General features: G+C 51.1%; 175 protein-coding genes and 1 pseudogene (2 of these 176 cut by a window edge). 153 read left to right on the forward strand and 23 right to left on the reverse strand.

All coding sequences use genetic code 11. The features are described from left to right. On the reverse strand, window positions 1–910 hold the 5' portion of the coding sequence (locus DVH26_RS11850; protein WP_239633889.1) for an AraC family transcriptional regulator. 68 nt of this gene lie to the left of the window's left edge; the window shows 910 of its 978 coding nt (coding positions 1–910); the start codon lies at window positions 908–910; its stop codon lies beyond the left edge, outside the window. Between the two features lie 255 nt (window positions 911–1,165). Between DVH26_RS11850 and DVH26_RS11855 the strand changes: the two genes are divergently transcribed. The 11 genes from DVH26_RS11855 to DVH26_RS11905 all read left to right on the forward strand — a co-directional run bounded on the left by DVH26_RS11855 (window position 1,166) and on the right by DVH26_RS11905 (window position 17,268). Beyond that, window positions 1,166–3,229: a glycoside hydrolase family 65 gene (locus tag DVH26_RS11855; RefSeq protein ID WP_481857590.1), complete on the forward strand. Its 2,064-nt coding sequence runs from the start codon at window positions 1,166–1,168 to the stop codon at window positions 3,227–3,229. Window positions 3,230–3,300: 71 nt separating this feature from the next. Further along, window positions 3,301–4,626: an ABC transporter substrate-binding protein gene (locus DVH26_RS11860; RefSeq protein ID WP_239633891.1), complete on the forward strand. Its 1,326-nt coding sequence runs from the start codon at window positions 3,301–3,303 to the stop codon at window positions 4,624–4,626. A gap of 17 nt (window positions 4,627–4,643) precedes the next feature. After that, a complete protein-coding gene (locus DVH26_RS11865; RefSeq protein WP_239633892.1) occupies window positions 4,644–4,847 on the forward strand; it encodes a hypothetical protein in 204 nt (67 codons plus the stop codon). A gap of 18 nt (window positions 4,848–4,865) precedes the next feature. Continuing rightward, window positions 4,866–5,957, forward strand: coding sequence for a Gfo/Idh/MocA family protein (locus DVH26_RS11870; RefSeq protein WP_239633893.1), 1,092 nt, complete (start codon window positions 4,866–4,868; stop codon window positions 5,955–5,957). Beyond that, a complete protein-coding gene (locus DVH26_RS11875; protein ID WP_239633894.1) occupies window positions 5,954–6,847 on the forward strand; it encodes a sugar phosphate isomerase/epimerase family protein in 894 nt (297 codons plus the stop codon). Before DVH26_RS11870 ends, DVH26_RS11875 begins: the two co-directional genes overlap by 4 nt. A gap of 1 nt (window position 6,848) precedes the next feature. Further along, the gene (locus DVH26_RS11880) at window positions 6,849–7,973 is read left to right on the forward strand and encodes a DUF6807 domain-containing protein (protein WP_239633895.1); all 1,125 of its coding nucleotides are present in this window, start codon (window positions 6,849–6,851) and stop codon (window positions 7,971–7,973) included. A gap of 35 nt (window positions 7,974–8,008) precedes the next feature. Further along, window positions 8,009–10,504, forward strand: coding sequence for a glycosylhydrolase-like jelly roll fold domain-containing protein (locus tag DVH26_RS11885; RefSeq protein ID WP_239633896.1), 2,496 nt, complete (start codon window positions 8,009–8,011; stop codon window positions 10,502–10,504). A gap of 262 nt (window positions 10,505–10,766) precedes the next feature. Further along, window positions 10,767–12,092 carry an ABC transporter substrate-binding protein gene (locus DVH26_RS11890; RefSeq protein ID WP_239633897.1) on the forward strand — a complete coding sequence of 442 codons (1,326 nt, stop codon included), beginning with the start codon at window positions 10,767–10,769 and terminating at the stop codon, window positions 12,090–12,092. A 263-nt stretch (window positions 12,093–12,355) separates the two neighbouring features. Beyond that, window positions 12,356–13,678 carry a replication-associated recombination protein A gene (locus DVH26_RS11895; protein ID WP_239633898.1) on the forward strand — a complete coding sequence of 441 codons (1,323 nt, stop codon included), beginning with the start codon at window positions 12,356–12,358 and terminating at the stop codon, window positions 13,676–13,678. A gap of 588 nt (window positions 13,679–14,266) precedes the next feature. Continuing rightward, the gene (locus DVH26_RS11900) at window positions 14,267–15,607 is read left to right on the forward strand and encodes a hemolysin family protein (RefSeq protein WP_239635345.1); all 1,341 of its coding nucleotides are present in this window, start codon (window positions 14,267–14,269) and stop codon (window positions 15,605–15,607) included. Between the two features lie 194 nt (window positions 15,608–15,801). Then, the gene (locus tag DVH26_RS11905; RefSeq protein WP_239633899.1) at window positions 15,802–17,268 is read left to right on the forward strand and encodes an HD-GYP domain-containing protein; all 1,467 of its coding nucleotides are present in this window, start codon (window positions 15,802–15,804) and stop codon (window positions 17,266–17,268) included. A 94-nt stretch (window positions 17,269–17,362) separates the two neighbouring features. Here DVH26_RS11905 and mnmA read toward each other — a convergent pair whose 3' ends face one another. Next, window positions 17,363–18,448 carry a tRNA 2-thiouridine(34) synthase MnmA gene (gene mnmA, locus DVH26_RS11910; protein ID WP_239633900.1) on the reverse strand — a complete coding sequence of 362 codons (1,086 nt, stop codon included), beginning with the start codon at window positions 18,446–18,448 and terminating at the stop codon, window positions 17,363–17,365. A 176-nt stretch (window positions 18,449–18,624) separates the two neighbouring features. Here mnmA and cymR point away from each other — a divergent pair, with 176 nt between their 5' ends. From cymR to DVH26_RS11995, 17 genes are all read left to right on the forward strand, one after another. Beyond that, window positions 18,625–19,044 carry a cysteine metabolism transcriptional regulator CymR gene (gene cymR, locus DVH26_RS11915; protein ID WP_239633901.1) on the forward strand — a complete coding sequence of 140 codons (420 nt, stop codon included), beginning with the start codon at window positions 18,625–18,627 and terminating at the stop codon, window positions 19,042–19,044. A 15-nt stretch (window positions 19,045–19,059) separates the two neighbouring features. Further along, complete coding sequence (locus tag DVH26_RS11920; protein ID WP_239633902.1) at window positions 19,060–20,208, forward strand: cysteine desulfurase family protein; 1,149 nt, start codon at window positions 19,060–19,062, stop codon at window positions 20,206–20,208. A gap of 120 nt (window positions 20,209–20,328) precedes the next feature. Then, entirely contained in the window at window positions 20,329–20,853 is a 525-nt protein-coding gene (locus DVH26_RS11925; RefSeq protein WP_239633903.1) for a PRC-barrel domain-containing protein, read from the forward strand. Between the two features lie 10 nt (window positions 20,854–20,863). Continuing rightward, window positions 20,864–21,061 carry a hypothetical protein gene (locus DVH26_RS11930; protein WP_239633904.1) on the forward strand — a complete coding sequence of 66 codons (198 nt, stop codon included), beginning with the start codon at window positions 20,864–20,866 and terminating at the stop codon, window positions 21,059–21,061. 309 nt (window positions 21,062–21,370) lie between these two features. After that, window positions 21,371–22,441 carry an AI-2E family transporter gene (locus tag DVH26_RS11935; RefSeq protein ID WP_239633905.1) on the forward strand — a complete coding sequence of 357 codons (1,071 nt, stop codon included), beginning with the start codon at window positions 21,371–21,373 and terminating at the stop codon, window positions 22,439–22,441. Window positions 22,442–22,644: 203 nt separating this feature from the next. Beyond that, complete coding sequence (locus DVH26_RS11940) at window positions 22,645–23,925, forward strand: ArsB/NhaD family transporter (protein ID WP_239635346.1); 1,281 nt, start codon at window positions 22,645–22,647, stop codon at window positions 23,923–23,925. A gap of 41 nt (window positions 23,926–23,966) precedes the next feature. Further along, a complete protein-coding gene (locus DVH26_RS11945) occupies window positions 23,967–24,263 on the forward strand; it encodes a hypothetical protein (protein ID WP_239633906.1) in 297 nt (98 codons plus the stop codon). 417 nt (window positions 24,264–24,680) lie between these two features. Continuing rightward, window positions 24,681–27,308: an alanine--tRNA ligase gene (gene alaS / locus DVH26_RS11950; protein ID WP_239633907.1), complete on the forward strand. Its 2,628-nt coding sequence runs from the start codon at window positions 24,681–24,683 to the stop codon at window positions 27,306–27,308. Between the two features lie 127 nt (window positions 27,309–27,435). After that, the gene (locus DVH26_RS11955; RefSeq protein WP_028549809.1) at window positions 27,436–27,699 is read left to right on the forward strand and encodes an IreB family regulatory phosphoprotein; all 264 of its coding nucleotides are present in this window, start codon (window positions 27,436–27,438) and stop codon (window positions 27,697–27,699) included. A gap of 61 nt (window positions 27,700–27,760) precedes the next feature. Continuing rightward, entirely contained in the window at window positions 27,761–28,180 is a 420-nt protein-coding gene (gene ruvX, locus DVH26_RS11960; RefSeq protein ID WP_239633908.1) for a Holliday junction resolvase RuvX, read from the forward strand. 5 nt (window positions 28,181–28,185) lie between these two features. After that, complete coding sequence (locus tag DVH26_RS11965; RefSeq protein ID WP_239633909.1) at window positions 28,186–28,494, forward strand: DUF1292 domain-containing protein; 309 nt, start codon at window positions 28,186–28,188, stop codon at window positions 28,492–28,494. 24 nt (window positions 28,495–28,518) lie between these two features. Then, window positions 28,519–28,818, forward strand: a complete 300-nt coding sequence (locus tag DVH26_RS11970; protein ID WP_239633910.1) for a DUF1292 domain-containing protein — start codon at window positions 28,519–28,521, stop codon at window positions 28,816–28,818. A gap of 169 nt (window positions 28,819–28,987) precedes the next feature. Continuing rightward, entirely contained in the window at window positions 28,988–30,058 is a 1,071-nt protein-coding gene (gene mltG / locus DVH26_RS11975; RefSeq protein ID WP_239633911.1) for an endolytic transglycosylase MltG, read from the forward strand. Between the two features lie 12 nt (window positions 30,059–30,070). Further along, window positions 30,071–31,006 carry a peptidase U32 family protein gene (locus DVH26_RS11980; RefSeq protein WP_239633912.1) on the forward strand — a complete coding sequence of 312 codons (936 nt, stop codon included), beginning with the start codon at window positions 30,071–30,073 and terminating at the stop codon, window positions 31,004–31,006. A gap of 28 nt (window positions 31,007–31,034) precedes the next feature. Next, window positions 31,035–32,315: a peptidase U32 family protein gene (locus DVH26_RS11985; RefSeq protein WP_239633913.1), complete on the forward strand. Its 1,281-nt coding sequence runs from the start codon at window positions 31,035–31,037 to the stop codon at window positions 32,313–32,315. Window positions 32,316–32,814: 499 nt separating this feature from the next. After that, entirely contained in the window at window positions 32,815–34,866 is a 2,052-nt protein-coding gene (locus DVH26_RS11990; RefSeq protein ID WP_379460946.1) for a methyl-accepting chemotaxis protein, read from the forward strand. A gap of 165 nt (window positions 34,867–35,031) precedes the next feature. Then, entirely contained in the window at window positions 35,032–36,852 is a 1,821-nt protein-coding gene (locus tag DVH26_RS11995) for a peptidoglycan D,D-transpeptidase FtsI family protein (protein ID WP_239633915.1), read from the forward strand. Here DVH26_RS11995 and DVH26_RS12000 read toward each other — a convergent pair. Both DVH26_RS12000 and DVH26_RS12005 read right to left on the reverse strand, forming a co-directional pair. Continuing rightward, window positions 36,846–38,135, reverse strand: coding sequence for an ATP-binding protein (locus DVH26_RS12000; protein ID WP_239633916.1), 1,290 nt, complete (start codon window positions 38,133–38,135; stop codon window positions 36,846–36,848). The two genes, DVH26_RS11995 and DVH26_RS12000, sit on opposite strands and share 7 nt — an antisense overlap. 118 nt (window positions 38,136–38,253) lie before the next feature. After that, window positions 38,254–39,312: a metallophosphoesterase family protein gene (locus tag DVH26_RS12005; RefSeq protein ID WP_239633917.1), complete on the reverse strand. Its 1,059-nt coding sequence runs from the start codon at window positions 39,310–39,312 to the stop codon at window positions 38,254–38,256. A gap of 260 nt (window positions 39,313–39,572) precedes the next feature. On the opposite strand from DVH26_RS12005, the gene DVH26_RS12010 reads away from it, so the two are divergent. The 6 genes from DVH26_RS12010 (at window position 39,573) to DVH26_RS12035 (ending at window position 43,624) form a co-directional block, all read left to right on the forward strand. After that, window positions 39,573–39,959, forward strand: coding sequence for a DoxX family protein (locus DVH26_RS12010; RefSeq protein ID WP_239633918.1), 387 nt, complete (start codon window positions 39,573–39,575; stop codon window positions 39,957–39,959). A gap of 194 nt (window positions 39,960–40,153) precedes the next feature. Beyond that, entirely contained in the window at window positions 40,154–41,380 is a 1,227-nt protein-coding gene (locus tag DVH26_RS12015) for a DUF2157 domain-containing protein (protein WP_239633919.1), read from the forward strand. Continuing rightward, window positions 41,370–41,903 (forward strand): GDYXXLXY domain-containing protein, encoded by a 534-nt coding sequence (locus tag DVH26_RS12020; RefSeq protein WP_239633920.1) that lies wholly within the window; start codon window positions 41,370–41,372, stop codon window positions 41,901–41,903. Before DVH26_RS12015 ends, DVH26_RS12020 begins: the two co-directional genes overlap by 11 nt. A gap of 88 nt (window positions 41,904–41,991) precedes the next feature. Then, on the forward strand, window positions 41,992–42,159 hold the full coding sequence (locus DVH26_RS12025) for a hypothetical protein (RefSeq protein WP_239633921.1): 168 nt from the start codon (window positions 41,992–41,994) through the stop codon (window positions 42,157–42,159). A 160-nt stretch (window positions 42,160–42,319) separates the two neighbouring features. Further along, window positions 42,320–42,754 carry a MarR family winged helix-turn-helix transcriptional regulator gene (locus DVH26_RS12030; RefSeq protein ID WP_239633922.1) on the forward strand — a complete coding sequence of 145 codons (435 nt, stop codon included), beginning with the start codon at window positions 42,320–42,322 and terminating at the stop codon, window positions 42,752–42,754. A gap of 45 nt (window positions 42,755–42,799) precedes the next feature. After that, a complete protein-coding gene (locus tag DVH26_RS12035) occupies window positions 42,800–43,624 on the forward strand; it encodes a lipoate--protein ligase family protein (RefSeq protein ID WP_239633923.1) in 825 nt (274 codons plus the stop codon). Between the two features lie 231 nt (window positions 43,625–43,855). Here DVH26_RS12035 and DVH26_RS12040 read toward each other — a convergent pair whose 3' ends face one another. Then, window positions 43,856–44,593 (reverse strand): alpha/beta hydrolase, encoded by a 738-nt coding sequence (locus tag DVH26_RS12040; protein WP_239633924.1) that lies wholly within the window; start codon window positions 44,591–44,593, stop codon window positions 43,856–43,858. 208 nt (window positions 44,594–44,801) lie between these two features. On the opposite strand from DVH26_RS12040, the gene pdhA reads away from it, so the two are divergent. The 4 genes from pdhA to lpdA all read left to right on the forward strand — a co-directional run bounded on the left by pdhA (window position 44,802) and on the right by lpdA (window position 50,163). Continuing rightward, window positions 44,802–45,875 carry a pyruvate dehydrogenase (acetyl-transferring) E1 component subunit alpha gene (gene pdhA / locus DVH26_RS12045; protein WP_239633925.1) on the forward strand — a complete coding sequence of 358 codons (1,074 nt, stop codon included), beginning with the start codon at window positions 44,802–44,804 and terminating at the stop codon, window positions 45,873–45,875. Between the two features lie 18 nt (window positions 45,876–45,893). Continuing rightward, window positions 45,894–46,874: an alpha-ketoacid dehydrogenase subunit beta gene (locus DVH26_RS12050; protein WP_239633926.1), complete on the forward strand. Its 981-nt coding sequence runs from the start codon at window positions 45,894–45,896 to the stop codon at window positions 46,872–46,874. Between the two features lie 533 nt (window positions 46,875–47,407). After that, window positions 47,408–48,745 carry a dihydrolipoamide acetyltransferase family protein gene (locus DVH26_RS12055; RefSeq protein WP_239633927.1) on the forward strand — a complete coding sequence of 446 codons (1,338 nt, stop codon included), beginning with the start codon at window positions 47,408–47,410 and terminating at the stop codon, window positions 48,743–48,745. Between the two features lie 5 nt (window positions 48,746–48,750). Continuing rightward, the gene (lpdA, locus tag DVH26_RS12060; RefSeq protein ID WP_239633928.1) at window positions 48,751–50,163 is read left to right on the forward strand and encodes a dihydrolipoyl dehydrogenase; all 1,413 of its coding nucleotides are present in this window, start codon (window positions 48,751–48,753) and stop codon (window positions 50,161–50,163) included. 561 nt (window positions 50,164–50,724) lie between these two features. Here the strand turns inward: lpdA and DVH26_RS12065 are convergent. Beyond that, window positions 50,725–51,639 (reverse strand): hypothetical protein, encoded by a 915-nt coding sequence (locus DVH26_RS12065; RefSeq protein ID WP_239633929.1) that lies wholly within the window; start codon window positions 51,637–51,639, stop codon window positions 50,725–50,727. Between the two features lie 311 nt (window positions 51,640–51,950). Between DVH26_RS12065 and DVH26_RS12070 the strand changes: the two genes are divergently transcribed. From DVH26_RS12070 to DVH26_RS12085, 4 genes are read left to right on the forward strand one after another with little or no spacing between them, the layout of a single operon-like run. Beyond that, a complete protein-coding gene (locus tag DVH26_RS12070) occupies window positions 51,951–52,553 on the forward strand; it encodes a TetR/AcrR family transcriptional regulator (protein ID WP_239633930.1) in 603 nt (200 codons plus the stop codon). Between the two features lie 51 nt (window positions 52,554–52,604). After that, on the forward strand, window positions 52,605–53,813 hold the full coding sequence (locus tag DVH26_RS12075; protein WP_239633931.1) for an HlyD family secretion protein: 1,209 nt from the start codon (window positions 52,605–52,607) through the stop codon (window positions 53,811–53,813). Next, window positions 53,794–54,948, forward strand: a complete 1,155-nt coding sequence (locus tag DVH26_RS12080) for an ABC transporter permease (RefSeq protein ID WP_239633932.1) — start codon at window positions 53,794–53,796, stop codon at window positions 54,946–54,948. The genes DVH26_RS12075 and DVH26_RS12080 overlap by 20 nt, the downstream gene beginning before the upstream one ends. Further along, window positions 54,945–56,738: a hypothetical protein gene (locus tag DVH26_RS12085; protein ID WP_239633933.1), complete on the forward strand. Its 1,794-nt coding sequence runs from the start codon at window positions 54,945–54,947 to the stop codon at window positions 56,736–56,738. The genes DVH26_RS12080 and DVH26_RS12085 overlap by 4 nt, the downstream gene beginning before the upstream one ends. A gap of 76 nt (window positions 56,739–56,814) precedes the next feature. On the opposite strand, the gene DVH26_RS12090 is transcribed toward DVH26_RS12085, so the two are convergent. Then, on the reverse strand, window positions 56,815–57,582 hold the full coding sequence (locus tag DVH26_RS12090; protein WP_239633934.1) for an IclR family transcriptional regulator: 768 nt from the start codon (window positions 57,580–57,582) through the stop codon (window positions 56,815–56,817). A gap of 429 nt (window positions 57,583–58,011) precedes the next feature. On the opposite strand from DVH26_RS12090, the gene DVH26_RS12095 reads away from it, so the two are divergent. From DVH26_RS12095 to DVH26_RS12115, 5 genes are read left to right on the forward strand one after another with little or no spacing between them, the layout of a single operon-like run. Further along, on the forward strand, window positions 58,012–59,121 hold the full coding sequence (locus DVH26_RS12095; protein WP_239633935.1) for an ABC transporter substrate-binding protein: 1,110 nt from the start codon (window positions 58,012–58,014) through the stop codon (window positions 59,119–59,121). Between the two features lie 9 nt (window positions 59,122–59,130). Next, window positions 59,131–60,246: an ABC transporter ATP-binding protein gene (locus tag DVH26_RS12100; protein WP_239633936.1), complete on the forward strand. Its 1,116-nt coding sequence runs from the start codon at window positions 59,131–59,133 to the stop codon at window positions 60,244–60,246. 3 nt (window positions 60,247–60,249) lie between these two features. Next, a complete protein-coding gene (locus tag DVH26_RS12105; protein WP_239633937.1) occupies window positions 60,250–61,116 on the forward strand; it encodes an ABC transporter permease in 867 nt (288 codons plus the stop codon). Continuing rightward, complete coding sequence (locus tag DVH26_RS12110) at window positions 61,113–61,916, forward strand: ABC transporter permease (RefSeq protein WP_379460809.1); 804 nt, start codon at window positions 61,113–61,115, stop codon at window positions 61,914–61,916. Before DVH26_RS12105 ends, DVH26_RS12110 begins: the two co-directional genes overlap by 4 nt. A 55-nt stretch (window positions 61,917–61,971) precedes the next feature. Next, window positions 61,972–63,108 (forward strand): M20 family metallopeptidase, encoded by a 1,137-nt coding sequence (locus DVH26_RS12115; RefSeq protein ID WP_239633938.1) that lies wholly within the window; start codon window positions 61,972–61,974, stop codon window positions 63,106–63,108. A gap of 100 nt (window positions 63,109–63,208) precedes the next feature. Here the strand turns inward: DVH26_RS12115 and DVH26_RS12120 are convergent, their stop codons facing one another. Together DVH26_RS12120 and DVH26_RS12125 are read right to left on the reverse strand one after the other, a co-directional pair. Beyond that, window positions 63,209–63,667, reverse strand: a complete 459-nt coding sequence (locus DVH26_RS12120) for a DUF2269 family protein (RefSeq protein ID WP_239633939.1) — start codon at window positions 63,665–63,667, stop codon at window positions 63,209–63,211. A gap of 151 nt (window positions 63,668–63,818) precedes the next feature. Further along, window positions 63,819–64,487 carry a hypothetical protein gene (locus DVH26_RS12125; RefSeq protein WP_239633940.1) on the reverse strand — a complete coding sequence of 223 codons (669 nt, stop codon included), beginning with the start codon at window positions 64,485–64,487 and terminating at the stop codon, window positions 63,819–63,821. A gap of 186 nt (window positions 64,488–64,673) precedes the next feature. Here DVH26_RS12125 and DVH26_RS12130 point away from each other — a divergent pair, with 186 nt between their 5' ends. The 11 genes from DVH26_RS12130 (at window position 64,674) to DVH26_RS12180 (ending at window position 73,734) form a co-directional block, all read left to right on the forward strand. After that, entirely contained in the window at window positions 64,674–65,324 is a 651-nt protein-coding gene (locus DVH26_RS12130) for an HD domain-containing protein (protein ID WP_239633941.1), read from the forward strand. Further along, entirely contained in the window at window positions 65,324–65,977 is a 654-nt protein-coding gene (locus DVH26_RS12135; RefSeq protein ID WP_239633942.1) for an SAP domain-containing protein, read from the forward strand. The genes DVH26_RS12130 and DVH26_RS12135 overlap by 1 nt, the downstream gene beginning before the upstream one ends. A gap of 163 nt (window positions 65,978–66,140) precedes the next feature. Further along, the gene (sigK, locus tag DVH26_RS12140; RefSeq protein ID WP_239633943.1) at window positions 66,141–66,842 is read left to right on the forward strand and encodes an RNA polymerase sporulation sigma factor SigK; all 702 of its coding nucleotides are present in this window, start codon (window positions 66,141–66,143) and stop codon (window positions 66,840–66,842) included. A gap of 69 nt (window positions 66,843–66,911) precedes the next feature. After that, a complete protein-coding gene (locus DVH26_RS12145) occupies window positions 66,912–67,586 on the forward strand; it encodes an ABC transporter ATP-binding protein (RefSeq protein WP_239633944.1) in 675 nt (224 codons plus the stop codon). A 574-nt stretch (window positions 67,587–68,160) separates the two neighbouring features. Beyond that, the gene (locus DVH26_RS12150; protein WP_239633945.1) at window positions 68,161–68,550 is read left to right on the forward strand and encodes a DUF1259 domain-containing protein; all 390 of its coding nucleotides are present in this window, start codon (window positions 68,161–68,163) and stop codon (window positions 68,548–68,550) included. A 286-nt stretch (window positions 68,551–68,836) separates the two neighbouring features. Further along, window positions 68,837–69,259 (forward strand): DoxX family protein, encoded by a 423-nt coding sequence (locus DVH26_RS12155; RefSeq protein WP_239633946.1) that lies wholly within the window; start codon window positions 68,837–68,839, stop codon window positions 69,257–69,259. 64 nt (window positions 69,260–69,323) lie between these two features. Next, window positions 69,324–69,788 (forward strand): phage tail protein, encoded by a 465-nt coding sequence (locus DVH26_RS12160; protein ID WP_239633947.1) that lies wholly within the window; start codon window positions 69,324–69,326, stop codon window positions 69,786–69,788. A 90-nt stretch (window positions 69,789–69,878) separates the two neighbouring features. Next, entirely contained in the window at window positions 69,879–70,406 is a 528-nt protein-coding gene (locus DVH26_RS12165) for an AraC family ligand binding domain-containing protein (RefSeq protein WP_239633948.1), read from the forward strand. After that, the gene (locus tag DVH26_RS12170) at window positions 70,354–70,794 is read left to right on the forward strand and encodes a helix-turn-helix domain-containing protein (protein ID WP_239633949.1); all 441 of its coding nucleotides are present in this window, start codon (window positions 70,354–70,356) and stop codon (window positions 70,792–70,794) included. The genes DVH26_RS12165 and DVH26_RS12170 overlap by 53 nt, the downstream gene beginning before the upstream one ends. A gap of 312 nt (window positions 70,795–71,106) precedes the next feature. Next, window positions 71,107–72,546 (forward strand): sulfatase family protein, encoded by a 1,440-nt coding sequence (locus DVH26_RS12175; protein WP_239633950.1) that lies wholly within the window; start codon window positions 71,107–71,109, stop codon window positions 72,544–72,546. Between the two features lie 171 nt (window positions 72,547–72,717). Continuing rightward, on the forward strand, window positions 72,718–73,734 hold the full coding sequence (locus DVH26_RS12180; protein WP_239633951.1) for a glycoside hydrolase family 43 protein: 1,017 nt from the start codon (window positions 72,718–72,720) through the stop codon (window positions 73,732–73,734). 44 nt (window positions 73,735–73,778) lie between these two features. Here DVH26_RS12180 and DVH26_RS12185 read toward each other — a convergent pair whose 3' ends face one another. Further along, window positions 73,779–74,870 carry a GntR family transcriptional regulator gene (locus DVH26_RS12185; protein ID WP_239633952.1) on the reverse strand — a complete coding sequence of 364 codons (1,092 nt, stop codon included), beginning with the start codon at window positions 74,868–74,870 and terminating at the stop codon, window positions 73,779–73,781. Window positions 74,871–75,340: 470 nt separating this feature from the next. Here DVH26_RS12185 and DVH26_RS12190 point away from each other — a divergent pair, with 470 nt between their 5' ends. From DVH26_RS12190 to DVH26_RS12200, 3 genes are all read left to right on the forward strand, one after another. After that, window positions 75,341–76,642: an ABC transporter substrate-binding protein gene (locus DVH26_RS12190; RefSeq protein WP_239633953.1), complete on the forward strand. Its 1,302-nt coding sequence runs from the start codon at window positions 75,341–75,343 to the stop codon at window positions 76,640–76,642. A gap of 58 nt (window positions 76,643–76,700) precedes the next feature. Continuing rightward, complete coding sequence (locus DVH26_RS12195; protein ID WP_239633954.1) at window positions 76,701–79,808, forward strand: alpha-mannosidase; 3,108 nt, start codon at window positions 76,701–76,703, stop codon at window positions 79,806–79,808. Between the two features lie 83 nt (window positions 79,809–79,891). After that, window positions 79,892–83,611 carry an OmpL47-type beta-barrel domain-containing protein gene (locus tag DVH26_RS12200; protein WP_239633955.1) on the forward strand — a complete coding sequence of 1,240 codons (3,720 nt, stop codon included), beginning with the start codon at window positions 79,892–79,894 and terminating at the stop codon, window positions 83,609–83,611. Between the two features lie 92 nt (window positions 83,612–83,703). On the opposite strand, the gene DVH26_RS12205 is transcribed toward DVH26_RS12200, so the two are convergent. Further along, a complete protein-coding gene (locus DVH26_RS12205) occupies window positions 83,704–84,897 on the reverse strand; it encodes an MFS transporter (RefSeq protein ID WP_239633956.1) in 1,194 nt (397 codons plus the stop codon). Between the two features lie 279 nt (window positions 84,898–85,176). On the opposite strand from DVH26_RS12205, the gene DVH26_RS12210 reads away from it, so the two are divergent. The 4 genes from DVH26_RS12210 to DVH26_RS12225 all read left to right on the forward strand — a co-directional run bounded on the left by DVH26_RS12210 (window position 85,177) and on the right by DVH26_RS12225 (window position 90,745). Beyond that, window positions 85,177–86,205, forward strand: coding sequence for a LacI family DNA-binding transcriptional regulator (locus tag DVH26_RS12210; RefSeq protein WP_239633957.1), 1,029 nt, complete (start codon window positions 85,177–85,179; stop codon window positions 86,203–86,205). A gap of 308 nt (window positions 86,206–86,513) precedes the next feature. Then, window positions 86,514–87,842 carry an ABC transporter substrate-binding protein gene (locus DVH26_RS12215; RefSeq protein WP_239633958.1) on the forward strand — a complete coding sequence of 443 codons (1,329 nt, stop codon included), beginning with the start codon at window positions 86,514–86,516 and terminating at the stop codon, window positions 87,840–87,842. A gap of 48 nt (window positions 87,843–87,890) precedes the next feature. After that, window positions 87,891–88,706, forward strand: coding sequence for a formylglycine-generating enzyme family protein (locus DVH26_RS12220; RefSeq protein WP_239633959.1), 816 nt, complete (start codon window positions 87,891–87,893; stop codon window positions 88,704–88,706). Window positions 88,707–88,723: 17 nt separating this feature from the next. Next, a complete protein-coding gene (locus DVH26_RS12225) occupies window positions 88,724–90,745 on the forward strand; it encodes a right-handed parallel beta-helix repeat-containing protein (protein ID WP_239633960.1) in 2,022 nt (673 codons plus the stop codon). A gap of 157 nt (window positions 90,746–90,902) precedes the next feature. Here the strand turns inward: DVH26_RS12225 and DVH26_RS12230 are convergent, their stop codons facing one another. After that, window positions 90,903–91,508, reverse strand: coding sequence for a TetR/AcrR family transcriptional regulator (locus DVH26_RS12230; RefSeq protein WP_239633961.1), 606 nt, complete (start codon window positions 91,506–91,508; stop codon window positions 90,903–90,905). Window positions 91,509–92,069: 561 nt separating this feature from the next. Between DVH26_RS12230 and DVH26_RS12235 the strand changes: the two genes are divergently transcribed. From DVH26_RS12235 to DVH26_RS12405, 35 genes are all read left to right on the forward strand, one after another. Continuing rightward, the gene (locus DVH26_RS12235; RefSeq protein WP_239633962.1) at window positions 92,070–93,236 is read left to right on the forward strand and encodes a sulfite reductase subunit alpha; all 1,167 of its coding nucleotides are present in this window, start codon (window positions 92,070–92,072) and stop codon (window positions 93,234–93,236) included. Between the two features lie 370 nt (window positions 93,237–93,606). Continuing rightward, on the forward strand, window positions 93,607–94,521 hold the full coding sequence (locus DVH26_RS12240) for an ABC transporter permease (RefSeq protein WP_239635348.1): 915 nt from the start codon (window positions 93,607–93,609) through the stop codon (window positions 94,519–94,521). Between the two features lie 23 nt (window positions 94,522–94,544). Beyond that, window positions 94,545–95,429 carry a carbohydrate ABC transporter permease gene (locus tag DVH26_RS12245; RefSeq protein ID WP_239633963.1) on the forward strand — a complete coding sequence of 295 codons (885 nt, stop codon included), beginning with the start codon at window positions 94,545–94,547 and terminating at the stop codon, window positions 95,427–95,429. A gap of 55 nt (window positions 95,430–95,484) precedes the next feature. Continuing rightward, window positions 95,485–97,005 carry an extracellular solute-binding protein gene (locus DVH26_RS12250; RefSeq protein WP_239633964.1) on the forward strand — a complete coding sequence of 507 codons (1,521 nt, stop codon included), beginning with the start codon at window positions 95,485–95,487 and terminating at the stop codon, window positions 97,003–97,005. A 131-nt stretch (window positions 97,006–97,136) separates the two neighbouring features. Further along, window positions 97,137–97,865, forward strand: a complete 729-nt coding sequence (locus DVH26_RS12255) for a hypothetical protein (protein WP_239633965.1) — start codon at window positions 97,137–97,139, stop codon at window positions 97,863–97,865. Continuing rightward, window positions 97,810–98,301 (forward strand): helix-turn-helix transcriptional regulator, encoded by a 492-nt coding sequence (locus DVH26_RS12260; protein ID WP_239633966.1) that lies wholly within the window; start codon window positions 97,810–97,812, stop codon window positions 98,299–98,301. Before DVH26_RS12255 ends, DVH26_RS12260 begins: the two co-directional genes overlap by 56 nt. 116 nt (window positions 98,302–98,417) lie before the next feature. Then, window positions 98,418–100,352 (forward strand): S-layer homology domain-containing protein, encoded by a 1,935-nt coding sequence (locus DVH26_RS12265; RefSeq protein ID WP_239633967.1) that lies wholly within the window; start codon window positions 98,418–98,420, stop codon window positions 100,350–100,352. Window positions 100,353–100,354: 2 nt separating this feature from the next. Next, window positions 100,355–104,998, forward strand: coding sequence for an immunoglobulin-like domain-containing protein (locus DVH26_RS12270; RefSeq protein WP_239633968.1), 4,644 nt, complete (start codon window positions 100,355–100,357; stop codon window positions 104,996–104,998). A 200-nt stretch (window positions 104,999–105,198) separates the two neighbouring features. After that, window positions 105,199–106,959: an alpha-L-fucosidase gene (locus DVH26_RS12275; RefSeq protein ID WP_239633969.1), complete on the forward strand. Its 1,761-nt coding sequence runs from the start codon at window positions 105,199–105,201 to the stop codon at window positions 106,957–106,959. A 218-nt stretch (window positions 106,960–107,177) separates the two neighbouring features. After that, a complete protein-coding gene (locus DVH26_RS12280; RefSeq protein ID WP_239633970.1) occupies window positions 107,178–108,416 on the forward strand; it encodes a Ger(x)C family spore germination protein in 1,239 nt (412 codons plus the stop codon). 543 nt (window positions 108,417–108,959) lie between these two features. Then, a complete protein-coding gene (locus tag DVH26_RS12285) occupies window positions 108,960–110,726 on the forward strand; it encodes a cache domain-containing sensor histidine kinase (RefSeq protein ID WP_239633971.1) in 1,767 nt (588 codons plus the stop codon). A gap of 34 nt (window positions 110,727–110,760) precedes the next feature. Continuing rightward, window positions 110,761–112,365, forward strand: a complete 1,605-nt coding sequence (locus DVH26_RS12290; RefSeq protein ID WP_239633972.1) for a response regulator transcription factor — start codon at window positions 110,761–110,763, stop codon at window positions 112,363–112,365. A 118-nt stretch (window positions 112,366–112,483) separates the two neighbouring features. Further along, a complete protein-coding gene (locus DVH26_RS12295; protein ID WP_239633973.1) occupies window positions 112,484–114,067 on the forward strand; it encodes an extracellular solute-binding protein in 1,584 nt (527 codons plus the stop codon). Window positions 114,068–114,095: 28 nt separating this feature from the next. After that, window positions 114,096–115,052, forward strand: a complete 957-nt coding sequence (locus tag DVH26_RS12300; RefSeq protein WP_239633974.1) for an ABC transporter permease — start codon at window positions 114,096–114,098, stop codon at window positions 115,050–115,052. Window positions 115,053–115,065: 13 nt separating this feature from the next. Beyond that, window positions 115,066–115,959: a carbohydrate ABC transporter permease gene (locus DVH26_RS12305; RefSeq protein WP_239633975.1), complete on the forward strand. Its 894-nt coding sequence runs from the start codon at window positions 115,066–115,068 to the stop codon at window positions 115,957–115,959. Window positions 115,960–115,984: 25 nt separating this feature from the next. Next, on the forward strand, window positions 115,985–118,003 hold the full coding sequence (locus DVH26_RS12310) for an alpha-L-arabinofuranosidase C-terminal domain-containing protein (RefSeq protein ID WP_345774048.1): 2,019 nt from the start codon (window positions 115,985–115,987) through the stop codon (window positions 118,001–118,003). 108 nt (window positions 118,004–118,111) lie between these two features. Beyond that, window positions 118,112–121,975, forward strand: coding sequence for a carbohydrate-binding protein (locus DVH26_RS12315; RefSeq protein ID WP_239633976.1), 3,864 nt, complete (start codon window positions 118,112–118,114; stop codon window positions 121,973–121,975). 144 nt (window positions 121,976–122,119) lie between these two features. Then, window positions 122,120–122,701, forward strand: a complete 582-nt coding sequence (locus DVH26_RS12320; RefSeq protein ID WP_239633977.1) for a hypothetical protein — start codon at window positions 122,120–122,122, stop codon at window positions 122,699–122,701. Window positions 122,702–122,910: 209 nt separating this feature from the next. Then, the gene (locus DVH26_RS12325) at window positions 122,911–124,650 is read left to right on the forward strand and encodes a sensor histidine kinase (protein WP_239633978.1); all 1,740 of its coding nucleotides are present in this window, start codon (window positions 122,911–122,913) and stop codon (window positions 124,648–124,650) included. Window position 124,651: 1 nt separating this feature from the next. Further along, window positions 124,652–126,244, forward strand: coding sequence for a response regulator transcription factor (locus tag DVH26_RS12330; RefSeq protein WP_239633979.1), 1,593 nt, complete (start codon window positions 124,652–124,654; stop codon window positions 126,242–126,244). A 97-nt stretch (window positions 126,245–126,341) separates the two neighbouring features. Then, window positions 126,342–127,619 (forward strand): ABC transporter substrate-binding protein, encoded by a 1,278-nt coding sequence (locus DVH26_RS12335; protein ID WP_239633980.1) that lies wholly within the window; start codon window positions 126,342–126,344, stop codon window positions 127,617–127,619. Window positions 127,620–127,714: 95 nt separating this feature from the next. Continuing rightward, a complete protein-coding gene (locus DVH26_RS12340; protein ID WP_239633981.1) occupies window positions 127,715–128,593 on the forward strand; it encodes a carbohydrate ABC transporter permease in 879 nt (292 codons plus the stop codon). Beyond that, window positions 128,594–129,424, forward strand: a complete 831-nt coding sequence (locus tag DVH26_RS12345) for a carbohydrate ABC transporter permease (protein WP_239633982.1) — start codon at window positions 128,594–128,596, stop codon at window positions 129,422–129,424. 60 nt (window positions 129,425–129,484) lie between these two features. Beyond that, window positions 129,485–130,510: a Gfo/Idh/MocA family protein gene (locus DVH26_RS12350; RefSeq protein ID WP_239633983.1), complete on the forward strand. Its 1,026-nt coding sequence runs from the start codon at window positions 129,485–129,487 to the stop codon at window positions 130,508–130,510. Window positions 130,511–130,698: 188 nt separating this feature from the next. Next, window positions 130,699–131,688, forward strand: a complete 990-nt coding sequence (gene pdxA / locus DVH26_RS12355; RefSeq protein WP_239633984.1) for a 4-hydroxythreonine-4-phosphate dehydrogenase PdxA — start codon at window positions 130,699–130,701, stop codon at window positions 131,686–131,688. A gap of 23 nt (window positions 131,689–131,711) precedes the next feature. Next, window positions 131,712–132,962, forward strand: coding sequence for a nickel pincer cofactor-dependent isomerase, group 22 (locus DVH26_RS12360; protein ID WP_239633985.1), 1,251 nt, complete (start codon window positions 131,712–131,714; stop codon window positions 132,960–132,962). Between the two features lie 60 nt (window positions 132,963–133,022). After that, on the forward strand, window positions 133,023–134,042 hold the full coding sequence (locus DVH26_RS12365) for a Gfo/Idh/MocA family protein (protein WP_239633986.1): 1,020 nt from the start codon (window positions 133,023–133,025) through the stop codon (window positions 134,040–134,042). A gap of 7 nt (window positions 134,043–134,049) precedes the next feature. Next, the gene (locus DVH26_RS12370; protein WP_239633987.1) at window positions 134,050–135,216 is read left to right on the forward strand and encodes a Gfo/Idh/MocA family protein; all 1,167 of its coding nucleotides are present in this window, start codon (window positions 134,050–134,052) and stop codon (window positions 135,214–135,216) included. 30 nt (window positions 135,217–135,246) lie between these two features. Continuing rightward, window positions 135,247–136,212, forward strand: a complete 966-nt coding sequence (locus DVH26_RS12375; RefSeq protein ID WP_239633988.1) for a sugar phosphate isomerase/epimerase family protein — start codon at window positions 135,247–135,249, stop codon at window positions 136,210–136,212. 51 nt (window positions 136,213–136,263) lie between these two features. Beyond that, complete coding sequence (locus DVH26_RS12380) at window positions 136,264–136,584, forward strand: UxaA family hydrolase (protein WP_239633989.1); 321 nt, start codon at window positions 136,264–136,266, stop codon at window positions 136,582–136,584. Next, on the forward strand, window positions 136,547–137,746 hold the full coding sequence (locus DVH26_RS12385) for a UxaA family hydrolase (RefSeq protein WP_481857605.1): 1,200 nt from the start codon (window positions 136,547–136,549) through the stop codon (window positions 137,744–137,746). The genes DVH26_RS12380 and DVH26_RS12385 overlap by 38 nt, the downstream gene beginning before the upstream one ends. 27 nt (window positions 137,747–137,773) lie before the next feature. Further along, window positions 137,774–138,682, forward strand: coding sequence for an acetaldehyde dehydrogenase (acetylating) (locus DVH26_RS12390; RefSeq protein ID WP_239633991.1), 909 nt, complete (start codon window positions 137,774–137,776; stop codon window positions 138,680–138,682). Then, window positions 138,669–139,685, forward strand: coding sequence for a 4-hydroxy-2-oxovalerate aldolase (dmpG, locus tag DVH26_RS12395; RefSeq protein ID WP_239633992.1), 1,017 nt, complete (start codon window positions 138,669–138,671; stop codon window positions 139,683–139,685). Before DVH26_RS12390 ends, dmpG begins: the two co-directional genes overlap by 14 nt. A 321-nt stretch (window positions 139,686–140,006) precedes the next feature. Further along, window positions 140,007–141,923 (forward strand): hypothetical protein, encoded by a 1,917-nt coding sequence (locus DVH26_RS12400; protein WP_239633993.1) that lies wholly within the window; start codon window positions 140,007–140,009, stop codon window positions 141,921–141,923. Window positions 141,924–142,161: 238 nt separating this feature from the next. Then, window positions 142,162–145,704 carry a fibronectin type III domain-containing protein gene (locus DVH26_RS12405; RefSeq protein WP_481857606.1) on the forward strand — a complete coding sequence of 1,181 codons (3,543 nt, stop codon included), beginning with the start codon at window positions 142,162–142,164 and terminating at the stop codon, window positions 145,702–145,704. Between the two features lie 60 nt (window positions 145,705–145,764). Here DVH26_RS12405 and DVH26_RS12410 read toward each other — a convergent pair whose 3' ends face one another. Then, window positions 145,765–147,075: an ABC transporter substrate-binding protein gene (locus tag DVH26_RS12410; protein ID WP_239633995.1), complete on the reverse strand. Its 1,311-nt coding sequence runs from the start codon at window positions 147,073–147,075 to the stop codon at window positions 145,765–145,767. 229 nt (window positions 147,076–147,304) lie between these two features. Here DVH26_RS12410 and DVH26_RS12415 point away from each other — a divergent pair, with 229 nt between their 5' ends. Next, window positions 147,305–148,366, forward strand: coding sequence for a substrate-binding domain-containing protein (locus DVH26_RS12415; RefSeq protein ID WP_239633996.1), 1,062 nt, complete (start codon window positions 147,305–147,307; stop codon window positions 148,364–148,366). Between the two features lie 149 nt (window positions 148,367–148,515). Here DVH26_RS12415 and DVH26_RS12420 read toward each other — a convergent pair whose 3' ends face one another. Continuing rightward, the gene (locus DVH26_RS12420; protein WP_239633997.1) at window positions 148,516–149,415 is read right to left on the reverse strand and encodes a helix-turn-helix transcriptional regulator; all 900 of its coding nucleotides are present in this window, start codon (window positions 149,413–149,415) and stop codon (window positions 148,516–148,518) included. A gap of 135 nt (window positions 149,416–149,550) precedes the next feature. On the opposite strand from DVH26_RS12420, the gene DVH26_RS12425 reads away from it, so the two are divergent. Beyond that, window positions 149,551–151,428, forward strand: a complete 1,878-nt coding sequence (locus tag DVH26_RS12425) for an ADP-ribosylglycohydrolase family protein (RefSeq protein ID WP_239633998.1) — start codon at window positions 149,551–149,553, stop codon at window positions 151,426–151,428. Window positions 151,429–152,006: 578 nt separating this feature from the next. Here the strand turns inward: DVH26_RS12425 and DVH26_RS12430 are convergent. Both DVH26_RS12430 and DVH26_RS12435 read right to left on the reverse strand, forming a co-directional pair. Beyond that, the gene (locus DVH26_RS12430; protein ID WP_239633999.1) at window positions 152,007–152,534 is read right to left on the reverse strand and encodes a TlpA family protein disulfide reductase; all 528 of its coding nucleotides are present in this window, start codon (window positions 152,532–152,534) and stop codon (window positions 152,007–152,009) included. Between the two features lie 23 nt (window positions 152,535–152,557). Further along, a complete protein-coding gene (locus tag DVH26_RS12435; RefSeq protein ID WP_239634000.1) occupies window positions 152,558–153,628 on the reverse strand; it encodes a YVTN family beta-propeller repeat protein in 1,071 nt (356 codons plus the stop codon). Between the two features lie 139 nt (window positions 153,629–153,767). Between DVH26_RS12435 and DVH26_RS12440 the strand changes: the two genes are divergently transcribed. From DVH26_RS12440 to cntE, 10 genes are all read left to right on the forward strand, one after another. Then, window positions 153,768–154,721 (forward strand): sulfurtransferase, encoded by a 954-nt coding sequence (locus tag DVH26_RS12440; protein ID WP_239634001.1) that lies wholly within the window; start codon window positions 153,768–153,770, stop codon window positions 154,719–154,721. A gap of 11 nt (window positions 154,722–154,732) precedes the next feature. Next, window positions 154,733–155,128 (forward strand): rhodanese-like domain-containing protein, encoded by a 396-nt coding sequence (locus tag DVH26_RS12445; RefSeq protein ID WP_239634002.1) that lies wholly within the window; start codon window positions 154,733–154,735, stop codon window positions 155,126–155,128. Then, complete coding sequence (locus tag DVH26_RS12450; RefSeq protein ID WP_239634003.1) at window positions 155,125–155,385, forward strand: sulfurtransferase TusA family protein; 261 nt, start codon at window positions 155,125–155,127, stop codon at window positions 155,383–155,385. Before DVH26_RS12445 ends, DVH26_RS12450 begins: the two co-directional genes overlap by 4 nt. A gap of 25 nt (window positions 155,386–155,410) precedes the next feature. After that, the gene (locus DVH26_RS12455; protein WP_239634004.1) at window positions 155,411–156,523 is read left to right on the forward strand and encodes a YeeE/YedE family protein; all 1,113 of its coding nucleotides are present in this window, start codon (window positions 155,411–155,413) and stop codon (window positions 156,521–156,523) included. A 534-nt stretch (window positions 156,524–157,057) separates the two neighbouring features. Beyond that, window positions 157,058–158,659 (forward strand): staphylopine-dependent metal ABC transporter substrate-binding lipoprotein, encoded by a 1,602-nt coding sequence (gene cntA, locus DVH26_RS12460; RefSeq protein WP_239634005.1) that lies wholly within the window; start codon window positions 157,058–157,060, stop codon window positions 158,657–158,659. Between the two features lie 23 nt (window positions 158,660–158,682). Further along, on the forward strand, window positions 158,683–159,615 hold the full coding sequence (gene opp1B / locus DVH26_RS12465) for a nickel/cobalt ABC transporter permease (RefSeq protein ID WP_239634006.1): 933 nt from the start codon (window positions 158,683–158,685) through the stop codon (window positions 159,613–159,615). Next, window positions 159,616–160,509, forward strand: a complete 894-nt coding sequence (gene cntC, locus DVH26_RS12470) for a staphylopine uptake ABC transporter permease subunit CntC (RefSeq protein ID WP_239634007.1) — start codon at window positions 159,616–159,618, stop codon at window positions 160,507–160,509. Window positions 160,510–160,512: 3 nt separating this feature from the next. After that, window positions 160,513–161,337, forward strand: coding sequence for a staphylopine uptake ABC transporter ATP-binding protein CntD (gene cntD, locus DVH26_RS12475; protein ID WP_239634008.1), 825 nt, complete (start codon window positions 160,513–160,515; stop codon window positions 161,335–161,337). Continuing rightward, entirely contained in the window at window positions 161,324–162,067 is a 744-nt protein-coding gene (locus tag DVH26_RS12480) for an ABC transporter ATP-binding protein (protein WP_239635350.1), read from the forward strand. The genes cntD and DVH26_RS12480 overlap by 14 nt, the downstream gene beginning before the upstream one ends. Window positions 162,068–162,110: 43 nt before the next feature. Further along, the gene (cntE, locus tag DVH26_RS12485; protein WP_239634009.1) at window positions 162,111–163,313 is read left to right on the forward strand and encodes a staphylopine family metallophore export MFS transporter CntE; all 1,203 of its coding nucleotides are present in this window, start codon (window positions 162,111–162,113) and stop codon (window positions 163,311–163,313) included. Window positions 163,314–163,457: 144 nt separating this feature from the next. Here the strand turns inward: cntE and DVH26_RS12490 are convergent, their stop codons facing one another. Further along, window positions 163,458–164,222 (reverse strand): AraC family transcriptional regulator, encoded by a 765-nt coding sequence (locus DVH26_RS12490; protein WP_239634010.1) that lies wholly within the window; start codon window positions 164,220–164,222, stop codon window positions 163,458–163,460. Window positions 164,223–164,432: 210 nt separating this feature from the next. On the opposite strand from DVH26_RS12490, the gene DVH26_RS12495 reads away from it, so the two are divergent. The 7 genes from DVH26_RS12495 (at window position 164,433) to DVH26_RS12525 (ending at window position 173,569) form a co-directional block, all read left to right on the forward strand. Then, on the forward strand, window positions 164,433–165,740 hold the full coding sequence (locus DVH26_RS12495; protein WP_239634011.1) for a Gfo/Idh/MocA family protein: 1,308 nt from the start codon (window positions 164,433–164,435) through the stop codon (window positions 165,738–165,740). A 55-nt stretch (window positions 165,741–165,795) separates the two neighbouring features. Then, window positions 165,796–167,256: a sulfatase family protein gene (locus DVH26_RS12500; RefSeq protein WP_239634012.1), complete on the forward strand. Its 1,461-nt coding sequence runs from the start codon at window positions 165,796–165,798 to the stop codon at window positions 167,254–167,256. Between the two features lie 370 nt (window positions 167,257–167,626). Beyond that, window positions 167,627–168,577, forward strand: coding sequence for an ABC transporter permease (locus DVH26_RS12505; RefSeq protein ID WP_239634013.1), 951 nt, complete (start codon window positions 167,627–167,629; stop codon window positions 168,575–168,577). A gap of 33 nt (window positions 168,578–168,610) precedes the next feature. Beyond that, window positions 168,611–169,486, forward strand: coding sequence for a carbohydrate ABC transporter permease (locus DVH26_RS12510; protein ID WP_239634014.1), 876 nt, complete (start codon window positions 168,611–168,613; stop codon window positions 169,484–169,486). Between the two features lie 34 nt (window positions 169,487–169,520). After that, window positions 169,521–171,092: a type 2 periplasmic-binding domain-containing protein gene (locus tag DVH26_RS12515; protein WP_239634015.1), complete on the forward strand. Its 1,572-nt coding sequence runs from the start codon at window positions 169,521–169,523 to the stop codon at window positions 171,090–171,092. A 33-nt stretch (window positions 171,093–171,125) separates the two neighbouring features. Further along, entirely contained in the window at window positions 171,126–172,157 is a 1,032-nt protein-coding gene (locus tag DVH26_RS12520; protein WP_239634016.1) for a LacI family DNA-binding transcriptional regulator, read from the forward strand. A gap of 566 nt (window positions 172,158–172,723) precedes the next feature. Next, window positions 172,724–173,569, forward strand: coding sequence for a LamG domain-containing protein (locus tag DVH26_RS12525; protein ID WP_239634017.1), 846 nt, complete (start codon window positions 172,724–172,726; stop codon window positions 173,567–173,569). A gap of 61 nt (window positions 173,570–173,630) precedes the next feature. Here DVH26_RS12525 and DVH26_RS12530 read toward each other — a convergent pair whose 3' ends face one another. Next, the gene (locus DVH26_RS12530; protein ID WP_239634018.1) at window positions 173,631–175,892 is read right to left on the reverse strand and encodes an AraC family transcriptional regulator; all 2,262 of its coding nucleotides are present in this window, start codon (window positions 175,890–175,892) and stop codon (window positions 173,631–173,633) included. Between the two features lie 248 nt (window positions 175,893–176,140). Between DVH26_RS12530 and DVH26_RS12535 the strand changes: the two genes are divergently transcribed. The 26 genes and pseudogenes from DVH26_RS12535 to DVH26_RS12660 all read left to right on the forward strand — a co-directional run bounded on the left by DVH26_RS12535 (window position 176,141) and on the right by DVH26_RS12660 (window position 212,413). Then, window positions 176,141–177,103 (forward strand): ABC transporter permease, encoded by a 963-nt coding sequence (locus tag DVH26_RS12535; protein ID WP_239634019.1) that lies wholly within the window; start codon window positions 176,141–176,143, stop codon window positions 177,101–177,103. A 19-nt stretch (window positions 177,104–177,122) separates the two neighbouring features. Beyond that, window positions 177,123–177,989, forward strand: coding sequence for a carbohydrate ABC transporter permease (locus DVH26_RS12540; protein ID WP_239634020.1), 867 nt, complete (start codon window positions 177,123–177,125; stop codon window positions 177,987–177,989). A gap of 72 nt (window positions 177,990–178,061) precedes the next feature. After that, window positions 178,062–179,591, forward strand: coding sequence for an extracellular solute-binding protein (locus tag DVH26_RS12545; RefSeq protein ID WP_239634021.1), 1,530 nt, complete (start codon window positions 178,062–178,064; stop codon window positions 179,589–179,591). A gap of 23 nt (window positions 179,592–179,614) precedes the next feature. Further along, window positions 179,615–180,586 carry a GNAT family N-acetyltransferase gene (locus DVH26_RS12550; protein ID WP_239634022.1) on the forward strand — a complete coding sequence of 324 codons (972 nt, stop codon included), beginning with the start codon at window positions 179,615–179,617 and terminating at the stop codon, window positions 180,584–180,586. Between the two features lie 200 nt (window positions 180,587–180,786). Further along, on the forward strand, window positions 180,787–181,794 hold the full coding sequence (locus DVH26_RS12555; protein WP_239634023.1) for a LacI family DNA-binding transcriptional regulator: 1,008 nt from the start codon (window positions 180,787–180,789) through the stop codon (window positions 181,792–181,794). 37 nt (window positions 181,795–181,831) lie between these two features. After that, on the forward strand, window positions 181,832–182,668 hold the full coding sequence (locus DVH26_RS12560; protein WP_239634024.1) for a sugar phosphate isomerase/epimerase family protein: 837 nt from the start codon (window positions 181,832–181,834) through the stop codon (window positions 182,666–182,668). A gap of 30 nt (window positions 182,669–182,698) precedes the next feature. Beyond that, window positions 182,699–183,700, forward strand: a complete 1,002-nt coding sequence (locus tag DVH26_RS12565; protein WP_239634025.1) for a C-terminal binding protein — start codon at window positions 182,699–182,701, stop codon at window positions 183,698–183,700. Window positions 183,701–183,921: 221 nt separating this feature from the next. Beyond that, on the forward strand, window positions 183,922–184,806 hold the full coding sequence (locus tag DVH26_RS12570; protein ID WP_239634026.1) for a fumarylacetoacetate hydrolase family protein: 885 nt from the start codon (window positions 183,922–183,924) through the stop codon (window positions 184,804–184,806). Window positions 184,807–184,914: 108 nt separating this feature from the next. Beyond that, window positions 184,915–186,882 carry a YjhG/YagF family D-xylonate dehydratase gene (locus DVH26_RS12575; protein ID WP_239635351.1) on the forward strand — a complete coding sequence of 656 codons (1,968 nt, stop codon included), beginning with the start codon at window positions 184,915–184,917 and terminating at the stop codon, window positions 186,880–186,882. A 685-nt stretch (window positions 186,883–187,567) separates the two neighbouring features. Continuing rightward, complete coding sequence (locus DVH26_RS12580; RefSeq protein ID WP_239634027.1) at window positions 187,568–191,278, forward strand: DUF4073 domain-containing protein; 3,711 nt, start codon at window positions 187,568–187,570, stop codon at window positions 191,276–191,278. Window positions 191,279–191,370: 92 nt separating this feature from the next. After that, window positions 191,371–191,697: pseudogene (locus DVH26_RS12585) on the forward strand (amino acid--tRNA ligase-related protein); the annotation flags it as partial. 559 nt (window positions 191,698–192,256) lie between these two features. Next, window positions 192,257–194,215, forward strand: a complete 1,959-nt coding sequence (locus DVH26_RS12590) for an ABC transporter substrate-binding protein (protein WP_239634028.1) — start codon at window positions 192,257–192,259, stop codon at window positions 194,213–194,215. A gap of 88 nt (window positions 194,216–194,303) precedes the next feature. Further along, entirely contained in the window at window positions 194,304–195,302 is a 999-nt protein-coding gene (locus DVH26_RS12595) for an ABC transporter permease (RefSeq protein ID WP_239634029.1), read from the forward strand. 2 nt (window positions 195,303–195,304) lie between these two features. Next, window positions 195,305–196,450: an ABC transporter permease gene (locus DVH26_RS12600; protein ID WP_239634030.1), complete on the forward strand. Its 1,146-nt coding sequence runs from the start codon at window positions 195,305–195,307 to the stop codon at window positions 196,448–196,450. 87 nt (window positions 196,451–196,537) lie between these two features. Further along, on the forward strand, window positions 196,538–197,581 hold the full coding sequence (locus DVH26_RS12605; RefSeq protein WP_239634031.1) for an ABC transporter ATP-binding protein: 1,044 nt from the start codon (window positions 196,538–196,540) through the stop codon (window positions 197,579–197,581). Continuing rightward, window positions 197,574–198,596, forward strand: coding sequence for an ABC transporter ATP-binding protein (locus DVH26_RS12610; protein WP_239634032.1), 1,023 nt, complete (start codon window positions 197,574–197,576; stop codon window positions 198,594–198,596). Before DVH26_RS12605 ends, DVH26_RS12610 begins: the two co-directional genes overlap by 8 nt. Beyond that, window positions 198,583–199,140, forward strand: coding sequence for an HAD family hydrolase (locus DVH26_RS12615; protein WP_239634033.1), 558 nt, complete (start codon window positions 198,583–198,585; stop codon window positions 199,138–199,140). The genes DVH26_RS12610 and DVH26_RS12615 overlap by 14 nt, the downstream gene beginning before the upstream one ends. Before the next feature lie 27 nt (window positions 199,141–199,167). Continuing rightward, window positions 199,168–200,193: a LacI family DNA-binding transcriptional regulator gene (locus DVH26_RS12620; protein WP_239634034.1), complete on the forward strand. Its 1,026-nt coding sequence runs from the start codon at window positions 199,168–199,170 to the stop codon at window positions 200,191–200,193. Window positions 200,194–200,489: 296 nt separating this feature from the next. After that, window positions 200,490–201,929 (forward strand): hypothetical protein, encoded by a 1,440-nt coding sequence (locus tag DVH26_RS12625; RefSeq protein WP_239634035.1) that lies wholly within the window; start codon window positions 200,490–200,492, stop codon window positions 201,927–201,929. Between the two features lie 928 nt (window positions 201,930–202,857). Then, window positions 202,858–204,405 carry a hypothetical protein gene (locus DVH26_RS12630; protein ID WP_239634036.1) on the forward strand — a complete coding sequence of 516 codons (1,548 nt, stop codon included), beginning with the start codon at window positions 202,858–202,860 and terminating at the stop codon, window positions 204,403–204,405. A gap of 824 nt (window positions 204,406–205,229) precedes the next feature. Next, the gene (locus DVH26_RS12635) at window positions 205,230–206,186 is read left to right on the forward strand and encodes a carbohydrate ABC transporter permease (RefSeq protein WP_239634037.1); all 957 of its coding nucleotides are present in this window, start codon (window positions 205,230–205,232) and stop codon (window positions 206,184–206,186) included. A gap of 13 nt (window positions 206,187–206,199) precedes the next feature. Next, entirely contained in the window at window positions 206,200–207,042 is an 843-nt protein-coding gene (locus DVH26_RS12640) for a carbohydrate ABC transporter permease (RefSeq protein ID WP_239634038.1), read from the forward strand. Between the two features lie 34 nt (window positions 207,043–207,076). Continuing rightward, a complete protein-coding gene (locus DVH26_RS12645; RefSeq protein ID WP_239634039.1) occupies window positions 207,077–208,582 on the forward strand; it encodes an ABC transporter substrate-binding protein in 1,506 nt (501 codons plus the stop codon). A 26-nt stretch (window positions 208,583–208,608) separates the two neighbouring features. Further along, window positions 208,609–209,964: a sulfatase family protein gene (locus DVH26_RS12650; RefSeq protein ID WP_239634040.1), complete on the forward strand. Its 1,356-nt coding sequence runs from the start codon at window positions 208,609–208,611 to the stop codon at window positions 209,962–209,964. Between the two features lie 57 nt (window positions 209,965–210,021). Further along, on the forward strand, window positions 210,022–211,008 hold the full coding sequence (locus tag DVH26_RS12655; protein ID WP_239634041.1) for a LacI family DNA-binding transcriptional regulator: 987 nt from the start codon (window positions 210,022–210,024) through the stop codon (window positions 211,006–211,008). Window positions 211,009–211,060: 52 nt separating this feature from the next. Then, a complete protein-coding gene (locus tag DVH26_RS12660; RefSeq protein ID WP_239634042.1) occupies window positions 211,061–212,413 on the forward strand; it encodes a sulfatase family protein in 1,353 nt (450 codons plus the stop codon). A 612-nt stretch (window positions 212,414–213,025) separates the two neighbouring features. Here DVH26_RS12660 and DVH26_RS12665 read toward each other — a convergent pair. The 4 genes from DVH26_RS12665 to pdxR all read right to left on the reverse strand — a co-directional run bounded on the left by DVH26_RS12665 (window position 213,026) and on the right by pdxR (window position 218,357). Then, complete coding sequence (locus DVH26_RS12665) at window positions 213,026–213,877, reverse strand: NAD-dependent epimerase/dehydratase family protein (RefSeq protein ID WP_239634043.1); 852 nt, start codon at window positions 213,875–213,877, stop codon at window positions 213,026–213,028. A 40-nt stretch (window positions 213,878–213,917) separates the two neighbouring features. Then, entirely contained in the window at window positions 213,918–215,120 is a 1,203-nt protein-coding gene (locus tag DVH26_RS12670; RefSeq protein WP_239634044.1) for an enolase C-terminal domain-like protein, read from the reverse strand. Between the two features lie 322 nt (window positions 215,121–215,442). Beyond that, window positions 215,443–216,753: a glycosyltransferase family 2 protein gene (locus DVH26_RS12675; protein WP_239634045.1), complete on the reverse strand. Its 1,311-nt coding sequence runs from the start codon at window positions 216,751–216,753 to the stop codon at window positions 215,443–215,445. Window positions 216,754–216,911: 158 nt separating this feature from the next. Next, window positions 216,912–218,357 carry a MocR-like pyridoxine biosynthesis transcription factor PdxR gene (gene pdxR, locus DVH26_RS12680; RefSeq protein ID WP_239634046.1) on the reverse strand — a complete coding sequence of 482 codons (1,446 nt, stop codon included), beginning with the start codon at window positions 218,355–218,357 and terminating at the stop codon, window positions 216,912–216,914. Between the two features lie 312 nt (window positions 218,358–218,669). Here pdxR and DVH26_RS12685 point away from each other — a divergent pair, with 312 nt between their 5' ends. Beyond that, on the forward strand, window positions 218,670–220,085 hold the full coding sequence (locus DVH26_RS12685; RefSeq protein WP_239634047.1) for a HEAT repeat domain-containing protein: 1,416 nt from the start codon (window positions 218,670–218,672) through the stop codon (window positions 220,083–220,085). A 115-nt stretch (window positions 220,086–220,200) separates the two neighbouring features. On the opposite strand, the gene DVH26_RS12690 is transcribed toward DVH26_RS12685, so the two are convergent. Continuing rightward, window positions 220,201–221,106, reverse strand: a complete 906-nt coding sequence (locus DVH26_RS12690) for an ArsR/SmtB family transcription factor (protein ID WP_239634048.1) — start codon at window positions 221,104–221,106, stop codon at window positions 220,201–220,203. Between the two features lie 147 nt (window positions 221,107–221,253). On the opposite strand from DVH26_RS12690, the gene DVH26_RS12695 reads away from it, so the two are divergent. The 7 genes from DVH26_RS12695 to DVH26_RS12725 all read left to right on the forward strand — a co-directional run. Further along, window positions 221,254–223,029, forward strand: a complete 1,776-nt coding sequence (locus tag DVH26_RS12695) for a glycoside hydrolase family 2 protein (protein WP_239634049.1) — start codon at window positions 221,254–221,256, stop codon at window positions 223,027–223,029. Window positions 223,030–223,779: 750 nt separating this feature from the next. Next, complete coding sequence (locus tag DVH26_RS12700; protein ID WP_239634050.1) at window positions 223,780–225,285, forward strand: response regulator transcription factor; 1,506 nt, start codon at window positions 223,780–223,782, stop codon at window positions 225,283–225,285. Beyond that, complete coding sequence (locus DVH26_RS12705) at window positions 225,282–227,000, forward strand: sensor histidine kinase (RefSeq protein ID WP_239634051.1); 1,719 nt, start codon at window positions 225,282–225,284, stop codon at window positions 226,998–227,000. The genes DVH26_RS12700 and DVH26_RS12705 overlap by 4 nt, the downstream gene beginning before the upstream one ends. Before the next feature lie 130 nt (window positions 227,001–227,130). Further along, on the forward strand, window positions 227,131–228,090 hold the full coding sequence (locus tag DVH26_RS12710; RefSeq protein ID WP_239634052.1) for an ABC transporter permease: 960 nt from the start codon (window positions 227,131–227,133) through the stop codon (window positions 228,088–228,090). Further along, window positions 228,084–228,971, forward strand: coding sequence for a carbohydrate ABC transporter permease (locus DVH26_RS12715; protein WP_239634053.1), 888 nt, complete (start codon window positions 228,084–228,086; stop codon window positions 228,969–228,971). The genes DVH26_RS12710 and DVH26_RS12715 overlap by 7 nt, the downstream gene beginning before the upstream one ends. A gap of 19 nt (window positions 228,972–228,990) precedes the next feature. Further along, complete coding sequence (locus DVH26_RS12720; protein ID WP_239634054.1) at window positions 228,991–230,577, forward strand: type 2 periplasmic-binding domain-containing protein; 1,587 nt, start codon at window positions 228,991–228,993, stop codon at window positions 230,575–230,577. Between the two features lie 46 nt (window positions 230,578–230,623). Beyond that, window positions 230,624–230,686 carry the beginning of an alpha-amylase family protein gene (locus DVH26_RS12725; protein ID WP_239634055.1) on the forward strand. The gene runs 987 nt beyond the window's last position, so the window shows 63 of its 1,050 coding nt (coding positions 1–63); the start codon lies at window positions 230,624–230,626; the stop codon falls past the right edge of the window.

A 230,686-nucleotide genomic window follows, 5' to 3' on the forward strand; every position in this document is an offset into this window, starting at 1 on the left:
TATCGTCATCGTCCTCTTCCGATTTGTCTTCCACCAATAGGATGGTATTATCGTTTTTCCTGTACTCCTGGGGCGTCATTCCGGTCTTTTGCCTGAACAGCGTATGAAAAAACTTCATGTCATGGTAGCCGATCGCACCGGCGATTTGCTGTACGGTCATCGAGGTCGATTTCAACAGCTCGCAGCAGCGCTGGATTCGCAAATTTTGCACATAGCACGTAAACGAGGTTCCCGTCGCTTGTTTGAACAGCCGTTGGAGATGACTGACGCTAAGGAATGCGTGTTCGGCTACCTGCTTCAAATTGATATCCTCGTGAAAACGGTGCTTGATGAAGTGCAGCGCATCCTGGATTTTCAGGTTCATTTTTTCCGGAGCGACGCAAGACAATGTATCCCGATGAAGAAGAGCCATGATTTGAGTCAGCATGGATTGGACGACAACCTCATAGCCAGGAAGCTTAAGCCGGTATTCGGACAGCAGCGTATGGAACAAGTCGGTGTATTTGCTGTCTTTATCGTAGTAGTGGAACCACGGGCGCTTCAGCTTCGAAGGGCTGTATAAAGCATGATGCAGCTCGGAACCGCGGGGAGGCATATTCCCTTCAGAAGGAAGCGCTTCCAAACGAAACACGCAATTGATAATCGCCAAAGTACGAACTTTATCAGGAGATGTAGGGCGGTATACATGAGAGGTGCCGATAGGCAGCAGAAAAATATCGCCTCGTTTGACAGGAACGACGGTATCATCGATATATTGATATCCTGTTCCTTCGGTGACATAGCTGATTTCGATCGCATCGTGCGTATGCTGCGGAATGCTGAACGCTTCAAAAGCGCGGTTGACGAAAACATTCATGCCGGGGCGAAATCGTTGTTCCGATTTGAACACTTCCATTGCCACTGGATTCATCTACACTCACCTCAGAAAAGTACTATAAACGGATATAGGGGAATCTCGTCGTTGGGAGTAATGCAAAATATACCTATTTTGTACCATTATAAGCACATATCGCTCAGATTATCAACCCATCTTGCACTAACTTTTGTAGGGTTATTTTCGCGAAATGAGGTCTAAGCCCCATAAACATCGTGTGAACCCCCCATATGACAAACGGTCAGATTGGTATAATTTAATTGATCATGTTAAATGAGGGGGCGCACTCGCTTGAAGATCAATCGTAAAGCTTTGGTAACCCGGCATCATCCTGTTATGACAACCATCGACCCATTATCTCCTCTTTCCGTGGGAAACGGGGAGTTTGCTTTTACCGCCGATTTTACGGGCTTACAGACATTCCCCGACAAGTACACCATCCCTTTGGGAACGCAATCCCAATGGGCATGGCACAGCTCGGGAGGACACGATGTCTGGACACTGGACGATGTCCGGCTCCAGTATCGGGATGAGACGACGAAGCTCGGCGGCTACCCGATTCATGCGGAGGATAAAGAGGAGCCTTACCATTGGCTAAGACAAAATCCGCACCGGACGCAGCTTGGGCAGTTCGGGTTTCATATCGTTTCGTCGTCCGGTGCTCAGGTACAGCCTGAGTCCATTACGAATATAGAGCAGACACTGGATCTGTGGAACGGAATTTTACACAGCCGATTTGTTGTAGAAGAGCAAGAAGTACGGGTGCAAACGTGCGTGCATCCCGATCGGGATCAGCTGGTTGTGACCGTAGAAAGCCCGCTGTTATCGGAGGGGCGTCTCGGCATCAGCATACGCTTCCCTGCACCGGGAATGACAGCAAGGGGTTGGGACAAGACCATTGCATTGAATTGGGGAGAAGCCGATTCTCACGTGACTCGCTGCATTCCGGATGGAGCTTCGGGAGCCACCATTGAGAGAACGATGGATGACGATAGCTATGCAGTAAAGCTGCAATGGACGCAAGGAGAGCTGTCTCAGGTAGGGCAGCACGACTTCTTGCTGCAGAGCTCACCTTCATCCGACAGGCTGGAATTCGCCGCAGGCTTCTCATCATCGGCTGAACTGATAACGCTTGCAGGCGTGCAGGATACATTGGAAGCGAGCCGCCGTCATTGGGAGACGTTCTGGATGGAAGGCGGGGCGGTAGAGCTTGCCGAAAGCGCCGATCCGCGAGCTCTGGAGCTGGAACGGAGGATCGTCCTCTCCCAGTACAATACGGCGATCCATAGTGCAGGCTCCGTGCCGCCGCAGGAAACCGGCTTGCTGTACAACAGCTGGTTCGGGAAGCTGCATTTGGAGATGCACTGGTGGCATGCGTTTCATTTTCCGCTCTGGGGCAGGACGCAGCTGCTTGAGCGCAGTATGGGCTGGTACGCGGACATTCTCCCTCTCGCACGGGAGCTGGCGCAGGCTCAAGGCTACACCGGAGCCCGCTGGCCCAAAATGGTGGCGGCCGACGGCAAACAAAGTCCATCCGTAATCGCTCCTTTGCTCATATGGCAGCAGCCGCATCCTATCGTGATGGCGGAGCTTTGCTACTTGGCCGATCCGAGCCAAGAGACGCTGCAGCGCTACGGAGATATCGTGCTGGAATCCGCCGAATTTATGGCCTCTTTTGCAGCGTGGGATGAGCAGGGTCAAAGATATGTGCTCGGTCCGCCTGTAATTCCGGCTCAAGAGAATCACAAAGGGGAGCATACATGGAATCCGACGTATGAGCTCGAATATTGGCGTCATGGTCTGGAAATCGCAGCCGAATGGGCGCGAAGAATGGGCAAGCCGGTTCCGCCTCAATGGGATGAGGTAAGCGAGAAGCTATCCGAGCTTCCGGAAGCGGACGGCGTCTATTTGGCGCATGAAAACTGCCCTGACACTTATACGAAAGCGAATATCGACCACCCTTCCATGCTGGGAGCCCTGGGAATGCTTCCGGGGAAAAAAGCGGATTTGCAAGTGATGAGAAACACATTGCTCAAAGTGATGGATAGCTGGACCTGGGAGCATACGTGGGGATGGGATTACCCGATGGCGGCCATGACTGCAGCCCGGCTGGGCGAAGGGGCTTGGGCAGTCGATCTGCTGCTCAAGGACGTGACCAAAAACACGTATTTAGCTAACGGGCACAACTACCAGCGTCCGGGCTTGTATGCTTACCTGCCGGGGAACGGAGGACTGTTAACCGCAGTGGCAATGATGGCCGGCGGCTGGCAGGGAGGCCCTGAGGGGCACGCTCCCGGATTTCCTTCCGACGGCAGCTGGACAGTGCGCGCAGAAGGCTTGAAACGCTGGATGTAAATGAGATGAGGCTTCATTGAATGAACAAGGAACATCGATGTTTTTCCTAACAAAAAGAGGGGGTTCTTTCAATGCGTAAATATACGATTCCGGCTTTTCTGGCTTTTGCTATGACGGCTTCCATGCTTGCAGGCTGCGCTAAAGATACCGGCAGCTCCACTGCTACAACCGATGATACTAAGAAAACGGCGGCAAACCCGGAGCCGGTTGAATTGACGATTTATTCTGCAGGCGGCACGAACAACGATGAATTCGAGAAAAACTATGCCAGCTATATCAAAAAGAAATTTCCGCATGTGACGATCAAATATATCAATCCCAGGGAAGGTGCAGGGACCAAGCTGGAGGACTTGATCACGGCGGGAGTCAACATCGATTTATACTACGAATCGATTGGAACCTTCTTCTCCACGCTGCCGAGAAACAAAGCGACGTTCGATTTGACAGAGATGGTGAAGAAGAAAAACCTTGATCTGAACCGCTTTGATCCTACGCTGATCGACGCATTGAAGCAAAACGGCAACGGTCAGCTGTGGGGTCTTCCGGTGACGACCAATACGATGTCGCTGTATTACAACAAGGATATTTTTAACAAATTCGGCATCCCTTACTTGAAGGACGGCATGAGCTGGGAAGAGCTGTACGAAGTTGCAGGCAAGCTGAACCGGACCGACGGCGGCAAAAAGTACGTAGGCATGGCAATTTCCCCCAGCCACAGCATGAGGATGAACAATTATTCGCTGCCGTTTGTGGACGCGAAGACCGGCAAGGCGACGTTTGATAATGAAAAATGGAAGCAGCTGCTTCAGCCTATCTTGCAGCCGGCGGCAGATTCCCTCTATCAATCCAAAATGGCGGATTTGAACAGCAAGCTCCCTTACTCGAGCGAGTGGCTTAAAACACAGGACTTGGCTATCTTGGGCGTCTTCTCGGATTGGCAGGTCGTGAATCCGGAGCCGGTGCCGTTCGATTGGGATTTGGCGGCATACCCGCAGTACAAGGACAATCCGGGCGTAGGAAGCCAGCAATATCCGGTATATTGGGCTATTCCATCATTTTCCAAGCACAAAGAGCAAGCCTTCGACGTGTTAGCTTACTTGGTTTCCGACGAGTACCAGACCGAGCTGTCCAAACGGGGCGGGATGACCGTACTCACCAATCCTGAGGTGCGGAAGGCATTTGGCGAGAACAGCCCTCATAAAAATAAAAATCTGGCAGCCGCTTATTATAACAAGTCCGCTCCGATATCGGTAAAAACCGAGTATGACAAGACAGCGGAAAATGCGATTACCGCCAAGCTGGCTGATCTTGCTCTGAACAAAATCGATATTAATACGGCACTTCGCCAAGCTCAGGAGGAAGCGGACAAAGCAATCGAGGCTGCGAAAAAGAACTAAGTGCGGGAGGGGCACACATGGTCAAAAAAATATTGATATTGTGCGGTTTGTTTCTTGTTCTGCTGATGGTTTGGATTGCGGCAGGCTTATGGTTCTCGTCGGTGTACGGCAATGCCGGATTCGGCGGCTCTCTGATTATTGGCTTTGTCACCGTGCCCCTTGTCTTGCGTTTGGCTGTTATTCGTTTGTTCCGTTCCGGAGAAAAAAAGCTGGATATTTAAAGGAGGCTACACTGAATCATGACGACAAAAGAGATCGGATATGCCGTGTTTGGACTGGGTGTCGGAAAAAGCCACCTCGCTAGCGCCGTCAAAGCGGCAGGCTGCAAGTTCGTCGCCATTTGCGATATGAACGAAGAAGTGCTGAATAAGCTCGGCGACGAACACGGGATTGCTCCTGAGAACCGTTATACGAGCTATGACGAGCTCTTGAAACGGGAAGATATCGATGCTATAAGCGTCTGCACGCCGAGCGGCTGGCACCGTGACCATACGGTGAAGGCTTTGCGGGCGGGCAAGCATGTATTGACGGAGAAGCCGCTGGAAATCCGCCTCGACCGGATTGACGAAATGAATCGCGTCGCAGAGGAAGAAGGACGTTATCTCGGTTGCGTATTCCAAAACCGTCTGGCTCCGGGCAATCAGAAAATCAAGGAAACCATCGACAGCGGCCGCTTGGGCAAGCTGATTACGTGCAACTTCCATCTGAAGTGGTACCGAGACGACAAGTACTATGCCAAAAACGGCGGCTGGCGGGGCACCTGGGCGATGGACGGCGGCGGAGCGATGATGAATCAAACGATTCACACAATCGACTTGATGCAATGGCTGATGGGCCCGGTCCGAAGCATTTTCGCCAAAGCGGGCACGTATACGCATCCGATTGAGACAGAGGATACCGCGGTTGCCGTTGTGACATTTACCAATGGAGCGATTGGAACCTTGATCGGCACGACATGCGCGTATCCGGGGCTGGAGGTATCGGTGCAAATTCATGGATCGACCGGTTCGATTTACTCCAAAAACAACCGGATTGAGCTTTTCAAAATGGCCGACGACGATGAGCAATTCTCGGAGGAAGCACGAGTGCTTGAGGCGTTCGGCAGCAGCCAAAACACCAAGGATTCGGGTACAGCCGCTGCAGGATTGCCGAAAACAGGCCACGCAGGCCAGGTTCAGGATATGATCGATGCGGTAGTCGAGAATCGTCCGCCGATGATTGAAGGCCGCGAGGGCAGAGCTTCCGTCGAGATCGTGCAGGCACTGTACGAGTCGGCAAGAACGGGAAAAGAAATCTTCTTTCCTTTTGTACCGGAGCTGAGCGAAGTATGAGCGGGCTGACGAATGGAAGACAACCGTTTCCCGTCGGCTGCTGCATTACGTCCGGATCTTTTATGCCGCAAAGCGGCAAGGCATCGAATCAAAATGAAGATAAAGTAACAAGGCTGGTTGACGAAATGAACCGGCTGCTGTCGTCGGGGTACGATTTTGCCGAGCTGACGGTCGGCGCCCTCGTGCAGTTGAATGCTGCGGAGTTCGAACAATTGAAGGAACAGATGAAGGCCGACCGGCTTACGATTCCGGTGTTTAACAGCTTCATACCTCCAACCTTAAAATTGACGGGACCGGATGTCCGCACACAGGAAATCGATGCCTATGTGGCGCTTGCCATGAGCCGCATCCAAGCGGTTGGCGGGGAAATCATCATCTTCGGAAGCGGTGCCGCCAGAAGGGCGCCGGAAGCTTTCTCCAAAGAGCAGGGAATGGAGCAGATCAAGGATTTTCTCCGCCTATGCGATCGGCATGCACAGCAATATGGCATTGTTGTGGCGATCGAGCCGTTGAACAACAAGGAGTGCAATATGATCAACAGGGTGGGGGAAGCTCTGGACCTGGCTCGCGAGCTGAGCTTACAGAACGTCCGGGTGCTGGCGGATGCTTATCACATGCATTTGGAGAAGGAACCGCTTGAGGTCATTCCACAGGCGGTAGCCGACCGGATGCTGGCCCATGTCCATTACGCCGAGTTCGACCGCAGCTTTCCTGATGGAAGCAACGAAGAAGGCGTTGATCTCGCGGGGTTGCTGTCCGTGCTTCAAACGAGCGGATACAGGGGACGTATTTCCGCGGAATGCATGGTTGCGGACGCAGCGGCGGCGAGCGGCAAATCTTTGGGATATGTGCAAAGTCTGATCACACAAATGAAGGAAAGAGGGGATTAACATGGCATCCATTGCATTTCTCGTCCATTCGGGAAATCATAACCGGGATTATTGTCCCGTATCGTACCGCGTTTCGGCAGACTCGCTGCTATCGCAGGGAGAAACAGCGGACGGATTGCAATTGCTCGGACCGCAAGGTGAGCCTATGGCTCTGCAGGTGGAGGAGGAGAATGGAGAGCTCGTCCTGCACTGGATTGTAAACGGACTCAAAGCAGGAGAGACCCAGCAATATACCGTCGCGAGCGGTAAGGGTACACAACAACACGCGGATAACGGCGTGCGACTAGAAGAGCAAGAGCATCAGATCGATATTGTAATCGGTGGACAGCGGTTCACCTCGTATGTGTTCGATCCGTCCATTGCCAAGCCGTATTTGGGGCCGGTAATCGGGCCTTACGGCGAAAGCTATACCCGCCTGGATTTTGAAACGAAAGAGCATCCCCACCACCGGTCGATATGGCTTGCAATCGGGGACGTGAACGATATTGATATGTGGAACGAGCCGAAGGAGCGGCACGGGAAGCAGATCGTAACCGGCATCGATAACAAGACGCAAGGTCCGGTATTCGCGAGCATTACGTCTACCCAGAATTGGTGCTCTTACGGCGGCAAGCCCCAGTTGACGGAAACCCGCACGATGACCTTTTACAATACGCCGGCAGAGGGACGGTTTATCGATTTGGATTTTACTCTGCAGGCTAACGGCCGCGTGGAGCTTGGCGCTACGAAGGAAGCGGGACCGCTTGGCATTCGCGTTGCGGAATTGATGAAAGCGGACAACGGAGGCGTCATCCGCAATGCCTTCGGCTCCGTCGGCGAGAAGGAATGCTGGGGACAGCGCGCCCAATGGTGCGATTACTACGGCAACGTAGGCGGGCACACGCTCGGTATCGCGGCCTTCGACCATCCCGACAATACGGATTTTCCTACTTATTGGCATGTGCGGGACTACGGGCTGCTCGCTCCGAACAACTTTTACTTCCTTGGAGGTAAACTATTGCAAAAAGGGCAATCCATCCGCTATAAGCACCGGATTTATTTCCACACCGGGGATACCGCAGCAAGCGGCGTAGCCGGCAAATATCAAGACTACATTCATCCTCCGAAAGTGACCTTGGCTGAATAACAATAATACCGGAGCTAGAAAGGAGAGGCTTGGCAGTGAGCTTATCGACGCACAGTACAAGCGCCAAACAGGATTTGCGGGAGCAATTTTTACATCCTTCAAATGAGTTTACCCCCGTTCCGTTCTGGTTTTGGAATGATGACCTGAGCCCAGACGAAATATTGCGGCAAATTGCGGATTTTGCCGACAAAGGGGTCATGGGGTTTGTCATTCACCCGAGAATCGGGCTTCCCGAAACGATCCCCTACATGTCCGATACGTACCTGGATTTGGTGGAGACAGCGGTCAAGGATGCTCATCGCAGAGGAATGACCGTCATTCTGTATGACGAGGCGATGTACCCTTCCGGAGCGGCCAACGGCCTGGTCGTGAAGGGCGATCCCGCCTTTGCCAGCAGAGGCTTGAAGATGGTGGAGCTCGGCTGCGAGAAGCCGGTTCGGCTGTCGGATGTGCTCGAAGACGGAGATGTGCTCGTCTCGGCCCAAGCGGTCCGTAGAACGGGTGATAAGCCCGACTGGCAGACGCTGACGCTTCTGGAACCTGCCGAAGGCCAGGTTTCGCTGCAGCGCGAAGACTCCGGCGACTGGACGATGCTGCTGTTCATCGAGACGTTCTCCAGAGGAACGATCCGAGGCATCCATTTCGGCGAAGACGACGGGGAACCGAACGCACCGGCAGCCGCCGATCTGATGAATCCGCTGGCGACGGCCAAATTTATCCGCTTGACTCACGACAAGTATTACGAGAGGCTGAAGGATTACTTTGGCACTACGATCCAAGCGATGTTCACGGATGAGCCGGATTTGCTCGGACGACGTCACAGGAAAGGGCTGCGCGCCTGGACGGAAGGCTTTCTCGGATATTTTCTGCAGGAAGGCTGCGCAGAAACCGATCTGCCGCTTCTGTGGATGGACGGGGAATCGTCCGACGAAGTACGCCGAAGATACCGCAAGGCGGTCAATAAGCGGATGGTAGCCGCGTATTACAAGCCGCTTAGCGACTGGTGCGAGCAGCACGGCATCGCTTTGACCGGACATCCTGCACAAAGCGACGAAATCGGTCTGCTCGAGCATTTTCATATTCCCGGACAGGACGTCGTCTGGCGCTGGGTTGCCCCCGAGGACGGCAAAGCCATTGAAGGAAGGCATACGACGATGGCCAAATGCTCGTCCGATGCCGCCAGACACCGGGGCCGGCGAAGAAATTTGAACGAAATGCTCGGCGTATGCAGTCCCGGCGGAGGCTGGGCGCTTCATGCCGGGGACATGAAATGGTACATGGACTGGCTGCTCGTCAGAGGCGTCAACTATCTGTGCCCGCACGCCTTTTATTATTCAATCGACGGTCCCCGCAGAATTAACGAGCGTCCGCCGGATGTAGGGCCAAACAACATATGGTGGCCTCACTACACGCAATTTGCCGATTACATGAAACGGATGAGCTGGATTATGACCGACAGCGCGAACGTGACCCCGATCGCCGTTCTGGGGCGCGAGGATTGGCTGCCGTGGAAGGCGGTAAAGCCTCTTTACGAGCATCAGCGAGAATTCAACTATCTGGAGGAAAGTTTGCTGGCAGGAGCTTGTACCGTTTCCGACGGGCAAATTCGCATCGCGAATCAGACGTATACCGTCGTCATTGTTGAGAACGACGGGCTGTGGGAAGAGGAAACGGGCCGGATTCTCAGCCAATTTATCGAACAGGGAGGCTCCGTCATTCAGCTGCAAACGGGCGAAGCCCGGAGAACGATGCCTGCGACCGCTCAAGCTGCAGCACCGGAGCAAATCGTCGCAGAGCTGGACCGTCTGCTTGCGAAAGATGCAGCCTTGGAGCCGGCATGTCCAGATATCCGGGTCAGCCATGTCGTTAAGGAGGATAACCATTTTTACGTTGTCGTTAATGAAGGCGAACAAGCTTACGACGGAAGCCTGTCGGTCGGAGTGTTCGGCAGGACGGAGCTGTGGAAGCCCTGGGAGGCTGAGATATCCGAGGCGGACGCGTATCCGCGAGAAGGACGCACGGTTATTGACTTCACTGTAGAGCGACGGCAATGTCTCGTCTTCCGCGTCGATCCGTCCGCTGCTCCAGGGAAGGAAGGCCTGCGCCGGGAGAAGAGGCCTGTCGTATCCTACTCTCGCCGTCTGTCGGCCGATACGTGGAACGTAGAAGCTCCGCAGCTTACGGAGCATGCACTGACTTTGGGCAGCTGGACGGAACGGGAAGGATGGGAGCATTTCTCCGGGACGGTGACTTACTCCAATAAATTCCCGATCGATGAGACGAAATCGCCGGACCGCCGGGTTGTGCTGGATTTGGGGGAAGCGCATGAAATGGCCGAGGTCTGGATTAACGGCCAATGGGCCGGTGTCCGCATGTGGCATCCGTATTCATTTGACATCGGGCCCTTGCTGCAGCCGGGAACCAATGAGCTTCGGGTTGCCGTCACGAACAGCTTGGCGAATCGGGTGGACCGGGTGAAGCTGCCGTCCGGCTTGATCGGACCGGTGACAATTGCCGAATTCGACCGGTAATTGATTTCGCAATTTTTGCTCGAATAGCGGATGTTCCAATTACTTGCTGTTAACACGGAAACGAAAGGGATGGTGCCCAGCAGCTTATGGCTGCGGGCATCGTTCCGAATTTCATAATTGCTGCAAGAATACCCGCAGGACTAGAATCGGATCGCTTTAATAGAGAGCGAAGATATGAAGTTAAAGCGGTTTCACTTTCCATTCTCATTGAATTTTGTGATGGAAGGGTACTTTGAAAGTTACGAAAAGGGGAGAAAGATCAATGATGCTCAAAAAAACAGTAGCTTCCGTGGTAGTATCCACCATGATGCTTTCGATGTTGGCGGCTTGCGGAGGCGGCAGCGGGGGAGAAGACAAAGGCGGGACAGGAACGACGGCTCAGCCTTCCGATACGAATGAAAAGGCGGACCTTGTTGTCTTCTCGAACAGCGGCGATTCGGTAGAGAGCTGGAACGAGCGATTCGGGAACGCGATCAAACAGAAATTCCCTAACTACAATATCAAGTATATTCAGAAGCAGAAGGATTACGGGATCAAAGAGCTTCTGACCTCCGGCGAGACGATCGACATTTATTGGGACTCCATCGGCGGCTTCGCCTCGGCGGTCCTTGATAACGGTCTGGAATTCGACATGACGGAGCTGGTGAAGAAGCATCAGATTGATTTTAGCAAAATGGAGCCATCCGTCGTTGATTCCATCAAGCTGATCGGCAAAGATAAAATATACGGCATTCCGGTGTTCAACAACAATATGGTGCTGTATTACAATAAAGATTTGTTCGATAAATTCGGCGTGCCTTATCCGAAGGACGGCATGACCTGGACCGAAGCCAACAAGCTGGCCCAGCAGCTGACCCGTATGGACGGCAAGCAGTATGTCGGCCTGTCCAGCTCGCAAACGCACATGCTGCCGATGAACCAATTGTCGATCCCGTTCGTCGATCCTACAACGGAGCAGCCGACCATTTTCTCCAATGAGAAGTGGAGAGAATATTTTGACACCGTATTCGTCGGGCCAAGCAAATCGCAAGGGTATGTAGAATACATGAAGCAGCTGAAGGATGCGATTCCGTACCGCAACGAGTTTCTTGTCGAGAAAAATTTGGCGATGTTCGCATGGCTGTCCTCCATCGTGTTCGTATTTCCGGAGGAATTCAAGAGCATGAACTGGGATATGGTGTCTCTCCCTACGTTCGAGAGCTTGCCGAAGGTCGGCTCGCAGGCGTATCCGACGTATTTCACTGTCACGTCAATGTCCAAGCAAAAAGATCAGGCGATGAAGGTCATTCAATATTTGACTACGGATGAAATACAGACCAAATTGTCCAAAATCGGACTCATGCCGGTATCGAATTCGGATGCGATCAAGAAAGTGTACGGAGAAGAGAGCATCTTCAAAGGGAAAAACTTCGGAGCCTCCTTCTACAACAAATTTGCGCCGATTCCGGCCAAAACCCGTTACGACAGCCTTCTGCTGACGCCGTACGCCAAGGCGGTTCCGAAGGTCGTCATGACAGGCGATTACAATACCGTATTCCGTGCGACAGAAGAAGAAACAGCCAAGAAAATTGCGGATGCGAAAAAATAGCTTGTATGAAAAAGCAACGGATTGCCGGCTTTCGAGCCGCTTCCTTGCTTTTTTGTTTGCTGAATCGTCGCTAGACCCCTGCGAAAACGGAGCTCATGCAGCGAACAACCGTGAAAAAGGAATATCTGCTCCATCTGCCTTGCCTAGACTCGTAATTCTGCGAGCTTCCCGCCGGTTGGCTTTGTAAATCCGGCCGCATCCGATATAATAGACCATACACGATAGAAACTAGCAGCTCTATTTCCGTAAAAGGTAGTGATAGAATGGATTTGTTCTCATTTGCGGCTGAAGAGAGCCGGCAGGGCAAGCTGCTGGCGGATCGGATGCGTCCGCTGACATTGAGTGAATATATAGGCCAGGAGCACATCGTAGGCCCCGGCAAGCTGCTGCGCCGGGCTATCGAAGCCGATCAGGTCACGTCGATATTGCTGTACGGACCTCCGGGCACAGGGAAAACGACGCTGGCGAACATTATTTCCCGCGCTACGCAGGGAGATTTCGTCAAGCTTAACGCGGTCGACGCCTCGGTCAAGGACGTTCGGGACGTAATCGAGCAGGCCACGAACAACAAGGCGCTTTACGGCCGCAAGACGATCTTGTTTCTCGACGAGGTGCACCGCTTCAACACGTCGCGTCAGGATGCGCTGCTCCCTGCCGTGGAGCAGGGCATCATCATTTTCATCGGCGCGACGACCGAGAACCCGTTCCACCACGTGAACGGGGCGCTTCTGTCGCGCTCCACGCTTTTTGAGCTGCACGCGCTGACGCAGGAGCACTCGCTCGCGGCGCTGCGCCGCGCTCTCGCCGACAGCGACCGCGGCCTCGGGCAGCTGCCCGTCGAGGCCGACGAGGAGGCGCTCGCGCATATCGCGCGCATGGCCGGCGGAGATATCCGCCGTGCGCTCAATGCGCTCGAGCTTGCCGCGCTAACCACGCCGCCGGATGCCGGCGGCATGGTGCGCGTGACGCTTGCCGTCGCCGAAGAGTCGATTCGGCGACGCACCGTGAAGGCCGACGAGTCGACGCAGTACGACGTCTTGTCGGCCTTCCACAAGAGCGTGCGCGGCTCCAGCGACGCCGCGCTGTTCTGGTTCCTCTATGCCGTCGAGAAGCTCGGCATGGATCCCATGACCTTCCTGCGGCGGTTGATCGTCGCCTCGAGCGAAGACATCGGGATGGCCAATCCGCAAGCGATGGTCCAGGCGGTATCCGCCATGGACGCCTATCACAAGATCGGCTGGCCGGAATCGAAGTACGTCATCGCCCAGGCGATCCTGTTCGCTGTAGAAAGCCCCAAATCGAACGCTATCCCCGTCGCAATCGGCAAAATCATGGATGCGTTCGATGCGATCGGAGCAGCGGAGGTGCCGCTGCATCTGCGTGACGCGCATTACAAGGGGGCGGAGAAGCTCGGACATGTCGGGTATCAATACCCGCACAATTATCCGGGCCATTACGTCGATCAGCAGTATTTGCCTAAGCCGCTCGACGGGCATCATTTTTACGAAGCGACGCAGCAAGGCATGGAAGATAAAATCAGGCAAAACCAGGAACGGCGAAGAAAAGGGCGGCGCGCAGATCGATGATCGGCGCGTTGTTTTTTTTCATGCGTCAAACAACGTTCCTGGTTCCGTGCTGCGGCACTTAATGCCGACAGAGAGCTATGATCAACGCTCTGCCTTTCATGCCGTGTTGTGCACCGATCCTGGATCGTACTGCAGCACTTGAGGCCGGTTAAGCGCTATGATTTGCGTGCTTCTTGATTTTGCTGCGTTGAATATCGATCCTAGTTCCATATCGTGGCACGTAAAAGCCGGGTAAAGATCATTGATCGGACATTGGTTCCGTTATTTCGGTAAAAACGCGACAATATGGATAGCGATCGGACCGTCGTTCCGTTATTACGCCAAAATTCGGTCCAAATGCCCAAAAAACAAGCAATAACGGATTCGCTGTCCGATCAGTGTGTTTTTGGATGGTCAAAGCAGGAAATAACGGATCTCTTGTCCGATCTATCCCATACGCCGATTTTTCCATTTTAGTGCAAGCTTTCTGGTGTTTTTGGGCATAGCGCACCATGCGGATGTATAGTGTATTAATATATCATTTACATTATTAAACCTAAGGGAGGTGTACCTGTTCGCCTCACGCGAGGGGAATAGGGAAGCATATTGATCGATAGTGACCCTTTACCGACGATATGGAACTTCAGCCTCGTCTTGCTGCTGGTGCTGCTTAACGGTTTTTTCGTAGCCGCCGAGTTTGCCATGGTTAAGGTCCGCAACAGCCGGATTGACTCGCTGGCTCAGGAAGGGCACCGGAACGCACGGTTTGCCAAGACGATCATGGGCAATATGAACGGGTATTTATCGGCATGCCAGCTGGGCATTACATTCGCCTCTCTGGGCCTTGGCTGGCTCGGTGAACCGGCCATCGCCAACGTTCTGGAGCAGGTACTGCGTCCGCTGCAGCTTTCCCCTGCGGTCATTCACACCATCTCCTTCATCATCGCTTTTACCATCATAACGACATTCCACATCACGCTCGGCGAGCAGTTTCCGAAAACCTACGCGATTCGCATGTCGGAGCGGGTAACGCTGTTGTCGGCCGGCCCCTTGATTGTATTTTACAAATTGACATTCCCATTAATCTGGTTTTTGAACGGAACCTCGAACTGGATGCTTCGCAAGGCGGGGATAGAGCCGTCCGAGGAACATTCTACAGCACACACCGAGGATGAAATCCGTCTGCTTATGAAAGAAAGCAACAAAAGCGGGCTAATTAACAATACGGAGCTCGCTCTGGTCGACAACATCTTTGACTTCGCCGAGACGAACGCACGCGAAATCATGATTCCAAGAACCGAGATGGTGTGCCTATACTCCCACTTATCCTACGAACAAAACCGGCTGATCGCGGTCACGGAAATGCACACGCGCTATCCAGTCTGCGATCCGGATAAAGATAATATCATCGGCTTCGTCCATATCAAAGATTTGCTGAAGTCCGACTCTGGAGTGGATCATATAAAAAGCATCGTTCGCCCCATTACGAAAGTGCCCGAATCGATGCAAATCAGCGCACTGCTAAAGCTGATGCAAAAAAAGAAGCACCAGATGGCCCTCCTCATAGACGAATACGGAGGCACCTCCGGGCTGGTTACATTCGAGGACATAATTGAAGAGATTGTCGGAGAGATTCAAGACGAGTTCGACGAGGAACGTCCCAGGATCGAGAGAAGGGATGACGAAACCCACTCCATCGACGGAAGGCTGCTTATTGAAGAGGTGAACAGCTATTTCGGGCTCGAGATCGAATCAGATGATTATGATACGATTGGAGGCTGGGTCTATTCTCAGGTGGAAATTCCGCCGAAGAAAAACCAGCGAATTCTATATAACGAACAAATTGAGTTTGTTATCGAGGAGACGGACCAGCTGCGGATTTCCAGAATCGTCGTGAAAAAACGAGGCAACGAGAGGCCTCAAGCGGAGCAGACAAATTTTAGTCTGTGAGCACCCAACTAATTCTCAACAAGCTCAGCGGGTGAAATCCCGCTTTTTTGCTGTGGTGCGCTAAAATCGACACAATCATTAATAAAATCTTAGACGATGGATATTGCTGGTTTCCATTTTATGATAAACTGATGAAGTAAGAGACTAAATACCTAATTATACCGTATTTTGTTGTCGAAGGAGACCTTGTTTTTATGAAAATTCGCGATCTTCTAGGCCCGGTGTCCGCTGTTTTGGTCCCTTTTCTGCTGTTTGAATACTTGAAGGCGAATCCTGCACTGGACGTTAGGTTCTTTGTACCCAGAGGCCACTTTTATATCGTCAGCTCCGTCGCTTTATTGGCTACTTTGGTTGCGATCGCGGTAGGCATCTCGGGCAGCCGTGTCCGTAACATCAAAGTAAGCTTCCTGTCGCTATCGTTCATCTCATTAGCCGAAACGTTTACGGTGCATGGACTCTCCACACCGAATTTTCTTATTCATTCCTCGCATTTGCCCGGAGTCGCCGCCCAGTCCAGCACCCTGCTGGCGTCGTTCTGGCTCTGGCTGTCTTCATTGTCCTCCGACTCGGCTTTCATTACGAAATTGTCGGGAATGAGAGGGGGCTTGATTCCGGTATGGACGATCTTTATAGGCGGGATCGGCATTGCCGGGCTTCTTCATCCTCATCTTCTTGACCTGATCCCTCTGGATCAATATCCGATAAACGGAGCCATCACATTATTCGTCATTTTCCTGAATCTGCTTACCATATACCGCTATTATCAATCGTACCGCTTTTCCCGGTTTCCCCTGCAAAAAGCAATCATCTACAGCTGCTGCTGGCTTATGGTAGCACAATATATTATGGTAGCAGGCGAGAGCTGGAGAACCAGCTGGTGGCTGTACCACTTCCTGCTGCTCGGTTCTATGATTGTCATGCTGTCCGGCTTGGTGAAGCAGTACGCAGCGAATCCTTCGCTTGCCATGGCCATGAAATCCTTGTTCACCAACGATCCGGTTGAACGGATTACAAGCTGTCTCTCCCCGAGCGTGAAGACGCTGATTCTTGCTACCGAAGCCAAGGATACCTACACGGCAGGGCATAACTTCAGAGTCACGATGTATGCGATGAGGCTCGCGGAAGAGATGAAGCTGCCTCCGGAGCAGCTGCGAGTGCTGTCCCAAGGCTCGATTGTCCATGATGTCGGCAAAATCAACATTCCCGATTCCATTCTGAACAAGCCGGGACGACTAACGGAGGAGGAGAGGGCTATCATTGAAGCCCATCCGGTCAAAGGTTATGAAATGTGCCGCATGCTTGGCATTATGAGAGAGGAACTCGCCATCATTCGATCGCATCATGAAAAATGGGACGGTACAGGCTATCCCGACCGGCTGAAGGGAGAGCAGATCCCGTTACTGGCCAGGATCGTAGCCGTAGCAGACGTATACGACGCTCTGACGTCCAACCGTGCTTATCGTCAGGCTTGGTCGCACGACCAAGCGATTCAGCTGCTCATTGACAACTCGGGGTCTCATTTCGACCCTGAGTGTGTTGAGGCATGGGTCCGTGTATGCGAGCGCGATCCGCAAGTGTACCAGTATCCTTCATTCGTTGTAGGAGGAGTGTATCCGGGCCTCGCACTGCAATCCGGCACTTCGGAGCGCATCCCGTCCTAAATGCAACAAATCCGTCCCGGTTAAGGACGGATTTGTTTTTTCAGCAATCAATATGCTTCCGATTGTCACTCGGATCTCTATTTAGCCAATATCCTCACCGCAGCAGCTCGTCTATCGTCGCGCCGCCAAGACAGCTGTCGCCGTCATAGAATACGACCGATTGGCCGGGTGTTATCGCTTTTTGCGGCTGGTCGAACGTTACTTCGACGGTACCGTTCGGACCGAATGCCAGCGTCACGCCTTGATCCGGCTGGCGATACCGGAATTTGGCTGTACAGCGGATCGGCGCTTCGGGCAGCTTGCCGCTGATCCAGTTCAGATCGGTAGCCCGCAATCCTTTCGAATACAGACTCGGGTGCTTTTCCCCTTGAACCACATACAGAACGTTGCTCTCGAGATCCTTGCCTGCAACAAACCAAGGCTCGCCGGTGCCGGAGCCGCCGATGCCCAGCCCTTGCCGTTGTCCGAGGGTATAGTACATCAGTCCGTCATGACGGCCCTTCACTTCACCATCGAGCGTGACCATATCCCCGGGTTTAGCAGGCAAATAGCCGCTCAGAAACTCTTTGAAGTTGCGTTCGCCGATGAAGCAAACGCCGGTGCTGTCTTTTTTCTTAGCCGTGTACAGACCGGCCTTTTCGGCAATGGCTCTCACTTCAGGCTTAGGCAGGTGTCCGATTGGGAACATCGCCTTCGACAGCTGGTATTGATTCAGCGCATTCAGGAAATACGTTTGATCCTTGTTGTTGTCGACGCCGCGCAGCAGGCGGTATACGCCGTCCTGTTGCTCCACTCGCGCATAATGGCCTGTTGCGATATAATCCGCGCCAAGCTCAAGCGCTTTTTGCAAAAATTCGCCGAACTTGATCTCGCGGTTGCACATGACATCGGGATTGGGCGTGCGGCCTTTCCGGTACTCGTCCAAAAAGTATTGAAACACCTTATCCATGTATTGTTTCTCAAAATTTACCGTATAATAGGGAATACCGATTTGGTCGCACACCCGGCGTACGTCTTCCGCATCCTCTTCTGCGGTGCAATGTCCGAATTCGTCGGTATCATCCCAGTTTTTCATGAAAACGCCGATAACCTCGTAGCCCTGCTCCTTTAATAGAAGCGCGGAGACGGAAGAATCCACTCCGCCGGACATTCCGAGGACGACACGTGTTTTATTGTTCATCTGTGTACCCTCACTTTACAGCTTGTTTCGACCGTTGTCTAAATAGTATTATACATAGTTTTAAGCAATTATAAAATATTTCATGAATATGTCACGGTTTTTCTCCCATAAAAGAAGGTTTTATGTTACGATAAAAAAGATACCAAAATGTATGAAATGTAAATGAGGTGCTCTATTTGAAGATTTCTACTAAAGGGCGATATGGACTAACCATCATGATGGAGCTGGCAACCAGATACGGCGAAGGCCCCACCTCTCTAAAAAGTATTGCAGAAAAGCATCAGCTTTCCGAGCATTACTTGGAACAATTGGTCGCTCCGCTTCGAAACGCAGGTCTGGTCAAAAGTATTCGAGGAGCTTACGGGGGATACATACTATCGAAGACGGCGGAGGATATTTCTGCCGGCGATGTGATTCGGGTACTGGAAGGGCCGATCAGCCCGGTTGATTTTACAGAAGAAGACGATCCTGCTAAGCGCGATCTGTGGGTTCGCATTCGCGACGGCATCGCTCAAGTTCTTGATTCGACGACGCTGAACGACCTGATCACCTTTAAGGATGAAGGACAAAACGACAACTATATGTTCTACATATAAGATTGCAGGTTCACTATGACGTACATTTATTTCGACCATGCGGCTACAACTCCGGTTCATCCGGAAGTCGTAGAAGCCATGCTGCCCCATTTCACACAAAATTTCGGGAACGCCTCCAGCACACACAGCGCAGGAAGAGAAGCTCGCGCGGTACTCAATCAATCCAGAGATACGCTGGCTTCTTTTATCGGCTGCGCGCCTTCCCAATTACTCTTTACGAGCGGCGGAACGGAAAGCGACAATCTGGCGCTATTCGGTGCGGCTGCCGCTCGACAATCCTTAGGCAAACACATCATTACTTCGCAGGCGGAGCACCATGCGGTGCTTCATGCCTGCGAGCATTTGGAATCACAAGGCTTCGAGGTTACTTACGTGCCTGTGGACAGCACAGGCCGTGTTCGCGTATCCGATATCGAAGCTGCGATTCGTCCGGACACCATATTAATCAGTATTATGTATGGCAACAATGAGGTTGGAACGATACAACCGATTCAAGAAATCGGCACGATAGCCCGATCCCGCGGAATTGCTTTTCACGTTGACGCCGTTCAAGCGCTCGGGATGATTCCTATGGACTTGAGCCGAATGCCGGTGGATTTCATGAGCTTTTCCGCGCACAAAATCAATGGTCCCAAAGGGATCGGTGCGCTTTATATAGCGAAGCAAGCCAAGATGGAGCCCATGCTGTACGGGGGAAATCAGGAACGCAAACGGAGACCGGGAACGGAGAATGTTGCTTCCGCCGCCGGGTTTGCGAAGGCTGTGCAAATTTTGAGTCGCGACAGGTATGAAAAGCAACAAAACTTGGAAAAACTACGTAATGCGATGGTGGCGAAGCTTCATCAGCTGCTCGGTCCGGAACAGGCAGTGGTGAACGGTCATCCCGATGAACGGCTGCCGCATATTTTGAACATCAGCTTCCCGGGCGTTTCTACCGAGACGATGCTCATGAACTTGGACTTGGAAGGCATCGCAGCGGCAAGCGGATCGGCATGCACATCCGGCTCGCTCGAGGTGTCCCATGTTCTCAAGGCCATGCAGCTTCCCGATGCGCTGACGACATCGGCCATACGCTTCAGCTTCGGCATCGGCAATACGTTGGAACATATTGAAGAGGCTGCAGCAATCATTGCAACCATTGTGGGCCGTGTACGTAATATCTAGTATAGGCGATCCTCTTCGTTATGACCCCTGCGATTACGCGGCAGCCGCCGTGACAGGGTTCACGACATCCGATGGTAATCAAATGTTTAATTAACATGCTGCTGCAGGAGGAAGTCTCCATTGAAAAGAGCGCGTGATGTAATCGGACTGCCGATATTTTGCGTACAATCCGGCAAGCAGCTGGGCACCGCCAAGGATATTTTGCTGGGTGAGGGCTGGCAGGTGGAAGCAGTACTTCTGGAAACGAAGCATTGGTTCGCCACGCCGAGCTGCATTAAGTGGAAGGATGTCATCGCCCTGGGCGATGACGCGATTACGATTGAAGACGAAGAAGTGCTCTGCCCGCTCGAGGACAATCCGGGTTATACATCGCTTTGTAATGGAGACCGGAAGCTAAAAGGAATGCCCGTACTAACGGTTAACGGACAGCAGCTGGGTATCGTCGACGACGTTTATTTAGACCAGAATAAGGGTAAAAAGGTAATAGGCTACGAACTGACGGAAGGCTTTATTTCGGACCTTAAAGAAGGGCGCAAATGGCTTCCTTTACCTGAAAAGGTGACTGTAGGCAAAGATGCGATTATCGTACCTGTTCATTGCAATGATACATTGGAGGAAAGCTTTATACCAATTGAAGAAGAATAGGGTGATTCAAATGCTGCGTTGTCCAAATTGCAATTCCAAAGATATCGGCAAAATCGGCTCCCATCAATTCTATTGCTGGGGATGCTTTATTGAACTTACGGTAAACGGCGAGAAAATGTCCGTCTTCCAAGTAGAAGAGGACGGAACGCTCAGCTCTCTTGACGATTTGTTCTTCGAAGAGGAAATTACGCAAGTTCATGCCAACTGATATAGCATAACAAAGCAGATCGATGAAATGAAGCATCGGCATCTACCGCCAGCCACGGCGAATGATCCGGTGCTTTTTTTAGTTGTACCTGAAACAGCCGTCAACTGCAAGCAATCTATTATTATCGGCATATCTATATACCGTTTCACAATAGGAGGTCCATTGGATCGTCCGCACACTTTCCAGTTTATTCTGCTGCATCCAAACTATGCTTGATTGATGCAAAAGTGGGTACACAGGATTAAGATAGAAGGGTTGTACATATACTGTAAGGGTGACAGCGATTTTGCAGTATAGGTGGTGATACCGTTGGACCGATTTTACAAAAGCCGATTTTTTTCCGTCCTTATTTATACGTTGCTGAGCTTGCTCATTCTGTTTTTTCTGCTGCAAATCAAGCCGATAATCACCGCGCTGTTTCTGTTTCTCAAGGAAATATTGGCTCCGTTTATTATCGCCATGATCATCTCTTATGTGCTGAATCCGGTCGTGTCCTTATTGAATGCCCGCAAGGTGCCGCGAACCGTGGCCGTACTGTTGATATACGCCGTCTTCATCCTCTCGACAACCGTAGTACTTATGAATGTCATTCCGATGTTCATGTCGCAGCTGTCCCAGCTCAACAATCATCTCCCGCAGCTCGCCATGAAGGCGCAGGGGATCGTGGACGGCATGAACAGCGTCCAGTTTTTGCCGGACAGCGTCCGTACCGGGATTAATCAATCGCTTGCGAAGCTGGAAAATGGAGTTTCACTAGCCATCTCCAAATATATCGACGGTATTGGAAGCACAATCAATATGCTGTTTATCGCTTTCATCATTCCGTTCTTGGCATTCTATATCCTGAAGGATTATCAGCTGATCGAGAAAACGGTCCTTGCCATCGTCCCTAAAGCGAAACGCAAGCAGATCATTACGCTGCTCGTGGATATGGATACGGCGCTTGGCAATTACATACGCGGTCAATTCATCGTCTGTATGATCATCGGGCTGCTCGCTTACCTTGGGTATTGGATGATCGGCATGCCCTATGCGCTGTTGCTCGCCTGCTTAGTCGCCATCTTCAACATCATTCCGTATTTGGGGCCTTTTTTCGGCGCAGCGCCGGCCATCATCATGGCTTCGACCATCTCGCTCAAAATGGTGCTGATGGTGGCTATCGTCAATACGGCCTGCCAAATTCTCGAAGGCAACGTCATCTCCCCTCAAGTGGTAGGCAGATCGCTCAAGATGCACCCGCTGCTGATAATATTCGCGCTGCTGGTAGGCGGAGAGCTGGCCGGCGTGGTCGGGTTGATTCTTGCGGTGCCGTTCTTCGCCGTAATGAAGGTGATTCTGCAGCACATCTTGATGTACTATGTCCACCGCAGAACGACTTGAGGAGCGGATCGCGAGAACATCTCTCCTTCAATAAACTATTGAAACCCCCTAAGGTTTTGCCGTATAATACGAACAGCGCCTGAAAATCGAGCGGAACAAATGAATAATTGCGTTAAATTCGGAGGAGCCTGTCAACAAGGGCTCTTTTTTGCGTTTTTCAGGCATCATGCGCACTCATGAGCGATACATAGGAGGAGATCACACTGGATCAGCAAGCTTGGATTGCCATTGCCATTTTTCTTGTTATTTACGGACTTATTATCGCCGAGAAAATTCACCGGACCATCGTAGCGATGATCGGCGGATTGCTGATGGTTGGGCTCGGTATCGTCAGCCAGGAGACGGCGGTGCATCATATCGATTTCAATACGCTCGGTTTGTTGATCGGAATGATGATCATCGTCGGCATCACGGCGGAGACCGGGTTATTCAAGTATATTGCGGTATGGGCTGCCAAAAAGGTCGGAGGCCATCCGACCAAAATTCTTATCGTACTCGGCGTCGTCACCGCCTTTGGATCGGCATTTCTGGACAATGTCACGACCGTTCTGCTCATGGTACCCGTAACGTTAAGCATCACGCGGCAATTGCGCGTAACGCCGATTCCTTTCTTCATATCGCAGATTATGGCTTCGAATATCGGCGGCACAGCGACGCTGATCGGCGATCCTCCGAACATTATGATCGGCAGTGCGGTGAAGGAGCTGACGTTCATGGCGTTCATCAATAACTTGAGCTTCATTTCGTTTCTCATCCTGTTCCTGACCCTTCCGTTCTTCGTGCTCATATACCGCAAGCAAATACAGACAACGGAAGAGCTGCGCCAAGGTATTATGGATATGGATGAGAAAGAGGAGATCAAAGACCCGGTTCTGTTGAAAAAATGCATCACCGTCATGGGTCTGACGATATTCGGCTTCTTCATTCATCAAGTCGTCCATCTGGAATCGGCTACCGTTGCATTGGCCGGAGCATTTTTACTGCTTCTGTTGACAGGGGAGCATTTCCTGGAGGAAGCGTTCCACAGGGTGGAATGGACGACCATCTTTTTCTTTGTAGGGCTGTTCGTGCTCGTATCCGGTCTTGTAGAGACCGAAGTCATTGCCGCCTTAGCGGACTATGCCGTTGGGATCACCGGGGGAGACGTGGCCAAATCGGCCGTTTTGATCCTATGGCTCAGTGCCATTGCATCGGCTTTTCTCGATAACATTCCGTTCGTCGCCACGATGATTCCGCTCATTCAGGAAATGGGCACGATGGGCGTAAACAACCTGGAGCCTCTATGGTGGAGCCTGGCTCTTGGTGCGTGCCTAGGCGGCAACGGGTCATTGATCGGAGCGAGCGCCAACCTGATTGTGGCGGGAATTTCGGGAAGGGAAGGCCATCCGATTTCATTCATGAGCTATTTTAAAGTCGGATTTCCGCTCATGATATTGTCAATCGTAATCGCCAACATTTATATTTATGTGCGCTATTTGATGTAAAGCTCGCGAAGCAAGACGGATGAACAGGGGAGGCTGTTACCATGCTGAAATATATATATGACAAGGAACGTTATACGATAACGGAGAACCGGCACGACAAAGATATAGAAATACGATTTAAGTTAAACGAACCCGACGATTCCGTCGTCCAGCGATTTCGGCTGATCCGGGACTATTTCGACCGCAACGAGGTGCATACCGACGTGTTGTATTACCCGCACCGCAATCAGGACTATCAATGGATCATCCGAAACGATTATTACACGGATTTCATCCTGGCGCTGTTCAAGTACCGCCTGCTCGAATCGGTATCGTGGGAAGCGGAGAACAAGCGGTAAAATCAGGCTTATCCAAGGCATCCGCTCAGTTGACAGTGCTATTGTGAAACGTATATAATTTCCTTAATATAGTCATAATGTAATAAACCAAAGCGTTGATGAAATTCAGTAAGCCATAGACCATAATCCAGAGAAAAGGTTCTGGCCCTTCATGCTGCAGAAGCATAAGGCCAGCTGAGAGAGCCTTATTGTGAAGGATGGCTGAAAGCTCATTTCGGAGTGCGGAACAAATCCGCCGGATGGACCCGTTATACGTCTGACAAGGAGATTGTGCAGCTTAATCATGCGCTCGGAAGATCTTGTATGCGAGCGTCTGTACAGTAACCAGGGTGGTACCGCGATCAATTCGTCCCTGTTAGCAGGGGCGATTTTTTATTTTTGCACATACAAGATAGATTCTGTAGGAGGTCAACACTCATGAAAGCCAGCGAAATACGTTCCAAATGGTTAACATTTTTTGAAAGCAAAGGTCACAAGATCGAGCCAAGCGCACCGCTTGTGCCTCACAACGACCCGTCGCTCTTGTGGATCAACGCAGGGATGGCCCCGCTGAAGCCGTATTTTGACGGCCGCGTCGTCCCTGACAATCCGCGGATTGCCAACTCCCAGAAGTGTATCCGTACCAACGATATCGAGAACGTCGGCAAGACTCGCCGCCACCATACGTTCTTCGAGATGCTGGGCAACTTCTCCATCGGAGATTACTTCAAGGAGGAAGTTATCACCTGGGCTTGGGAATTCCTGACAGGCAAAGAATGGCTCGCCCTGGATCCGAACCTGCTGTCCGTTACCGTCTATCCGGAGGACACGGAAGCCTACGAGTTCTGGAACAAAAAAATCGGCATTCCGGAAGAGCGCATTTACAAGCTGCAGGACAACTTCTGGGATATCGGCGAAGGCCCATGCGGACCTTGTACGGAAATTTTTTACGACCGCGGCGATGCCTATGGCGATCTGAACGATCCGGAATGCTGGCCTGGCGGCGAAAACGAGCGCTTCCTCGAAGTTTGGAACCTCGTATTCTCGCAGTTCAACCATAACAAAGACGGCAGCTATACGCCGCTTCCTAACAAAAACATCGATACGGGCGCAGGCCTCGAGCGCTTCGCCAGCGTATTGCAGAACGTGGATTCCAACTTCGATACGGACTTGTTCCAGCCGATCATCCAGCAGACGTGCCAGCTTGCCGGAGTCAAATATCATGATAACGAAGAGCATGACGTGGCTCTCAAGGTCATTGCCGACCATATCCGTACGGTCGTATTCTCCGTAGGCGACGGCGTGCTTCCTTCCAACGAAGGCCGCGGCTACATTATTCGCCGCCTGCTCCGCCGTGCCGTACGTTACGGCAAAGTATTGGGTATGGACAAGCCGTTCCTGTATACGCTGACGCCTATCGTCGGCGAAATCATGGGAGTTTACTACCCTGAAGTCGTTGCTAAGCGCGAGTTTATCGAGAAAGTAATCCGTACGGAAGAAGAACGCTTCCACGAGACGCTGTCGGACGGATTGAATATTTTGGCCGATATGACGGAGAAGGCGCGCAAAGAGGGCTCCACTCAAATCAGCGGCCCTGACGCTTTCAAGCTGTACGATACGTATGGATTCCCGTTCGATTTGACCGAGGACTTCGCCGCTGAGAAAGGGATGACCGTCGATAGAGAAGGCTTCGACCGCGCAATGCAGGAGCAGCGTGACCGGGCGAGAGCGGCGCGTCAGGATGCCGACAGCATGAAGGTGCAAGGCGGACCTTTAGCTGATTTCACGGTTAAAACCGAATTTGTTGGATATAATGAATTGGTAACAACTGCTAAAGTTATCGCCATCGTCCATGAGAACCAGTTCGTCGATCTGGTCGGCGTAGGCGAAACGTGCCAGGTCATTCTCGACCGGACGCCTTTCTATGCAGAAAGCGGCGGTCAGGTTAGCGACCATGGCGTCATCACTTCCGGCGATTTGGTGCTGAAAGTGGAGGACGTGAGTAAAGCGCCTCACGGGCAGCATGTGCATACGGTTGTTGTCGAATCCGGAGTTCTGCGCAAGGGCGAAGCTGTTCAAGCCCAAGTTAACGATGAGCTGCGTGACGACATCATCAAGAACCATACGGCCACTCACCTGCTGCACAAAGCACTGAAGGAAGTGCTGGGCGAGCACGTAAATCAGGCCGGATCGCTGGTTGCCCCGGAACGGCTGCGCTTCGACTTCTCGCATTTCGGCAGCATCAGTGCAGAAGAGCTTCAAGACATCGAGCAGCGTGTCAACCGTCAAATTTGGAAGAGCACCGCTCTTACCATTTCCTTGAAGCCGATCGCTGAAGCCAAAGCGATGGGAGCTATGGCTCTCTTCGGCGAAAAATACGGCGATATCGTCCGTGTCGTCCAGGTAGGAGATTACAGCCTCGAGCTGTGCGGCGGCTGCCACGTAGGCAACACCAGCCAGATCGGCTTGTTCAAGATCGTCAGCGAATCCGGTATCGGCTCCGGCGTACGCCGGATTGAAGCGGTATCTGGACGCCATGCTTACGAATATTTGGATCAGCAGCTCCAATTGCTGCGCGATGCTGCAGGCTTGCTCAAGTCGAACATTCAGGACGTTCCGAAACGGATTGACGGATTGTTCGCCCAGCTGAAGGAGCTGTCGAGAGAGAATGAATCGCTCAAAGCGAAGCTTGGCAAAATCGAAGCCGGTTCCTTGACCGACCAAGTGAAGCTGGTGCAAGGAGTTCCGGTATTGGCGGCAGTAGTAAGCGCAGGCGATATGGAATCGCTTCGCGGCATCGTAGACCAGATGAAGTCGCAGCTGGCTTCGGCGGTCATCGTTCTGGGAGCTGCAGCTGAAGGCAAGGTGAATCTTGTTGCTGCGGTTACGCCTGACTTGGTTGCCAAAGGCTACCATGCCGGTAAGCTGATCAAAGAAACGGCGGCGGTTGTCGGCGGCAGCGGCGGAGGACGTCCGGACATGGCTCAAGCCGGGGGCAAGGATGCTTCCAAGCTTCAGGACGCGTTGAAGCAAGTCGAACAGCTTGTTGCGAGTGTTACCGTTTAGCATGAAATGACATGGTTTGAACAACCTCTAAATAAATTTGCTGTGTCAACAGGAATTATTCGACAAACAGCGAATATAAGAAGATATTAGTTGTTGTTAGCCTATGATTTACGAAGGGGGTGTTGGGATGAGTTCGATGGATAAGACGATGAAGTTCAACGTTAAAGCGGAAGAGATCGAAACATCTCCCAAAGAAGTCATGTTGGCGGTGTATGACGCATTGCAGGAAAAAGGCTACAATCCGATTAACCAGATTGTCGGCTACCTTTTATCCGGTGATCCGGCCTATATTCCCCGCCATAACAACGCAAGAAGCATTATTCGCAAACGGGAGCGCGATGAGCTTATCGAAGAGCTGGTTCGCTCGTACTTGCAGCAGCATAAATCATAGCAGGTTAACAGGTTGAGGGCGGCGCGTCAAGCGCCCCCGACAGACCCCAGGAGTTTATGGCATGGATCGATTAATGGGATTGGACTACGGGGATAAGACAATCGGCATCGCCGTCAGCGACGAGCTGGGGTGGACTGCTCAAGGACTTGAAGTGATCCGTCGCACGACGGAAGAGCGGGATTTGGCGCGGATTCGCGAGATTATTGGCTTATACGATGTCAAAGAGCTGGTTGTCGGACTTCCTAAGAACATGAATAACACGATTGGACCGCGTGGAGAAATTTGTATCGCATTTGCCCAATCTTTACAAGAAGCATTACAAATGCCCGTTCATTTATGGGATGAGCGGCTGACTACCGCTTCGGCTCAGCGTACTTTGATCGAAGCCGATGTCAGCCGTAAAAAGCGCAAGCAAGTCATTGATAAAATGGCGGCTGCGCTTATATTGCAAGGCTATATGGATTCCAAATCGAAGAGGTGATTGGCATGTCTAAAGACGAACAACTGCAAGAAGACGAGCTGGATATCATTGTGATTCCGGATGATGATGGCAATGAAGAGGAATTTGAAGTGGTTGCCAGGTTTGAAGTAGACGGCTCCGAGAAAAAATATATTATGGTTGTTCCTGTCGATGCCGACGAGGAGTCCGACGAAGTGTACGCATTCCGTTACGAGGAAGATGGCGACGATCTTCAGCTGTATACGATCGACGACGAGGAAGAGTGGAACATCGTGGAAGAAACCTTCAACACGCTGATGGACGAAGCCGCCGACGATGAAGAGGAATCCCGCTAATCGAAAGCAACAGGAGGCAGTTCCTTGTACGAGTTAAAAGATATGAAAGAGACGAATCAGTTGCGCAGCGCATACGGAGATGATATTATTTTGTATGACGACCGCGAACAATCCGTTGCTTATAAGCTTCTGGCCGAGTTTCTGCTGGGTGACCAAGGCTATGCGGTCCTGGAGCGGACACAAGGCAAGCAGGAGGAGCCCGAGCTGTTTCGGGTGACTTCGACTGACGGAGAGCTTGAGCTGGAAACGATAGAAGATGACGACGAGTGGGAGAACGTATTCGAATTGTATGATGAGATGACGTTCCCGCAAGACGAAATGTAGTATACTACAATTTGTGTTCATTACGGAGCTGAGCGGAGACATCCGCTCTTTTTCGTTGTTTATCCGAAAAGTGCCTGATTCTGGCACCCCTGGCCGCATCGTAAGCATGAAGGTGCGGATGGGATCGTTGTTCTTGGCGGAATATACCGTAAAGGAGTTCGGGAGGCACGTGAATTCAGGAAGACGGCTATCGGCAGTGAAAGCCATCGTGGTAACGGTGATCATTGTCGTTCTAGCAGGTGGAGTATCTCTCGGATTGTACGCAAGGCAAATGCTTCAGCCTATGCCCGGGTCCGATCAGCCGGTAAAAGTTACTATCGCACCGGGTACGGGATCGCAGCAAATCGCCCGCAATCTTCAGCAGGCGGGAATCATACGCAGCGCCGAGATGTTCTCCTATTATTTGAAATATAAGAACCAGGGCAACAAATTTCAGGCCGGAGAATATGAGATGCGTCCCGGCATCACGCTTGACGCTATTATCGATACTCTTAATCAAGGATTGACCGTGAAGGAGCAGGGGATCAAGCTGACCATTCCGGAAGGCTTCACCGTGAAACAAATCGCGGAGAAGGTGCAGCAGCAGTTCGGTACGGACGCTGTGCAATTTTTAACTGCGGTGCAGCAAAATACCGGATTTACCGCTAAGGTGTACGCGCAAGTTCCTGCGGCGGAATCGAAGCTGGTCAACCGGCTGGAAGGCTACTTGTTTCCGGAAACCTATGAATGGAGCAAGGACATTACGGTAGACGAAATGATAGACCGGATGATGCTGGAATTGGACAAGAAGCTTGCTCTGCTTCCTGCCGATTGGCAGCAGCAAATGGCGGAGCGGGGCCAAACCTTCCATCAGATGATGACTATCGCTTCGTTAATAGAACGTGAAGTCGTGCTGGAGGAGGAACGCCCTCTGGTGGCAGGCGTAATCTATAATCGATTGCAAAAAGGGATGCCGCTGCAAATCGACGCTACGGTACAGTATTTGTTCGACAAGCCGAAGGAACGGTTGTTTGAGAAGGACTTGCAGCTGGAAAGTCCATATAATACGTACTTGCACGCAGGACTCCCTCCAGGGCCGATAGCGAGCCCGAGCTTGTCCTCGATCAAAGCGGCGATTTATCCTGTGAATACGAAATATTTGTTTTATGTAACGAAAAAGGACGGAAGCAAGGGCCATTTGTTTGCCGAAACGTTCGAACAGCATCAGCAAAACATAGCGGCCAGCAAAAAGAATCAGTAAGGAGAGAATCATATGAAGAAACCGGAGCTGTATGTAACAGCCGGCTCGGCGGAAGAAGCCCGCAGCTATATTGAGGCAGGTGCGGACGCGGTAGCCGTCGGAGAGCACCGATTTGGCATGCGTCTGCCGGGAGAAGTCCCGCTGGACGAACTGGGCGCATTAATTCCCTGGGCTCATGAGCGCGGGGCCAAAGTATACGTCATTGTAAATAAAATTATGGATAATAATCTGCTGCCTGAGTTGCCGGCTTATTTGCGGCAAATTCATGAGTGGAAAGCAGATGCGGCGGTATTCGGCGATCCGGGAGTTCTAATAGCTCTGAGACAAGCAGGTGCACAAGGATTGCCGCTGCACTGGAATGCGGAGATGACCTCGACCAACTACGAGACGGCAAAATATTGGGGCTCCAAGGGCTCTACGCGCATCGTTCTTGCCCGTGAGCTGAATCTCGAAGAAACGCTCGAAATCAAGCGGAACCTGCCCGAAATGGAGGTTGAGATCCAGGTTCACGGGATGACGAATATTTACCATTCCAAGCGGACTTTGCTGACGAATTATAAAGATCATCAGGGACGCAACAGCCAAGAAGAAGGTACAAGTCTGGATAAAGGGCTGTTCCTGATCGAGCAGGAGCGGCAGGACGAGCGTTATCCCGTATATGAGGATGTTAACGGGACGCATATTATGAGCTCCGACGATATTTGCATGCTGGAAGACCTGCACGAGCTGATGGCGGGTGGCATTGACAGCTTCCGTATCGAGAGCCTGTTGAAATCGCATGAATACAATATTACGGTGATCCGGAGCTACCGGAAGGCTATCGAGGCATATTTCGCCGATCCGGAGCAATATGAATTCCAGGATGAGTGGATCGACGCGATTCGCGAGCTGCAGGATCCGCGGCGCGAGCTGTCGTTCGGATTTTTCTATAAAGAACAAGTCTATTAATCATAACTACGAAGGGGTGGAAACTGATATGACCATGATACAGCATGAGCTACTTGGCAAACGAGTCCGTCTGGAAAAACCGGAGCTGCTGGCGCCTGCAGGCAGTCTGGAAAAGCTGAAATTTGCGGTCCATTACGGGGCCGATGCAGTATATATCGGAGGGCAGCAGTACGGTCTGCGTTCCAATGCCGACAACTTTTCGTTCGAAGAAATGCGCGAGGGTGTAGAGTTCGCGGCTCGCTACGGCGCCAAAGTGTTTGTTGCGACCAACATTTATGCTCATAACGAAGATATCGAAGGGATCGAAAATTATCTGCGCGGCATTCAGGATGCCGGAGTTGCTGCCATTATCGTTGCCGATCCGGTTATTATCGAGACGTGCAAACGCGTAGCTCCGAAGCTGGAAATTCATCTCAGCACGCAGCAATCGACGATGAACTGGCAGGCCGTGCAGTTTTGGAAGGAAGAAGGGGCCGAACGTGTCGTGCTGGCACGCGAAGCGAATATGCAAGAGATCTTGGATATCAAGAAGAACGTGAATGTCGAGATCGAGGTATTCGTGCACGGGGCCATGTGCAGCTCCTACTCCGGCCGCTGCGTATTGTCCAACCACTTTACGGACCGCGACTCCAATCGCGGAGGCTGCTGCCAGTCCTGTCGCTGGAAATATGACCTGTTCACTACCGAGGAGGGCGGGCAGGACGGCATCAAAGAGCTGCCGTTGTTTGACGAGGAGGATCATGCCTTCTCCATGAGCTCCAAAGATTTGTGCATGATCGAGCACGTGCCGGAGCTGGTGCGTTCCGGTGTGGACAGCTTCAAAATCGAAGGTCGAATGAAGAGCGTCCATTATGTCGCAACCGTCGTAAACGCGTATCGCCAGGCAATCGACGCTTACTTCGAGGATCCCGAGCATTACGAGCTGAAGCCGGAATGGCTGTATGAAATTCAAAAAGCGGCGAACCGTCCGCTGAACACCGGCTTCTTCTTCGACGAGCCAGGGCATGAGGATCATATCTTCGAACCGGAAGATAAAGCGGCGCCTTACGACTTCGTCGGTGTGGTTATGGCGTATGACGAATCCACGGGAGTGGCCACAATTCAGCAGCGCAATCACTTCAAGCCGGGACAAGAAGTGGAGTTTTTCGGTCCGAAGGGCTCGTTCTTCAAGCAAACCGTTCCTGCCATTTACGATGAGGCAGGCCAGGAGCTTGACGCGGCGCGCCATCCGATGCAAATCGTCCGGCTGAAGGTTGAACATCCGCTCAAGCCGTTTGACATGATGCGCAAAAAAATGGGGAAAGCCTGATTACGCTGCGAGTTCAGCGCTAATCCAAGCTTTCACAACTAAACCTGTAGTACGAACCCGTATCCCGGCGATACGGGTTTTTTGCTGTATTTCGGGGCGGGGGTTTTAATTGTCAAAGATTGTGCCATTGGGAAGGATAAGGGAGGGATGGGACATAAGGCCCATGGACAAATTTGGGAAAAAGGAATATCATCCTACGTGTTGCGCAAAAAAATGGATTCACAGGACAAGCTGACGTCCTTTAAGGCGGTGGAACTATTTTTTTGCAATGTAAGCGATTTATTTAGAGGATTTTGGTAAACCGTGTCGAAATATTGAAAGGGACACGGGGTACGTCCTTACATAAGCACAATAGCCTAATATTCAGAACTGGGTGGTGGGTCCTTTGAAACAATTACTGTCAGTACTTAAGCAGTGGGCAGAGAAAGTCGGCAATGGGTTGGCATCTAGAAAACAGGAAAGTCGGGGATCAAGCAGCGGAAGTACGGTTGCACATACGATGCCCGGTTCGGCAGCAGGTCTTCGTCTGGAAAATCCGTTGAAGTCCGTGGGCATGAAACTGTTTCTTATCTTTTTGGTCAGCATTTTATTCTTTGTACTAGTGGCAGGATTTACTTCTTATAACATTTCAAGCGGCGTGCTTCAGAATAAAGTGGTGGACGCATCGGAGCAAACCATTGTCCAAGCCGGACAGAAAATGGACTTGCTGTATGGAGTATATGAGGACTTATCCATGCAGATTTTGCTCGATGAAGAGATGAAGAAGCTCCTGACGGAGATTGATGCCGTCAACAAAGGAAGCTATGATTATTTGCAGGTAAGGCAAAAAATCGGCGACAAGCTGAATGTGTACTCCTATTCTAACAAGACCATCAAAGCGATTCATTTGCTTCGTGCAAGCGGCGAGCCGATCAGTTCGTCGGGAAGCTCCATGAACAAGGAGTCCGTAGCGCAGGAAGACTGGTTCAAGAAGACATTGACCAACAACGGCAAGGCTACATGGCTCGAATCCAAAGCAAAAGGCTACGCTGACGGAACAAGCACGCCTACGTTCGCTCTGGGACGCGTATTGAAAAATACGTCGACCAATACGCAGCAAGCGGTTCTCCTGCTCGAAATCAGCCTCGAAGCAATTGATAAGGAGCTCGGCGACATCAAGATGGGCGACGAGGGCCAAACGCTGATTTTGTCTCCGGAGTTTACCGTTATTTTCGCGAAAGACCGGAATACATTAGGACAAAAATCTACGCTCGACGTACAACCGGAATCGTTAACCGAGGAAAGCCACAATACGATGACGGCCAAAAAAGATACGCAGGTTGTGTACTATCAGTCCCCTAAGACAAGCTGGTACTTAATTGGAGCCATGCCGGTCGAGGAGCTTGTGAAAGATGCGAAGAGAATCTTTAATTACACCTGGATTATTGCCGGTGTAGCGGCAATCATTGCCGTATTTATCGGAATCTTCGTCGCCCGCATGATCGGACATCCGGTCGTTACGCTGCGAAACCTTATGAAACAAGGAGAGCAGGGGAATCTGACCGTACGGATGAAGGTGAATTCCCAGGACGAAATCGGTCAATTGGGACAAAGCTTCAACCAGATGATGGAGAAAATTACGCTGCTCGTGCAGCAAACGACCCAATCCGCTCAAGAAGTGCTGGCTACCGCTACCGAGGTGTCGGATGCTTCGAAGAAAACAGCGCTGTCAGCCAAGGAAATCGCGGTGGCTACCGAGGAAATCGCAGGCGGAGCATCCAGCCTGGCTGTCGAATCCGAACGGGGCAATGAGCTTACTCATAACATTAGCACCCAGATGAAGATGGTTATCGACGCCAACTCCGTGATGGGTGAAGCGGCGGCGAGCGTCCAGCAGTCCAGTGAGCAAGGGATTCAATATATGTCCGAGCTGATCAACAAGACCAATGCAACGGAAGCAATGACGCGCGATATGGTCGAGAAGGTCGACAATTTGAAGGAAAGCACTCGCTCGATCCGTAAAATTTTGGATGTGCTCAACAATTTGACGAAGCAAACGAACATCCTGTCATTGAACGCTACCATTGAAGCGGCGCGCGCCGGAGCAGCCGGTAAAGGCTTCATGGTCGTCGCCGATGAAATCCGCAAACTGGCCGATCAATCGCGTCAATCGATTGCTATCGTCGGTCAAGTAACGGAAACGATTCAAAAGGAGATCGACGAAACGGTTCATGTCTTGTCCAATGCATACCCGATTTTCCAGGAGCAAATCGTCTCTGTTAAAGAAGCGGATATGATCTTCAAGGAAGTTCAGTCGCACATGGACGGATTCATCGTTCAATTGTCCGAGGTAACCGGTTCGATCGATAATCTGAATGCGTCGCAGGTCGTGCTGTCCGATGCGATGTCGAACGTAAGCGCCGTAGCGGAAGAATCGTCCGCCACATCCCAAGAAGTGGCTTCGCTGAGCGCGGAGCAGCTGAATATCAGCTCGGGATTGGTGCGGTTGTCCGACAATCTGGAGCAATTGTCCAATTCATTGAAGGAATCTTTATCCAAGTTCGAAGTATAATCGTTCGATCTATCGGTCTTATACTATATGATTCGTAATCAAAAGCTTTTTTCATGGCGTAGGCTCGCCTTGAAAAAAGCTTTTTTTGTCGGCTGTTTGAGGAGCGAAGCGGAAGATCATACTGCTAATAATCAGGTATGCTGTGCGGGAGGGTGTAGTACACGAATGAAGGGCAGAATGGCACTGAAGAAGCACCGCCTTTTTTATATATTAATGATTATCATCCTCGCTCTTGCCGGCTTGAACGCCCGTTTGTTCTGGATTCAGGTAGCGGCTAGCGGCGATTGGACGGAGCATGGCGTAGACCTGGTGCAAAATTCGGTCATTCAGAGAGCTCAAGGCATAGTGCTCGATAGCGGCAGGGGCGACTTTTACGATCGCGATGGGATTCCTTTGACCGGGAAGGAGCAGACGGTACTGGTTGTATTTCCGGTGCATGCTTCATCCCCCGAGCAAACAAGGATGGACGACACGAACATCGCCCGCACGCTGCAAGTGCCGGTAGAACAATGGAGAGCGTTCTCAACCGGATTGAAGGAGCCGCAAATTTGGACAATGGGAGATAAGCCCGTAAACATAAACGAAGCTCAGGCGAAGCAAATCGAAGCGCTGCGGCTGCCCCAGCTTGCCGTCACTAAGCTAAAGCAGCATTACGGCGATACCGTCTTGGCCAGCCAGGTTATAGGATACATCGGGCAAAACCCTGAACGGATTACGCGTCAGTTCACGGATCAGTTCCATCGCGGGGAGCTTCAGCTGACCAGCAAGATCGGCGGGGCTGGGCTGGAGAAGACGTTGGAGCCTTGGCTTCAAGGGATAGGACCGGAGTCCTTATCCTTGTTCACCGACGGCCGCAAACGGCCGCTCCCCGGACTGGCTGCAAGGTGGATGTCGCCGCACAACGGCTACTATCCCCTTAAAGTCATAACGACTCTGGATGCTTCGATTCAAAGCAAGGTGGAGCAGGCGATGCGCAAGCTTCAAGTGAAAGTAGGAGCCGTCGTGGTCACGGATGCTTCCAACGGCGATGTCATTGCAATGGCAAGCCGGCCCGACTTCCACCCGGAGCATGTCGATTTGCTGCATGGAACGTGGAGCAACCGTGCACTCAAGGCGGCTGCTCCGGGGTCGATCTTCAAGACGGTAACGGCCGCGGCAGCCTTGGAGGAGCATGTGACTGAGCCGGGTGAAATGTTCCGCTGTGACGGAGAGCTGGGGAAATACGGTTTGACCTGCTGGAATAAGCAAGGTCACGGCTTGATCAGCCTGGAGGAAGCTTATGCGGAATCTTGCAATATTGTATTCGCACGGCTGGCTGAAAGGCTGGACGGTGCTAAGCTGCAGGAATACGCGCATAAGCTGGGCTTGGGTACACAGATCGGATGGACAGGCCCCTTCCTGCAGGAAGAGCAATGGTCTACCTGGGATGCGGAGGAAAAGGGACAGGTGTTTGCCGCATCGACCCCACAGCAGGATGGCGGGGTCAAGGCTCAAACCTCCATAGGCCAGCGGGATGTGCTTGTGACGCCGCTGCAAGCCGCCAATATGGTCGTAACCTTGCTGCATGGAGGGAAGGTCGCTTCGCCGCGAATCGTCAGCGAGATGAGGTTCCGCAACGACAGGCTGATGGAAAAGCTGGAGGCCAAATCGTTAGACGGATTGCCTTCAGGCATCTCGAAGGCTACGTCCGGCCTACTGCTGGAATGGATGACGGATGTCGTCCAATACGGCACGGGAGCAGCGCTGCAGTCGGCGGATTGGACGGTAGCCGGCAAATCCGGTACGGCACAGGTAGGAGCAAAGAGCGGCGAGGAACGGGTTAACCAATGGTTCATCGGATACGGTCCGGTTGATGAACCGCGCTATGCCGTCGCCGTCTTAGTCCAGAACGTGCCGGACGGCACAAAAAATACATCCATTCCTCTCTTTCGAGAAGTGATGGATGTATTGGCTCAGGCGGAGCAATCGGGCAGGAAAGCTCAATGATATGATGTCGCGTGGAGCGTCGGAATGAGGAGCGAGAAGCAGGTGCCTTTGCCCACCTCGCTGGTGACGTCGATTTTGCCGTGAATCGTCTGAATGACCCGGTAGGTCACCATCATGCCGAGACCGGTTCCCTTGTCTCTGGTGGAGTAAAACGGCGTTCCGAGCCTGCGGATCTCATCCGGCGTCATCCCTACTCCATGATCGATGATATCGATGCATACGCTGCGATTTTGGACCGTTCCGATGATCTGCAGCTTGCCGCCGCTTGGCATGGCTTCGATCCCGTTCTTGCACAAGTGGATCATGCACTGGACGAATTTGTCCCTGTTCGCGCTTATGATCAGTTTGTCATCAAGCTGCGTTTCCACATCAACGCGGCAAAGCTTGGCATAAGGCTCTATGGAGCTCAGCGCCTGCTGAATCAGCTGCTTCGCGTCAACCAGCTCGATCACCTCCAAATGCGGCTTGGCAAACGATAAATAATCAGTGACGATGGATTGGGCTTTGTCGATCTCCTCCAGCACCATGTTGGTGTACAGCGCCTTTTTGTCGTCCTGGATGCCCGGCTGCTTCATGATTTGCACAAACCCGCGGGCTACAGTTAACGGATTCCGGATTTCATGGGCGAATGAAGCCGCCAGATCGCTGAGCACGTTCATTTTGTCGGCTTGCTGTGATTGATTGCGCTGCCGCGAGTTCAGCTTAATTTGCTCCACTACATAGACTACCATCCCTAATGTAAAAGCAGTAATAAGACTGTACAGGCCGAAGTAGCCGACAATACGCATGGTTATGGGCTCACCTATCCACCAGAAGGTAATACAGGAGCTCACTGCCGGCAACAAGCCGATCAGTAAGCCGGTTATTGCCGCCGCAGTCACATTCCTGCTGCGGGAGCCGGTAACGATATAGGGTTTGCTGCGCCATATTAGGACCATTAATATACCGGTCAAAACCAAGCTCAGGCTTAAGGCCGTGAAGCTTCCTCCGAGAAACAGCCGATAGCATATCATGACGGCTGCAACCCACAAGGAAGGCACGATGCCCGCATATAAGATACAAGCGGCGAGAGGCACCATTCTGAGATCATACAGAAAGCCATCGGAAAACCGGAATGGATACACCATACATAAAACAGCAATTAGAGAACCTAGGATGACAATGATCCGTCTGTTTATCTTCGCGCCGATCTGATGACACCTGTCACCCCAGAACAATTGATACAGTAAGACAGGGGTAATAATGATTAGCATGTTCAGCAGTAGTTGATTAATTACGTCCAATGACATCACCTTATGCAATTATGTTATGTGCACTATTAGTACTACCTAATTTCTTTATTCGACATCTTCTCCTGTTTTCCTACAAAAACGATAGAGAAAAGTCCTAATCTGTCTAATCTCAAGCCGTAGTGAGCGGGATGGTCCATTGGGACGATTCGATCCAGCTGCGGTTGCTGAATTCCCTTGCGCGCAGTACGACTTGGTGGCCGTAAACTTCGACAAACAGACCCTGAACATCCACCGAGTTTTGGCCAGGCTGAGCGGCGCGGGTGCGTCCTACGGATGCATTGTTAAACCAATGGAACGTGTTTTGCTTGTTGTAATGGTCCTCGCTCAGGAAATTACGGTGGGTATGCCCGGACAATACGAAGACATTGGGGTAGGGCGCCAATATTTCCCGGAATGCAATGGCTCGGATAAGGCGGTGAGTTCCCCCGTCGGTACCCGGCTCGGGAAGCGGCTGGTGAATAAATACGATAGCCGGCTTTCCATCCTCGTGGGCTTTCATCGTTTCGCGCAGCCAGTTCAGCTGCTCATCGGAATACCAGGCTCCTTCGCCAACGTCCGCCTTCTCCTGAACGTAGCACTCCTGGGATACAAGGATCAGGTGAACGCCGTTGACCCATACGTCCGTATAAGGCTTATCGGCATAGCCGATGAACGATTGGAACCTTTCCCTCGCCATCGAATCCGTCTTGCCGTTAGGCATCGTCTCCGTTGAAAACTGGCCCTCGCGGTCAAGCCATATATCATAATAATCATGGTTGCCCATGTTCGCGTAGAGCTTGGGCAATTGATATTGATTTAAAATGCTTTTCAATAGCTTGTAATCGCTTTCCCGCCCGAAATCCGTCAAATCGCCTCCGAGTACGATGGCGTCAAGCGGGCCGTTCCAAGCGCTGATATCTTTTAGCGCCATATGAAGCCTATCCGTCATGGAGGACTCGCTTACAGAAATATGGAGATCGCTAAGTAAAAAGAACGACGCGAGCAGTTCCGTAGGCAGGACCTTCTCCACATGAACCGGTTCCGGCAGCACTTCCGCTGCAGGGGTTTCCTTCTCCGAGTCCGCTTGGGCGATCCATCGTTTTAGGTAAGGAGCACCAATTCCGGCGCCGCCGGCTAAAAAAGCAAGAGAGACTAACATTTTTTTGACAAAATTTCTGCGAGACATCATGGCGCATCACCCTATTCAATATATAATTGCCGTTTTTTTCTACGGTTTTCTTTTATTATAACGGGACGCTACGGCTATCACAATAAAGGAAGGGCCGATCATTCCCCGGGAAATCAACATTTTTTGCAGCTGGAATGTTTGGAGAACAACTGGCATAAAATATTATAAAGTTACTTTAAGTTAGCCCCTTGACAAAAGTAATTAAAATAAAGTAATATACTTACATAATGTTAGTTATTAATTATCAGGGAGTGATAATCATGGTAGATGCAGGACTTCTTATTATTCGTTTGGTCATCGGTCTTATTTTCGTAGGTCACGGGGCGCAGAAGCTGTTCGGCTGGTTTGGGGGCTACGGGTTGAAAGGAACCGGCGGTTGGCTGGACTCGATGGGAATGAAGCCGGGTGTTCTGATGGCTCTTATCGCCGGATTAAGCGAGTTTGTCGGAGGGCTGCTGTTTGCCAGCGGCGTCTTGACTTGGGTAGGTGCGATTCTGATCGCATTGACTATGCTTGTGGCGATTGTGAAAGTGCATGGAAAGAACGGATTGTGGGTTACAGCCAACGGCTACGAGTATAATTTGATTCTTATCGCCGTCGCTGTCGGTGTGGCTTTGATCGGACCGGGAGCCTACGTTTTGTTCTGATTGAACGGAATAACCTTATGACGTTTTATAGCGAAGCTTGCCCCCAGTATATGCTGGGGGTTTTTGTTGTGTAATGCGCGTTTAAGGATAGGGATAGGGAGATACCGAGGTACTAGGGAAAGATAGTACTTCTTTTCCATTTAGAGAAAGATATAATGAAATTAAAGGCAATACATGAGAGAGGTGCAGCGACTATGAGCCGCAAATGGTTGGAAAAGGAAGGTCTTCGCTGGGTTGAACGCGATATCGTGACCCGTGAGCAATATGAGCGTATTTTACTATTGTATGAAGATAAAAAGCATGCGATCGGCATTCTTCCGATCCTCGGCAGCATCCTGGTAGGCCTCGGGATTTTGAGCTTTGTAGCCGCCAACTGGCAGGACATCCCCCAGCTCGCAAGGCTGGCCATGGTCATCCTCCTGATGGTCTCGTTCTACGGGGGAGGCGAAGTGTTCCGGCGCAGGGAGCATGAGAAGCTCGGCACAGCATTGACTGCTCTCGGCTATATTTCATTCGGAGCGGGAATCGTGCTCGTAGGGCAAATGTTCCATCTGGTCGCCTACGACATCACATCGTTTGTCATCTGGGGTACCGCGGGGATCTTGCTGACGTACATTGTCCGCAGCCGATTTATTTACTTACTGAGCTTGCTCGTGTTTACCATTGCGCAATATTACAGCACAACGGAATTTCATCAGTTCAGCTATGCAGGATTCGCGCTGATGATTGCCGGTCTCGGGTACTATGCTTGGAAGAATCAAAGCACCTTGCTAACCTGGTGCTTCAGTCTGAGCTACGTGCTTCATTGTCTCATGCTTGTTCTGGATAATGAATGGAAATTTCTATGGTTCTTTGTTCCGCTTATGGCTTTGTATACGGTCGGCGACTGGTACAAGGATCGCAGTACGGGATACGCTTTGCAGTCCGTCCCGTTGGCCGCGGCGTTCATATTCGGCATTGTTATGGTTCTTTCCTGGGATAATGGTCCTTCGGACAGGAACGAGCTGCTGGCGGAGCCGCTCTATTACATCACCGCACTGGTCGTTCTGTTCGCCGCTTCCGTTGCAGGCAAGCTGATGAACAAGAGAAACTCCAGCACGTTCGAATGGATTCTCGCTGTGCCTTTCGTCTACTTGCCCGCAGGGATTAGCGTCTTGTATTTACTCGCGCTGTTCTTCTTCTCCTTCTATGTGCTCTGGAGGGGATATATCGAAGAATGGCGGTTCAAAATCAATTTCGGTACGGTGCTCTTCATTTGCAGCACCATGGTTGCTTATGGCAAGCTCACGTGGGATTTCATGGACAAATCTATGTTCTTTATCTTCGGGGGACTGCTGCTCCTCGTATTGAGCTGGTTCCTGAACCGCCGCAACAAGAAATTTCTCGAGGAAGCCAAGGGAGGGAACCATCATGATCAGTAAAGGCGCTGGAGTCAAAAGCCGTACATGGTTGACCGGTATCCTGGTCCTGCTTCAGATTTTGTTCCTGTGCGGCATCGCCTTTTCGTATTACGCGGTAAGCTGGTTCGGTCATGAAATCAAGCTGAAGACGGTGCCGGTCGATCCGAGGGACTTTTTGTACGGTGATTACGTAACCCTTAGCTACGAAATCAGCCGGTTGAAGCCGGGAATCTGGCAAGAACAAGGCAAGCTTCCGGAAGAAGGAGAGCCGGTCTATGTGCTTCTCAAGCCTGTGAACGGTCTATATGAGGCGCAAGCCGCCTACCGATCGAGTCCAGACGTCAAGCCGGGCGAGGCGGTACTCAAAGGCGTTGTGCAGTACAGCTGGGATGAAGCCATAACGGTGAAATACGGTTTGGAAAAGTACTATGTCCCGGAAGGAACGGGTAAGGCGCTCGAAGAGCAAGCGGGCAATATGATCGTGCGCGTCAAGGTTGCTTCGTGGGGCCAGGCCAAGATTGAGAGTCTGGAGCCGCAGAGCTAGCGTTCAGCGAACATTCAGTTAACGTTCAGGTTCGTTTCATTTTCCTGTGAGATAATACGGTTATCTTGTTCAACTGGAGGAAACGAATATGACAAACCGTAAATCACTCCGATTGGTGTTGGCGACGTTTCTAATGTTCGGCACTACGGTAGCTCTGTATGAATGGAATCAAAGCGTTTCCGACCAACAGGCACAATCCACCGGTTCGGCTAACCATTCATCCACTGTTCAATCAACGGGAAAACCATCCGACTAATATGACAGGAACCGTTTATAAAGGCGCATGGAGCATGTATCCATACGCCTTTTTGCTATGCTCGGGCAGGATAAATATCAATGAAAAGCAAAAAAACATTGTTCTATGCCGGTTTAATGGTATTATAATCTCAAACTTGGTTAGGAAAAGGGGCCGTTCGATGGATGATCACCGGAACCTCTTCGAGCTGGAAGAGGTAGCAAGACAGCTGTACCGCAGAATGGCGGCAGCGTGGAACAAATTCGACGAGAAAGGAATGACGGCTCCTCAAGGCTACATTCTTGAGAAGCTGGAGCAGGAGGGGCCGCTTAAGGTTTCCCAAATGGCTGAAGCATTAAGCTATTCCGCCGGCGCCATTACGACGTTATCGGATAAGCTGATCGCATCGGGCTATGTGGAGCGGAACCGGGATGAGGCGGATCGCAGAGTCGTTTATCTCAGCATTACCGAAGAAGGAAGACAAGTGCTCGGAGCCATCAGGGAGCAACGAAAAGTGAACATCAATACTTTCTTCGGCGCACTTACGGACGAGGATATCCATCATCTGATCCGCATCTATAAGGACATTTTGGCCAAAACCGATAAGAAGGCGTAACAATACATAAATAGAGATATTTTGTACAAGAATGAGGGGATTATCATGGAACAGGAGCCGTGGAGCTTGCCGGCAGGCACACTGATTTGGGATCGTTCACAGCAGCTGGATCAGGCGGAGATATTGTACCCGTTCGCATTGGAGGAATTGCTGTGCAAGCTGGTGGGAGAGGGAGGCCCGCCGATCCTCCATTTATGGAGACATCGGAGAGCTTTCGTCATGGGCCTGAGAGACAGCCGGCTTCCGTTCGCACGAGAGGGAAAGCGCTGGTTAGAGCAGCAAGGGTATTCGACAGCAGTCCGCAATTCCGGCGGAGCTGCCGTACCGCTCGATCTCGGCGTAGTGAACGTCTCGCTCATCCTGCCCAAGCGAACGGGGCAAATCGATTTCCGTCACGATTTCGAAACCATGTACCATCTAGTGCGCGATGCGCTTCATGCGGTGACGCCGGATGTTGCCAAAGGGGAAATCGCAGGCTCGTATTGTCCCGGCGATTACGATTTGAGCATACGGGGTAAAAAGTTTTGCGGTATCGCCCAACGGCGTCAGGCCCATGCGTTCGTCGTACAGGCCTTTGTCGTTGTAACGGGAGTCGGGGAAGAGAAGGCGCGTCTCGCGCGGCAGTTTTATCAAATTGCTGCGGAAGGGGCGGACGGACAGCAATTCCCCGACGTTCAGAGCGACAGCATGGCAAGCCTCCAGGAGCTTGCAGGCTTGAACGACGTGCAGCCGTTTATCGATGCCGTGAAGGAGACGGTGAGAGGACGTTCAAGGATGGAGGAACAAAGCTGGAAGCAGATCCATTTGCCGGATGACGCGCAGGTTGCCGAAATGGTCGAATCGCTCCAAAACCGTTACGGCATTGATTGAAAAACAGACAATGTATCGGAAGCAAAGTATCGATGACTATACTGCCTTAGGACGTCTGCATTCTGTGGGCTGCAGCGTCCTTAACCGGCTCCCCGCTGTACCAACCGCCGCCGGATGAGTCGTTGAGCCATCACTTTATCGGCTTCCTAGGCTTACGTAACAGACACTACCACTTCCAAGCCATGAATCGAACCTATCCGAAGGACAAGCTGTTCATTCCTTACAGCCGACTCAATGCAATCCTTTTAAGAAAAGCTTCATAGCCTCAGGCAATTCATTTTGCCAAAAGCCCCAAAGATGCTTGCCCGGCTTCTCCTCATAGGTCAAGCGGCAGTTTCTCTCCTCCAGCAGCAAACGGGTATTCCTGTTGGCCTCTACGAAATCAAAGGTGCCGCGCTCCGTCTTGACCTCCCGTTCATCGAGTCCTATTAACATATATAGATTCAGCCACGATAAATCGGCTTCCTCGGCGATCCGCTGCTGCGTTTCGCGGAAAAATGCGCCGGACAAGGATATAACGCTGCAAAATAGGCTAGGATAATCTAAGGCAAGATGCAGCGAGACGGTACCCCCCAAGGAATCTCCCGCTATAATTCGTTCGGAGGGCGAGGTGCGCACCGGGTATTTGGATTCAATATAAGGAAGCAGCTCCTGGGTAAAAAATTGCGTATAGGCCGCGAAGCGCTCTCCTTCCGGGGCATATTCGCTCGTTCTTACCGACGTGTCGACATCGACACCGACGATAATGGCCGGATCGATGCCTTCGTCGAAAATAAGCCGGTTCATATGAGTGACGATGCGTCCGAAATTAAAAAACTGCTCGCCATCCTGACAATAAATGACAGGATATGTCATGACCTCCTGATAACCGGGAGGCAGGAAGACGCGGACAGGTCTTTCCTTGCCTAACGCAGCGGACGGGACAAGCTCCTTAACTACCGTTCGTTTGTAATAAATGGAATCGTCCATCGGAATTCCTCCAAGTGTATTATAATAGTTTGCACCTTTTTTCTCTTCTGTATTATATATTTTGTTGCACTGTTATAGTCATGGAAAAGGAAAGATCGCATATTTTGCAAGTAAGTAGTTGTGTTATTAGAGAAAACAGGTTTATAATACTACTATAACAGAAACTCCGGTTTCAAGGCATCAAAATCTATCGCTGAGGTGAATGTACATGAGTAAGCCATATGAAGTGGCAGTGTCTAAGGTGACGCCTTTGTCTGTATTGGCGCCAGACGGTACTGTAGTAAATGAGCAAGAAATGCCGAAATTGACTGACGATCAATTGAAAGAATTGATGAGACGCATGGTATTTACCCGTACATGGGACCAACGCGCGGTTAACTTGACCCGTCAAGGCCGTCTTGGCTTCTATGCTCCGGTTTCCGGTCAGGAAGCGTCGATGGTCGGCAGCGAATTCGCTTTAAATAAAGACGACTTTATTTGCCCGGGCTATCGTGATATGCCGCAAATCGTGTGGCACGGACTTCCGATGTACCAAGCATTCTTGTATTCCCGCGGCCATCAGCATGGCGGACAAATCCCGGCCGATGTGCACGTTTTGATGCCGCAAATCATTATCGGCGCGCAAATTTTGCATGCGATGGGCGTTGCCATGGCATTCAAAAAACGCGGCGAAAAGCGCGTTACTATTACTTATACAGGCGACGGCGGTTCCTCCGAGGGCGATTTCTACGAAGGCTTGAACTTCGCTGGCGCTTTCAAGCTTCCTTCCATTTTCGTAGTTCAAAACAACGGCTATGCCATTACGACACCATTCGCCAAACAAACGGCTGCAGAATCGGTTGCTCATAAAGCGGTAGCTGCCGGTATTAAAGGCGTGCAGGTGGACGGCATGGACGTGCTTGCCGTAGTTAAAGCGGTACAAGACGCTGCCGAGCGCGGACGTAACGGCGAAGGCGCAACATTGATCGAAATGATCACTTATCGTTTCCTTCCACACTCGATGTCCGGTGACGATCCTTCCAAATACCGTACGAAAGAAGAAACGGCGGATTGGGAAGCGACAAGAGATCCTCTGAACCGCTTCCGTACGTATTTGACAGCCAAAGGCTTGTGGTCGGAAGAAGAAGAAAACAAAGTTGTCGAAGAAGCGAAGGCTACTGTAGCTGAGCAAATCAAGAAGGCGGAAGAGACCGAGAAAATGACGGTTCCAGGCCTGATCGACAGCATGTTCGAAACGACACCGTCCCACTTGGCAGAGCAAAAAGCGGATTATATCGGGTAAAGGAGAGGAAAGCATACCATGGCACAAATGACAATGATTCAAGCGATTAAGGATGCTATGCGCGTAGAGCTGCAGCGCGATCCTAACGTTGTTATATTCGGGGAAGACGTAGGTAAAGTAGGCGGTGTGTTCCGTGCGACGGAAGGCCTGCAAGCAGAATTCGGCGAAGAACGCGTATTCGATACTCCGCTCGCAGAATCCGCTATCGGCGGTTTGGCAGTAGGTATGGGGATTCAAGGCTTTCGTCCGGTAGCCGAAATTCAATTCGTCGGTTTCATCTATGAAGCGATGGACCAAATCTGTGTCCAAGCTGCACGTATGCGTTACCGTTCCGGCGGACGCTATAATGCTCCTATCACGTTCCGTACTCCTTTTGGCGGCGGCGTTAAAGCAGCCGAGCTGCACACAGACCCGCTGGAAGGCTTGCTTGTACAAACGCCTGGTATCAAAGTGGTTGTACCTTCCAACCCTTACGATGCCAAAGGCTTGCTGATCTCCGCGATCCGCGACAACGATCCTGTATTCTTCATGGAGCACCTGAACCTGTACCGTTCGTTCCGTGCTGAAGTTCCTGAGGGCGAGTACACGGTTCCAATCGGAAAAGCGAACGTCGTTCGCGAAGGCTCCGATGTAACGATCATCACTTACGGCGCAATGGTTCACACTTCGCTGAAGGCTGCGGAAGAAATCGAAAAAACCCGCGGCGTGAAAGTAGAGGTTATCGACCTGCGCACCTTGATTCCGCTCGATATCGAGACGATCGTCGAGTCCATTAAGAAAACGAACCGTGCTATCGTTGTTCAAGAAGCTCAAAAAACATCCGGCGTTGCAGCGGAAGTTATCGCTCAAATCAACGAAAAGGCAATTCTTCACCTCGAAGCTCCGGTTCTCCGCGTAACGCCTCCGGATACGGTATATCCGTTTGCGCAAGTGGAAGATCAATGGCTGCCTAACCCTGCTCGTATCGTAGCAGGTTTGAATAAAGTACTGGATTTCTAGGATGACGCTCCGTTAAGGAGCGGCGGTTTGTCCAATGCGTTGTCGCGTAATGGTTGCAGGGAAGAGGGAATGCCTACGGCCGCTGTTGAAATGGTGTATGGTTGATGAGATCTAGCGGTAAATACACCATTTCAAAGGCGGACGCAAGCTCCTTCGGCACATCCCTCTATCCCTTCCACATTCCGCGTTCGTATTGGGACAAAAAACGCTCCTGTACAGGAGCGTTGAAGGGATAAGCTATCGTTTGCCGGTATCCGCAAACGGGTAATTTATATTATAAAGCGCAGCGGGAGCGCTTTTTGGAATTTATATAATGCGAACACTAGGAATCGGAAGGGCGTGTAACTGTCGGAGAGTTTACGAGCCGACTTTGAAAACGGATTTCAACCGCAAAAGGTGTAATCTAGAAATCCGTTTTCAACAGCGGACGGAGACAGTTGGCACGGCATGGAGATGGTTTCTAGTGTTCAGCACGATTTTTATAAATTCCAACCTGCAAACACCGCTGCGCCACCTTTAGGAGGATCAGAATCGTGGCGATATTTGAATACAAATTCCCGGAGCTCGGGGAAGGGATTCACGAAGGCGAGATCGTCAAATGGCTTGTGAAGCCTGGCGATACGGTCAATGATGAAACGATCATCATGGAAGTGCAAAACGATAAATCCACGGTAGAAGTTCCTTCTCCGGTAGAAGGCAAAATCGTCGAAATCAAAGTCGGCGAAGGTACGGTATGTACGATCGGCGACCTGATCGCGACGATCGAGGTATCCGGCGAGGTGCCTCAGCAACCGAGCCATGGCGGTCACGGCGAGAGCGCAGCTCCTGCAGCGGCTCCAGCAGCACCTGCTGCGGCAACGGCACCAGCCGCAAGCGCAGCTCCTGCAGCGGCGGCTCCAGCTGCAGCAGCACCGGCCGCGGGCGCATCCGCCGCAGGCCAAGTATTGGCTACGCCGAGCGTGCGCAAGCTCGCTCGCGAGAAAGGCGTGAACATCGCGCAAGTCACACCTACAGGCCGTAACGGCCGCGTGACGAAGGAAGATGTTCTCGGCTTCACCGGCGGCGCAGCGCCAGCCGCAGCAGCACCGGAAGCTGCAAGCGCAGCTCCTGCAGCGGTAACGGCATCTGCAGCAGCGCCATCGGCGGCGGCAGCGGCATTGTCCGGCGAACGCGTCGAAGAGCGCGTTCCGCTCAAAGGCATCCGCAAAGCGATTGCGAATGCGATGGTCAAATCCGCGTATACGGCTCCGCACGTAACGCTGATGGACGAAGTCGACGTCACCCAGCTCGTCGCCTTGCGCGGCAGAGCCAAAGCAGCTGCCGAGAAAAAAGGCGTCAAGCTGACGTACTTGCCTTTCATCGTGAAAGCTCTCGTAGCGGCAGCTCGTCAATTCCCTGCTTTGAACGCAACGCTCGACGAAGAAAAGAACGAGATCGTCTACAAAAAGTACTACAATATCGGAATCGCAACGGATACCGACAACGGCTTGATCGTACCGGTGATCCAGGATGCAGACCGCAAAAATATTTGGACTATCGCCGAAGCTATCAAAGATTTGGCAACTCGCGGACGCGACGGCAAATTGAGCGGGGCAGAAATGAAAGGCAGCACGATTTCCATTACGAACATCGGCTCTGCCGGCGGTATGTTCTTTACACCGATCATCAACTTCCCTGAAGTCGCCATTCTGGGAACAGGCCGTATTACCGAAAAGCCTGTCGTGAAAAACGGCGAAATCGTAGTAGCACCTGTCATGGCATTGTCCTTGAGCTTCGACCACCGGATTATCGACGGTGCAACGGCTCAAAACTTTATGAACTACATTAAACAGCTTCTGGCGGATCCAGAGCTGCTCATTATGGAGGTGTAACAGCTATGGTAGTAGGAGACGCTTCCGTTGAGATTGACGTTCTGGTCATCGGTGCCGGACCCGGCGGTTACGTGGCGGCCATTCGCGCCGCCCAGCTGGGCAAAAGCGTACTGATCGTGGATAAATCCGAATTGGGCGGCGTATGCTTGAACCGCGGATGTATTCCTTCCAAAGCGCTGATTTCGGCTGCGCATCATTATGAGGCGGCAAGCCACAGCTCCTCCATCGGCATTACGGCGGACAACGTAAAGGTTGACTTCGCTAAAGTGCAAGAATGGAAGGGCGGCATCATCAAGAAGCAAACCGGCGGCGTAACACAGCTGCTTAAAGGCAACAAAGTACAAATTTTCAACGGCGAGGCTTTGTTCATCAACGAGCATGAAGCCCGCGTGTTCAACGATAACGAAACAGCTCGTTACCGTTTCAACCACTGCATTATCGCTACAGGCTCCCGTCCGATCGAGCTGAAAGCATTCCCTTACGGCGGACGCATCCTGTCGTCCACCGAAGCGCTGGAGCTTCCGGAAATTCCGGAAAGCCTGATCGTCATCGGCGGCGGCTACATCGGTATCGAGTTGGGACAAACGTACGCGAAATTCGGTACGAAAGTAACCGTGCTCGAAGGCTCCGACGCCGTACTGCCTGGATTTGAGAAAGAAATGTCCCAGCTTGTCGCACGCAACCTGAAAAAGCTCGAAGTGGAAGTATTCACCGAAGCTATGGCTCAAGGCTGCGAGCAAACAGACAAGGATGTTACTGTGACCTTCACGGTAAAAGGCGAAGAGAAGAAAGTAACGGCACAGTATGTGCTTGTGACTGTCGGCCGTCGTCCGAACACCGACGGAGATCTGTCCTTGGAGCTGGCCGGCGTAGAAGTAGGCGAGCGCGGACTTATCAAAGTAAACGAGCAATGCCAAACGAATGTGCCGCACATCTATGCTATCGGCGATATCGTACCAGGCTTGGCTCTGGCGCATAAAGCTTCTTACGAAGGTAAAGTAGCGGCGGAAGCTATCGCAGGACTTCCAAGCGCTGTCGATTACAAATGCATTCCGGCGGTTGTATTCTCCGATCCGGAAATTGCCAGCGTAGGCTTGAATGAAACCGAGGCAAAAGCCCAAGGCATCAACGTCGCTGTAGGCAAGTTCCCTTACGGAGCTAACGGCCGTGCGCAATCGATGAACTTGAAGGAAGGCTTCGTGAAGCTTGTCAGCGATAAAGTTTCCGGCTTGCTGCTCGGCGCGCAAATCGTGGGAGCGGAAGCATCCAATCTGATTGCCGAGATGGGTCTCGCAATCGAGATGGGAGCTACAGTGGAAGATATCGCATTGACCATTCATGCGCATCCTACATTGGGTGAAATCACCATGGAAGCCGCTGAGGTTGCTATGGGACATCCGATTCATATTCTTAAATAATCGTATTTTCGATTTTCGAGGCTCGGGCTGCAGACATGCAGCACCGGGCCTTTTTTAATTGGGACAAACCAATACATTTGTACCGATAAATGGGTTATAGCCGATAGGGTTCGTCTGCACGGATAATCCCCGGAATTCATACAATACATCGATTGTCGAATTCTAAGGAGGATGATCATCGATGGGTAAACATCATTTTTGCAGCTGTCATCCAAAGAAGAAAAGAAAGCCGAGATGGACAAAGCATAAACATGTGCATTCATGCAAATGCAAGCATGTGAAGCATGTGAAACACGTAAAACACGTAAAACATGGAGACAACAAGCATGCTCGTCTTTGGGTCGGACCTGTATTCTTGAAGCATGTGCATAAAGCGACAAAAATGAAATGCGAGGATCATCACGGTAAGCACCACCATTCCAAAAAACATCATGGCAAAAGTCATTGCATGTGTTCCAAACGGCATCATCATCATCATTAATTGAGGTTAAAAAAAAGAACGGCCTCTTCCCATCGGATAGGATGGTTGGAGGTCGTTTGTTATGATTGCTCATTGCCTGGTCAGGGCTTTAATTCAATCCAGCGGTCCCATTCATGAACACTGTAGCCTTGGAGAGACGGATGGACCCGCAATGTTTCGATAACGCTGTTCAATTCGGTTTTCATAACTGCACTGCCTTTATCATAAAAGCTGGTGCCGTGCTCGTTATTATTCACGGTTTCTACGGCAACCAGCACGGGTATGCCTGCACGGTCCGCTTCCGCCATTTCCTGTTGGACGGATTCCGTAATCCCTTTAGCATTATCCACGTAAGCCATAAGCGTCACTTGATCGACCTTGCTGATGAACCAATTGGATAATGTCGTTCTGCCGCCGTAGCCGTCCCTAACATCCGTATAATTGAGCCATACCGGCATATCCATACCGACGGTTAGGTCCGTATCCGCTTTAACTTCCTCTACAAAGCCGCTTACGGTGTCCATCCACAATCCGATCACCGCGTCGGAATTCTCGCTCCATTGAGGCAGTACATAGGGTTCTACGTCCAGATGAATCCCGGAGAACTGCTCCTCGGGAGAAGCAGAGCTGTTATACTGCTTAACCCAGTAAATGAACTGGTACATTTTCTTGTTATGCTCGGGAAGTACCCAGTTCGGCGCCCCGGACAAGGCAAATACGTCGATTCCCCTCGTCTTGGCTTCCTTAATGAAGCTTTTGTAGTACGTCGCCGGAAAATCGGGATCTATGAACAAATAGACCCGGTTCACTTCGTGTTCTTTCAGTTGGGTAAGAGTCGCATCTTTGTTCTGGATGAGATAAGGATTCCACATCCACGTGCTGACGACATTCGGCTCCGCTGCAGCTGCCGTATTCCCGGCAATGCCTGCAAAGGAAAAAGCCTGGAGTGCGATGAGGCTGGCGGCTATCGACTTGCTGACTCGTCCAAATCGTTTCCATGAAAATTTCTTGTTCACTTCACTACTCCTTCTCCTTAATGTGTCTTCTCTCTATATCCATTATAAGATTCGAGGGAAATTCAGGAAATCAAGGGGTAGTTTTTGGACAAATCCTCTTGACAAGTCTTCAAAGACCGATGTATTATCCAATTATAGCTAATTTGAACATTTGTTCAAAACAATCGTTCAAAACAATTGTTCAATATATGCACTTTTCCCAATGGGTTTTTATGATACTAAAGAGCCCATGGTTGAACCCGACTAACTAAGGAATTTTATGCATAGGAAGCTATCTCAATGAATTCGGCGTGCGCCGACAGGAGGTTCGAATGAAACAGGATGCGAAAGATGTAAAGCTGAAAATTCTCGATGCGGCGAAAATATTATTTGCGCGCAAAGGCTTTGAAGGAACTACAGTAAGGCAAATCTGCGATGAGGCAGGAGTGGCTCTTGCCCTCGTTTCCTACCATTTTGGAGGCAAGGAGAACGTATATTACGCGTTGTTCGACACGTTCGCGCCGGACTTTTTACATACCGCTTATGAATTGAAGGATCCGGAAGAAGATCTGCGGTCGTTCATCCGCGAGTTCGTTCGATTCCGGATGGCGGAACCGGAGCTCATTAATATGCTGCAGCAGGAAGTCATGATGCAAAGTCCGAGGCTGGAGAAGGTGCAGCAATTATTGTTTTCGCTATGGCTTGGATTGCGACATATTTTGCAGGCAGGCCGCGACAAGGGCTGTTTCGAATACGACTCGCTGAAGCATACGATGCATTTTGTCGTAGGTACTTTGATCTTTTCCCGTATCAGCCCTTTCCTAGATCCTGTATTCGGGTCCGGCGAACCGCAAGCCGGGAAGGAAGACAGTCTGGAGTCCGTCGTATCCTACACGACCCAGTTTATTTTTAACGGATTGAAATGCAGGAGTTAGCCTCCTGATTCCAATAGATATAACAGCATCATGGGAGGAGTAGAGAGAGAAATGAAACGGAATGCAGCGGTATTGGCTGTATTGGCCATTGCTTTGGGGGGCGGAGGTTTCATGCTGTCCGCAGAAGGCAAGGATGCGGTAACGTTGGCCGCCAATCAGAAGGCGAGCATTGTGACGGCGGAGCAAGTGAACATATCTTTTCAAGGCGTTGGAGGCAAGGTTGTCGGTGTGCCGATCCAGGAGGAACAGCCTGTGAAGAAAGGGGATGTGCTGCTGACCCTCGACCCGACGGACATCGATTTGCAGCTGCAAAAGGCGCAGGCCGACATTGAGGTTACGACGTTGAAGCTGAAGCAGAGCCAGGACGGGCTCCAGGTCGCCCAGGAAAAGCTGAACAATGCATTGAAGCAGGCGCAAATCGGAGTGGCCCAAGCCAAGACATCGCAGCAGCAGGTGGAGGAAGGGGCACGATCCGAAGATATCGAGAGACAGAGGCTGGCTGTTACAGCAGCGTCCGATTCCTACAACCACGCCTTGAAGCTGTATAACCAGCTGTTGAATATGGAGGAAACCTACGATAAGAACCCTTACTCCTACAAGGACCACAGAGATGCGATGGAGAACGCCAAAAACCAGCTGACTACGCTCGAGAATGCGCGAAATCAGCAGCAGGCCGTGCTGGATAAAATGACGAACGGCGCGACCAAGGAGGAGCGTCAGCAGGCTGCTCTTATGGCGGACAAAGCTCAAGCCGTACTGGAGCAAAACCAGCTGGGTCAAGAAGATATCGACAATCAGCGAATCGGATTGGACGCTCTGGCGAAGCAGCTGGAGCAGCAGAACATCCTGCTGCAATCGCTGCAGATCCAGAAGGATCGGATGACCTTGAAGGCGCCGTCGGACGGCAAGGTCGTGAAGATCGTTCCCAAGACGGGCGAGAACGTAGGATCCGGCGCTCCTGTCGTCATCATCGAGACGGAGAAGCTGTACTTCGATCTGTACGTCAGTGAGCAGCAGGTCGGCAAGCTGAAGCCGGATATGACCATACCGGTGCATTTTGCTGCGCTGCCGGATCAAGTACTGGATGGCCGGGTCCATTTCGTAACGGCTGCACCGCAATTCGCAAGCTTAAGAATGAGCCGTGAGAAAGGTACGGCCGACTTGAACACATTCCAAGCGAGAATTTACATTGACCGGACCGACAAGCTGCTGCCGGGAATGACTGCGGAGGTACATGTCGATGAGATCCCAGCTCGATGAATGGCGATTTGCGCTTACGAGCAAGTTCATTCCGGCGATTCTGATCGCTCCGCTGCTTGTAGCCGCCCTGTTCGGATATATGTTCCAGAACAGCCAGATTAACGAAGCGCCGATTGCAGTCGTCGATGAAGACAACAGCATATACAGCCGGCAGTTTACCGAAAAGGTGAACGCATCGCAATATATGAATGTGACCGATGTGTTCTACCAAGCGGTACAGCCCGATACATTGCTGGCAAACGAGAAATACATAGCCGTCATCTACTTGCCGAGAGGCATGGAGCAGCTGAGGTACCAAGGCAAGCAGGTGAACGTGGGGGTATTGATCGACAACACGATGCCCTCTGCTGTAGGCAATATTCGTAACGGCATTCAAGAGCTGATCACCATCGAGAATTTGTCTCTGTCGGTCGGCAAACTGAAAGTAATGGGACTTAGCGATGAAAGCGCAGCGGGAATTGCCGCTCCGATATCGATGCAGCAGCGTCTGCTGTACAATCCGACCTCCGATTTTATCGGCTTCATGGTTATAGGCTTTGTCAACGTAGTTGCGCTGGGAATTACCGCTATCGCCACCGCTTCAATCGTCCCGAGACTGCGGGTAGAAGGTACGTTGGCGCAAGCGCTGAAGCGGCCGCTAGGTTTATGGCTGAGGGTCGTGCCGTACGCGGTAATCACGTGCATCAGTCTGCTGCTGGCGTTCGGGATGCTGAAGCAGCTGGGCGGCTTGAGGTTCGCAGGCAGCGCGACCGCTTTTGTCATTCCCCTGCTGTTATATACGCTGACGATCTCCTATATGGGGATGCTGGTAGGATGGTCGGCGTCGGAGCCGTCTAAGGTGGCTCTGAGGACATACGCCATTGTATATCCGTCCTTTATGCTGTCCGGCGTGCAGGTAGCGACGATTATATTCCCTTATCCGATCCAAGTGATAAGCCACATGCTTCCTTTGACCTGGTTGTTCAAGTTCATTCGCGGCATCGGCTATCGCGGAGGCAGCTTGTCATATTTTACAGCGGAAATCGGGGTCTTTGTATTGATGATCGGCATATTGTCCTTAGGAATCGGATTGATGATAATGTGGGAGCACCGCAAAATGAACGTGAAGACGGGTATGGAGGAGATAGCAGCATGAGTACGAACAGAAAATCTTTGGCAATCGTTTTTGGTTTGTCTTTATTGACCATGGGACAATTAAGTGGAGCCGTCGAGGCATCCGCTTCGGCACTTCCGGCGGGGATCAGCTTCATCGCTCCCGAACAGGCGGTGACCGTATATCAACTAACGGATTCCTTAAGTGTAGAAGTCAAAAGCCTATTGAACGAAGCCACTTCCGACGGACTGCGAATCGCCGCAACCATCCGGATGAAGAGCAACAGCTCGAAGGTTATTAAAATACCGGAAACGGATCTGCGGGTTACAACTGCCGACGGTTACGAATACACACTGCAGGCGAGCGTTTTTAACGCTCATGCGATCCGCCCTAACACAACCGAGGAATTGAGCTATATGGCAACAGTGGACCGCAAAGATCAAGTTAGCTTGACCGGGCTGTCCTGGTTCTCCGTCGACTGGTACACGTATCCCAAAACCGAAACAACGCTGTTGAACATTCCAGTATCTAGCAACATATGGAGTGGTCCCTTGTCTGAAATCACCGAACCTGAATACAAGAAAACATGGGGAGAAACGTTCCGTATACCGAATATCGACTCTCCGCTAGTCTACACTCCGGTTGCGGTACAGAAAGATACGACGCAGCAGGGGACGGTAACGACGGTGAAGCTGCTGGTTGAGAACCCTTCCGGCAAAAAAGAAACGCTGCCGGAGTTCAGCCTGGATGGGCGGACGGCGAACCAAACCGGCTCGGATCCGAACGTATTCCCCGGCAAAAGGGTGGAGCAAGGGCCAATTTCTCTCGATCCTCAAGAGCAGCGCTACATCCACTATACCGTCGCTATTGAGAAAGATACGTCCTTGGCCAGCTTGAACCTGCTGACGACGGAAACGTTCAAGCAGCTGGATGCCAAAGGAACGCCGACACAGACCTCGTATTCCGTCGGCCGCCTGAACATCGCGCTGCCATCGGGAGGACAGTCGGATATTTCAATCGAAGGCAATGCTTACGAATACAATACGCCGTTCCGATTCGACGCGCTGTCGGACGCTATCGATCCGAATATGGACGTATCGTTGGTTGAGATGCACATGCATGAGAATGAAGGCGAAGGCTACCAGACCGTCATCGGGAAATTCAAGCTGAACAATAAGGGCGAGCAGCCGCTTCCGCTGCCTCAGTTCCAGACGAAGCTTGTGACCGAATCCGGCCTGTCCTACGCCGGCAGCAGACAAACAACGACGACCCAGGATATTATGCCGAATACATCGTATGTGATCAGCTATTCCTACATTATGCCTGCGGAGATGAAGGATCGGAACTTTGTGCTGAAACTAGTCGATACCAAAACGGCCGCACCGGCTTCGACAACGATTGGAGCCTACCGGATCTCGCTGCAAACAAATACGGTGAATGAGGATGAGCTGTCCTTCTATCCGTTCAAGGTTAAAATGAACCTGTGGCAGCTGTCGGCCAGAACGAATATGGCTCCGGTTACGTCGCCTGCTCCGACGACATTCTCATACAAGCTCAAGCTCGATCTGGATATCGAACGGCAGGAGCAAGTCATCGTGGATCAAAGCTTTTCCAAAATGACGCTGGAGCTGGTGGACCCAACAGGCAAGCTGCTATCGGTCAAAACGTTAAGCTTCACAGGCGTCAATCGTCTCGTCAGCGGCACGCAGATCATCCCATTCGATAATCTGAAAACCGATGAACAGGAATATCCGCTCACCGTAAATATTTACGAATCGATCACGACACCGACGGGTGAAGCCAAGCGGTTAGTCGGCTCGATCAAGGAATAATTAAGGCGCTTATAACAATAAAGCAGCTGCCATCTATGGATGGGCAGCTGCTTTTGGCTGTATTACGGCAGCATCTTTAACCGTACATTTTCTTATAGCCTAAGCCTGCGGATAGGTTGCGGGTCGTCTCGAGAACCGCAGAGATCCACTGCTCCTGGGATTCCGTCATCCGGTCGGAAGGACCTATCGTGCTAATGGAGGCGATGACTTGTCCGGATGCATCGTAGATAGGTGCAGCGATACCCGTCACACCGACGTTACGGAGGTTGGAGCTTACTTCGTAGCCACGCTCCCTTATCGCATCAAGCCGCTGCTCGATTTCTCCCGGCGATTTCAACGAATATGGAGTAAACGTGCGCAGATCCTCGCCCAACACGGCGTCGATGATTTCCTTCGGCTGAAACGCCAGGATGGACCTGGAAGCCGAGGTGGCATACAGCGGAAACCGCCGATACACCTCGATATCGAACCGAATCGGATATTGCGAATCGATTTTATCAACGTAGATCGCGTCTTTGCCGTCGATGACGCACAAACAGACAAGCTCCTTGGTCGTTGACGCCAGCGAAAGTAGATGCGGTCTTGCGAACTCTACCATGTTGTGATCCTTAAGCACTTTATTTCCTAGCTCCAGCAGCGTATAGCCGAGGGAATAGAGCTTATTCGCCGGATTTTGCCTAATAAGCCCTTCACTCTCCAACGTAATGAGAAGCTTATGAACGGCGCCTTTGGATAGACCGAGACGCTTGCTTAGATCCGTAACGCCGAGCTCCTTGCTGGATGTATCGAGAAACAGCTTTAGCAGATGACAGCTGTTTTTTACGGAAGATAAATACGTTTCCATATGCTTCCTCTCCCTTAGACAATTACGCAAATATTGGTATTTTATCATAACCGAAACATTTTTTCACCACAATAATATTTATAAGTGTCCTCAGGCATCGGATGTAAAATCTATACGGCGATAAAAACTGCCTGGGCTTACGAAGCAAGTTTTGCTAAAGCAAAATTGTAAGGTCGCTCATCAGTTAATGAACCTCGTAAGAAGTCTTTCTCTAAGACGAAAGCGTAAACATTTGTAATTGAAAAAAACGGATAACCATGCTAGAATCGGTTTATGATTCACATATAGTATACATCGTTCACGTATAGTGAACAAGTTAATTTTCTGAATTGTAAAGGTCATTTGCTGTAATAGCTTGGTTTCAGGTGATTACCGGCGAATTCCTTGGCAAGGATACATCGCAATTATAAAAAGGGAGGATCATTTTACATGAAGAAAAAGACTATTTCCGTATTATCGGCAGTCATGCTGTTCGGAAGCATACTGGCAGGCTGTGGGACATCGGCGGACAAGCCCGCTGCTCCGGCAGGGGAAGGAAAGGCTGCAGAAGGCGGGCTCAAACCGGAAAAGCAGCTGGTTGTGGCCGGTAACGGCGCAACGGTCGAGCAGCTGATGAAGGATGAAATTTTCAAGAAGTTCAACGAGAAGTATCCCGATGTGAAGCTGACATATGTATCCGGCGTTTCCACTGAAATCGTTGCCAAAGCGAAAGCTCAGAAGGCTTCACCTCAAATGGACGTGACGATTGTAGAAGGCGGGGAGCAGGAGGCGGGTCGCGTAGAGGGTTTGTGGGACACGCTTAACGATAAAGATATCCCAAGCATGAAGAAGGTTCCGGACGAACTGAAGGTGAAGGACAACACCGGCGTCGCCGTCAACTTTACCCCAATGGGCATTTCGTATAACGAGGCGATGTTGAAGGAGAAAAACTTGCCGGTTCCGACATCGTGGAACGATCTGGCCCGTCCGGAAATGAAAGGAAATTTGACGCTGTCCGAAATCTCCAGCAACTTCGGGCGCTCCACGCTCATCATGCTCGCTTATGCCAATGGCGGTAACGAGAAGAATATGGATGCAGGCTTCGCCAAAATGAAAACGATCGCAGGCTATATGCCGACGTTCGCCAAAAGTGCGGCTCAGCTGCAGCAAAACCTGCAAAACAAGAGCGCAGCCTACGCCACATGGACAATGGCCCGCAGCCTGGTGCAAAAGGACGCCGGACTGGATTTGAAATTCGTCGTCCCTAAGGAAGGCGCGAATCTGGTGCCGAATGTAGCTACCATCATCAAAGGCGCCAAAAATCCTAATGCGGCAAAGCTGTTCATCGAGTTCCTGCTATCGGACGATGTGCAGAAGATGTACGCGAGCAAGCTGTACTATAATCCGGTGACGAACGTAAAGCTGCCGGATGATACGGCAAAGCTGCTTGAATTCGACCGCAGCAAGGTTGTGAAGTTCGACTTGGAAGCCGTTGGCACCAAAACGCCGGAGTGGATTGACCGTTTCAACAAAGAGATTGCACCCCATGTAGGAAAATAGGTGAGCAAAGTGAGTAAAATGTATGATGTAGAGCTGCACGGCATAAGAAAAACGTTCGGTCCGAACGTGGTTGTGGACAATTTTAATTTGCAAATCGAGCAGGGAGAATGCATCTCCTTCCTCGGCCCTTCGGGGTGCGGGAAAACGACGACACTCAATATGATCGCAGGCTTCCTTGATCCCGATCAAGGCGATTTGATCATAAAGGGCCAACGGATGAACGGCGTACCCGCCAACAAGAGAGACCTGGGCATGGTGTTTCAGACGTATTCGCTGTTCCCTCATATGACGGTCGCAGACAATGTGGCGTACGGCTTGAAGCTGCGCAAAGTGCCGAAGGCGGACATCACCGAGCGGGTACAACGCGTGCTGGAGCTGGTGAAGCTGCCCCATGTAGCCGACCGTTATCCGAAGCAGCTGTCCGGCGGGCAAAGACAACGTATCGCCATCGCCCGCGCTCTGGTAACGGAGCCATCGCTGCTGCTGCTCGACGAACCGCTCAGCAACCTGGACGCCAAGCTGAGAGAAGAGCTAAGGGACGAGCTGAAAAGATTGCATAAGGAAACCGGCGTGACGACCATTTTTGTTACGCACGATCAGGAGGAAGCGCTGTACTTGTCCGACCGGATCGTCGTGCTCGACCATGGGAAAGTCGAACAAATCGGAACCCCGTGGGATATTTACAATGCTCCGGCCAGCGAATTCGTGCATACGTTCATCGGCAAATCCAACCGGATTATCGGAAAGGTAAAGGGCATGGAGAACTCCCGTCTGCTTCTCGGAGCAGGAGGATCGAAACTTCCGTTCGAGCTGAGGGCGAATCCGAAGTCCGGAAGCTTCGCTGCAGGGGATGACGTGTCGATCTATATTCGCCCGGAAAAAATCGTATTGTCGCTGGATGAAGCTCAGGCATCCGGTTCTCCCGAATGGACAGCTGTGCAAGGGCAAGTGAAGCAGCTTTCCTTCCTAGGGGCGTTCGTGGAGTGCGAGGTTGCGGTCGGGGGCGAGACGCTGATGGTCCGTGTGCAATCGGCGGAGCTGCAGGGTCGGCTTCAGGAAGGCCAAGCCGTGTCGCTGCACTGGAACATCGACGATGTATTTGTTTTCCCGGGAAAGGAGCGGTAAGCGATGGCTGCCTCAACGATTGCCTCAAAAGGTTCGCTGCGCACGGCGCTCCTGCTGCTGACCCCCGGTCTTATCGTGCTGCTGGGAGCTTTTCTTATTCCGATGCTTTATATCTTCTTGCAAAGCGTTCAAAACGAGCACCAGCAGTTCTCGGTTCAAAACTACTTGTTATTCGTACAGGACCCGTACTACATCGGCATTTTGTGGAGAACGATCCGGGTTAGCCTGTATACCGTCATCGTAACGTTAGTGCTGGCTTATCCGGTAGCCATGTTTATGGCGAGGACGACAGGTAAAATGCGGGGGATCGTCACCTTTCTTATCATTTCTCCGCATCTGATCAGCGTGGTTATCCGTAACTTCGGCTGGGTCGTCATTCTAGGTGAGAAGGGGTGGATCAACACGACGCTTCTGAAGCTCGGCCTCATCGATAAACCGCTTCGCTTGTTATATAACGAGCTGGGCGTCGTTATCGGCTTGACCGACTCATTCATCGTCTATATGGTGCTGTCGATTGCAACCAGCCTGTATTCGATCGATTCTTCTCTCTATAAGGCTGCGGGCATCTTAGGCGCTTCGCGTCTCCGGTCGTTCCTGACCATTACGCTTCCGTTAAGTCTGCCGGGAATGATAGCAGGGATTACGCTTGTATTCAGCTTGTCGATGAGCGCTTTTGTCACACCGGCATTAATGGGAGGAACCTCGGTTAAGGTTCTGCCCGTCATTGCCTACGAGAAAATTATGGCGACCTTGAACTGGCCGCTTGGCGCAGCGTTATCCTTCTTGCTGCTGGCCTCCACCTATGCTCTGGTAACATTGTTCACGCGAATTATCGAAACGAAACGGTATAAAGAGGTGTTCTCATCATGATGCGGCGATTTCCACTGCTTGGCCTCATTACGTTCTGCGTCGTTCTGTTCGTCATTTCGCCGCTTCTAGTTGTTATCCCGGTATCGCTTACTTCCAAAAACGTGCTGTCGTTTCCGCCGGAAGGCTTCTCATTCAAATGGTATGAGAAAATCGCCGACCGGCCTGAATTTATCGACGCTTTCGTATTCAGTCTCGAGCTTGCGGCCGTAACTGCGGTGCTTGCCACGCTGGTTGGAACGCTCTGCGCCTTGGCGCTGCATAAATACAGCTTCCCCGGCAAAAAGCTCATCCATGCACTGATGCTCTCGCCGCTTACGATTCCCTCTCTCATTATCGGGATCGCAGCGCTGCTCTTTTTTACGCGGATCGCCATTGCCGGAACGTTCTGGGGACTGCTGGCCACCCATATTCTCATTTCGGTGCCATTTGTCGTCCGGCTGACGTTAACCGGTTTGAGCTCCTACGATTATACGTTGGAGAGAGCGGCTTACATTTTGGGAGCGAAGCCGGGTCAAGTGTTCCGGGACATTACGCTTCCGCTGCTGAAGCCGGCCATTATTTCGGGCTTTATCTTTTCGTTCCTGACCTCGTTTGACAATGTGACGGTATCACTGTTCCTCGTCTCTCCGTCTATGACGACGCTGCCTTTGGCTATTTTCAGCTATATGCAGGAGACGTTGGACCCTCTGGTCGCCTCGATCTCGTCGGTCGTAATATTGCTCAGCCTTGTATTTATATTGCTTCTTGAGTTCGTTTACGGTCTGGACCGGTTGTTCGGCTCGAACTCCCAGGCTCATTGATAATAAAGATTTTTCCAGTCAAAAATGGTTTCATCTAGAAAGGTTATGTAGATCGATGTTATTACTTGGATATATTCAAAATCAAATGCCGGAGCTGCTGATGCGGCTCGAAGCCTGCGTCAACATGGACTCTCCGTCGAAAAGCAAAGCGCATAACGACCGGATGGCCGACTGGTTCGCCACGTTGGCGCATCAGCTGCTCGATGCAAACGTACAGAGGCTCACTCACCCGGAGGCGGGCGACCGCCTGCTGGTGGAAGCCGGTACGGGATCGCGCCGCATCCTGCTCGTAGGCCATTACGATACCGTATGGCCGGAAGGCGAAGCCGCCCGGCGGCCGTTCGCCATCCGAGACGGCAAGGCGTACGGCCCCGGCGTGTACGATATGAAGGCCGGCGTGCTGCAGGCGTTCTATGCCTTGAAGGCGCTGCAGGACAGCGGCATGTGGCCTGCGGATACGCAGGTCGCGATGTTTCTCAACAGCGACGAAGAAATCGGCAGCCCGTCATCGCGCGGGCTGATTGAAGAGCTCGCGCGCGATGCATGCGCCGCCCTCGTGCTGGAGCCGCCTATGGCTCCCACGGGCGCGCTCAAAACCGCACGCAAGGGCAGCGGGCGGTACAGGCTCGAGGTGCGCGGCGTATCCGCGCACGCGGGGGTTGCGCCGGATCGCGGCGTATCCGCGATCCAGGAAATGGCACTGCAGATCCAGCGGCTGCACGCGATGTCTGACCCGGCGGTCGGCACCAACGTGAACGTCGGGATAGTCCGGGGCGGCATCGGCACCAACGTGGTGGCCGATTATGCCGAAGCGGAGATCGACGTTCGCGTGCCGACTCTGGCCGAGGCCGAACGCGTGCATGCGGCGCTGCTTGCGCTCGCGCCGTATCACCCGCTGGCGCGGGTGTCGGTGAGCGGCCGAATGATGCGGCCGCCGATGGAGCGCACGCCGGAGAGCGCGCGGCTGTTCGAGCTCGCGCAGTGTATAGCGCGCGAAGAGCTCGGTCTCGACCTTGCGGAGACGGCGACAGGCGGCGTTAGCGACGGAAACTTCACCGCCGCCTGTGGTGTGCCTACGCTCGACGGTCTAGGGGCAAGCGGCGACTTCGCCCATGCTCCGGGCGAATATGTGGAGCTTGCAGATATTCCGGTTCGATCGGCATTGCTTGCCCATCTGATCGCCAGCCTGTAGCTCCGACTTCCATCAATCTGCCTGTACCTGCACACGGCGAATGCATTTCTCGTAGATATCCAACCTCCATCCGCTTAGCCGGATCGGAGGTTGTTCTCATTTATAGCACCGGCTTCAAAATCATGAGAATAAACAGAACGATGCCCATAGCGGAGACGAGGTACAGCCAGTTATTAATCGAAGCGATACTCGCTTGAATATCTCCCGGCAGCATGTCCTTGTCCTGCAGCTCTTCGCGCTGCTCCAAAATGGCTCTCAGCTGCTTTTGCCTCGGTGTGACGACCCCAATGATGACAATTTGTATCAAAGCGTACAATAGGAGAGAGCCGATAATCCACAAATCGAGAAATCGTACCGGTGACCACGCTACCAGCATAATCCCGCTAATAACCGAGAGGCTGCCTCCTACTTTCGGAAATAAATCGAGCAAGCTTCCCAGACGCAGCGCATGCTTGAACTCTCCCGCAGATTGTCTTGTTCTGTACAAAACATGCAAAAAATAAGTTGGCCCCACACCGATTATGGCTGTAAACACATGGAGCAAGACAAGCCATTTCAACCTTCATACCTCCCGCAGTAGTTGGACTGTATTTACTATACAATGCCGAGAGGGTTTATAGATAAGGGGTTAGCAATAAATGGATATTAAATTTTCTTTATCCAAAAATGGTTAAGTTATGTTATACATATCTTCATGACCATGGCGAGTATCATTGCTTCGAGATACGCCGTGTTCCCGTAGTGTTTCTGGAAAAACGGGTAACTGCAGTTGTTGAAGAGGCAATTAGGAGCGTTTTCGTCGTTTGATTGTAGGTCAGCCTCCAAGTTTTCCCTGAAGCAAGGCCTAACGATGTCCGAATAGCCGAGGTGAGACGGAAGGTCTCATCCAGCTCGTTCACCGGAATGATCAGTCTTGCCCGTTTGCTCATATTGCCGCTCTTTACGGCAATCGCATTGCCGGAGACGGATTCGGGAATACCGAGCTTGCTTAACAGCGCATAGCCAATGACGATGACATCGTCGCGGTGCTTTCTCGTTTCCTGCAGCAGATAGCCGTAAGCGGTGCTGGTTACGATCCTCTTCATCATAACGGTCTTCGTATCCTCCAAATAGGTGAGGGAGAACCGCTGGCCATCCTTTATGGCGAGCGTTTTGGCCAGTTCAGGGCTGATCTCAATATAGCTGAAAAAGCATTCATCGCCTTGTTCCTCGACAAATGTTACTTCCCTTTCGGCTTTACCGTGTTTCAGCTGCAGCCCGGCGCGGTTTTGAATCATATGTAGATCGCCCGGCCGATCGTATCCGCAGTTCAAGATTAATTTGACTATACCTGCATTCAAGCCTTCCGTGATACTAACTTCCACGAATCCTAATAGCACATTGTCCACTCCTTACTCTGTTTACATAACTGAGTTGCTCACATGTTTAGTAGCATATGCGGCACTAGCCAATGATGATTGTATAGTTGTACCGTTGCCTTTTGGGGGAATTTGCCGCTCAAGCAAAGTAAGGTATACTGAATTCAATCCATTAAGCTTACCAAGAGAAGGGATAATCAAAAGCACATGAACAAAGAGACGATATTACTCGAAGCAGCAGCCTTTGCCAAAAAAGAGCTGGAAGCGGACTCTAGCGGACATGACTGGTGGCATATCGCCAGGGTTGCCCGGACCGCACGCTTGCTGGCCATGGAAGAGCAGGCGGATTTGTTCGTCTGTGAATTGGCCGCTCTTCTTCATGACGTGGCCGACGAGAAGCTGAATCCTTCGGCCGAAGCCGGTATGAACAAGGTACGGAATTGGCTTCAGGCGCACGACACGGAAGAAAAAGTCGCAAATCACGTGCTGGAGATTATAGCTACGATCTCCTACAAGGGCGGGCATAACCGTCCGGTGACGACCAAGGAAGCCCAAGTTGTACAGGATGCGGACCGTCTCGATGCGCTTGGCGCCATTGGGATTGCCCGGACCTTTGCCTATGCCGGCTGGAAAGGGCATCTGATCTACGACCCGGAGCAGCCGGTACGGACGGAGATTACCTACGAGGAATACCGCAAAGGAGAGGCGTCGGCGGTCCATCACTTTTACGAGAAGCTGTTCAAGCTGGCGGACTTGATGAACACGGACAGCGGCAAACGATTGGCGAAGTCCCGGCACCGGTTTATGGAGCAATATTTGCAGCAATTTTATAATGAATGGAATGGAGAGAATGTGTAATGGAGCGCCCTCCTTTCTCGGAGCAGCTCACGGTAGCGGAGTTCCGGCGGCATTACTGGTATAAGGCGGAGTTAGCCGGCATTTGCAAATCCATCGGTTTGTCCCCTCAAGGTACCAAAGCGGAAATGCAGCAGCGGGTCGAAGGCTTTTTGTCCGGCGAAACCATCGCAGATGCGAGAGAAAGCCATACGCGAATACGCAAAAAGGCTTCACCACGGGAAATCACGCCTCAGACGCGGCTTATCCCGGAAGGCTTCAAGTTTAACCGGCAGGCGAGGGAGTTTTTTGCGCGATACTATGGAAAGGAGCGGTTTTCATTTACTAAAGAAATGGCTGCCGCTCTAAGAGAAGCCGAACGAACCGGAAACCTCGAGATGACGGTTGCCGATCTGATCCGTGTATACGAAGGAAAGACGGATGCGCCTGCTGCCGCCTCTTCCGAAGAGGCTACATACCAATGGAACCGGTTTGTCCGGGATTTTAACGCCGATCCGGCGACGAGAGGAATCAAGGACCGGATGAAAACGGCTGCCCTGCTGTGGAAGCGGGTGAGAGATGACCCAGGATGGAGCAAAACGTATTCCACTACCTATTTAGCCGACTTGCTGCCGGCAAGCGAGCTTGACAAGAAGGATGAACCGGATCCGTCATAGCCTTAACATAGATTGAACGTAGTAAAGAGCGGCAAGCAGCACTATTTTTTAGTCCGTACAGGCACTTCCAGGCTATAGCCTACATAAAATGGTAGTAATCACTATAGCGGACGCCTCCCGTATCAGCTTTCGGCTCCGCAACTACGCTCAGGGGGTGGCTGAAGTGCCTGGATTTTTTTCCGCAATTGCTCTGTTTATTAAAGAATTAATGCTTCTGGTCTCTTACGTGAAAAACAACGCTTTTCCGCAGCCTCTAGCAGAGGATGAAGAAGAAAAGCACCTTCGCTTAATGGCCCAAGGCAATCAACACTCGCGTAATTTATTGATTGAACATAATTTGCGGCTTGTTGCTCATATCGTCAAAAAATTCGATAACACGGGGGAAGATCTGGAGGACTTAATCTCGATAGGAACCATCGGGCTGATCAAAGCGATCGAATCGTTCTCGCCGGATAAAGGCACCAAATTGGCGACGTTCGCAGCGAGATGTATCGAGAACGAGATTTTGATGCATCTTCGTTCGCTTAAGAAAACGCGCAAGGACGTTTCGCTGCACGACCCTATCGGTACGGACAAGGAGGGAAATGAGATTACATTGATCGATATTCTCGGTACGGAAGCCGATGATGTCGTGGACAAAGTGCAGCTAAAAATCGAGAAGAGCAAAATTTACAAAAATTTGGATATTCTTGATGACCGCGAGAAAGAGGTCGTGGTGGGCCGTTTCGGTCTGGAGCATGGCGGAGAAGAGCGGACACAGCGGGAAATTGCGAAGGAGCTCGGCATCAGCCGCTCGTACGTGTCGCGGATTGAGAAGCGGGCGCTGATGAAGCTGTACCATGAGTTTTATAAGGCGAAAAAGTAAGGTCGGTCTGACGTAGCGGATGAGTCGCATACTTCATTTATTTGGTTTCAGATAATGGAGGCGAAGCGTATGACCTTAATCCAGTTGGAGCATGTGAGCAAGAACTATGTGATTGGCGGGGAAACGATTCGAGCGTTGGATGATGTTTCGTTAGAGATTGTTCACAGCGAGTTCGTGGCGATTATGGGGCCGTCGGGGTCGGGGAAGTCGACGCTGATGAACATTTTAGGCTGCTTGGACGTGGCGGATCATGGGGCATATGTTCTCGATGGGAAGGAGATTAATCGTCTCAAAGATGCGCAGCTGGCTGAGATTAGGAATCGGAAGATCGGCTTTGTCTTCCAGAGCTTTAACCTGCTGCCTCAGCTTAATGCTTATGAGAATGTGGAGCTTCCGCTCATTTATCGGGGCATGAGTAAGAAGGAACGGGAGCCGCTTGTCATGCAGGCGCTGGAAGCGGTGGATATGGTGGACCGCAGGCGGCATCTGCCGTCGGAGCTTTCGGGCGGTCAGCAGCAGCGGGCTGCGATAGCGCGGACGTTGGCTGGGGATCCTGCAATTATACTGGCGGATGAGCCGACAGGGGCGCTGGATTCCAAGACGGGCATGGAGATTTTAAATATATTCAAAAGTTTAAATCAGCACGGCAGGACGATTGTGTTGATTACGCACGACCTTGCGATTGCGCAGCAAGCGAAGCGGGTTGTGTATTTTCGGGATGGGAAGTTGAGTGAAGTTGGGTAGGTTGAGGACCGGGGCTCCGATGGGGTTCCGGTTTTGCGATTTTGTTGTGGTGGAGAAAGGTTTTTGCTGGACAGCCTCTCCTTGTAATAGTGAAACTAACGATTTGCCATCCAAGCTGCTCTTCTTATACTCGACACCGGCGAAGTCCAGAATGGTTGGATGCAGATCCATCCATTCTGCTAGTCGCTGCTTGTCTCCACTTTTGTCGCCTCGGATCCGCAATGATAAGCGGAATTCGCCATGCACCCTCGTACATCGTGCTTTTCTGGAATAAACCGTGATAATACTTCCACTCAGAAAAGCGTTTACGGTAATCTTCAACGAAATCGGATAAACGCCACTGACCCCGTAAATAGCTTTGCTATGGGCCGGCGATATGATCGTCCTGATCAGGGTTAATGTCAAATATCATTAAATCATTTCCGTGAAAAGCTGCGTTCATCTTCCCTTCGGTTTCATGCGGAATGCCATAGGTATTTCTCCGGGGATGAAAACAAAATAAGTTAGACAATAATCCGGTTCAATCCTGTCCATGTACTCATACCATAATTGAAAAACAGGGGAGGAATGAAGGATGTCCCGTACCGTTACGCTTTGCGAGCGGTTCTCAAGGATTATCGGGGGTGAACAAGGGTTTGCCGGTGGAAAATGCGTCTCGACGATCAATCGAAATGAAATAAGAGCAACAATTCTGAGGAAAAGATTTCAAGTAACGTCTTCTTTTTCGTTCGAATCTTTAAATGAAAGAACCGGCAGAGCGCTTTGTTTAGGAAGAGCGGCATTCTTAGAGAAAGAAGTCAATAAATTCATTAGGGCTATTCGCAATCAAGGAATAATAGTTACTTCTGTCCGTAACGAATGGCTATTCGAGCAGCCCCGCTTGATTTATATTAATATTGAAGCGGTTGAGAGACCTCTTGTTTTTGCAAGAAAAGTCAGGCGAGCGTTGGATGCTATTCATTAATAAAACAAATGAGGTTGGTGTCCATCGTTAAGTAAACCTCATCTTTGCCAAAATGCCGATCCCATAATTGGGACGGTGTTTTTTTGTCTGATGACGGGAATAGGATAGCTCAGTCGGATGAGGATCCTTGTTTTACCGACTGACGGTAAAAAGTCTTGTTGACACGACACTAAATGGTGTCCTATAATAAATGAGACACCGAACGGTGTCTAATTAACAAATAGCTGCTTTTGAAAGTCTGCAACCGGAGTGAGTTCCAATGGAATCAATTATGAGGAGGGAACAAATGAGTACGATTATCGGTACGGAAACAACCGCGAAAGTAGAAAATCAGACCCGAGGAAAAATTATCGCTTATTGGGTTACAACTTCGCTGCTAGCGTTCTTTTTAGGGAGCGGAGGCATTGGGGAGCTAACCCATCAATGGGGGACGCTAGGGACGGTGGAGATTGTAGGGTATCCGGTGTACTTTCTGACCATACTCGGGATTTGGAAAGTGCTCGGGACGATAGCCCTCCTCGTGCCGGGTTTTTCGAGGCTTAAAGAATGGGCATACGCGGGCATTTTCTTTGGAATGACAGGCGCAGCTGCATCACATGCATTCGTGGGAGACTACGGGGCTTATGCGTACCACATAATCATCCCCCTTGGTTTTGTAATTCTCGTTCTCGTCTCGTGGGCGCTTCGTCCGAAGAGCCGCAGGCTTTAAGGTGAAGATGAACTAACTTGTAGTCGCTTTTGTACGCAAATCAAGAATAAGAGGAGAAAAGCAAATGTCCTATATCGTAAATTTTAATCATGTGTCCACGGTTGGTTTAGAGCCTTCCCCTATAGCAGAAGCGCTTGCGGGTTTACGTGCTAATGAAGCCCGTTACTATATGAACAAATATAAACATGAATTTACGGTAGTTCCAGCTAGCGAAAGTCAGGAGACTCTAGTTTATGTGAACCGAATTTTAAATGAAGAACGTGATATTGAGTTTACGGCCAATCCTTTAGAAACATCGCGGTTTCAAGTGGACAATATCAAAATGGCCTATGTCTTTTATGAGGATGGCCTTGTGGTCAACGTCATGTACACGGTTGATGATCCTAAGAAGCGGGCCGTTGGTTTTAAGCTATCTGAGGGGATGGAGGTACCAAAGGAGTTAGAAGGGAAATTTAAATTTGCTAGACAAAAGTCTAAGCTTGCGGGAACAATTCGGGGCTCTTTCTTTACAATTAAACGAGAATATTAAAGTTAACTAGCGTCGTCGTGAAATAACCTAGTAGGCGATTTGTGAAAACAGTATAATAGGATGTAAAAAGCTTCAAATGAGGTGCCGGAAATGGGACACATCCAGGCTGTAAGTTTTCTCAAAAACCTCTCCTTGAAATTGAATTGGATTATTGAATGGAATTTCAGACCGGACATGGGTGTCGGCAAAATCGCCTATCCTCACACAATCATATGGCTTATATTGGGCGGCAGAAGGCATATTACGATTCATGAGAAAACGTATGAAATTAAACGCGGAGATCTGGTCGTCATCCCGCCGCATACGATTCGCTACGTAGAAGCAGATGCGAACGACCGCGAGTTGTTTAGGTACATTACGGTTTGCTGTGACCTGAAGCTTGGCTCGTTGGAGTTTGTGGACATGTACCGGTTTCCGATCGTATCGGTCATACAGGACCAGACACGTTTCCAGGAGCTAATCGATCTATCCTACACGCTTCTGAGAGAGACGAATCACATTTTGAACCAACTGGCCATCAAGAACATCTCGGAGCTCGAAGCCCAGAAAAAGGCAGCAAACGTCAGTGCGGACGAGACGGAAGCGCTACTATACGTACAAAGCTTGTTCGGCGCCTGATCAATTTTATAGGCTGATGCGTCCGTTCCTGCTCGAGCAGCCGGTGACGATCGATCCGAGAATCCAGACGGCGTGCAGCTATATTGAGAAGCACTTGAATCAAACTATGAAAATCGGAGATTTGGCGCGAAACGTGTATATTAGCCAGAGCCATCTGCGGCTGCTGTTCCGCAAAACGTTCGGCGAATCTCCCATGGAATATTTGCAGCAGGCCAGAATGAAGCGAACGAAGGAGCTGCTTGTCAATACGGAAATTCCGATCCGCGACATCGCGGAAATGATCGGCTATCAGAACCAGAATATGTTCAGCCGATCGTTCGTCAAATTGGAAGGCTTGAGCGCTAGAGAGTACCGGAAACGGTACAGGGAGAAAGTAGACAAGCAGTAACATGGCTTCTCAACATGAAGTCATTGGCTGTTGAATCGAGCACATTGAGCGGAATAAACGGACACGGACATGGAGTTATCCGATAGTAAGAGGAGCATGGGAGGAACCTGGGATTTTCGACCGGGTTCTTCTTTTTTAACGCCACGAAATTAATGTCCGATACGGAGGTAAGCCCTTCCTTCAGTTCATTGTTACAGTTCATTCATTAATCGAAAATGAAACATAGCTAATCGATTGGGCTATATATTACCATACGAATTAATGATATATTTTGACACATAATCGAATTCAACATTGATGGAGGTACACTGCATGAGTGACAAACCAAACATACTATGGATTTGCACCGACCAGCAGCGGTTCGATTCGCTTGGCTGCTACGGCAACCAGTACGTTAGGACGCCGAATATCGACAAGCTTGCCTCGAACGGCTTGCTGTTTGAAAACGCATACAGCCAATCGACAGTTTGCGCACCGAGCAGGGGAAGCTTCCTGACCGGCCGCTATCCGCGCACAGTCCGGCTGCGCAAGAACGGGCAGAACATTCCGGACAGCGAGGTACTCGTTACCAAGCTGCTGCATGATGCAGGCTACACGTGCGGACTGTCCGGCAAGCTGCATCTGTCCGCCTGCTTCCCGACTGCCTCTCACGGAACGGAGCGCAGAATCGACGACGGATACGATATGTTCCACTGGTCTCACCATCCAAAGGACGATTGGGCGACGAACGAATACAGCCAATGGCTGCGGGCGAAGGGGAAGAAGTTTCCTGCGCGGCCGGTGGAAGGCTGCGAATATGTGGTGTACGGTCCGGACGCGGAGGACCATCAAGCGGCCTGGTGCGCAGAGAAAGCGATCGATTACATCCAAGCCCATGAGGGGAAGCGGCAGCCGTGGGTGTTCTCGGTCAACATCTTTGCTCCTCATCATCCGTTTGATCCTCCGGAAAGCTACTTGAAGCGGTATCTGAACATGCTTGATGAACTGCCTCTGCCGAACTATTACGAGGGCGAGCCGGAATCGAAAACGAGCGGTCAGAGAAGAGACCATCAAGGAGCTTACGCCAATCCGAAGCTATACCCTTTCAACAAAATGTCGGATTCCGATCACCGGTATTTGACGGCGGCTTACTACGCGATGGTGGAACTGATCGACGACCAGGTCGGACGTATGCTCGAGGCGCTGGAGCGTACCGGACAGCTGGACAACACGATCGTCGTGTTCATGTCGGACCACGGAGAGCTGCTCGGCGATCACGGCGTCTATTTGAAAGGGGCGCATTTCTATGAGCCGTCCGTACACGTGCCGCTGATCGTTTCGTGGCCTGCCGTCATCAAGCAGCCTGTTCGCCCGTCCACTTTCGTCGAGCTTGTCGATCTTGCGCCGACGTTCCTGGAGGCAGCCGGTATCGAGCGTCACCCCGGCATGCAAGGGAAATCGCTGATGAAGCTGTGGAGCGGCGAGACGGCGGATCATCGCAGCGATGTGTATTGTGAAGCTTACGAGAGCAGCAACAGGAAGCCTTATGGCATGGAGTACGCGATGATGGTACGGGACCGTACGCATAAACTCGTCGTGTATCATACGCGCCAGGACGGCGAGCTTTATGATCTGGAGACGGATCCGGGGGAAAGACGGAATTTGTGGAGCTCGTCCGAGCATGCGAGCGTCAAGCTTCGGATGATGGAGCTGCTGTGCCATCGTATGGCGGAGACGATCGATCCGCTGCCCGAAAAGCTTGCGCCGTGGTGAGGGGAACATAACGCTTGGCGATCATACGCTTGCGCTGAGAGCTCTACTGATGCAGCTTGATTTGAGTTACGGGCATCATTGCGTCTTACAACAAATAAGTAAATCTTTAAAGGCTTTTCTTCAGATGAAAGACTAAGGAACAGCCATGAACCGAAAAGGGAGTGAACAAACGTGGGTCAACTAACCTATTGCAATCCTTTGGCTATTCAACAGATTGGCGATCCGTTCATCTTGAAAGCATCTAATGGACGGTATTATTGTTATCCTACCTATGCTGCAGGCAACAATCTCGGGTTTAAAGCATGGTCCTCCGACGATTTGATCCATTGGAAGGATGAAGGATTCGTTTATGAAAAAGTAAAAAATAAAAAGGCTTGGGGCTACAAGCAATTTTGGGCTCCCGAGGTTGTGGAGCATCAAAACCGTTTTTACATGTACTATACAGCCCGTTGGAAGGAGAAGGATAGTTTAAGGATTGGCGTTGCCATCGCCGACCATCCGGCAGGGCCGTTCGTCGATATATTGGACTGTCCGATGTTTGATTTCGGTTATGCGGCGATTGATGCCCACGTGATGGTAGAAGAGAACGGGCGTAAGTTTCTCTATTATTCCAGGGATTGCTCCGAAAATATCGTTGACGGCCGTAGGGAAAGCCATATTTACGGATTCGAGTTGCTGGATGACATGCTGACACCCAAACAGGAAGGCAAGCTCCTGCTGAAGCCTGATCAGGAATGGGAGTTTAAATCCGGAGAGAGCTGGCGGTGGAATGAAGGGCCTTTTGTAGTGAAGCATAACCGGCTCTATTATTTGATGTATTCGGCTAATTGCTTCGCGGAACGGGATTACTCCGTCGGTTATGCCACAAGCAGCGAGCCCTTAGGACCGTTCACGAAATATGAGGCGAACCCGATCCTGTTCACCGATAGCGAGAAGATCTCAGGCCCGGGCCATCATAGTGTAACGGTATCGCCGGATGGCTCGGAATTATTTATGGTTTATCACACCCATACAGATCCTAAGGCGGGTGGCGGCAACCGTCAAGTTTGTATGGACAGGATGGCTTTCCGCGAGGACGGCTCGATAGTCGTTTACGGACCGACAATCTCGGAACAGCCTGCGCCTTCCGGAGCATCGAGCAATATGCCGGAAAACCTCCCCGCGGAAGCGACTCCTCCGGAACGGTAATGCTGTGAGCGAAGCACTGCCAATCCATGATTCCGCCGTCGAAATCAAGCTTCCGATCGAACTGGAGCTGGGCTTGCAGTCGAACTCCGGATAACAAGATGGCTGGGCAGAGCGATGCTGCATCGATCTTGCTTCGGGTTCTCAATAAGCGAAAGAACGAGCTTTGCAGCTTCTCTGCCCATATTTTTCTCGTTCTGATTAATATACGTAAGCGGCACCTCCGACAAATCGGACTGCTCATAATTGTCGAAACAGACTATAGACAAATCTCCCGGAACGTTCAGGCTTAAAGCCTGCGCAGCTTTTTTGGCCATTAGACCGATAGCCGCATTCGTTGCCACAATCGCTTTAATATCCGGATTATCGGCTAAATAGCTCCTGATTTGTTCGACGGGCGATGCGGTGCCCAAACTTAGTCTCAGGCGATATTCAATGAACAGCCCGGAATCGCTCAATGCCTGCTCGTAACCGTGCAATCGATCCTCGATACTCGTGGTTCCGGAAACCTTTGTACTGATAAAGCTGATTTTGGTGTGACCAAGATCGGTCAAATGCTTGGTTGCTTCGTAGGCACCGGTGTAATTATCGGAGATAATACGATTAGCGTCGAGTCCTCGAAAATATCGGTCTACGATGACAAGGGGAAAATGATTAATAGTTAAATTTAATATCTCATCGTTGAAGGTTTCCCCATCGACCGGATAAATAATAATTCCGTTTACGCCGAGCTCGTGTAGCTCTTTCAAAATTTTATTTTCCATATCCTGATTATTATGGGTCAATCTAGCCGCGAGATGGTAGCCGTGATCGGCCAGTTCCTGTTCTATACCGGTCATGAGGTTGGCGGTAAACAAGTTATTGAGGCGAGGCATAAGGAATGCGACGATGGGACGGCTGTCATCTTTTTGCTCAAACGAAAGCAGCTGTCCTGAGTCGTCATCGGAGATGAAGGAGCCTCTCCCTTGAATCCGATAAATAAGTCCTTGCTTGACGATATCGGCCATCGCATTTTTTACGGTAATTCGGCTGACGTTAAATTGCTCGGCGAGTTCATTTTCCGAAGGGAGCTTATCTCCAGGCTTCCAGATGCCCTGATTCATTTGTTGGATGATGTAGTTTTTCAATTGTATATACATGGGAAGCCTCTTCCGGGCTATAGACATATTCATCTCCACTCCCTACCATCAGTTGATATACCAAATATACAACTATATTATTTAATAGTAAAGCTTAAAGTCCGTAACCAAAACGCGGGTGGACTTCGTATGGAAAAAATAACGAGAGTTTGTTGATCTGCAAAACCACGGTTTACCAAAGCATAGTCGGTGCGCAATGCACTTTGACTATGCTATTTTTCGTTATATCACATTCAACTAATTGATATAAAAGTTATATTAGAATATACATCATATTTACAGATCAAAACGGGAGTGTTATAATCACTTCGAACCATGAAAACCCGTTATGGAACGAACGATTGTAAGCGCATTATTTTACTGGGATGGATAATTAATGGCTCGGGGAGGTGAACACATTTAACGTAAGTACTTAGGCATCGATACTCGAACTTATAGGGAAAATTATTATTATGGCAGGAGGGCCTTGGATGTTAAGAAAACGTTTACTTTTAGCTACGCTGTTATGTATTTTCGTGGTGATAGCGGGATGCAGCAAAACAGCTACGGACAGCGGAATGAAAAACGATGAGGTTGTATCAGAAGGACCCGTTGAAATTACTTTTTTTCTGAACTCTATGGGCCAAAAGGAGTTTGATGAAATTGTCGTTCCTATTGCCCAGAAGAAGTTCCCGAACTACACCTTAAAGGGTATCGTACCCGGAACCGGTACTGGAATGCGTGACCTTATTGCCGCCAATGCAGTTCCTGATATTGTTGTAGGGAGTAAAGGAGCCATACCCGCCTTAACGGAATTCGAAACATTTGGAGATATCGACGACATGATTAAGAAACATAATTATGATGTAAGCCGTCTGGAACCGGCTCTTGTGAATATCATGAAGTCGAATTTTCAAGACAAGATCATCGGGCTGCCTATTTGGTCCACGGTTTACGCATTAAGATACAATAAAGATTTATTTGATAAATTCGGGGTCGCTTATCCCAAAGACGGTATGACATGGGATGAGTTGTATGAGCTGGATAAGAAGCTCACGAGAGTCGAAGGCGGAGTTCAGTACCGCGGTTTCAGCGAGCGATGGCAGAACGTTCTTCTTGAAAATAATCAGCTCTCCTTGCCGATTTTGGATCCAAAAGAAGAGAAGTCCGCTTTGCTTACGGAGGATTTTAAGAAATTAGCGGAAAGCATCCTTAGATTTTATCAGCTTCCAGGACTGACCTTCGATTTAAAAACATCTGACCCGGAAGAAGATAAGCTTCTGTTTGAAAAGGGGCTTTCAGCCATGCAAATCAATAATAATAGCGACCAGGTGAATTTCAATTGGGATCTTGTAACCGTTCCGACATATAAGGAGAAGCCGGGCGTCAATTTTCAGGCCAATGCGACTTATTTACTCCTGACTAAACAGAGCAAGCACCGTAATGAGGCGTTTCAATTGATCGCTTATTTGACTTCGGATGAAGTGCAAAAAGAACTGTCAATGAAGGGGAAGGCGCCTGTAGTGAAGGAACCGAGCATTCAAAAGCTGTTCATGTCTAACAATCCGCTTTATAAAGGAAAGCGAGTCGAGGCCTATTTCATGCTGAAGCAATATGCCCCGGAGCCGCCTGCAAGAAGTCCGGAATTGCTGCAAGGTTATAGTAATGCTGCATCACAGATTGTGAAGAAGGAATTCCAGAACGTGATCATCGGAGCCAAAGATATCAATACAGCTCTAAGAGATGCGGATGAGGCCATTATTAAGGACATCAATACCAGGAAGGTCAAGTAGCACTGTTCGATGAGATGAAGATATACAAAAAGTTGGAAAAAGGAATGAGGAGACAGAGATGCTGAACGAAAAACAGACGGAACGAATGCTGGGCAAGCTCAGACGATTTGAACAAACGATAGAACCGCTCATCTTCACGAAGGTAGATACCTTTGATGCGGAAATTTACAGGACACAGGAAAGACTTCATCAAATCCCTGAGAGTCATTTGTTTATAAAGGCTAGTCCGGGTGAAAAGTGGGGCGGCGAGGGGAATTATTGCTGGTTTAAAGGTAAATACCAGGTTAAGCAACAATTAGATAATCAATCCCTGTTTCTAAAACCTCATGTTGGAGGACACGAATCGCTTTTATGGGTCAACGGATCGCCTTTTGGGACGTTTACGTCTGCGTCAAGCGCAAACCATGGCAATCATTACTGTGATCTGTTGAAGTCTAGTGTGAAGTCCGGAGAAATTATCGATATTGCATTGGAATCGTATGCGGGTCATTTTTCAATAGCGAGTCAACCTTTAGCGGCGACACCGCGCTCCGATTTTATGCACACATACGAGTCGATGGATATCTGTGTAAAGAACGAGAGCATAGCGGATTTTTACTTCGACCTGAAGACCTTTAATCAAATGGCCAGGGCACTGGACAAAAACAGTTTTGTCAGGGCAAATATCATTAGAACGTTAACGCAGATTCATGAGATTCTTTATTATTCTCCTGATAATATCGAGCAAGAAGCATTTTTTGATGCCATTGAACAAGCCAGCAAATTAATTAAAGCCTTATATCAGTACAAAAATACATCACTAGCGCCCATTGCGGCAGTTATCGGCCATTCCCATATGGATACTGCATGGCGCTGGACCATTGAAGAAACCGTTAAAAAGTGTACCCGGACCTTCTCCAATCAAATAAGCTTAATGGAGCAGTATCCGGAGTACAAATTTGTTCAGAGCTCTGCGTATCATGGGAAAATGATTAAGGACAACTATCCTGATTTATTCGAAAAAATAAAAGATACGGTAAAAGCAGGCAGATATGAACCGAATGGCGCTGTCTGGATTGAGTGTGACTGTAATCTGGTAGGCGGGGAAATGATGCTGCGACAATTCCTATGGGGACAGAGATTTACTATGGAGAATTTCGGTTACATGTCAAACAGCTTTTGGCTGCCGGATACGTTTGGATATAGTCCGTCCATTCCGCAGATTATGAAGGGCTGCGGGGTCGATTATTTTCTTACTACCAAAATGGCGTGGAACGATACCAACAAATTCCCATACGATACCTTTTACTGGCAGGGGCTGGATGGTACGAGAGTGTTGACACATTTGAATAAGACCCATTTATGGCCCGATCCGGAAACCTGCATTGACTTCGTATTGGACGGACATAGATCGAGAGATACTATTGCAGAGAAAACGGTATCCAATATGCGTCTGTTAGCTTACGGCTTTGGCGATGGCGGCGGCGGGCCGCAATTTGAAATGATTGAAATGGCACGGAGATGCAGCGATTTGGAAGGGTGTCCGAGAGTGGAGACCATGTTTGTCGGTGATTTTATGCGCAGGCTGGAGCAGTCCATTACATCCCCTTCCGTCTATGCCGGCGAACTCTATCTGGAGCTTCATCGGGGAACTCTCACGAATCAGCATACAATAAAACGCAATAACAGATTATCGGAAATCCGTCTGCACGATCTCGAATACCTCACAGTCCGAAATGCAGTGAATACTGATTCCATATGCAGCGATATCCATATTAAGCCTCTTGTTGAAACCCTTCTTGTCAATCAATTTCATGACATATTGCCCGGCACGTCGATTCCGGCAGTCCATGACCGAAGTATTTCGGAAACAACGCACATCATTCAAAAAGCCGATGAATTAATCAGACAGACCGTGCCGGTCAAAGCGGTGGAGAACAAGATTTCGATAATAAACACATTATCGTTCGACCGCAGCGATGTCATTTATCTGGATTATGTAGAAGGGTATGTTGTAAAAGGAGAATACCAACAGCAAATCGGAACGGATATTTCGGGTAATAAAAAGCTGGCTGTTTCAGGCGTAACCGTAGAAGCTTTATCGTCTGTGGTGCTTGAACGAGTTCCAGGCGATCCTGGAGAAGGCTCCTGCTTTGCTTTTGACGGCACTGTACTGGATACTCCACTAATCCGAGTGGTTCTTGATGACAGAAAATATATTACGTCATTTATCGACAAGAGTCTGAACAGAGAACTACGAGGTCAAGGCTATGCCCTAAATACTTTGCTTATCGCTGAGGATGTACCCACCGCTTGGGACAGCTGGGACATCGACGCCGATATTGAGCTTAAATTCAAGGATTGTGCCGTTCTCCTGGATAGCGAAATCATATCGGACGGTTTAGTCGAATTTAGAATCCGTAATACATATAAGCTGACCGAAAAATCAAGCTTGATTCAGGATATTATTTTTTATAGCGACAGCAAGCAGGTTACATTTGAAACGATGATGAATTGGCAAGATGATCATAGATTGCTGAAGACCGTATTCGATACGAATGTTTTTGCGGATTTTGCGAGACAAGAGCTTCAATTCGGCTACATAAAGCGCCCAACAACCCGCAATACGGATATGGAAAAAGCAAAGTTTGAAGTTTGCAATCATAAATATACCGATCTTTCAGAAAACAGGTACGGCGTCACGATATTGAACGACTGTAAGTACGGCATATCCGTACATCATTCACAGGTTGCTCTGACCTTGCATAAAGGCGGCTGCCGTCCGGATTTCAGGGGAGACAAGGGCGAGCATATGTGCTCCTATGCTTTTTTGCCGCATAGCAGCGGATTTGATGCAGATTCCGTAATCAAGCCTGCCTATGAGTTTAATTATAAGCCGATTATGATTCCAGGTGAATGCAGCTTTGAAAAGTTTATCAGCGTTAGTGAATCCAATATCATCATTGAAGCGATCAAGCCATGCGAAGATAACGAAAAAGCTTACATAATCAGACTTTACGAAGCTGAAGGCACCTATACGAATTCAACTCTGGCGTTTAATAAGAATGTAATGAAAGCCACATTAACCAACATGCTGGAGGAAGATATCCAGGCTTTGGAGGCTAAAAACGATGTTCAGCTTACCTTTAAGCCTTTTGAGATCAAAACAATGAGGATCAGCTATTAAATCGATCGGACCATTCCTGCGAATGGTTCCAGCTTTCCAGCTTTGAAGGGACGAATTAAGAAGAACCTAAGGAGGGAAAGAACGTGGAATTATTGTATAAATATGTAAACCGTAGCAACTTCACATCCGCTATTGCCCGAATTCTAGTCCTGCTCTTGATTCTGACTGCAGTACAAATCTATCCGAACGAGGCATTAGCGTCTGTGGACGGAGTCAGCATAACGCTGGGGCCGACCCCAGTTGAAAACGGGATCCATGCATGGGCGGGCGACAACCCAAACGGCTTGCTGACAGGAACGGTAGCCGGTACGACGTATTGGCAGACGAACAATAATGCCGCCAGTCCGGGCACGTATTATTTTTACATGAATGTAGATGACGCTTATCTTCAAAACAATACCCAAGACGTTCAGATCACTGTTAAATATTTTGACGAAGGCGGCGGAAAGCTGCTGCTGAACTACGATTCGACAAGCGCAGCCTTCAAAGACGCGCCTTTGGCAGCGTACACCAATACAGGAACCTGGAAAACGCATACGTTCGAGCTGAACGATGCTGCATTTGCGAATCGAACGAACGGGGCCGACTTTAGGATAGGGTTAGAAGGCGGTGGTGCAGGTACGAATGCTGATTTGAAAGTAGCGTCCGTAACCGTAACAAAGACGCCGTCAGTGAAAATTACGAATATACATGTAACCGCCACGGCTACAGAGGTTGAAAAGGGCGGAACGCTTCAATTTATTGCGGAAATAACGCCAACTAATGCAACGACGCCAACCGTGACATGGTCTGTTGTGAATCAAGATCATGAGGCCGTCACCAGTGGAACGACGATTAGCGATACCGGTCTATTAACGGTCGCAAATAATGAAACCGCTGCTTCATTAATAGTAACCGCATCATCCACAGCCGATCAAACTATAAAAGGAACCTATTCCGTATCTGTATCGTCCGTACCCTACTACGCTTTGCTTGAGTTCAGTGAAACGGTAGTGGAAAAAGGAGTGACCTATACCAGATATAACGGGAATCCTTCTTCCGAAGCCCAGACTTTCGTAGAAGAGTATAAAGGAGATATTGTCGGGCGTATTAATACCAATAAATATCTGTATGGTACATTACCGGCAGACTCTCCCCTCAGAGGCATCGAAGACGTGATTTTTACAATTCAGTATTATGATGTTGGGTCCAATAGGCCCTATTTGGAGCTTGGCCAGAAATCAACAGGGCATGCTTACAATAACAGACACTTCATACAGCTGTATAATACGGGAGAACTAGTAACACTTAGAATCGTAGTAAGCGATGCGCAAATGAACAAAAAACAAAATGGCGGCGCTGATTTCAGAATATCGGCTGCCGGCGGGAATTTTTACGTAAAAAGCATACGCATTGCCGGCGGTAAGGATACCCCTATAGATGAGACAGCTCCTCCTGTATTTGCCGAACAGACTCCAAGTAATAACATGATTGGAAAAACGGTTTCCGGTTACCAAATGTGGTTTGCTGCTACTGAAACCAATACAGGATGGGTTCATTGGGGCTCCGGAGCAAGGCCTGGAGTTGGAAAGCTTAATGTTGAACTTTGGCCGGATGTAAGAGAATATCCCGACACGGCTCTTTTCAATACAGATTTTGATAACCTGGAAAACGGAGAACAAGCTAAGCTGTTTACATCTAAGAATAAAGACGTGGTGGATCTGCATGCTTCTTGGTTGCGTGATTATGGCATAGACGGGTTAGCAGTTCAGCGATTTTATAACGAAACACAGGTCTCTGAAATTCCGGTAAAAAATCATATTAACCTGGTTCAAGAGGCGGCTGAAAAGTATAACAAGCTTTTCTATGTCATGTATGATATGTCAGGGTCCGGAAGTGCAGGGGACGCAGCAATAGAAAGAATCAAGAAAGATTGGGTTTATAATATCGAACGAAAAGGCATTGTAAGCTCAACGAGCTATGCCCATGCCAATGGTAAGCCGGTGGTCTGCTTATGGGGTCTTGCGGGAAATAATCCGACAAGATATCCGAGCGCCGAAGTGGCGCTGACTCTTATTCACTGGTTCCAAGACAGGGGCTACTATGTTATTGGAGGGTTACCTGATAATACATGGGCGTCGGTAACAAATGATTATGCCGAGGTTTATCAGTCCATTGACATGGCTTCTCCTTGGACGGTAGGACGGTTCTCAGGCACAGAGGGCGCCAAAAACTGGTGGAAGCGGTTAGATACCGAGCTGGCTTATTGCGAGAAATACGGAGTAGACTTCCAGCCAGTTATTTTCCCTGGATTTGCATGGTCGAACATGAGGAAAGGAGTCAACTCGCCGCCGCTTGAGATACCTAGAGACAGCGGAGATTTCATGTGGACCCAAGCGGCGCTTTTAAGAGAACATGGATTAAAGTCCATGTATATAGCAATGTTTGACGAGTATGACGAAGGCACTGCAATTATGAAAGGTGCTGAAGATTCCTATATGATACCGAAAGGCGAGCAGTATGTTTATACACATGCATCAGAAGGTACATGGCTTTCATCCGATTATTATTTGCGGCTGGCAGGAGCCATCGCTAATTTATCTAAACGTGATATAACCGAGGATAACCCTGTAAGCTATGTGGTACCGGTCGAGCATTCGACAGGCCCTGTTTATTGGCGGAACGGCTTTGAAAAACGCGTAGCTATGGGCGGGGAGCTGACCAACGTTGACGTAGGTATATACAATCCCGATGATGCGAATGAACGTGATAATCCGGCCATTTTGAAGCGGCAACATACGGATCTTGCTTCAGATTCCTTTGCCATAGAAAAAGATACTTATAATAGAGGAGCGTATTCTTTCCGATTCAACGGTACATCGGAAGGCCGCTCAGAAAACTCTCAACTTTATGCGCGAATTGCGCCAACGAAAATAAAAGTTCAAAAAAATCTAGAGCTTTCTTATTTTATGAAACCAGAAAATGACTTAGGCCGGCATGTTTTCATTGATCTGTTGTTTGATGACGGTACTTATTTGAGCGACACGTATGGTTTTGACGGCAAAAATGCCAAAGGTAAAGTAGGGGAATGGGAGGAATTAACTTATTACGTAAACTCTTCTTTTGCAGGCAAGACGATAGTCGCTGTTATAGCCGCGTACGATAACGCTGCAGAAGGTGAATTTACGGCTTATATAGACGACATCACGATTCAATCAGCACCTCCGATGCTGAATCTAAGTCCTGCCGTACCTGACGGAAGCAACGGATGGTATACGTCGAATGTAACGGTAAGCTTATCAGAAAGCGACAATATGGCCGGTGTGGTGAAATTCGAATACCAAGTAAATAACGGGCCTTGGACTGCCTACACTGGAACCCTGCCAGCCTTCGGTGACGGGCTGTATACCATCCATTATCGCGGTACGGATCAAGCAGGCCATGTAAAAGTGACTCAAACTGTAGAGTTTAAGATTGACAAAACGGCACCATCGCTATCCGTTCAATTGGATAAAACGTCGATATGGCCGCCGAATAATCAAATGGTCGTTATCGATGCAGCACTTCATCCGAACGATACGGGATCAGGCGTTGCTTCTGTGGAGTTAACCTCCATTACGAGCAACGAGCCTGCTGGCAGTCAAGATGATATTGCAGCCGATTTGGGCACTGCAGCTACATCCTTTAGTTTACGCGCTGCAAGGCTGGGTACAGGATCGGGGCGTATTTACACAATCAAGTATACGATAACCGATAAAGCAGGCAACCAAGCGGTTACTACTTCAACCGTCACAGTGCCTCATGATCAATCAGGAAATCATTAGTTCATTGTACACAAGCTTTAAACCGAAAGAAGATGGCTCCTGTATTTGTCAGGAGCCATCTTCTTAATTGATTCTGAAACGCTTCGTCACAATTAACGCGCCTTCCGGTCGGATCGGTAACAGACGATGCTTAGAATCAGAGCTGAGGCAACTAGCAGCGCTCCGACCCAAGGCAACGAGGTGATAGACAGGTGAGTAATCACCGTACCACCAATGAAAGCGCCGGTGGCGTTTCCCAAATTGCCGGCGGAGTGACTGGTCGTCGAGGCCAACGCCGGCGCCGATTGCGCCAAGCTCATGATGCGCACCTGCATGCCGGGGAATACGGCAAAGGATGCGGCGCCCCAGAGGAAAATGGTCACCACCGAAGCAATCGGGCTGTGGACCGTAAATGTAAAGAAGGTAAGAAGCACGCAGATGGTCAAATAAATGCCGATAATGGAAGGCATCAGCTTCCAATCCGCAAGCTTGCCGCCGATGATGTTGCCGATGGTCACGCCGCAGCCGAATAAAACGAGTATCCATGTGACGCTATGCTCGGCAAAACCGGTAACTTGCACAAGCAGCGGGGTAATGTACGTAAATACGGCGAACAAACCGGCATTCCCGAGCACCGCGATCAGTAGGAAGAGCAGCAGCTTGTGGCTTGTGAGTGCCGAAATTTGCTGCATGACGCTTACGGGCTTATCCTGCCGCATTTGCGGTATGAACATCAGGATTCCGACCAGGGTAATGGCTCCCATGACGGCAATCGTGGCGAAGGAAGCCCGCCAGCCCAAATGCTGGCCGATGAAGGTACCCAACGGGACGCCGATAATATTGGCGATAGTTAGACCGGCCATCATGATCGACACAGCGCCGGCTTGTTTATCCGGAGATACCAGCTTGGAAGCAATAACGGCGCCCACGCCGAAAAAGGTTCCATGCGTCAGGGCGGTGATTAAGCGGGCTCCCATCAGCACCGTATAGTTCGGAGCTGCGACGGAAAGGATATTTCCCGCAATAAATAAGAGCATCAGAAAGACTAGCAGTTTCTTTTGCGGAATTTTGTGGGTCAGCACCGTCAGAATCGGGGCTCCAACGGCAACGCCGAGCGCGTACATCGTAATGAGCTGGCCGGCGGCCGAGATGCTGACACCTAGATCGGCAGCGACGTTGGGTAATAGACCCATAATGACGAACTCCGTCATCCCGATGGCAAAGGCACCCATGGTTAAGGATATCAATGATATGGGGAATGGTTTTTTCGAAGCTTCATTCCTGATCTGGGTTTGTGTTAATTCCATGAGGTTATGATCACCTTCCGTTGTAAATAAAATGAAAGCTTCAAGGAGGACCTGTGAATGCTAAATCGAACTGTTCCATCTTATTATTATTTCTGGCAATGAATCAAGAGTTTTCTGCAAAACTTACAAGAAACTTAACCTTGAAACGTTTACATTGGAAAACCGAAATGGATAGTTCATTAATTCGCCTTAGCTTCCATTTTTTTCTTGACATGTTAAACGTTTAAGCATAATCTAATAAGTGTGTTAAACGTTTAACAAAGTGGAGATGAATTGCTGATGAGTAAGACCAAACAAGTCACCATAGTCGATGTAGCGGAATTTGCAGGTGTCTCAATTGCAACCGTTTCCAATGTCCTCAACCGAGGTGGAATTCGAACATCTAGAGAAACGATTCGTAAGGTTGAATTGGCAGCCGATGAACTGGGCTACCGGCGAAACATAATGGCAGCGGGGTTAAGTCGAAAGAAAACATTTGAAATCGGTCTCATTATACCAGGCTTTAAGAGCATCTATGGTATGTTAGCAGAGCATTTGCAGCTAGAAGCGCACCATGCCGGCTACCATCTGACCGTTTTTTCTTCCAACGGGCTGAACCCTGACATTGAGCGAAGACATCTGGAAGTACTGTTACAGCGAAGAGTAGACGGTCTCATTTGCCATGGCTTGGCCATGGGGATGGAGGCTACCAGATCCATTGTGAATCAAGGCACCCCCTTGGTATTGATTAACGGCTGGAGCTGGCCTGAGGATATTTCGATCGGCTCGGTTAATCTGGGAATTGCCGGTGCCTGCGAGCAATCATGCAAGGTTCTGGCTGATCGAGGGTGTACCATGCTCTGTTATGTAGGGCACAAAGGCTCAAAGATTATCGATGAACGGCGGCGGCTTGGTTTTGGGGATGGAATCGATAAATATGGAAGCGGTTTACTTCATGAATCTACGGATATTCAAGAGTTGGATTATGAGCGTTATTTGACGGATTTGGTACAGCGGCATTCGGGGCGAATCGGTATCATTGCCTTTGACGATAATATTGCATTGAAGCTGTTGTCCGCTGCGAACAAACTGCACATTCCTATTCCCGAGCGTTTGATGCTGATTGGTGTTAATAACGATTACATAGCCATTAACAGCTATCCGGGAATTTCAAGCTGGGAAATACCCTATATGGATCAAGCCCAGTCGGTCATTCATAAATTGATTAACAAGCTCGAAGGAAGATCAAAGGAGGATGAGGTTCGAGAAATGGAAGTGCCTCTTACGTTCGTTGAGCGAGAAACAACCAAATTACCGGAAGGGTTATAGCTACCTACGAAAAGATGTTGCGGCGGTGTAGGGGAATGCTTCAAGCTAGTGCAGACTCATATACCGTCTCCCAACAACGGACGCAGGAAAGCTGCAGCTGAAGGCAGTGACTGGTAATCGTTCTAAGGAGGATGATGCAATCAGGTGGAGAAAGCGGAGGCTTGGCTTCGTCGCAACGCTCTTTGAATACGGTTACATATCTTATAGTGATTGGTAAATATTCCCATATGACACAGGCAAGCTCAAATGGAAGACGATGAGATGAAATGAGATGTAATGAATCAAGAGGATATATAAGGAGGATTTCCATGAGACAGAAGAAGAACTGGACCATTCGTTTGACGATGCTCACGACTTTATCTCTAGTAGCGGGGGGCTGCAGCAGCTCCGGGACGCCAACCCAAGGCAAAGTAGAGGAAGCCAAGAAAAATACGGAGCCGGTAGAGCTTGTATTTTATTCCGTGAGTAAGGATTCCGAGGAGAACTTTAACGAGCGATTCGGTAACGCAATCCGCAAAAAGTTTCCGAACTACACCATTAAATATATTCAGCGTGTACCGAACAGTACGGATTTGCAGCAGCTGTTGACCTCCGGCGCTCAAATCGATATTCAGTGGGATTCCATTGCATCGTTCACTAGCTCCGTACTCGACAGCGGAACGGCGTTCGATATGATGGATTTGATTAAGCAGCATAACGTCGACTTGAACCGTTTCGAATCGAGCATGATCGATTCACTGAAGAAGACGTCCGGCGGGGGAATTTACGGTTTGCCGCTTTATAATGACCGAATGGCCCTCTATTACAATAAAGATCTCTTTGATAAGTTTGGCGTGCCTTATCCTAAGGATGGAATGACCTGGGATGAAATCATCGAGCTTTCGAACCAAGTGACCCGGGAAGAGAGCGGTGTTATCTACACGGGCTTATCCCCATCCCTGAACCAAGTATTCGTTTCCAATCAATTCTCACTTCCGCTTGTAGATAGCTCCACCAATAAAGCTACGATCAATAACGACACTTGGAAAAAAGTCATCGATACGATGCTAATCCGCCCTACGCAAAATAATATCTACAAGAAAAAAATTGAGCAATCGAAAGGCAAAATTCCTGATTCCAACACCTTCGTCAAGGAGAAAACATTAGCCATGTATACAGCCTCTCCTTTGCTGGCGGTAGTATTTGCCCAGGATATGGCTTCGATGAACTGGGATGTGGTTACCTTCCCTACATTCAAGGAGCTGCCAGGCGTCGGCGCGCAAGCCTATCCGGGAGTGATCTCCGTGACGAAGATGTCTAAGAATAAAGATGCCGCAATGGAGGTTATCAAGTTCCTCACATCCGATGAGTATCAGCTGGAAGCTTCCAAGAACGGGATCATGACCGTATTGAAGGACGAGACGATTCAGAAAACACTTGGGCAAAATTCAGCGTACAAGGACAAAAATTTCTCGGCGTTCTTCTCCAAATTTCCGGCAATGGCAGAAAAAACAGTGAGTGAAAGCAAAGCCGGAGTGTTAGGAAAATATACGACAAATGCGATGAAAGTAGTCAACGGAGAGATGGACATCAATACTATGCTTCGTACAACCGAAGAAGAAGTAAACAATGCGCTGCAATCCGCGAGTGCGAAGTAGGAGAGGAGGGGATAATACCTATGACACGAACGCAATAGGAAGGTGCCTATGAAAATGAAGTCTTCGCTACTAACATTTTGGGTAGTCTTAGGTATAGCAGGTGCCAGTCTAATCTATTACAGTAATCAAAAGTCTGAACAAACCGTTCCAGTACATCTGCCAAAAACAGTAAGCGTTGATATCGGGCACGGCAGGAATATGGAATTGGTTCTGATTAATCCAGGATCATTTACAATGGGATCTTCTTTGACTACGGGAGAGGGGGATGAGGCTCCGGAACACAAGGTCACGATCACAAGACCCTTTTATCTGGGGAAATATGAGGTGATCCAGGAGCAATGGGAAGAATTGATGGAAACCAATCCAAGTAAATTCAAAGGCGATAAACGACCTGTTGACAGTGCTAGCTGGGATGACTCTCAACTATTTCTAAACAAACTCCAAGAAAAGACCGGACGTAAATTTACCCTGCCAACGGAAGCACGATGGGAATTTGCGGCACGTGCAGGAACAAGCACCCCATGGCATTTTGGTAATAATGAATCATCTCTAGGCGACTATGCCTGGTTTCAGGAAAATTCCAATAATGGGACTCATCCTGCAGGTCAGAAAAAGCCCAATGCTTGGGGACTTTACGATATGTACGGTAACGTTCAGGAGTGGTGTAATGACTGGTATGCAGCGGCATATCCGCAAGGTGATGTCGTGAACCCGCAAGGTCCGCCTTCAGGTGAATCTCGTGTAATGCGCGGAGGGGCTTGGGGAGACGACCATACCATGGTTCGCTCAGCCTATCGTAATGCCTCCGGAACCGACGCGAAAACTCCCGGCATAGGTGTTAGAGTTGTAATGGAGATAGACTAAAAAGGAGTGAAATAACTATGGCAGCCTCATTAAAATCTATGGTTTTATCTATGAGCCAGATTGGTAAAATTGGTGTCGCTACGATAACGATTAGTTTAGCTGCATTATTTGTTATATCCACCTCAGTATTTGCAGCAAGCTATTACATTTCTCCAACGGGTAATGATAGCAATTCAGGAACGGAGATTGCTCCTTTCAAAAGCATAATGAAAGCGCAATCAGCATCGTCCTCTGGGGATACCGTATATATTCGCGGAGGAGTATATGATGATTTTGAAATTGCGAATACCGATAGTAATTATAACTATGTCCATGATATTACTAAGAGCGGAATTACATATGAGGCATATCCTGGAGAAAGGCCTGTCTTTGATTTCAAACATGTGCCGACGAATCTGCGTGTGGCTGCTTTTCGTGTAGCGGATAAAGTAACGGGTATTAAATTCAAAGGCTTTGATGTGACCGGAGTTAAAGTAGGGAATCAAAAGCAATCCGAAGTTTTTCGAGTTATTGGGCAAGCCGATTTCGAGAATGTAGCTGCTCATGATAATGAAGCTAACGGCTTTTACTTTACTACAAGAGGGACGGGAATAGTTCTTAATTGTGATTCATACAACAACATTGGACCGACGGATACATCGGCTGGAAATACAGATGGTTTTGGTGCTCATGCGGGTCCCGTTTCGTTCATTAATTCCCGTGCATGGAATAACAGTGACGACGGGTTTGACAGCATCAGTTCAAGCGCGCCGGTGATCTATGACCATTCCTGGTCCTTCAATCATAGGGGAAATCAGGATGGGAAAGGCGATAAAAACGGTTTTAAAGTCGGCGGATATACTACTAGAACAGAAGGACTTCCTAGTCCGCTGCCCGTTCATACCGTTAAATATTCCTTAGCTGTAAATAACGGTGGTGCCGGCTTTTATGCTAATCATCAGCCGGGTCAAGCAGCTAACTGGACTAATAATACGGCCTATAAAAATGGCAGAGCTAACTTCGATATGCTGGAGCGAGTAAGTCCGACTCAAGTCGGCGACATCCCCGGCTACAGAGAAGTATTGCATGATAACGTTGCTTATGTTGGTAAGGCAATAATAAATGATAATAATCCTTCGGAAAATGTAACGAATAATTCATGGACAATCAATGGCGGTCTCAACATTACGGACGCAGATTTTGTAAGCTTGGATACGACCCAATTATCTGCACCTAGAAAACCTGACGGAAGTTTACCTGACGTTACTTTTATGCGCCCGGTACCTGCCAGTCCTCTGTACACACATAAATTAGGCTATCTTGCTGACAAAGATACAATAGCACCCGTTACGACGGATAACGCACCGAAGGTCCCGACGAATCAGGATACTACTATCAGCTTCAACGCTGTAGACAACGGCTCCGGAGTAGCGGCAACCTACTATTCGGTAGACCGAGGGACTACACAAGCGGGGACTTCCGTTACAATCTCAACCGAGGGGGTACATTCGATCGTTTATTGGAGCGTAGATAACGCCGGCAACGTGGAGGAAGCCACAACGATTGTCTTCACTCTGGATAAGACAGCCCCGGTGATTACAGTGACCGGTGTGGTGTACGGTACGATTGACAATTCCATGGAACTATCGCCGGTCTTGTCGCTTAGCGATTACTTATCGGGGGTTGATAACAGCAAGACGACAATAACTCTCGATGCGAATGAAGTACAACAAGGCATGATAGTCCCGCTTTATACACTTCCACTCGGTCCGCACATATTCAATGTGTCTGCAAGCGATCTGGCAGGAAACGTAAGCAGCCAAACGATTAGGTTCCAGGCATCAACAAGCATCCAAGCATTACAAGCATTGATCGAGCGCTTTAGTAATGCCGGATGGATCGATAACGCAGGTATTGCAAACAGCTTAAAGAGCCAATTGGCCTCCGGCAATCTGGCTGCTTTTGTTAACCATGTCAATGCTCAAAAGGGCAAGCATATTTCAGCTCCATACGCAGATTACCTCATCCGGGATGCCGAATTCTTGTTGTCCCATAAATAAACGCGTGAACTGGAAGCACAACGAATGGCTCATGACTCGATGAATCGAGAGCAGTGAATAGCGGTGAAGGAACGATTTAAGGGAGCAGATTGCTGTGACAACTGCTCCCTAAACTTATAGCATTGCAGCATTACGGCATTGAAGCAGCATCGGAAGCTTATTCATCCGACATGCTCGCACAAAGCTCTCGGAGATGCCGGGTAACGATCCGCTCAACAGTCTCCGGTGTGTAGACCTCCGGGCGAAGCAAGGCTAGGCTTGTCAAGCCCTCGACGATTGCAGCCAATCGATATGTTTCGAGTTCGACGTCTATCGAAGAAGGGAGAAGCTCCGCCTTAGCTAGAATATCGAGGACGGCTTTAGTCAGGTAATGTAATCCGTCAGTGAGCTCGTCCTTTTTATTTTGTAAGGCCGAACTAGTGAGGGAACGGATGGCGAATACCCACCAGACACCGACTGCAGTTCGTTTTTCTGAATCCATAGGAAGCAGCTCTAATAGAATTTCCTTCGCAGCCTTCAGCGGAATACGGCTTATATGCAGCTCCCCTCTCCTTGTAACTCCTCTCGTCAAATAATAATCCACGATAAATAATAGCAGCTCGTCCTGGGTTGAAAAATAATGCCGCAAGGCCCCAGGCGATAGCCCTGCCGCAGCGGCGACGGCGCGGATTGACGCATGCTCGATCCCTTTTGCTTCGATAATACTCCATGCCGATTCAGCGATCAGTTTTCTTTTTTGTTCATGGTCCACGATTTTCGGCAACCGTATACGCCCCTTGTCTTATTTAACACACTGTATTAAAATAAATAATACAGTGTGTTATTTTGATTTTACTCCGTTATAACGCATCACGTTTGTCCCGTCAATAATGCTGGAGCTTGCCGCGATTAATGAGAGGGGGATTTTGGTGCAGGACTTCTCCAACGGATTTCGTTTGCATTCGACCTGTTATAGCTGCAAAAAGGCGTTTAATGCCTTCGAGGGGACTCAAGCCTACGACAACTTGAAACGTAACTTTAAAGGAATGCATTACTGCGAAGATTGTAAAAGCAGGATCGAGCTTGAAGCGCGACTGCAGTTTGGGAGACGGCTATTGACCGGCAAAGATTAGGTTTCAAGATAAACCGAAATTTCTTACAAAGAATGGACTTAATACGGAGCTTTTTTTACATGCGGAAGCAGAATAGTTGTTTTAAACATGTTATCAATTGTGTACAATTATGAAGAATAGGTAAAGATCTATAGGATGATTCATGAAAAATCATTTCTAAGTTATGCGGCATGTGATATTCTAAATGTAAAAAAATTGTTGGAGTGAAGAGAATGCAGGCTACTGATGTCGAAAAATCACCTTCCTTGTTTTCCAGAACCAACCCGTTTCAAGCAAAAGTGTTGAAAAACGTCAATTTAAATGGAGAAGGCTCCAGTAAAGAAACACGCCATATTGAGTTGTCGTTGCAGGGCTCCGGTCTGTCCTATGTGCCCGGCGATTGCCTAGGTATTGTTCCTGAAAACGATCCGGAGCTGGTAGCTCTCATTATTGAGGTTATGAAGTGGGATGCGGAGACTCCGGTTGTCATTAATAAACAGAATGAAACGCTTCCGTTGAAAGAAGCGCTTTTGAAGCATTTCGAGATTACCCTGCTATCCAAAAAAATCGTTCAGCAGGCAGCTGAGCTTTCAGAGAATGAAGAGCTGAAGCAGCTGGTGGCGGATGCGGAAAAATTGAAGGCTTATACGGACGGTCGAGATGTACTGGATTTGCTGAGCGATTTTGCTCCTTGGAAAGCTTCCGCACAGGATATTACCGCTTTACTAAGAAAATTGCCGCCACGGTTGTATTCCATTGCAAGCAGCCTGACAGCGAATCCGGAGGAAGTCCACCTCACGATCGGCGCAGTTCGTTATATGGCGCATGGACGCGAGCGCAAAGGTGTATGCTCTGTTATGTGCGCAGAGCGCCTGAACGAAGGAGCTACCGTTCCGGTCTTTGTTCAAGTTAACAAACACTTTAATCTGCCGGAATCCTCGGAGACGGACATCATCATGGTAGGACCAGGAACAGGTATCGCACCATTCCGTTCCTTTATTCAAGAGCGTGCGGTGAGCAAGGCGACAGGCAAGGCGACAGGCAAAGCTTGGCTGTTCTTTGGCGATCAGCATTCCGCGACGGATTTCCTTTATCGGCAGGAGCTGGAGCAATATCAGCAAGCAGGCGCCCTGACCACAATCGACGCAGCTTTCTCCCGCGATACGGATCAGAAAGTGTACGTGCAGCATAAAATGCAAGACAACGGTCAGGAGCTGTTCGCGTGGCTTGAGCGCGGAGCTTACTTCTACGTATGCGGCGATAAGCAAAACATGGCGAAGGATGTTCACAATACCTTGATTGACATTATTGAAAAAGAAGGCCAGCTGAGCCGCGAAGCTGCTGAAGCCTATCTTAAAGAATTGCAGGAGCAGGGACGTTACCAGCGTGACGTGTATTAATAAGACTGAACAACTAGGAAGGCGAGCAGGCTGAAGATCAGCCTTCTCGTCTTCTTTGCGTAACGGGAGCCGGTGTATCCGCCTCAAATCCATGAATCAAGAAATGACTATATGGCCTCCTTTAATGACAATCAAGCCTTGTAAGCCGCTGCTGCAAGGCTTTTTTCGTGTCTTTGCAATTACGTGCCGGAATGACTATGGACGGCAATGAAAGCCTTACCCTATGATGCAGAAGTGACAGCCAGAATAGGTTCACCGGTGAATCAACTCTGCAGTTTGTGGAGACCATCCACGGCATATTCATTGAGAGAAAGGAAGGAGCGTTATGACCACGGAATCGGCCGCAGCGGCCGTCAATGTATCTGGCGATATGCTGTACCGCCGGCAGCGCATACGGCGCATGCTGCGGAATCGCTGGCTTTACCTGATGCTGCTTCCCGGCATCCTTTATTTTCTTGTTTTCAAATACATTCCGATGTACGGGGTATTGATCGCTTTCAAAAATTATCAGCCGTTTCTCGGTTTCTGGGATAGCGAATGGGTCGGGATGAAGCATTTCGACCGGTTTTTCGGAGACCCGCTCTTTTGGAAATTGCTCAAAAACACCTTCGTGCTCGCGATCTACAATATCGTCTTTTTCTTCCCGCTGCCTATTGTAATCGCGCTGATGCTGAACGAGCTGCGCCTCGAGCTGTTCAAACGGATGATTCAGACCGTCGTGTACATTCCCCACTTCATGTCATGGGTTGTAATCGTATCGATCGTATACCTGTTCTTTACAACCGAAGGCGGCTTGGTTAATGAAGCGTTGGAGTCGCTTGGATTCAACAAAATCAACTTTCTGCTAAGCGCGGACTGGTTCCGGACGTTTATCACCGCGGAGGTGATATGGAAGGAGACCGGCTGGGGCACGATCATTTTCCTTGCGGCGCTGGCCGGCGTAGACCCGCAGTTATATGAAGCGGCCCGGATCGACGGGGCGAATCGGTTTCAGCAGCTGCGTCACATTACGGTGCCTGCGATCCGTTCCACGATTGTCATTTTGCTCATTTTGCGGTTGGGAAACTTTCTCGACACCGGCTTCGAGCAAATATGGCTGATGCTTAACGCGATGAACCGCGACATCGGCGAGGTATTTGATACGTACGTGTACTCGACGGGCATCACGGAGGGGCAGTACAGCTACAGCACGGCTGTCGGCTTATTCAAATCCATCGTCGGTCTGGTGCTGGTCGCAGCCTCTAATTATATCGCCAAAAAAATGGGTGAGGAAGGGGTCGTCTAAACACATGGAGAGGAAGGGTAGGCATGGTTAAAGACCGTAACCTCGGCAGCCGGTTGTTCGATACGGTAAATATCATCGTCCTGGTTTTGTTTGCTCTTATTACATTCATTCCATTCATCTATATTATTGCCGGGTCGTTCGCGACCCAGAAAGAGCTTCTGGAGAGGGGGTTCATCCTGTTTCCAACCGAGTTTACGCTAAGCTCCTACGAATACATTTTTTCTACCGGAACGCTGCTCAAAAGCTTGGGAATCACCGTCTATATCACGCTGGCCGGGACGTTCATCAATATTTTCATGACCTGCCTGATGGCCTATCCGTTGGCACGCAAAGATCTGGATTACCGGACACCGATTCAGATGGCGGTTATCTTTACGATGCTGTTCAGTGGAGGGATGATCCCGACGTTCCTCGTCGTCAAGCAGCTGGGCATGATCGACACCTTCTGGTCTCTGCTTATACCCGGCGCGATCAGCGCCTTCAATCTGATTATTCTGCGCAATTTTTTTCAGCAGCTGCCGGACGGTCTCGAGGAATCGGCCAAAATAGACGGCTGCAACGATCTCGGTATCCTGTTTCGGATCGTCATTCCGTTGTCGCTGCCGGCGATCGCCACGTTTTCACTGTTTTATGCAGTGGGCCATTGGAATACGTTTTTCAGTGCGGTGCTGTACATCAATGATGCAGCCAAGTGGCCGATTCAAGTGCTGCTGCGCCAGATCGTCATCATGGCGGACGGCGGAGGGCTGGGGGATTCTACCTCGCTCGCTTCGGACTTCGTTCAGCCGCCGGAGCAAAGCATCAAAATGGCGGTCATTGTCGTCTCGACGCTGCCGATTCTCTTGGTCTACCCGTTCTTGCAAAAGCATTTTGCCAAAGGCGTACTGTTAGGTTCCGTCAAAGGATAAACGGTTTACTCCGTTTGCCGATATCGATATGATGAAATAAGGGGAGGAAGTTTCAATGAAACAACGATTACACAAATCTATGCTTATGGCGTCCGTGCTGACGCTAACGGCAGGTGCTGCCGCTGGCTGCGGGGGCACCAAGAGCACCGATGGGGGAGGACAGCCGGCTGCAGCCAGCGATGCTTCCAAGGCAGCTGCACCGTATAAAATGTCGATTATGCTGCCAAGCTTCAACCCGGAGCCGATGTCGACCGACGGAGAAATTTTCAAAAAAATTCAATCGGCAACGAACACCGAGCTGAAGCTCAACTGGGTGCCGTCCGCTACCTATTCGGATAAACTGAGCGCTACCGTAGCATCCGGCGAGCTCCCGAGCGTTATCACAGTATTGAATCAGAAAGCGCCGTTCATCGTTAACTCCGTACGATCCGGGATGTTTTGGGAGCTCGGACCCTATCTGAAGGATTACAAAAATTTAAGCCGCATGAATCCGATCGCTTTGAACGCCATCTCCATTGACGGCAAAGTGTACGGGATATTCCGCGAGCGTGATCTGGCGCGGGACGGGCTGACGCTTCGCAAGGATTGGCTTAGCAATCTCGGTTTGAAGGAGCCGAAGACGATCGATGAGTTCTACAACGTTTTGAAGGCGTTTACGAATAACGATCCGGACAAAAACGGCAAAAACGATACTATCGGGCTCGTCGAGCAGCAGGAGCCTGCAGGCTGGAGAACCATGCTGGCGTGGCATGGAGGCCCTGCCGACTGGGAGGTGAAGGACGGCAAGCTGAGTCCGGCCCACCTGTCCCCGGCTTACTTGGAAACGATGAAGTTCTATAAAAAGCTGTACGACGAGAAGCTGATGAACCTGGATTTCGCTGTGGTGAAGGACGGACGTCAGGTGATGAATAAAGGGACGGCGGGCGCTTGGGTCGCCAATCTGAATGATGCCAACGGCATCGAGGAGCAGGCGAAGAAGGTCGATCCGAAGGCCGAGCTGACGCTGGTCGGTGCGCTGGAGGGGCCGAAGGGCTTGCGCAGCATAGCCGGGACGGGCTCTTACGGGATCTTCATGATTCCGAAGACGTCGGTCAAGACGGAAGCCGAGGTGAAGGCGATCCTGAACTATTTCGACAAGCTGTCGGATAAAGACATGCAGAACATGCTGTACAACGGCATCGAAGGCCGCCAATACACGGTGGAGAACGGTGAATATAAGAAGACGGCCGATCCCAAAATGCTGGTCGAATACGGCATGGGCGATTCCTCTCAGCTGGCGGTGCTGAGAGACCAGGTCACGACTTTCGGTTCCCCGCTTGTGCACCTGCGTGACAAGATGTGGCAGGAGAACGCGAAACGGGCGATTGAAAATCCAGTGAACGCTTATATCTCTGCTACCTATAGCGAGAAGGGCAAAGAGCTGGATAAACTGATCGATGATGCTCGCACGAAGTTTGTTATGGGCTCCATTGACGAGAACGGCTGGAACAAAGCGGTGGAGCAGTGGAAGCAGAACGGCGGCAGCAAGATCATGGAGGAGTACACCGCCGAATATAACAAAAGCGCCAAGAAATAAACATTCCCGGCCGGCAAAGCTGTATGGCGAAAAGGTCTGTGATTTTACCCCACGGTGCAGATATCTTTTTTGCTATACTTAGGGCATGAAAGCCATAGCACACGGGCGTTCCGAAGGAGAAAACATCAGGCATGAGGACACATTCCTATTTCCGCAAATTGATATTGCTGACGCTTGCAGTGGGGGCTTTTCCAGTTCTCATCCTGGGTTGGTATTCGTATAACTATTCTTCCCATACGGTGCTGGATAAGGTAAACGAAAGCAACGCGCAAATATTGCGGCAGACGCAGCTTCGAGTGGAGCAGACGTTGAAGACGATCGATTATTCCGCCTCCCAGCTGCTGAATACGCCTCTTGTCACGGCTGCCATCGGCAAGCGGCTTACAGCAGCGGATTCGGAGATGATTACCGATGTCTATGACAGTCTTATCGGTATCCAAACGTTCGAGCTCGGGATCAAGGACGTCCTCTTGTACAGCTTGGAAAAGGATTGGATCATCAGCAACTCCGGTATCGACGAGCACAGCCAGCCCGGGATGAAGGGGCTGTTGAACGAGTTTGCCGCCATGCCGCAAGGCTCCCGGTGGGTCAGCATGGATCTGACCGGGCAGTACAATACCGACCAGGAACCGCTGACGGCGGCCGGCAAACAGACGATCATGATAGTAAAAAAGTGGCCCATCAATTCCTTGCATCCGCGAGGAATGATGGCCGTCATGCTGTCCGCCAAGGAGGCAGAACGTTTCCAGCCCGGGTGGTCATCCGAACGACTTCCAGCTGTCGTTAGTCCGGCTGTTCGTGGAATTGGTCCGACTCCTGCAAGATGCGGGCATCTCGATCTACTCGCTTACCCGCAATGAACGGCCGCTGTTCGACGAGCTGCTTCAGCTGCACACGGTACGCGATATCGAGGCGTGGTTCAGCGGTCAGCTCGTCGAACCGGGCATCACACTGCTGGAGCAGCGGCGGGAGAAGCAGTTCCGTACGATTTCCGAGGAGGTCAAGCGGCTGATCGCCGAAGAGTTCGATACCGATTTGACGCTGGAGAAATGCGCCGCCCGGATCAATTACCATCCGCAATATATTAGCCGGGTGTTTCGTCAGGAAACCGGCATCAATTATGTGGATTATTTGGCCCAGTACCGGCTGGACGTCGCCAAGCGCTGGCTGAGAGAGACCGATATGACGGTTACGGATATCGCCGGGAAGCTGAAGTATAACAACCCGGCCAATTTTATCCGATACTTCCGTAAAATGGAGGGCATGACCCCGGGCCAATTCCGGGGGAAGGCTTAGTCATGCAGCAGGCTGGCTTCAGGCGATCATTTATCGCCTGGCGCGGCCGGCATGGTGGCTGCAGCCACATTACAATTAAATAACCTATTATTTCTATGTGAAAAGGAGGGTTATATGTGAGGAGAGGCAGAACTAGACTCGCCTATTTGCTGCTTGTTCTCATCCTGCTGGCCTCGGCAGGCTCTGCCTATGCAGAGCCGTCAGGTACTGTGCTGGCAGCGATCGGCGAGCAAAAGCAAGGCGAAGCCTTCATCATTCAAGGAACAACAGGCTTGCCCGAATTGATCGTTCAGGTCCTGAGGCCGAATCAATCGATTCTGGAAATGGATCAGCTTACGAAGGAGCAGTTTCAGATCGGAAAAACGCTCACGCTTCCCGCTGATGCTCCGGTAGGCATCTACACGGTGAAGGCGGGAGTAGGCAGCGAGGCCGCCGTGATGGCTTTCAAGGTGGTCGCCGGGGATCATGGCGGCGAGCCGGGGCCGGGGCCAGAACCGCAACCGCAGCCTGCATTAGAATTAAGCCCGATCGGCGCGGTCGAAGCAGGGAGGACGATACGGATTCAAGGTACGACGAATCAGCTTGTACTTCTGTGGAGGCTGTTCGCTCCGGACGGGACGCTGCTCAAGGAGCTGGCAATAACCCGAGGCGAGCTGGAGCAAGGCTATGCCTACACGATTCCTGCGGATGCCGTCAGCGGTGTGTATACGCTCAAGGTGGGCAATGGCAGCGTGTCGGGACAGCTTACGATTCAGGTGACGCGAAACGATACCGGAACGCCGGGAGACCGGCCTTCGGAGGGAAGCCGCCGCAACCGAAGCAGCGTGACCGTCCCTACACCGGTGAAACCGGAACCGCAGCAGGACGGCTCGGTTGCCCTCCTGATGCAGCCGCAAGGGCCGCCGGATGCAGCGGGAGCGGTTCAGGTGGCCGTCACGCAGGAGGCCATTGACCAAGCTGTTGCCCAGCTCCAAGCAGGAGCCTTGAGGCTGCGCATCGAGGCTGCACCTATGGACGGGGCGAAGGCTTATGCCTTTCATTTGCCCGCTGGCGTCCTGGTTGAAAAGATCAAGGGCCTGCAGATTGAGCTGCGTACCGAATTTGCCGGTGTGACGGTACAGGACAGCCTGTTCCGCCAGAGCGAGACAGCCGGTGCTCAGACCGTTTCTTTAACGATAGGGCAAGCACAAATGAATGCGCTTTCCCCAGAGGCGGCTGCAGCCATTGGTACACGTCCGGCAATTCTGGTTCGGACGTCGCTGGATGGGAAAGCGGTCGATTGGCCGAATCGCGAAGCGCCGGTCGTAGCTATTCCTTATACGCCGTCGGCAGCAGAGCTGGCCGATCCCAATGGAATCACGGTTTGGTCTATAGATCGTTCAGGCCAACCGTCTCCGGTACCGAGCGGACATTATGACAAAGCTAGCGGCAAAGTGATCTTCCGGGCGGCTCTTCCCGGTCATTACGCCGTCGTTCATGTGACGAAAACGTTCACCGATCTGACGGGCTACGCTTGGGCCGAGAAGCCGATTCGGGCGCTCGCGGCCAAGGGCATCCTGATGGGCGTTGCGCCGGCTACGTTCGCTCCGGAAGCCCCTATCAAGCGCGCCGATTTCGTGCTGCTGCTAGTTCGCACGCTGGAGTTGCAGGCGCCCTTCAAGGACAGCTTCGATGACGTGCGGCCCGAAGCATATTATTACGAGGCGCTCGGCACAGCTCGAGTCCTCGGCATCAGCGACGGAGCCGGCGATAATCGCTTCCAGCCGGAGCGCCCCATTTCCAGACAGGAAATGATGACGCTTACAGTGCGGGCGCTGCACACAGCCGGCCTGTTTGCCGAAAGCAGCGGCACCGACGCTCGCAGCGAGCTGCAGGCCTTCGCAGACTCCTCGCAGGTGGCGGACTATGCCGCATCCAGTGTTGCGGCGTTGATCCGCGAGGGCTTGATCGAGGGCAGCGGAGGCTCGCTTCATCCGCAGGACAGCACCAGCCGTGCAGAAACGGCCGTCATGCTGTACCGCATAGTACAACACATCGCAGGAGGGATGTAACGATGGCTTTTGGAACATCAAACAAGCTGCGGCAATTGTTGAAACGGTCATGCACCGTGCTTGCGGCCGGTGCTTTGCTGGTATCGGCCGTGGCAGGCTTCACCTCTGGAACCGCTCATGCCGCCCCCGTGAATCTGGAGGCGGATTATGCCGTAAACGAAGGGCCGCTTGTCCGCACAGAACAGTTCAACAATACGAACTACACGCCGCTGCCGGTTCATGTCGTCGATGAGCTGAAGGGGATCCGGACCAAGGTCGTAAGAGATTTTGTAAAAATCAATTGGTACTACAATAAAGATGAAGCCAACAGCGATTATTTGGCATATTCCATCGACGACCCGCGCAACGCGACGAACCCGGATTTGCAGCATGGCCGCAAGGAAACGTACGATTTCATGTCCCAATTCGCCGATGCCATTCTCCTTTCTCTTGCTTATTCGTATGGCGGTGACGCGAATCCGCAGAAAAACCGTGTTCTCGCCGGCGAGACCTCGATGAACTGGCCTGAATTCGACAAGGCGATGAAGAAAATCATCTATACGCTGAAGGAGAAAAATCCGAAGATCGAATACATCGAGGTAGGTAATGAGCCGAACCTGGAGCCTGCTTATTACGGCCATGTGAAGGACGATATCCCCGGCTACATGCGTATGTATCAGGGCATGTCCGAAGCCGTAAAATGGGTGAATACGCAGGGTTTGGCCGGGCAGCCGCTGAAAGTAGGCGGGCCTGTATTGTCCGGCTACAACTTCGAGAAGCAGAAGCAGTTCGTCGATCTCGCTTACAATGCCGGGTATCAAGTCGATTTCGTGTCATGGCACCGGTACCAGGAAGACGTGCGGATGAACGAAACGCAGGAGATTGAGATGAAAAGCTACCTGCACAAGTTTTATCCTAATGCTACGACCATTGTTAGCGAATACGGCTGGAAGGGCGGCGGGGGCTTAAGCGATCCGACGAACAACGTCGGGCTGGCGAAGCAAGCGGCGTTTATGACGGACTCGGCATACTATTATGCCCGCGGAGGCACGGACATCCCGATGAACTGGGTGGCGGTCCATACGCTGAATGCATATTTCAAGAACCAGTTCGATGTCGACTATGCTTTAAGCAGCGGAGATACAAAGAATTGGCAGACGTTTTTGAACCCGGCTCCCAGAGCTTTACAATATTTGAACCTGCGTGGGTGGAGGGAGTCGGCATCGTCTTCCAAGCCGATGAAAATCAAAGAAATTCGTTTTTTTGACAGCGGAAACAACCCGATACCGATTCCGAATCCGGCGAACGATCCGAACATTGCGGCGGTTACGGACGGTGACGATGCGACGCAGTTTACCCAAGCCGATTACTGGACCTGGCTCAAATTCGATTTGGGGCCGTCGGCCCCGGGGATTGCCAGGGTCGATATCAAGTGGGGCAACGCCGATATCAACACCTTCCAGCTCATAGGCACTAGCGATAAGCTGAAATATTACGAGGTGCTCGGCCGCACCTTTTTCACCCCGTATTTCAACACCATGAGGATGTTCGCCCGGCTGGGGGATACCCGGGTGAAAGCAACCGGCGGCAGCGGCGACATCTATGGGACGCGGATGCTGGCGACGAAGAACAGCGATTCCAAAGCGACGATGATGGTGTGGAACAAGCAGGGAGATAGGGCCGCATCGTCCAACATCAGCCTCAGCGTGAAGCATTTACCGCCTGGCTTTGAAGGAAAGAGTGTCCGGATCAAAAAGTATTTGGTCGACGAGACCCACAGCAATTACGCTTACAACAAAATAGACGAGCTCCAACTAGTCGATGAAACCTTAGCGAACACGGCGGACAACCTGACGCTTAGCGCCACGCTGGATAAGAATTCGGTGATGCTGATAGAGCTCGAGGCGGTTGATCCGAGCATTCAAAACATTGTGTCCGCCGGCAAGCCGGTCACCTCCGCAACCGGAATGTCGAATACGGCGGCGCTGGTGGACGGCAACAGCCTGACAGCTGCTGTGGCAGCAAACGGCAGCTATCCTCAAACGATACAAATCGATCTAGGCAGGCCCTATGAGCTGGCGGGGATGCAAATCGACTGGACGAACAGTGCGTCGAGAGGCTACAGCTACGCCATCGCGACGAGCTTGGACGGAACGGCGTATCATACCGCAGCGGACAGAACCCATCCGGCTTCCATAGCCTCGATGGGGAATAGTCTGGAGTGGTTCCAGACCAAGGCGCGGTATGTGAAGCTGACGGTGACAGGCTCCACGTTCGATGGTCCGCTATCCATTAACGATGTGAAGGTTTTTGCCGAAGCGCTGTATAAGAACGGCTTTGACACCGCCGAGGAAACGAATGCGATGGCGGCATGGACGACGGTTGGCTTCGGTTCGAAATCCACCCCATGGACCACCGTGAGCGATAGCGTCTATCATACCGCTTACGTTCAGCCGACGGACGTATACGGCACAACACCGAGCTTTGCGATATTTGGCGACAATCTAAAGGATTACGGAATCGAAGCACGAGTCAAGACCTCGGACAGCGGAAACGTCCAAATGGGCCTTATCGCCCGAGCGACCGATTACAACAACCTGTATTACTTCAAGCTGCAACGCAGCGGCTCCACGCATCAGGCGGTGCTGGAGAAGCGCGTCAATGGAACGACAACCGTGCTTAAGACGGGGGATTTGGCTGAACCGATTCAATCGAATCGTTGGTATAAGCTGAATTTGGAGGCTGTCGGGACGACGCTTCGGGCTTCTATCGACGGCGTTCAGGTTATAGAGCTTACGGATGCCAGCCGGACTTCCGGCAAATTCGGACTGCGGAGCCATGAATCCATCGCCGGCTTCGACGACGTGAAGGTGTACCCTATTGTTCCGCTGCTTGGCGATATTAAGGTGAACGGCATGTCCATCGAGGGCTTCCATCCGCTCTTGAACAACTATACCGTGCTTGTGCCTTCGACGAGAAGCGCAGTAACTGTGACGGCGTCGGTCTATGGTACGGCCAATGCCTTGGCCTCTCCGGCATCCGGGCAGGTAACGTTCGACGCGGTAGGCCAAGAGAAGCCGTACACGGTAGCCGCTCTGTCGAGCGAGGGCAACGGGGCGAATTACTACAAGATCAACCTGCGCACCGCCAGCGCCGATACGTCGCTTAGCAGCCTAAGGCTGTCGGTCATCTCCGATCCGCTGACGGCGCCGGGCCAACAATTACCCGAAACGAGCATTGCCCTGGTTCCGAATCAAACCGAATATACGATTCGCGTACCTTCCCGTACGGCTTATGTCAAGGTGGTGGAGGCGATCCCGACGGCAAGCAATGTGGCGACGGTACAAATCACCGATGCTGTCTTGGTAAACGGATCGGGTACTGCGACCGTAAAAGTTACCTCCGAAGCCGGTACGGCGGCGGAATACAAGCTGAATATCCTGGCGAATCCGGAGACGGCTGCCGGAACGGTGCTGTACGAAGAGAATTTTGAGAACGGGGCATATAATCAGGACGAAGCGACCGGCTGGAATAACGGCGCCGTACCGAATGGCGCGGCTTCACATTTGCGCGTCGCAGATGAAGATCAGGGCAAGGTGCTGGAGAAGTATACGACGGCAAGCATGGCTTTTACGGTTGGTCAAAGCGGATGGTCCAACTACGATGTACGGGCCAGAGTGAAGGCGCAGGCCAGCCCGTCGCTGCCGGGCATAATTGCGCGCGCGTCCGACGACGCCAAACACTTTTACATGCTGCGCATTCATAACGGCACGAACGGATTGCCCGGCGGAAGCACAGGGTACATCGTCCTTGGCCGTGTCGTGAACGGGACGCTCCGCGAGCTGGACAGCAAAAAAATCCCTTACCCGTATGTAGTCGGCAACTGGTATCAGCTGCGTCTCGTCGTCGACGGCAACCGGATCAAGGGCTATGTGGACGATAGTCTAATCTATGACGAAGTGGATAGCGGAACGCTATTCCCAACGAATCCACCGGCGCTGACGCAAGGTAAGGCGGGGATTCGTGTGGCGAATCAGGCGGCACGCATCGATGACTTACAGGTGTCCGGCCTTGCCGCCATTCCGGCGGATACAGATACGGTGAAGCCGGTGATTACCCTGAACGGGCCGGCAGCGGTCGAGATTCCGGCTGGCAGTACGTACACGGATGCAGGCGCAACAGCGACGGATAATGTGGACGGCGATCTGACAAGCCGCATTCAAGTGAACGGCAGCGTGGATACATCGCTTCCGGGAACATACACGCTGGTCTATACCGTGATGGACAACGCACAAAATGCGGCGGACCCGGTTAATCGTACCGTAACGGTAACCGCTGCAGTGGATAAACCGTTCACCGTCGCGGCGCACGGCGGACTGAACCGGATGAAAGGTTTGAGCGCTAAGGTCGACGTTGTCCGTACGGCCGGCTCGATAGACCATGCGGAAGAAGAAGTCGTCTACTTTCAGCTGCTCAAGGGCAGCACGCCCGTGGCCCATGTTGCGCTGGAAAGCGAGCTTGCGAATGGCGGCAGTCTGACGGGTCATTTCGATGTGCCGGATGCGGAAACAGACGCCTATACAGTTCATGTGTTTATCGTTGACAAACTCGACTCCATGGATGGAACGTTGCCGATTCCGTTATCGAATAAGGTAATCGTGAAGTAGTTTTATTCGTAAAAGACTGCCTGTGGTTGAAAGGTTATCCTTTCGATTGCAGGCTCTTTTTCGTAGGATGCCATAACGTGTTTTTTGGACAAACACATATTAGGATTGTGCAAATAACGATAAGGATTATACATTCAAATCGGCCGGCGCTTTGGATAAGATAATCCTAACAACATTAATTGAAAGGGGTTTCATTAACTATGAACAATGAAATGATTGAGTCCAGCTCATCTCCTTTTGTGAACAAAATGTCTTGGTGGCGGGAAGCCAAGTTCGGCATGTTTATCCACTGGGGGCTGTATGCGGTACCGGCCGGAGTGTGGCAAGGCAAGGAAGTCAACGGCATCGGTGAATGGATTATGAAGCGTGCCCGTATCCCGATATCCGAATACAAGCAGCTTGCGGAACAGTTTAACCCGGTACAATTCAATGCCCGCGAATGGGTCGAGATTGCTCAACAAGCCGGCATGAAATACATCGTGATTACAGCCAAGCACCATGACGGTTTTTGTATGTATCACTCGAAGGTTTCCAAATACAATATCGTGGATGCAACTCCGTTCGGACGCGACCCTATGAAGGAGCTGGCCGATGAGTGCGCCAAAGCAGGGCTGAAGCTGTGCTTCTACTATTCACAGACCCAGGATTGGTATGAAAAAGATGCGGTGGGAAATGATTGGGATTTCCCGAATGCTGAAGAGAAGAACTTCGGGCACTATCTAGAGGAGAAGGTCAAACCGCAGGTTAGAGAGCTGCTTACCCAATACGGCCCGGTCGGTCTGATCTGGTTCGATACTCCGATGACTATGACGGAAGAGCAGAGTCAAGATTTGGCTGCATTCGTCAGGAGCATACAACCGGATTGCATCGTTAACGGACGGGTTGGAAACGGCCACGGCGACTACGTTTGCTTAGGCGACAATGAAACCCCCGCCAAATCGCTGTCTGTTGACTGGGAGACGTGCGCCACTCTCAATCATACTTGGGGCTTTAAAAGTAATGACCACGAATGGAAGTCGCCGGAATTGATTATCAAGCTGCTGTCAGACATCATAGGCAAGGGCGGAACCTATCTTCTGAACGTCGGACCTACAGCGGAAGGAATCATCCCTGCGCCTAGCGTAGAAATACTGAAGGAAGTAGGGCGTTGGCTTAAGATTAATGAGGATGCGGTCCGGGGTACCCGGGGAAACCCGTTCGAAACCGAATTTGATTGGGGAACCGTGACAGTCAAGCCAGGCAAAGTGTTCGCACACTTATTTGAATGGCCTAACCAGGGATCATTCGTGCTCCGCGGTTTGAAGAATCACGTAAATAAAGCTTACTTGCTGGCATCGCCCGAGGAACAGCTTACTTTTGACCAAACCTATGATTCGGACACGAATACTCATGACCTGCGAGTCCAGCTGCCGCCGCAAGCCTTGGATTCACCCGTATCCGTTCTGGTTCTGGAAATTGTCGGGGAAGCGGTTGCGGACAATACTTTGATGCAGCGAGCGAACCGGCATATTGTATTGGAAGCGCACCATGCTGCAGTTCATCGAGGCAATCCCGACTCGTCTATCTCCTTATCCCGGTCCGGTACGATTACGGGCTGGACCGATATCCATGATTCATTGAGCTGGGGTTTTAAAGTAATTACCCCTGGCCAATATAAGGTTGAAATGATAAGCATGGCCGAGAAGGCACGGGGAGCGATTGGTGAGCAAACCGGCCAATGGGAAGGCGGTCATGAGCTGCGTATAGAAGCCGCTGGACAATCGCTGTCCTGCGTTGTGGAGGAGCAGGAACGAATTGTGACTTCGCGTTCGCTTTACTTCAACCGAATCCGTTCCGAATGCGGATTGATTAACATAGATCAAGCCGGAGGCTACAACCTTCAGATTAATCCTGTCAAGCTGAACGCTGAGAAAGGGCTTGGCTTAAAGCTGATTTCGGTTCATTTGATACCGGTACAGTAAGGAAGTCCAAAAGTATTTATCATGAATAGCCGCGGAAATCGCGGCTTTTTGTTTTTGGGATCAGTTATGTCAAAATCCAGCGGCGCCTGAGGAAAAGAGAGAATTCGTAGGGTGGAGTCGTTTGTTCCCTGCATGAAATGGGAATAATTATTTTCTAAACGTTTATCCATCCAAGATTCTGGTGATTCGCCATGATCCAAAAGAAAAGAGGGAGCAGAGTGGGGACAAGACTAGGGGTACGGAGTCTTAAATGGCTGATTATCCTGTCAATCATCGTTCCTCTGCTGACTGGATGCTGGGACAGACAAGAGATTGAGGACCGCGCTATTGTACTTGGCGTATCCATTGATGAAGCAGGGCCTGGTGCCGAGAAGGAAGAAAATGAGATTTCCCACCTTCACGATAAGTTCCCTGTTCCTGATAAAGGAATGATTCGGGTTGCCGTACAGATTGCGTTGCCCGGCAAAATTCCACTTGGACCCGGTGAGAGCGGCGCGGCAGGAAAAAGCTCGGCAGAAACGGTATGGGTGATCGAAGTCGTAGGGCATACGATCGACGATGCACTGATGAACCTGCAGCAGCAATTATCGTCCAGACTGTTTTTCGGGCATTTGCGCATCATTGTCGTATCCGAGAAAATAGCGCGGAAAGGATTGCAAAACTTCAACGATTATTTTCGCCGCAATTCGGAAATTCGCAGAACCGCTTGGATGGTCGTATCTAAAGGAGATGCAGAGCCTTTCTTGAGAGCCGCACCCAAACTGGAGCGGGTGCCGACGCTATATTTGCTTTCGACTCTGGACGATTCGGTGAAGCAGGGCAAGTTCCCGAACGACTTCCTCGGCACTTATTGGAGCAACGAGTCGAAGAAGGGACAGGAAGCGTTTCTGCCTTACATCGAGCTGATGACAGAGCAAAATGTAGAGCTGAAGGGACTGGCCTATTTCAAAAATTCCACCATGGTGAATTCGACGGAGCCGTTTGAGATTGCGGCCTACATGGGTATTAAAGGCATGAATCCTGCCGGTTATCGTGTCTTTATCAGCCTGGACAATCAGCCGTCCAAAACCGTGATGATTTATGCAACGCATCGCGAATCTAAATTCAAAGTCTCAATTAAGGACGGTCTTCCCCATTTTGTTGTCAAAATTTTTATCGAAACCAATCTCGAAGAAAAGCTAAGCGAAAGCTTGCTTACAAATAGATCCCAGATTTTAAAAGAGATTGAGGCACAGCATCAAAAATCACTCCTTAAAACCTATTCCGGGTTAGTGAAGAAGACGCAAAAAGAAGGCTCCGATATTTTCGGATTTGGGGAATATGTAAGAGCTTTGGAGCCGGGATTTTGGAATGAACATGTAAAGACAAAGGAAAATTGGCAAGTCATGTATAAAAATATTGAAGTGCAGTTTGAAGTTACTAGCAAAGTTAGACGGGTCGGAATGAAAGCCAGATAATTGGACTGATCAAGCGATCGAATCGTTCTCGCAGGGTAAAGGCTCCTCATTCGACGTTCACAGCGAGATGTATCGGTCCAAAACAATAAATAAACATTACGCTAATATGCTGTTTTTTGCCGCTTCAAATACGATGAGCGGACTGACGTCCGTGATGGTGAAGCTAGTATGCCGTTTCGTTATCCCAGATGGCGGAGAAGCTGCAGGGGCTGTTGTCCAGATTTCGCGTTTAAATTTACCCAATGGTCTGCCTTAGTGGCAGGCCGTTTTCCATAAGAAGACAGGGATTGAATGGAGACGATCCTGTCCAAATTGTGAAACAATTCACAGCTTGCAAACGAGAATGCCTAGAGGCTGCAAGGCTTTGCGCATGTCGGAAATACTCACTTTTCGTGCTAATAACTGTATTCAAACTTATTACCCCGCATTGTATGATTGCTGTGTATATTAACCTGCTCGAGTATATAGAACAACGGATCAAGCTCCGGGTCGGACCGGGTGCTTGTTTTTCCTGTATTCATCTAGCGGGGAAGGAGCGGGTACATGAGGCTATATTCGCTAAAAAGACTGTTTACACCAAGCGTGAGCATCCAGGGAAAGATTTTCGTCGCCTTCAGTCTCGTGACTTTATTCGGCATTGTTGCTGTGACGAGTATTGTGTATCTGTATATGAGAGAAACGGTCAAGAATAACGCATTTACTTCCGTCATGGAAAGCATAAGGCAAGCTGATGAATCCGTGAATGTGCGGCTGGAAGAAATCGGACGGCTCAACACGGTTGTCGCTACCAATAATACGGTACTGGCCACCTTACAGAGCGATACCCAAGAGCCGAGCTATGAGTGGTTCTTGGAGCAGAAGCGGCTGGAGGAGTTTCTATCTGCCTTGATAGCCTACAAGCCTTACATTTCTCGAGCTGCCGTCGTCGGATTGAACGGGAAAGTGTATTTCGTCGGCTCTCCCTGGCTTGATAAAACCGTATTAAACACCCCGATGATGGAGTACTTCCTGCAGCATGGCTCAGGGCGCGCGTATTACCATCAGGCGGGCTTCAACGATTCCATTATTACGGGGCGAGAGCTCCGGTATAACCGCAAAGTGATCGGGCTCGTCCTATTCGACCTCAATGCCGACAGCATCAAGAAGACCTATGACGTAAAGCCGACTCCAGACAGCAAGCTGTATGTGATCGACGACAAGAACGAGTTCATCTATGAGCCGGGGACGTCCGGACTGGACAAAGATACGGTTATAAGCCTGAGTCAAGAGCTGGCCGGTTCCAATGCCTCGGTGGAAAAAGTAATTCATCGAAAATCGTATCTCGTTATCAGCCGAAAATCGGAGTATACCGGATGGACCACCTTAGCGCTGGTTCCTATGGAATCGCTGTTGAACGAAACGGTACGCATTCGCAATGTGCTGGCTCAGGTCGCCATTATCGTTTTTATCATTATCGCTATCGGCACAATACAGGTTTCCTCGCGTATTACTAGAAATATCCGCAAGCTGCGATCTATGATGAAGCATGTGATGGATGGCAATATGACACTGCCCGCTGCGGAGATCCGCTCCAATGACGAAATCGGTCAGCTCTATCAGGTATTCCGACGGATGGTTGAAGAATTAAAGCGCTTACTTGAAGGGATTATGGCCACAGAAAGGCAGAAGCGAGAAGCGGAGCTAGCCGTGCTGCAAGCCCAGATCCGCCCCCATTTTCTCTACAACACATTGAATACGGTTAAATATTTGGCCAAGCTGAACGGAGTGCCGAATATTGTGGAAGTATCGGAATCGCTCATCGAGCTGATGCGCGGTGTGCTGGGGAACTCGAACGAATTTCTTACCCTGCAAGAAGAGTTGCAGTACGTTCGCAGCTACGTAAACATTGAAAAGTACAAATACGTGGAGCCTATCGATGTTACTATGGAGATCGAAAATGAAGAGCTGCTGCAATGCCGTGTGTTAAAGCTGATGCTGCAGCCTATCGTGGAAAATGCGATCATTCATGGGATTACTTCAGCGGAGCATGGCGGTCTGGTTGTCATCCGAATCTATAAAGAAGGGCAAGAGCTGATCATCGAAGTCACCGACAACGGCAAGGGCATGTCTAAGGAGCAGATAGAGGCGCTGTTCGAAGCGAAAAGCGACCAGGCCGGTTCACGCTTCAGCGGGATGGGAGTCCGCAACGTGCATGAGCGCATTGTACGGCTGTACGGGGAGTCGTACGGCGTGTTTCTCTATAGCGAGCCAGGTCAGTATACGCGGGTGCAAATCCGTTTTCCTTTCCTGGATCAAAGTGAAGTAGGTTAAGAAATTCATGGTTTGGAAGCAGGGGGGAGAACCGATGTTTCGGGTATTATTGGTTGACGATGAGGCATTGGCACGCAACGATGTCAAAGGTTTGATCGATTGGGAAAAGCATGGATTCACCCTATGCGGCGAATCATCCAGCGGACCGCTTGCGCTTTCCATGATGGAGCAGCTCGTCCCTCATATCGCCATCCTGGATGTAAGCATGCCGTCCATGAACGGAGTGGAGCTTAGCCGTATCATAAAGGAACGTTACCCCAAAGTGAAAATGATCATGCTGAGCAGCTTTGACGATTACGATTACGTCCGGGCATGCCTGACCAATGGAGCTATGGATTATTTGCTCAAGCATCGCTTAAATGCGGCAGCTCTCTTGTCGCTGCTGAACAAAGCGGTTCAGGATTTGCAATTCGAAGAACGGGAGCATGAAGCCCGCAGCGCTCAATCCAAAATCATTGAAAGGCTGAGCCCGGTCATTCATCGCGAGTATGTGTCGGGCTTAGCCAGAGATGCGCATGAAGCCGGAGCGGCGCTGGAATCGTATGCCCGGGAAAATCGGCTCTATGCCGATTCCGTCAAGTTTGGAGCCGCTGCCGTGCAGATCATTCCTTTTTTGCTTCTGACGGACTCCCTTACCGATGTGCAGAAAAGCCGCTTTGTGCAGCAGGCGGAGGACATGATGCAAATGGCGGTTGGCGATATCCATAAAAGGACGGTAGCTTACGTGGGTGAGGGTCGCTTTATCGTTGTGTTCTCTTCTGCGGAGCGCAGCGAGCATGCTGTGAACGCCCATATCCATCAGCAGCTCACCGGACTCTCCCACGCGCTCGACAAATTTCTCAATTTGAAATGCATTTATGCTGCAGGGCCGCTCTGTGGAGGGGTGAAGCAATTGGGGGGCAGCTTCGACAATGCCAGTCAACAGATTAAAGAGCTGCTGTATCCTAATACGGGCCCATCCGTCTTGCGGGAGTCCTTGCTGTTAGAGGAGCAGAAGCAGCTGCTGCTTTATTTGGAGCAATTGGATGAAGAGCGAATTAACCAGGTGATTGCTGCTGTTTTGGCTCCGGTACAGGAGCTGCCGGTCTATTCCATGGCGGTACAAATGCTGGTGCGCGAAATGCTTCATATGGTAGACATGGTCTGGAAACGGTATTTTTCCCATGTGCCAATGGATGGAAACCACCACCTTCCGTCGCGGAGCGATCTGGGACGAATAGGAAGCATCGGCGAGCTTGAACAGTGGCTGATTCAATACTACGGACGCGTCGTAGAAGCTATTAAGCAGCAATACGCTGGAGGGCCTTACTCGCGACATGTTACGAAAGCCGTTCAGTTCATAACGGACAATTATGCCTCTAATATTTCTTTGGAAATTACGGCACAGGCCCTTAGCTTGAATCCGTCCTACCTAAGCAGATTGTTCAAAGAGGAGACACAAATGACGTTCACCGAATATTTGAACCGGCACCGCATCAAAACAAGCTGCATGCTGATAGAGTCCGGCTCCTATTCCTTGAGACGAATCAGCAGCCAAGTCGGCTTTTTGAATTACACGTATTTTTTCAAGGTGTTCAAGAGTATAACGGGGATGACCCCTCAGGTGTACGCAGATCGTTTGAAACCGTCAAATAAGTAGAATGGAAAGTCATAAATTTGGAACGGGCGATAACAAAAAAACGGTTACAATGAGATCAGCTCCGATGGAAAACGCTTTCTTTTCAGAGGGGGAACCACTTGATGGGAGGAATAGAAGGATGAAAAGAAATTGGGGGACAGTACTGCTTTCTACCGTAGTCGTATCCGGATTAACACTTAGCGCCTGCAATTCGAATAATTCTGGTAACGAAAATGGGAACAAGGCGAAAGATGAGACTGCAAACAATGTGGCTGCGGCGGGTTTTCCCATTGTCAAGGAACCGATTAAGCTGAAGATGTTCACGAGAATCGCTCCAAGCAACGGACCTTTCAAGGATATGCCGGTGTTCCAGGACTATGAGAAGATGAGCAACATCCAGGTAGAGTTTATCGAGGCGCCGACGGACGGGTTCAATGAGAAGAAGAACCTGCTCTTTGCGTCAAATGAGCTGCCGGATGCGCTGTACCGTTCCGGGCTTACTCCTTTGGAGGCCATCCGCTACGGCTCGGGCGGACAATTGATCCCGCTGGAGAAGCTGATCGATGCCTACGCTCCAAATCTGAAAAAGCTGATGGAAACGTATCCGGAGATACGCTCTGCAATTACAACTCCGGAAGGGCATATTTATGCCATCCCGGGCATTGTGACGGTGGGGTCGGCACGAACCGACAAACGGTGGATGAATCAAGCCTGGCTGAAAAAATTGAATCTCAAGGAGCCTGAGACGACGGACGAACTTTACGAGGTTTTGAAAGCGTTTCGCGATAAGGATCCGAACGGCAACGGCAAGCAGGATGAGATTCCGATGACAGCCCGAAACGGTCTAAGCATCGTCCCCGTCATGGCCGGGTCGTTCGGCTTGGATTTCCAGCTCGGCTATAACATCAACTTGGCTAACGATAAGGTAAGTATTTGGATGGGCAGCGATAAGAATAAGGAATTATTAATGTATTTGAACAAGCTTTATTCGGAAAAGCTGCTGGATCAGGAGCTGTTTACCCAGAAGGAAGCGCAATATTTGGCCAAACAAGGGACTGGAAATACAGGTTACTTCTTTGACCAGACGAACAATCCCATGCTGGATGGTAAAGTATCGGACCAATATATTGGTACAGCTCCTGTAAAAGGGCCTCATGGCGACCGATTGCAGCTCGCCTCTCCGGTGCCGAGGGACTTTGGCGCCTTTGCCATCACCTCGGTTAACAAATATCCCGAAGCAACCATGCGCTGGATCGATTACTTCTTCGGTGACGAAGGCTCCACCAAGCTTCGTTTCGGCCGTCAAGGAGAAAACTATGAATTGCGCGACGGGATTCCTTATTATACGGATGCATTCCTTGCCACAGGCAACCAATCGAAAATTACGCCTTATGCAGGAGGCGGGGCGCCGCATCTGATCAGCGATAAGGTCGCTTCTTACATCAATCCGCCGCAGGTTCAGGAGGCTCAAAAGAAGCTGGACCCGTACATGCCGAAAATCCGCTATGCGGCCCCTATGTTCGATGAAGAAACCGCGCAAAAAATCAACGTGCTGCGCAACGATATCGATAAATATTACGAAGAGCAGAGCACTAAGTTTATAGCGGGAGCCCTTAGCTTCGACAAGTGGGGAGAATTCCAGGCCACTTTGAAGAAAATGAACATCGACGAGCTGCAAAAGCTGTATCAGGCAGCCTACGATAACCTGAAAAAGCAAAAATAAGAACCCATGCTGGTTGGGAGGGCTGCAGATGAAGATAACAGCGAACACGGCAGGCACGGCGTCTCGATCCAAGTCGAGGCGCTCCAGCCTTTGGAAGGCGGTGGGGAGCAGGTATGATCTGTACCTCATGCTGCTGGTTCCGATCGTTTGGTATCTCGTGTTCCACTATGGACCTTTGTACGGCTTGCAGATCGCATTCAAAAACTTCAACCCGGCAAAGGGAATCGCCGCCAGCAAATGGGTGGGACTCGATCATTTCGAGCGCTTTGTGGAGTCTTACTATTTCTGGAGGCTGCTGTGGAACACCGTTTCGATTAATTTATTCTCCTTGCTCATTGCTTTTCCGGTCCCGATCCTGCTCGCCTTGCTTATTAATGAAATTCGCAGCAAAGCGTTCAGCAAACTTGTGCAAAACGTGACCTATATCCCGCATTTTATTTCCGTAGTCGTTATGGTCGGCATGCTGATGCTGTTTCTGTCTCCGCGGGGCGGTCCGGTGAATGCCATCCTTCAGGCGTTCGGCTCAGAGCCCATTCGGTTTCTTGATTCGGCCCGCTGGTTTAAGACAATCTTCATCGGATCCAATATATGGCAAAATATGGGATGGCAATCGATCATTTATATTGCGGCTCTTAGCGGAGTCAACCCGCAGCTGTATGAAGCGGCCAAAATGGACGGGGCCAGCCGGCTGCAGCGCATTTGGCACGTGTCGATTCCAGGTATTTTGCCGGTCATCGTGATCTTGCTGATTCTTGATGTCGGGCATTTTATGAACGTTGGTTTCGAGAAAATATTGCTTATGCAGAATAATTTGAACTTGGAATCCAGCGACGTCATCTCTACCTTTGTCTACACCACAGGCATTTTGAAAGGAGAGTACAGCTATACGGCAGCCATAGGTTTATTTAACTCTCTAGTCAATTTGGCGCTGCTGGTGCTGGTCAATCGATTTGCCCGTAAAAAAGCGGAGACGAGCTTATGGTGAGGAGGAATCAGCGATGAGGGAACATACGCTCAAGAAGGGGCATTCGGATGAAAAGGTATTCGATGCCATCGTGAATACTCTGGCCGCACTAGTGCTGGTAGCGGTATTGTATCCGCTTTTGTTTATTGTCAGCGCTTCCTTCAGCGACCCGGCTCTGGTGCTGAACGGCGAGGTGCTATTGCTGCCGAAGCAAGTGACTTTAGAAGCCTACAAGAATGTATTTGAGAACGAGCAGATCTGGAACGGTTACTTGAACAGCATTATATATACGGCTGTAGGCACAGCGATCAACCTGATCATGACGACGCTTGCTGCCTATCCGCTCTCCAGGCCGGATTTGCCCGGAAGGGGAGGCATTATGTTCTTCGTTACGCTGACGATGTTTTTCAGCGGAGGCCTCATTCCTTCGTATCTTCTTGTGAAGAGTCTGGGCATGGTTAATACGATGTGGGCGCTGATTATTCCCGGCGCCATCGCCACCTATAACTTGATCGTCATGAGAACGTATTTTCAATCGAGTATCCCCTGGGAACTCCAGGAGGCGGCCCATATGGACGGCTGCTCCAACTGGAAGCTGCTCACGCATGTTATATTGCCCTTATCCAAACCGATATTGGCGGTAATGGTCCTGTTCTACGCGGTCGGCCACTGGAACTCGTACTTCAACGCCTTGATCTACATTCGTAACAAAGAGCTGTATCCGCTGCAGCTCGTGCTGCGCGAGGTGCTTATGGTGAGCCAGGCGGATGCCGTCGACAGTAACGTAGGATTGGAATCCAAAGTGCTGCTGGCCGAAAGCATCAAGTATGTGGTCATCATCATTTCCAGCCTGCCGGTGCTGCTGATGTATCCGTTTGTGCAGCGGCATTTTGTGAAAGGCGTTATGATCGGTTCTTTGAAAGGATAAACGAAGGGAAGGGAGTCCCATTTCGATGATGAATTCAACAGCCACAATCCGGGTGATGCCGGATCAGGTAGGCAAACACAAGATTAACCCTTATTTATTCGGACACTTTGTAGAAGACATCCGCGACCACATGGACGCCATGCTGGCATATCCCCTTACGGATATGGATTTTGAAAGTACGGACGACGTATACAGGGGGCTTTCCGGCCAATGGCGCCCGTATACGAATGGGAAAAACACCATGTATACTCTCGAGCCCGCTGCTGCGCATCATTCCGGACACAGTCAGAGAGTACGCATGTATAGCGATGACGAAGGCTATGCAGGCGTAAGCCAGGCTATAGCCGTAAAGCGGGATCCTCGTGGCTACCGTATGGAGCTGTATGCAAGAGCATCCGTCGATATCAAGTTCGCTATTGCCGAAATCGCGGACAGGATGAGCGGAGAAGTGCTTAGCCGGTCGCGAATCGATCTGGTCAGCCACGACTGGCTGCATTATGAAACGAGCCTCACCGTAGAGAGGGATTGCGAGCATGCGGAGTTCCGGCTGTATGTCCCCGCTCAGCACGACCGGTGGCTCGATCATGTATCGACGGGGATGCTGTGGCTCGACCATATCTCGCTGTTGCCATCGGACAGTGTCGGCAATGTCCGCAAGGAAGTCATCGATATGGCCAAGGAGCTGAACGCCGGCATGATGAGGCTGGCGGGAAATTATATCAGCGCCTATCACTGGCAGCAGGCTATCGGTCCTGTGTACGAGCGGCCATGCGTCGTCAACGAGGCATGGGGAGGCTGGACGAGCAAGTACTTCGGCACGGATGAGTTCATCCGGTTTTGCCGCGATTTGAACGTGGAGCCGCTCATTTGTGTCAATGACGGCTCGGGAACGCCGGAAGAAGCGGCTCAATGGATTGAATATTGCAATGGCGGCGCCGACACGCCGATGGGGAGGCTGCGAGCGGAGAACGGTCACCCCGAACCGTACGGCGTGAAATATTGGGAGATCGGCAACGAGGTATGGGGTCCGTGGCAGGTCGGTCATTGCAATGCCGAGCAGTTTGCGGAACGGTGCGTGCGCTTTGCCCAAGCCATGAAAGCCGCTGATCCCGGCATTGTGCTGCTCGCCTGCGGGGATACGAGGATGGATTGGAACCGTGCATTGCTCGAGCGGGCCGCCGAACACATGGATTATGTAACGCTCCACTTGTACCACGGTTACAACCGTTTCGGAATGAACGGCCGCACGCCCGCAGAAGAGCGGTATAAAGCGATCGTTTCCTATCCGGAGTGGACAAGAGAGTCGATCCGGCAGATAAGGGAGATGTTCGGATCGGATCCAAGGTATTCCCATCTCAAATTGGCTATTACGGAGTATAACACCATGTATTATCCGAATACCGTCCGCAAAGGTCTCCCCAATGAGCACACGTTGGAAGCGGCGGTGGCAAATGCGGCGAATTTGAACGAATTTATTCGCAACAGCGACCTGATCGAGATCGGCAGCTTTTCGGACCTGGTCAACGGCTGGCTTGGCGGATGCATCCGGGTAGGGGATTATTACGCGGATCAGTTTCGCGGGAAATCGAAGGGCTGGAGCGGGAAATCCTTAACCGTCTACGGAACCCCGACCTATCACATGATGAAAATGTATGCCAATCGGAATTTGGGGCATGTCGTTCAGAGCCGGATCGAATGCGGGAGCTACAAGCTGAGCAGCCCTGTGCCTGGCGCGCCGCAGCCCGGCGATTTACCGAATTTGGACGTTGTGGCTTGCATAAGTGAGCATGGAGACATGCTATCGATCTTTATAGTGAACCGTGGGCTGGAACATACGATGACCGAAGTCAAGCTAGGCGGCTTCGCCGAGACGGGAACAGCCCGGCTGCTTGAATTGACGGCGGAGCATTATGAAGCGATAAACAGTGTACACCAGCCGGAAGCCGTTATATGCGAGGCTCATGAATTGCCTATTTCGCAAGGTCAGGTGAATTGCTCACTGAGAGCGACCTCCGTCTACGTTCTCGAAGTCACCCGAGAATAGCAGCGGGGACAGAGGAGCCGGAGAGAACGATTTGTGCTGATAGGGAGAGATTCATTCTCATGAATTTCGCACCTATCAATGAATCCGCATGGAAGGAACTGATGTTTAATGAGAGCATGGCTGACGGGTCTCTTTGCATTTATTCTGATCCTATCTTTTCCTGCAGCAGGATTCACTTACAGCAATCCGCAAACGGTGCCCGAATCGTGGCGTTGGGATAACGGGAACTTTTACGGGGAAGGCGATCCCTTCATCTTGAAATTTAACGGAACCTATTATTTGTACACCAGTACGGTTGACGATAAGCCTGGAGTGAAGGTATGGTCGTCGGAGGATTTGGTTCACTGGGAATACCGCGGGTTATGCGCCACCGAGCCGGTTACGAAGGGAGCCTATGCTCCCGAGGTGGTTTACTGGAACGGCGAGTTTTACATGTACACGGCGCTGCTTCAGGATGACGGCAGCACGCCTCGCGGTCATCGCGTATTGAAGAGCTCCAGTCCAACAGGGCCCTTCACGGCTCGAACGGGCAGCAAAGTCACCGGCATTGACGGACATGTGTTCATCGACGATGACGGGCAGTGGTATTTCTACAGTACAGGCAGCGGAAATATCGATGTCCGGCCGATGTCCGATCCATATACATTCGGGGAAAAGTCGAATACCGGAGCCGCAATGAAGGGCTGGACGGAAGGGCCGACCGTCATCAAGCGTCATGGGAAATATTATATGACCTACACCGGAAACCACATCTGGAGCGATGCCTACCGTGTAGACTACGCAAGCAGCACGAATCCGCTCAAGGGGTTTGTGCCGGCGGTATCGCAGAATCCGATTCTCTTGTCCACGGAAGGGAACCATGCCGGTCTGGGACATAACACGATCGTCCGCGGTCCCGACCTGGACACCGATTATATCGTGTACCACAGCCACGCCAATCCGGGACGGCAGCTGAACATGGATCGGATCGCCTGGAACGGGGACAACATGCTTGTGCTCGGTCCTACGACAGCCGAGCAGCCTGACCCGGCCATGCCCGACTTTAGCGACAGGTTCAAACGTAACGAGTTGGGAGATGATTGGAAAGCGGTCGGCGGAGGACGTTGGGGAATCCTGGAGGAAGGCACGTTATCTCAAGAAGCATTGGGAGAGCCGGAACGATCCGCTATGCTCTTGTCCCGGCAAGCAACAGACGACGACTTCACGGCAGAGTTCAACTTGAAGCAGGTAGAGCAGGGCAGCAGCGCTAATCCGCTGATGGGTGCGGTTTTTTCCTATGTCAATGAGAATAACTACGCTACTGCCGTCCTGAACCGTAACCACAATCGGCTGGAGACCACGCTCCGCATCGGGGGCAAAGATATGGAACGGGTAACAACTCCGCTTCCGGCCGGTTACGATTATACGAAGTGGCATCAAATTCGTGTGGAAAAGGAAGGCGCAGACTATCGCATCTATGTCGATGGCATGCTCAAACAGACTCGTTCCGTCGAACGTCTGGGCAAAGGAAGAATCGGCTATATGACGACGGATGCGCATGCGGATTTTGGTTATGTCGCTTTTAGCGGCAAGGTGGGAGGCAGCCACGCCAATACCGATTACAAGCCGATTCCGGGAGATATTCAAGCCGTCCATTATTTACCGCGCGGAACCGATAAGTTGGACAAAGACGATCGCAAGCATGACCCGATTCAGATCAAAAAAGATGCAGACGGCAGCTATCATGTCGCATCGTTCGATAAGGGAAATTTGCAGTATAACATCAACGTAGCCGAAGCGGGAAGCTATCAGGTCGTCATCCGATATGCGGCGGCAGCGGATACCCGAATCAAGCTGGAGCTAGAGGAATCGGACGAGAAGCCGGTTCTGGTGCAGCTTCCTGCAACAGGCGGTGCGGATCAGTGGAGCAATGCGATCGTGTCGAATGTCAAATTGCCGCAAGGACTGCATAAACTCAAGGTGACGGCAGCTGGAAAACCGCTCGAGCTTGGTTCATTAAAGTTTAGCCGAACGGCCGAAGCGCTGTCCGTGTCCGACGACTTCAATGACGGCGACGATTCCGGCTGGTCCAAGTTCGAGCCAGGCTGGCGGGTGGACACAGGGGAGGAGCTTCCGTTTGACATTCCCAAGCCGGTGCCGGGCATTATCGAAGCGCCTTTTTACAATACGGGCGGTGAAGGAATTGCCTATCACGACGACACTCCCGAGAACATCGGGGGCACTTACCGGAGCGATTCCGTCGATATACGCACGAACACCAATTTCAATGGGCTGAACATCGGTTGGAACAAAGCCGGCGAATGGTACAAATACAACATCGATGTGAAGCGTGCCGGAACGTACCGGGTCGAGGTCACGGCGGCTACGACCTTCAGCGATAATCAAGCGCGTATATGGCTGGATGATCGGACGGATCTGACCGGTCCGATCCGGATTCCGGCAACTGCGAATTGGAACACATGGCAAACCTCCGTATCCAAGGACGTGTATTTGCCGGAGGGCCGGCATACCGTTACATTCGATACGTATAAAGGGGAATACGATTTTGCAAGGCTGAAGTTCGTATCCTACGAGGTACCCGCAACGATCCCGGGCCTCGTGGAAGCCGTTCATTACAACACAGGCGGCGAAGGCGTAGGCTATCACGACAATACGCCGGCGAATATCGGCGGACAGTACCGTGATGACCGGGTCGACATTCGCGGCAATCCGAAGGGCGGCTGGAACGTAGGCTGGAACCAGACCGGCGAGTGGTTGAAGTACAACGTGAACGTAAGCCAATCTGCCTCTTATGAAGCTAGCGTCCGGGTAGCAACGGCGCTGGATGGCGGAAAAATCCGCTTGTGGCTCGATGATGTAACCGACTTGACCGGAGTCGTGGATATCCCGAATACCGGAGGCTGGAACAACTGGAAGAATGTCAAGCTCGGAAGCCTGATGCTTCCGGAAGGCGATCATACTCTTAAGGTGGAAATCGTTCAGGGGGAATATGATTTCGCCAGCCTCTCGTTTCAGACTTTAAATAACCCCCAAGCGTTACCCGGAACCGTACTGGCGGTGGATTATATGAACGGCGGGGAAGGTGTCGCGTACCATGACAACACAGCGGACAACATACGCGGCTTATACCGAACCGATGACGTCGATATCCGCTTGCTTCCGGAAGGATACACAACGGGCTGGAACCAAACCGGCGAATGGCTGAAATACGACGTGAATGTCGCCGAAGCCGGTACATACAAGCTGGATTTGCGGTTGGCTACAGGGATGGAAGGCAGCCAAGTCAGGCTGTGGCTCGATGATCAGAACGATCTGACCGGGATCATCGATATTCCTAATACGGGAGGCTTCCATGTGTGGAAGACGGTATCGAAGGACGGGATTACCCTTCCTGCAGGCCGTCACACCATCAAAGTGGAGATTGTCACCGGCGAATTCGACTTTTACAGCTTCCGGTTCCATAATGACCCGACCGTCCCCAAACAAGGCGTATATAAATCCAGTCCGAAGGGGTATCCGAAATCCGTCCTAGGTGACAGAAGGTGGTCGGACTATATTGTAGAGTCGGATATTCAGTTAGGCGGGGCAACGCCGGCTGGAGGCAGTGCGGGGATTATTTTCCGTGTGAACAACCCGGCTGACGGAACGGAATACAATCAGAACCGGGACGATTTTTTCCAGGGCTACTATGCTTACTTGACACCAGAGGGTGTATTCTTGGGCAAGTTTAACTATAACTTTCAACTGTTGGCCAAAGCAGAACGAGCCGGGATGGCCGGCAAAATGCAGCATTTGAAGGTCGTAGCGAGCGGCACGAGGATCCAAGTTTATGTCGACGGGATAGATTCGCCTGTTATTGACTACACCGATCGAAGCGGAACGGCGTTCACTCAAGGCAGGGTGGGTGTTAGAAGCTTCAACAGCGAAAGTATGATCGACAACTTTAAGGCAACTCCGATTTATGTAAAATAGCAAAAGAAGAAAATCACTTTTCTCTGTGGACTGCACGGTATGGAGAAAGGTGATTTTTCTTTTCTTGAAAGCATTTTTATCGTACGGGCGGGTATCGTTTTCGAGCTGAAAATAGTCTATTATTACCTTAAGGAGGGAGCGATTGTGAGAAGAAAATCACTTTACTCAATACCTGGTTTATGTCTCATTTCTATAGCCTGGTACTTGTATGCAGATCAACAAATAACAGTTAACGAAGTCGGTACGCAGGCATGGGTGATCCCCTTTTCCAATGTCGATGATTTAATAAATCATCCTCAAGTTAACCTTATCGTAAAAGCGACTGTGACCTCCAATTCACAACCTAAAACTTATGTTCTTGAAGAGAAAATAGGAATAGAACGTAAACGAATGTTTACAGAAGTGATTGTTGATCAAGTTCTAAAATGTGACAATAGGGTTACTTCTTCCCAATCAATATCCATAATAGAGCCGACGTACATTACAGATAATGGACTCAAGCCCGGGAAAACAGAATTCCCAACCGGACTATACCGGAAAGCTGGGAGCGGCAAAACATATATCTTTCTTTTAACTTGGAATGAACAGCAACAAGCTTATAATCTATACGGGGTACATCAAGGTAAGTATAATATCAACGGGACTGACAGCAGAGAAAGTGAAATTGAGATGATAAACGAAAATTATCGTCATTTAAAAGCGTCTATTAAAGAACGACTATTATGAGATTCTGCAGCACCGGTATATAGAACGTTCCGAGCGGTGGATAAACACCGTTACGGAGCTTTTTTGTTGTTATGCTTCAGTTACTGCTCCCGGCACCAAAAGTGATTAAAATAATCCAGTTCTTATCTCACATTTTACATATCCTTTGTTTCGGGATGTTTGCTATAATGTTAAAACGCTTTCAAAACTAGCATAGGCCGGTGACTACAATGTACAAGCGCAGCTTGCTCGTGAAATTCCTCGTATGGATGCTGATGGCTACAGTCATTCCTTTCACTTGCTCCAATCTGATTTCGTATCGTTCCACCTCCGCCGCCCTAGAGGCCAATATGATTGAGTTAAACCATAAGACGATGAACATCGGCATGGACAATTTGAAAAAATATTTGCAAGAGCTCAACCAGCTTTCCGTTTCGTGGTATTACGATCAAAGCTTGATCAATTATTTATGGCTCGATAAGCCGGACTTTGACAGCGGCTCCTATATCGACCGGCAGCTCGCCTTCTTATATTTCAGCCGCCCGGAAATCAAGCTCGTTAACTATTACAGCGCAATGAGCGGACAACAATATATCAAATTCAACTACTCGGTATGGAGCTCGCCGCAGCAGCCGCAGCTTCCGCCGAATGTTAAGGACGAATGGACGAATTTGCCCGTTTACGAGACAAAGGTAATGAATGACAGCCGGTTTCTAGTTATTAACCGCAAGCTGATTGACTATCCGAAGCCGAATGTGCTCGGCTTGCTGTCGATGTATTTTACCATGGACGAAATTAAACGGCTCAGTACGCAGCTGCTCGACCCCGATCATGAATCGGTGTTTATTTATATGAACGACAGCCAACAGCTGATTTATGCATCGAGTGAGGAATCCGCTCCTCATCTGGATGAGTCGACTTTAAGGGACATTACGAAAGAGCCGCAGCAGACTCACTGGGATGGACAGTTCAGGGGAGAACAGGGGGTCTTTCTTGCGGTGAGCGACCGTTTTCTCGAGATGCCGCTGACGATTGTAAAGTTCATTCCCTCCACGTTCATCAATCAGGCGGCCAAACAAACGTTGGATCGCTCCATGGTTATCCAATTTATTGCGCTTGCTTTCGTTATTTTGTTTACGGTCATTCTGTCTTATTCCACCATCGCACCGATCAAAAGACTGATCCGCAATATGACACGCGTGGAAATCGGACAATTCGACGTGGAGCAGTTCAAGACGCGTGAGGACGAAATCGGCATTCTGGAGCTGCGCTTTCAGACGATGGTGCGCAATTTGAAGGAGATGATTATCCGGGAGTACCAGCAGCGGATTGAAATCTCGACGGCACAGCTCAAAATGCTGCAGGCGCAGATCAATCCGCATTTTTTGTACAATACGCTGCAATCGATAGGTACGACGGCGCTTCGCCATAATATAGAGGAAATCAGCGATAAAATATCCCAGCTCGGGGCGATTTTGCGATACAGCATGGATCTGGATACGGAGACGGTAGCGCTGCAGAAGGAAATCGATCATATTCGCGATTATTTGTCGCTTCAGGAATCCCGTTTTAAGCACAAGCTGACGTATACGATACATTGTGAGTCGTCTGCAGCGAAGAGGATGGTTCCCAAAATGATTTTGCAGCCTTTGGTGGAAAACAGCATTGTACACGGCATCGAAAGCGGGACAGGTCAAGGGGCCATCCGCCTGGAGATTACGATGGACGATGCGCTGATCCTTCGCATTATCGATAACGGCCGGGGAATGGATCAAACGGCTATTGAACAGCTGAAGCAACGATTCGCCAAGCAGCGGCTTCTGCAGCCGGAGGAAGACGGCATCGGGTTAATCAACGTGCTGCAGCGGCTCAGGATTACATACGGCGACGGGTTCGCTTGGACTATGGAGAGCAAGCCGTATGAGAAGACAGAAATCGTGCTAATCATTCCGATTCAGGAGGGAACTTGAGATGAATGTGCTGATTGTTGACGATGAAGAGCATGTAAGAGAAGGCATCGAGCTGTCCATCGATTGGGCGAAATTCGGCATCACCGAAAGGCATATGGCCGAGAACGGAATGGAAGCGCTGGAGAAGCTGAAAAGCTTCAAGCCGGCCGTCCTGTTCTGCGATATGAAAATGCCTGTCATGGGCGGGATCGAGCTGCTGGACAAAATCAGGGAGGAAGGACTTAACACGCAGGTCGTCGTTATTAGCGGATACGGCGATTTCGAATATACGCGCGCTACCATTAAGGCGAACGGAGTGGACTATATTCTCAAGCCGTTTCGGCGAAAGGACGTCGAGGAAGCGCTCCAAAAGGCGATTCAAGCCTGGCGGGAAAAGTCGGGTACGAAGCAGATCGACGTAGAACAGAGCTATTTGGTGCGTAAAGCCGACGAAATGGTGGGCGATAAGAAGCTCGCAGCCTACTTCCGTGGCGAAGCGCCGTTCACATCGTCCATCCGGCAAATCGCGGAGAAGCGCGGCCTCGCCGGCAGAACGCTGAAAACCGCTCTCATCCTGCCCAAAAACCGGATGAAGATTTTAAGCGAACGGTTCATGATGGACGAGGAGCTCTTCTCGTTTGCTGTGGACAATGTTGCCCGCTATACGTTGGGAGGACCTATGGCCAGTGCCTTGTGTCGGCTGGACGACTATCAATGGCTGCTCGTCATGGACGGCGAAGCTATGGGTGCGGGCGAAGCGGATCACAGGTTTTACTTGGAGCGCTTGAAGCGGGCCTGGCAGCAAACGCTGCGGCTGGAGGTATTGATCGGCGCGAGCGCTGCGCGTGCTCAGCTTGAGCATATTCACACGGTGATCGGGGAGGCGAGAGCGAGGCTCCTTAACGGGGACGTGCTGAGCGACGAGGCCAACGGGACCAACAGCGTCAAAGCGTCCATACCGGCAACCGGCGAGCTTCCGCAGCTGATGAATGAGCAATTTTTGCTCAAAAAAGCGATTGAATCCGGCAATAAGCCGTTCGCAACCGAGCTGCTGCGCAAGCATGTTCACATGCTCCGGAGCCACGGAACATTGAAGCTTAAGGAGCTGCAGGTATGCACGATGGAGGCCAATCTGCTTCTCGGCCGGTGGAGCCAGCTGGCTTCGATACCGCAGGGCATGGCGCAGTCGGCCTTTTTGCCGATGTGGATCAACGATTTGGACGAATGGGAGCGGGTGCTGATCGGCCAGGTTCATTTACTGATCGATCATATGACGCAGCAAGCTTCGTCCGGCAGCAGTATGGAAGAGATCAAGGACTATTTGGACAGCCATTTTCATGAGGACGTATCGCTCTCCCGGCTGGCCGAGCAGTTCCATTTCAGTCCGCAGTACATTTCCAAGAAGTTCAAGGAGACGTACCATAAGACGATCGTAACCTATTTGACCGATTTAAAAATGGAGCGGGCCAAGGCGCTGCTCTCCGGCACCGACATGCCGATAGCGGAGATCGCCAATCAGCTCGGCTACGACGATGAGAACTACTTCAGCAAGGTGTTCAAGAAGCATGCCGGCATGTCTCCGTTTCCGTATCGAAAGAGGAATGAGATTAAATAACTCCTTGTTTCAGCGCGTATATTCCATGTCGAATTCGTCGGCTTCTCTTTACAATAAAGCTATCAAGTCAATCCACAGAGTACCGAGGAGGAATACGATGAAAAAGAACAAGTGGGTCGCCCTAACGGCAACAGCGGCATTAACCGTGTCCATTCTGTCAGCCTGTGCCGGAGGGAATGAACCGGCCAAAACGGCTGCGCCGGCGCAGTCCAGCGCCCCGAAGGTCACTTTGAAGCTGATTCAAGGGAAGGTGGAAGTAACCGACCAGGTGAAGCAAATGGCAGCCGATTATGCGTTGGAAAATCCGAACGTTACGATCGATGCCCAAGTGATCCGAGATGTAGATACGATGCTCAAAACGAGATTCGCCTCCGGAGATGAGCCGGATATCTTCTTCGTGAAAAGCTTCAGCGGCATTAAAGATTGGAACGAGCGGCTGTACGATTTGTCGAATGAGCCATGGATGAGCCAAGTCATGGATACGGCGCTTCCAGGGATGACGATCAACGGCAAAAAGTTCGGCTTCCCGGTAGCGATGGAAGGCTACGGATTCATTTATAACAAAGATTTGTTTGCCAAAGCAGGCATCGACAAAGTGCCGACCACATTGACGGAGCTGAAGCAGGCGAATGAGAAGCTGAAGGCAGCGGGTATTCCTTCCTATGCCGAAGGCTACAAGGAAGGCTTCGTGCTTGGCCGCAACCTGTTCAACCTGCCTTTCGCCTATGCGAGCAATCCTAACGATTTGATCGGCAAAATTAACGCAGGCACAGCCAAAGTACAAGACGTACCGCTCATGAACAATTTCTTTGATGTGCTCGATATGACAGCGAAGTACGGCAAAGGAGCAGAGTCAGTCGGCATCAGCTATGACAACCAGGTAGCCGAGTTTGCAAACGGCAAAACGGCGATGATGCAGCAGGGCGTCTGGACGATCGAGCTGATCACGAAGGTCAATCCGAATCTCAAATTCGGCATGTTCGCCATTCCGCTAACCGATAATCCCGCCGATACCAAGCTTCCGGTAGGCATCCCGAATTATTACGTTGTCAACAAAGACTCCAAGCAGCTGGAGGAAGCGAAGAAATTTCTCACCTGGATGCATAAGAACGGTCAGAAATATTTGGTCGATTCGATGCACTTGATTCCGGCATTTAAAGATATGAAGGCTACGAAGGAGCTGGGTCCTCTGGCTGACGATATGAACCTGTATGTGGAGAAAAACCAAACGATCCCTTGGGCTTACTCCTTGTGGCCGGCCGGAATGGACGTACAGTTTACCAAGCCGCTGCAAGCCTATGTCGGGGGGCAGATGAGCAGAGAAAAAGTGCTGGAAGAGGTTCAGAAGCTGTGGAGTAACGCTGTGAAAAAGTAATTGCCCACCCATGGATCAGCCCATGCGCCGATTGTCGCTGTTCCGGTTATCGCGTATAGGCTGATCGTTTATAACGGGGAAAAGGAGTATGCATCATGTCGCGAACGAAAACGAGAAAATGGTTATTATACATCGCCTTTGTCTCCCCTGCTGTCCTGTTGTTCACGATATTCATCATGTGGCCGTTTCTGAGAGCAATCGTGTATTCGTTTCAGGATTGGAACGGCATCAGCAGCGAAGTCAAATGGGCCGGGTGGAGCAATTACACACGGATGCTCAGCGATACCGAGTTTGTAAGATCTTTTACCTTCACGCTAAAGTACGTGGTCGTTAGTACGATTTTGGTGAACATCGTTGGATTTGCGCTTGCTTTTGTTTTGAATATGGCTTTGAAAACGAAAAATGCGCTAAGAACCGTGTTCTTCCTGCCGCATGTCGTCGGCTCGCTTATCATCGGCTTTATCTTTCAATTCATTATTACACAAGGCTTTCCGCAAATTGCAAGCCTGACCGGCATCTCGATATTTGCAAAAAACTGGCTCAGCCTGCCGAGCTACGCATTCTGGTCTTTGGTGCTGGTAAGCGTATGGCATTACGCAGGATATTTGATGGTCATTTACTTGGCGGCACTGCAGGGCATTCCGACCGATATGATAGAGGCCGCACAGATGGATGGGGCCGGCCGCTGGCGGAGGCTGTGGAATATTATACTGCCGCTCATTATGCCGGCGATGACGGTATGCTTGTTCCTAGCGATCTCCCACGGATTCAAGGTGTTCGATCTGAATTTCGCGCTAACCAAAGGCGGACCGTTCGGAACGACGGAGTCGCTGGCGCTCCATATTTATTTGGACGCGTTCACAAAGAACGAATATACGTACGGCTCGGCTAAAGCCGTTGTATTCTTTATCGTGCTTGCCTCCATCACCGTGGTACAGGTGTTCGTCATGAAGCGGAAGGAGGTGGAGATGTAAATGAATGAACGTTATAACGCTGGAAAATTCATCATCGAGCTGTTCATGATCGCGCTTGGCGTTATCTTCTTTATTCCGCTTTATTTAACCTTCGTCAACGCCTTTAAAAGCTACAATGAGGTCCTTGCTTCGACGGCTTCCTTGCCGGAGCAGTTCCGGTTCACCAACTTCACTACCGTCTGGAATCAGATTCATTTCCCCGGAGTCTTCGCCAATTCGCTGATCATTACGGTAGCCGGCGTTCTCGGCATCCTGCTGATCAGTGCCGCGGCTGCCTACCAGCTGGTCCGAAATCCGGGAACGGTCAGCCATATTATTTTTCTGGTCATTCTGTCGTCGCTCGTCATTCCTTTTCAAACGATGATGATCCCGCTCGTCAAAGTGGCAAAAGACCTGCATCTGATCAACTCGCTGCACGGAATGGTCATCATGTACTGGGGCTTCGGCATCCCGCTCGCCCTGTTCCTGTACCACGGCTTCGTCAAGGGGATTCCGCTGGAGCTGGAGGAAGCGGCCACGATAGACGGCAGCGGGACGGTCGGCGTATTTTTCCGGATTTTGCTCCCGCTATTGGCGCCGATTACAACAACGATTGCGATCCTGCATTCGCTGTGGATCTGGAACGACTTTCTGCTGCCGTTCATCATGCTGAGCGCCAAGGCGAATCAGACGATTCCGCTCGCGACGTATGTATACTTCGGGGAATATACGAACCAATGGCATCTGGCGTTAGCTGCTTTGACGCTGGCGGTTTTGCCGATCATCGTATTCTTCCTGGCGATGCAGCGCTACATTATTCAAGGCATTACTGCGGGAGCGGTGAAAGGGTGACCGATTTCGGAGGAGCAGCCCCGCAACTGGGCGGTTCAATCATTTAGGAGGCTTATCATCATGACAACGATAAAAATAGGCGTTATAGGCTGTGGAGCCATTGCCAGAAGAAGACACCTGCCGGAATATGCGCAATTGCCGAATGTGGACATTGTTGCAGTCGCCGATGTCTTCGCAGGACGTGCCGAAGAAATGGCCGCACAATACGGCGCGAAGGCGTATACCGACTATCGCGAGCTGCTGCGTCACGAGGAGCTGGATGCAGTCAGCGTATGTACGCCGAATGCGCTGCATGCGCCGATCACCATCTCCGCCTTGGAGGCGGGCAAGCACGCGCTGTGCGAGAAGCCGATAGCGGTCAGCGAGGCGGAAGCGAGGGCGATGATCGCCGCATCGGAAAGAAACGGCAAGCTGCTCATGATCGGGCATAACCAACGCCTTATGCTGCCGCATCAAAAGGCGAAGCAGCTGCTGGCAAGCGGCGAGCTGGGCCGAGTATTAACGTTCCGCACCTCGTTCGGGCATGGCGGTCCGGAGTCATGGAGCATCGAAGGAGCCGGGGGCTGGTTTTTCAAGAAGGAGCTTGCGTTTATCGGAGCGATGGGCGATCTCGGCGTACATAAAGCCGACCTCATGCGCTATCTGCTCGGCGAAGAAATCATCGAGGTTGGCGCTTTCGTCGGCACGCTGCATAAGCCTAATACGGATGTGGACGACAATGCAGTATGCATCGTCAAGACGGAGAGCGGCATTATCGGAACGCTGGCCGCGAGCTGGACTTACAAAGCGAAGGAAGACAACAGCACCGTATTCTACTGCGAGCACGGCATATTGCGGTTGATCGAGGATTCAACCTATAACGTGATTGTTGAGAAAAACAATGGGGAAAAGGTGCTGCATCAAATAGGCAAGGTGGCCACCAACGAGAAGCAGACGGAGAGCGGAATCGTGCGTGAATTTGCCGGGCATATTACGGCTAACACGAAGCCCGCGATTTCCGGCGAAGAAGGGATGAAGTCGCTCAAGATCATTCTGGCCGCTCTGGAGTCTGCCGAAACCGGCCGGATGGTACGGATCCCATTGTAAGCCCGTTAACGGGGCAATTGCTCGGCGAATTAGCAGGAAAGATGGAGCATCGAGGTTCGTATACTCTTATAGTGCAGTGCGCTGACCATAATGGACAGTGCTTCAGGCAAAGCAATGTTCTAAATATTCGGAATAATCAATTAATTATTCGTTAAGCACAAACATATACAGAAGGAGATGCAGAGAACTTGAAAACAAAACCGGTTGTAGGAGTCACTTTAGGGGATGCGGCGGGCATCGGCCCGGAATTGGTTGTCAAAGCGCTGCAAAATGCAGAAATTCGTCAGCTGGCCACATGGGTGCTGATCGGTGATGAGCGCGTGCTTCAGCAGGGGCAGGACGCAGCGGGAAGCTCGATTACTTACCGCAGCATAGACAATGTCGGGCAGGTAGACTCGGCAGATGATCTCTACTTCATTGATTTGCATAATGTACCGGCGAATGCGTATACGCCGGGCCAGCTATCGGTTGAGTCGGGCAAAGCGACCGGCGAGACGTTGACGTACGCGCTGAAAGTCGCGCAAAACAAACAGCTCGACGCTGTCATTTATGCGCCGATCAACAAGGAAGCGCTGCATAGCGGGGGATTCCACTTCCAGGATGAGCTGCATTTCTTCGCAGATCTGCTCGAGTGCAAGGAAGGCTTCAGCGAAATCAACGTCATGGATAATCTATGGGTGACCCGCGTGACGTCGCATATCGCTCTCAAGGACGTGAGCCGACTGGTTACGAAAGAACGCGTTGCCCGAATCATTCGTTTTGCCCATACCACATTAACGAATGCCGGTATAGCCAATCCGAGCATTGCCGTTGCCGCGTTGAACCCGCATGCCGGCGACGGGGGACTGATGGGAATGGAGGAAATTGAGGAAATCCGCCCCGCTATTCAGGAGGCGAAGCAGGAGGGCATTAACGTGGCTGGTCCGTACCCTGCGGACACGATCTTCCTGCGGCTCAAGACCGATCCGTTCGATTGCCTGGTCGGGATGTATCATGACCAAGCGCAAACAGGGATGAAGCTGATGGGCTTCAACAGAGGCGTTACCGTCAGCGGAGGACTGCCGGTGATTATTACTACGCCGGCGCACGGCACCGCCTTCGATATTGCCGGCAAAGGCGTTGCCGATCCGGGTGCGATGGAGCAGGCGATTAAGCTAGCCGTTCGATTGATCGGATAATAGACAAAAAGGAGAGCATGCACATGAAACTGCCGCGGATGGTGCAGGTTAAGCAGCGTTTCGCCGGGCCTGCAGTGGAGCATATCGCAAGGGAAGTATGGGAGCAGCTAGCCCGTGCCGGCATTGATGAAGCCGTAACGCCGGGCATGAGAATCGCTCTGACGGCCGGGAGCCGGGGAATCGCCAACATCGCAGAGATCATCAAGGCGACAGCAGCGAAGCTCAAGTCGCTCGGCGCCGAGCCGTTCATCATTCCTGCAATGGGCAGCCACGGCGGAGCTACGGCGGAGGGCCAGGTGAAGGTGCTGGCCAGCCTCGGAGTGACCGAGGCGTACTGCGAAGCGCCGATCTTGTCGTCGATGGAGGTCGTGCAGATCGGCCGGACGGAGCGGGACATCCCGGTGTACATCGACCGCCACGCTTCTGAAGGGGACGGCATTATCCTGATCGGCCGCATCAAGGTGCATACCGATTTCAAATCGCCGATCGGCATCGAAAGCGGCATTATGAAAATGGCGGCGATCGGCCTCGGCAAGCATGAGCAAGCACTTGCGCTGCACAATTACGGCATTCAAGGAATCCGCGACTTCATGCCGGAGGTGTCGCGCGTCGTGTTTGAGAAAGCGAACATTTTGTGCGGCATCGGCATCGTGGAGAACGCATATGAGCAAACGGCGGTAATCGAGGCGATCCCGACACCTCGTATCGAAGAAAGAGAGCGTGAGCTGCTCAAGCTGTCGGCTTCGCTCATGCCGAAGCTGCCGGTACAGCAGCTGGATGTGCTGCATGTCGACCGCATCGGGAAGAACTACAGCGGTACCGGCATGGATACGAACATTATCGGCCGCATGCGCATTCTAGGGGTCGATGAGCCGGCATCGCCTAATATCAAGTATGTGATAGCGGGCGATCTGAGCGATGAATGCCAGGGCAACGCGCTCGGGATCGGCCTTGCCGATTTGACGACGAAGCGGCTGTTCGAGAAGATCGATTATCACAAAACGAATGAGAATGTGATTACGAGCACGTTCCTGCATCGCGCAATGATTCCGATCATCTTGGACAACGACCTGGAAGCGATGAGAACGGCACTGCGCTGCTGCTGGGGTGTCAATCCCGAGCAGGCCCGCATCATACGGATCGCGAACACGCTGCATCTGGAGCATATGTATGTGTCGGAATCGCTGATTCCTGAAATCGAGGCGCTGGACCACGTGAAAGTGGTCGGGGATTTGGAGGAAATGAAGTTCGACGGCAACGGAGTATTCATATAAATACGGTTCGATCTTAAGACACGACACTTAAGACAGTTCAAGCTCATGGGAGGCAATCGTATGAACAAGATTCGAGTCATTCAGGTCGGGGCCGGGAGGTTCGGGCAATCGTGGTTGAAGGTGCTATCCGAGTATGAACAGGTAGAGCTGGCGGCGGTTGTCGACGTAGTGCCGGACAATTTAGCGGCGGCATCGGCCATAACACAGCTTCCTGACAGCAGGCTGTTCGGCAGCCTGGATGAAGCGGCTCAGGCGGTAGAGGCAGATATGGCCTTGATCGTCACCCCTCCGGCTACTCATAAATCTATCGCTCTTCAAGCTCTGCAGGCAGGCTTGCATGTGGTGCTGGAGAAGCCGCTCACGCATACGTTCGACGAAGCGGCGGAGCTGTACGAGCAGAGCAAGCGCTACGACCGCAAAATCATGATCAGCCAAAACTACCGCTGGCGACCTTGTATCCAAACCTTAAAAAAGCTGCTGCAAGAGCAGATTATCGGCCGTGTAGGCTATATCGAATATGATTTCCGCAAGGCGCATCAAGTCGGGGGCTGGCGCAACGAGATGGACGAGATTTTGCTCGAAGACATGTCGCTGCATCACTTCGATATTATGCGGTTTATTTTGGACAAAGAACCGGTTGATGTATATGCGCAAAGCTTCCGTCCCTACTGGAGCTGGTTTAACGGCAATCCGTCGGCAAGCGTCGTCATCCGTTTCGAGGATAATATTCGTGTCAACTATTTCGGCAGCTGGGTAAACCGGGGCCGGGAGACAACATGGAATGGCGACATCCGCGTATACGGGGAGCACGGAGCCATCGAGATGACCGACGATCAGCTCTTCATATGGAAGCAGGATAAGGAAGGCGAGCCATCGGCAGTGGAGCTGCCGGAAGCAGCTTACGGCGACCGGATGTCTTCGTTGAACGATTTTGTCGAGGCGATCCGAAACCATCGGGAACCTGTAACAAGCCTTGCCGACAATATCAAAAGCTTCGCCCTCACTTGTGCGGCGATTCAATCGACCCAAGAGGGCCGTAGCGTCACCATCAACGATTTCATCTCCAAGTATACGAGGTGAGATACGGATGAGTAACAAGCAAATCAACGTCGGCATGGTCGGCTACAAATTTATGGGCAAGGCGCACAGCAATGCGTACAGCCGGATCGGGATGTTCTTCCCCGAGACGGTAACTCCCGTTATGAAAACGATATGCGGCAGAGACCGTCTAGCGGTCGTGCAGGCAGCGGAACAGTTCGGCTGGGAGGGCTTCGTCACCGATTGGAAGGAGCTGTTGAGCGACCCTGCGATTGAGCTCATCGATATTAATGCCCCGAGCGATGCGCATAAGGAAATCGCTATAGCAGCCGCCAAGGCGGGAAAGCATCTCTTTTGCGAAAAGCCGCTTGCCTTGAATTTGGCGGATTCGCGGGACATGCTGAAGTCGGCGGAGCAAGCGGGGATTAAGCATATGGTTGGATTCAACTACCGCTTCGCGCCTGCGGTCCAGCTGGCCAAAAAGCTCATTGAACAAAACAGGCTGGGGGAGATTTATCATTTTCGCGGCTGGTTTTTGCAGGATTGGCTGCTTGATCCGGACTTCCCTCTGGTTTGGAGGCTGCAAAAAGAAGTGGCGGGCTCCGGCTCCCACGGCGATTTGGGCGCGCATGTAGTCGATCTGGCCCACTATTTGGTCGGGAGCATGTCGGAGGTGATCGGCATGAGCGAAACGTTCGTACCCGAGCGGCCGATGCCTACTGCAATGTCCGGTCTAAGCGCCAAGGGCAGCAAGGACGCCCCTAAGGGCAAAGTTACGGTCGATGACGCGACGCTGTTTTTGATCCGTTTTGCCGGCAGCGCTATGGGCAGCATCGAGGCAAGCCGGTTCGCCGCAGGCCATCGCTGTACCAATGCGTTCGAAATCAACGGAAGCAAAGGCAGCATCCGCTTCGATTTTGAACGGCTGAACGAGCTGGAGGTTTATTTTACAGACGACGATCCCGACGTTCAGGGCTTCCGCCGTGTGCTGGCGACGGATCCGGCTCATGCCTATATGGATGCATGGTGGCCTCCGGGACATACGATCGGCTATGAGCATACGCTTGTCCATGAAATTCGGGAGCTGATGGAGGCGATTCGCGAGGACCGGCAGCCGGTACCGAATTTTGCCGACGGCGTCATGTGCCAGCAGGTGCTTGAAGCGGTCGACTTGTCCATTGCCGAACGGAGATGGGTGAAAATTAGCGAGCTATAGCCATATTAAGCGAATAAAGGAAGTGGAACGATGCAACTCGGTGTTTTTTTGAAATTGTTTAGGACTCTCTCCTTGGAAGATGCCCTGGAGCTCGCAGCTAGCCAAGGCATTCAGACGGTAGAAATCGCTACAGGAGGATATGTGGGCAACCAGCATTTGAATCCGAAAGAGGTGCTCGGCAAGCCTGCTGAGATCGCCCGAATCAAGAGCGCTCTTGAGCGAAACGGCTTGACGATCAGTGCATTAAGCTGCCACGGCAACCCGCTGCATCCTAACCCGGCGATTGCAGAAGCTCATCATGATGATTTTATGAATACCATCCTGCTTGCTAAAGAGCTCGGTGTCGAAACGGTCGTCAACTTCTCGGGCTGTCCGGGTGAATCAGAGACGTCGCAGCGTCCGGCATGGATTACATGTCCCTGGCCGACGGATTTTCTGGAGACATTGACCTGGCAGTGGGAGCAAAAGGTTATTCCATATTGGAAGAATATGGGAAGGACAGCCAGAGAGTACGGAATCCAAATAGCGGTGGAGCCGCATCCCGGCTTTGTCGTCTACAACTCGGAGACGGCGCTACGGCTCTGTGAAGAAGCCGGCGAGAACGTTGGAATCAATTTCGACCCGAGCCACTTGTTCTGGCAGGGCATGGATCCGATTGCGTGCATCGTTATCCTGGGTGAGCGCATTTATCACTTCCATGCGAAGGATACGGCCATATATCAACGCAACAACGGGCTGAACGGCGTACTGGACACGAAGTCGTACCGCGATATCGCCAACCGTTCCTGGGCTTTCCGCACCGTCGGCTACGGTCATGGGCATGAAGTATGGAAGGAAATCATCAGCACACTGCGGACCGTAGGCTACAGCGGAGCTATTAGCATCGAGCATGAGGATGGGCTGATGTCCACCCGGGAGGGCTTCAACAAGGCGGTACAGTTTCTCCAGGAGGCAATGATTACGGAAACGTCCGGCGAGATGTACTGGGCTAGATAACGAGATAACCTGTTTCGGTCCCGATAAGAACCGTACACAGAAGAATGGAGGATGAGCAGCTTGAACACAGCGGGCAGCATCTATAGGGCCATTATGATGAAAAAGCAGGACAACGTAGCTACGGCATTGGAGGATATCCCGGCGGGCGCTGCGGTACAACTGCACGTCGACGACGCTAGCTTGACCGTGACATTGTGCGAGCCTATCGAGTTCGGACATAAATTTGCGGTTCGGCCGATCACTGGAGGAGAAGATATCCTCAAGTACGGCGAGGTCATCGGGATGGCAAACCGGGTCATTCAGCCGGGGGAGCATGTCCACGTTCACAATTTGGATGGAAAAAGAGGGCGGGGGGATCAAGTTGGTGCATAACGCGAAATTTTGGGGATACCGCCGCAAGGACGGACGGGTGGGAGTCAGAAACCATGTGCTGATCTTGCCTACCATTGTATGTGCGACACAATCTGCCGTTCGTATAACGGAGCTGGTGCAAGGCACCGTGTCGTTTATTCATCAGCACGGCTGTGCGCAGGTAGGAATCGACTACGAGCAAACGTTCCGTACGTACGTAGGCATCGGCAGCAATCCGAACGTGTACGGCGTCGTCGTGCTCGGTCTAGGATGCGAGACGCATCAAGGGCGCAGCGTCGCCGATGAAATCGCCAAGCGGACGGGAAAACCGGTCGAGCTGGTGTCCATTCAGGAGAACGGCGGCACGCTGATGACTATCGCCAGGGGAGCCCAGGTGGCGGCACGTATGGTACAGGACGCCTCCATGCAGCGTCGCGAGGAATGCGACATCAGCGAGCTGATCGTAGCCACGGAATGCGGCGGATCGGACGCCTGCTCCGGCTTGTCGGCCAATCCGGCCGTAGGCGTAGTGAGCGACATGCTTGTCGATGGCGGCGGGACGGCGATATTGGCCGAGACGTCGGAAATCATCGGCGCGGAGCATCTGCTCGCGAACCGTGCGGTAGATGACCGGGTCAGACAGCGCGTGTACGAGGTCATTCAGGCGATGGAAGCCAAAGCGATCATGATGGGGGTCGACATTCGCACCGGCAACCCGACGCCGGGCAACATTAAAGGCGGTCTCAGCTCGCTCGAGGAGAAGTCGCTCGGTGCCGCAGCGAAAGCCGGTTCCCGCCCGCTGCAGGAGCTGATCGATTATGCGGAGCAGCCGACGAAGAAAGGTCTCGTCTGGATGGATACGCCCGGACAAGATATCGAGCAGCTGACCGGCATGGTGGCCGGTGGCGCGCAAATTGTTTTGTTCACCAGCGGTCGCGGTACGCCGACAGGCTCCCCGATTGCTCCGGTCATCAAAATCGCCACGAATACTCGCATGTTCGAAACGATGGCGGACAACATGGATATGAATGCAGGCACCATTATAGAAGGAAAAGAATCCGTACAGGATGTAGGGCGCCGGATGTTTGACGAAGTGCTGGACGTGGCGAACGGCAAATGGACGAAGGCGGAAATTTTGAAGCAGTACGACTTCGGAATCAATCGGATCGGTCCTACGTTTTAATAGCACGGTTGGAGGGAGAGCAGAACCATGAAGAAAATCAAAGCGGCGATCCTGGGGTCGGGTAACATCGGCACGGATTTGATGTATAAGCTGGAGCGCAGCGAATGGCTGGAGCTGACCGCGATGATCGGCATCGATCCGGCTTCCGATGGATTGCAACGAGCGCGTTCTCGCGGTTACGCGACTTATGATAACGGCATTCAGGCGATCTTGGATCGCCCGGAGCTGGCGGATATCGTATTCGACGCGACGGCAGCCAAAGCGCATGTAAGACATGCCAAGGTGCTGAAGGAGCTGGGCATCACCGCCATCGATCTGACGCCTGCGGCGCTCGGGCCGTTCCTGTGCCCGGTCGTTAACTTACGCGACCATTTGGAAGCGCCAAATGTGAATTTGATCACGTGCGGAGGGCAAGCGACGATTCCGATGGTTCATGCAGTGAACCGGGTGGCGGACGTCACTTACGCGGAAATCGTAGCGACCATCTCGAGCAAAAGCGCAGGTCCTGGTACTCGCTCGAATATCGACGAATTCACGAGTACGACCCGGCGCGGGCTGGAGGAGATCGGCGGAGCGGACCGCGGTAAGGCGATTATTATTCTTAATCCGGCCGATCCGCCGATTATGATGCGGAATACGGTGTACTGCCAGGTGCGGAACATGAATAAGGAGGCCATCAGACAATCTGTGCAAGAGATGGCTGAACAGGTACGGGAGTATGTGCCGGGCTACCGGCTTAGGCAAGACGTCCTGTTCGATGAAGACAAGGTGACGATCTTCATCGAGGTGGAAGGAGCCGGCGATTATTTCGAGCCTTATGCCGGCAATCTCGATATTATGACGGCTACCGCCGCCCGGATCGGCGAAGAGTTCGCCCGGTACCGGCTGGCAGCGGCCCCGGCAGGGAAAGGAGGCGACGCTAATGCTGCGCAATAGCGATAAGCCGGTCCGCATAACGGAAGTATGTTTGCGGGACGGCAGCCATGCGGTGGCCCACCAATTTACGGTGGAGCAGGTGCGGTCCGTTACCCGGGCGTTGGACGACGCAGGGATGCATTACATCGAAGTGAGCCACGGCGACGGACTGGGAGGCTCGACGCTCCAGTACGGGCGCTCGCTCGTCGATGAGATGAAGCTGATCGAAGCGGCGGTCGACGAATGCAAGCAATCCGCCGTTGCGGTATTGCTCATCCCCGGCATCGGCACGGTGCACGAGCTGAAGCAGGCCCGCTCGCTCGGCGCACAGCTGGTGCGCGTTGCGACGCACGTTACGGAGGCGGACGTATCCGCCCAGCATCTGTATGCCGCGCGCGAGCTTGGCATGGAAGCGCTCGGCTTCCTCATGATGGCGCATTCCGCGCCGGTCGAGGTGCTCGTGGAGCAGGCGCAGAAGATGGAAAGCTACGGCGCGCAGGCGGTCTATGTCACCGACTCGGCAGGAGCGATGCTGCCGGAGCAGGTGCGCGAGCGCGTGAAGGCGCTGCGCAGCTCCTTGTCGTGCGAGATCGGCTTCCACGCGCACAACAATCTTTCTCTCGCCGTCTCGAATACGCTCGTCGCGATGGAGGAGGGTGCCACGCGCATCGACGGCAGCGTGCGCTGCCTTGGCGCCGGCGCCGGCAACACCCAGACCGAGGCGCTGATCGCCGTTCTCCAGCGCATGGGCGTCGACCTCGGCATCGATCTGTACAAGATGATGGATCTTGCCGAGAGCGTGGTCGCTCCGGTCATGCACCGCGTGCCGGAGATTAACAAGGGCAGCCTCGCGATGGGCTACGCCGGCGTGTACTCCAGCTTTCTGCTGCATGCAGAAAAGGCAGGCAAGCGATTCGGCGTCGACCCCCGCGATATCCTGCTTGAGCTCGGCCGGCGCAAAGCGGTAGGCGGTCAGGAGGATATGATCGTCGACGTCGCCGCAAGCTTGCGCACGCGGCTGTAAGGAAGCAGCTTCCGCGCAGGATGCAACCGCATAATAGCTCAATCTCAGCACCGGACTTTTGTCCGGTGCTTTTTGTGTCCGGTGCTTTTTGGCTGCTGATTAACCGAGTGTACCCATACATGCTAAAGTGATGATTTGGTAGTTCTATGAGAACAAGTACTTCAACATATCCGATTGCGGTTATTTGGTTTATTTGGTGTGCACTCGCAGGTGCTGCACTTGTTCATTTATGCAACTAAATCGCAACTGGATGGGAGGTTGCGGGCTGTATTATGATCGAGGTGCTTAAGCTGCAATCTATTAGATGTGGAGGAACCCATAATGATCATCGATGGAAGCGGGAAAGCGAGCAAGATTACAGAAGCTTCGGCTGCCTACACAGCAGCGGTCCCTGCACCTGACTTCAGCCGGATCCGACCGGACGACTTCGCGGATGAAGATTACATATCCCCTCATGTATGGCCCAGCGACCGCCGGGGCATTCCGTATTACTACAAGCATTTCCACACGGTGGCAAACGCAGTGCGGCTGGAGGAGCCTCATCGTGGTTTTATCGATCTGGTGGTTCATCGCAGTCCCGAGCATAATTTCCCGTACAATGCACGCGTTCAAGAGAATCACCTGTGGTTTGCTTACTTTTACACGAACCCGGCGCCATGGAATATGTACTATGGGATGCCCCAGGTACAGCACCGGCTGGAGGCGATACTGGAGCACCTGCTAACCTTACAGGGGCCGAAAGGAGCGTTCTCCGAGTACAGCCCGGAGGGATACAATTTACCGGGAACGTCGTTCGCGCTCCAATTCCTCGGCCAAACCGTACGGTTGCTGAAGGAGGCCAAAGCGGCAAATCCTGACTTTCCTTTCATTAACGAAGATCTTTATACCAGAGTGATTGAAGCGAGCCGGAAGGCGATTGAACATGTCTTGCATGACAGCAGGCTTTGGGAGCATGGAACCGGCTTTACGAATCAATATACTTTGATGTGGTCGGCAACCGCAGCCTATTTGGCTATCCATCCGGATGAGGCGATCGAATCGAAGCTTCGTGAAAGGATGGCCCAATCTGCAAGCGCCTTCATCAGTCCGGCAGGATTTTATTACGAGAATAACAGCTATGATATGGGCTATAACGTGGGCGTCCATATTCAGAATATGATGGCGGACTACTACTATTTCAGGAAAACCGAGCTGGAGCAGGAAGTAGTGGAGAAGGAGAGCAGGTTTATTGAGTGGTTGTCCTACAATCTGGTGTTAGAGCCGGACGGATCGTTCTTCACGTCGAATGCGTCCGCTTCCTGCCGTACGGAATCCGCCCACTATGAGAGAAAGGATATTCCGCTTGCGGAGAAGCTGCTGCTGGCTAGAGCTTTTGTCAAATCGCAGGAAGAGGTCGCGAGAGATATCCAGAGGGCGAAAGGCGAGATCATGAAGGACGGCAGCTGGCCCAATGTGCCGGAGCTGAATAAGACAGGAGGCAATTCCTTTAATCCCTACGGGCTCTATAACCGTATCTTGTACCGGTACTATCCAACGGAGGCCGAACGTAAGGAGGCCATTGCCAAGCTTCCGTATAGAGCAAGCGAAAGATTCAACCATCAGCGCAACGACGACCGCAGCGGTCTGCAGTTTACCTACGTGCGGCGGCCGTCCTATTATGCGGCTTTTGCGGCCGGACCTCAGAAGGTGAACGCGCAAGTATTCGGACTCGGTCTGCTGTGGCATCCGCAGGGCGGTATTCTTCTATCCAGTCAGACCGAAGCGGGAGCCTTGAAAGGAAGCAAAGGGCTGTCCTGGGGGACGAAAAAGGATGGCGAACCTCGGGTATTCGAGAACGGAGATGTCTGCCCGCGATACTACGTAGACCTGCACGAAATACACCCTGTACGGGGCTGCACCGATATAGCTCAGGGCGATATGGAAATGAGATATGAGCTCGGGGCTGAGGGTGAGAAAACCGTCCGCTTCGGGGAAAATGCCATTGCTGTGACCGTCCGCCATCTCGGCCGCATCGAAGAGCAAATTCCGCTCATGGTTGCTCCTGGCGACCGGATGGTTGTGGAAGACGGTGAGATCGCTCTGTATAGGCGCGATATCGTGCTGCGTATCCAATTCGAAGGAGATGCGGTTGCCAAGCTGGTTCCCAAGCCTTTCCACATCTACACCCGCCAAATGCAGATACTTACCCTGGAAGCCAAAGAAGCTCTTCAATATACCTTTAAGATGGAATCGTGTTAAACACAGACTGAATCCAGGCGCAGATCCGATAGTTTATACCTATTGTGAGTTCTGCGTCTTTTATAAATCCTGTAATGTATGCACTTACATTAACATATATGGATTTTGTTCTTACAAGAAAGTGCTGTCTAAAATGGAAGGGAGCCGATGCCGAACTCAAAGTGCTTATGATGCATTACTGCTTTTCGTTTGTGCCAAGATCGAGAGGAAAGAAAAGGAGGCTTGCGAGTTGATAAAGATGAAACCGTTCCTGCCTTTTGCAACCCTGTTAACCGTATGTATCACGATACTAACCGTGCTTCTAGCCCCGGTGCCATTTACTCCATCAGTCAGCGCCAGTGAGGAGCCTATGACGGTCATTGACGAAAATGCCGATTACTCCAAGCTTTTTTACAAAACAAGTAATATTGCAATAAGCTCTAGCAGCCCCGAGCGGTATGGAGGCGATAGCTCCAGATTTTACAAAACGTCGAATGGGGAAGCTTACGTCATTTACGAGACTCCGAATGCAGATATTCGTGTCTGGAGCGGCTTCCAGATTGTGACGTGGTACAATCGAAGCGGCACGGGTGTCATACCTGGGGATATGTCTTTTGAGGCTTCGCCGGACAACTCCGTATACACTCCGATGGAAAGTGTTGTCAAAACGGTCAGCACGGATCCGTTGGTCGGGGGCTGGGGCAAGGTGAGCTGGGATGCGACGGCACTGCCTGCCGGGACCCGATATGTCAAGATCGTGTTCGGAGATACGGCAGCGCATCCGAGCTCGTGGGCCATCCAGATCGGCAAATCGACCCTGTACTCTGTGTACAACCGGCTGGCTCTTCAAGAAGAGATCGACGCCTCGCAATCCGTGCTGAATAGCGCCGTAGTCGGTAACGGCCCCGGACAGTATCCTCAAGCGGCTGCCACCGCGTTCGCTTCGGCGATTGAGGCCGCACGGGCTGTCAACAATAATCCCGATGCATTGCCGAACGAAATGCAGTCCGCCTACAACCAATTGAAGCAAGCGCGCAGCACATTTTTGAACGCAGTCAACATGGCCTTGAATTGGCCTGCCGGCGCTACAATTACGTCTACTTCATCAAGTCTTAATCACATAACGGTGACCTGGCCTGCCGTAATGGAAGCGAACCAATATGCCGGCGTCACCTATCACGTGTACCGGAACGGCAGCGAAGCGGCAACCGTTACGGGAACGACCTATACGTTTAACGGGCTCAAGCCCCAAGCCAAGTACGAGTTCAGTGTCGTGGCCCGTGCGGGAACCAATCAATCGAAGCTGCTAGGTCCTGCAGTACTCGCTACGAGCGATATCGGAGCCGTTCCAGCTCCCGATTTCAGCTTGATCGATCCCGATGACTTTGCCGATGAAGATTATATTTCGCCGGAGGTTTGGGTGAACGACCGCCGTGGAATTCCTTATTACTACAAGCATTTCCACACGGTGGCCAACGCAGTAAGGCTGGATGAGCCGGATCGCGGATTTATCGATATCGTGGTGCACCGGGATCCGAAAGATAATTTCCCTTACAATGCGCGCATTCAGGAAAATCATCTATGGTTCACCTATTTCTATACGAACCGGGCCTCGTGGAACATTTACTATGGGATGCCACAGGTGAAATACCGTTTGGAAGCGGTGCTTGAGCATCTGTTATCCCTGCAGAGCCCGCAAGGAGCTTTCTCCGAATACAGTGCAGGGGGCTACAATTTGCCGGGAACGTCGTTTGCCCTGCAATTTCTCGGTCAAACCGTTCGTCTGTTGGAGGAGGCCAAAGCGGCGGACCCTAGCTTCCCATCCATTGACGAAGCTTTGTACAACCGAGTAATCGAGGCGAGCCGTAAAGCGATCGTGCATGTGTTGAACGACAGCGCTTTTTGGACACACGGCACCGCCTATACGAACCAGTATACGCTCATGTGGTCCGCCACCGCCGCCTATTTGGCCTATCATCCGGATGCGGCCATCGATGCGAAAATGCGCGAGAGGTTCGATCAATCTGCAGCGGCGTTTATCAGTCCGGCGGGATTTTATTATGAGAACAGCGGGTATGATATGGGCTACAATGTAGGCGTCCATATTCAGAATATGATGACAGACTATTACTATTTCAAGAATACCGATATGGAGCAGAAGTTGGTTACCAAGGAAAGCAAATTCATCGACTGGCTGTCCTACAATCTGGTCCGTGAGCCGGACGGCTCGTTCTTTACGTCCAATGCGGCGCCGTCGGGACGTACAGACTCAGGTCATTACGCGAGAAAAGATATCCCTCTTGCGGAGAAGCTTCCACTGGCAAGAGCATTTGTCAAAACCCGGGACGAAGCGGCGGCGGAAATCGTGCAGGCTAAAAGCGATATCGTCAAGAACGGCATATGGCCGAATGTGCCGGCCCTTTCTTTGAACGGAGGAAACTCGTACAATCCGTACGGACTGTACAACCGGATTCTGTACCGCTACTATCCTACGGAAGCGGAGCGTGCGGCGGCGGTTGCCCAGCTGCCATACCTTGCGAGCGATCGCTTTAATCACCAGCGCAATGACGATCGAAGCGGGCTGCAGTTCACTTATGTGAGGCGTCCGGACTATTATGCGGCATTTAACGCAGGGCCCAAGAAGGCGGCCATGCAAGCCTTCGGTATTGGATTGCTCTGGCACCCCCAAGGCGGTATTATGGTGTCCAGCCAGACGGAATCCTCGTCGTCTTCAACAAATCGAGGATTATCATGGGGAACAATGAAAGCTTCGTCCAATAGGGTATACGAGAACGGAAATGTGCTGCCGACCTATCGAATCAACGGACAAACGCTTCAGCCGGCTATCGGGCATGGCGATGTAGCGCAAGGTCAGATGGAGGTTCAATACAATCTGGGTACAGCCGGAACGAAATCGGTAACCTTCCTGGAGGACGGTATATCGGTGCAGGTCCAGCATGCCGAGCCGTTTGTGGAATACGTGCCGATCGTGGTAGGAGCCGACGATCAAGTCATGCTGAACGGCGGAAGCTTCACGTTGGTCCGTGGCAACGCCGTGCTGCACATCAACTTCGACCAAGGGGTGGAAGCGACTCTTGAGCAGAAGGGATACCGGATTTATGACAAACGAATCCATATGCTCAAGCTGCAGGCCAGCGGCTCCTTGACCTATACGATGACGATGTCGACGGACGAGACGGCACCTGTGTCGACGTCGGCCATAGTGCCTTCGGAGCCTGCCGGAGACAACGGCTGGTACACGGGTGATGTCACGGTAACGCTGAACGCGACGGATGAAGGGACCGGTGTGGCGCGTACGGAATACCGTCTGAACGGAGGAGAGTGGAGGAGCTACGAGGGTTCGATTCCTATTGCAACCGAGGGAACGAATGTGCTCGAATACCGCAGCTCGGATCAAGCCGGCAACACGGAAGAGATCCGTACGGCTACGATACCGGTCGACCGGACGGCTCCGACGATAATCGTCGTGCCGGATCAGGCGAAACTGTGGCCGCCGAACGGGCGGATGACGCCGATCTGGATGACCGTGCAGGAGGCTGACTCCATCTCCGGTATAAGCACAGTAACGCTGGACTCCATCGTTAGCAGCGAGCCGGACCCGGAAGGCGTGGCTGACGCGGACTACGGGACGAATGACACCGACTTCCGGCTTAAAGCGGAAAGGGCGGGAGATGGAGCGGGGCGGGTCTACACGATTACCTATACGGCTGCCGATAAAGCGGGACACAAGACCAGTGCTTCGGCCACTATCACAGTTCCTCACGATGCTGGACAGGAATAACGGTGTAAGCAAAAAAAAGCGTTTGGTTGAATGACCAAACGCTTTTTCTCTGGGCTGGCATTACTTGGCTTTCACTTCCTTGGCTGCCTTGGCCGCTTCGATGGCTTTATTGATTTCTTCCTCGAAGCTTCTTAACGCCGTGTTGGAATCCGTCTTGTCTTTAATCATCGTTGCGAAGGAGCTGCCGAAGTCTACGCCAACGTCGGTCAGCTTGGAATCCCGCGGTTCCATGGGAGGGGCGTCGGGATAATAGAATAACGCGCCTACGTTTTTGCCAGCCCATTCCGGCACATTTTGGCCGAATGCTTTTTTCACGGCAGCGCTCTTGAGTGTCGTCCCTTGGCCATTCTTGGACAGAAGCGTCTGCATTTCCTCGGAGAGCATGTAGGAGATGACCTCGAAGGCCTCGTCTTTATACTTCGACGTCTGCGCGACGAACAGCGACAAAGTGGCCGGCTTGAACCCGGTATTCGGACGCTCCTTCAGGCCGGGCACGGATACCACGTCCCAATTGAGCTGCGGATTGGCGCGAACAGCACCGACAATCGCCGAATGGCTGTTGACCATCGTGGCAATCGTCCCTTTGGAGAAATCGCCCAGCGGAGCGATAATCGCGCCAGGAATTTCGAAGAAGCGTCTCAAGTTGTCGTACAGCAGCTTGTAGCCGTCATTATGAATGGTGGCTTTGTCTTCCTTTGTATGCAAAGGACTGATAGAGAGCTGGTTATTCAGCATAATATTATTAGGCTGTGTCGTAAAGCCCTGGTAAGTAACGGCCCCGTCCTCCCGGGTCAATAGCCGGGACAGCTCATAGACATCGTCCCAAGTCATGCCGTCCTTCGGGTAAGCGACGCCAAACCTGTCGAAGATATCTTTGTTGTAAAATAACGCGTACTTATTCATTGTAAACGGCAAGCTGTACAGCTTTTTCTCGCTGTTTTGCGCGAGCGTGTGGGCCAATACATTGGGTTCAATGCTGCCCAGATCGAAATTGTGTTTTTTTACCAGCTCCTGCAAGTCATAATGGAAGCCGTTCGTAATGACCCTGCTTGTCGTGAATGCGGTCGATTCGTAGATAATGTCTGGCAGCGTTCCCTGAGCAATCAAGTCGGCGTACTCGCTGCCTTTCCCCCTGTTAATAAAATTCAACGTAATGTGAGGGAATTTCGCCTTTAGGGCTTCCTGGATCGATGGGTCCAGGGTAGCCTCGAGCGAGCTTTGCGCGAAGTACCAGGTCAGTGTTATCGGATCCTTCGGCTTCTGTGAAGCGGGATCCCCTGCAGGTTCGATCGGCTCGCCCCGGCTGCAGCCGTTCAATAATGCACCGATCAGAAGGCAGCTTAACCAAACGGTTTCTCTCTTTTTGATCATAACAATCAACCTCCGTTTTTCATGTGTGCTCTGCCGGCACCCTGTCAATGAAAATCATGATGGTATAGTTGTCACGCGTGCTTTCACGAGGGTTCCGTTGGAACGGACCAAACGATTCATTTAGCGGATAAAAACGCTTACAAAATGTGGATATCGTTATGGTACAATAAATGATAAGCATGATATAGTTGAGGTTTTGTTGATTATATTACGAAAGGCATGTGAACCTATGGCCAGAAAAAAATCTGTCACTTTGCCTATGTTAGCCGAAAAGCTGCAGTTAAGCGTGTATACCGTCTCCAAAGCGCTGCGGGGACTGCCCGGAATGTCCGAGGCGACTAGAAGGGAAGTCATCCTGCTGGCCAAGGAGCTCGGATATTTAACGAAGGATCAGGAGCGCAGCCTCCTGTATGAAGGCATTCCGCGGCTTTCCATTCAGCAGAGGCGCTTCCTGATGGTTACGACCTCGCATTTCTCTTTCACCTTTCAGCAATTGTTCCTTGGCTTGAAAGAGAGAATGCACGAGCTGGGCCATAAGGTAGATATGGCTTTTATGCCGGCGACTCTTTCGACGGAGGGGTTCAAGGAATGGGTAGATCAAGAGGGGATCATGTACTCGGACGGCCTGTTTCTCGCCCCGCTTATACCTGAGCCGCTGGAGGCCTTGCTATTGGAGCTGAGACTGCCGCGGGTTTTGATAAATTTTCCGCCTGTAGGAGCCCGAGTGGACAGTATTATATGGGATATCCATGACGCAACGATTCAGTCGGTCCGTTACCTGATCGCGAACGGTCACCGCAACATCATGTATGTGGGGGATACGACGACAACCCGAGGCTATAAGCATCGCTGGGATGTTTTTCAACTGACGATGAAGCAGGAAGGCATCGAGGTGGAAGAGAGCAGCCACTTTATTAGGATTTCAACGAAGGATCCTGAGTGGATTGCCACGTTCCAGAACCATCTGGAGCGGAACAATCCGACGGCACTGATCTGTTCTTCCCATGGGACGAATTTGTCATGGTTGTTCTACGCATGCAGCGAGGCAGGCCGCAAGATTCCCGGAGACGTGTCGATCATCCTCATCGATAACCTGCAAGCGAGCACCGTTCCCGACATTACGCGCCCCGTGCTGTTTATGCAGGAAACGGGGTATCGGGCTGCCGATCGGATGCTGTGGCGAATTGCCAACACTCAGATGCCCTACGAGCATATTCGAGTACAAGGAACGTTCTTCGAAGGGGCGACCGTCAGGAATTTGTTGGCGGTTGAACAAGGTACAACCCAATAGCGACGAAGCCTATGGACTCTTAATAAATTGATACGCCAACGCAGCGAATAGAGGCTTCTGGGGGGGACCTATCTGTAAATAATTGTAAACCATTAAAATCGCTGGAGCGGACTCTCGGCTGCTCCCCGATGAAATCATTCGCTCCCTGCTTAGGGGAGCGTTGTTTGTTTACCGTCGCGATAGTGCTGCGGCGCGACTCCTTCCACCTTTTTGAACAGGCGGCTGAAATAAAACGGGTCCGAATACCCGACTTCCATGGCTATTTCTTGAATACTTTTGCCGGTATGAAGCAGCAAATGCTTGGCTCTCTGGACCCTGAGCTGTTGGATATATTGAACCATAGGGATTCCCGCGTATTTCTTGAACACTTGGCATAAATATTCGTATTTGTAGTCTAGTGTCCGTTCCAGCCTCTCTCTAGTGATGTCGGATTCGTAGAAATTGTTCAAATGATTGACCAATTTGCGAAAGGTAAAGTATGAGACCGGGAAAGCCGTGTCGAGATCGCTTTGCTCCAGAAAGTCACTTGCGATGAAACCGAGCATTTCCGCGAGAAGCAGCGTGCTTTGATAACGAAAGTAGCCTTGGGGCTTCCTCATCGTTTCCACAAGCTGCTCAAATCGGCTGAGCAGATGATAGCGCTTCTGGTTCTTGTACATTCGGGGGACAATGAGCAGATCCTCATGGTTGATCTCGACGGTTCGCAGCTCGGTTCGTTCGGCATGGATAATATTAAGCTCAGTGGAGCGATTTATATTGATAGTGTCCAGTCCGGGACTGCAGGAAAATTGGGCCCAAAAGAATTTGCCCTGCCGTACGTCCGGATTCCATCCGTTATGCTGCTCCCACGGTCCAAGCAATAGCGAATCCCCGGCTTGCAAGACCATCCGGCTTCCGCCCGCTTCCAAATGTACCGCTGCTTCTGCCGCGACGATCAGCTCATAGTACGGATTATAATGCTTATCGAAAAACGAAGAGTTGGTATTCACATCGAAAAGATCGGCCCACTTCACGTCCAGTACGGATAATCGCGACATTGAATAATACATGAAATGACTCCCGTTCCTATTTTTTGGGGAAACATCTTAATCGCGTTAATGGCCTCCGGCAAAAAGCAAATTTATAATCGGTTTAGGCTTACGTCGATTATATCATAACTGAAACGGTTGAAGGGGGCGGTATATTTGAAAGAATTAAATGTATTAAACGAACAAGATTATTATCGGATTGTATACGGGGGCTGGCTGGGCAAAAATATTGGGGGGACGCTCGGCGCGCCGGTAGAGGGCGTTAAGGATCTATTGGCATTGACGTTCTATCCGAAGCTGCCGGACGGACCGCTCGAGAACGATGATCTTGATCTTCAGCTGGTTTGGCTGCACGCGTTGGAACAGTACGGCCCCGGGCTGACGGCTCGAGAGCTGGGACAGGAATGGCTGGAGCACATTTTTTTCCCTTTTGACGAATACGGTTACGCGCTGACCAATTTACGAAGAGGATTGATTCCTCCATTATCCGGTTCGTTCAACAATCCGTTCACGAATTGTATGGGATCTCCTATCCGTTCTGAAATATGGGCCATGATCTCTCCAGGCTTACCGGAAAAGGCGGCTTATTATGCCTATCAGGATGCTATCGTCGATCACGCAGGCGGAGAAGGGGTATACGGAGAGATGTTCTTCGCCGCCATTGAGAGCGCCGCATTCTTCGAGAAGGATCGCGACCGTCTGATCGAGATCGGCCTGCAGTACATTCCTGCTTCCTGTCGGACCTACAAAGCGGTTCAAGATTTGATCCGCTGGCATCAGGAAGGGAAGAGCTGGACGGAGGCCCGATCGCTGATTCTGGAGCGGCATGGAAGCGACAATTTTACCGATGCGCCGCAAAATATCGCGTTTACGATATTGGGGTGGCTGTACGGCACAGATTTCGAAGATGCGATTCTGAAGGCTGTCAACTGCGGTTACGATACGGATTGCACAGCAGCTACGCTAGGTGCCATATTAGGCATGCTGCTGGGTCCGGACGGGCTCCCGGACAAATGGGTGAAGCCTGTCGGTGACCGGGTTGTCGTCAGCCCGCCCATCAAAGGGTTCCCCGCACCCAAGAATCTGGATGAATTAACCCGCCGCACGATTCGTATGGGGAAACAAGTTCTGGCTGCATCGGATTCAGGTATTACGGTTCATCCCAATGAACCAAGCTCATGGGATAGTCAGAACCATTCTTTGGAAGGAGTTAGAGAGCTGTGGGACAGGACTCCAACCTCGAATCAATATTTGCTCCCGCGGGGAACAGTGCAGAGCCCATCACTTGAGCTGATCATCGAGTACGGCCCGGAAGGACCTGCTATAGGCAAGAATCAGACGAAAACACTGCATTTTACTCTAATCAATCACACGCTGACCGCCATCGCAGGAAAACTCTCGCTTGACCTGCCGGAAGGGTGGAAGGGTCCGGATGCATTCGAGACGGTCATGCAGCCGAATGAACGTACGCAATGGGATGCCGAGATTGGTTCGTCTTCTTCTGCAGGAGCTTATCATGAGCTTGCTTTGGTCTGGACAAGAATTCACGATCAAGCGGTATGGGCAGCGGAGAAGGTCCCGTTTACCCTGATTGCTTCCTCACGCTGGATAGTATGGGGACCCTCAAGCAGCGATGGGATTGAAGCTGATATTTCGGGAAACCATCTTGCATGGGATAAGGCGGTCGGAATGGATGGAGATGGACGATACAGGGCTGTAACGAAGCTCCATAATCCGTCTGATCGGCAAGTGAGGTTGATCGCAGCGGCGAATAGTCCCATAACGCTCAAGCTGAACGGGGAGGTCGTAATCGATTGCAAACATGCTCCCCACTTTATGCCTGCTTATCACAGGGCGCCTAAAGAGCAGCAGGTTGAGTTGACGCTGGCGGCAGGAGTTTACGAAGTTGAGGTGGAAGCTTACCAAAGCGGCTTGCAGCTGCAGGCTTATATATTGCCGGTTGCGACCCGGAATACTACAGAACCGGGACCTTGCTATTACTACACCGATATGCTTTTTGATATAAAGCTATAGCAGGTTGCTGCATGTTGCCTCGTGTTATTAATAATTAGGCGGCAGCTCTAGTTTTCAGGAAATTTGTCGCTGGAAAGCGGTCAATGGACGCAACGTTAAGGAGGTAGCCCCTCATCGCGATATCTCTGTGCCCGTTTCACCGCTCCCTAAGCGAGTCCCATTCGTTGACGATCCATTCCGTTGGAGAGTGTTGCCCAAGTTGATGCGGACCGTAGATCCGCTATTTTACCAAAAATGACGCTATTTGCAGGCTGATCGGACTACAGATCCTTTATTTTGCGTAAATACACATTTTTACCTGTTAAAATAATCCAATAACGGACTCTCGGTCCGATCGCACTCCAAAAGCAGCAGCATTTCTGGAAATAACGGATCTCCTGTCCGATCTTTTTGACAAACTAGTCGGAAAGGGCATACCCCACTGAATATTCGTTATCGCCTTTGATTTCTCAACAAACCGAGCTTCCGCAGAGAAATTGTCATCGTAAGCGTAGTTATCGCCGGAGGCAGCGGATTTCTCATCTTGGCATCGGACATTGTCCGGTGCTTTTCTTTTATCCTGCATCAGGGACTGCTGATCAATCGCTTATCAGCTTCTTTATCTTTTGTTCCAACTGCTCGCGGTCCAACATGTACAACACGTCGACGACCTTACCGCTTTTGTCGATCAGAAAGCTTGTAGGAATAGCCCGTACCTGGTACGGTCCGGTCGCGTCTCCTTTCGGATCGAGCAGGACGGGAAACCGGAAGTCGAACTCCTTGACGGTGTCCTTCACATCCGCAATCGTGTCCAGATGCGTTGCGTTCACGGCATAAAGGTCGATCCGATCTTGATATTGATCGTACAGCGCTTTTAAATCCGGCGCTTCCTGCCGGCAAGGTCCGCACCACGAAGCCCAGAAGTTCAAGATCAGCGGTTTGTCCCGGGTCCCTCCTACGTGATACGGCTGCCCTTCGAGCGAAGCCAGCTCGAAGGATGGCGCCAGATAGCCGGCTTGCGGCCCGGTATCCGCCGGCTTCGCTGTGTCACTGACTTGGAATACATTCAAATATACGGTTACGCCAATGAATAACAGAATGATGATGACAATAATCCGATTTCGCATTATACCCATTCCCCCGCCTGCGGTTAGCAGCTGCCGCCGATGCCGGGCAGCGCTTTAAGCTGAATCCCATGAGGCTGTGTACCGACGGTAATCCGGTCGACAACCTCCTGCTTCTCGGTATCTATCACAGCTACCTGATTGGAGCCGCTGAGCGTCACGTAAGCTTTCGTTTGCTGCCGGTTGAACGAAATATGCTTGGCTCCCGGAAGGCCGGTTATCGTCTTCAGCGCTTTATTGCTTTGCAAGTCGACAAAAGTAACGGCGCTGCCTTCCATTCCTGTGACAATTGCAGTCTGTCCGTTATCGGTTACGACGACATCCGTCGCTCCGTCAGCCACGTCGATTTTGCCGAGCTGCTTGCCGTCGGCGGTATCGTAAATTTCCAGGGCGTGGTCTCCGGCAGCCGGTACGTACAGCTTTTTCCCGTCGTCGCTCACTTTGACGGCACGCGGGATTTTACCGGTAGCGATGGTGCGCTCGACCGTCTTCGTTTTCACATTCACAATATATACTTTGTGGTTCTCATGATCGCTTACATACAGCTTATCGCCGAGCAGAGAAAGATAGTTCGTTTTGGCGCCGGTGCCCAGATCGATTGTTCCCGCCTCTTTTCCTTCCTTCGTGTCGACGAGATAGACAAACTGGCTTGCTACGGCAGCGACATATAACGTTTTATTATCGGGGGACAGCACCATGCCGTGCGGCATAGGGCCGACAGGTACTTCCTTCACGACCTTCAGCGTCTGCGTATTGATGAAAGAAATGGTGCTGCTGTGCTGGTTGGCCGCATAAGCTTCGCGCATCGTACTCGAGAAGATGACGGTCGACGGGGATTCCGACACCGGGATGTTCCCGACCACCTTGCTGGTGACGACATCGATAACGGAGATGCTGTTCTCTTTCTCGGAAGGGACATAGAACTGGATGCTCGTCAATTTGCCGGCCGCCGGCTGATTGGCTGCCGCCGATCCTTCAGCGTTAGCAGTCTTTCCTTGCAGGCGCTGTTCCGCCTCTTGCTTCGTTTCCAAGGCGCATCCGCTTAACAGCACGGTTAACGATGCGATAACAAGTAACCCTTTTTTGTACGTAATCATTGCAGGCTCTCCTAACTTGAACATCATTTTCATGGTCCGCAAAAAAATCATTGTATTTCTATCGGAATTGATGATATTATACAGTGGAATCGTGATGGAAAGCAATCGTTCATTTTCAAATTAGTAGGGGGAATCATCAATGAAAAGCAAATGGATTACCGTTACCTTATTAGCTGTGGCCGTGTTGTCGGCAGCTTGCGGTAAAAAAGAGGCACCCGTCTCTGTAAATGCAGGGGACGTCAAGACTAACGGATCGGCTGCCGTGGTGAAAACGTCCGATACGTATCCGAACGCACAGCTGCTCGCGGATGTGAAATGGGCGGAAGAGCATGCGAAGGACGGCAATGTAAAAATATTCGACGTACGCTCCAAAGGCTACGAGCAAGGTCATATTCCCGGTGCGATTGCGCTAAACTCCGGCTTGCTCAAGGATGCCAAAAATAATACGATCTTGGCGACCGAGCCGTTCACGGAGCTGTTCCAAAGCCTCGGCGTAAACAGCGACACGACCGTGCTGCTGTACGATGAGGGGAATGCGCTGAATGCAACACGCGTCTTTTACGCACTGGAATATTACGGGCATAAAGACAAAGTGAAGGTGCTTAACGGAGGATACGCAGCTTGGGCTTCCGCAGGCAAAGACGTATCGACCGACAAGCCGGCGGTGACGAAAGGCAATTTTATCGCCAAACCGAACGATAAGCTGGTCACGACCAAAGATCAGATCAAAGAATTGAACAAACAGCAGTGCCTGCTGCTCGACGTTCGTTCCGCAAAGGAATACACAGGCGAAGATGTTCGTTCCCAGAAAGGCGGACATATCGATCAAGCGGTCAACAAAGAATGGAGCGATTCGATCGACGCGAGCGGTGCGGACGGCGTGCCGAAGTTTAAAAGCTACAAAGATTTGAAGGCCGCATTCGATCAAATCGGCATCGTGCAAGATAAAACAGTCATTCCATACTGCCAAACGAACGTGCGCGGGTCCCATACTTACTTTACATTGAGACTTCTCGGGTTCTCCGATATTCGTCCTTATGAAGGCTCTTGGGCGGAATGGGGCAATGCGGCTGACACGGAAGTCGTCAAATAAGGAGCGGAGCCATGGCACAGATCATAGAAAATATTTCTCATCTCGATTCGCAGGAGCTGCTTTCTTTAGCGGCAGACCCGGAGCGCGGAGCTATCTTCATTGACGTACGGGAGCCGGAGGAGTACGAAGCCGCCCATATTCCGGGCATCCCGCTCATCCCGATGGGCGAGATCATAGATTTGATCGAACGGCTCGACCGGGATCGGGAGTATGTATTCGTTTGCCGGAGCGGGCGGCGCAGCCTGGAGGTCGCTATATTTTTCAGCGCAAACGGGTTTGAGAAAGTGCATAACTATTTGGGCGGCATGCTGCAGTGGCAGCTGGAAGAGCGCAAGGTAGCCCATGGCCGTGAGCATATCACTGAGCAATTTACCCTAGACCAATTGGAGAGGAAGATTACCCCATGAGCTTGAGTGAACAGCAATTACTAGAATTGAAAGCCGATATAACCGTTGATGCAGTGGGCGAGGTGTGCCCGCATACGTTGAATTTGGCGTTGGACGGCCTGAAGCGGGCGAAGCCGGGCGAGATTGTCGTTGAAATTACGGATCATACGATCGCGACCAAGACGATCCCGGCTGCAGTAAAAATGAACAAATACGGAGAGTTTCTCGGCGTGGCCAAAAAGAACGGACAATATCATATTTTCGTTAAAAAAATATAAGAACTGAACTGGAAGGGGAAGACCGATGGCATACACATTGGATGTCTTTATACTGGCCGCAGTCTTCGGGTTCCTGTACGGGTTTCTATTACAGAAGGCGGATTTTTGCTTCGTTGCCTCCATTCGCGACTGGATCAGCGTAAAAGATAACCGGATATTGAACGGCGTTCTCGTTCTGATCGCCACGGCTCTGCTCGGATGGGGGCTTGTGCTCACGCTCGGCATCAAACAAGTGTCCGACGTCTGGACCGTACCGCTCGGCGGCGCGAACCTGCTTGGCGGCATTTTGTTCGGAATCGGGATGACGATTGCGGGCGGCTGCGGTTCGGGTACGCTGTACCGATGCGGCATGGGGTATGTGCAATTTTGGATCGTGCTGCTGTTTGCAATTGCAGGCAATCTGCTGTTCGCTTTTCTTTACGACCCGTGGGCGAGGGATATCCTGCAACCGTTAACGCTGGTTGAGAACGGATATACGCTGTACACCTTGCCGATCCCTTACTGGGTAATTCCCGTTGTCCTTGTGGCCGGAATGCTGCTCATCGCCATTTATCGGTACGGCGCGTCCGAATTTTGGGGTGGAGTGAAGGAGTCGCTTACGGATTGGGAGAGAAATCCTCTGAAGCAATCGCATTGGGATATTCGGCTGGTGGCCTTCCTGATCGGCGTCGTCGCGACGATTCAATTCGCGCTCATGTCAAATGTCGGCATTACCGGTCCGGAGACGCGTATCGGAGCCGTTGCTTTGGCGCAGCTGCTAGGAGACGATGTCGTATTCAACAACACGTATTTGAACGCGCTGTTTGCCGATTTCCCCCGGGTCGGTCTGGGGCCGGAAGAAACGCTCGTGATCTTCCTGGTCATTGGCTCGCTTGCGGCATCACTGCTGAGCGGAAGCTTCAAAATCCGTTTCCCGCGTTCTTCCCGTTTGCCCTATGCCATCGGCGGCGGCTTGTTGATGGGAGTATCGTCACGAATTGCACCGGGCTGCAACATCGCGAACGTCATCACGGGTATCGGCGGGCTGTCGCTTAGCAGCGTGCTGGTCATCATTGGCATGATAATCGGAATCTTTATCGTCGTTGCCTTCATATTCAAAATGCCTTTGATGCTGTTCCAGCGGTATGACTCGATGTAAACCGTGAGGAACGGACTCCCTTAAGGGAAGAATGTACACTGTAGAAAAACCCACTTTTTCTTGAAAAAGTTGGGTTTCTTTTTTACGTCTAGGCTTAACAGCCATTTTTTACATTCACACATTTTAACGCGACACCGCATAAACGTGCTAAGTAACGTCTTTTTAAAGTTTGAGAGATTTTTGTGAGAACCCTATGCTTGAATGAACATAAGGCTCCATTTCCAGCAACCGGCATTTGTTAGTCGCAAGGAATTAACATATATCTAATGAGTAACAGTACTATGCCACAAACAATACCAAGCAACTATTATGGAAAAAACCTCCTACGAATTCAACGAGACAATTCGCCTCACTATTCGTGAATTATATTTTGCAGTTTGAAATCTAGCTTGTCGGCGCTTTTTTATTACAAGTCCGCAAAAAAAGAAAAGTAAACATATTGACGCCATACAAAATTATGGTATGATTATCCACGGGATTTAATAGTAATAATTACTATTATATGATCTTATTTTTTATATCGGAGGTTGCTGCATGTCTAGAAAAAGGTTTGTTGTTTTAGCTTGGATGATTTCGCTTGCATTCCTGGTCGGCTGCAATAACGGAAACGTCGCCACTACGGGGACGGCTGCAGCAAAAGAGCTGGTCTACGCCACAGCGAAGGATATCAACGACATGAACCCGCACTTATATCCGGGATCCATGCCGGCTCAAGGCATGGTGTACGAATCGCTGATTGAGAATACGGAGGAGGGAATCAAGCCGCTGCTTGCCGAATCCTGGAAGGTCTCGGACAACGGAAAAGTGTATACCTTTCATCTCCGTAACAATGTCAAATTCCACGACGGGGAGCCTTTTAACGCCGAGGCGGTCAAGAAAAATATCGATGCCGTCCAAAACAATGCAAGCAAGCATTCCTGGATCAAGCTGTCGACGAAAATCGTAAGCTGCAACGTGCTTGACGAGTACACTGTTGAGCTGGTTTTATCCGAGCCGTACTATCCGACGTTGGTCGAGCTGTCCATGACCAGGCCTTATGTGTTCATTTCACCCAAAAACTTTATCAGCGGTGAAACGAAAAACGGAGTCAACGGCTATAAAGGGACTGGGCCCTACATGCTCGCCGAGCATAAAGTAGATCAGTATGCCGTGTTTGAAGCGAATGAAAGCTATTGGGGCGGTCCGCCGAAAATAAAGAAAGTAACGGCCAAAGTTCTTCCTGCAGGGGAGACGACCTTTCTATCGTTGAAAAAAGGCGAGGTTAACTTCATATTTACCGATGATCGCGGCACGGACAGTCTTGATGTAGAAGCCATGAATAAGCTGGCGGAATCGGGTGATTATCAAATCGTTAGAAGCAAAGCCATGAATACGAAAATGATTGTTGCCAATAGCGGCAAGCGGGATCAGCCTGTACATGAAACAGCCGTTCGCGAAGCGATTTGGCACGCCATTGACCGCGAAACGATCAGCAAGCAAATCTTTAGCGGAACGGAATCCGCTGCACACACCTTATTCTCAGCCAACGTGAACTATGCGGATGTCGATCTGAAGAAGCGAAGCTACGATCTCGAAGCATCAGCAAAGCTTCTCGACGGCGCCGGGTGGAAGCTTGAGAATGGTCAAGCCGTCAGAACGAAGAACGGCAGCAAGCTGACGATGAAGCTCTATTACGATACCAACTCTTCCTCGCAAAAAACACAGGCCGAGTTCATTCAAAGCACATTAAAAAAAATAGGAATTCAGCTCGAGCTAGCCGGTGAGGAGTCCGGCTCCATTGCGAATAGAAGAACTTCCGGCGACTACGATCTGTTATTTAATCAAACCTGGGGACTGGCGTATGATCCGCAAAGCACTATCGCTGCGTTTACATCCAAGTCTTCTTACCTGCATACGACAAGCGGTATTGCCAGAGCCGATGAGCTTTACCAAAAGATCGATCAGGTCATGGTGTCCGTGGATGAAACCACCCGAAAATCGTTATATGCAGATATTATGAAGATCGTACACGATGAAGCCGTCTTCATTCCCATTACGAATGGCAATGTAACTGTAGTTGCTTCAAAAGCTATCCAAGGAATCTCCTTTAAGCAAACGCAGTTCGAGCTGCCTTTTGAACGAATGAGCATAAGATAGCGTCAAATGTAAAGGAGATCTCTATGGCCAGATACATAGCGAACAGGTTATTGTTGTCACTCCCTTTGCTCTTATTCATTTCATTTATTACGTTTGTTCTCATCAATCTATCGCCTTTAGATCCGGCCGAAGCGGTACTGCAAGCACAGGGTGTACCGGCAATAACGGACGAATTGATTGCTCAGACTAGGGCACAGCTCGGCATGGACCAACCGTTTATGAAAAGATACTTGAATTGGCTGGCTGCAAGCGTTCAGCTGAATTTCGGAAATTCATACGTCACGGGTACCCCCGTGTGGACATTGCTCGGACCTGCCTTTCTCAACACCTTGAAGCTGACGTTCGTTTCGGTGATTGCGATTATAGTTCTGTCCATCATGTTAGGCGTAGTCTGTGCACTTAGGGAGGGCAAATGGATCGATAAATCGGTAAGAGGCGTTTCCTTTTTCCTGACCGCTATGCCGTCCTATGGACTTGCAGCGTTGATGATCTGGTATTTCTCCGTGAAGCTGGATCTGCTGCCGACAAGTGGAATGGACTCGTACCCACACTATATTTTACCGGTAAGTGTCATCGCGATCAGCTATTCAGGCATTTACTTTCGTATTGTCAGAGGCTCGATGGTAAGCCAGCGGGAAGAAGACTATGTGTTGTACGCAAGGGCGTGCGGCTTGCCAGAAAAGAAAATAACGATGCACATCCTGAGAAATTCATTGCAGGTGGCCGTTTCCGTATTTTGCATGGCGATACCGATTATCCTGGGGAGCACGGTGGTAGTCGAAAATATATTCGCATGGCCCGGGCTAGGAACGCTTAGTGTAAAATCCATTCTGAGCAGGGACTTTCCGATGATCCAAGCGTACGTTCTGGTGCTGGCCGTAGCCTTCGTCTTGTTCAACACCGTTTCCGATATCATCAATGCAGCGATGAATCCTAAGCTAAGAAAGGATTACTGAATGAAACGATTAAAGCATGTGCTGAATGACAGGCTGGCCGCTTTCTCCTTCTCTATCATCGCTATGACCGTTGTGGCGGGGATCTTCGCCACGTTCTTTGCACCGCATGATCCCGAGGAGGTCCATATGGAGCTTCGATTTGCATCTGCTTCATGGGGATATCTCCTAGGCAATGATCACTTGGGGCGCTGCATCTTATCCAGATTGATCTATGGAATCCGCCCCAGCGTGTTATGGGTGTTCGTTGCGCTCATTCTGTCCGTATCGATAGGAGCGGTTCTTGGCTTTATCGCAGGCTACTACCAAGGCAAAACCGACGCTATTTTGATGCGGATTTGCGATGTGATGCTTTCGTTCCCGGGATATGTCATGACGCTTGCTGTCATCGGTATTTTGGGGGTCGGCCTTGGAAATATTTTGATTGCGTTTGCGCTGATGAAATGGGCATGGTTTGCACGTATTATCCGAACATCCGTCATGCAATATGCGCAGTCCGACTATATCAAATTCGCCAAAGCCATCGGGGGCAGCGACGCCAACATCATGTGGAAGCACCTTGTGCCTGTCGCTCTACCCGACATAGCGGTCCTAGCCAGCAGCTCCTTTGGCTCCATGATATTGCACATATCGGGCTTTTCGTTCCTGGGATTAGGAATTCAAGCTCCGAATGCAGAGTGGGGAATGATGCTGAATGAAGCGAGGGAAGTCATGTTCTCTCGACCGGAGCTTATGCTGGCGCCCGGCATGGCCATCATTGTCGTCGTGTCCGCGATGAACTTTTTGTCGGATGCGCTGCAAACGGCTTTGGATCCTAAATTAATGGCTTTTCCTCGGAAGAACCAAGACGCCGCAGCCGTCTCAACCGTGAAGCTGCAAGAAAATGGGGTGGCATAATCATTGACGAATATTTTGGAAGTCAACCAGTTGAAGGTTTGGGATAGCGGTACCGGCAAAGTTATCATTCCTAATAGCTCGTTCCACGTAAAACAGGGAAGCAGTCTGGCTATCGTAGGGGAAAGCGGCAGCGGGAAGTCGATGACCTGCAGGGCGATCATGAGATTAAATAAACCGGGGATCCGCCATACGGGAGACATTCTGTTCAATGGGGAGAACTTAACTCATCTTCCGAGAGAACGAATGAGGAAAATAAGAGGAAAACAGCTTTGCATGATTATGCAAAACGGCATGCGTGCCTTTGATCCTTCTTGCATTATCGGGGTGCATCTTAAAGAAACCCTTGTAGAGCATTACGGGTGGAGCCGTGAGGAAATAACAACGAATATGAAGCATGCCATGGAAAGCGTCATGCTGAAACATCCGATCGATATTATGAATAAATATCCGCACCAGTTATCGGGAGGAATGCTGCAGCGGGTCATGATAGCGCTGGCGATCGTATTGAAGCCGGACCTCGTGATAGCCGATGAGCCGACGACCGCACTCGATTCGATCTCGCAGTTCGAAGTGGTGGAGCAGTTCACTCAACTTCGGGATCGGATGGGCTGCTCGATGATCTTCATTTCGCACGACCTGGCCGTTGTCAGGAAGCTGGCTGACGAAATGGTAGTCATGAAAGACGGAGCCATTGTAGAGAAAGGGACGACCGATGCCGTTTTCTCAGAAGCCCGGCACGAGTACACTCGGTATCTGGTGTCTACGAAGCATGCGCTAACCGAACATTTTAAGCGCATCATGGGGGGTGTTAATGCTGCTGCGCGTTGACAATGTTGAGAAATCTTATCCACATTTCGGACTATTCTCTAAGAGCAGACAACAGGTATTGAACAATATCAGTTTCGAATGCGAGCACGGGGAATGTCTCGGCATTATTGGAGAAAGCGGAAGCGGCAAATCGACATTAGGCCGATTAATCCTTGGCATAGAGAAGCCGGACCGAGGAACTATTGCGTTCGAAGGAAAACCGGTTGAAGACCGCAAGGTAAGGTCGGGGAACCTCAGCGCCGTATTTCAAGACTATGCTTCCTCCATGAATCCGTTCTATACTGTGGAAGAAGTTATTATGGAGCCACTGCGCTTGCAAAAGCAAAAACAAGCCGAAGGGAACAGCCAAATCGATCTGTTATTATATCAAGTCGGTTTGAATCCGTCTTATCGCAGTAAATATCCCCATGAGCTGTCCGGAGGAGAGGCTCAGAGGGTTTGTATCGCCCGAGCCGTCTGTACGGTGCCGAAATTGATAGTATTAGACGAAGCCATCAGCTCCTTGGATGGACCCGTTCAATTTCAAGTGCTTGATTTGTTAAAAAGCCTGAGAAGCATGTACAACATGGGGTACATTTTCATCACCCACGATATTCAGGCTGCTGCCTATATTTGCGACAGTCTAATGATCATCCGCAAAGGCCGGATCGAAGAAACGGTTAAGGTTGAACAGCTTGGAGACGTTCAATCTGCGTATGCAAGGAAGCTGCTGCAGATGGTCATTACCTAGCTGCGGAGAGACAGCCGAGAGATTTGAGGAAGGAGATCGAGGTGTGAGAGGAGCCTTGTCTTGGCCATTTGTACGATTATATTTGTTAACTCTTTTATATTTTAGCGCAAATTCCATATTAAATGTCGTGATTCCGTTAAAGGTTGAATCTCTCGGTGCGACCAACACAACGATCGGCTTGATCATGGGGGCGTATTTGCTGACTACCATGTTCTTTCGTCCGTGGGCGGGCCACAAGATTCAACAGTATGGGCCGATCAAAGTACTGCGCACGATTCTGGTCGTCAATGGATTGGCCTTGCTCCTTTATACGGTTACCGGATTGGGAGGCTATTTCGTCGCCCGTATACTGCAAGGGGTGTGTACCGCTTTTTTCTCGATGGCATTGCAGCTGGGCATCATTGATTCCCTACCGGACAAGGATCGGTCGCAGGGGATTTCCATGTATTCCTTATGCTCCTATTTGCCGGGTATTGTTGGCCCCCTGCTTGCGCTGGGTATTTGGCAGGCGGGAGATACGAATTATTTTGCCTGGGTCATGATTGCCATAGCCATCTTTACAGGAGCGGTCGGCTTCAGCGTCCGAATAGACAAGCACGAGAACGGATCTGCTTCAGCCCGGATGGAGCAGGGAGCAGCCATATTCAATTCGTTCCGTATGCTTGTCCAAAATCCGCATTTATTCAGGTGCAGCGTCTTGATGCTCTCAGCTTCCGTTATATTGGGTTCGGTTACGGCTTTTATCCCGCTGTATGCCGCTCAGATCGATGGCGCGAATGCAGGGGTGTATCTCATGCTTCAGGCTGGTACCGTTGTATTGGTTAGAGTTGCCTTGATGAAAAAAATCCCGTCGGACGGCAAGTGGCGTTCCTCATTTATCATGTGGATCCTGCTTATTCAGACCGCTTCCGCACAAAGCATAAGCTTCTCTGCCGCAGGCGGCGCTGCTTTTTTATATACAGGTGCCGTCATGATGGGAATCGCTCAAGCACTCCTGCATCCTACCCTCACAACCTATTTGACCTTCAAGCTGTCCCGGACGAATCGCAATGTGCTGCTTGGGCTGTTTCTGGCAATGGCTGATTTGGGCGTATCGCTCGGCGGAGTCGTCATGGGGCCGGTGGCGGATATATCCTCGTATCCGTTAATGTACATGATTTGCGCCATGTTAGGTGCGGCAATGATTATTTTTACATACTCCATAAAACTATCGGGAAAATCCGATACGCTTAATGATCAACCATAGCTTACAGACCTGGCCGAAAAGCCGGGTTTTTTCGTTAAAAGGGTATACAATGTAAGGCAACCGACGAAAAGCTAATGGGGATAGGTGAGGTATCTCTGCATGGAAGGAGCCCCCCTCCGGGTACCCTTGCAGCTTGCTCCATTGCTAACTGCGCCAGGAGGCAAACTTTCTGTTGAATTGTCTCGGGCTTTCGCCGGTATGTTTTTTGAAAAATTTCGAGAATGAAAAGATATCGTTAAACCCAAGATCGGCGGCAATTTCGGAGATGCTCTGCTCTCTGTAGCGGAGCTGCTCCTCCATCTTCTGGATTCGGACTTGGTCGATGTAAGACTTTAAGCTTTCCCCGGTTATTTCCTTGAACTTCTTCGATAAATGGCTGCGCGTATACGATAGCTCTTCGGCAAGCTCGTTGATCGTGATTGCTCTGCCGTTGCGCATTTTTACCTGATCCATAACAAGCTTGACCAGCAGCTCGGAGGTATCGTCCGATTTGTGGAAATCGTCGGACTGAACGTAGTGAAACATCGTATCCAGAAAACCGTTAACAAATGCTTCCTCATAGCTCTTGTAAGGAGAATCATGAATGACCGTCTTGAAGGAGGAGACGAGCCTGCTGGTGAACTGGTTTCCGTGAATCGTTCCTCCCCATACAGGAAAGCCGTCATCTTCCCGCTCGAACTTTAAAGTAAGCCAAGAGGCGCCATTTGGATTATATGTAAACCCGTGCTCCCAGCCTGGAGGAACCAGCAGCATATCGCCCATGTCCAGGGAGTGCTCCTCCCCGAGCATGGTGCTTTGAATTGCGCCTTGCGTAACGATCTCCAACTGCCAATACTCGTGCCTGTGCAGTTCTCTAACAGATGGATATGCTCTTGAGCCGAAATAAACGGAAAGCACTTTGGATTTCATATGCGTCCTCCCTATGGATGGCAGTGGATAATGAGAAGCTGAATCACACATTTTTACAAGTAATGCGACTATTCGGACATTCGTTTTCCGATGGGTACGTGGTAATTTAAAGGTATTATAAAGCAATGGGGTATGCGCTTACAAGGCAATAAAATCAAATTATGATGAAGTCGCGACCAGCACCTATTAAACAATCTGGGGGAAACGAAAATGAGCAATCCGATGTCAGATCATATTGAACAAAATAGCCCTGTTACCGTCGTTATCGTAGGAGCCGGACATCGAAGCCTAATCTACGCGTCTTATGCAAAGCAGCATCCTGAACAAATGAAAATTGTCGGCGTCGTCGAGCCGGATAGCGAGCGCAGGAATCTAACCAAGGAGCGCTTCGACATACCGGAAGAATGCTGCTACGCCGATCTCGAGGAGTTTGTACGCCAGCCTAAAATGGCCGATGCCGTCATTAACGGCACGTTGGATGATATTCATGTAGCTACTTCGATTCCGCTGCTTAGAGCCGGTTATGACATCATGCTCGAGAAACCGATTGGCGTGAGCGAAGATGAAGTAATGGAGCTGTATGAAGAAGCTGAGCGCAACGGCAGAAAAGTGATGATCTGTCACGTGCTCCGCTATGCGCCATTCTACGAATCGATTCGCCGCCAAATCGCCGACGGGGTGATCGGCAATATCGTCAGCGTGACAACAAGCGAGAATGTCAGCTACCACCATATGGCTATGGCTTATGTAAGAGGAAAGTGGGGGAACAAAGGCAAGAGCGGTTCGTCGATGCTCATGGCCAAAAGCTGCCACGACCTGGATATCATAACCTGGATGCAGGGCGACGTACGGCCGGCTAGAGTCGGCAGTTTCGGAAGCTTGATGCAGTTCCGTCCGGAAAATGCGCCTGAAGGGGCAGGTACCCGATGTCTGGTCGATTGCGCGATAGAGGAATCCTGTCCGTATTCCGCACGCAAAAACTACATTGAGCAGCGACTGTGGAGAGCTTACGTTTCTTACAATACTCATTTGGGGGTCAAAGCAAGCGACGAGGAATTGGCGGAATCGCTGCGGACGGACAGCCCGTACGGGCGCTGCGTATGGCATTGCGATAACGACGTGGTCGATCATCAGACCGTCATTATCGAATTCGAGGACGGAAGCACGGGGACGCATGTGATGACCGGCGGCGTGTCCAAGCCGGGACGAGCTATTCACATTATCGGAACCAAAGGAGAAATTCAAGGAGAGCTCGAGGAGGGCTCCTACATCATCCGCCATCCCGATGCCCGCAAAGGCCACATTTATTCCGAGCAGCGCATCGAGCTTGGAGTAGCCAACGATATGCACGGCGGAGGGGATCTGCGTCTTGCCGAGGATTTCGTCAAAGTATTGCGAGGCGCGGAGCCATCGATATCCTCGACCGCTTTGGAAAAGTCGATCGACGGACATTTGATCGGATTTGCGGCCGACCGGTCACGGGCGGAGAATAAAATCGTCGAGCTGCGACGTGTGTAACTGACTTTAAACCAGCTGCAAACGGTGCAGTGGGTTCAGATGGGAGATACCGTAGATGCGGGATATGCAAATGTCAAACGAAAAACCGAATGTCATCCTGATTATGGCGGATCAACTGAGACTGGACGCTATCGGCGTCCATACTCCGAACATAAATCGGTTAAAGGAAAACAGTGTCGTATTCGAAAGAGCTTATTGTGCCTCTCCCATTTGTGTACCTGCCCGTGGAGCGTTCTTTACCGGCATGTATCCTAATGAAACGGGCTGCCTCATCAACCGGGGCGAGGAGAGGCACTCTTTTGTGAGGAGCGGCCTTGATCATCTATACGGGCTTATGGATAACGAATGGGACAGCTGGCATACGGGAAAGCAGCATCTTCAGATGAAGCCCGGTTTGGATAAATCCCCTGACAGCCGTACGAACTGGAGAAGAGTTGAAGGCCGATATGAAGCCTTTTTGAAGGAGAACACGAAACGAAAGCCAGGCGGGCCGAATTTCCGCGGGATCGTGCCTGAGATGGCATACGGAACGATAACGCGTCCAAGATGGTATTCGATCCCTGCCGTTGGCCGGTACGAAGAAGGACAGACGTACTTCATTGACGAGTTTATTGCCAGAGACTCTGTAGATGCGATTAGAAATAGGGATCGCAGCAAGCCGTTGTTGCTTAATGCCATGTTTCACGCGCCTCACCCTCCACTGGACATTCCCGATCCATGGTTCAGTCTGGCTGATGAGGTTGATTTGCCGGAGAATGTAGGGGAGTGGTCGCCGAATCAGTCGCCGCTTCAATTATATAATTTGACCGGTGCCATAGGAAGCCGATACTCACGGGAAGAATGGAGACCCGTATGGAAGGCCTATCTGGGACTCGTATCGCTGCTGGATCATTGTGTCGGCCAGATTATCGACGAATTGCAGAGGGAGGGGCTTTACGACAACAGCCTGATTATTTTTACAAGCGATCATGGAGAGATGCTGGGCTCACACGGATTGTGGCAAAAAATGTGCATGTACGAGGAATCTGTCCGTACGCCGCTGTATATGAAGTTTCCGGCTGACTTCCAGCCGGCTGTCACTTCCTGCAGCTCGCTGGTCAGCAGTATCGATGTGCTCCCGACGATTTGCGACTATGTACAGATTCAGCCCAAATCTCCGATGTCCGGCCAATCGTTGATGCCGTTGATCACCGGCGGTGCTTCAGGCCGTGAGAGAATCTTTATCCAATACGACGGCAATGGCGGGAGAGGCAACTTCAGCCGTTGTGTTGTCGAAGGGGAATACAAGCTGATCGTCGATATGTTTAAGAACGAGACGTACATCGAGCTGTACAATGTGGTGAGAGATCCTCAAGAGAGGGACAATCTTGCGTTCCAAGATCAAACTTATCGCGCACGCATTGAACAGCTGCTGCACCATCTGCGTGAGCACATGCATGCTACGAACGATTTGCTAGAGCTGCCGGATGGCATGTATGACCGGTTCCTGCAAGATTACACGGAGTTTAAAGCGTAAGCTTCAGTAAAAATAATCGATTAATAGGCGCTGCCCCTCGGGCGGCGTCTTCTTGCAATTTATGGAACAAAATAGCCTCAACATTTACGATTTCTTAAAACCCAGGAAACATTCTTTTGATAAAACCGGTTTAAAATGATAATTGTCGGAACAAACAGAGGGGTTTAGTCATCAAGAAGATACACTCATAACGCAATACCGCTCAATATTTTACATTTATTGGCTAATCGAGGTGAAATTTTATAGGATCAATAAAATTATTGCTTGTATGGAGAAGCGTTCCTATAAATTGGAACGCTCCAAAATCTAAAATTGGAACGTTCCAATTCAGAGAAACGACAGAAACTCATCACTTCAGGAGGTGATCACAATGAGTCAAGAGGTCGTCAAAGCCGCTATTGCCGGGGAGAACAGGCGGATTCGGTTTTTCCGGAACTGCATGAAGTACAAAGGGCTTCTGCTGCTGCTGCTGCCCTCCTTCCTATGGTTTTTCGTTTTCAAATACATACCGATGTACGGTGTGGTGATCGCATTTAAAGACTATCAGCCGATGCAGGGTGTCATGGATAGTCCTTGGGCCGGATTCAAATATTTCGAAAGATTTTTTACGAACAGCCAGTTTTTCACTCTATTGCGCAATACGCTGGTTATCAGCATCTACAAGCTGGTCTTTGTATTTCCCGCGCCGATCCTGTTAGCGCTGCTATTGAATGAAGTCCGCAATCAAAGGTATAAAAAGACAATTCAAACCTTAACTTACCTTCCTCACTTTATATCTTGGGTGGTAATCGGCGGGCTGATCCAGACGGTGCTTTCGCCGACTAACGGGGTTGTGAACTATGTCCTTGTGCTGGCAGGCTTCGAACCGGTCAAGTTCATGATGACGCCTGAGCTCTTCCGGGGAATCGTAGTGCTCGCAGATATATGGAAGGAGGTCGGCTGGGGGAGCATCGTGTATTTAGCGGCTATCTCCAGTATCGATCAAGATATGTACGAGGCCGCGCAGATCGACGGCGCGGGAAGGCTGCGGCAGACGATCAGCATTACGCTTCCTGCTCTGGCGCCGGTCATCATTATGATGTTCATTCTACGGATAGGCAATATGATGGATGCCGGCTTCGACGGAATTATCAATCTATACAATCCGACCGTTTACAGCGTTGCCGATATTTTCGATACGTACGCGTACCGGGTAGGTCTGATCGATTTTAATTTCAGCTATTCGACGGCGATCAGTCTGTTCAAAAATGTCGTCGGGCTGCTCCTTCTCATCCTCGCCAGCAACGTAACGAAACGGTTGAGCGGGCATGGCATTTGGTAGCTGCACATCGAATCAAACAGGAGGAGAACCAAGTTGACCGGTAAACCATCTAGCGCTGAGACCGCGTTCAAGGTCTTTAATTACAGCTTTCTAGGCATTGTCGCTTTTCTTATGATTAATCCGTTTTGGGAGCTGCTGATCGTATCCGTCAGTCCTGCCGTGGAAGCGTCGAAAACCGGCTTGAAGCTGATTCCGCGGGGCTTCACCCTGGAAGCGTACCGGATGGTGTTCGAATCCAAATCGATCGGCATCGGGTATTTCAATTCCATATTCCGGACTGTCGTCGGCACTTCGATAACCGTATTTTTATGCTTTTGTACGGCGTACCCATTGGCCAAAAAGGTGCTTCCCGCGCGAAACGCGTTCACGATTTATTATTTGATCCCGATGTTTTTCGGCGGCGGCCTCATTCCGAACTTTCTGCTGATCAAAAGCCTCGGGCTGCTGGATACGATCTGGGCGCTTATCATCCCGTCGTTACTGAGCACATTTCAAATTCTGATTATGCGGAATTTTATTATGTCGCTCCCCGAGTCGTTGGAGGAGTCGGCGCTTGTGGATGGAGCCAGCTTCTTCATGATCCTTCTGCGGATCATTATTCCGCTGTCCATGCCGATTTTTGCAACGGTCGCTCTATGGGAAGCCGTGGCGCACTGGAACGCCTGGTTCGATGCGATGATCTATACGAGATCGAATCACAATGTGGTGCTGCAGCTGCTGCTGCGCAGAGTGATGATCGATCATAACAATGAAGGAATTACCGACAGCCTGCAAGGCGATGAGGGCATTGTTACGAAAACGATGGAAGCCGCCACCGTCCTTGTGACTATCGGACCGGTCGTTCTCATGTATCCTTTTTTACAAAAATATTTTATCAAGGGCGTTCTTGTCGGGTCCTTGAAAGGATAAAAAATCATTTCCCACCTACAGGAGGAGATTCGAAATGTTTGTCAAAAGAAAAAGAGCAATCCCCGCCATGGCCATTCTGGTATCCGCTTCGCTTGCAGTAACCGCATGCGGCGGACAAGCCCCATCCGATACCAAAGCCGGCAAGTCGGCAGCAGATTCGGGCAAGCCGCTGGACATCAAATGGCTGGGGAACGGAACGGCCGGCATGTATCCGGAGCAGGACGCTTATATCGTTCAAGAGCTGAATAAACGCTTTAATGTGAAGCTGCAGCCCGTAAAAGCCGATTCGACAAAAGATCAGGAGCTCAGCATGCTGCTCGCCTCGGGCGAAGTACCCGACCATATGCTGGTTAGCGCCAACAGCATCGGTAAATTCATCAATCAGGGCATAGGACGAACGATCCCTGTCGACATGATCAAAGAAGTCGCTCCGAATGTGTGGAAATCGACACTGTTGAACTATCCGCAGCTGGAGCAGATGTCCATTTACAAGGACGGTCAGCTGCTGGCTCTTCCGGAAGGGACGCGAGAGCTGTTTCCTTTTACGGCGGTGAGAACGGACTGGCTGAAGAAGGTCGGGGCGACCATGCCGACGAATCTGGATGAGTTCAAGGAAGTGGCCAGGCGGTTTACTACCGAGGACCCGGATGGAAACGGGAAAAATGACACGTATGCTTTCTCCCTGACAACCGGTTATGGGAACATTTATACGCTGGCGGCGGCATTCGGCATTTCTTTGCCCGCAGGAACCGTCAAGGACGATACATGGCTCAAGGACAGCAGCGGCAATCTCGTCCGCGCCCAAGTCAGCGAAAATTACAAAAGCCTGGTTGCCTACATAGCCGACTTGTACAAGAGCGGTTATATACAACCAGACGTTACTATTAAAGATCAAACCGCTTTATTCTCGGATGGAATCGTAGGGATGCAGACGGCAGGCTGGACCTCTTTGATGCCCAAGTACCGACCGAGCGACTTTTTCGCACTTACCTTCAAAAAAAATCCTCAGGCGACGACCGATTATTTGCCTCCTTTAAAAGGACCAGGCGGCAAAGAGGCGACGTTCGAAAATCAATCTGCCGTTTGGCGGTATATGGTCATAGGCAAAGATACATCCGATGAGAAGCTGAAGAAGATTTTGCAAATACTCGATGCGCAGCTGGTCGACCCGGTAGTTCACGATTTGGTCTGGAGAGGTACGGAAGGCGTCCATTTTACCAAAAACGGCGAAGGCATGGCGGAGCTGACCAAAGAATATGCTTCCAACGAAAAGCAAGCGGAAACGGGCATCAAATTTTTCATCATCAACAACCGGAACGAGGAGCAGTTCAAGCTGTCCTTCGGTAATGAAGCTGCCGTTCAAGCCAATCTTCAAAAAAATTATAAAACCGTCGATCAGCTTATACCTGCCGGCACCATCGTTAAAAGCTACAGCGAGTATGGCGCCGATGTCAAAAAGGTCGAGGACGAGTTTTTTATTAAAGCGGCAACAGGAGCTTGGGACGTCAACGCCGAATGGAATAACTATGTAAAACGGTGGAATGCAGCCGGCGGCGAGAAAATCACGAAGGAAGTCAACGATATCTACAAGTCGCTGAAGAAATAGAACATAGAAATTGGTCAAAAGAGAGGTTCGCTTATGCCGGTTACCATCATGGATGTGGCCAAGGAGGCCAATGTTTCCAAAAGCACGGTATCGCTGGTTATGAACAACAGCGACTCGGTGAAGCTTGAAACGAGAATCAAAGTGCTTGAAGCCATCGAAAGGCTGGGCTATGTTCCGAATATGGCAGCGAGGGAGCTGACTACAAAGATCAAACATATTTTGGGACTCATCTTTATGACAGACAATACGACGAACAAATCGTACCGGTTCGATTCGGTCACCGAGACGCTGCTCTACGATACGTTCAACGGGATTTCCTCCGGAATGAAGCAGACCGACTTCGGTTTGCTGAGCGAACGGTTCTCCGCCTTTGAAGCGACCCAGGAGCTGCCTTCCTTAATTAAAAATAACCGCGTCGACGGCGTATTTATAGTCGGCGGCTTGTTCGACGATTCGTTCATGCAGCGCCTTTTGCAGCGCAAAATCGCGGCCGTGCTTGTAGGACGCAGCTATCCGGGCATCGATTGGGTGGCTCCGGACGTACTGGACGCGATGTACAAGGGAACGAAATATTTGCTGGAGACCGGTCATAAGCATATTGCGTTCATCCTTGGCCCGCGAACCAGTCCGGTAGCCCACAAGAAGCTGGAAGGGATCCGCAAGGCGCTAGACGAGGCCGGTATGGCGCTTGAGGACAACGCGGTCAAATATTGCGATTATACCGGCGCCTCCGGGTATACGGCGATGAAAGAGCTGTGGGAATCCGGTGTCCGCACGGATTCGGTCTTTGCCGCCAGCGACGGGATTGCGGTCGGCGCAATGCGATATTTGTATGATCAAAGGGTGCGAATCCCCGATGACATATCCATTGTCGGCTACGAGCAGTCGGTCATTACTGAGCATGCCTTCCCGGCGCTCACGACGATCGACATCAACAAAGAACGGATGGGAGAGGAAGCGCTCCGCATCCTTCTGAACCGGATTGCCCGGCCGAAGGCGAAGCCGGTGCAAATGACGCTTGCGCCTTCCCTGGTCATCCGCGACACCGTAAAGCTGCGGGGATAGGAGGCTCGCTCTTTCGCGCCTTCACACTAGCCTACTTAGAAAAAACCGATTTATACGAAAAAGCCAAAGGGTTTCTCGATAAGCACAACTGCCTTTGAGAAACCCTTGCAGCTGCAGTATATCAGGCCCGATGCAAAGCTGCTCCATGGACCTGCTAGCGGTCGATCGGACAGGAGATCCGCTATTCCTTGTAAATTTGCTTCTTTTGCATGAAAAAAGCCCCATTTTCGGGAAAATAACGGATCTACGGTCCGAAACGACCGCATTGCTTTTCAAAGCATCATTCTCTAGAGTTCTATCAACAAAAGCCTTAAATAACGGTTTTCACTACAAGCACACCTGCCTACCCAGGCAGGTTTTTCTTTTCCTTTTTATCGATTGTAATGAAATGTTCGACTGGTTAAACAAATGATAACCTTCCCAAAACGAACTGATTTCTTAATACTATGCATCCCTGTATGATGAGAAAGTACGGGGAAGGGGGGATTCGTTCGTCAGTCCTGCACGAGCTTCGAGCTGCATAAGAAGTAAGCGCATTCCGACTATGGAAAGGAGACGATTTTGAAATGAAAAAGTACTTTACATTTTTTACCAGACAACACATTTCCAAAATGACCGCAGCCGTAATGATGGCCCTTGCATTGACAACATGTGTGAGCCCTGCAGCCCCCGTCCATGCCTTGTCGTCTTACGACACGGCAGTCCTTGCCGACAACCCCGTCGGCTATTGGCCGTTATCCACGACGGTAACCGCAGACCAATCGGGTCACGGCCTGAACGGCACGTTCACCGGCAGCCCGACGAATACGACCATGCCTAACGGAGATGCGGCGCCGGTGTTTAACGGCGTAGACCAGTATTTTACGATCCCGGACAACGACTACCTGGAAGTCACTCGCACCGGCGTCTTGACGGTCGAGGCCTGGGTACGTCCGGATGTCCTCCAGTTTTCCCACAGTGAGAGCAGTGGTTATGTTCACTGGATGGGCAAAGGGACTTCCGGTCAGCATTCGTGGGTCGCGAGAATGTACAACTTGACCAATCAGGAGAATCGCCCGAACCGGATCAGCGGCTACTCGTTCAATTTAACCGGAGGGCTCGGCGCAGGCTCCTACTTCCAGGACACGGTGACCGCCGGCCAATGGATCCACTATACGCTTACGATCAATACAACGAATACAAGCTCAACGTATCCGACCGGATATACGAAAATTTTCAAGAACGGCGTCCAACGCGACCAAGACAAATTGTCCGATTACAATATCGTCCCAGGCAACGGGACCGCTCCTATGCGGATTGCAACAAGGGATCTCGCCTCGTTCTTCGAAGGCGCGATCGGCAAAGTGGCCGTCTACGACTACGAATTGACCCCGGCTCAGCTAGCGGCACACTACAATGCCATGACGAACTGACTTGACACGAGAAAAGGACTACCTTCCGTACTATAGGGGAAGGTTAGTCCTTTTCCTTTGTTCATAGAATTTGAGCCCGCCGGAATTCGCTCGGAGTGATACCGGTATGCTTCTTGAACATGCGGTTGAACGACGCAACGGTGTGGTAGCCGACGAGTCCTGCGACGTCCTGTACTTTGAGCTCCGTTTTTTGCAGCAGCTCCATCGCTTTATTCATACGAACCGTGTTTACGTAATCGCTGAAGTTCGTTTCCGTCTTCTCTTTGAAGTACGAGGATAAATATGCGCCGGTGATGTTCAGCTTATCCGCGAGCATATCGAGGGATAAATCGCTGCCGAAATGCTCGTTCACGTAGCTTGTCACGAAGCTCGTAATATGATCGGTTGCATCCTTCTTCTGCCGAATGGCGCTGGCGGACTGAGCCAGCAGCTCTTGGAAGAGGAACTGGAACTGCTCGAGTGTACGGCAATCCCTCAGCTTGTCGGCAGGATTGCGCTTGCCGTCCAGCAGTGCAACCGGATGGTGGCCGGCGTAGAGCGTCTTAATAATCAGAGTGACGATTTCTTTGGCCAGCTCAAGGATTTGAAAGTAGGTGGCGCCTTTCTTGACTGCAAGCTCCAACGCTTTGTTGACGAGCGGGACGGTAATGGCATCGTTGCCGGAGGACAGGTTCGCCGTGAATTCCTTTAAGCCGGACTGTGAGAACCATAGATCGGGCGGAAGCTCCTCTTTCCTGCGTATGACTTGCACGCCTTCGCCAAGCTTGCGCTGCTTTGACAATTCGAGTGCGTATTCGAAGGATGTATTGAAAGCAAGCGCATTATCGTTCACCGGAGTGACCGCTATGGTGACGGCGCAGTAAGAGGCGTCCAGCTCCAATATGTTATATATCTTCTGCAGCAGCGCGTCCAATACGGACAGCTCCGTGTCGTTCATGAAGACGATGGTCAATATTTGATCTTTCTCAATTTGGAAGGTCAAGGAATCCCGGTAGGTATGGGTGAATTGGGAGTGAACGAATTCCTTAATATAGTACGACGCCCGGTTCGGATCCATCCCCATCTCGGCCAGCTCGCCGTCTTTATACATCAATTGATACAACACAATAAGATAAGGCCGGTCCGAGTCGATAGATATTTTGGCATCCTCGATGTCGGTATAAATCATTTTAACTTTGTTCAAATAAGCGTAATGCTTCAATAGCGAGTTTTTCGTAATCAAATCCTTATGAATCGTTTCGTTCGTTTGAAATAAATCGTGCAGCTTCTGGCTGATGACATTGAATTCCCTGATCGGGCTTAACGAAGGAGGAGAAGGATGCCGATCCATCTGTTGAATGGAGCCGATGATAGCGGAGAGCGGATTGTTGAACCTTCGGGCGAAAAAGATCGATACGGCAATTCCGATGACTACGGAAACGACGATAAGCACCGCCATAATCACGTTCAGCTTGAAAAATTGTGCGGTAATCGTGGCAAATGGCACGACTACAACGTAAGTAAAGCCGGTTTCGAAGCCTTTTTGATAAAAATAATAATTCGTTCCTTCCATATAAAAGCCGGCATTCCCCGTGAGCCGCGCCAATTCAATAGAAGACTCCCGATTCGTTGCCGAAAATGTTTCGCTGCCTGTTTCGTCGAAAATGTAAAATCCGGAATCCTGCTGAATATGGCTGAAAGCATCGAACATGGAAACACTGTCCATCAAGCCGATGATGGCAAAGTTGTCTGCGGCCGCGCTCTTGAATACGATCGGGTTGAAGCGGCCCAGGGTGCGGGTGGAGAAGGCCGTATTTTCCGTGTACTCGGCAGCAGGATAGACGCGAAAAGAAAACGGCTTGGCTATTTCCGCCGACCAAAATTCGGGGGTATATCGGGATTTATACAATTTGTTAAACATCGTATCGGCTTCTCGCGAGCCGTCTTTGTCAAACACATAGTCCCGGTGCGGAAAAAAATAAATGAGGTCGTATAAATAAAGCTGACTGCCCGCCATCGTGTTCTGCAGATCTCTCTGAACCTGGCTGACCATGTAATAATCGAACTGCTGCGGATTCTTCTTAAGATATTCGGTATAGTTGTTGAAGTAGAGCCCCACCATCAAACCTTTAATCAATTTGACGTATTTCTCATAGCTGGCGACGGTCACATCGAGGTTGCGGCTGCTGTTGCTAATAATCTCATCGCGGATGCTGCTGCGGAAAAAAGTAAACGTAACCACATTGAGCGATACGAGCAGCAGGATGATCGTAATGAAGCTGATGAGCAGCCGGTAGAATAAGGAGCCACTGTACTTATTTTTGGGTAAAATAGCAGCGTGCATAGTCATCCCCTCTCACGATAGCCAGTATCTTGTGCAAAATTATAGCATGGAGAAATTCGCTGTGGGAGACAAAATTTACAATCTTCTGCATCAATTTTTACGATTCTTATCAATTTTATCGATGGTTAAAGATTTGGTAAAAAGTAAATAAGGTCATGATAGCCAGTGCAACGCTCGCTTGCTATGATAGGCTCAACTTACCATCCTTTCCGCAGCAAGTCGCCGGAATAGAAAGGGAGAGATGACTGTTGAGCACAAATCCATCGGCCGCGCTGGCCGCCGAACCCGCTTCGCAGCGGTCGAAGCAAGCGTCTTATTGGAAGCAATGGAAGCGCGGCAAATATTTATTTCTGCTATTTTTACCAACGCTGCTGTTCTATGTGCTGTTCAAGTACGTCCCCATGTTCGGTCTTATCATTTCGTTCAAAAACTACAACTTGTTTAAAGGCGTGTGGGAGAGCGAGTGGGTAGGCTTCAAGTATTACAAGCTGTTTTGGGAAAACCCGGATTTCTTCAAATTGATTTACAATACGTTTATACTTGGCGTATACAGGCTTGTATTCGGATTTTCGGCACCCATCATCCTTGCGCTGTTATTGAATGAAGCGAGACATGCGCTGTTCAAGCGATTCGTGCAGACCGTCAGCTATTTGCCGCATTTTATCTCGAACGTCGTGGCGGCCAGCATGGTGCTGATGTTTTTATCCCCGTCAAGCGGCATTGTGAATCATATCATCCAGTGGCTCGGCTTCGAGCCGATCAACTTCATGGTTATGCCCGGCATGTTCCGTTCGGTCTACGTCGTCTCGGAAATATGGCAGCATGTCGGGTGGGAGACGATCATCTATTTGGCTGCGCTTACATCGATTGATCCGCAGCTGTACGAGGCGGCGGAGATGGACGGAGCGGACCGGTGGAGGAGAATGCTACATGTCACGCTGCCGGGAATAGCGCCCGCTATCGTTATTGTATTCATCCTCAACGTCGGACACGTCCTGGACATCGGCTTTGAGAAAGTATTCCTGCTGTACAACCCGGCCATCTATGAAACGGCGGATATCATCAGCACCTACGTCTACCGGACGGGGATCGGTCAAGGGAATTACAGCTACGCGACAGCCATCGATTTGTTTACGGGCATCGTCAGTCTTATCTTTATTTATTCCGCCAACTGGGTAAGCCGCAGAGTCGGCGAGACCAGCTTGTGGTAGCAAGGGGGATCGGAATCGCATGAGAACAAAGCTCGGCTTGGTCGACGTCATCATCGTCCTGCTGCTCCTCGTCGTAGTCGTAGTGACGCTGTACCCCTTCGTTTATATGATCGCGGTCTCCTTCAGCGACACGGTGAGCATATTGAAGGGCGAGGTCACTATTTGGCCCAAAGGCTTTAACCTGGACACGTACCGCATCGTGCTGAGCGATCCGCGCATTGCATCAGCCTACTTGAACACGATCCAATATGTCGTCGTCGGCACGCTGGTTTCGCTCCTTATTACCGCCGCCGGAGCGTTCGCCATTTCCAAGAAAGAATTGCCGCATCATCAATTGTTCACGCTTCTGATCGTATTTACGATGTTTTTCAGCGGGGGGATGATTCCAACCTTCCTCGTGGTGAAAAGCTACGGGCTGGTGGACACCCTATGGGCCATGGTGCTTCCTACCGCCGTCAGTACCTGGAATTTGATCGTGATGCGGACCTTTTTTCAAGCCATGCCCAAAGAGGTGGAGGAGTCCGGCAAAATTGACGGCCTTACCGACATCGGCATTTTCATCCGGCTCGTGCTGCCGCTATCCAAAGCGGTGCTGGCCACCATCGGACTGTTTTATGCCGTCGGCATCTGGAACAACTTTTATTCCGCCCTGCTGTATTTACGCGACCAAGACATGTTCCCGCTGCAGGTGGTCTTGCGCAATATCGTCCTGCAGGGCCAGATCAATTCCGCTAATGTAACCAGCGTCGGCAGCGATAATCTGGTCGTGGACGATGCTTTGAAATTCACAACGATTCTCGTATCCACCGTTCCCATCCTGCTTATTTATCCGTTCCTGCAAAAGTATTTCGTCAAAGGGGTGATGATCGGCTCGGTGAAAGGGTAGCCATCCTCATCGAGGAGCTGCCGATAAATTGCGCTGCAATCAAAACGATATGAAAATGGGGAGATGGGCTCAATGACACGTACTATGAAAGGGTTGTCGCTTTGCGTCGCCGCCGGATTATCGCTTTCCACCCTCGCAGGATGTACGGATAACGGAAAGGACACATCGGCACCGCCTGCCGCCGGAGGGAACGGAGAACCGGCCAAACAGACGTTCACTGCACTTAACTACTCCAATCCAAGCTGGCCGTACAATAAAGAGAACATCGTATGGAAGATGATAGAAGAGAAGACCGGGGTTACGTTAGATGTGCAGCTGCCGTCAGGGAAGCTGGAGGACGCCTTGAGCGTGACTATCGCATCCGGCAATTTGCCAGATCTTATGCTCACCATGGACAAGAAGCTTGCCGACAAATACGGCCAGCAGGGAGCGCTGGTCAATATTTTGGATCATGTGAACGAGATGCCTAACCTCAAGAAATGGATGGAAAAATATCCGTTAGAGACGCAAAACACCCTATCCTCCGATGGTAAAATGTATATGTTCCCGAATGCCGGAATCGGGGAAACGAACCGGATGATCTGGATGTACCGGGAGGATGTGTTCAAGAAGCTCGGACTGAGCCAGCCGCAGACATGGGATGAGCTGTATACGGCGCTCAAGAAAGTAAAGGAAGCGTACCCGAAGAGCTATCCGTTCTCTTTCCGCAACGGCCTGCAGCGCCTATTGAATTTTGCTCCGGCATTCGGCACGGGCACCGACGTCTATTACGACTTCAACAAGAAAGAATGGCGCTACGGTCCGGTCGAGGACAACTATAAGAAGATGATTGAATACTTGAACAAATTTTATAAGGAAGGGCTCATCCCGCCGGACTTCCTGTCCGCGGATACGAAGCTGTGGCAGGACTTGATGTCGACGGACCGGGCGTTCGTGACGGTAGATTACATCGGCCGTATCGACTTCTTCAACTCGGCACTGCGTAAGGACAATGCGCAATATAATCTGCTGTTTATGGGTGCGCCCGCCGGCTTTACCGGGGGACCGGCCAAAAATGCCTATACACAGTATGTGGATGAGGGATTCATGGTAGCTACCTCGTCTAAGAAGATTAAGCAAGTCATGAAGTTCATGGATTTCTTTTTCACCGAAGAAGGACGGACGATGGCAAGCTGGGGTAAAGAAGGGACTACGTTCAAGACGGAAAACGGCAAAAAGCAGTTTATTGAGAAATACGCGGACGTCGCCGATATGAGAAAGAAAACGGGCTTGTCGACGGACGGGACTTACGCTTGGTTTGATTACGATGCCCACCTGTCGCTATCGTCGCCGGAGCTTCAGAAGGCTTACCAGGAAGCGCCCAAGTATGACAGCCAGCAGCAGCCGCGCCCTGCGTTCACGCCGGACGAGATGGAAGTACTGTCGCTGACCGGCGATACCATTAAGAAAAAGCATGACGAGAACATCTCCAAATTCATTGTAGGAGAACGCAGTCTTGACGATTGGCCGAAATATGTCAGCGACATGAAGGCGCTGGGAGTGGATAAAATCGTCGATATTTACAAAAAAGCGTACGACCGTTCCACGAAAGCCGCCAAATAACAAGAAGAAGGGATACAGCTACGATGAGATACGAGCCATTGACTGCCGCTCATATCAGCGGTTTACAACGATTATGGAACACGGAATGGGGGCATTCGTTCCCGATGCGCGAACGGCTTCTGGTCCAAAATGTGCTGGAGGACCGCAATGTGGTTGGCGCAGGAACCCGGGTTGCCATAGACGAAGCAACGGGCGAGCTCGCAGGATATGTGGTGGCGAAAAGATGGCAGGACTCCATAGGAGGCCTCGATTATGGAAGCGAGCTCGGATGGATTCATGCGCTGCTGGTGGCACCGGCCTATCGAGGTCAAGGGATCGGGAGCAAGCTGCTGTCCGATGCCGAGAGCGTGCTTCGCGACCGTGGAGTCAAGCAGATCCAAATCGGCAGCGATTTCCACATGCGGGTGTTTCCCGGCGTGCCGATGCCCTGCGATGATGTGTCCGCTTGGCTGGAGAAGCGCGGGTATGTGAATCAGCGGCTCGTATTCGATTTATACCGTGAATACGAGGACGCTGATGCCGAGCCGCTGCCTGAGCGCGAAAGCGTTCTGTTTCGCCCGCTTAAGGCGGACGAAGCGGATTCGTTCAATGCATTTATGCGGCGCTGCTTTCCGGGATGGGTATACCAGACATTGCATTACTGGCAGCGGGGCGGAGACGGACGCGAATTCGTCGTATGCGAGAAAGACGGAGAAATCATCGGGTTTTGCCGGATTAACGACTCCCATTCGCCGATTTTGGCGCAGAACATCTATTGGTCTCCCTTGTTTGAGCAGGAGCTTGGCGGTATTGGCCCGCTTGGTATCGATGAGCGGTATCGGGGTCACGGCTACGGGCTGGATATTGTTAAGGCAGGGGTCCACCACCTGCATAGGCGGGGAATTCGCAATATCGTCATCGATATGACTCCGTTCGTCGATTTTTACGGCAAGCTCGGCTTTCAGACGTGGAGAAGCTATGTCTCCTTCCGAAAAAGGTTCGCAGAGGCGGATTGACGAGGCTTGATGACCGCTCGAAACATGCAAAGACCGTAAGGGATTTTCCTTACGGTCCTTTTTGCTGCATTCCTTGAAGAGTAAGCAATGGATATTGTTTACAAAGATAGGCGTCTAAAATATAATAAAGGATAGATATTATCGTTAATATTTACTGATTGATCACTATCCACAATCTACTGACAAAGGGTTTGTTACGCATGAATGCCAAGAGTATCCGTCAAAAAGAAATTGCCGAAAAAACCGGTTTTTCCATCAATACGGTGTCGCTCGCCCTCAAGGGAAGCCCGCGGATTAGCGAGGAAACGAGAGCCGTTATTATGGCATGCGCGGAGCAGCTGAACTACATTCCGAATGTCGTCGCCAGGTCGCTCGTTCAGAAGAAGACGAATACGATCGGCATTATTTTGACCGAGCTTATGAATCCGATTCTTACGGAAACCGCGCAGGAGATCGAGCAAACTCTCAAGCAATCCGGCTACAACATGATGCTGATGATTACCAACTCCAGTCCCGTGCAGGAAGCGGAGGCTCTGGATGTGCTCGTCTCCCGGCGGGTGGACGGTATCTTGATGTACCCTGTGTACACGGCGAATTTCGCCAAAATCAAGCAGCTCCGGGATAATAAATTCCCTATTATTCTGCTTGCCGGGGGGGATTACGATATCCCGACGGACGCGGTCTATGTGAACCGGAGAGCCGGCGCTTACGAAGCGGCATCGCATTTTATCCGGGCCGGGCACAAGCGCATCGGTTTTATCGGCGGCGGCAACTACAGCGACAGGGAGAAGCAGAACGGTTATTTGGCCGCATTGCAGGACAACCATATCCCGTTCGATCCGGAGCTGATAGGCAGAGTGCAGGGCGATGGCTACGAAGACGGGTATGAAGCTATTGGTCCATTGTATGAGAGCGTCAAGCCTACGGCCGTCATCTGTACAAGAGACTATATCGCGCTTGGAGCGATGCGCTGGTGCCGTGAGCGGGGAATCCGCATTCCCGAACAGCTGTCCTTTATCGGCTTTGACGACGTCGCTGCCGCCGGCTTTGCTGAAACGCCGCTCACTTCCGTGAAGTATGACGTCCAGACCGTTACCAAGAAGGCGACGGAGCTTTTGATGCAGCGAATTGAAGAAAGGGAGAATCCGGCTGCCGCCCCGCTTCAGAAGATTTCCATTCATCCTAGGTTGATTGTCCGTCAATCCTAGGCTTTTTTTTCCAATTATATCGTAGGAGGAGATTCTAATGAAATTAGGATTCAGTACGATCGGTTGCCCCCAGTGGAGTGTTGACGAGATTGTTGCTTTTACGAAACAAAGCGGATATGAAGGAGTTGAAATCCGATTTGTCCGAGGCAGCGTCAACCTGTGGGAAATGGAAGAGTTCCAGCCCGAATCGCTTGCGGCTACCAAGGCAAAGTTCGAGCAAAACGGAATCGACGTTGTGAGTATCGATACTAGTGTGCGTTTTGCCACCGATGCTCCTGAAGAGGTTGCCAAGCAGCTGGAGCAGGTGCAGCGCAATGTCCATATCGCATCCGCGCTCGGCGCGCCTTATATTCGGGTTTTCGGCGGTCCTATCCCTAAGGATCAGACGCGGGAAGAGACGCTGCAGCACATCATTGCCGGCATGAATCGGGCGGTGGAGCTGGCGGGCGAGCATGGGATTACCGTTCTGCTCGAAACCCACGATCATTTCAGCACCGGCGAGCAGGTTCTTCCTATTCTCGATAATGTGAAGGGACTCCATATTTTATGGGACATTCTCCATTCCTACCGCCACGGTGAAAGCTTCGAAGAGACGTACAGGCTGATCGGAGATCGAATCAAGCATGTCCATATTAAAGATGCATCCGTGTTCACGCCCGCCGGCTTTGATTACAAGCTGATCGGAGAAGGAACGATCCCGGTAGCGGAGGCGGTTCAAGTGCTTCGCCGTAACGGTTATAGCGGCTATTTGAATTTTGAGTGGGAAAAAGGCTGGCATCCGGAAATCGAGGAACCGGAAATCGCGCTACCGCATTACGTATCGGTTATGAATCAGATTCTCTCAAGCGGACCGGACGGCCGGAACGACAGTTAACAAATCGCGAAGCGAAGCGGAGGGCGGATTATGGCTGTATTCAAAGTCGTCATTACCGATTATGAATATAAAAGTCTGCAGATCGAACGCAAGATTCTGGAGCAGCTGGATATGGAATTCATCACCTCGTTCCAATGCAGGACGGAAGATGAGGTCATCGCGGCGGCACACGATGCGGACGCCATCCTTACACAGTATGCGCCTATTACAGATAAGGTCATCAGCCGGTTGGACCGGTGCAAGGTGATTTCCCGCTACGGCGTAGGCGTCAATACGATAGATCTGCATGCCGCAACCCGCAAAGGCATTGTCGTAGCGAATTGCACCGATTACTGCATGGATGAGGTGGCAGACCATGCTCTTGCTCTGCTGCTCGCATCCGCCCGCAAAATTGCCCAGCTGAATGACTATGTGAAGCAGGGCGTATGGGATTATAAGAGAGCGATCCCCGTGTTCCGGTTGCGGGAGAAAGTATTGGGGCTCGTCGGCTTCGGGAAAATCCCGCAAAATCTATGCGTGAAAGCGCAAGCGCTCGGCATGACCGTAACCGCTTATGACCCTTACATTTCCAATGATGTTACCGCCCGTTTCGGGGTGCAGCAGGTTGATTTGGCTGCTCTGTGCCGGGAATCGGACTTTATTTCCGTCCATGTCCCGCTCACCCCGGATACGCAAGGCCTTATCGGCGCCGAGCAGTTCCGACTGATGAAACCCGGTGTCATTGTCGTCAATACATCCCGAGGGCCTCTTATTGATGAGCAAGCGCTGATAACCGCATTGGCAAGCCGGCAAATCGCAGGCGCTGCCCTGGATGTGCTGGAGCAGGAGCCGATCCGACCGGACCATCCGCTGCTCTCCATGGAGCAGGTCCTTCTTACGCCCCACGCTGCCTGGTATTCCGAGGATTCCGAGCAGGAGCTGAAGGGGAAAATAGCCCAGAACGTCGTCGATGTTCTCTCCGGCTTTTATCCAAGGTACTTGGCCAATCCTGATGTGAAGTATAAGGTGCATTTGAAGGAACGAGAGCATTAACCGCGTAGTTCGCGAAAAAAATCCCGCTAAAGATTCTTAGGAATGCTTATGCGCTGCCGGGTAATATAGTATGATGATTAGTAGACAACGAGAATGCTGCTCAATACGCTTCACATCATCTTTGAAAACGCTTCAATGCAATTGTTTATCTCAGCTAGAGACTTACACCATGATGTAAAGCTGGTTAGTAGAGTATAACAAAAAAGGGAGTGTGGCGTGGGATGAGAATTATTCGGTTTATTGCACAGGACAGCGGTGAACCGCAGCTTGCGGCTATTACGGATGAAGGTGCAGGCTATGCGCTTCCATACCGCGATTACTTATCGCTGGTGAAAGTGGCGGAGTCGAGAGGAGCTTCCGTGCTCGAGCTCGTGCAATCGAGCATTGCGGCGGGCGAGCCGTTCACGGCCGATGTGTCGGACTTGCAGCTGCTGACGCCGATTGAAGCGCCTGAAGTATGGGCTGCCGGAGTGACGTACGAGAAGAGCCGTGAAGCGAGAAATTACGAGGCGACGGCAGGTAAAATGGATGCGTCTACGTTTTACGATAAAGTGTACGACGCTGAACGTCCCGAGCTGTTCTTCAAATCGACAGCCGCGCGTACGGTTGCTCCAGGGGGAGAGGTTCAGCTGCGCAGCGATTCGCAATGGCAGGTTCCCGAGCCGGAGCTTGGCCTCGTATTGGACGGCCAAGGCCGCATTATCGGTTATACGATCGGCAACGATATGAGCTGCCGGGATATCGAGGGAGATAATCCGCTGTACTTGCCTCAGGCGAAAATGTGGAAGCGCTCCTGCTCGATCGGTCCTGCAATCCGGCTCGTCGATGCGGTGCCGAATCCTTACGATTTGGACATTACGTGCAGCATTTATCGCGGCGGGGAGCAAGTATTCGAAGGGAAAGCGAATACGAAGCAGCTCAAACGGAGATTGGAGGAGCTGGTATCCTTCCTTGTCCGGGATAACGAAATCTACGAAGGTACCGTGCTGCTGACAGGCACGTGCATTGTTCCTCCTAATGAGTTTACGCTGGCTGGAGGAGACCGGATCGAAATCGAAATCGGGGGGATCGGCAAGCTGATCAACCCGGTGGCCTGCGCGGGATAACCTCGCGGGCTTCTTTTTAATTGAGCTGCATCAGGGCAAGCACTCGGGCGGGATGAAACCCGGCCGCGCCGCAAAGGAGGAGCCATGGATAAACCGTTTGACGAGATTATGGGAACCGCTGCCTCAGCCGACTCTGCCGGCCTGTACGAGGTGATCACTCATGCTTCCGGACCGGAAGGGAAGCTCCCGCTTACGGACGAGCTGCTTAAGTCGGCTCCGAGCGGCGATTTGTTCGGCATGTCGCAAAATGCAGGGATGGGGTGGAATCCTGCGCTTCTGAACGCGAAGCAGTTTCTGCTGCTCAGCACCCAAGGCGGGATCCGTGAGCAGGACGGCACTCCCGTCGCTTTGGGATACCATACCGGCCATTGGGAAGTCGGCTTGTTAATGAAAGCGGCTGCTGCCGAAGTAGCGGCGCGGGGAGGCATTCCCTTTGCCGGCTATGTAAGCGATCCTTGCGACGGGCGCTCCCAAGGCACGACAGGCATGTTCGACTCGCTGCCATACCGCAACGATGCGGCCGTCGTATTTCGCCGGCTGATCCGTTCCTTGCCCACGCGAAAGGGCGTTATCGGCGTAGCCACTTGTGACAAGGGACTTCCGGCGATGATGCTGGCGCTTGCGGGCATGAGAGATCTTCCCGGCGTCATCGTACCCGGCGGGGTGACGCTCCCCCCCACAGCGGGCGAGGATGCGGGTAAAATCCAAACCATCGGCGCCAGATATGCCAATGGGGAATTATCGCTTGACGATGCCGCGGAGCTCGGATGCCGAACCTGCGCTACTCCGGGAGGAGGCTGCCAGTTCCTCGGCACGGCGGCAACGGCTCAAGTCGTGGCGGAAGCCATGGGGATGGCGGTGCCACATTCCGCTCTCGCCCCGTCGGGGCAGCCGATCTGGGAGGAGCTCGGAAGGCAATCCGCCCGTGCCGTGATCCGGCTGGAGTCGCAAGGTCTACGGATGCGCGACATCTTGACGGATTCGGCCATTCGCAACGCAATGGCGGTCCATGCCGCCTTCGGCGGGTCGACGAATTTGCTGCTGCATATTCCGGCCATCGCTCATGCGGCCGGCCTCACGATGCCGACCGTTGAAGACTGGATCCAGGTCAATCGCGAAGTTCCCCGCCTGGTTAGCGTGCTGCCGAACGGCCCGGTTTATCATCCGACGATTCGGGTGTTTTTGGCCGGCGGCGTGCCGGAAGTGATGCTTCACTTGCGCCGTCTCGGCGTGCTGGACGATTCCGTGCTGACCGTAACCGGCGAAACGCTCGGCAACGTATTGGATTGGTGGGAATCGTCCGACCGCCGCCGCTTATTGCGCCAACGGCTGCAAGATGAGGACGGCGTTGACCCGGACAGCGTCATCATGAGCCCGGACCGGGCGAAGCAGCTTGGCATTACGTCGACGGTTACGTTCCCGACGGGCAATATCGCCCCGGAAGGCTCTGTGATCAAATCGACTTCCATCGATCCTGCCGTGCTGGATGAAGACGGCGTATACCGTTTTACAGGCAAAGCAAAGGTGTTCACAACGGAACGGGCCGCCATTGCTGCCATCAAGAACGGAGCTATCCAGGCGGGCGACGCGATGGTGCTGATCGGACGCGGACCCTCGGGAACGGGTATGGAGGAAACGTACCAGCTCACGTCTGCCCTGAAGCATCTATCCTTCGGCAAGTATGTGGCGCTAATTACGGACGCCCGCTTCTCCGGCGTATCCACCGGCGCTTGCATCGGCCATGTCGGCCCGGAAGCATTAGCCGGCGGGCCTGTAGGCAAGCTAAGGGACGGCGATACGATCGAGATCATCATTGACCGTAACCGTCTGGAAGGCAGCGTTCACTTCGTAGGCGAGGAAGGGAAGACGTACACGCCGGAGGAAGGAGCGGAAGCTCTGGCTGCGCGCCCGTTCCATCCCGGACTTGCCGCGGATCCCGGACTGCCTGACGATACGAAGCTTTGGGCCGCCCTGCAAGCCGTAAGCGGCGGCACGTGGAAAGGTAATGTCTATGATGTGGAACGAATCGTAGCCGCACTGGAAGCTGGGAAAAAAGCGTTGGGCTGGACTTCTTGACAGCTCGTCCTTGTGGTTTAGCTGCGAGTCGACGAAAAACGGATGTGTGAATTGCGGTCTGCCTTTTGCCGGCGGGCCGTTTTTTTATTGGAGAGCGATATATGGAACGACAGCGACTGTCGGAATTGGTAAGGAAGGGGTCACAGGGCTCCTCTTGAAGAGAATGATAATCAATATCAACTAAATTGTCAGCCCTTACGTGACAAATTGGAGTAAAATAATAACCATTGACAGCCGAAAGCGGCTAAGTCTACTTGCCGGTTAAGCTTGGAGTGAATGCAGGACCTCGTAGCAGGGATATCGATCTGCAAATCGAATGGCTGTAAGGCTCCGTTGACAACCGGCCGACAACGGCCTATAGGAAAGGTGTGAAGAATGGCATGAAGCCTTGCTGCGGCCTTCTGGCACAACGTAGGGCCGGAGCTGAATTCTGTTCTAAAGAAGTAATGGGTTCGGTTCGCTTGGAGCCGGAGGGAAACTTCTCGCTCTTTCTTTTAACCTCACGACGATAAGAACATATGCCAATTCAAACCTTTACGGATATTTATGCGTTGTCGATTTTTGTTCTTGACGGCGTTTTTTGTCATAACGACTCGAAAATTCCCAGATCGGGGTATTCCTATTTGACGGGCATTCCTTTACAATGATAAGTATCATGGGATTTTGTGGAAATGGGGGGCATTATGTGAGTTTCGGAAGTCGGGCATTGAGGCGATGGACACTGTCGCTGATTGTATTTTTATTCGCATTTTCTGATTATTCCTCGGCGTTCGCCGCCGATCGGTTCGTGCTGGAGCCCGTAGCCAAGGACTCAGTTACCGTGGACCCCGATATTCGGTACGGGGACTACATATCGACAGCGGATGGAGGATACGTTGCGGCGGGGACCGACGCAGGCGGCGAAGACCCGGAGTTGTTCATGGCAAAATGGAGAGCGAACGGCGATTTGCAATGGCGGACTTCGCTAGGGTTCGACACTAGCGGTCTTCCTCCAGCGGTGAACGACGTGCTGGAGACGCCTAATGGGTATATGTTCGTCGGTAGGATGAACGACGGTATGCTTTACGGCCTCGTTAATGAGACGGGGGTCGTCGTTCAATCGGGCGTGCTGCTGCCGGGGGGCGGCTCCGCGAATTTCATCGCGAAAATGGAAGGTGCCGGCACGGTGCGGTATCTCGTTGGAGGTATCGCGCCATTTTCCGATATCGGGACGGTAAACTCAATCTTCACCCTCGATGTGAACGGCAACCCGGGGGCGGGCATCGTCCACCTGACCACATATGGTCGCATTCCGTTCGAAGGGCTGACTCTACCGTCCGGTGACGTAGCAATCGTCGGATACGGTTCCGAAGGGACCGGCTCATCGTTCGGCACGTTGTACACTTACAGCGCCCGTTCCGGGGTTGGCCCCTTAAAAAAGTTCTACAGCGACGGGGGTAGCCTTACGCTGCAGGCCCTGGCTGATGCAGGCGCGGGATCGGGTTATTATTTGATCGGCAACGTGTTGGCGGGGAATGAGCAAAATATCGTCGTGCTGCGCACGGACGCGGACGGGAACGAGTTGTGGAGAAAGGAATATCCTCACGAAAGCGCCCAAGTCCCGGAAGGCTTGCTGCGTACAAGGGACGGCGGTTTTCTGATATACGGCGGCTCCAACGCGGGCGACGGCGTCCTACTGAAGACGGACGCAAACATGAACGAGCAATGGTTCAAGGTGATTCCTGGCACATGGAACCTTCGCGCCGCGTTGCAGCTTGCGGACGGCTCGTATCGTGTCGCCGGGAACAGCGCCAACTTAATCGACATGTACGTCGGACCGCCGACGGGACTTGTGCCGGACGACGAGGCGAATGTCCTCGTCGGACTGACGGAGGACATGGAATACATAGGGAACGGCAGCGTGAGTTACGTCGTTTACGACAGTGGCGACGCACCGACGTTCGCCGGAAATCAGACGGTATTCGTACGTTATAAAGCGGATCCGGCGGCGGGGTATGAGGTTGGCAAAGCGGCCTCATTCGACTTTACGGCGAATCCGGTCTCGATCGCGTCCGTCTCCCCGTTGGCGGGCGTACCGGTTGAGTACGGAACCCCGCTGTCGAAGATCGGATTGCCGGCGACGGTGAACGTCGGGTTGAGCGACGGAACGAATGTATCAGCGAGCGTGATCTGGGACGGCGGCAATCCTGCGTACGACGGAACGGTACCGGGGGCGTACAAGTTCGTCGGCACGTTGACGCCGCCGAGCGGGACGACGAACCCGGCCGCGCTTACTGCGGCGGTCGTCGTGACGGTCGAACCGCGGACGATCAAGAGCGTCGCGGACGCCGTATACCGGACCGTAGGATACGGAACCCCGCTTTCGGAGCTCAGATTGCCGGCGACGGTGAACGTCGGGTTGAGCGACGGAACGAATGTATCAGCGAGCGTGATCTGGAACGGCGGCAATCCTGCGTACGACGGAACGGTACCGGGGGCGTACAAGTTCGTCGGCACGTTGATGCCGCCGAGTGGGACGACGAACCCGGCCGCGCTTACTGCGGCGGTCGTCGTGACGGTCGAACCACGGACGATCAAGAGTGTCGCGGACGCCGTATACCGGACCGTAGGATACGGAACCCCGCTTTCGGAGCTCGGATTGCCGACGACGGTGAACGTCGGGTTGAGCGACGGAACGACAGAAGCGACGGGCGTAACGTGGGACGGCGGCAATCCTGCGTACGACGGTAATACGCCGGGACGATACGCCTTCAAGGGCGAGTTGATGTTGCCTTCGGGCGCGACGAATCCAGGCGGCTTGACAGCGACGGCGGTCATTACGGTGGTGGAAGCGCCGGTGGCGTCGCTGCCGATCGCAAGCGTCGTTCCGCTGTCGGCCATGACGGTCGACTACGGGACGCCCTTGTCCGGTCTCGTGCTGCCGACTATGGTTAACGTCGTCCTGAACGATGGATCCATCGTAGGCGCCCGGGTGTCATGGGACGATGGGGTACCGTCTTATAACGGCAACGCGGCGGGGGTTTACGCGTTTACGGGTACGTTGACTCCACCTGCCGGCGTGACGAATCCGGAAGGCTTGACGGCGACGATGGTCATTACGGTGGAGAAAGCGCCTGTCGCATTGGTCGGCTTGGAGGTTGACGAGAATACTTATCACTTGAGGGCCGGATCGTCCCGTGCTATCCTCGTCAAAGCGTCGTACTCGGATGGACATCGGACCGATGTCACCGATGCGGCGAAGTACACGACCTCGAACGCCTCCGTCGCGGAGGTAGGGGAGAACGGCGTCGTTCGAGCGAAAATGCGGGGGACGGCCACGATCTCGATCGAATACGGCGGTCTTCGCTCCGAAATCCAAGTCGATGTGTATCGAACGTCGCGCGAGAACGACGAGAAGGGAGCAGCCGCGGTGCCGACCGTAACGAGAAAAACGACGACTGCCTGCTCTAGCGGCGGATGCACAGCGACGTTCGGCGAGCAAGTATCGATCGAGATCCCTGGATTGCCCGGAGACGCGATCGTCACGATCGAAAAGATCGGGCTGCCTCCTGATTCGGTACCGGCTGGGCTGCATTTGGCGAGCGACGTGTTCGAACTGTTGCTGGGCACGGGAATGACGTTTTCGGAGCCGGTAACGCTTCGTTTCGCCTTCGACGCGGCGGCGGTGCCCGAAGGGTTCCTCGCGGCCTTATTCTACTTCGATGAAGCCCGTGAGGAATGGGTCAAGATCGAAAGCCGGGTCAAGGGTGGGTTTGTCGAGGCGTCGGCAGATCACTTCGCGAAGTTCGCCGTGTTTGCCTTCGAAGCATCGTCAGCGTCGCCTGCGAAACCGACAGCGACGCCAGCACCGCCGCCGCCGCGGTTCCTCGACATGGACGGTCACTGGGCAGACTCGTTCGTCGCGCGGGCGGTAGAGTTCGGTATTGCGAACGGGTATGACGCGCGCACGTTCGCGCCGGATGCGCAAGTAACGCGAGCGCAATTCATTACTATGCTGATGCGGACGCTCAAGGTAGACAGCGGGGCCACGCCGCGATTCACGGATGCTGATACCATCGAAGCGTGGGCGGCGTCCGCCGTTGCTGCGGCGGCCGAGCGCGGCATCGTCGTCGGCTTCCCGGACGGTACCTTCCGGCCGAACGCCATCATCACGCGGGCGGAGATGACGACGCTGCTTGTCCGCGCGGCGGGCTTGGAGACGTCGGGAGGCACCGAGCCGGCGTTCGCAGATGCAGCGGACGTACCGACTTGGGCTCGTGACGCAGTCACCGCGGCGGAGGGGATCGGTCTAGTGCAAGGCCGTGAAGGCGATCGATTCGAGCCGTCCGCCACCGCAACGCGCGCGGAAGCCGTCGTCCTTCTGCTGCGGATGTTGGATTTGAATTTAAACCCATAGTTAGGTAACCGCTGGCCGTACGTGGTCGGCGGTTTTTTTCGTTGTTATCGCCTGATAAAGAGTAAGCCGTTTGATGATAAGAACATTTGCCTTTCCCTCGTGAAATACGTCCGATGTATGCGATGCCGGCACCAGAGAACGGCGCACTCACCGCTTCGTTTGATTTGATCTTTAACGGCCTCGAAATAACGACTGGAGGCCAGCGGATTCACGATTACGAGGAGCTCTCCGCTTCAATACGCAGCCGGGGGCTGAATCCGGATCATTTTGCCGGATATCTTGACGTGTTTCGATACGGCATGCCGCTGCACGGAGGATTCGCAATCGGTCTTGAACGCCTTGCCTCACGTTTACTCGGCCAGTCAAATGTACGGGAAGCTTCAGCGTTCCCTCGCGATCGAACCCGGCTATTTCCTTAAGTGATTGCAGAAAAGGCTGCCGATTTTTTCGGCAGCTTTTAATTATAATAACATTTAGAAGAAATTATGAAGAATGCGACCTGATGAAGGAAAAAAGTAGTCGTTTGCACGCGAACAGATGAAACTGATACATTTTGTAGTCGGTCGAATTTCAGGCAGGCCATCCGGTGTTCAGCAGGAGGGAAGTTTTTGTTTTGAATTAAAAAGATAATAATTTATTTAAAACTATTGCAATGTAAGCGATCCCAATGTAGTATTGGGTTAAGCGCTTACTCTACATTGGTTAAGCCGGCCCAATTAAATCGGTTTAACGATACACTTCTGCTAGTACCTCTAACCTCCACAGAGATCCGCCACTTATGTTACATCTTACATCCATCCATTTTAACCACATACATAAAACGGGTTCGTTTGTATTACCATTATATAAAAGCGTTTTCATTTTCAAGTGCTCTATTAAACCGGTTTAATGCCTTCTGGGAGGTGATTCATACAGGGACCAAGTGTTATGTTATGGTATTGCTTTTAAAAAGTTAGTCAGATTATGGAGGGGATTATCTTGAAAAGCAGCTGGTATCTATTATGTATGCTTTTATTGGCAGCAACCGGTTTGGTTGCCTGCGAGAGCGACCCGAGCTCCAAGACCAACGTAGAAGTAACTCCAACAACGCCCCCTGTCGTCGCTCCCGATAAGATTTCAGCTTTCAAAGAAGCTCCGATGCTCAACAAGCTGGTTAGCTCGGGAACGTTGAAACCGGTAGCCGAACGCATGCCGGTCAAAGAAGATATTATGGTGGAGAAGGTGGTCGAAGAAACGGGTACGTACGGCGGCGATTGGAAGCTGCCATGGGGAGGCCCTAATGACCGCTGGACGGTTGGCCAACCAACAGAGGAAGCGCTGTTCCGCTTTAACAAGGACGGCAGTACGGTGGAGCCTAACGTGGCAAAGGGTTATGACGTGAATAAGGATTCCACCGAATTTACCGTTTACTTGAGAAAAGGGATGAAATGGTCTGACGGCATGCCATTTACCGCCGACGACGTTATCTTTTACTGGGAGCATATGCTCACCAAGGAAACCTTCGGCAAAAAAATATATGACGCTTATTATTCCGTCGATCCGGTGTCCGGGGAAAAAGCGTTGGCCAAGGTGACGAAAGTGGACGATTACACGTTCAAAGTCGTACATAAATATCCAAGCGTGCAGTTTCTGGAGCGTGTCGCCATCGACAACAAATGGTTTTTCGCTCCGGCTCATTTTCAGAAAACCATTTTGCCGGAGTTCGTAGGCGATGACAAGGCGCTCGAAATCGCCAAGAAATGGGGCTTCGAAGATATCAAATCATTCCTGGTCGCCACCGGTTATTATTACTGGGTATACCCGCAAATTCCAACCTTAAGAGCGTGGGTAGCGAAGAACGATCCGAACAGTGACCAATTTATTATGGAACGTAATCCGTACTTCTGGAAGGTGGACTCGGCCGGTAACCAGCTTCCGTATATGGACCGCATCGTAGCGGCCAAGGTACAGGATCCGGCACAGCGAATTCTCGGCACGTTGGCCGGCGATTTCAATCTGCTGGAATTTGATTTTAAAGACTTCACGGTATTAAAGGAAAATGAGAAGAAAGCGAATTTTCGGGTTATCCCGTGGAACACCCCCGCTTGGTCCAGCGCAGGCATCCAATTGAACCAGACGATAGCCGATCCTAATCTGCGCAAGCTGTTCCAGGATATCCGGTTCAGAGAAGCGCTATCCATTGCCGTAGACCGCAAGGAAATTTCCGAGATCGTGACCAACGGGCTAGGTGCTCCCCAACAAGCATCGGTGCCGGAAGGGCTGGTAGGCTATCAGAAGGGCTGGGCTGAGCAGTGGAGCCAATTCAACCCGCAACGGGCCAATCAAATTTTGGATGAAATAGGCCTGACCCAACGCGATAAAAACAATTTCCGCCTGCATCCCGACGGATCGGACTTAACAATTACCATCGTTGAAGCGAGCACCTCGACGGCTCCTTTCCTAGAGTTGGTCAAGAAATATTATGAAGCTGTCGGCATCAAGGTCGACCTGAAGGTCGTGGATCAAGGAACGCATCAGGAACAGAAGTATTCGAACAAAATCCCGGCCACGACCGAGAACATCTCCATCGTGAACGTCTCTTTCCGTCCCGATACGCTGGTGCCTCTTCGAGTATTGACTCCATGGTACGGAAGCTATGGACTGTACACCTCATCCAATGGAAAAGAGGGCGTGAAGCCCGAAGGCGACGTAGCGTTGATTCTCGACTATTGGAATAAAGTCAAAGCATCAACAACCAAGGAAGAAATCAATAAATGGGGCAACGAGATCGTCAAGCTGCATCAGAAGAACCAATGGATCATCGGTTACGCAGGCCCGACGCCCAAGCTGATTGTCGCATCGAACAAAATGCACAACGTCCCCAAAGATCTCATTCATTCCGATGAGTTCCGCAGCCTGGGGCACGGACATCCGTCCCAATTTTTCATTAAGCCGTAAGGAAAAATGAAATCCGGCGGGAAAATCGCAGGTTTCCCGCCGGTATTACCGGGCAATCCGAATCAAAGCGGAGAGGAAAGGATAAGAGATGCTTCCTTATATAGCAAGAAGGATCGTGCTGGTCATCCCGGTGGTCATCTTTATTTCCATCATCGTATTCTACATCATTCAGCTTCCTCCAGGTGACTATGTATCCAACTATGCAGCCAAAATGTCCGTCGCGGGCGACGTCATGTCGCAGCAGGACATGGATGAAATGCGGGCTAACCTGAAACTGGACCAGCCGTGGTTTATCCAGTACTTCATATGGATGAAGAACATCCTGCTGCATTTTGACTTCGGTTATTCCTTTAACTACAACAAACCCGTTCTGGCCGTCATCGAGCAGTATATGGCCTTAACCTTGATCGTTTCCCTGGTCACGATGGCCTTTACGTATTTGGTCGCGATTCCTATCGGAATTTATTGTGCGGTAAAGCAATACTCCGCCGGGGATTACCTGTTCTCGGCTATAGGCTTCCTGGGAATGGCAACCCCCCATTTCTTGTTAGCGATTTTATTAATGTATCTATCATACGAATATTTCGGAGATCCTCTTCTCGGCCTGTTCTCCAGCGATTATGTCAACGCTCCGTGGTCTATGGGCAAAGTGCTGGACCTGCTCAAGCATATGATTATTCCTGTTATTGTGATCGGATTGGCCAATACGGCAGAGCTGATCCGCGTGATGAGGGGGCAGATGCTCGATGAATTGAACAAGCCGAATGTGGTTACGGCCCGGTCCAAGGGCTTGTCGGAGACTAAGATTTTGCTGAAATATCCGACTCGCGCCGCTTTGAATCCGATCATCAGTACGATCGGGTGGTCATTAACTTCAATCTTTACGGGATCGACGATCACGGCGATCGTCCTCAATCTGCCGATTCAAGGCCCCGTAATGTATAACGCATTGCTGGGCCAAGATATGTACTTGGCTGGAACGTGGCTGTTGTTTATGGCCATATTGACGGTTATTGGAACGCTGATCTCGGATATTTTATTGGCATGGCTCGACCCCAAAATTCGTACAGAGTTCAGAGGGATGTAACTATGAAAACGATAACGGTGATCAAAAGGCAATCCGTCCCTCGGCATAAGAGGCAGAAGGACGACAATCTCTACTACAGCTCTCAATGGCGTCTTATGTATCAGCGGCTCAAAAAGCATAAGCTCGCCCGCGTTAGCTTGTTTATTTTGGCGCTGTTTTACCTGGCGGCTATCTTCGCCCAATTCATAGCACCTTACGATCTACAGAGCTACGACAGCAAATACGTGAATGCACCTCCTATGAAGCTTCACTTTATCGATGCGGACGGGGAATTCCATCTTCGCCCTTTTGTGTATGAGCTGAAATCAGGGAGAGACCCGGTTACTTTCAGGAAAATCTTCGTGCCGGACAAATCGATTAAATACTCGCTCCGTTTTTTCGTCGAGGGAGAGAGCTACCGCTTCTTGGGTATTATTCCAACTTCAACACATCTGTTTGGAGTGGACCAACCGGGTCGCCTGTTCATATTCGGCACAGACGGGATGGGGAGAGACTTATTTTCGCGCATTGTGTTGGGCAGTCAAATCTCCCTTAGCATTCCGCTGATCGGGGTCGCAATAAGCTTTGTCTTGGGCTTAATCATCGGCGGGATCTCGGGATATTTCGGCGGATGGATCGATTCGGTCATCCAAAGAATCATTGAAATCATCCGCTCGTTCCCAACGCTGCCGCTCTGGATGGCGCTCTCGGCGGCTATTCCGCCCCGCATCCCGGTCGTGACGATGTATTTGTATATTGTCATCATCTTCGCCTTCATCGGATGGACGGAGTTAGCCCGTGTGGCGAGGGGGAAATTTATCTCGCTCAAAAACGAAGAATACGTGCTGGCAGCGAAAATCGCAGGCGTCAGCGATACGAAAATTATTATTAAGCATCTGCTTCCCGGTTTCATTAGCTATTTGGTCGTGGCGACGACCTTAGCCATCCCCGGCATGATTCTCGGCGAGACGGCAATGAGCTTCCTCGGTCTCGGGATTCGTTCACCTGCCACGAGCTGGGGTGTGCTGCTCCAGGAAGCCCAGCAAATCGATAACGTGGCGCTTTACCCGTGGAAGCTGATCCCGCTTGGATTCGTCATTGTTACCGTACTTACATTTAACTTTCTGGGTGACGGGCTTCGTGATGCGGCTGATCCTTACAAGAGATAAAGGACGCGGGCCGAACAATGCCGCACCTTGCACACCATACCCAATGCAAGTCACCATTTCCCATACAAAGCGAGGGGATCGTATCGAATGAATGCTCAAGCTGCTTCCGGCAAACCGCTGCTTTCCGTCCAAGACCTGAAAATCCGCATTCAAATAGATAACGGGGAAATGAAAGCGGTCGACGGAGTCGATTTCGAAATCAAAAAAGGAAAGACGCTAGGCCTTGTAGGCGAATCCGGCTGCGGCAAAAGTTTAACGAGCCGGGCCATCCTCAGTATTAATCCGAAGGAGTGCGAGACGTCGGGCCGTATCGTATACCATTCGGATTCGGAGAAAGCGTTGAATGAGCTGAACCTGCTCTCCCTAAAACCGAACAGCAAGCAGATACGCTCCATCCGGGGCCGCAAAATCGCGATGATTTTCCAGGAGCCGATGACCGCATTTTCCCCGATGTACACAATTGGAAACCAGATTATGGAGGCAATTCTCATCCACCGCACCAAGGATAAGAAGGAAGCCAAGCAAATAGCGCTTGAAATGCTCGGTAAAGTAGGTATCTCCGATCAAGAGAAGCGGTTCGATCAATTTCCGCATGAGTTTTCAGGCGGCATGCGGCAGCGCGCCATGATCTCAATGGCCTTGTCCTGCAACCCGGAGCTATTGATAGCCGATGAGCCGACTACGGCGCTGGATGTGACGATCCAGGCGCAGGTGCTGGAATTAATGAAACAGCTTCAGGTGGAATTCGGAATGGCTATTTTGCTGGTTACACATGATCTCGGCATTATTGCCGAGATGTGCGACGAGGTGGCCGTCATGTACTTAGGGAAAATCGTGGAGCAAGCCACGGTGCATGACATCTTCTACAACCCGAAGCACCCGTATACGAAAGGCTTGCTTCAATCGATGCCAAGGATGGGCGGTAGCAGACATAAAAGATTGGAATCCATTGAAGGTACCGTTCCCATGCCGGTCAATATGCCTCCGATGTGCGGTTTCTACGACCGTTGCAAGGAGCGAATCGCAGGCGTGTGCAACATGCAAACCGTGCCCCAAACACGGATATCCGATAACCATACAGTGAGATGTTTTTTGTACCAGGATGAGGGAGGGGACAGTGGACATGGCTAAACGATTATTGGACGTCGTTAACCTGAACAAAGAGTTTCAGTTGAAATCAGACAAAACGTTTTTTCGCAAGCCTGCTTCCATCCGCGTATTAAGCGATGTGTCCTTTGAGCTGTACGAAGGTGAGACGTTAAGCATCGTAGGAGAATCGGGCTGCGGGAAGACGACGTTGGGACGATGCATCGTCAGAGGCATGAATGCGACATCGGGCCAGGTGCTCTATCATACGGAGGATGGCGGGCGGGTCGACTTTTTATCGCTGCGGGGCAAAGATTTCAAGAAATTAAGAAAAGAAATCCAGATGATCTTTCAGGATCCTTACTCCTCATTAAGCCCGAGAATGAGCGTGTATGACATTATTTCCGAACCTCTTCTGGCCAATTTCAAGCTGTCCAAATCGGAAGTCGAAGAGAAAGTGACGGACATAGCGCAGAAAACCGGCTTGAACGTCAGCTACCTTAGAAGGTACCCGCACGCATTTTCAGGGGGACAGAGGCAGCGTATCGCTATCGCACGCTCGTTAATCTCCAATCCGAGGCTGATTGTGTGCGATGAAGCGGTTTCTGCTCTGGATGTTTCGATTAAGGCGCAGATCATTAATTTACTTAAGGACCTGCAGCAGCAGCTGCAAATCACGTATATTTTTATTTCCCACGATTTGTCCATTGTACAGAATATTTCTGATAGAGTTGCCGTCATGCATCTGGGCAAAATTGTGGAGTTAGCGCACGTAGAGCTGTTGTTCAAGCAGCCTAAACACCCCTATACCGAAGCACTGCTGTCAGCAGTGCCCGAGCCGGACCCGGATTTGAAGAAAGATCGAATTATTCTTGAGGGAGAGGTTCCTAACCCTGCCAATCCTCCGAGCGGATGCCACTTCCATCCCCGGTGTGCTTATAAAACAGATTTATGCGTCAAGAAGGAGCCTGAACTAATGTCCATTGGAGACGGGCATTACGTTGCCTGCCATTATGCCAACGATTTAAAACTGAGAGGTGTAAATCATGATGAATCTTAATATGGAAAAAGCCTCGGAGCCGAAAAAGCTGATTATTTTTCTAGACTGTGGAGATACGATTATTGATGAAGGTACGGAAATTCGCGATGAGAACGATATCGTCATTAAAGCCGACGTGATACCCGGAGCGGATATCATGGTGAGGACGCTAGCGGAGCGAGGCTTTACGATGGCTATCGTGGCCGACGGATACGCGCAGTCGTTCAAAAATATTTTAACGCAAAACGGACTGTACGATTATTTTGCGACGATGGTATACTCCGAAACGGTAAAAGCGTTTAAGCCGAGTCCGCGCATGTTTAAGGCGGCGATCGGGGCTCTGGATCTGAGCATGGACGATTGCCCCCGCATCATGATGGTAGGGAACAATTTGAGCCGGGATGTGAAGGGCGCCAATCAAATGGGCATTACGAGCGTCTTCTTAAACTGGACCCCCCGGTATCCAAAGCAGCATGCGGACGAGAGCGAAAAACCGGACTATACGATCAGCGACCCGCTTGAATTAATTGAATTGGCGGAGCGGCTGAATGAGCGGTTAGCGTAGCAATCTTGGAAGGATGTCAGGTAACAAATGGCCAAAATCGATGATGTGGCAAAATTGGCGAACGTGTCGAAAGGTACCGTTTCAAATGTATTCAGTCAAAAACGCCCTACAAGCAAAGAAGTGAGGGAGAGGGTATTAAGCGCATCCAAACAGCTTAATTACGTGCCGAATCATATTGCGCGGAGTCTGGTTACGAAGAAAACGATGGCTATCGGATTGGCGATCCCACACGGCAATTTCTTTTTTAGCGCGTTTCATAATCAATTCATAAACGGAGTCGTATTGGAGGCTTCCTATTACGGCTATAGGGTTCTACTCGACATGATTCCCGCTCATAAGGTGAAAACGCCTTTCTTGTCGAGCTACCCGATTGACGGGGCGGTTGTCATGTGTCCTACGATAGACGATGAACGCATCTATCTGATGCATCAGAAGCAAATCCCGTTCGTCACGGTAGGCAAAGTCATGAATGCCAATGTGAATAACGCCCCGTATGTAGATAATGATAACTACAAAATAATCTATAGTATATGTAAATATTTACTTGACAAAGGCCACCGAAATTTGATGTTTCTGAACGCCAACGAACATATGACCGTATCGATAGTCCGCAACGAGGGCTTTGTCCAAGCGTTGAAGGATCATCATATTCCGGTGGAGGATTATATGATTCACCATAAGCCGGCGCTTCTATCCTCGGATTATATTAATTATGGTTACAAGGAGACGGTCCATATACTTGGTAGTCAGAGGATGAAGGTAACGGCCATCATTGCTGATGATGACCGAACCGCATTCAGCGTCATGAACGCTATCAAGCATTTGAAGCTGCAGGTACCGAAGGATATATCGATCTTTGTCATCTGTGGAGATCTATCAATGATGGGCTCATTGAATCCTTCCTTGACGAGCATGGATCTGCAGCCCTCGGAGCTTGGGGCCGAATCTGTCCGCTTATTGATGCACAAGCTCGGGATGCTGCAAGGGGATTATCCGGACCATCGGATCGTTGAGAGTGTAGTTGTCGAGAGAAATTCATGCCGTTCCATTTGATTGGCGTTAGCGCCTTGAGAAACGGAGAGGATGCCATTAATTTAATGTAGACCCCGAAAAGTTACTTCTGTCCGTAACGAATGGCTATTCGAGCAGCCCCGTGACCCCGAAATGTTAGACATTGTATAATCATTAGGCGATTCGTTGACTCCGAAATAAACCTTACTCCTAGCGGCTTGCCCTATAGGCAGGCCGTTTTTGCCTGGAATGGAAAAACCTCACTCTATTTCCCATTGTCTATTTGTCCAAGAAACTATAAAATAATAGTAGTGTGCCAATGATCGGGGGGGAATAGGATGAGTGTCAAAATACAAGAAATTCCTCGATTCATATTTGATGAACTGCTTGTTCTTATTGGGGAAAAGACAAAGGAAAAGCTGCTGAAGCTGGTGCTGCAGGACGAGAGCGATATTATTGAAAATTATATGCGCAACATTATGAACAATATCTTTTTTAACGACGATGACATAGTAGATTTGCTGGAAATTAAATCGACTTATCATAGAAGACGTCAGTTAACCAAGAAAAACTGGTTCAAGCAGCTGAAGAAGGACGTAGAGTCCAAACAAAACTCGAGCATTCATGAGGAGCGGGAAGTGCTGCTCAAGTTTCTGGAGAGCAAGAACGCCGACGACAGCTTCAAGGAAATGCTGAAGAGCATTAAAGACGTGGAGGGTTTCGTCCAAACCCGGCTGAACGAGATCGAGGCATGGGCTGTCGATACGGATACCCGGCTGACGGATTACCCGTATTTGGATTCGAAGCAGCAGTATCAGATCGAGAAGGCGTTCGAGAACGATATCGTCTTTATTATCGCCGACTTTTTGAAGAACGCGCCGCGCAATTGGATTACGCACCGGTTCAAGGATCTGATCGAGAACCCGATCTTTGCCGACGGGAAGGCGAAGCTGAAGGGGAACGTGCTGTTCGATTCGGAGCAAAAAGCGACGATCATCTACGACGACTACAAGCTGAGCGATAACCGCGTCCTTCGCTCTTTTATTTCTATTGAAGAGAACGAAGAAGTACAGATCGACAAAATGTTTCTGCTCGACGAGACCGATTCGGAAATATTGGAGCACATTATGGAGCACCGGGCGGAGCGGTTTTACACGGATAAAACGATCGCATTCGACCTGCGGCCTCTATTGACCCGAATCTACGGTAATACGAGCCAGAAGGCGTATGATTTGATTACGAAGCGGCTGCAAAAAATCGGCCGTTTCAGCCTGGAGGGCAGAACCACCGGGCCGAATAAGGAGACGCGAACGACGTTCTTATACAACCTGTTCGAATACGTTATCGTATCCAAGGAGGATGCGACAGGCCGCCGTTATGCCGAGCTCAAGTTTTCGGATACGCTTCACCAGCAGTTTATTACGAAGCAGACCGTCCAAATTTACAGCCACTTTATTCACCGTCTGGAGAACCGTCTGTCCAAAATTTTGATCTACGCGTTCCAGAAGGAGCGGCTGGACGCTTATTTGCAGGGACGGAACATGAAGAAGCACTTCGAGTATACCTTCTTCTCGGACCGGATCCGTTTTCGCTCCAAGCGGATCGACAGCAATCTGAAGCAAATCGACGCGTCGCTGCAGGAGTTTAAAGAAGCGAACATTTTGATTAACGACTACAAAAGGGTCGGCAACGGGTTCGAGATCATCTTGACGCCGGTTACCGAATCGGAAAAAGCGGACTTTTTTACAGGCACCGCTACGCCATCCCTAATTCAATAGACGCTGCTTTTTACCAAACTAGCGTACCGCGTTTTATGTAAAAAGTGAGGACATGCATCCAGTATGTCCTTTTTTTTGCGTTTCCTTTGAAAGCTTCATGAAAAGCGGGTGAGTTTTTACGAAAAACACGTACCCTTTGTATAGCTTTTTACACAGAAGGTATACTTTTTTTCGCTTTTTTACAATGATCGCGTACTTCAAATCCGCTTTTTACGGAAAAAGCGTACTGAAAAAGATGTTTTTACAAGATTAGCGTACTCGATGAAAAAACCCAAGTGTGGCGCGGAAAAATTATAGATCAATATGACGTTTTTACGATACCATTTTTACTCTTTACACGTACTTAACAATCTCTTTTTACTCAATCCGCGTACTTCGATACAATATTTTACGAAAATCACGTACTATTTCTCACAATATTTTTTTTGGTTATTCACAAAACCCGCTCCATCCCGCTGTGTAACGGCTTTACGGGTTTTTACGAAAAACGCGTACCGTTTTTTTCGGTCGCTTATATGACCTTTTTACAAAAAGCTCGTACTCTATCGCGTCTACCTTCCTACTATCATTGTTGATATAATGGAAAATGTCGAAAAAGAAAAGTTATCCACATGTGAATAACTTAGAAAAAGAAAAAAGCTCCCATTTACCATGGAAGCTCTCAACATGGAATGCTACCAACATCCCGTGTTTACTGAGTATTACCAGTACTCAGCGTAAGCAAAGAAACATTCGAGTCCGATCAGCGCTCGCTACCAACGATGAAGATCGTGACTCCATAAGACAAGCTTCTTGAAGTGCGTCCAAAAAAATTGGACCCTCAGAGGCCTGTTTGCTTGTTGTCTTTTGATTATTATATCAAAAAGGACTGCAAAAATCTAGGATAAGAGAATGCTTGGAAATCTGTGGCGAAAGGAGGGTACCCTTCATGCAAAAGCTCGTATTCTTGAATAATTTGAAAGGCAGGGTACACCTCCAGGCGACGAATCCCGTCGTAGTCAGCCATCAGTTTTATCATGCATTCAAGAGAATAGAGGAGCAGTTCGAGTATAACAAGGATCAATTCCTATTCCGAAACGACGGCAGAGGACGTCTGATTCATCATATTACGAAATCGGACATCCAGCTGTTTATAACCGTGCAGACCGTGTTCAATACGAAAGGCACGCTGGAATTTTGCAACCGGAACCGGATCTATCAGAAGCAGGCGGAGCTGTTCGAGGATCCTGTAACGAACGATCAGTTTTATGTGTCATTTCAAAAGTTTATCGATATGGGCCTCATAACGGTAACGGAGGAAGAAGTTACAGGTACTTGCCACTATACGCTGAATCATTATTTGCAGCCGGATACCGGAACGATCGGGTATTACTTCCTGCTGCCCCCGGCGGTATTCACGAACGCCTTCTACAAGCTGCCTCTGGCCGCTCAAAAGTGGTATCTGGAGGGCGCCGCGCAGCAAAACGACAGTCCGTCCAAGGCGCTGGAAAAAAATCTGCGTACCGACGGGAAAGACGGCGGCTTGTACAAATGGCTTCATAAAACCAACCTCAATCAAATGAAGAGGCTGATCGACGTCTTGACGAAGCAGCCTGTATTCGAAGGGCAGCCGCTCTTCGCGGCCACGGCTGCGCTGAAGCCGAACTCTACCGGCTATTACAAGGCTTGCTATTCGATTAACCCTTATTTCATTATCCCCAAGGATAAAGGATCGCATTACCATGAAGTGGTAAAGCCTAAGAAATCGTACCGCAGGTTAACCCAATACATTCAATCGCAGCTGTTCCAGCTGGGTATAGGCGATTTGGAGCAGCATAACGACGGGCAAAGCTTTCTTCAGCTCGTCAGCCTGATGAAGAAGAAGAGCTCCTCGTTCATTCGGTATGTGCTGCATAAGATCAAGGAGCTGCACGGCAAGCATTTTATTTTCCCGTCGGACATCGTCCGGTTTGTGAAGGAAGAGATCCGCCATCAGGGGATGTCGCTTTATTTGGATATTGCCAAGCAAACGGGAGTATACCGGTTTATCGCTCCGAGAAGCACGGATGACCGGGCGAAGCGCTCCTTCGAATTCGCGTCCGCAATGAGCTTATTCGATCTGAATTCGTTCCGCAAGCTGTGTAAGGCAGCACTTCCAATATTGCAAAAAGACTACGCCCGGACGCCGATACACGGTCCTGTCGCCTATAAGCGCGCGAACGGAACGTTAGAGCGGCGGATGGGAGACGCAGCCGCAGCTGAAATTCATGCTTATGCGTACCGGCTGCAGGTAGACCCGTACGAGTATCGAACGATAGAAGACCTCGCATTGCAAAAGCTGCATGAAGAAACTCCGGCAGCCGTGAAGCAGTGGATCTTGAACCAATTGAGGCATGCGCCGAAATGGGAATGGATTCCCGACGTGCCTCTCGGATTCAAGCTGGAGGATTTCCTCGTCCAAGTGAGACCGCCTTCTATCTCCGTTATTCGAGGATAAGCAGCTGCTGCTGTTTGAACTGAAGATCATATTACAGCCTTCCGCTCACTTTTTTGAAAAAAGGGGAGCAGAGGGCTTTTCGTGCTGCCGTCCATTCGCCGCTCGGCAGCAGCCGAGCGCTCTTCTTTATTGAACATGCAGCTGCCGATCATTTCAACGCATGATTGCGCTGCATAAATACTACAAAGGTGCAGGAGCATTTCATCCCAAAGGGGATAAAAACAGATATTCACTTGTGGATACAGTGGCGGATGTGAATCGTTTGATGTGAATAGAAGGATACGCCAAACAGCCGTATATAATAACAGAATAAGCTTTGGGGATAAAAGTTTACAATTGTGTACAAGGAGGAGCCTTCGGGGCTTACTGCCAGTGATGCGCCTATTGCGGGTGTCATTCGATTGAATGCATAAATATTCAACTGTTTTTGTATACGAAATGGAAATTCTCTCTGTATTTATCCTTCCCCAATCGAAGGTTCTCTGTAATTAAATAAAATAATCCCGTTCATCCCTTTCAGGACAAGCTGATTCCAGTCCCTAAGAGATTTTATTATTGTAAGAGGTGTTTATGTTTTAAGAGAATAGTATTATGCCATTTACAATTTGAACGTGTTCGGCGAAAAAAAGGGGTTGACGATGAGGCGGCAGGCCGTTACAATAAATCCATAGTAATCCACTAGGTATTATACAATAAAATCCTGTCACAGTTGACCGGCCCACCGGAGACTCGCGAATTAGAAGCGGAGTCTCTTTTTTGCGTTTTCCGGTACTGTACCGGAACTGTTTCAGACAAGAACGGCTGCTTCAGAAAGGAGATATCATATGAAAGAAACACTAGCTCCATCGAATACGAACCCAATCAGGAGCCTGATCCATTACCGGACGCGCAAGCAGCTTTGGTGTCTGCTATTTATCGCCCCACAGCTTGTCTTGTTCCTGCTGTTTACGTTATACCCGCTCATCATGAGTTACGTATATGCTTTTTTTGATTGGAGCGGCTTTGGCCGTCTTGACCATTTTGTTGGCTTCGCTAATTTTATTGAAACGTTCTCCGACCCGATCTTTTGGAACGCGTTTCGAAACAGTCTGACTTTCATGTTGTATGTCATCATCATCCAAGTCCCTCTCGCCTTATTGATGGCATTGCTGCTCAACGCAGAGTGGCTGAAGGGGAAGACGGTATACCGGACAATCTATTTCCTGCCGGTAGTAACGACGACGGCAGTCGTCGGCTTGGTAATGCGGTTCATATTCGGCGCTTATAAAGGTCTGGTGAACGAGATTTTGATCCGCTTAGGGCTTCTGAGCACACCGGTTGATTGGCTGGGTTCCATTGATACGGCATTTCTCATTGTGGTCTTGGTCGGTATTTGGAAAAGCTTCGGAATGAAGCTGATTTATTGGCTGGCCGGTATCCAATCGCTTCCTAAAGAGGTGCTGGAGGCTGCAAAAATCGACGGGGCGGGACCTTTGCAAATGCTCCGTTACGTCACGATTCCTCTTCTCCTGCCGGTAGGGAGCGTCATTCTGCTGATGTCGGCCGTTAATGCGCTTCATGTGTTCGATTTGGTTAAAGCAATGACGGACGGCGGTCCGGCGTTTAAGACGGATATGGTGGACGTGTATATATACCGTTACGCTTTTTCGGGCAAAGGTGAAGCCAGGGTCGGCTTCGCTTCGGCTGCAGGAGTTCTGTACGGGATGGCCGTCATGCTGATCTCGCTTATTTTGGGATTATTGGTAAAGCTGTCGGGCGGCCGCAAAACACGGAGCTTGTAGGGGGGAGTTCATAATGACAAGAAGGAACAACAAACGTTCGCCGTTCGTGCTGTTGGTACATTTGCTGCTGTCGGGGTTAGGGATCGTATGGATTTATCCTTTTATTTGGATGATTATGGCGGCATTTAAAACCAATAAAGAATACATCAGCTCGGGAATCTCACTGTTGCCTGACAAATTTCAATTCGATAATTACAAGCGGGCTTGGGAAACGGCGCATTTTTCCGTCTACTTCTGGAATACGGTTATCGTCACTGTGGCCGTCGTGCTGATAGTGCTTGTCGTTTGCTCTATGACCGGGTATGCGGTCGGACGCTTCCGTTTCCATGGCCGGATCCTATTTTTATCTGCCATTACGGCCACCATGTTTTTGCCGAAGGGATACACGATCATTCCGATCTATACGCTGGTCAACCAGCTGGGTTTGAACAATTCGCTGTGGGGCGTCATTTTGGCGGAAGCCGGCGGAGCCCATGTGTTGTTTATATTGCTGTTTGTAGCTTATTTTCGCGGACTTCCCAAGGAGCTGGAGGAATCGGCAGAGGTTGACGGAAGCGGCTTCCTGCGAACCTTTTTCCAAATCATGCTTCCTTTGTCCAAGCCGATTATTGCCACCACCGCCATCATGCAATTCATGTTTACCTGGAATGGTTTTTTATTGCCGCTTGTATTTACCTTGGGAAAGCCGGAATTACGCACTTTAGGAGTCGGCATGTTCCAGTTCGTCGGGGAGCATACGATGGATTGGACAGGAATGGCAGCGGCCGCCAGCATTTCCTTATTGCCGATTTTAATCGTGTTTATTTGCCTGCAAAAATACTTTATTGAAGGCGTAGCAGGCGCTGTAAAAGCTTAAGCTAATGACAACCGAATAAATGGAGGGGTTTACGATGTGGAACCATCAATGGAAAAAAATCGCCGCAGGTACGCTGGGAGCCGCTATGCTCTTGGCGTCAGGCTGCTCGAATAGTACGTCGGGAGCGGATGCCAATGCCGATGCAGGGGATGGTAAAGAAACGGTCATATCGGTCTGGGGCTTGAGCGATTTTCTCAAGGGCGACGAGAGTCCGGGACAGCAAATGATCCGTGAATTCAATGAGAAATATAAAGGGAAAATCCGCGTTGAAGGCAGATATATGCCTGCAGCGGAGTACAATACCGCTATTCAAGCCGCCATTACATCCAATGATTTGCCGGATATTTACCAGACGCCGTCGGGCTCGGATATCCGCACGTTGGTTGCCAACGGACAGGTGCTTCCGTTTGACGGCCTTGTTTCCGACAGCTGGAAATCGCGGTTCTTAGCAGGGAGCTTTGCCGAGGGAGTGAATGTGCTGGACGGGAAAACATACAGCTGGCCGTTAACGGGACCGCAGCTGGGCTCGATATTGTATTACAACAAGGAAGTATTGAGCCAAGCCGGCCTGGACCCGGAAAAACCGCCGAAAACCTGGGATGAATTGATAGCAATGTCCAAGACGGTTACGGCCAAAGGGAAGGGCGATGTGTACGGCTTCGTATTCGGCGGCGGCGATTCCGGTGCGGCTTCCTTCGTCAATGCTTTTTCTGCAGGCGTAGCTCCGGAGCAGTCCGGCGGGTTTAATCTCAAATCGGGAAAGTATGTTTATGACGAAAAAGCGACATTGGATTCGTTCGGACTTCTCCAGAAGCTGAAAAGTGACGGAAGTATATTACCGTCGTCCTATACGATGAAAGGGGCGGAGGCCGCCATATTATTCGGGCAAAACAAAGCGGCTTTCCTGATTGACAGCCGTGCGCGCATGTGGCTAGTGAAAAGGGATACGCCGGAGGCGAAATTCGGTCTGGCTGCCGTGCCGACTCCCGACGGCAGTAAGGCGACGTATTATTATGTTCCGGCCAACCCGACAGGCTATATGATTTCCTCCAAAACCAAGCATCCGAAGGAAGTTGGGCTTTTTCTGGAGGAGGGGTTTGCGGCACCGATGTTCTACGAGAAATATTTGAAAAGCGGCGTAGCGCTCACCCCTATCGAAAGCATCAATAATAACAAGGCGTTATACCCGTATCCGGAGTTCGATACATTTATTCAGCTTCATAAAGATTTGTTGAAGGTCAGACCCGATTATGCGGTGAAAAATCCTCAGACGGCTAAGGTGATCGTAGAGCTGGGGTCGCTAGACCAGCCGAAGGTGAAGCCGGGATTCAACGATATCCTGCAATCGGTGCTGTCGGGAGCCCAGAAGGATGCGCCTTCGCTATTGAAAGCCTACAACGATAAGCTGAACAAAGGCTTGGAGGAAGCCGTAGGCAAAGTGAAGGCATCCGGAGCCGGCGTTGATCTGAAGGATTTCATCTTCCCTAACTGGGATCTGAAGAAAGATTATACCGCCAATGACTACAAGGAATTGAAATAAAGTATCAAGGAGGAGAATATCCGATTATGCGTAACAGTATTTTGCTGATATCAGACGAGCACAACCCGCTATATTCTTCTGTCTACGGTCACGATTACCTCCAGACACCGAACATGGAACGAATGGCCGAGCAGGGCACCGTCTATGAAAATGCGTACTGCTCCTCGCCGTTATGCTCGCCCAGCCGCTCGGCCTTCATGTCCGGTCTGCGCGTACATGAAATTCAAGCGTACAGCAATTGCAATGTCGGACTTCGTTCGGAGTTTCCGACTTACGGTAAAGTACTGAAAGATCAAGGTGTGTATACGGCCCACTTTGGCAAAACGCATGTTTACGATAAAGGAGAGCGTCTCGGCTTTTCCGAAATCCATTACAGCAAGGATCAGCGATGGCCCGGTGACATTAATTTCTCCCGCAGGCCGCTTGCAATCCGATCCGACGCCGTGGAGCGGGCGGACGGATTTGGCATCAAGGATACCGCCTTTGACGACGATCTGGGCGTGATGGACGCGGCCATTCAATGGCTTCGGCAGACAGCTCCTGCACTGGGACAGCCATGGTGCTTGACGATTAACTTGTTAAATCCTCATTTCCCCCAATGGAATACGCAAGAATATTGGGATCTTTACCCGGAAGGGGGAGATTTGCCCCGTTACGGCAAGGAGGAGGAAAGCGCGCAGCACCCTTACGCCCAAGACCTCCGGGATCATTTTCAAACGGAAGCTTTCTCGGAGCAGCAGATTCGCGGTCTAAGGAGAGGATATTTGGGCAATGTCAGCTTCATCGACCGGCAGCTGGGAAGGCTTCTCGACTTTGTGCAGGAAAGAGGTCTTGGTACAAGTACGAACATTATTTATACATCGGATCATGGCGAGATGCTAGGCAAATTCGGGATGTGGTGGAAATGCTCGCTGTACGAGGATTCGGTCCGGATCCCGTGCATCGCAGCAGGACCCGATTATGAGAAGGGAAGACGAGTGGCAACGCCGGTCGACTCTCACGATATACAGGCTTCGTTATTTTATGCTGCAAGGGCAAAGAGACCGGACCATTGGTCGGGCCAGCCGCTGCAAACCATGGAGGAGCATGATGCGGAGCGGGCTGTGTTCTCCGAGTATCACGGACACGGAACAAGATCGGGGGCTTACATGATCCGTAAAGGTGATTGGAAGCTGATACATTATACCGAAGCGCCGCATCAGCTGTTTCAGCTGAGCAACGATCCGGATGAGCTTCGTAATGTATTTTCATTGTACCCGCAAAAAGCTTCGGAGCTGGAGGCCGAGCTTAGAGCTATATGCTCACCTGAGCTGGAGAACGACAGAGCTCATAAGTTTCAACAGGAGCAGCTGAAAGTATTGCAGAGCAGTCATTCAGGGTAAAGCGGCAGAGAGGGCTGCGAGCTGCAGGAAGCGGCAGAGGAAGGAAGGTCCGTTCTCTTGAATATAAGAAAAATCGCGGAGGAATGCGGGGTATCGGTTTCTACGGTATCCCGCATACTGAACAACAAGCCGGATGTGAATGAAGATACCCGAAATAAAGTCATCCGGTATATGAATGAGCACGGCTTTCGGCCTACTGTAGTAACGAATCGTCAGGATACGATCGGCGTCATTACGCCTACTATTTCATTCCCCGAATATATGGGGGAGTTGATGAACGGAATGATGGAGACCGCGTACTCCCTTGATATGCATTTGACCTTAATCCCGTATTCGGGCAAAGCCTTGAGTGAAACCAAAGATATCGCACACTTTTGCCGTTCGAACGGCCTCAAGGGATTATTCGTTATTAATCCGCCGTTACAATCCGCTCTGCCGGTATCACTTGTGCAATGCGGCATTCCGCATGTGGTCATTGCCGCGTCCTATCCGGAATCGGACGTCTCTTGGGTCGATATAGACAATACCGGTGGCTGCCGTGAAGCCGTACAGCATCTCATCCAGCTCGGGCATGAGCGAATCGCGCTATTCCATGCCCCGATCTTACACCCATGCGATGTGGATCGGGTGACGGGCTACCATGATGCGCTGCAATCGAATAATATAAAGGCAGAAGCAAATTGGGTCGTTGAACTGGGTGGTCAAGCCGACATTCGGCATATGGTGCAAAAAGTGCTTCAGGAGGTTCGGCCGACGGCGATATTTTGCACTACGTACCGGGGCACGCTGGCTGTCGGCAATGAACTGCAGAGCCTCGGAGTTCAGGTGCCGGACGACATTTCATTGGTCGGCTTCGGCGATTACTCCGTTTCTCCTTTGTTGAATCCGCCTATGACCACGGTGCATCAACCGATTTACCGCATCGGGAAAACAGCCGTAGACACCTTTGAGCAATTGCTGCGACAGAGGGCTTATTCCAAAATCCAGACCGTCCTGCCTGCCCGGCTCATCGTTCGGGAGTCGACGAGAAAAGCAACGGTTTGAAATTAGCAACAGCGAGCAATCATCTATCGGCTAATGACTGGAGGAGAGGCTTATGAACCGACAAACGCAACCTAATGTGATCGTATTTTTTACAGACCAGCAGCGCTGGGATACTACAGGCGTACATGGAAATCCGCTGGGTTTAACGCCCAACTTCGACCGTATGGCTCAGGAAGGGACGCATGTGGCACACTCCTTCACATGCCAGCCTGTATGCGGTCCGGCCAGATCGTGCCTGCAAACCGGACGGTATGCAACGACGACGGGCTGCTACCGCAACGGCATCCCTTTGCCGGAAGACAGCAAAACATTGGCGCACTATTTCACGGAGGCCGGATACCGAACCGGCTACATTGGCAAATGGCATCTGTCGGATGAAGAGCCGGTGCCCACCGGCAAAAGAGGCGGCTATGAGTATTGGCTGGCTTCCAATTTGCTGGAATTCACATCGAATTCGTATGATACGGTAATGTACAACGGCAGCAATGAAGCGGTGAAACTGCCTGGCTACCGGGTGGATGCGATGACGGATGCTGCGATTCGTTACATCGACGAGCACCAGAAGGACCCCTTCTTCCTGTTCTTATCTTATATAGAGCCTCATCATCAGAATCATCTAGATAATTATCCTGCACCCATTGGCTATGAAGGAATGTACACGGGGAAATGGAGCCCGCCTGACTTGACGGCTCTCGGAGGGAGCGCTCCGCAGCATCTCGGCGGATATTACGGCATGGTCAAACGTTTGGATGAAGCTTTGGGCAGATTAATGGATGCAGTGCGCAGTCTCGGTTTATCCGATAATACCATTATCCTGTTTACCTCGGACCACGGCTGCCATTTCAAAACAAGAAACAGCGAATACAAGCGCTCCTGCCACGACAGCTCTTTACGTGTGCCGACCGCGATCACGGGTCCGGGCTTTACCGGAGGCGGCCGGGTGCAAAGACTGGTCAGCTTGATAGATTTGCCGCCTACGCTGCTGGAAGCAGCATCCATTCCCGTACCGGATACGATGGAAGGCCACTCTATTGTTCCTGCTGTAAGGAAGATAAGGGAAGATCGTCCCGACGATATTTTTGTTCAAATCAGCGAATCCCAGGTGGGGCGCGCTATTCGTACGCAGCGCTGGAAATATAGCGTGGAGGCGCCTGACAAAAGCGGGTGGAAAGACAGCTCCTCGGATACTTACGTGGAACAATTCCTGTATGATTTGGATGCGGATCCGTATGAGTTGACCAATTTAATCGGATTGGACAAGTTCGAGCCGATTGTCGAGCAATTGCGTATTCGATTGATACAGACCATTCAAGAGGTGGAGGGATATACTCCTGTCATTGTTCCGGCGGAAACGAAAGCATCCGTACAGCGGAGAGCTTCGATCCAGGACTTGAATTATCGATAACAGCTGAGCTTGACTCATGGCAGGCTGTCGAGTAACTGTAAGGTTAGGTGTTATCTCCAGTAGGAGTGATAACACCTCTTTTGTTTTCTCTAAATTGACGATGAGAAGCGGCCAATGAACTCCATGCTCCGGAAGGAAGTCCTTCGTCGGGATAACGCTGAAACCGGGTTCATTCGGTTTCATAGTTCTCTCACCGGACAAACTAGTATACCCGTCCGTTGGAGAGCATTGTTGAGTTTGTACGGACCGTAGATCCGTTATTTCATCAAAAACACCCCTTTTTGTGGGGTGATCGGACAACAAATCCTTTATTTTGAAAAAACATATCGTTTTTTACGGTAAAATTAGCAAATAACGGACTCTCTGTCCGATCACACTCCCAAATCAGCTTCATTTCAGGAAATAACGGATTTCCTGTCCGATCCTGAAAACATGGTTGGAGGGAGGTAACCCACCGAAGACGTTTTGGTGGTTCTTTACTAAAAACAAAGAGTTTTCCATAGGAAAACTGGCATCGTAAGTGGTGATACCCCACCTACCCTCGTTTCACATTTTCGATGGAATCGGGTCTCTCAACAAGCACAGCCTGCCGCATGGCTGTTGTTAGTTGATTCACCGTACGAAATCCCTCCAGCGGTATTCGGGGACAAAACCGAGCAGCTCGGCCGCTTTCGTACAATCGAGCAGGCTTCGGAATCCGTCCAAAGGCTTGCGGATTTCCGCGTCCGGATAATACTTGCTTACAAGCTCAGCTGTAGGCACGGTAGTACGCTGCTCGGCCGCCGCAATATTGAATACCTGATGGCCTGTGAAAGGCCGTTCTATGGCCAAACGGAAGGCACGCGCACAATCGCGTCCGTCAATATAGGACCATACATTCCAAGGTCCCAGCTCAGGATCGCCCGTGGACCGGCTAAATTCGGATTGCGCATAATTCCCGGGCCTAATCACATACGTAAACCGTAAAGAGGCTACCGTGAGATCAAACCGTTTCGCCATTCCTTCGGCAACCTGCTCTCCGGCAAGCTTGGACATGCCGTAGCAGTTATCCGGAGCCGACGGGTGCTCTTCGTCTACGGGAACATAGATCGGCCTCGTGTCTTTATGGCTGTAGGTGATCCCGTAGGCGCAGTCGCTGGAGGCGCAAGCGGCCCGGCGAATCCCGAGCTCTCCTGCAGCGAGCAGAACATGGTAGACGCCCATGACGTTGTTGGCAAACACTTCGCTTTCCGACGGGCCGTGAGGGCTTGGATAAGCTGCCAGGTGGATCACCGCATCGCATCCGGCGAGCCCGTTCTTTACCTGATCGAAATTCTTCACATCGACCTGCATCGGCTCCACATCATCCGGACATTCCTCCCAAGGCGCGAGAGTTAGCGCTCTGACCTCGTAGTGATGCGTCAGCAGCTCGGACAGCACCTGTCTGCCGACGTTTCCGTTCGCTCCCGTTACTGCGATTTTCATAGATTCGCTCCTTTATGCGAAATAGACAACGACCTGTCCATTATGGTCTTACGGAAGTTCCGTCTGGCAGGCGGGCCAGAGTCCATTCCGGCAGCTTGTTGTTGCACGGGTACTTGGCAGCCAGCTTCTCATCGATATCGATGCCGAGACCGGGCTTATCGTTCGGATAGACATAGCCGTCGCGAACTTCCGGAGTCCCCGGGAACACGGCGGTCAGCAGCTCGTTCGCAGGCGTCCATTCCTGAACTCCGAAGTTATGGCTGCTGACGTCGAGATGGACGTTGGCCGCATGGCCGACAGGGGAAACGTCGCCCGGTCCGTGCCATGCCGTACGAACGCCGAATGCTTCGCATACGATCGCGAGCTTCCGGGAAGGCGTCAGGCCTCCGATTGCGCTTATATGTACGCGGATGAAGTCGATCAGCCGGTTCGCTATGAGCGGGGTCCATTCCATCGGATGGACGAACAATTCGCCCATGGCGAGCGGTGTCGCGCATTGATTGCGGATCATTTGAAAATAATCGATTTGCTCGGGAGGCAGCATGTCTTCGAGGAAAAACAGCCGGTAAGGCTCAAGCTGCTTGGCGAGACGCACGGCTTCAATCGGAGCAAGCCGTTCATGGACATCGTGCAGCAGCTCCAGCTCAAAGCCGAATTTGCTGCGGATATGGTCGAATAGAACGGGAACGCTGCGGGCGTAAGCATTCGGGTCATAATAAGCTCCCGGCGCCGAACGGTCCGGAGAGTGCAGCTTGTGGCCCTTGCCTCCGTAGCCGCCCATCTGGCAGCGGATGTACCGGTATCCCTGCTCCTTCAGCGCAGCGACGCTATCCTCGAGCTGCTGCAAATCGCGTCCGTCGGCATGGCGGTATACGGCGGCCGCTTCCCGGGATTTGCCCCCGAACAGCTGGTAGAGGGGAAGGCCGGCGATTTTCCCCTTAATATCCCACAGGGCCATATCCACTCCCGACAGCGCATTGTTGAGCACCGGGCCGTTGCGCCAATACGAGCTGACCATGGCGGATTGCCATAGGTCTTCAATGGCCTGAACATCCTTGCCTAGTAAAAACGGTTTTAAATACTCTTCGATTGCGGCGGCTACGGCTAAATATCTCTGGGTAAAGGTGGCGCACCCAAGGCCGTAAAGGCCGGGCTCTGAGGTTTCGATCTTGACGACGACGAGATTGATGCCTTGGGGTGCGGTCAAAATCGTTTTGACATCCCGAACGGTAATCATACTCATATCAATCGCTCCTTATTTGGATACATGGGATGGACAATGGAGTCGGTGCGAGGTGTTAATGCTAAGGTAACATAGAGCGCGGAACCTATCATTTGGGAAAAAAGGGCAAAATAACCGAAATCCCCTCAGGTGCATCGGTGAATAGGTGTTTATCTAATTATTTGAAAAGCGTACGAGCTTTTTCTGCTATGTATCTCCTCGAGACATAAAAAATCCTGATGTAGAACAGCCGCCGGAAGGAGGCACCCCGCCGGGGCACCCCTTCGATTTTACCGGTCTTCTCAACAAGCATTACCAGCCTCCGGTGCCGGCCTGTCTGCGGTTAACGTGAATACCGCCTGCGCCTGCCTGCAGCAGCTCTCCTGCGTTTTCTCGCTGAAGGCCGCCAGCTTCTTCTTCTACGGGACTTTTTCTTTTTTGAAGCTTTCTTTGCTGTTTTCTTGTCGTCAGGTTCCTCAAGCTTCAAGGAAGCTGCTGCCATAATTCGCTTTATTTTTGTAAGCTTCCGCTTTTTTGAGGCACGCCGCAGCGAAAATACACGATCCGTTTCTATGAAGGCGGATCTTAAGACGGATCGGAAACGGCTGTGCTCCGGAGAATCCGGTTCAGACAGCAGCAGGTTCGCGCATTTCGTGCAGGCTCTTCGTATCATTTTGGCCAAATATCGGGTGCGCCGGCGATTGCTTGATCGCAGCTTTTGCAGGATGCGCAGCGAATTTTTATAGATTTGCACATCCTCCGACGGGGAAATAACCGTAAATAGACTAAGCTCCGGATCCTTGCATCCGTGCGTCTGCAGCCCCATTTTTAAATTGTTGTTGCCCGGATCGTCGCGGCGGGAGGCTGAAGAGTGCTCCTGGTGGTAGCCTAGTGCTTCTTTCATGCTGATGAACTTGATGCCTTTGCGGTGAAGCCGGTATCCGAGCTCCCAATCCTCAAAACCGTATTTGCGGAATTTCTCATCAAAACCGCCCGCATCCTGGAACAGCTGCTTTGACATGGACACGTCGCGGGTAACGCATAGCAGCCAAGGGGCGACGTCGGTTTTGCTGTACTGTCTTTGAATCGGACCGGCTATGTCCCAAGGAGCGATGACCTTTTGCACCATCCCCGTTTCGTTGCGAACGTCTTCCGGAGTTACGATTTCAAAGGTGCGGTTCTGCTCCGCATACTGGTCGTTCCACAAGCCGGCACGCTGCAGGACCTCAGCCGCAAAAAGCCTCTCCTGGTCGGAGAAGTCGGCATGAAGGTGCGTATAGATGCTTTTCCATAATTTGGGTACTCCGGATACGACGGCATTTGGATATTTTTTATGGTAGGCGGCGTGCACTTCGATAAATCGTGGAGTGACAAGAAAATCCGGGTCGCAAAAAATTAGGTAGTCCTCTTGGGAAGCATGGACGCCTGCATTCCGTGCTGCGGACCGCCCCGAGGTTTCGTTCAATGAGACGACTTGAAGCCGATAGGGGGGCTGATAATGCTGCAGCCTTTCCAAAATATCGTCACTGGAGCCGTCGTTGACGACGATAATTTCAAATTGATCCATAGGGACGGTCTGTTTTTCGAACGAGGCTAAAGTCAGCATCAGTTGCAAGGATCGGTTGTAAGTCGGGATGATGACACTGAATTTCACCGGTACGGATCACCTCTTTTAGTAGTGGTATTCGTACCTAGTATACGTAAACGATTGCAACGCGGAATGGACAAATAACCAGCTGACCGAGATATTAGTTGAGCAGGTTGGCCACCTGCGTCATCCAAACGAGCCGGCCGAGGTACCGCCTACATGGGCTAACGGTTCTTCGCCAGCACGCTCCTGAGCGCCTCCGCAAACCGGGACAGGCCGGGGATCACCTCGTCAGCCTTCGCTCTGCCAAACGTAAACCGCACGTAACCGGAATCGGAGCCGTAGACGCTCCCCGGCACGAACACGACGCCCCTTCGGATGGATTCCTCCAGCAGCAGCGCATCGTTAACCTCGCTGTGAATTTTGCACCATAGATGCAGCCCGCCGTCCGGAACCGTAAAGCTGACCAAATCCGGAAGCTCCTTACGCAGCGCTTCGACCGCCTTATCCCGCTTATCCTTCAGCTTTCTGCGCAATCGTTCCAAATGCGGCTGCATATAGTCCGACTGCAAAAAGAGGGACGCAACGTTTTGCGGAACGACGCTAAGTCCGAAATCCATCTGCTGCCTCGCATCGGCAAGCCGTTCGACTACCGTGTTGGGCGCGACCATCCAGCCTATCCGTAGCCCGGAGGCCGCCATTTTGGAGAAGGAGCCGATATAAAGAACGGAGCCGAAGGAATCGATGGCCTTTAACGGCCGGGGCGGATTTCCGTCGTAAGCGGTCAGGCTGAACGGATCGTCCTCAACGATAGGCAGACCCAGTTCGCTCGCGATATCGAGCAGCTCCAGGCGCCGTTCTTCGGCGAGCAGCGCGCCGGTCGGATTTTGAAAATTCGGGTTCAAAAAGATCATTTTTATCCGATGCTTCTTGTACAGGGAACGAACCTCTTCAGGACGGATTCCATTGTGATCTACGGGAAGGCGGAACAACCGGAGTCCGGCCGATTGGAACATGGGCAGCGAATAGCAGTAGGACGGGTCTTCGATAGCCACCGCGTCCCCGGGAGCCAGCAGGCATTGGGTGATTAAGTACAGCGACTGCTGGGAGCCCGAGGTGATAAGAATGGACGAATCCGTCGTATGAATGTCGCGATATTGGCTTAAATAACGAACCAGCGTTTGGCGCAGCGGGACGAATCCTTGCGGATTGTCGTAGCCCAAATAGTCGGAATAATGGTTTTCTTTCATGAGATGATTAATTTCCGCTACAGGGGAAATATCGCCCGCCAGCTCGCCGCCCGCAAAATCAATCAAGGCGGGATCCGCCTGGAGAGCTTCTCGGATTCGACGCAAGAAGGGCACATTGGGCAAAAAGCTGCCGCCTTCCACGTACCTGTGCCAGTTCGGCGTATATTTCGGGACAGCACCCCACTTGTACTTGCTTACGCGTGTTCCGCTGCCTTGCTGGCTTTCCACAATGCCCAGCTTTCGAAGCTCGGCGTAGGCAAGAATAACCGTGCTGCGGTTGACTCCCAGCTGCTCCGCCAATTTCCGCTCCGAGGGAAGCGGGCTGCCCGGAGGAAATTCGCCGTAGGATATTCTTCTTTCGAGATCGTCGACAATTTGTTGGTATATGGGCAGATTGCTGTGACGATCGGGTTTGTGCATGAGACTCACTACCTTCGGGATAATGTTGGTTGGATGTTACTTCTGCGATTTTCATCATATCATTGGATTCGCCGCGAAAAAGATCCGCTTTGTATCGTTATAAGGGGATTATAACCGATAAACCTGTCCAATCCGACTTCCGCAATAAATTAGCAGCACGGAGTCTGTGTAAATGCAGCATTCTTGAAGAGCTAGGAGAAAATCTTATGATTGTGTAAATTCAAATTATCTTTCTCCATGGTCTCGTGGAGCAGGATGGCTATAATTAGAGTCAAGTCAATCATCCCACTCATTCCTTTCAGGAGGTAAGCTATGACCAGTCAAAACAAGGTTTTATTGACCGATGAGCAAATGAGAACGTTTATTACCGAGGGCTTCTTAATTCTTCAAACCGACTTCTCGGAGGAATTCCACCGCAGCTTGAGCGAGCAGCTGAACCGGGTTTATCAGGAAGAAGGTAATCCCGGCAACAACCTGCTGCCCCGCGTACGCGATTTGCAAAAGGTGTTCGATCACCCTATCGTGACCGGCGCCCTGACGAGCGTGCTTGGACCTAACTATATGATGCACACCCATAGACACGGCCATTTCAACGCTTCCCCCAAAGCCGGCGGCTGGCATAAAGACAGCTATTGGGGTTACAAAAGAATGCGCAACCATCATCCATGGTGGGCGATGGTCATGTACTTCCCGCAGGATACTCCGGTCGAGCTTGGACCGACAGGCGTGATGCCGGGAACGCAAAACTACGATACCCGCACGTTCGAGTCCGACGATGTCGAAGGCGAAGCGGTGGCGAGCGGCAAGGCAGGCACTTTTGCCCTGATCCATTACGATATTTGGCATCGTTCTACGCCGAACATTCTCGGTCAGCCGAGATTCATGCTGAAGTTCGAGTTTATGCGCACGGAAGCTCCTGCAGCGCCTAGCTGGGATTGCATCGAGCCGGAATGGAAGCAGCCTGCATCGTTCAGCACGAGCATCGTCGAGCACGAGACCATGTGGAAGGAAACCTGGAATTGGCTTTCCGGACGCCTCGGCAGCGTAGCCAATACGGCGGAAGCGGATGAAGCGCAAGCGAACGCCGTCGCTGGGCAATTGGAGGATGCGTTCGAGCCTACGGCATTGAATGCGGCATACGAGCTGGGGACGATGGGCAAGGCGGGCGTACAAGCTCTCGTGAAGGCGCTTCACCACGAGAACGTAAAAGTGTCCCGCAAAGCGGCTTACGGCTTATCCATTGCAGGAGCTGAAGCCGTCGCCGGTCTGGAGCAAGCGCTTGGGGACCAGCGGACGGAAACTGTAGTTCATGCGGTGTTCGCGCTCGGCGAGCTCAGCCACCTGGCGCAATCCGCGGTTCCTAAGCTGGTTGCCCTGCTCAACGGCTCGACGGATGTCGTGATCCGCCAAGCGGTCGTAGATGCGCTGTCGCTGATCAAGAAGCCGGCGGCTCAAGTCGTGGAAGCTCTGACGGCCGGCTTGAAGGACGAAGACGTTCAGGTGCGCTTCATGGCGGCATTGTCTTTGACCCGATTCGGAGCCGAAGCGGATTCAGCGGTGCCTGCGCTGGAAATCGCACTGGAGGACGAGAATCGCTATGTGCGCGGCCATGCAGCGGAAGCGCTTCATTATATCGGAACGTCTTCGGCGAAGGACGTCTTGATCCGCTTCCTGCTGAACTCCCGCTGGTGCCCGACGACTACACCGCAAAACACGTTCTATCCGTAAGACCGGGCTAGCGTTCACGTCAGGTTGCAGCCATGTGGCCTATTTTGAATTCAAGGCATTCAACAAGCTTAAGCCTGAGGCACTGCCTCAGGCTTTTTTGTTATAGTCCGCTCTGCTAGCAGGAGAGCGTAACCACGATATGCTGCGGATAGTTGCCGAAGCCTTTGCCGAACAGGCTGACTCCGCCGCAATGAACGGCCGTTTCGGGACAAGCAATCCGGAAGAGCAGCTCTTGTCCGGAGTGGATATGCAAATCGCCGATACGAACATCGGAACTTCGCACCCCGTCGATGAACGAGCCTTCCTGTGTGACGGAGATGGTTTTGTGCAGGCCGTACTGCGTGTGTATCCACCAATCGGGCGTATACACGCCGCGCTTGCTGCCGAAATCACCGGGACAAGTCCAGGTTGCCACATCGACCCCATTCAAGGAAAAGGTAATGTCCGACGGCCAGTTTTCATTATAATGGGGAGCCTCGGAGCAAATTTCCAATGATACGGTAATCCGGGTCGGTTTGGATTGCCCTACAAGATAATTCGGGATACGGTATTCGAGGTAACCGCTCGCGAACCAGAGATGCTCCGCCTTCGTATGATCAGGATCGTCGAAATAGCGGGGATCGTCCGCCATCCCGATCTGCCCGTCGGATGATGCCAATCCGCAAGTAGGCTGTACCTCGTAACGGTAATATTGCCCGATTGGCAGTTCCACGGAATATTTGGTTGCGTCGTGTTCCGGCTCAGCTTTTTCTTGGCGCAATACGAGAACAAGCTGATCCATTTTGAGCGAACAGCGCTTTTGCGTACCCCGCTTGCCAACCACATTTTCCGTCGCAATGATTCCTGCCTCTTCCAGCTTCTGAATGTGCTTCGTAATCATCGCCGATGAGACGCCTAAAGCTTCCGCCAGTTCGCCGATATTGTAAGGAGCGCCATTCAACAGTTCAATAATCCGCACTCTGGTTTCCGAAGAGAAGCATTCCAGAATACTCATGTTTTGGGTCGTTACTTTCAGATTCATGCGTTCACACTCCTATATACTCGAATTATATAACCTAAGGGTTAACGAATCAACTTTTTAGTTGACAATAAGCGTTCTATCTCATAATATTAACTATTATATTATTATTATAACTTATAAATTAATTAAATGGGAGGACGTAAAGATATGAATGAAGCTCAACAATTGCCGCGCCCCGAATATCCGAGACCACAGCTCGTAAGGGAAGCATGGATGAATTTGAATGGAACGTGGGAGTTTGAGTTTGACGATAATCGTGTCGGGGACGGAGAACAGTGGGGTTCGGGTCTGAAGTCTTTCACGAGAACCATTCAAGTTCCGTTCGCTTATCAGAGCGAGCTCAGTTCTATCGGTGAGACCGGCTTTCATGATCTGGTCTGGTACCGGCGTGTCGTTACGATTCCGGCGGACTGGTCGGGTCAATCGATCATTTTGCACTTCGGTGCCGTTGATTATGCAGCCACGGTATGGGTGAACGGCAAACGGGTTGCTTTCCATGAAGGAGGCCATACTCCGTTTCAGGCCGACATTACGGCGGCTCTTGTACCCGATCAGAACGTGATCGTAGTCCGTGCGGAGGATTTTAGCCGCGATGTGACGCTTCCCCGGGGCAAGCAGTACTGGAAGGAGGATTCGGCTTCGATCTTTTACACGCGGACTACGGGCATTTGGCAAACCGTTTGGCTCGAGCCGCTTCATAAGGTACATATTGCGAAGCTGAAGTTCAAGCCGGATATCGATAAGAACGAGATTGAAATCCGGACGTTCCTGAATGAGGTCCCTGCAGCGGGAAGCAAGCTGGAGGCTAGAATCGACATCCGTTTCAAGGATGAATATACGACGAGTACGACTTTCGCGATACACCATAGGGAAGAAACAAGAGCGGTTAGGCTGCATGATTTTAACGATCATGGTTTGGGGAGATGGTGGTCGCCGCACAAGCCGAACTTGTACGATATTACGGTAACCTTATACGACAACGGCAAGCAGGTAGACCATGTGGAAAGCTACTTCGGGATGCGGAAGATTTCCGTTGAAGCAGGGCAAGTGATGCTTAACAACCGGGTCTTTTTCCAGCGGCTTGTGCTTGATCAAGGCTACTTTCCGGAAGGCATATTGACTGCTCCGACCGATGAGGCATTGCGGAAGGACATTGAACTGGCCAAAGCGATGGGCTTTAACGGCGCGCGCAAGCATCAGAAGATCGAGGATCCCCGATTCTTGTACTGGGCGGATAAGCTGGGATACATCGTATGGGGCGAAATGGCCAACGCCTACCAGTATTCCGAAGACTACGTACGGAAAGTGACGCAGGAGTGGCAGGAAGCGATAGAGCGGGATTACAACCATCCCTGCATCGTGACTTGGGTGCCGATTAACGAGAGCTGGGGCGTGCCGAATATTTTGGTCGACAAAAGACAGCAGCAGCATACGCTGGCGATGTACCATTTGACGAAGTCGTTGGACGATACCCGATTGGTTGTGAGCAACGACGGTTGGGAGCAAATGGATTCGGACCTCGTGACGATTCACGATTACGCATGGAGAAGGGACGACCTGACCGAACGGTATTCCACCTTGGAAAAGACGATCGGAGGCAAGCCGCATCGGCGGGAGCTGTTAGTCGGAGGCACGGTGTATAAAGGGCAGCCGATCCTCGTAACCGAGTTCGGGGGTATTGCGTTTAAGAAGAGCCATTGGGAGGGCTGGGGCTACTCCGGAGCGGAGAACGAGGAGGACTTCGTACAGAAGCTGTCCGATGTCGTTGAGCCTTTCCTGCAATCTCCTCACGTGCAAGGGATTTGCTATACCCAACTCACCGACGTAGAGCAAGAAATCAACGGCTTGCTCACGTACGATCGTGAGCCGAAAGCGCCGTTGGAGAAAATAAAGCAGATTATTGCGGGACCTGTAAAGTACTAGGCCGTGATTCTGAGGTTGCATATTGTGTAAGGGTTAGGGCTGCGTAAGCAGCCTTTTTTCATTTACTAATCCATAAGGAAGCAGCTCAAATCACAGAGCAGAGTAGACAAGAGAGGGAATGGGAGTTGGGTGGAGGAGTGTCAGCGTCGGCGTTTGAAGCTTGTGTTCCTAATGCGGCAAGCCTACCAATCAAAGGAACACGACTTCGACAGCGGCTGAAGGGAGGTGCCCCACCGGGGTACCCTTGCTGACCCGGTGAGGGAAGCGCCCCCCTCTAGGAAATACCCCTGCAGAGTTGGGAATAAGTTTCCTGTAAGCTTGGTAGCGGTCTATCGGACAGAGAATCCGCTATTCCATGGAATGTGGCTACTTTTGCAGAGCGATCGGACAGAGAATCCGTTATTTGCTAATGTTTCATTCAAAAATAGTGTATTTTGGCGAAATAAAGGATCTCCAGTCCGATCGCCATAGAAAAAACACTATACTGGGTAAAATAACGGATCCACGGTCCGCAAGCTATTCAACCATGCTCTAGCATTCACGGAAACTCGGCTTGCTCAACAAGCTCAGGGCTGCTTTTGCAGCTCTTTTTTATTTGTGTCAACAAAGGCCCGAACGATCCGCCGTGCCATTTACACGATTTTACAGACATGGACACGAAACCGACTTATAATAAATTATATAGGCTCACGAAACAATAGTTCATCGATCCGACCATGGAATCGTACTCTATACCTTGCGGGAGGTTGTATGTACAATATTCTGATTGTAGACGATGAGAAAATCGAGAGGGAGGGCATCAAGCTGCTCATTCGGCAGTACGGCCTTCCATTTCATACGGCCGAAGCCGAGAATGGATTGAAAGCGCTTGACTATTTGCGGACCCATCCGGTCGATCTGCTGCTGACGGACATCAAGATGCCGTTCATGGACGGGATGACGCTGGCCGGAGAAGCAAGGAAGCTGGACGGCGCGCTGCAAATCATGTTTCTGTCGGCTTTTGGGGAGTTCCATTACGCCAAGCGGGCGATGCAGCTTCAGGCCGCCGATTATATTTTGAAGCCTGTGGAGATCCAGGAGTTCCTTCAAGTTATGCAAGCGGGAATCGGGCGGTGCGAGGAACGCCGGAGGCACTATTTGCTCGAGCTGCTGCATGGAGGCCCGCTCCTTACGCGCGGCATGATGAACGTGCCGGCTGTAGGCACAGTGCGGAAGGAGTTTCCCTATACGAGGCTTCTGCTGCTGGAGAGCCGAACCAAGTGCTTCGACAGTCGAAACGATGATGCCGAGCATATTGTGAAGCAGGCGGTATCGCTGTCCTGCGATTATATCAATTTGAACGAATACCAGAGCTTGCTGTTGTTCCACAACGAGCTTCACGAAGGGACAAACATGGAGCAGTTGACTGTACTGGGGCAACGGCTGCAGGATGAGCTGCGTGAGCTCCTTCATACGGAGTTTGACGTTGTCTTCAGCAGCGGAAGGCTTTCGGAGCAGGGATTTCAGACGGAATGCAATGAGATGGAGAAGCTGCTGGAGGCGAAGTTTTTCTCGGAAAAGCCGCTTGTATTATGTACCGAGTCGCCGGGATCGGAGCGAAGCGGACCGACGGATGGCGTCGATGCACTGGTGGAGAGGATTCAGGCCGCATTGGAGCAGAAGGAGGCGGGACGCAGCCGTGAAGAGCTGGAGCGGTTGTTCGATATCTTGGAGAACAGCACCTCCTACTCGACTATTTATGTGAAGTATGTGGCGACTGTACTGGTCAAGCATATGGTGACCCATTTGCCGGGCTACGCCAAGGAATCGGTACAGGAAGTGGCGCAAAATATTTATCATTGCCACAATCTTGCCGAGCTGAAGGAGCTTCTGGCACGCTTCCTGGAGCATGGAGCCGTAACAGACTCGCCTGGCGATCCGAATATCAATCGGTCGGGAAGAAAGGACGTAGCCCTTGTACTCGACTTCATCCATCAGCATTACCGGCATGACATCAGCCTGGAGCACATAGCGGAGCAAGTCTATTTGTCCCCGAGCTACTTAAGCTACTTGTTCAAGAAGGAAACCGGGCTGAGCCTTGTGAAATACGTCACCCAGTACCGGATGGAAAAAGCGAAGCATTACCTGCGCAGCACGAACATGAAGATCGTCGATATCGGGCACGAGGTAGGCTATGCGAACGTATCCTATTTCGGCTCCCTGTTCAAAAATTATGCCGGCATGTCTCCCGCCCAATACAGGGAGGAGAGCTTATGAGCCGCCTGCTTACCTATTTCATTCATTTGCGTCTGAAGCAGAAGCTTGTGCTAACATACATCGTGCTGACGTTTATTCCGATAAGCGCGCTGGGAGTGTATTCGTATCACCAGTCCAACCAGTTTCTGCAGAGGCAGGCGATGCAAGGGATGAAGGATACGGCCGGGGTGCTGGCGGACAAGTTCAACTACAAGATCGGGAAGTACAATAACGTTACGAATCTGATCGTATTCAACTCGGGACTTCAGCGCATCTTTGCGAACAAGTACCAGGATCTCGACAATTTGGCCTACGATTTGCGTCATGACCTCGAACCGTTCTTCCAAATGATCATGACGCTGCATAAAGAAGTTGCCCAGCTGACCGTTTACTCACAAAACGACCTGCCGGAATACGGCGAATATATTCAATCGTACGACAGGGTACGGCAGACGGCCTGGTATCAAAGCTCTCTAAAGGCCAATGCCCCCGGATGGTACTATGAGCAGGGCGAGCTTCTGTTGACGCGCCCGTTTCCGCTCTTTTTTACGAATAGTAAATTCGTGCTGCTGACCATGAAGTTCCATTATGCCGATATTTTTCAAGACATTAATCCGCCTGATCTAAGGGATTACGGCATCGTCGTAGCGGATCCGGCCGGGAAGGTTATTTTCTCCAGGAAACCTGAATCCGGTGTTGATTTGGCGCCCAGGCTCGCCTCAGACGCCCCTTTGCAGGAAGGAATCGTATCGCTGGAAGGAACAGACCATTTTGTCATTCGAAGCGGCATGGAGCAGTCGCACTGGACGCTGTACTTTTACGCTCCGGTTGCTCAGGTATCGCCGGGCATGCTGCAGATCGTAGGCGCGACGATCGTCATTATTATGCTGTGCCTGGTCGTATTGATGGTTCTTATCGGTATCTTCTCCAATACACTGCTGAGGCAAATTCTAGTGCTGAACCGGACGATGCGCTCGGTAGGGGACGGGAATTGGGACGTCGCAGTGCCGGAAGGGACGAAGGACGAGATCGGCGAGCTGGCTGTCCGGTTCGGCGATATGCTCCGCAAAATCAAGGAGCTCATCAACGAGGTGTACGATAACCGGCTGCGGCAAAAGGAGGCGGAGCTCAAAGTGCTTCAAACGCAAATCAATCCCCACTTTTTGTACAACAGCTTGTCCATTATTAACTGGAAGGCGCTTCATCTCGGCGCTCAAGATATTAGCCACATCGTCACGACCTTGTCCAAATTTTACCGGACGGCGCTCAATAAAGGAGAGTCCGTAACCTCGGTCAAGAGCGAGCTGGAAAATACGATGAGCTACACGGAAATTCAGCTGATCATGCACGATCACGGCTTCGATGTGGAATACCGCATCGACGAGAGGCTGCAATGCTGTCATACGTTGAACTTCATCCTGCAGCCGATTGTGGAAAATGCTATCGAGCACGGCATCGACCAAAAGCCGGAGGGCCGTGGGAGGCTGCAGATTACGGGACAGCTGAAGGACGACGGCATCGAGTTCATAGTAGAGGATAACGGGCCGGGCATGAGCCGGGAAGTGCTGGAGTCGTTATTCGGAGCGGATGCAAGAGGATACGGCTTGAACAATGTGCACGACCGGATTCGTCTTTCCTTCGGCGAGCCTTACGGAGTTACGGCAGAGAGCACTGAGGGAACCGGTACGCGTATGCGTATTTGGCTGCCCCGGGATGTAAGGATCGTAAAATCGTGATGCGTTTCCAAAAAATCTGATAATTCCTCCAGCGTTCCGTTCCTGTATAGTAAAGATAGCAAAATGAAAGCGCAAACAATAGGGGGAGGAGGTTCTAGCTTGCGATCCTCATACTGAAGGAGGCGATGCGGTGAAAACGACGGTGGAGCTCGGCAAGACGATGCACGAAGCCTTGCCGCTTCGCGCATCCCGGTGGCGGCGGTGGAAGGCGCATCAAGCGCTGCTTTGCATGCTGGTGCCCGGCTTGCTCTATTTTATCATCTTTCATTATATCCCGATGCTCGGCGCCGTGATTGCGTTCAAGGATTTCAAAATTCTCGGCGGCATCAGCGCGAGCCCCTGGGTCGGGATGAAGCATTTTGACAAAGCGTTCTCGGATCCCTATTTTTACACGGTGCTTCGCAACTCGATTCTGATCAGCTTCTATAAGCTGCTGTTCGGGTTTCCGGTGCCGATATTATTCGCGCTGCTGATGAACGAAATTCGTCATATTCATTTCAAAAAAGTGGCGCAGACGGTATCCTATCTTCCGCATTTCATATCGTGGGTCGTGCTTTCCGGTATTTTCATTAGTATATTCTCGCTGGACGGAGCGGTGAACGGACTGCTGAAGCTGGCAGGTTTGGAGCCTGTCCTGTTCATGGCTGACGAGCGGTATTTCCGGTCCATTCTGGTCATTACCGACATTTTCCAAAGCTTCGGCTGGGAGTCCATCATTTATTTTGCGGCTATCGCCGGCATCTCCCAGGAGATGTATGATGCAGCCGTTATCGACGGCGCAAGCCGGACGCAGCGGATCATGAACATTACGATCCCCATGCTGCTTCCGACCATCTGCATTTTACTCGTGCTGCGGATGGCCCATGTGCTCGATGCCGGCTTCGACCAAATTTTCAACATGTACAGTGCCAAGGTGTACGAGGTATCGGACATTATCGACACGTATGTGTACCGGAAAGGACTTATCGATGCCAATTACAGCTACTCTACGGCGGTCGGGCTTTTCAAGTCGGTCGTTGCCTTAGTGCTCATTGTCGTCGTGAATAAGGTGGTCGGCCTGATGGGAGGGAAGGAGCACACGCTATGGTGAAGACGGCTAAACCGGTTGCCGAGAGGCTGTTCGATACGTTCCTGTATGTGACGGTTATCTTGATCATGTTCATTACGCTGTTCCCTTTTTGGAATCAGGTGGTCATCTCGCTCAGCCCCGGCAGCGCGGCTTTTTCCACCGGAGTGCAGCTGTGGCCAACGAAGGTGTCTTTCGACAGCTACATCATGGCCTTCAAATATAAGTCGCTGTGGACCGGATTCGCCAACTCCGGCATCCGTATGGTGCTTGGGGTCGCGCTGGGCTTGACCCTGACCGCATTGTTCGCCTACCCGCTGTCCAAGAAAGGGCTGCCTCTCAACGCCTTTCTGACCGCTTTCATCTTGTTTACGATGCTGTTCAAGGGCGGCTTGATTCCGAACTACATCTTGATCAAATCGCTCGGGCTGTACAACTCGATGTGGGCGCTTATTTTGCCCGGCGCCATCAGTGCCTTCAATGTGCTCATCATGCGCAATTTTTTCAAATCGATTCCCGAAGGGCTGGAGGAATCCGCGAAGGTCGACGGGGCAGGATATTTTCTTATTTTCTGGAAGATTGTCCTTCCGTTATCCACGCCGGTGCTGGCAACCGTTGCCTTATGGGTGGCGGTCGGTCACTGGAACGCCTGGTTCGACAGCTTGATCTATATATCGGATCCGAACAAACAGGTGCTGCAGGTCGTGCTTCGCAAAATTATCGTCGACAACAACATGGATGAGCTGAATGCCATGCTGTACCGGACGGATCAGTCCGGCGTCTTCTCGGGCCGGCAGCTGCAAGCGACGATGATCATGATGTCGATCATTCCGATGCTGATTATTTACCCGTTCGTTCAGAAATATTTTGTCAAAGGGATCATGATCGGCGCAATGAAAGGATAGCTTATAAGGAGGCTTGTATATGAGAAGAAAACGGGTAGCCGCCTCGCTAAGCAGTGCGATATTGCTGACGGCCTTGATAGGCTGCAGCACTTCAGAAAGTCCGCCCCCTGTACCATCCGCCGACGCAGGCACAACCAATAAGAAAATGAAGCTTACCTTCCTGAGCGCCAACTATGACAAGGTGACGCCGAACGGATACGCCAACAACCAAATCAAAGAAAAATTCAACGTCGATATCGATATTCTGCCGATCCCCAATGATGCCAACGCGAGAAAGGACGCCATTCTGCTCAAAATCGCCTCCGGCGAAATACCGGATACGTGGGCCGACATGCCGTTTACGGCTTACAACAAGCTCGTGGATCAAGGAGCGGTAGCCGAAATTCCGCAGGAGATGCTGGAAAAGTATGCCCCCAAATATATGGCGTGGCTGAAAAAGCATCTGGGCAGCGACCCGTTCTTATATACGCGCCGAGGCGGCAAAAACTACTCGCTGCCGATCGTCTGGAGCCTCGGGCCGACGTGGCAGGTGCTCGGCATTCGCCAGGATTGGCTGGAGAAGACGGGCATCGCCAAAGCGCCGGATACGCTGGATGAACTGGAGGTCATGCTGCGCAAATTCAGAAACGACGATCCGGATGGCAACGGTAAAAAGGACACGTACGGCTGGACGGTGAAGAGCGAAGCGATTGAGAATCTGTTCTCGCCGATCTTCGGGGCGTTCGATGTGTATCCGGGCGCTTTCGTCGAGCGGGGAGGCAAGCTCGTCCGCGGCGAAGTAGAGCCTGGGGCCAAGGAAGCTCTGACTTTGCTGAACAAATGGTATAAGGAAGACCTGTTAGACCCGGAATTTGTGCTGAACAAGCAGAAAAATGTGGAGGATAAGGTCATTTCCGAGAAAATCGGCATGGTGCAGGACGCCTGGTATAAATTCATTCCGAGAGACGCTTTCAATTCCGGCATCTTTTACGAGAAGACGAAAGAGAACAACCCGAATGCCAAATGGACCACCATCTCGGGACCGAAGGGCCCTGCAGGGAAACTCGGCATTACGCAGCGCAATCCGATTCCGAGCTCGGGCGTACAGTTCGGCGTGCAAATGGCCAAGGACCCCGACAAGATGATCCGTTACATTCAAATTTGGGAGGAACGGTCCTTTAACCCTGAATTTTACGAAAAGCTCGTGTACGGAGAGAAAGGCAAAACCTACAAAATCAATGCCGACGGCGACTTAGAGTATATCCCTCCTTACGACAAAGAAGAGGAACGAATCAAATTCGGCATCGGCGATCAATACGGCACGTCCTTCAACGATTACGATTTGCAGGCTCCGTACATGACGAAGAGCAAGCTGATGACGATCCGTAAACAAGCCGAGAGCGTGGCCAAAGGGGAATACGACATCTTGAGCCCCGTGGAGCTGCCGGTCTATTACGAAAATAAAGACCGTCTCGACCAATTGACGATCAAGAACTTTGTCGACTTCGTCACCGGCAAGCGCCCGATTTCGCAGTTCAACGATTTCGTGGATGAATGGAACAAATCCGGCGGCTCCAAGGTCATGGAGGAAGCGCAAAAGGAATACGAGAAGATGAAGAAAAAATAATCCGTCCGTCCATTCGTTCGGAGAATGAAAAGGAAGGGATCCATGCATGACGACGAAGCCGCAGGTGGAATGGTTTAAAGAGGCTAGATGGGGTGTGTTCTGCCATTAC

This window comes from Paenibacillus sp. H1-7 (assembly GCF_022354825.1).
In the GTDB taxonomy this organism is placed as follows: Bacteria; Bacillota; Bacilli; order Paenibacillales; family NBRC-103111; genus Paenibacillus_S.

What these genes read in the sequence shown, in the direction of transcription:
- DVH26_RS12385 (WP_481857605.1), top strand. Translation starts at nt 136,547, where the DNA reads ATGGAAAAAGAGGGCGGGGGGATCAAGTTGGTGCATAACGCGAAATTT.
- DVH26_RS12335 (WP_239633980.1), top strand. Translation starts at nt 126,342, where the DNA reads ATGAAAAAGAACAAGTGGGTCGCCCTAACGGCAACAGCGGCATTAACC.
- DVH26_RS12150 (WP_239633945.1), top strand. Translation starts at nt 68,161, where the DNA reads ATGTCCCGTACCGTTACGCTTTGCGAGCGGTTCTCAAGGATTATCGGG.
- DVH26_RS12570 (WP_239634026.1), top strand. Translation starts at nt 183,922, where the DNA reads ATGAGAATTATTCGGTTTATTGCACAGGACAGCGGTGAACCGCAGCTT.
- DVH26_RS12190 (WP_239633953.1), top strand. Translation starts at nt 75,341, where the DNA reads ATGTTAAGAAAACGTTTACTTTTAGCTACGCTGTTATGTATTTTCGTG.
- DVH26_RS12325 (WP_239633978.1), top strand. Translation starts at nt 122,911, where the DNA reads ATGTACAAGCGCAGCTTGCTCGTGAAATTCCTCGTATGGATGCTGATG.
- DVH26_RS11955 (WP_028549809.1), top strand. Translation starts at nt 27,436, where the DNA reads ATGAGTTCGATGGATAAGACGATGAAGTTCAACGTTAAAGCGGAAGAG.
- pdhA (WP_239633925.1), top strand. Translation starts at nt 44,802, where the DNA reads ATGAGTAAGCCATATGAAGTGGCAGTGTCTAAGGTGACGCCTTTGTCT.
- DVH26_RS12040 (WP_239633924.1), bottom strand. Translation starts at nt 44,593, where the DNA reads ATGGACGATTCCATTTATTACAAACGAACGGTAGTTAAGGAGCTTGTC.
- DVH26_RS12290 (WP_239633972.1), top strand. Translation starts at nt 110,761, where the DNA reads ATGTTTCGGGTATTATTGGTTGACGATGAGGCATTGGCACGCAACGAT.
- DVH26_RS12130 (WP_239633941.1), top strand. Translation starts at nt 64,674, where the DNA reads ATGAACAAAGAGACGATATTACTCGAAGCAGCAGCCTTTGCCAAAAAA.
- DVH26_RS12595 (WP_239634029.1), top strand. Translation starts at nt 194,304, where the DNA reads ATGCTTCCTTATATAGCAAGAAGGATCGTGCTGGTCATCCCGGTGGTC.
- DVH26_RS12110 (WP_379460809.1), top strand. Translation starts at nt 61,113, where the DNA reads ATGATGCGGCGATTTCCACTGCTTGGCCTCATTACGTTCTGCGTCGTT.
- DVH26_RS12525 (WP_239634017.1), top strand. Translation starts at nt 172,724, where the DNA reads ATGAAAAAGTACTTTACATTTTTTACCAGACAACACATTTCCAAAATG.
- DVH26_RS12435 (WP_239634000.1), bottom strand. Translation starts at nt 153,628, where the DNA reads ATGATTACGTACAAAAAAGGGTTACTTGTTATCGCATCGTTAACCGTG.
- DVH26_RS12070 (WP_239633930.1), top strand. Translation starts at nt 51,951, where the DNA reads ATGAAACAGGATGCGAAAGATGTAAAGCTGAAAATTCTCGATGCGGCG.
- DVH26_RS12275 (WP_239633969.1), top strand. Translation starts at nt 105,199, where the DNA reads ATGAACAATGAAATGATTGAGTCCAGCTCATCTCCTTTTGTGAACAAA.
- DVH26_RS12505 (WP_239634013.1), top strand. Translation starts at nt 167,627, where the DNA reads ATGAGTCAAGAGGTCGTCAAAGCCGCTATTGCCGGGGAGAACAGGCGG.
- DVH26_RS12620 (WP_239634034.1), top strand. Translation starts at nt 199,168, where the DNA reads ATGGCCAAAATCGATGATGTGGCAAAATTGGCGAACGTGTCGAAAGGT.
- DVH26_RS12050 (WP_239633926.1), top strand. Translation starts at nt 45,894, where the DNA reads ATGGCACAAATGACAATGATTCAAGCGATTAAGGATGCTATGCGCGTA.
- DVH26_RS12020 (WP_239633920.1), top strand. Translation starts at nt 41,370, where the DNA reads ATGATCAGTAAAGGCGCTGGAGTCAAAAGCCGTACATGGTTGACCGGT.
- DVH26_RS12645 (WP_239634039.1), top strand. Translation starts at nt 207,077, where the DNA reads ATGTGGAACCATCAATGGAAAAAAATCGCCGCAGGTACGCTGGGAGCC.
- DVH26_RS12205 (WP_239633956.1), bottom strand. Translation starts at nt 84,897, where the DNA reads ATGGAATTAACACAAACCCAGATCAGGAATGAAGCTTCGAAAAAACCA.
- DVH26_RS12705 (WP_239634051.1), top strand. Translation starts at nt 225,282, where the DNA reads ATGAGCCGCCTGCTTACCTATTTCATTCATTTGCGTCTGAAGCAGAAG.
- alaS (WP_239633907.1), top strand. Translation starts at nt 24,681, where the DNA reads ATGAAAGCCAGCGAAATACGTTCCAAATGGTTAACATTTTTTGAAAGC.
- DVH26_RS12495 (WP_239634011.1), top strand. Translation starts at nt 164,433, where the DNA reads ATGAGCAATCCGATGTCAGATCATATTGAACAAAATAGCCCTGTTACC.
- DVH26_RS12530 (WP_239634018.1), bottom strand. Translation starts at nt 175,892, where the DNA reads ATGCACGCTGCTATTTTACCCAAAAATAAGTACAGTGGCTCCTTATTC.
- DVH26_RS12135 (WP_239633942.1), top strand. Translation starts at nt 65,324, where the DNA reads ATGGAGCGCCCTCCTTTCTCGGAGCAGCTCACGGTAGCGGAGTTCCGG.
- DVH26_RS11890 (WP_239633897.1), top strand. Translation starts at nt 10,767, where the DNA reads ATGATGCTCAAAAAAACAGTAGCTTCCGTGGTAGTATCCACCATGATG.
- DVH26_RS12400 (WP_239633993.1), top strand. Translation starts at nt 140,007, where the DNA reads ATGATCATCGATGGAAGCGGGAAAGCGAGCAAGATTACAGAAGCTTCG.
- DVH26_RS11865 (WP_239633892.1), top strand. Translation starts at nt 4,644, where the DNA reads ATGGTCAAAAAAATATTGATATTGTGCGGTTTGTTTCTTGTTCTGCTG.
- DVH26_RS12255 (WP_239633965.1), top strand. Translation starts at nt 97,137, where the DNA reads ATGAGGACACATTCCTATTTCCGCAAATTGATATTGCTGACGCTTGCA.
- opp1B (WP_239634006.1), top strand. Translation starts at nt 158,683, where the DNA reads ATGGCCAGATACATAGCGAACAGGTTATTGTTGTCACTCCCTTTGCTC.
- dmpG (WP_239633992.1), top strand. Translation starts at nt 138,669, where the DNA reads ATGCTGCGCAATAGCGATAAGCCGGTCCGCATAACGGAAGTATGTTTG.
- DVH26_RS12270 (WP_239633968.1), top strand. Translation starts at nt 100,355, where the DNA reads ATGGCTTTTGGAACATCAAACAAGCTGCGGCAATTGTTGAAACGGTCA.
- DVH26_RS12210 (WP_239633957.1), top strand. Translation starts at nt 85,177, where the DNA reads ATGAGTAAGACCAAACAAGTCACCATAGTCGATGTAGCGGAATTTGCA.
- DVH26_RS12365 (WP_239633986.1), top strand. Translation starts at nt 133,023, where the DNA reads ATGAACAAGATTCGAGTCATTCAGGTCGGGGCCGGGAGGTTCGGGCAA.
- DVH26_RS12115 (WP_239633938.1), top strand. Translation starts at nt 61,972, where the DNA reads ATGTTATTACTTGGATATATTCAAAATCAAATGCCGGAGCTGCTGATG.
- DVH26_RS12215 (WP_239633958.1), top strand. Translation starts at nt 86,514, where the DNA reads ATGAGACAGAAGAAGAACTGGACCATTCGTTTGACGATGCTCACGACT.
- DVH26_RS12560 (WP_239634024.1), top strand. Translation starts at nt 181,832, where the DNA reads ATGAAATTAGGATTCAGTACGATCGGTTGCCCCCAGTGGAGTGTTGAC.
- DVH26_RS12440 (WP_239634001.1), top strand. Translation starts at nt 153,768, where the DNA reads ATGAAAAGCAAATGGATTACCGTTACCTTATTAGCTGTGGCCGTGTTG.
- DVH26_RS12600 (WP_239634030.1), top strand. Translation starts at nt 195,305, where the DNA reads ATGAAAACGATAACGGTGATCAAAAGGCAATCCGTCCCTCGGCATAAG.
- DVH26_RS11875 (WP_239633894.1), top strand. Translation starts at nt 5,954, where the DNA reads ATGAGCGGGCTGACGAATGGAAGACAACCGTTTCCCGTCGGCTGCTGC.
- DVH26_RS12660 (WP_239634042.1), top strand. Translation starts at nt 211,061, where the DNA reads ATGAACCGACAAACGCAACCTAATGTGATCGTATTTTTTACAGACCAG.
- DVH26_RS12010 (WP_239633918.1), top strand. Translation starts at nt 39,573, where the DNA reads ATGGTAGATGCAGGACTTCTTATTATTCGTTTGGTCATCGGTCTTATT.
- DVH26_RS12650 (WP_239634040.1), top strand. Translation starts at nt 208,609, where the DNA reads ATGCGTAACAGTATTTTGCTGATATCAGACGAGCACAACCCGCTATAT.
- DVH26_RS12520 (WP_239634016.1), top strand. Translation starts at nt 171,126, where the DNA reads ATGCCGGTTACCATCATGGATGTGGCCAAGGAGGCCAATGTTTCCAAA.
- DVH26_RS12445 (WP_239634002.1), top strand. Translation starts at nt 154,733, where the DNA reads ATGGCACAGATCATAGAAAATATTTCTCATCTCGATTCGCAGGAGCTG.
- DVH26_RS12310 (WP_345774048.1), top strand. Translation starts at nt 115,985, where the DNA reads ATGATGAATTCAACAGCCACAATCCGGGTGATGCCGGATCAGGTAGGC.
- DVH26_RS12350 (WP_239633983.1), top strand. Translation starts at nt 129,485, where the DNA reads ATGACAACGATAAAAATAGGCGTTATAGGCTGTGGAGCCATTGCCAGA.
- DVH26_RS12715 (WP_239634053.1), top strand. Translation starts at nt 228,084, where the DNA reads ATGGTGAAGACGGCTAAACCGGTTGCCGAGAGGCTGTTCGATACGTTC.
- DVH26_RS12430 (WP_239633999.1), bottom strand. Translation starts at nt 152,534, where the DNA reads ATGCGAAATCGGATTATTGTCATCATCATTCTGTTATTCATTGGCGTA.
- pdxR (WP_239634046.1), bottom strand. Translation starts at nt 218,357, where the DNA reads ATGCACAAACCCGATCGTCACAGCAATCTGCCCATATACCAACAAATT.
- DVH26_RS12625 (WP_239634035.1), top strand. Translation starts at nt 200,490, where the DNA reads ATGAGTGTCAAAATACAAGAAATTCCTCGATTCATATTTGATGAACTG.
- DVH26_RS12185 (WP_239633952.1), bottom strand. Translation starts at nt 74,870, where the DNA reads ATGTATATACAATTGAAAAACTACATCATCCAACAAATGAATCAGGGC.
- DVH26_RS12085 (WP_239633933.1), top strand. Translation starts at nt 54,945, where the DNA reads ATGAGTACGAACAGAAAATCTTTGGCAATCGTTTTTGGTTTGTCTTTA.
- DVH26_RS12575 (WP_239635351.1), top strand. Translation starts at nt 184,915, where the DNA reads ATGGGAACCGCTGCCTCAGCCGACTCTGCCGGCCTGTACGAGGTGATC.
- ruvX (WP_239633908.1), top strand. Translation starts at nt 27,761, where the DNA reads ATGGATCGATTAATGGGATTGGACTACGGGGATAAGACAATCGGCATC.
- DVH26_RS12345 (WP_239633982.1), top strand. Translation starts at nt 128,594, where the DNA reads ATGAATGAACGTTATAACGCTGGAAAATTCATCATCGAGCTGTTCATG.
- DVH26_RS12090 (WP_239633934.1), bottom strand. Translation starts at nt 57,582, where the DNA reads ATGGAAACGTATTTATCTTCCGTAAAAAACAGCTGTCATCTGCTAAAG.
- DVH26_RS12515 (WP_239634015.1), top strand. Translation starts at nt 169,521, where the DNA reads ATGTTTGTCAAAAGAAAAAGAGCAATCCCCGCCATGGCCATTCTGGTA.
- DVH26_RS12235 (WP_239633962.1), top strand. Translation starts at nt 92,070, where the DNA reads ATGCAGGCTACTGATGTCGAAAAATCACCTTCCTTGTTTTCCAGAACC.
- DVH26_RS12220 (WP_239633959.1), top strand. Translation starts at nt 87,891, where the DNA reads ATGAAAATGAAGTCTTCGCTACTAACATTTTGGGTAGTCTTAGGTATA.
- DVH26_RS12305 (WP_239633975.1), top strand. Translation starts at nt 115,066, where the DNA reads ATGAGGGAACATACGCTCAAGAAGGGGCATTCGGATGAAAAGGTATTC.
- DVH26_RS11990 (WP_379460946.1), top strand. Translation starts at nt 32,815, where the DNA reads ATGCCCGGTTCGGCAGCAGGTCTTCGTCTGGAAAATCCGTTGAAGTCC.
- DVH26_RS12155 (WP_239633946.1), top strand. Translation starts at nt 68,837, where the DNA reads ATGAGTACGATTATCGGTACGGAAACAACCGCGAAAGTAGAAAATCAG.
- DVH26_RS11985 (WP_239633913.1), top strand. Translation starts at nt 31,035, where the DNA reads ATGACCATGATACAGCATGAGCTACTTGGCAAACGAGTCCGTCTGGAA.
- DVH26_RS12540 (WP_239634020.1), top strand. Translation starts at nt 177,123, where the DNA reads ATGAGAACAAAGCTCGGCTTGGTCGACGTCATCATCGTCCTGCTGCTC.
- DVH26_RS12250 (WP_239633964.1), top strand. Translation starts at nt 95,485, where the DNA reads ATGAAACAACGATTACACAAATCTATGCTTATGGCGTCCGTGCTGACG.
- DVH26_RS12450 (WP_239634003.1), top strand. Translation starts at nt 155,125, where the DNA reads ATGAGCTTGAGTGAACAGCAATTACTAGAATTGAAAGCCGATATAACC.
- DVH26_RS12005 (WP_239633917.1), bottom strand. Translation starts at nt 39,312, where the DNA reads ATGATGTCTCGCAGAAATTTTGTCAAAAAAATGTTAGTCTCTCTTGCT.
- DVH26_RS12455 (WP_239634004.1), top strand. Translation starts at nt 155,411, where the DNA reads ATGGCATACACATTGGATGTCTTTATACTGGCCGCAGTCTTCGGGTTC.
- DVH26_RS12640 (WP_239634038.1), top strand. Translation starts at nt 206,200, where the DNA reads ATGACAAGAAGGAACAACAAACGTTCGCCGTTCGTGCTGTTGGTACAT.
- cntC (WP_239634007.1), top strand. Translation starts at nt 159,616, where the DNA reads ATGAAACGATTAAAGCATGTGCTGAATGACAGGCTGGCCGCTTTCTCC.
- DVH26_RS12315 (WP_239633976.1), top strand. Translation starts at nt 118,112, where the DNA reads ATGAGAGCATGGCTGACGGGTCTCTTTGCATTTATTCTGATCCTATCT.
- DVH26_RS11995 (WP_239633915.1), top strand. Translation starts at nt 35,032, where the DNA reads ATGAAGGGCAGAATGGCACTGAAGAAGCACCGCCTTTTTTATATATTA.
- DVH26_RS12410 (WP_239633995.1), bottom strand. Translation starts at nt 147,075, where the DNA reads ATGATCAAAAAGAGAGAAACCGTTTGGTTAAGCTGCCTTCTGATCGGT.
- DVH26_RS12285 (WP_239633971.1), top strand. Translation starts at nt 108,960, where the DNA reads ATGAGGCTATATTCGCTAAAAAGACTGTTTACACCAAGCGTGAGCATC.
- DVH26_RS12500 (WP_239634012.1), top strand. Translation starts at nt 165,796, where the DNA reads ATGCGGGATATGCAAATGTCAAACGAAAAACCGAATGTCATCCTGATT.
- DVH26_RS12615 (WP_239634033.1), top strand. Translation starts at nt 198,583, where the DNA reads ATGATGAATCTTAATATGGAAAAAGCCTCGGAGCCGAAAAAGCTGATT.
- DVH26_RS11965 (WP_239633909.1), top strand. Translation starts at nt 28,186, where the DNA reads ATGTCTAAAGACGAACAACTGCAAGAAGACGAGCTGGATATCATTGTG.
- DVH26_RS11880 (WP_239633895.1), top strand. Translation starts at nt 6,849, where the DNA reads ATGGCATCCATTGCATTTCTCGTCCATTCGGGAAATCATAACCGGGAT.
- DVH26_RS12360 (WP_239633985.1), top strand. Translation starts at nt 131,712, where the DNA reads ATGAAACTGCCGCGGATGGTGCAGGTTAAGCAGCGTTTCGCCGGGCCT.
- DVH26_RS12340 (WP_239633981.1), top strand. Translation starts at nt 127,715, where the DNA reads ATGTCGCGAACGAAAACGAGAAAATGGTTATTATACATCGCCTTTGTC.
- DVH26_RS12610 (WP_239634032.1), top strand. Translation starts at nt 197,574, where the DNA reads ATGGCTAAACGATTATTGGACGTCGTTAACCTGAACAAAGAGTTTCAG.
- DVH26_RS11870 (WP_239633893.1), top strand. Translation starts at nt 4,866, where the DNA reads ATGACGACAAAAGAGATCGGATATGCCGTGTTTGGACTGGGTGTCGGA.
- DVH26_RS12545 (WP_239634021.1), top strand. Translation starts at nt 178,062, where the DNA reads ATGACACGTACTATGAAAGGGTTGTCGCTTTGCGTCGCCGCCGGATTA.
- DVH26_RS12105 (WP_239633937.1), top strand. Translation starts at nt 60,250, where the DNA reads ATGGCTGCCTCAACGATTGCCTCAAAAGGTTCGCTGCGCACGGCGCTC.
- DVH26_RS12080 (WP_239633932.1), top strand. Translation starts at nt 53,794, where the DNA reads ATGAGATCCCAGCTCGATGAATGGCGATTTGCGCTTACGAGCAAGTTC.
- DVH26_RS12415 (WP_239633996.1), top strand. Translation starts at nt 147,305, where the DNA reads ATGGCCAGAAAAAAATCTGTCACTTTGCCTATGTTAGCCGAAAAGCTG.
- DVH26_RS12075 (WP_239633931.1), top strand. Translation starts at nt 52,605, where the DNA reads ATGAAACGGAATGCAGCGGTATTGGCTGTATTGGCCATTGCTTTGGGG.
- DVH26_RS12630 (WP_239634036.1), top strand. Translation starts at nt 202,858, where the DNA reads ATGCAAAAGCTCGTATTCTTGAATAATTTGAAAGGCAGGGTACACCTC.
- DVH26_RS12030 (WP_239633922.1), top strand. Translation starts at nt 42,320, where the DNA reads ATGGATGATCACCGGAACCTCTTCGAGCTGGAAGAGGTAGCAAGACAG.
- DVH26_RS12330 (WP_239633979.1), top strand. Translation starts at nt 124,652, where the DNA reads ATGAATGTGCTGATTGTTGACGATGAAGAGCATGTAAGAGAAGGCATC.
- DVH26_RS12165 (WP_239633948.1), top strand. Translation starts at nt 69,879, where the DNA reads ATGGGACACATCCAGGCTGTAAGTTTTCTCAAAAACCTCTCCTTGAAA.
- DVH26_RS11860 (WP_239633891.1), top strand. Translation starts at nt 3,301, where the DNA reads ATGCGTAAATATACGATTCCGGCTTTTCTGGCTTTTGCTATGACGGCT.
- DVH26_RS12225 (WP_239633960.1), top strand. Translation starts at nt 88,724, where the DNA reads ATGGCAGCCTCATTAAAATCTATGGTTTTATCTATGAGCCAGATTGGT.
- DVH26_RS12405 (WP_481857606.1), top strand. Translation starts at nt 142,162, where the DNA reads ATGAAACCGTTCCTGCCTTTTGCAACCCTGTTAACCGTATGTATCACG.
- DVH26_RS12550 (WP_239634022.1), top strand. Translation starts at nt 179,615, where the DNA reads ATGAGATACGAGCCATTGACTGCCGCTCATATCAGCGGTTTACAACGA.
- DVH26_RS12370 (WP_239633987.1), top strand. Translation starts at nt 134,050, where the DNA reads ATGAGTAACAAGCAAATCAACGTCGGCATGGTCGGCTACAAATTTATG.
- DVH26_RS12720 (WP_239634054.1), top strand. Translation starts at nt 228,991, where the DNA reads ATGAGAAGAAAACGGGTAGCCGCCTCGCTAAGCAGTGCGATATTGCTG.
- DVH26_RS12685 (WP_239634047.1), top strand. Translation starts at nt 218,670, where the DNA reads ATGACCAGTCAAAACAAGGTTTTATTGACCGATGAGCAAATGAGAACG.
- DVH26_RS12695 (WP_239634049.1), top strand. Translation starts at nt 221,254, where the DNA reads ATGAATGAAGCTCAACAATTGCCGCGCCCCGAATATCCGAGACCACAG.
- DVH26_RS11980 (WP_239633912.1), top strand. Translation starts at nt 30,071, where the DNA reads ATGAAGAAACCGGAGCTGTATGTAACAGCCGGCTCGGCGGAAGAAGCC.
- DVH26_RS12670 (WP_239634044.1), bottom strand. Translation starts at nt 215,120, where the DNA reads ATGAGTATGATTACCGTTCGGGATGTCAAAACGATTTTGACCGCACCC.
- DVH26_RS11905 (WP_239633899.1), top strand. Translation starts at nt 15,802, where the DNA reads ATGAAAATTCGCGATCTTCTAGGCCCGGTGTCCGCTGTTTTGGTCCCT.
- DVH26_RS11895 (WP_239633898.1), top strand. Translation starts at nt 12,356, where the DNA reads ATGGATTTGTTCTCATTTGCGGCTGAAGAGAGCCGGCAGGGCAAGCTG.
- DVH26_RS12700 (WP_239634050.1), top strand. Translation starts at nt 223,780, where the DNA reads ATGTACAATATTCTGATTGTAGACGATGAGAAAATCGAGAGGGAGGGC.
- DVH26_RS12565 (WP_239634025.1), top strand. Translation starts at nt 182,699, where the DNA reads ATGGCTGTATTCAAAGTCGTCATTACCGATTATGAATATAAAAGTCTG.
- mnmA (WP_239633900.1), bottom strand. Translation starts at nt 18,448, where the DNA reads ATGAACAATAAAACACGTGTCGTCCTCGGAATGTCCGGCGGAGTGGAT.
- DVH26_RS12690 (WP_239634048.1), bottom strand. Translation starts at nt 221,106, where the DNA reads ATGAATCTGAAAGTAACGACCCAAAACATGAGTATTCTGGAATGCTTC.
- DVH26_RS12490 (WP_239634010.1), bottom strand. Translation starts at nt 164,222, where the DNA reads ATGAAATCCAAAGTGCTTTCCGTTTATTTCGGCTCAAGAGCATATCCA.
- DVH26_RS12555 (WP_239634023.1), top strand. Translation starts at nt 180,787, where the DNA reads ATGAATGCCAAGAGTATCCGTCAAAAAGAAATTGCCGAAAAAACCGGT.
- DVH26_RS12240 (WP_239635348.1), top strand. Translation starts at nt 93,607, where the DNA reads ATGCTGTACCGCCGGCAGCGCATACGGCGCATGCTGCGGAATCGCTGG.
- DVH26_RS12390 (WP_239633991.1), top strand. Translation starts at nt 137,774, where the DNA reads ATGAAGAAAATCAAAGCGGCGATCCTGGGGTCGGGTAACATCGGCACG.
- DVH26_RS12095 (WP_239633935.1), top strand. Translation starts at nt 58,012, where the DNA reads ATGAAGAAAAAGACTATTTCCGTATTATCGGCAGTCATGCTGTTCGGA.
- DVH26_RS12175 (WP_239633950.1), top strand. Translation starts at nt 71,107, where the DNA reads ATGAGTGACAAACCAAACATACTATGGATTTGCACCGACCAGCAGCGG.
- DVH26_RS12420 (WP_239633997.1), bottom strand. Translation starts at nt 149,415, where the DNA reads ATGTATTATTCAATGTCGCGATTATCCGTACTGGACGTGAAGTGGGCC.
- DVH26_RS12300 (WP_239633974.1), top strand. Translation starts at nt 114,096, where the DNA reads ATGAAGATAACAGCGAACACGGCAGGCACGGCGTCTCGATCCAAGTCG.
- DVH26_RS12145 (WP_239633944.1), top strand. Translation starts at nt 66,912, where the DNA reads ATGACCTTAATCCAGTTGGAGCATGTGAGCAAGAACTATGTGATTGGC.
- DVH26_RS11930 (WP_239633904.1), top strand. Translation starts at nt 20,864, where the DNA reads ATGCTGCGTTGTCCAAATTGCAATTCCAAAGATATCGGCAAAATCGGC.
- DVH26_RS12665 (WP_239634043.1), bottom strand. Translation starts at nt 213,877, where the DNA reads ATGAAAATCGCAGTAACGGGAGCGAACGGAAACGTCGGCAGACAGGTG.
- DVH26_RS12035 (WP_239633923.1), top strand. Translation starts at nt 42,800, where the DNA reads ATGGAACAGGAGCCGTGGAGCTTGCCGGCAGGCACACTGATTTGGGAT.
- DVH26_RS12160 (WP_239633947.1), top strand. Translation starts at nt 69,324, where the DNA reads ATGTCCTATATCGTAAATTTTAATCATGTGTCCACGGTTGGTTTAGAG.
- DVH26_RS12015 (WP_239633919.1), top strand. Translation starts at nt 40,154, where the DNA reads ATGAGCCGCAAATGGTTGGAAAAGGAAGGTCTTCGCTGGGTTGAACGC.
- DVH26_RS12295 (WP_239633973.1), top strand. Translation starts at nt 112,484, where the DNA reads ATGAAAAGAAATTGGGGGACAGTACTGCTTTCTACCGTAGTCGTATCC.
- DVH26_RS11945 (WP_239633906.1), top strand. Translation starts at nt 23,967, where the DNA reads ATGCTGAAATATATATATGACAAGGAACGTTATACGATAACGGAGAAC.
- cntA (WP_239634005.1), top strand. Translation starts at nt 157,058, where the DNA reads ATGTCTAGAAAAAGGTTTGTTGTTTTAGCTTGGATGATTTCGCTTGCA.
- DVH26_RS12195 (WP_239633954.1), top strand. Translation starts at nt 76,701, where the DNA reads ATGCTGAACGAAAAACAGACGGAACGAATGCTGGGCAAGCTCAGACGA.
- lpdA (WP_239633928.1), top strand. Translation starts at nt 48,751, where the DNA reads ATGGTAGTAGGAGACGCTTCCGTTGAGATTGACGTTCTGGTCATCGGT.
- DVH26_RS12605 (WP_239634031.1), top strand. Translation starts at nt 196,538, where the DNA reads ATGAATGCTCAAGCTGCTTCCGGCAAACCGCTGCTTTCCGTCCAAGAC.
- DVH26_RS12025 (WP_239633921.1), top strand. Translation starts at nt 41,992, where the DNA reads ATGACAAACCGTAAATCACTCCGATTGGTGTTGGCGACGTTTCTAATG.
- DVH26_RS12380 (WP_239633989.1), top strand. Translation starts at nt 136,264, where the DNA reads ATGAGCAGCTTGAACACAGCGGGCAGCATCTATAGGGCCATTATGATG.
- DVH26_RS12635 (WP_239634037.1), top strand. Translation starts at nt 205,230, where the DNA reads ATGAAAGAAACACTAGCTCCATCGAATACGAACCCAATCAGGAGCCTG.
- DVH26_RS11920 (WP_239633902.1), top strand. Translation starts at nt 19,060, where the DNA reads ATGACGTACATTTATTTCGACCATGCGGCTACAACTCCGGTTCATCCG.
- DVH26_RS12245 (WP_239633963.1), top strand. Translation starts at nt 94,545, where the DNA reads ATGGTTAAAGACCGTAACCTCGGCAGCCGGTTGTTCGATACGGTAAAT.
- DVH26_RS12375 (WP_239633988.1), top strand. Translation starts at nt 135,247, where the DNA reads ATGCAACTCGGTGTTTTTTTGAAATTGTTTAGGACTCTCTCCTTGGAA.